We start from the raw sequence: 225,045 nt of genomic DNA on the forward strand, positions 1-225,045 counted from the left end.
CAAACCGTCCGGCACGATCCGCGTCGACCTGCCGGAGCGGATTGCGCGCTTGAGCGTGATTCCTGCGCTGCCGGAGTTTTTCGCGCGCTACCCGGATATCAACGTCCGCGTTGGAGCCAACGACCGCATGGTGGATCTGGTGGGAGAAGGGATCGATTGCGCGGTGCGCGCGGGGGTGCTGCGGGATTCAACGCTGGTGGCTAAGCCGTTGGGGGCGATGGAGCAGGTGAATGTGGCGTCGCCGGCTTACCTGGCGGCGCATGGCGTGCCTTCATCGCTGGAGGACTTGCGCGAGCATTGGGCGGTGAACTATTTCTCCAGCCAGACGGGGCGTGATTTGCCTTGGGAGTATGTGGTGGATGGGAAGCTGCGGACGCTTGGCATGCGCAGCCGCGTGTCGGTGGGGAGTTCGGAGGCGTACCTTGGCGCTTGTCTGGCGGGGCTTGGATTGGCGCAGATTCCGCGGCCGGGAATCGAGTCCTTGTTGGCTGATGGACAGCTGGTGGAGGTATTGCCCGCGTGGCGACCGGCGCCGCTGCCGGTGTCGATCATTTATTCCCACAACCGCCACCTGTCGCCGCGCGTACGAGTGTTTGTGGATTGGTTGGCGGAGGTTCTAAACCTGGCCTAAAACCGGTAAACCAATGTCTGACCCGCAGGGTCAGACACTGATACGCGGCGGTCGCAGGCCAGGTGTCTGACCCTGCGGGTCAGACGGGGCGGCCATCCGATCGGGTTACCGGTTTTGGATACCAGCCCTCAGCGCATCCCCCAGCGCCAACCCCGCCGGCAGCTTAGCCAACAGCTTCTGCGCCTGCGTGAGATTACGCTGCTGGAACGCATCCGGCACATTCGCGAACTCCTGCCCCAGCGCAGCAGCCGCAGCCTCAATCCGCGCCCCATCCCCCGGCGTCGTATCAATCACCGCCACCAGATAAGTCACACCCCACTGAATCCGCGTCGCAGGACCAACCGCCGCACGCCACGCCTTCTCATACCAATCCAGCATCCCCGGCAAATCCCCACGGCGCTTGACCGCAGAAGCAAGGCTCAACTTGAAGTAATACGGCGCATGCGACTCCGTCAGCACCGACTGCAGCAACGCCTCCGCCTCAGCGTTCAAGCCCGCATCATTCAGCGCGCTCACCGCCGTATTGACCAAGGTATGCCGGCCGTACTTATCATCCACCAGCGCCAGCGCCTGATCGACACGCGTACGCACCAGCTGCGGCAAATCCTTACCCGCATATCCCATGCGCGCCATGCGCACTTGCAGGCGCAGCGCAGTCAAACGATCCGGCGCCGACAACCACATATCTTCCGCCCACACATGCGCAGCATTCGCCATGGCAGTCGCCAATTCAGCGTGACGCGCCGGTGCAGCGCGCACCAGCTGGTGACCGCTATTGCCGAAGATATCCATATTGGCGCGCGCCCAACGCGCATCGCCCAGCACCTTCAACAGGAATTCAGGCGACGACGCATCAGCCACGCGGCCAGCTTGCGCCACCAGCGCGTGCAGGTGCAGGCGCGTCGCCGCATCTTCCACCTGGCGCGCAGCAGCCGCCGCTTCACCAGTTACGGCTGCGGAGGCCAGTTGCGACAAAGTGGTCAGGGTCACGCCCAGGTCGCGGCCTTGCAGCAGCACGCCTTCGTCGGTATCCCAAGAATAATTCGACAACAGCGTCCACTCGGAAGGCGACAGAGCGCGCGTGCCATCCAGCGCCGCGGCCATCGATTCGCTGGCCGAATGGCCCGCGAAACGCGCAGCCATCAAGGCTTCGCCAAACAGTTCACCATCGAGTTCGCACGGCAGGCGGGTGATTTCGCTGCCATCGGGACGATACATCACCATGGTTGGATAGCTGCGCAGCTTCAGGCGCGCGGCCATGGCCTGCGCGTTCGGGCTGTCGCCATCGAGCTGGATCGCCACCATGCTTTCCAGCTTGGCAGGGAATTCTTCGCGGCCGAAGATTTCGTACTTGACCCGGTTGCACGGCGGGCACCATCCAGCGCCCCAGTACAGGAACAGCGGACGGCCCGCAGCGCGGGCTGCTTCCAATGCGGCGTCAAAGCCGCCTTCAAACCACTCGATGGTGTCTGCCATGTATCAGGACTCGCGGGCCAGGGCCAGGAATTCGGTGCGCATCGCCAGGTTAGGCTGCAGTTCGCCCAGCATGGCGGAGGTGACGGTTTCTTCGCCGGCGGTGCGGATGCCTCGCGATTCCATGCACAAGTGTCGGCACTTGACGACCACGCCCACGGCCTTCGGCTCCAGCACGGTCATCAGCGCTTCGGCGATTTGCATGGTCATGCGTTCCTGCACTTGCAGGCGCTTGGAGAACACGTCCACCAGGCGGGTCAGCTTGGACAAACCGACAATCTTGCCATTCGGGACATAACCCACGGTGGCCTTGCCGAAGAACGGCGCCAGGTGGTGCTCGCAATGGCTGTAGACCGGGATGTTCTTCACGACGATCAGTTCGTTGTACTGTTCGGCGCCATCTTCGAATGCCTTCAGCACCTCGGCCGGCTCCTGGCCGTAGCCGGACACCCAGTGCTTCCACGCCTTGTGGACGCGGTGCGGGGTTTCGATCAGGCCTGGACGATTCGGGTCTTCGCCCAAATGTTCCAGCAGGCGGCGCCAATCGTCTTCGGTGAATACTTCTTTAGTCATGATTGCAAGAACCGTGAAATGTCAAATTCAATCCACCAGTATACCGTGAAAGGGAAATGTCCACCTTGGGGTCAGGACGGTACGGCGCCCCGGCAATAGTGGACATGCTTCCAGAGGGAAATGTCCACTTTCGTTCCTGACCCCAAGGTGGACATTTGCCCCTTACGGGCGGTTCGCTGCCAGAAGCTCGCTGGCGATGGAAACCGTATGCGACAGGGTTGGCCACGCGTCTTCGGGGCCGAACCAGCGCGCATCGCTGATCTCATTAGGGTCGGTGACGATCTCGCCTTCCAGGTATTCGGCGGTGAAAGCGATCATCAGCGAATGCGGGAAGGGCCAGGACTGGCTGCCGAAGTACTTCAGGTTATGCACGCGCAGGCCGACTTCTTCGAACACTTCGCGGTGAACAGCTTCTTCCACCGATTCACCAGCCTCCAGGAAGCCGGCGAGCGCGGTGTAGCGTTTGTAGGGTGCGTTGGCATGCGCCGCCAGCAGGCGCTGGTTGCCCTTCTTGATCAGCACCATCATCGCCGGCGATATGCGCGGGTAGGCCAAGTGGCCGCAGGACGTGCAGCGCATGGCGCGCTCGCCTGCCGCCAGCTCCATCGGCGATGCGCAGGCGCCGCAGAAGCGGTGGGTACGCGCCCATTCGGCGATCTGGTAGGCTCGGCCGGCAACGCCAAGCAGGCCATCATCCACGGCGCCGAACAGCGCACGCAGGCCAACGTAGGTGTGTCCAGCGATTGGCGGCGTGTCATGCGGCGCTTGTGCGACCTGCCAGTAACGGCCTTCCCAAAAACCGAGCGGCAAGGCGCCTTCCATTTCAATGCCGGCAGCAATCAGCTCCGATTGATGCGGCAGGGCGAAGCCTTCTTCGCGCAGCAGCAGGCGGTCTTTGTGGAAGACCAGCGTTTGCTTATCCGCGGTCGTGGCGGCTTTGATCAGGGGCAGGAAACCGGCTGGCGTCTGGAGCATGGCGATAGATATAGTCCTGGCAACAGGCCGATGATACTTCAGTTCCCGTCACGCCGTACGGGAGCGCTCGACGACTTCGGAAGCCTTGAGTTTCTTGCCGATCTTGTGCCCGGCCTTCTGGAATTCGCGCAAGGTGTGTTCGACTTCCGCTTCGCTTGGCTTGATCGGCGCCAGCGATTTGGCGATCGTCGGCATGATCTCCTTGCGCATGTAGCGCGGCCCGGCAGCGATAAATTGCCAGATCACGAGGACGGCGCCAATCGCCATGGCAACCAACACCGACTGATCCATACTGTCCGGCGCAACTGCTTTGGCCACAACTGGCGCGGCAATGCATAGGCAAATGGCCGCCGCAAACGCCAGCACAACGCCCACGTCGAGATGGGTGGAGGCGAAACGCTTTTCCACCTTGGGCGACATGAGCAGGAACGGAGTCTGGATCAGCCCAAGACGCTCGCCTTTAGTCAGCAAATGTGGTGCGGTCTGGACTCGTTGTTCAAGAGCCAGGCGCGCGGCGACCGCCTCATCCAGGCCTGGGTAAGTTTCCCTCTTCAAGGTTTCCAAAGGCCCGGTGCTGCGGGATACGCTGGCGTAGTCGCCCAGATGCGCAGCGCTGAACGTGCCGCAGCTGGTACATGTGCGCTCGTGCCCCACCAGGTCGCCCTCGCCAAAGCTCACGTAATAAATGTGCCCTACGGACCCCAGACGAGCCAGCTTGAACGGCCGCGGCTCGCGGCAAATTCCACAGAAGTCCGCCACGAATCCCAACGGACGGCGCGTAATCTTGCGACCCCAGACGATGAACACGAGTATTCCCCTTAGGCAATGAATGCCACAGGATGAAGCCGCATTGATTTATTGTCAACCATTAATGCAAACGTCGCTCGGTGTCGAAAAATTTTACACTTCGGCCAAAAAATTTTACAAATATCCTTACAGCGTTGGCTATCTTATTGATATTTAATAAATCTCCCTGAGTGGCACATATATTGCTTTATGCAACAGTTCTTTCCATCTGCACATAAAAGATGTTGTTTTAGCATCGGCAAACGGATAAACACCATTCACATCTGGGGGATTTCAACAATGAATTACGGCACTTCTGGAACTTGGTTGCGACTCGCGCTGAAGGCTTCGGTCCTGGCAGCGGTGGCAACCGGTTCTCACCTTGCACAAGCAGGCACCACCTACTCCTTTACCGATGCTGGCGCGTCCGGTTTGGCTGGCGCCACTCAGGCGCAGCTTAATTCCGCCTATGCCGGCACCAACCTGGCGGGCAAAGTAACTGCGCTGAACACCGGCATCCAGCAATGGACGGTTCAGTACAGCGGTCTGTACACCATTTCCGCAAGCGGCGCGTCGGGCGGTTATACCCCCAACGTAGCGGGCGGTCGAGGCGCTTCGCTCAATGTAGAAAAATACCTCAATGCCGGTGATGTGCTCCAAGTGCTGGTCGGACAGGAAGGCGGCCGCGCAGCATTCAACAGCGGCTATTACCAGGGCTGGGCGGGCGGCGGCGGCGGCGGCACCTTCATCTTTGACCTGACGACCAATCAACTGATCCTTGCAGCTGGCGGCGGCGGTGGCGCAGCGCAAGGCGCCGGCAGCTTCAACTACCAGGCGGCCGGTGTCGACGCTTCCGCATACAACGTGACCTCCGGCGCCAACGGCACCAGCACCGCTGGCAGCTGGAGCGTTGCCGGCGTCGGTGGTACCAACGGCAATGGCGGCACCAAGCCTGGCTATGGCGGCGCCGGTGGCGCTGGCTTCTATACCGACGGCGCTGATGCCTACAGTGGCATGGGCTATTACGCCGGCCTTGGCGGCGACAGCTTCCTGAACGGTGGCTTGGGCGGCGCGAACCTGTCCTGGTATACGTCCCTCACTATGGACGTGGCCGGCGGCTTTGGCGGCGGTGCAGGCGCTGGCATGCACGGCAGCTATGAAGCAAATGCAGGCGGCGGCGGTGGCTATTCCGGCGGCGGCGGCGGCAATACCCGCGTTGGCGCTGGCGGCGGCGGCGGCAATTTCTTCACCGGCACTTATCTTTCGTCCGGCTTCAATGTGGGCGATGGTTCGGCTTCGTTCGCGCTGCAGCAGGAAGTTCCTGAGCCGGCGTCGCTGGCTTTGATGGGACTGGGTTTGGCAGGCATCGGTTTCGCACGCCGTAAAAACCGCAAGTCCTGATATAGGCAATGAAAAACGCCCAGCAAGTCAAAGGCTTGCTGGGCGTTTTTATTTACTGATTTGAGTCAGCGGGGTCTCAGAATGGAATATCGTCGTCCATATCCGAGAAGTTAGGCGCTGGACGCGCTGCCGGGCGCGGTGCCGGAGCCGGTGCAGCTTGTGGACGTGGTGCTGGACGTGCTGGAGGCGCGTCGTAGCCCATGTCGTCGCCACCGCCCATGCCGCCACCCATGCCGGCGCCGTCGCCACGGCCGCCCAGCATCTGCATGTTTTCCGCGATGATGTCGGTCGCGTACTTTTCGACGCCGTCTTTGTCGGTGTACTTACGGGTTTGCAGGCGGCCTTCCACGTAGACGGAAGAACCTTTTTTCAGGTACTGGCCGACGATTTCAGCCAGGCGGCCGAAGAAGGAAATGCGGTGCCACTCGGTCAGCTCTTTCTGCTCGCCGGTGTTGCGGTCTTTCGAACGATACGAGGTAGCCACGGCGATGTTGGCAATTGCGTCACCGCTAGGCATGTAGCGAATTTCCGGATCGCGACCCAGATTGCCGACGATGATCACTTTGTTGACAGATGCCATTTATGAAACTCCTGAAGGGATGGGGGCCATTGTGGCCAGCTCCAAAACCACGGAGTTTACCCTAAATTAACACTCGCTCAAATATCGCCGGGGCTGATCCAGCTCAATTTGTTGTTGCTTGCTTAAGCAGGCGCAGTGCGATGACCAGGGCGCAGGAAACGGCGCCGCAACCGGCCAGGTAGACTGCGCTGACGCCGTGCTGCCCGGCCAGTGCACCGGCCAGTGGGCCTGTCAGGCCGAGAGAAATATCGAGGAAGGCGACGTAGGCGCCCATGGCCGCGCCGCGGCTTTGCGGCGGGGTGCGTTTGACCGCTTCCACGCCGAATCCGGGGAAGGCGAGCGAGTAGCCAAAGCCAGTCAGTGCGGCGCCGAAATACACCATCCATGGCGCCGGCGCCCGCCAGATGCACAGTTGGCCGACTGCTTCGATCAGCACGCACACCAGCGCTACGCGGGCGCCGCCAATTTTGTCCGGCAGGTGGCCAAACAGCAGGCGGGCGCCGATGAAGGCCGCGCCAAAGGCGGTGAATGCCAGCGACGGGCTGCCCCACTCCTTGCCGGCGAAGAGCAGCGAGATGAAAGCGGTGATCACACCGAAGCCGACGCTGGAAAAAGCCAGCCCCATGCCCGGCAACCACACGGCGCCCAGGACCTTGTAGAACGGAATGCGGCGCGCGCTGGCAGGCGGCAGTCCCGCCACATTAAACAGCACCAGCATGGCCAGCACCGGCGCCACCATGCCGGCCATTGCGATGCCCTGGAAGCCGTCTTTGAGGTACACCGCCATCCCGGCCGGTGCGCCCAGCGCGTAAGCGCCATACATCGCAATGCCAACCCAGGCCATAACCTTGCCGGCATTTTTCGGTCCGACCAGGCCCACACCCCAACTAAGGGCGCCCGTCACGATCAGGCTCTCCGCGCCGCCGAGGAGGATGCGGCCGGCGAGCAGCATCGCGACCGACGCTTCCGGCTGCACGGTCATTGACAGCGATGCGAAGTAGGTCAGTGCGGATGCGATGGCCAGCACAAAGCCCGTCATCACGGCGCGCTTCGAGCCGCGCGTGTCGCACAGGCCTCCCGCCCACGCGCGGGTGAGGAGCGCCGCGACAAACTGGGCGCCGGCCACGACGCCGACCACGAGGGTACTCATGCCAAGCTGGCCGTGCACATGCAGCGGCAGCACCGGCAGCGCAATGCCGATGGCCATGAAGCTGACGAACACCGCCAGCACGATAGGGAAAATCTTTGACGCCACATTGGCGGCCTGCGGTGCGGCGGCCATTGCGGGAGTTGCGAGGTCTTTAGGAGGACTCATATAAATTCTTTCCAAGTTGACATTGAATTTCATAAATGCGAGCATTTGCTCACATATGGAAAGAATTTTAAAATCAACAACTTCCGCCGAAAACTCGCATTAGGAAAAGCCCATGGTCGACATCCCACAGCCCCGCAAAGCGCCGCGCCAGGCCCGTTCCCGCGCTACCGTGGAGGTGATCCTGGAGGCGACGGCTCGCGTTTTTTCGGAGCATGGCTACGCCGGCACCAACACCAACCTGATCGCGGAGAAGGCCGGCATCAGCATTGGTTCGCTCTACCAATACTTCAATAACAAGGACTCGCTGATCGCCGCCCTGCACCAGCGCCACGCCGAACAAGTGCAGCAAACAGTGGAAGAGGTGCTCGCTAAACCCGTGACCCCAACGCTGGCCGGGCATATCCACGCCATGGTGCAGGCGCTGCTCGCCGCCCACCTGCTCGAGCCGGATTTGCACAAGATGCTGGAGCTGCAATTCCCCTATTTCGATGCGCCGCAGTCGGAGAACGAAGCCGACCAGGGCATCTTCAAGCGCGTGCGCGCGCTGTTGCAAGATTGGCGGTCCGACATCGCTCCGCCCAACCTGGACCTGGCCACCTGGGTGGTTTTGCAGATCATGGAATCGATGGTGCACGCGGCCGTGATCGAGGCGCCGGGATTCGATATGGCCGATATTGAAGCCTCGATCACCGACGCCGTCATGGGCTTCCTGACGTACCGTCCAAATACTGGTAATATGTACAGTATTTGACGCTGGGCCCGGCACAACCAGGCTGCGGCGCAAGAACTCATTCGACGCTATAGTATCGGGCTAACCCCGAAAGGTATCCACGCATGGAAGAAATCCGCATCCGCGGTGCGCGCACCCACAATCTGAAGAACATCAACCTCGACCTGCCTCGCAATAAGCTGATCGTGATTACCGGCTTGTCCGGCTCCGGCAAGTCGTCGCTGGCGTTCGATACCCTGTACGCAGAGGGCCAGCGCCGCTACGTCGAGTCGCTGTCTGCCTATGCGCGCCAGTTCCTGCAGCTGATGGAAAAGCCGGACGTGGACATGATCGAGGGATTGTCGCCTGCGATCTCCATCGAGCAGAAGGCCACCTCGCACAATCCGCGTTCGACCGTGGGCACCGTGACCGAGATCCACGACTACCTGCGTTTGCTGTATGCCCGCGTCGGTACCCCGTACTGCATCAACCACCCGGATCACGCGCTGGCCGCGCAGTCGGTGTCGCAGATGGTGGATGCCGTGCTGGCTATGCCCGAAGGCACCAAGCTGATGATCATGGCGCCAGTGGTAGCCAACCGCAAAGGCGAACACGTCGACCTGTTCGAGGCCATGCAGGCCCAGGGCTTCGTGCGCTTCCGCGTGCAGAGCGGCACCCACGATGCCAAGATCTATGAAGTGGACGACCTGCCCAAGCTGAAGAAAACCGAGAAGCACACCATCGACGTGGTCATCGACCGCGTGAAGGTAAACCCTGAAATCAAACAGCGCCTGGCCGAATCCTTCGAAACCGCGCTGCGCCTGGCCGATGGCCGCGCCGTCGCCTACGAAATGGACACCGGCGCCGAACACGTTTATTCGAACAAATTCGCCTGCACCACCTGCGGCTATTCGCTGCAGGAACTGGAGCCGCGCCTGTTCTCCTTCAATAACCCGATGGGCGCCTGCCCTGAGTGCGATGGCCTGGGCCATATCGAGTTCTTCGACCCGCGCCGCATCGTCGCCTTCCCTAACCTGTCGCTGGCTTCCGGCGCGGTGAAGGGTTGGGACCGTCGCAACCAGTTCTACTACTCGATGCTGGCTGCGCTGGCCGCCTACTACGATTTCGAACTCGATACGCCGTTCGAACAGCTGCCTGCGAAAGCGCAGGACGTGGTGCTGCACGGCTCCGGCAAGACCGCCATCCCGTTCACCTACATGAATGAGCGCGGCAAGGCCGTGGTGAAGGAACACACCTTCGAAGGCATCGTGAACAACCTGCAGCGCCGCTACCGCGAAACCGATTCGATGGCGGTGAAGGAGGAACTGGCGAAGTTCATCAACGAGAAGAAGTGCCCAAGCTGCGAAGGCGCGCGCCTGCGCGTGGAAGCTCGCCATGTGAAGATCGGTACCGGCAAGCAGGAACGCGCGATTTACCAGATCGCCGACAAGCCGCTGCGCGAAACCCTGTCGTACTTCGAGCAGTTGAAGCTGAAGGGCGCCAAGAAAGACATCGCCGACCGCGTGATCAAGGAAATCGTGTCGCGCCTGACCTTCCTGAATAACGTAGGCCTGGACTACCTTTCGCTGGAGCGCAGCGCCGACACCCTGTCCGGCGGCGAAGCCCAGCGTATCCGCCTCGCTTCGCAGATCGGCTCCGGCCTGACGGGCGTGATGTACGTGCTGGACGAGCCGTCCATCGGCCTGCACCAGCGCGACAACGACCGCCTGATCGACACCCTGAAACACCTGCGCGATATCGGCAACTCGGTGCTGGTGGTGGAGCACGATGAAGATGCGATCCGCACTGCCGACTACGTGGTCGACATGGGCAAGGGCGCCGGCGTGCATGGCGGCGACGTGATCGCTGCCGGCCCGTTGAAGGACATCCTGAAATCGAAGGAGTCGCTGACCGCGCAATACCTGAGCGGCAAACTAGGCATCGCCGTGCCGAAGAAACGCCACGTCGCCGACCCGCAGCGCCAGCTGACCATTACCGGCGCCACCGGCAACAACCTGAAGAAGGTTTCGCTCAACCTGCCGGTCGGCCTGATGACCTGCGTGACCGGCGTGTCGGGCTCTGGCAAATCGACCCTGGTCAACGACACCCTCTACCCTGCCCTGTCGCGCCACCTGTTCGGCTCCCAGACCGAACCGGCGCCGCATGACTCGATCAGCGGCCTGGAACACTTCGACAAGGTGATCTCGGTCGACCAGGCGCCGATTGGCCGCACCCCGCGTTCCAACCCGGCCACCTACACCGGCCTGTTCACGCCGATCCGCGACCTGTTCGCCACCGTGCCGGTCGCGAAAGAGCGCGGCTACTCAGCTGGCCGCTTCTCCTTCAACGTCAAGGGCGGCCGCTGCGAAGCCTGCCAGGGCGATGGCGTGATCAAGGTCGAAATGCACTTCCTGCCGGACGTGTACGTGCCTTGCGACGTCTGCCACGGCAAGCGCTATAACCGCGAAACGCTGGAAGTCCACTACAAGGGCAAGAGCATCACCGAAGTGCTGGACATGACGGTGGAAGACGCGCACGAATTCTTCAAGGCCGTGCCGGTCATCGCGCGCAAGCTGCAAACCCTGCTCGACGTGGGCCTGGGCTACATCAAGCTGGGACAGAGCGCCACCACGCTGTCCGGCGGCGAGGCGCAGCGCGTCAAGCTGTCGCTGGAACTGTCCAAGCGCGATACGGGCCGCACGCTGTATATCCTGGACGAGCCGACTACCGGCCTGCACTTCCACGATATCGACCTGCTGCTGAAGGTGATCCACCGACTGCGCGACCACGGCAACACCCTGGTGATCATCGAGCACAACCTCGACGTGATCAAGACTGCCGACTGGATCGTGGACCTGGGTCCTGAGGGCGGCGCCGGCGGCGGGCAGATCATCGCCAGCGGCACGCCGGAAGATGTTGCGGCAAATCCGGCAAGTGTGACCGGCAAGTACCTTGGTCCCCTGTTGAAGAAAACCAAGTAGTACAATGTAGCGACTTAATCTCGCGCGGCGGAGGCCGACATGCCTGGGTCGCTCAGTTTGTTTCGTCTCCTGCTTTGCGCTTGCGCGTTGGCCTCTGGCTGTGCGCAAGCCGACACCATCTACTACCCTCGTCCAGAAATCTTCGAAAACGGCAAGACGGATTACGGCTTCGAATTACTGCAGCTGGCGCTCGCTAAAGCCCGCAGCTCCCACCACGCAGAACTGGCCCCGGAATACCGCCAGCAGAACCGCGCCATTATGGAAGTCATCGCCAACCGTGGAAAAATCCACGTGGTCGGCACCATGACCTCCATTGAACGCGAAGTGGAAATGCTGCCGATCCGGATTCCCATCTCAAAAGGATTGATCGGCTGGCGCATCTTGCTGATGCGCGATGAAAAGCGCGACTGGTTGCGCGATGCGCACAACGCACGCGATTTGCGCGAAGTGCGGATGGCGCTGGGCTACGATTGGCCCGACCTCAAAGTGCTGCGCAGCGCGGGCCTGCAGCCCGAATCGGTGCCTGCCTACAGCCGCCTGCTGCCCATGTTGAAAGCTGGCCGCATCGATGCCGTGCCGCGCTCGATCAATGAAGTCTTTACCGAATTGGATCGCAATCCTGGCCTGGCCGCCGAGCCTTACCTGGTGCTGCATTACAAGGCTGCCGACTACTTCTTCGTCAACTACGCTAACAAGGCGCTGGCGGACGAAATCCGGCGCGGCCTGGAAGCGGCGCAGGCGGATGGCTCTTTCGACCGCCTGCTGCTGGATTATTACCGCCCCATGCTGGACAAGGCGGCGCTAAGCAAGCGCCGCGTCATCGAACTGCCTAACCCAGGCCTGCCGCCCGATACGCCGCTTGGCCGCAAGGAGCTGTGGCTGACCTACGAACAGTTGAAGCGTTAAGCAGCTTTGCGTGCCGCCGCCAGCCAGCGCTCAAGATTGCCGAAACGGTCGTAGCCCCAGAACGGCTCGCCTTCCGCCATGACAAACGGTACGCCAAACACGCCGCGCTCCAGCGCACGCTCATTGCCGGCTTTGAACTCCGACTTGATCGCAGGGTCTTCCATCCCCGCCAGGAAGGCCGGACCATCAATCCCAAGGCTTTCCGCAATCCCCAGCAGCACGGCCTTGTCGGCAATATCCACGCCATCCGCGTAGTAAGCCTGGAAGCAGGTGCGGGCAAACGACACCGCCACTTCCTCGCCATGATTGGCGCGCACCCACAGCATGGCGCGGCCTGGCCCGATCAGCATTTGAGGGAACGCCGGCGAAGGATTGAACGGAATCGCCTCCTCCTGCGCCGTGCGCTGCATATCGCGCGTCACATAAGCCCATTTGACCGGTACCACCGGCGACGGCAGCACGCCGGTCACCTGGGTCAGCGCCGGCAGCAGCACCGGATGCCAGCGCACCTTGGCGCCGTTGGCCGCAGCCAGCCATTCAATGCGGCGCGCTGCAAAGTAGGAGTAGCCCGAAGCGAAGTCGAAATAGAAGTCGAGGACCATGTCCGCTCCTTAGTAGTTTTCGCCGAAATCGTTGTTATCGCGTGGCAGGCCGCGCAGGATGCCCCACAGGCTGCTATGGCTCGCAAAGTAGATGCCGACCGGCACCAGTAAAAGTAGGAAGCGCATTTCCATCTCCAATTTCGCACGCCCGTGCGAAGTACGATTAAAAAAAGGCCGCAGGCAAAGCCGCGGCAACCCAAAAAATCACAAGTCGTTGAAGCTCTTGTACGTAGAAATCAGTCGGTTGAATGCACGCTGCGCATGGCGCGGCGATTGCTCGTCATGCAGGAAGCGGGCGTCGTGCAGCAATCCCACCACCAGGCTGTAAACTTCGAATACCAGCTGCTCCGGCTCGGTGTCCGGCCGCAGCTGGCCGGCTTCCATCGCCTGCAGCACGGTCTTGCGCAGCGATGCGCGCCAAGCCTGGACGCCTTGCGCCAGCCGGTCGCGCACAGTGTTGTCTTCGTAATCGTCGAACTCGAAGGCGCCCGCCGTATAAAGACAGGAAGTGCGCAAGCCCTCGTCGGCGGCGCGCTCGAACCAAGCCGCCACCTGCGCCTGCAAGCGCGGCAAGCCGCGCGGCAGCGTCAGCGTAGGCATGAAGACTTCAGCCGCAAAGCGGCGGTCATATTCATCAAGCACCGCGCATTGCAGCTGCTCCAGCGAACCCACGCGCGAAAACACCCCGCTCTTGCTGATACCCGTGCGCTTGGCGATCTCGCCCAGCGACAACTTGCCGATACCCTCCGCCGCCGCCATTTCCATGGCAGCGTTGAGGATGGTGGCGAAGGTGGCCTCGCTTTTTGCAGTCAGGGTGTCCATGAGCGATACTTTAGCACACATGTGCGAAATTGCACGATTTTTTTTGTGTTGGTGAAGCTATGCATGAAATAATGGATATATGACAATGATTACAAACCAAACCTTCCGCGTCTTTGTTGCCCTGATCGCGGGCGCGGCGTATGGCCTGCTGTTGCGCGTCTCCTTCGAATACCACGGGGCGCTGCAAATTATCTCGCGCGCCTTCCTAATCCTGGCCCCTTGCAGTATCGGCGCGATTTCCGTACTGGTCGCGGCGGGGCAAGAACGCATTCCAGTAAGAAGCCAGATTGGCGTCTCGGCCTATTCCATGGCCTTATTCCTCGTGGCGATGTTTGGCTTCTTCCTTGAAGGTCTGATCTGCCTGGTGCTCGTGCTGCCCGTATTCATGATCGCTTCGATCCTTGGCGGCCTGGTGGCAGGCTGGCTGCACAATGAATTGCGGGCGCGTGGTCCGACAATCGGCGCTTTCGCGCTGCTGCCATTCCTGCTTGGCCCACTTGAAGCTTCCACACCGCCCGAGTCGAGCATCCAGGAAGTGTCGCGCTCCATCCATATTGAGGCCACACCGGAGCAGGTGTTCGACCAGTTGGCCAGCGTCAAGGACATCGCACCGGCGGAATTGGGATTCTCCTTCATGCACGTGATCGGCCTGCCACGCCCCCTGCAAGCAGACATGCAGGGTAGCGGCGCGGGCGCCGTGCGTGTCTCGCAATGGGAGAAGGGTGTGCGCTTCGAGGAAGTAATCACGAGTTGGGAGCGCGGCCGCTCCATGCACTACCGCTTTAATATTCCGCCAGGCTCAATCCCCCGTGATGCGCTTGACCGGCACGTGGAACTAGGTGGCGAGTACTTCACGGTGACAGACGGCGGCTATGACCTTACCCCAGCGCCCGGCGGCGGCACGACGCTGACGCTGACCACCCGCTTCCTCAACCGTTCGCATCTCAAAACCTATGGCGACCTGTGGGGGCGGATGGTGCTGCAAGACTTTCACGGCTCCATCCTTGGCCTGATGAAAAACCGCGCCGAGACGAAAACCCGCAATCAGTAAGGATCGGGGCTCCAGACGGCGTACATCTCGCCGTCTTCCTCTACGCCGGACTCGCTGAAGCCGCAGGCGGCGTAGAGGTCCTTCGCCACTTCATTGCCTGGCTGGTAGCTGGTCCAGATGCGCTGCACATCGCCATGCTTGCCGATTTCGGCCAGCGCCAATTCGACAGCGCGGCGGCCGTGGCCGCGTCCCTGGAAGCGACGGTCCACCATCAGGTGATAGATCGCGTAGTCGCCGGCTTCTTCTTCGGCGCCGGGGGCGGCGTACATCAGGAATCCCACCACGCCGTCCTTATCGGCGATGGCGCGGCAGTGGTAGTTCGGGTGGAAGCTCGCTTCTGCAATCGCGTACATGGTCGCTGCCGCATGGTCCTGCTGGTGCTCGTGCAGTTCCAGATCAGCGATGTTGGCGAAATTCTCCTTGGTGACCACGTGCAGGTTGGTGGTAATCCATTTCTTCAGGAAGCGTTGATATGGTCTCATTAATGACTCCTTCTTCTTCGTTACAGCTCTAGTACTGCATACATTTCGCCATCCTCATCGGCTTCCGTCTCGACGAAGCCCATGCTGGCGTATAGTTCTTTGGCCTTGGTGTTTTCCGGCTGGTAGCTGATCCAGATCTTGCGCACGCCACCGCGCGCGCGGATCTCAGCCATCGCCATCAGCAGCGCCTTGCGGCCATATCCCTTGCCCTGGTGGCGCAGGTCCACCATCAGGCGCCACACGGCAAATTCTCCGGCGCGGCCTTCGATCTCCAGGTCGACATACAGCAGGAAGCCAACCAGTTCGCCACCGGCATAAATGGCACGTGTCTGCATCTCCGGATTAAAGCTGGCCTGCGCAATGGAGAACGCGTTGCTGGCGAGGTAGTCGCGCTGATGGTTCAGCAGGCGCAGGTCGGTGATGTCTTCGAAGTTCTGTCGGGTGACAGCTTTCAGCTGGATCTCCATGATTCCTTTCCTCATTACGCCGGGGGCCAAAAAACAAAAACCCCGGCAAGTTTCCTTACCGGGGTTTTCGTCGCAGGACGTCCGGCTCGGGGGTGGCAATTCGCCAGGGCCCCGAGCGCACGCGCATCAGGGCTATCTGGTCTTAATGCAATGGATAGCGGTAAAGCGCATGACTGTCCTTTCTTAATCTGGTTGATGAAAATCTAACGAGCGCTGATTCTGCGCTTTTCATGAATGTAGTGTCAAGAAAAACTTTATATAAATATTCACTCGCGGTTCTTGTACAGGACATCGATGCGCTGGACGATCTTTCTGCTCAGCTCAGCCGCCGCCGCATAGCGTTCGTACAGTTGGTGATAGGCCATCATTTTGCGCAGGCGGCGCTTGCCGTTCGGCGTCGTCAAGGCGTGATAGCGCTGCTCGCGCGCTTCGCCCTGCTCAAGGGCGACGTCCAGGTAGTCGCGCAGCTTGTTCTGGTTGGTGCGCCAGCCCAGTTCGGAGTTGCGGATGTCCTGGTGCTTGAGCTGGTACAAGGTGAGTATATCGTTCAGCAATTCCTCATCTTCGATATTGGTCAGCTTGCCGCCTGACTTGAATCCCTCAAAGCGGCTCGTCACCGGAACGAAAAAGCGATTTACATCGGCCAGTTCATATGCCTTGTCGAATTTCTCGCCATCGGCTTCGGCCTTCGGGTCGAGCCCAATGAGGTACTCGTAATTCTTGTCGGCGGCCTGGTAGGACTTGACGATGCCATCCAACATTTCAGCGTCACGCGACAGGTCGGTTTTCAGGCCGGTCAGAAAGGCCTTGACCTGTTGCTGTTCATGGCGGTGCTCGCTCAGGCTGTGGAACCAGATACTGACGCTGACCGCGAAGACGATGATCACGATCTCCAGCGCGATCTCCTTCAATTTGTGCGCCAGGCCGTGCTCCTTGTGGGCCGCCATATTGATGACGTTCTTGCCGTGCTTTGCTACTTCGAGTTCTGCCATGTCTGCCCCGCTGAAAAGAAGCGGCGATGATAGCTTGGACGTAAGCTGTGAAAAGTCACACTTTGTCACCTCGCCATCCGTGCTCCCCTCTGCCTTCAGGTTTGCTACTGTAGGTTCATGATGAGCATCTACAAGATAGCGCTGAGCTTGCTGTTATCAAGCAGCGGGCTCGCCATCGCTGCCGATCCCAGCCGCATCAGCGTGCAAACGATGGCCGGCGGGAAGGAAGTCGCGCGCATCGTGCTGCCCATCGGCCAGTTGCACACGGTGCAGATCGAAGGCAACCAGGTAGAGCAGGATAACCGCGGCACCACCCACGCGCGCGGCAATGTGCGCGTGACGATTCGCACAGCTGGCGCCGGGGGCGCGACCACCATCTCCGGCGATGAGATCATCGTCAAGCGCAAGGTGCTGGACAGCCGCGAGCTTGCAGCCGTCCGCGCACTGGAAGCCATGGGTGCGCCAGGCAAGCGCGATGCGGCGCGCGACCGCAAGGAAGTAGCGCGGCTGAAAACCATCGTCGCCTCCCACGGCTGGCCGGGCGCCCGCTTCGCCGGCCCCGAGCTGTCGCAGAACGCCTTCACCGTTTTGATGCGCATGCCTGAAAAAGAACTGGAAGCCATGCTGCCCGCCTTGCGCGAAGCCCAGGCGCAAAACGATGTGCCAGGCAGTCAGCTTGCGCAAGCCGAAGACCGCCTGCGCGTCGCCAAAGGCCTGCCGCAACGGTACGGCACCCAGCTGGCCGGAGGCAAGCCGATCATCATCGAAGACGAAGGCGCACTCGAAATCCGCCGCAAGATGATGGGGCTGCCGCCGATGCCCGTCACTTCGGGCCAATAGTCATTCCTCCTTCGCCAGCTCGCGGCGCAGTTGCTGTTTCAGGGTGCGGCGCGACTGCTCGTTGCGCTGATGGCTGCCTGCGCGGCGCTGGCGTGCGAGCACGGCCAGCGGGTTGCGCGGCTTCGGTAGTTTGATTGTTACCTTCATTGCTTATCCTTTCACGCACACGACTTGCTTCAGCGTGTGCACGATTTCGACGAGGTCGGACTGGTGGGCCATGACTTCGTCAATGTCTTTGTAGGCGGCGGGGATTTCATCCACCACGCCACCATCCTTGCGGCATTCGATGCCCTGCGTTTGTTCGGCCAGGTCGAAGCGGTTGAATTTGCGCTTTGCCTCGCTGCGGCTCATGCGGCGGCCGGCGCCGTGCGAGCATGAGCAGAACGATTCCTCGTTGCCCTTGCCGCGCACGATGTAGCTGCGTGCACCCATGCTGCCGGGGATAATTCCAAGCTCGCCTTCGCGCGCCGAGATGGCTCCCTTGCGCGTGACGTACAGCTTGTGGCCGAAGTGCGATTCCTGCTGCACGTAGTTGTGGTGGCAGTTGATCGCTTCGCCATCGAGCTTGAACGGCGGGACGTGCGGCTCCAGGGCGGCCATTACGCGGCGCATCATTTCGCGCCGGTTCAGCATGGCGTAGTCCTGAGCCCAGTCCACTGCTTCCACATAGTCGTCGAACAGTTCCGAGCCTTCACTGAAGTAGGACAGGTCGCGGTCCGGCAGGTTCACCTTGTTCCGCATCATTTCCTTGCGTGCTGCGGAAATGAAGTAGCGGCCGATGACATTGCCGATGCCGCGCGAACCCGAGTGCAGCATGATCCATACGCGCTGCTCTTCATCGATACACAACTCGATGAAGTGGTTGCCGCCACCCAGGGTTCCAAGCTGGCAGATCCAGGTCTGCGCGAACTTGTGTTGCATCTTCATGATGCCTTTGTGGCGGGCCACGATGCGGTCCAGGCGATCGTTCAGCGGACGTCCAACGCGTGCGTGGGCGGAGCCGCGCACTTTGTCGAAGGCGTGCTGCTCGAAACCGACCGGCACCAGCGTTTCAATCGCGCTGCGCACGCGCGCCAGGTTGTCGGGCAACTGGCTAGCGGTCAGCGTAGTGCGCACGGCATTCATGCCGCAGCCACTCTTACTACATGCTAACTGTTACCCTTAGCGGCTCACTGGGAAAAACTAATGCGAGTGGTCGGTAACAGTTGTAGTTTCAATCGGTTTCAGGTGTACCAGCTCGGACCTTAACTGACACAAGCTGTCAGGTAAGTTAAAGCCATCGGGACCTGTACTAAGTCAGACTTGACACTCGTATATTGAAGTTGCCGATCCAGTGGTAACGTGTTCCCGAGATGGCGCGGCTGGGCAAGGTGACACATAACTTGACCTTAGGGTTCGACCCTGCATGTCAGATTGGTGCCCTTGTCCATTTCCATCTGAAAGTCCGGACAGTATCTGAGGCAGCGCGGATCACGCAAGCCTGCATACGAGGAGGGAAAAGCCATGGACAAGGAAGCAACTGCCATTGGGATAGATGTCGGCAAACGTAAGCTGGATGTTGCACTGATCATCGAAGGGAAAGTACGCAACAAGTCGGTGGCGAATTCAACTGCCGGTTACCACGAATTGACGGCTTGGCTGGCCAGGGAAAATGTTGAGCTGGACAGCTGCCTGGTCTGCATGGAGTCAACGGGAAAGTACAGTGAGCCTGTGGCGCTTGGTTTGCAGGCTCTAGGTCTGACCGTGAGCATTGTTAATCCCGCCCGCATCAAAGGATACGGACAGAGCGAACTGGTGCGCAACAAGAACGACGGAATCGATGCTGCCTTGATCGCCAGGTATTGCGCGAAGATGCGCCCGCAGCCTTGGAAAGCGCCAACACCAGAGCAGCGACGGTTAAGGGCATGGTGTGATCGTTTAAAGGCATTGAAGGACATGCGCCTCCAAGAGGAAAACAGAGAAGAGGCTTGTACCATCGCCGCGAATCTGGAATTGGTGGAGCATCTCAGGCAGCATGTGGAATGGCTGAAGGTTCAAATCAAACAGGTAGAGCGCGAAATTGAAGACCACATCGCTTGCCACCCGAAGCTAAAACGCGATTCTGACCTTTTAGCCAGCATTCCTGGAATCGGCAAGGCGACCATTGCCGTGATGTTGGGTCATGTTGGCGACATGCAGCGCTTTGACAGTGCAAAGGCGTTGGCGGCGCATCTCGGCGTGAGCCCACGCCAGCGCACCTCAGGTACATCTATTCGCGGTCGTACATCGATGTGTCGAACGGGGAACCGAGCAACTCGAAGCGCACTCTATATGCCGGCAGTCGTCGCCAGTCGCCACAACCCTGCGCTCAGGGCCTTTGCAGAGCGCCTTCATATAAACGGACTACCGAAGAAAGCGGTGATTGGGGCGGTGATGCGCAAGCTGGTGCATTTAATGTTTGCAGTTGTTCGATCTGGTATCGAGTTCCAAGCTGATTATCCGGGAGCCTGTCAAAAGAGCCAAATTACCACCGACAGAGCGCGGCGAGAAGCAACCAGTCAAGATGAATTGCCATATATGCAACCAGCTGATAAAGTCGATGCAATTCCAAATGAATGGAGCGAAATTGAAGACTTATCATGGCAGCTGCCATTGCGGTGCGTCCAATTTGAAGCAGACATCGACCTAAGCCAAGGAACCATACGCTGTAATTGCTCAATCTGTGCAAAGGTACGGTTCTGGCCTGCCATAGTGAAGCCTGGCTCGTTCAGATTGCTGTCGGGAGAAGCTGAGCTCACTAAATATCAATTTCTTACGAAGACTGACCAACACCTTTTTTGCAAACATTGCGGGGTTCGCTCTTTCGGGATTGGCCGCTCTCCTCGCTGGGGGGAGTTCTACGCTGTCAATCTAACTTGCCTAGACAATGTGACGCCTGAAGAACTCGTGAATGCGCCAATCACGTATTTGGACGGTAAGAACGACAACTGGGAAACAGCGCCAGAAGAAGTGCGTCATCTTTAACCAGGGCACACCTGCGACGAACACGCGGCTGTAGCCGGCTAGAAGCAGGCCAACTGGTTTCAACGCCGGACTGCGGAATTTCAAGTCGGACGCTTGAAGCGAGACCTCGCTTGCTCTACCTCCAATCTGATGACGCATCCTTCAGCATGGTCGTTGACAAGCCCCATTGCTTGCATGAACGCATAGGCGGTTGTCGGCCCGAGAAATTTCCAGCCCATTTTTTTCAGGTCCTTCGACAAGGCGAGCGACTCAGCCGAGAGCGATACGCTTTGAGGAGCAGCAACGGCGCTGCCGCTCGGTTCGTACTGCCAAAGATATGCTGCCAGCGATCCTGTTTCGCTTGAAATTTCCTTCGCGACTTTAGCGTTATGTAGAACAGCCTCAATCTTTCCACGATGCCGCACGATTCCGTCGTCTTGCAATAAGCGTTCAACGTCAGCCGCACCGAGACGCGCCAGCTTGTTGAAGTCGAACCCCTCAAAGGCCTTGCGGAAATTCTCCCGTTTGGCAAGAATGGTGCGCCAGCTCAGGCCGGACTGGAAGCTTTCCAGACTCAGCTTCTCAAACAGGCGAAAATCGTCTTCGACCGGGAATCCCCATTCGACATCGTGATAACGTTGGAACTCTGGTGAGGCAGCACACCAGCGGCAACGGGGACGGCCGTCCGGGCCGTGTATCGTGGTATCGCTCATCGGTGCGCGCTCCTAGTCCAACAAAAAAGCGAGGCGTTCGTCGACGCGGGACGGTGCCAACTCGACGATCTCCGGGGTGACGATGCCTTGTTCGACAAACGGATCCTGCTTGACCAACTGATCCAGTTCTTCCCGCGATATCCGATCCACCAGAATCACTCCACCCGTTTGCGGATGAAGACTGCCTGTGAGCAGAAAGCAGCCAGCATCAAACCCGCGCTGGATCCAATCTTTATGCCCTTGCATGAATTTCCCAGCCTCACTTTTACGCTCGGTGAACCGCAAAAACACGATGTGCATCTCTAATCCCCTTTAAGTCAAAATTGATCGCTCAGGCAACCACTTCGTCCACCCATCGGCACATTCGTTCGACCTCGCGCTGAATGAAAGCCTTGTCCTCGTAAGTGCTAGCAAGTACGGCAACGCCCTGGCTGAATGCCAGCACATGCATGGCGAAATCCTCGGCGCTCGTTCCACTTCCCAATGCTTCAAACTGCCGGCATAGCCAAGTGCGGAACAGGTCCATGACCTTATTGGCCTCGCCTTGCAGCGGGTGGTCAAGCTTGCTCAGTTCTATGCAGAGCGTCCCTACCGGGCAACCGTACTGCATGATCTTGGACTGGTTCATCACTAGAATATGGATAAAGCTGCGAATGCGCGAGGCAGCATCATCGTTCTGCGCCACCCAAGCGTCTAGCAGGCGCTGTCGCTCGGCCAGACGGTCGTCGATGACCGCTGCAAGGATGTCGCCCTTCGTTTTGAAGTGGTGATAGAAGTTACCTCGCGATATGCCGACCGTTTCGGCAATGTCGGAGAACGTTGTGCTGTCGTAGCCTCGTTCGTAGAACAGGCGGTCTGCCTCTTTGATGATGCGCTCACGCGTCAGGACTTCGTTCATGTACATGCATTGCAGAGTTACAAGGGCGATATTAGGACAACCATCCTAGCCTTGATAGATTGTAGGACAGTCATCCTAATGAAGTCAACCGAGCCTGAGGGGGGGGCGTGCACTAGCCCGGAGAAAGTACAACCGACAATTTCACGGCAACGTCCGTAATTGATGTGTTCGATGATCGGCGGGAAGCTCCGAAAAGGGGCGGAACCTGCCCTTGGTCGCTGACCAGCTAGCGGTCCAAGTACAGCACTTGAAAATCGAGACAGTATCTGACAGGGGCTGTCAGTTGAGTTAGAGTTCTGCAAGGCCTACAGGCCAATAGCGGACGTGATGAACTCATCTGCCTTTAACAGAGCTCGTTGAGTCGTGAGGACGGGCTTCTCATGTCAACACTCCATTAAGAATGAGGATTAGGCTGTTGAATTGCATCGGAAACTGACCCACCTTCCCCACATATTTGCAATTAAATCTGACCCACATCGGTAGCACAATCCCACCTGTCTTCATGGCAGGAGATCGGAGTGATCGACGTGGCTCTGTTAGGCATAATTCGACGCTGGCACCTTCGTGACCAGATTCCCCTACGAGAGATAGCTAGGCGGCTTGGCATCTCACGTAATACAGTCCGGCGCTATCTACGGTCGGAAACCACTGAGCCCTCCTATGCGGAGCGGCGATCAACTAGCGGACTGGATAAGTATTCGGTTCAGCTATCAGGCTGGCTAAAGGCCGAAGCAAGTAAGCCTCGCAAGCAGCGTCGCAATTTGAAGCAACTGCACCTGGAGCTAAAAGAGCTTGGGTACGAGGGATCATATGACCGCGTGGCAGCGTTTGCCAGGCAATGGAGGGCGGGTCAATCGGAATGGGTCAATTCGGCGAGCAAACGCACAGGCTTCCTCGAAATGGCGCGAGCATCGTGCCCGCAAAACATCAATCTGATTCACTTGATCTCGTGCGCCTTTGATCGCGCCAAACAAGGGCGCAAAGAACAAACGCGGCCCCTGTCCTGCAGCTTTCACGAACTCCACAAGAAAGTTGACGTTCATCGTTCTGTCTTCCAGCGAAGTATCAAATGTTGATGCAGCTCGGATCAGATTAGTGCGGACCAAACGACACGCTTGGTGTCAGCCTCCTGCTCATCGGATACTGAATGATGATCAACCAAATAGACATCGCTCTTGCACTCGTATTGAAAATACGTGATCCCGTCTGGTCGACAGCACTCATAGATCTTGTGAACCTTGCGAATGCTGTACTCGTCGGTATGAGAGACGGGTGCCTGTACGCTAATCCTTGACTTCGCGACCTCATTGTCTTCCAAGAATCGCACCAACGTTGCCAAATCCGCGCCAAGAAATCTCGCCCAGAAGCCAAGTTCCTCAGCTTCACCCTCGAACATCACGTCGAGATGAAAAATCGGTGGGTTGTCGACTATCTCGACAAGCGGATGTCGTCGTAGCCCTGGCTGATTGAACAGCAATCTTAAAATGTCACGTTCGCTTGTTAGTTCCCATGAATCATCAACCTGAAACATCTTCCTATCCCGTCTGCAAAACTAAAATTGCGGCCCTTTGAGCTCCATGAAGTCGCTTAGCAAATGCTTGAACAATGAACAGAATTGCTAAGGCGACCCAATCGAAAATCAATTTTGGCCAAACCGTTAATATAATTAACACTTTTGCCCCCTATAGGGGGAAGACAAATTCTACCGCAACCGGAGAATGATTCCCTTAAACAGGGGAATTTTTCTTTGGAAGACTTGATCGCAAAATCGTTTGGAGTCGTACTTCGCCGCCTAAGGCGAAGCAAGGGATTCAGTCAAGAGGTCCTGGGTTCAAAGTCGACGACACAGAGGAAGCACATATCGGCCCTTGAATTGGGCATCAAGCAGCCCAGCATTGGTGTCGTATTCAAAATAGCAGAAGCCCTCGAAGTAACACCAGGCCATCTAGTCGCGCTCGTTGATGCAGAATGTCAAGCTAACTCAGTCCCTGACGCTTCTGCAGAGACAAAGTTTTAGCTGCTCTGCCTGCAGCCGCGCCGATCAAAGAGTCGCGCTCTTCACACTTCATAGCCTCGTACAGATAGCTAAATTTGGCCTGGACCAGTCTGTCTATCGAAGCTATTCGCATTTCCGTTTCGTAGGACTTCCCCGTTTACGTTGAAGCAGCATGTGAACGCCATAGTCAATCATTGCTCTAACGCTCCGTTCCTAGAGGCTTAAGAAAGTCATTCTCCCGAACTCCATCCCGACTGGTAACAGATCGATGTAGGAAGAACAGCCGATGTCGACTCCGACGGCGGCGGGAATAATGGCGCCGCGCGTCGGGATCACGCTTCCCACGGTTGCTCCGATGCCGGCATGAACGTCGGGCATGGCTGCCACGTGCGGGTGCACGATGGGCAGGTTCGAAATATTCAGCAGCTGCTGAATGGCCGAATGATCAATGTCATCCGTATAGATGTGCACAGGCACCAGGCCTTTGTGCAGGCTTTGCTTGATTGGCATAACGTCTTTCGTTATGCCGGGGCTGTAGAAACAAAAACCCCGGCGAGTTTCCTGGCCGGGGTTCGTGTTGGAAGAACGACCGGCTCGGGCGGCTAGATTGCCTGCCCCGAGCGCTCGCGCTGCGGGGCTATCTCATTTGCAGATTGTTGATAGCCTTACGTGGCATGGTCGTCCTTTCGTGAATTCTGGGTTGATGAAGCTAATGAGTGCGGATTCTGCGCCCGTTTTACGAAATGTGTCAAGCTCTCGTTTAAATAATTTTGGAGACGAAAATGAACGGTCGCCGTATTGCGTTCGCTGCTGCGCTTGTCGCTGCATATTCCGCTGCCAGCGCTGGAAGCCTGGCAAAGGCTTATGCCGACAAGGCAAAGAATGTCCATGTGGTGACTGCATCCGGCAAGGACCTGAAGCTGACGACGGACCGGCGCGCGGAGGATGTACGGCTCTCGCCGAACGGCGAGGTTGCTACCTGGCTTGTAACGCCGTTAGTGGCATCCGTCGATGGCCATAAGTGGCCTTCGATAGTTCGCGTGTATCACCGTGGCCGCACACGTTCCATCGCGTGCGAAGGAGGGATCATCCGTGAGTATTGGTTCTGGAAGAAGGGAACACATGTCGCTACCGATTGCGGCGGCACGCATTTTTCCGGGATTGAAACGCTGTATGAGGTGGCGTCCCTGAAGGAGGTCGACAGCTTCGACCAGGCGGAAGTGCCGATGGAGAAGCGGCCGGAATGGTCGACAGCGGACCATGAATAAAAAAACGCACCCCGTGGAGTGCGTTTTTTGCGAGAGCGATAAAGCTTAGCCGTTCAGGCGCTGCTCCAGCTTGGCCATATTGTCCTTCAGCTCTTGCGGCAGGTGGTATGCCAGCTTCTCGAACAGTTCTGCGTGCAGTTTCAGTTCGGCGCGCCATGCATCCTTGTCGATCGAGGTGATGGTCTCGAATTCTTCCGCGGTGAACGGCAGGCCGTCCCACGAGATGTCGCCGTAGCGTGGAGTGGTGCCGAAAATGTTCTCGACGCCGCCGCCGGTGCCTTCAACGCGCTCCAGCATCCACTTCAGGACGCGCATATTGTCGCCGAAGCCTGGCCATACGAAGTGGCCATTTTCGTCGGTGCGGAACCAGTTGACGCAGAAGATCTTAGGCAGGGTGGCGCCCTTGCCTTCCAGGCGCTTGCCCATGTCCAGCCAGTGCTGGAAGTAGTCGCTCATGTTGTAGCCCATGAACGGCAGCATGGCGAACGGATCGCGGCGAACAATGCCCTGCTGGCCAGCAGCAGCAGCGGTGGTTTCGGAGCCCATGGTCGCAGCCATGTACACGCCTTCGATCCAGTCGCGCGCTTCGGTAACCAGCGGCACGGTGGTGGAGCGGCGGCCGCCGAAGATGAAGGCGGAGATTGGCACGCCGGCTGGATCATTCCATGCCGGATCGATCACTGGGTTCTGCTCGGCGGACACGGTGAAGCGTGCGTTCGGGTGCGAAGCCTTGGTGCCGGACGCCGGGGTCCAGTCCTTGCCTTGCCAGTCGACCAGGTGCGCAGGGGCTTCCTTGGTCAGGCCTTCCCACCACACGTCGCCGTCGTCGGTCAGCGCGACGTTGGTGAAGATGGTGTTCTCGTTCAGGCAGGACATGCAGTTCGAGTTGGTCTTGGTGTTGGTGCCAGGAGCCACGCCGAAGTAACCTGCTTCCGGGTTGATCGCGTACAGGCGGCCATCCTTGCCCGGCTTGATCCAGGCGATGTCGTCGCCGATGGTCGTGACTTTCCAGCCGTCGAAGGTCTTCGGCGGGATCAGCATGGCGAAGTTGGTCTTGCCGCAAGCCGATGGGAAGGCGGCAGCAACGTAGTGCTTCTTGCCTTCAGGGGATTCAACGCCCAGGATCAGCATGTGTTCTGCCAGCCAGCCCTCGCCGCCGTTCTTGGCGTCGTTGTAACCCATGGTGGAAGCGATACGCAGCGCGAAGCACTTCTTGCCCAGCAGCGCATTGCCGCCGTAGCCGGAACCGTAGGACCAGATTTCGCGGGTCTCTGGGAAGTGGACGATGTACTTGGTGGCGTTGCATGGCCACGGTACGTCTTTTTCGCCGGCAGCCAGCGGCTTGCCAACGGTGTGGATCGCAGGCACGAACTCGCCATCGGTACCCAGCACGTCGTACACGGCCTTGCCCATGCGGGTCATGGTGCGCATGTTGACGGCGACGTATGGGGAGTCGGACAGTTCCACGCCGATGTGGGCGATTGGGGAGCCCAGTGGGCCCATCGAGAACGGCACAACGTACATGGTACGGCCGGCCATGCAGCCGTCGAACAGGCCGTTCAGGGTGCCGCGCATTTCTTGCGGGTCCATCCAGTTGTTGGTCGGGCCGGCGGCTTCCTTGGTCTGCGAGCAGATGAAGGTGCGGTCTTCAACGCGCGCAACGTCGGTCGGATCGGAGCAAGCCAGATAGGAGTTCGGACGCTTGGCGTCGTTCAGCTTCTTCATGGTGCCGGCGGCAACCATTTCAGCGCACAGGCGGTCGTACTCTTCCGCCGAACCGTCGCACCAGTAGATGCGTGCTGGCTTGGTCAATGCGGCGACTTCCGCTACCCAATTGATCAGTTTTTGCTGTTTGATGTAAGCTGGTGCGTTCATAGTTGCAACGCCTCCCATAACGGGTTGATTCATACTACCTCCAATGCCAATTAAGAATTCTGTTCTGTCCCGGCACGGCAGGAATCGTCGTCAGATAGCTTGCGCGGAAGATTGGATGCTTCGGCGAAATACGGCGGTTCTGTCGATGCGCCCGATTTCTCGAGGGCGCGAGCGCCTGGCTGGGGTGTGCTCAAGCGCGGGAACTAATACTGCTGAAGCCCTGTCGGGCTCCTTGAATTTGGCCGATTGTACACCCGCGCCCCTTCGCTTCCGACAAAAATGTAGGAATATTGCCCGACTAATGTAGTAGGCTATTCCAGATATTCACGATCACGTTATTTCCCTACTATTTTCATCACAAAATCTGCTAACTGACATGAAAATTGCGATTCTCGATGATTACCAAGACGCAACACGTGGCTTGGAATGCTTCAAACTTTTAGATGGCCATGAGGTCAAAGTTTTCAATAATTCTGTGCGGGGAATGGGGCAGCTGGTGGCCCGTCTGGCGCCTTATGAGGCCCTGGTTTTGATCCGTGAACGTACTGCGTTCAACCGCGCTTTGCTGTCCAAGCTGCCGAACTTGAAAGTCATTTCGCAGACCGGCAAGGTGAGCGGGCACGTCGACATGGAAGCCTGCCGCGAGCTCGGCATCACGGTGCTGGAAGGCGTGGGTTCCCCCACTGCCCCGGCTGAGCTGACCTGGGCGCTGGTGATGGCAGCGCGCCGCAAGATATTCCAGTACGCAGGCAAGCTGCGTGATGGGCAGTGGCAGCAAGTATCGATACGCCATGAACACAATACGCTGGGCATGGTGCTGGCGGGCAGCACCATGGCGATCTGGGGCTACGGCAAGATCGGCAAGATGGTGGCGGGCTATGCGCGCGCTTTCGGCATGCGGGTGATCGTGTGGGGTAGCGAGTCTAGCCGCGCGGCTGCGGTGGCCGATGGCTACGAAGCTGCGGCTTCTCGCGAGGCCTTCTTTGCGGAAGCGGACGTGCTGTCCCTGCACCTGCGCTTGGCGCCAGCCACGCGCGACATCGTTACCGCCGAAGACCTGGCGCGCATGAAGCCGGACGCACTTTTCGTCAACGTCAGCCGCGCCGAACTGGTCGCGCAAGGTGCGCTGGAAGCAGCGCTGGACGCCGGCCGCCCAGGCTATGCCGCGCTGGACGTATTCGAAACCGAACCGCTGCCGGAAAATTCGCCGCTGCTGCGCATGCCAAACGTATTGTGCACACCACACCTCGGCTACGTCGAACAAGCCAGCTACGAGCTCTACTTCCGCCACGCCTTCCAGAACCTCGTCAACCACATCAACGGCTGACCCCGTGTCCCACCTTGGGGTCATCACGGGGACGCCGAGTCCCCAAGTGTGACACGAGCTGAAGCACTACACGGCTGTGTCCGTGTCACAGTTGGGGTGTGACCCCATGGTGTGACACGGGCTGGACTGTAGCAGGGGCACGGCGTGGACTTTGGACCAGAGGCCGGCCCAGCCGGGTGGCCAGGTGATGTCGGGGCCGTTGTAGGCGGGGAGGTTGGCGCGGACGGGGACTACTGGCACGGCTGGCATGTCCGTCAGCGGGGCGCCGTTGGGGCGCTGCATGTCGAGGCTGTACATATAGCCGGGGAGCAGGGCGTCGCAGACTTGGGCGAACCAGTTCGTGTGGTCTTCGTCGCGGCCGAGCGCTTGGGCCAGGCCTTGCGGGTCGAACTTGGCTAGGGCGTGCACCAGTTCTTCCGTCGTGGCGCCTGGCTGGTCGCCCCAGCCCATCACGGGATTGAAGATGTAGTCGGCGCCGGAGCCGTACCAGCCTTCGCGCCAGGAGCGCTGCATCCAGTCGCGCGGGCCGGTGAACAGATGCCAACGCCAGTGCAGGCCGGAGGGCTTGGGCCAGGAGTACAGGTATAACTTCTGGTAGCCGGCATTGTGCAACTCGCGCACCACGGCCATCAGGCGCGCGTGCGGCATGCGGTCGGGCGGGGCACGGCGGAACAGGATCGCTTCGCCGTCGGCAAACTGCACTTCGTCGGTGGACAGGTTCAAGTCGAGCGTGCGCGATTCGTCGCCAAACCGGGCGGAAATCCAGCCGGTTAGCAAATTGACAGCCGTGATCACTCCGTAGCCGCGGTAGCGGTGGAATATCACGGTTCCTGGTGCGAGCGCTTTCATGGTCTGGCCGGGCAAAAAACCCAGTGTAGTCAACAGTTCGGGGGAATGCCAGCCGGATGCGCGAAAGTTTTTCGGCTATCATGCTCGCCATTCTTCGCTTTCATTTTAATTCATCATGACCCTGCGCATCATTGCCACCGGCGGCACTTTCGACAAGCACTATAACGAACTGAATGGCACCCTGGCTTTCACCGAGAGCCACCTGCCTGCCGCAATCAAGCGCGCCCGCATCACCACGCCTTGCGAGCTGGAAGTGGTGTCGCTGCTGGATTCCCTGGACATGGTGGATGCGGACCGTCAGCGCGTGCTGGCTGCTTGCCAGGCTGCTTCGGAAAAGGCGATCGTGATCGTGCACGGCACCGACACCATGCCGCAAACCGCCGCCGTCCTGGGCCCGGCGATCAAGGACAAGACCATCGTTTTCACCGGCGCCATGATCCCTTACGAGATCGATAATTCGGACGCGTTCTTCAATATGGGATTTGCTTGCGGCGTGGCGCAGGTGCTGCCGCCTGGCGTGTACGTGGCCATGAACGGCCAGATCTTTGCGTGGGATAACGTGCAGAAAAACAAAGCGGCTGGAGTGTTCCAGCCGCTCTAAGAAAAAGGGGTACGTCCCCTTTTTTACGCCTTGGCTTCGCCGCCCAGGGCGTCAACGACGTCTTGCAGCAGTTTGGACAGCTCGCCGGTCATCAGCATGAAGTCGCCGTCGAAGCGTTCGTCGTCGTTGCGGGTGACGGCGTCGTTTTCCTTCATCACGTCCAGCGGCTTCACGCTCTTGATCGCCAGGGCTTCGGTCAGTACGAAGCTGATTTTGGAATCCCAGGTCATGGCCAGGCGGGTGCACTGCTTGCCGGCGGCGATGTGGCGGCGGACTTCTTCCGGTTCCAGGGTGTGGCGCACATAGCGTACGGCGGCTTTGCTTTCGCCGGTGGCGCGCAGTTCGGTGTCCATGTCGACGGTGAAGCCGGCTGGGGCTTCGTCATCCTGCAGCCAGGCGGTCATCACGCCGACCGGGGAGCGCTGCACGCGCAGGCTTTCGATCGGCATGCGGTCGACGGCCTTCAGCAGCATCTTGATGATGTCGTCGGCCTTGGCCGGGCTGGCGGCATCCACTACCAGCCAACCGTTGACCGGGTCGATCCAGCACCAGGTGTTGCTGCGGATCGTGAAGGCGCGCGGCAGCAGTTCGTCGTGCACGCGTTCCTTCAGTTCTTTCATGGCTTTCTTGCCTGGGGCGAAGCCTTGCTGCTCTTCCAGTTCGGCGGCACGCGCCTTGGCTACCTGGTTGACCACGGTCGATGGCAGCAGCTTTTTCTCGGTGCCGAGCACCATCAGCATTTGCTTGTTGACCACGTGCACCAGGCCGCCGTTTGGACGCGGCGTGTCCCAGCCCTGGCGCATCAGCTCATTGCTGCTGGCAGGCGAGAAGGACTGCGACTGAAGGGCTTCTTCGAGTTGTTCTGGAGTAAATGCCCATGGGGCGGGCAGACGGTAAACCTGGAGATTCTTAAACCACATACTTGTTTGCAGCCTAGCTGAGCATTTTCAAAGGAACGACATTTTAGCAGGAGCTATTTGGGGCAGGTGACGATTAGTGTTTTGCCCGCGTTTTCGATGGCATTCAGGCCCGCCTTGTCGCGGTTGCCGCGCTTGAGGAGGCAGTAGCTGCCAAGGGGCGTGGTGACGCGGGCCAGGCTGTCGCCATTGGGCAACACTGTTTCGGCTATCGAGAAAGCGCCGGAACCTTTGTAGGCCATGGCCAGATCCTGCGCGAATTTCGACTCGCGCACCAGCACGCGGTCGTTGTCATTTTTGCTTTCCTTGCGCAGTTGGCGGTCGATGCCGATGGCCGCATGGCGCGAACGTTCGAGCACGCTTTCCACTACGGGCGCAGGTTGCGCGAAGGGGTTGGGCGCGGACGGGGCGGGCGCTTGGGCGGCAGGAGGCTGTGCGCTGCTCGCGAGTGACTCGGCGGGTGCGGTCGGCGTCGGGCGCGGCGTGACGCTGTGGCGAGGCGTTGGCGTCACGGTGCGCGCTCTTTTCGCTTCCTCCTTCGGCTGCCTGGCCGGTAACGCGGACAAGAACACCAGCTCTCCTTCCCGCTGCTCGATCAGCGGCCGCGTGCGCATCCCGGTGAAGCGCCAGCAGGCCAGCATGGCAAGGTGCAGCCCGGCCACCAGCACCAGCAAGCCGTGGCGGCGGCGAAGCGCGATCAGGGGCACGTCTTCACCTGGTATTTGTTCCCGTCGCGGAAGGGATCCTGCCCGGCGGCGCCGACCAGGTTCACGTATTCGCACCATTCCTGGCCGCCCGCGCGGTAGCGCTTCATGGTGCGGCCATCGCCCACGGTGGAGACCTGCTCCAGCACCACCTCGCCGTTGTAGGCGCGCGCCAGCTGCTTTGCCAGCGGACTTTGCTCCTGCACGATGGTGGCGAATTTGTTCAGGCTCTCCTTGCGCAACTGGCGGTCGACGCCGGCGGCGGCGCGCAGCGTAACGTCGCGCAGACTTTCCGGCGCCGGGGCGGATTTCGCAAAAGGGTCGTCCTGGGCGGACGGCAGCGTAATGGACTGTGGCGTATCCGTCGATGCGGCTGCCGGTGCCGTCGGCTGCAGGGCGGCGGGCATGGGTGGCGCGGGCCGCATGGTTGGCACGTGGCGCTCAATGGTGCGGAGCTGCGGCGGAGCTGGTGACGACGTTGCATGCAGCAGGATCAATTCGCCCTCCGGCGGCGCGCTGCTGATCTCAGGACGCATTTGCCCATGGCGCCAGGCCAGCAGGGCCGCCAGGTGCAGCAAAGCGATGGCAGCAAGCCATGCTTTTCGTCGCGGGCGGAATGAATTGGCCATCATCGGGTCGTGGATAAGGAAATCACTTGGGGCATCGAACGTATCGCGCTGTCGATCCGCTCCGGAATGGATCGTGCCCGCCCACGCCGATATGGTCGACTTCTTCGCAAACCATTTTGCCGCGCAACATAAAGCGTTTGTGGATGACGCCGTTGGCGCCCATATAGCTTTCCGGCTCGGATAGCTTGGGGGCGGGGCCGCCGGAGATAGCAAGTCCAAGCGCCGAGTCTTCATTCACGATCGTCGCGAATTTGTTCAGGCTCTCCTTGCGTAACTGGCGGTCAATGCCGGCGGCGGACTTGCGGGCCTTGTCGCGCATCGTTTCTGCCGGCGCAGTGGGCTTGGCAAATGGGTCAGCGAAAACGTCGGCGTTTGCCGGCAAAGTGATCGTCTGCAGGGATTCTTCGCTGGCGACTGGCGGCGGCGCGGAACGTTGGGCAGGCTTTTGCCGCGTATGCTGCGCGGGCTCCGGCAATGCGGCCGGTAGAGCCAGGCTCAGGAGCATCAGCTCGCCATCCGCGCGGTTTGCCGCGTCGATGCTGTGCCGGGCGATAGGGCGCCAGGCCATCAGGACGGCGACGTGTCCCAACGCGATAACGATCAACCAGGCGCGGCGCGCCGGGCGGAAGTCTGCTTGCATTCGGTAGTCCAGTTTGCAGCCGGACTCATCACGCCAGCTCGCGCGGGAAAGGTATCACATATTAGCAAAAAGATCACCCTGCGCCGGCTGGGCTCTGGCGGCCTCTTCCAGCGTGCACAGGGCGGACATGCGTACGCCGAGCAGGCGCAAGCGGTCATCCAGCGGCACGCGGCGCAGGCATTCGCCGGCGGCGCGGCGGATGGCGGCGGCATCGGCCGTCGGTGAAGGCAGCGTGACGTCGCGCGTCACCGTGCGGAAGTCGGCGTAGCGCAGCTTGATGCCCACGGTGCGGCCGGCGTAGCGCTTGCGCGCCAGGTCGTCCGCGACCTTCTGGCACAGGCGGGTGAAGATGTCGGACAGCTCGGCGCGGTCGCGCTTTGCGTGCAGGTCGCGCGAGAAGGTAGTCTCGCGGCTCACGCCCTTCGGCTCATGATAGGTGGAGATGGCGCGCTCGTCGCGGCCATGCGAAATGCGCTGCAGCCATTCGGCGAAATTGAGGCCGAAATGCTCTTGCAGCAAGGCCGGATCGGCGGCCGCCAGTTGGCCCACGGTGTCGATGCCGAGCGCCACCAGCTTCTTCTCAGCTTTCGGGCCGATGCCGTTCACTTTGCGCACCGCCAACGGCCAGATACGGGCCGGTACGTCATCGTAGCCGACCACGGTCAGGCCGTTCGGCTTGTCCAGGTCGGAACAGATCTTGGCCAGCAGCTTGTTGGGCGCGACACCGATCGAGCATGAGAGCCCGGTGGCGGCGCGTACCGCGTCCTTGATGCGCTGGGCCAGCTCGTGCGTTTCGCCTTCGACGTCGGTCAGGTCGATATAGATTTCATCGATGCCGCGGTCTTCGATCTGCGGCGCTATGGTGGCCACGGCGGCTTTGAAAAGGCGCGAATATTTGCGGTAGGAGTCGAAGTCCACCGGCAACAGGATGGCATCCGGCGCCAGCGCTGCCGCCTTCATGGTGCCCATGGCGGAAAACACGCCCAGCGCGCGCGCCTCATAGGTGGAGGTGGTGATCACGCCGCGCCCCGCATAGTCGCGCAGGCGGGAGAACTCGCGGGTGCCGTCCGGCAGCTCCCGCGGCTGGTGCCGCCCGCCGCCGCCGATTACCACCGGCAGGCCGCGCAATTCCGGATAGCGCAGCAGCTCCACGGATGCGTAAAAGGCATCCATGTCGAGGTGGGCGATGCGGCGGGGCCAGTCCATATCTACAAATAGTCGAGTTCGCTTGTGATACTGTAATTATATACAGTCTTTTGACCCATGGGCTTGCTGTGGCGACAACGCCACGCGATTTCCGATCGCTGCGCCGCATTGCCATGCCTGTGCCATCATCAAGTCCAAACCAAACTTTCTGACGAGGCCTGGCATGAGCTTCTCGAACATGAACATCGGTATGCGGCTGGCGCTGGGTTTTGCACTGGCGATTGCGATCCAGCTGGCTATGTCCCTCACAGGCATCAGCCGCTTGAGCCACAACGCCGGCTTGACCACCCGGCTGGTGGAGGACCGCTACCTGAAAGTCCAACTGACCAACGAAATGCGCAGCTATTCCAACCGCTCGGCCCAGGCCTTGCGCAATGCCATGCTGGCGCCGGACAAGATCAGCAGCGATGGTTTCCTGGCCAGCATGGCCGAGGCGGACTCCGCGGGTGCGGCGGCGGCCAACAAGCTGCAAGCGATCCTGGAATCGGAAGAATCCAAGAAAGCATTCGCGGAGGAGACCCAGGCCTTCGAGGCCTTCCGCGCCAAGCGCGACGACGTGCTCAAGCTGTTCAAGGAGGGAGACCAGGACAGTGCGGTGCAAACCATGTTCAAGCAAGCCATTCCGCTGCAGAACGCATACTTCGGCAAGCTCGATGCCATCCTGGCCCTGCAAAACAAGCTGATGAAACACGATGGCGAAGAGGCGGCCAAATCGGCGTCCGAAGCAACCATGTTGATGATCGGCTTGCTGGTGCTGGCCACCGTGGTGTCCATCGTGGCGGGATACATGATTACGCGTTCGGTCACCGGCCCGCTGCTGCAAGCGGTGGAGGTAGCGGAAACCGTGGCGCATGGCGACCTGACTGCCGACATTGACGTGCGCCGCAAGGATGAAACGGGGCGGCTGCTGGTTGCGCTGAAAGACATGGTGGCGGCCTTGAAGACCACCGTGGGTTCGGTACGCACTTCCACCGACACGATCAACACCGCAGCGGCGGAAATCGCGGCGGGCAACCTCGACCTCTCGCGCCGCACGGAGCAGCAGGCGGCCAGCCTGGAGGAAACGGCTTCGTCGATGGAGGAGCTGACTTCCACCGTCAAGCAGAATGCGGACAATGCGCGCCAGGCTAACCAGCTGGTGGTTTCAGCTGCCGGCCATGCCAGCGAGGGCGGGCAGGTGGTGAACGAAGTGGTCGATACCATGGGCGCGATCAAGGCCAGCTCGGCGCGCATGGCGGACATCATCAGCGTGATCGATGGCATTGCGTTCCAGACCAATATCCTGGCGCTGAACGCGGCGGTCGAGGCAGCGCGGGCGGGCGAACAGGGACGCGGGTTTGCGGTGGTCGCGTCCGAGGTGCGCAACCTGGCGCAGCGCAGCGCTGGTGCGGCCAAGGAGATCAAGGAGCTGATCGATGATTCGCTCGCCAAGGTGGATGCGGGCGGCGCACTGGTGGACCGGGCTGGCGCCACCATGCAGCAGATCGTGTCGTCCGTGCAGCAGGTGGCGGACATCATGAATGAGATCACGTCCGCCAGCCAGGAGCAGTCGTCCGGCATCGAGCAAGTGAATACGGCTATCGTGGAAATGGATAACGCTACGCAGCAGAATGCGGCGCTGGTCGAACAAGCGGCGGCTGCGGCGCGCAGCATGCAGGAACAGTCGGAGCGGCTGGTGGAGGCGGTGTCCGTGTTCAGGATGGAGGAGGCGGCGGCCGTGGTTCGGCGTGCGCCTGCGGCCAATGTGCCAGTGCAAGCGCCGGCGCGGGCTAGCGTCCCAGCCCTGCGCGCGGCGCGCGGCAGCGCGGCACAGCGTAAGGCGCCAAATGCCGCGGCCAGCGTCGACGAAGCGGACGCGGATAGCGAGTCCACAGCCGACGTCAGCGATGCGGCGGAAGCTACAGCGATGGCGGGCGGCGCAAGACGGGCAGCCAGCCGCCCGCGAGCTACGTCGGTGAAGACGCCGGCCGGTTCGGAAACGCGAAATGCCTCCACCAAGCGCTCTGCGCCGGCCAAGGCCACACCGCCAGGCGACGATTGGGAAGAGTTTTAAGCGGCTGGACTATTGTCAAAAAATACACTCCGTGCGACGATTGCCTCCCCCAACGGTAATCAAACAGGAATCCGCGTGACTATTCAACGAGGACTTACCCTACTCTCCCTGCTTGCCGCCTGCGCCACCGCGCAGGCAGACTGCCCGACCACATTGCCGCTGAAAGGCGCAATCAATCTCGATAACTGCTATCCGATGCGCGCGGACTGCGTGCCTGGCGCGGATGCCCTGTACGAGTACAGCCACGCCGCTCCGGATGTCGGCGACGAGGTGTTGAGAATCAGCCTGCACGGGAGCCCCTGGCACTTTTACGGCGCCGATTCCCGCATCATGACCGTCGACGATCTTGCAGGAATGGTCAAGCAACAAGGCAGCAAAATTCGTGAGGTGATCCTGATGTCTTCCTGGAGCGGCGCCGCGCCCGACAAGCATCGCAAGTCGTTGGCGCAGCAGCTTTCGAAGGCCCTGGGCGATATGAAGGTCAGCGGTGCTGATGGGTTCCTTTGGTACACCCAGGAAGGCAAAACCGACATCACACAGCAAGCGTTCACCGTCTTCGTTTCAGGTCCTTACGCTGTCAAGAAAGGCGAAAAGGTCATGGCATCGCTGGTTGAAGGCTGGCCTGCGCAGTTTGAAGACGCGTTCGCAAAGCAAGGCGACGCCGCGGGATTGCTGCGCGCCGCTGTCGGCCACGAGGTTTTCAGCCTTTGTCCTTCGCGCGCCTGGAAGGCCTTTGATGCCGCCGCCGCACTTGGCAACCCGATTGCAGCCTATAACGCTGCGATCCTGAGGCTTGAACGCGGCAATAACGGCGACCGGGAGTCGGCATTGAAATTGCTCAAAAAGGCAGCAGCGGCGGGCGACCAGCCGGCAGCCGCCCTGCTTAGTCAAACGGCATTGCGCGGCAAGGCGAAGCCGTGAGAGGATTGCTGTCCCGGATAGTCAGAATGTAGAACAGGAGTTCCTTTGAAATCGATTTTGTTTGCGGCCAGCCTGGCCGTCACTACCGCTACCGCCGTAACGGCGGGCGCAGCGCCATCGGCGAGGGCATCGGCCAAGGCAGCTTCCGCTCCGGCCCCCGCTGCCGTGCAGGTACAGACGCGCGATGTGCCGGTCAACGACTTCATGCAGGGCCGCCTGCCGTTCGTGATCGCGATGAACGTGCCGGTGCCGGCGGAATTCCAGCAGTCCAAGGTCAAGAAGATCGGTTACTCCTACTGGATGCGCCCTGATGATGCGGCGACGGCAAGCGCCACCGCCCTGCCTTCCCGCAACGGCTATATGTACGGCTCGACCGCCACCAACGTCACCTACGACGCGGTCCACCATGTTTTCTACGGCATCAATGACCCGGGTTCGCTGAACAAGCTGCGCGGCGCGGCGACCAATATCCAGGTGCAGGAGTTCAAGGAGGCCAAGAACCCGGCCGTCATGATTTCCATGATCAGCGGCACCACGGGACAGCCGGCCTACTTCATGTACATGGCGACGGGCAAAAAGAACGAGACCTTCTTCCTGTCCTACCGCGCACCGGACGGCCGCAAGGACATCGGTGACGCGGTGTGGGCCAAGATGGCCGCCGCCATCAAATAATCAGGATCGCGCGGAAGTCGTTGACGTTGGTGCGGGTGGGGCCGGTGACCACCAGGTCGCCCAGCGCGGCGAAGAAGCTGTAGCCGTCGTTGTTGTCGAGCAGGGCGCGGGCGTCCAGGCCCTGTGCGATGGCGCGCTGCAGCGTATCCGGGCCTAACACGGCGCCGGCATTGTCCTCGGTGCCGTCAATGCCGTCGGTGTCGCAGGCAATGGCGTGCACGCCTGGCGTGCCCTGAAGTGCGACGGCCAGCGCCAGCAGGTATTCAGCATTGCGCCCTCCGCGTCCCGTGCCTTGCACGGTGACGCTGGTTTCTCCCCCGGACAAGATCACGCATGGCGGCCGCAAAGGGCTGCCGTGGCCGATCACGCCTTGCACCAGCGCGGCGTGCGATACCGCCACGTTGCGCGCCTCGCCTTCAATACGGTCGCTCAGGACCAGTGGACGCAAGCCTTCGGCACGGGCGACATCGGCGGCGGCTTGCAGGGCGTGCCGGGCAGTGGCAATGACGGCCACGCTATGATGCGCCAGCTGCGGATCGCCCGGCTTGGGCGTTTCCTGCGCCGGGTCTTCCAGCACCTCGCGCACTTCGGGCGGGATGTCGATGCCATATTGCTGCAGGATGCGCATTGCGTCGGCGGCGGTGGATGCATCGGGCAAGGTCGGGCCGCTCGCCACCACGGCTGGATCATCGCCCGGCACGTCCGACAGCACCAGCGTCACCACGCGCGCTTCGCCGCAGGCCAGCGCCAGCCGGCCGCCCTTGATTGCCGACAGGTGCTTGCGCACGGTATTGATGTCGCCAATCGGCGCGCCGCTGCGCAACAGCGCCTTGTTGATGTCCTGCTTCTGCTGCAAGGTGATGCCGGCCGCCGGCAACGACATCAGCGCCGAGCCGCCGCCGGACATCAGGCAAAGCACCATATCATCCGGGCCCAGGCCGCGCACGGCCGCCAGCATGCGCCGCGCGGCGGCCTGGCTGGCGTCGTCCGGCACGGGGTGGCCGGCCTCGATCACTTCCACATGCCGGGTCGGAGCACCGTGCCCGTAACGCGTGACCACCACGCCGCTGAGCGGGCCATGCCAGCGCCGCTCCACACCCTGCGCCATGCGCGCCGAAGCCTTGCCAGCACCGATGATGACGGTACGGCCTTTCGGGGGCGGCGGCAAATGGGCCGCGATGGTATCCAGCGGATCTGCCGCATGCAGCGCGGCGTTGAATAATTCCGACAGCAGTTCGCGTCCGGTTTTCAAAGCATTTCCCCTTTGCGGCCAATGCACAGCACGACCAGGATACCGCTTATCGCCAGGCTGGCCGCCAGCAGCAGCATGCCGTTGGCGGTGCTGTGCGTGGCGTCCTTGATGGCGCCCACCATGTAGGGACTGGCAAAGCCGGCCAGGTTACCCACCGAATTGATCAGGGCGATGCCTGCGGCCGCTGCCGAGCCGCCCAGCATGGCTGTCGGTACGCTCCAGAATACCGGGAAGGTGCTGAGGATGCCCGCAGTCGCCACGCTTAACGCGGCCAGCGCCAGCACCGGGTTGTTGGCGTAATGGGTAGATGCGAGCAAGCCTGCTGCGCCGATAAAGGCCGACAACGCAAGGTGCCAGCGCCGTTCGCCCGTGCGGTCGGAGTGGCGGGCGGAGACGATCATCGCCACCGCCGCAATGCTGTAAGGGATGGCCGTGAGCAGGCCGACATTGAGCACGTCCTGCACACCGGTGTTGCGGATCAACTGCGGCAGCCAGAAGCCCACGCCGTACAGGCCCATCACCATCAGGAAGTAGACCAGCGCCAGCATCCACACCCGGCTGCTGCCGAAGACGTGGCGCAGGCCCCATGGCGCACGCGGCTCGCCATCGCGTGCCAGTTCTTCCTTCAGCAGCACCTTTTCTTCATCGCTTAACCAGGTGGCGTCGTCGATGCCGTCATCGAGCAGCGCCAGCGTGAGCACGCCCAGCGCCACCGCCGGCAAGCCTTCCAGCAGGAACAGCCATTGCCAGCCCGCGAGCCCGCCATGTCCGGCGAAGCGAGACATGATCCAGCCGGAGAGCGGCCCGCCCACCACGCCGGCCACCGCGACGCCGCTCATGAAGATGGCGACAATGCGGGCGCGCTTCTGCGCCGGGTACCAGTAGGTCAGGTAGAGGATTACGCCAGGGAAGAAGCCCGCTTCCGCTACGCCAAGCAGGAAGCGCATCACATAGAAACTGAATGGGCTGCTGACGAACAGCATGGCGGCCGACAGCAAGCCCCAGCTGGCCATGATGCGCGCAATCCAGCGCCTTGCGCCGACGCGCAGCATCAGCAGGTTGGACGGCACTTCGAACAGGAAGTAGCCAAGGAAGAAGATGCCGGCGCCCAGGCCGTACACGGTATCGGACAGCTGCAAGTCCGCCTGCATCTGCAGCTTGGCGAAGCCGATGTTGACGCGGTCCAGGTACGCCACCACGTAGCACAGGAAGAGGAACGGCAGCAGGCGCTTGCCGACCCGCGCATACAGCTTTTCGATAGTGTTCATTCTTATTGAATTTCTAACTATGACACCCTAGAATCATTGCACATTTTTTCCCAATGGAGACGAAGAAGTGAGCAAACGCCTCATCACCCTGTTGCTGCCCCTGCTGGCAGCACCCGCCATCGCTGCAGACCTGCCGCAGCCGCCCGTCGCAGACAAGACGCAGTGGATGGAAACCCGCCACGGCGAACAGGTCACCGACGACTATCGCTGGCTGCAGGAAAAGACCAATCCGGCAGTCATCAACTACCTGAATGCGGAAAACAGCTACACCGCCGCCATGACCGCGGGCCTGAAGCCATTCTCCGATGCGCTGTATAAGGAATTCAAGGACCGCACCATGCCAGCCGACCTTTCGGTGCCGGCGCGCCGCGGCAATTATTACTATTACACCCGTGTGGAAGCGGGCAAACAATACCCGCTGAACTGCCGCCGCCTGGCAGCCAGGGACGGCAGCTATGACGCCGCTGCTGCGGAAGAAATCATGCTGGACCAGAATGCGATGGCCGAAGGCCTCAAATTCTTCCACGTAGGGATGATGGCCGCCAGCCCTGACGCCAAGCTGCTAGCCTACACCACCGATAACAACGGCTTCCGCCAGTACGAGCTGCACGTGAAGGACCTCGTCACCGGCAAGGTGCTGACGATCAGCATGCCGCGCGTGACCAGCGTGACTTGGGCCGCCGACAACAAGACCCTGTTCGTGGTGCAGGAAGACGCCACCACCAAGCGCGCCGACCGCCTGTTCCGCGTGGCGCTGGACGGCCAACCCGAGCAGGTCTACCACGAAGCGGTCGAGCAGTTCTCGCTGGAGGTGATGGGCAGCCTAGATCGCAAGCACATCTTCCTCATGTCCGGTGCGACCGACACCACCGAAGTGTTCATGCTGCCGGCCGACCAGCCGAAGGGCTCCTTCAAGTCCGTGCTGGGCCGCACCAAGGGCCACCGCTACTTTGTCAGCCACCGCGACGGCAAGCTGTACATCCGCACCAACAAGGATGCCAAGAACTTCCGCCTGGTGAGCGCGCCGCTCGCCAATCCAAAGAAGTGGACCGAGGTAGTCCCGCATGACACGAACACGCTGCTGCAAGGCGCGACCGTGTTTAAAGGCTTCCTGGCAGTGCAGGAAAAGTCGCAGGCACTGGGCCGCACCCGCATCTACGACTTCGCCAGCAAGAAATGGTTGACGGTGAAGTTCGACGACGAGGTGTATGTGTCCATGCCGTCCACGAACCTGGACTACGGCCTGGCCAAGTACCGCATCAGCTACCAGTCGCCGTTATCGCCGCCTTCGACTATCGACGTGGACATGAAGACCGGCGAACGCACCGTGCTGAAAAAGCAGGAAGTGGCGGGCGGCTTTGATTTCAGCCAGTACGAGACCAAGCGCTTGTGGGCGACTGCGCGCGATGGCGTCAAGGTGCCGCTGTGGGTGGCCTACAAGAAGGGCGTGAAACTGGATGGCTCGGCGCCGATGGTGCTGTATTCCTACGGTTCCTATGGCATTCCGCAGGAAGCGAATTTCTCGCTGACCCGACTGAGCATGCTGGAGCGCGGCGTGATCTACGCGGCGGCGCATATCCGCGGCGGCAACGATATGGGCGAGAAGTGGCATGACGACGGCATGCTGATGAAGAAGATCAACACCTTCAATGACTTCATCGACAGCGCCGAATTCCTGGTCAAGGAGAAGTGGACTTCGCGCGACCGCCTGGCGATCCAGGGCGGCAGCGCCGGCGGCCTGCTGATGGGGGCCGTGGTGAACATGCGTCCGGACCTGTTCAAGGCGGTGCATGCGGCGGTGCCTTTCGTGGACGTGATGAACACCATGATGGATGCCAGCCTGCCGCTGACCACGGGCGAGTACCTGGAGTGGGGTAATCCGAACGAGAAGGCGGCCTACGACTATATGCGCAGCTATTCCCCGTATGACAACATCTTGTTGAAAGACTATCCTGCCATGCTGGTGACCACGGGCCTGAACGATAGCCAGGTGATGTACTGGGAACCGGCCAAGTACGTGGCCAAGCTGCGCCGCAATAAGACGGACAGCAATCCGCTGCTGCTGAAGGTGAATATGGGGGCGGGCCATGGCGGCTCTTCCGGGCGCTATAACGCGCTGGAGGAGAAGGCCTTTGAAATGGCCTGGCTGCTGTCGCAAATCGGGGTGTCGCAATAATTTTTGAGGTTTTTTTGAAAAACGCTTGCGCGGCTTTCAAAATCCATCCTATAATGCGGCCTCTTCTGAACGTTGTGACAAACGTTCGACGGTGAAGACAGGGGCGCTTAGCTCAGTTGGTAGAGCGGATCCCTTACAAGGATTAGGTCGGGAGTTCGAGCCTCTCAGCGCCCACCAGTCACACTGATGAAGAATTGGAGCGGTAGTTCAGTTGGTTAGAATACCGGCCTGTCACGCCGGGGGTCGCGGGTTCGAGCCCCGTCCGCTCCGCCAATATTCAGAGAGAAGCCCCGAAGAAATTCGGGGCTTTTTTCATTTCTGCTCGATGAAACCCGGTAAACCAGTGTCAGGCACAAGTGCCTGACACTGTCTGTGCAGCGGCTGGTGGTTTGGGTTGTGCGCTGTTGATCTTCGACGAAAGTCAAAGACCTCGAACCAATGCCCGAGGCCTTTGCACACTTGGGGTCTGACCCTGCGGGTTAGACCCCGATTTACCGGGTTTAGGCTGCAATCGCCGCCGGCTCATCATCCGCGCTGGAGCGGATCAGGTAATCGAAGGACCCAAGCGCCGCCTTCGCACCCTCGCCCACCGCAATCACGATCTGCTTATACGGCACGGTGGTCACGTCGCCCGCAGCAAACACGCCAGTCTCCGAAGTCTGCCCCTTGGCATCCACCTCGATCTCGCCATGCTTGGACAGCTCGATCGTGCCCTTCAGCCATTCGGTGTTCGGCACCAGGCCAATCTGCACGAACACGCCTTCCAGGTCCACGCGATGCGACTGGCCGCTATCACGGTCGGTATAGCTCAAACCATTCACCTTCTTGCCATCGCCATGGATCTCATTGGTCTGCGCCGACTTGATCACCTTCACATTGCGCAGGGTGGCCAGCTTGCGCTGCAACACCGCATCCGCGCGCAGTTCAGCGCCGAATTCGATCAGCGTCACATGCTCCACGATGCCGGCCAGGTCGATCGCAGCTTCAACACCCGAGTTGCCGCCGCCGATCACCGCCACGCGCTTGCCCTTGAACAGCGGGCCATCGCAGTGCGGGCAGTAGGCAACGCCGTGATTACGGTATTCCTTCTCGCCCGGCACATTGATCTCGCGCCAGCGGGCGCCGGTCGAAATGATCACCGACTTGGCACGCAGCACAGCGCCGCTCTCGGTATGGACTTCCTTGATCTTGCCCGGCACGATCTTTGATGCGCGCTGGGTGTTCATGATGTCCACTTCGTATTCCTTAACGTGCTGCTCCAGCGCCACTGCGAATTTCTGGCCGTCGGTTTCCTTCACCGAGATGAAGTTCTCGATCGACAGGGTATCCAGCACCTGGCCGCCGAAACGGTCGGCGATCACGCCGGTGCGGATGCCTTTACGCGCCGTGTAGATGGCCGCAGCAGCGCCCGCAGGGCCGCCGCCGACGATCAGCACGTCGAATACGTCTTTCTTGCTCAATTCAGCCGCAGCGCGAGCCGAGGCGCCGGTATCCAGCTTGGCGAGGATTTCCTCGACGTTGGTGCGGCCCTGGCCGAAGTGCTGGCCATTCAGGTACATCATCGGCACGGCCATCACCTGGCGTTCCTCGACTTCTTTCGGGAACACGCCGCCGTCCACCGCCACCACTTTGATGCGCGGGTTGATCACGGACATGGCGTTGAGCGCCTGCACCACTTCCGGGCAGTTGTGGCAGCTCAGGGAGATGAAGGTCTCGAAGACGAAATCGCCGTCCAGGTTACGGATTTGCTCGATGACTTTTTCATCCAGCTTGATCGGGTGGCCGCCCACTTGCAGCAGCGCCAGAACGAGCGAGGTGAATTCGTGGCCCATTGGAATACCGGCGAAGCTCACGCCGATATCGGTGCCTTTGCGGTTGATGTCGAAGGAAGGCTTGCGTGCCTTGTCGTCGCTGCCTGCCACCACGGTGATCTTGCCGTGGCCGGCGGACACTACGTCCTGCAGCAGGGCCGACATTTCCTGCGATTTGGCGGAGGCGTCGGTGTGCGCCACGATCTCGATCGGGTGTACAACGCGCTCCAGGTAGGAGGAGAGTTGGGCTTTCAGGTCTGCGTCCAGCATGGCTATTCCTTTCTTGATTAGTCGCTTGCGGTAGGTACCGCTTCAACGCCCCAAGGCGACCCCGTGGGGTCGCCTGTTCAAGCCATTAGCAGACTGGATGCTTAGATCTTGCCGACCAGGTCCAGCGATGGCTTCAGGGTTGCTGCGCCTTCGGTCCACTTGGCTGGGCAAACTTCGCCTGGGTGGGAAGCAACGTACTGGGCTGCCTTCACTTTGCGCAGCAGCTCAGCAGCGTCACGGCCGATACCGTTATCGTGCACTTCCAGCACTTTGATGAAGCCTTCTGGGTTGATCACGAAGGTGCCGCGCAGTGCCAGGCCTTCTTCTTCGATCATGACTTCGAAGTTACGGGACAGGGTGCCGGTTGGGTCGCCGATCAGGGCGTACTGCACTTTCTTGATCGCGTCGGAGGTGTCGTGCCATGCCTTGTGAGCGAAGTGGGTGTCGGTCGAAATGCCGTACACGTCCACGCCCAGCTTGGCGAATTCTGCGTGGTGGTCAGCCAGGTCTTCCAGCTCGGTTGGGCACACGAAGGTGAAGTCGGCTGGGTAGAACACGAATACGGACCACTTGCCTTTCAGGGACTCTTCGCTCAGGTCAACGAATTTACCGTTGTGGTATGCGGTGGCCTTGAATGGTTTTACTTGGGTGTTAATCAGGGACATTGTGGTTTCCTCGTGGGGGTTATTGAATCAATGAGACGCCAGTTTAAGGCCTTCCCTAAGATTTGGAAATTTGATTGTTCAAATAGACTCAATAGTCTTTGCCTATCAGAACCGCGTAGCGCGACCGTTATTATGCTCTTTTGCCACCATTTCGGTGTTACATCGCGATTCGGTACCTGATTAGTTGAGGAATCCACATCGTCTCAACGATTTTCGAGAAGCCGGCATCCGTGGGATGAAGCTCGTTAGTCCAATGCTTTTTATACTTCTCGGGATAGTGCGCGAGTACGCCGCGGCTGTCGATGTGAACAATTTCATTTCCCGGCACATCGTATGGATGGAACACTTCGTCGTTGAGACGATCTATCAGGATCTTGGTGATCCCATACCTCAACATCTTGTCTGCTTTAACACGAGACTTATCCATCGCAGGCGCGAGCCACGGGCCGGAGGCAACCGGACCAAACGCAAATCCTCTGCCATCTGGTGTCGGGTAGTCATAGCCATTGAGGAAGATAGGGCGCACCAATTCATCTTCCTTGTAAGCCCATCGGATGTCATGAATCAGCGATCCGAGCGCTGAAGAGATACGTCGCAATAATGTGTTCAATCCATCGGGATCAAGGCAGTCAATCGGTGAAGTGTAGTTCGAGCAGTCCGTGCGTAATGCCAGGGAATAGTCAACTGCATCGTTTCCGGCACCGCTGATGTAGAACTCTGAAAACCCGCGATTCCATCCTGGCGAGAGCCAATGTTCTACCTCCTTGGCGTACCTTCCAGCGCCAACTTAGTCCTGGAGCTCAGCGCTGTTATAGCCAAGCAAGCGTACGTTGGCGTGATCGATAGAAGTACGTGGATGGCCGACCAGCGTCTCCAGGATATTGTGATTCGGGTACCAGAACCAGGAATCGCCAATGGCCAACGCAGAACAGAACTCACCTGGCTGCTCCTGCTCATTCCCTCGATAGATTCTTCCCATGAACCTCACCTCGCACGTCCATTGCGACACAGGTGATATGAAATCACGAACGGCGCCGCAGCGCACGCGAAAAACGATTAACGTTTCTCCAACAGGCTGGCGGCGCGGGCGGCCATGGTGTCGGCTTCGGCGGGGTCAAAGTCGGTGTGCAGTTTCTTGCGCACGCCGTGTTCGTTGAGGAGGAGGTGGTGGTCGGGGGTGACGCCTTGCTTGGCGAGGCATTCGCGGGCGCAGGCCAGGGGGCAGCCGTCGATGGCGAGGATAGTGCGGCCGGATTGGGCCAGTTTGACCAGCGGGGCGACCCCGCCGCCCACACCGGCGATGCAGGACATTTCTGCGGTGCCGCTGCGGTCAAGCTTGATGGCGACTGCGTTGGCCAGTTGCGCTGCGCTGCTGCAGCCGGAACACGAATACACCAGCGGCAGCGTCTTGTCAGCCATGGCGTGGGCGCAGCAAGCGCCTCCAGTCGAACACGCTGGCGTCCATGCCGTCCAGGGTGTTCTTGAACAGCAGGCCCAGTTCCGTGTCGCCTTCCAGGATCAGGCGGCGGCTGAAGAAAAGGGTGTCGGGATCTTCCTGGCGGCGCGCCATCAGCAGCAGGTCGTGCGCGCTGGCGCCGATGGTGAGGTCGGGCTGGTCGCCGTGGCGGGCCGTTTCGAAGGCCTTGCCCTGCCAGCTGAAATCTATCGCCAGGCCGGCATCTTCCACCCTTAGGCGCAAGCGACGCGCGAATAGGGCTTGCTTGACGTCCTCCGGCAGTTGCGGCGCGAGGATGCGGTTCAGGCCCTGCACGAACAGCCAGGCCGGAGGCTGCGGCGGCAGGCGGCCCAGCAGGCGGCCGATGGCGGGCGGGATACGGAAAGGATTGCTCGTCATGCTACGCGCTCCATGCCGGGTTGGCCGTACCAGAAACCGTCGCAACTGCCACCGGGGGCAAGCGGTTCCAGCTTCACGGCGGCATGCGGCGCCTGCCATTCTCCTCGGCGCACCTTGTCGAAGGCGGCCACCACTTCCAGCGTGTCGCGCGCTTGCGGCGAGATGCGCAGCACGTTGATGCCCATGTCGGCCATGTCCGGCATGGCGCGCACCAGGTTGCAGCAAAGCGCGGACTGGGTCTGGATGCCGTTCAGGACCAGGAAGGCTTTCTGCTCGCGGGTATCCATGATCAGGCCATCCGGATAGTCGATGCAGCTGAACTGGCAATCGTCCTTCGGCAGGTTGCGGTTGCGCGCGGTCATGCAGCGGGCGGAGAAGGCCAGCGGCATGCGGCCCCAGGCGAAGACTTCGCTTTCCATGCCGGCCGGCTGCGTCTTCAACAGGGTGGCGATGGCGCTGCGGTCCATTTCCAGCGGAGCCACCCAGCGGCGCGCACCCTGGCGGGCAAGCACGGCCAGCGTCGGCTCGCTGTAGATATTCAGGTGCGGGCCGGCGACAAAGCCAGCGCCTGCCAGGTTGCGCACAGCGCCGAAATCATTGGCTTCCACCAGGAAGTCGCGGTTCTCGCACAGCTTGCGCATGGTGGTCAGCTCGGCGCCCGATTCAATCAAAGCCTGGGTGGACAGCACCACCTCTTTACCCGCGTCGCGCAGCAGGGCGGCGATATCGAGCCAGTCGGGGAGGCGCAATTCGTGGCGGCGCGAACATACGACTTCGCCGAGGTAGACGATATCCACCGGGCTTTCCGCTACCTGCTGGTAGAACTCGAACATCGTCAGGCGCGGCCAGTAATACAGCACGGGGCCGAGGGCTAGTTTCAACATACTCATTTCCATTTGCGGTGATAGGCGCCCAGGGTGTGCTGCTGGCCTTCCGCCACGCGGTCCAGCGCGGCGCTCCAGCTTGGGTGGATGGCGAAGCGGCGCTTGCCGTCGCCGCAGGCGTCGATGGCGGCGCGCCAGGCTTGCGTCACTTGCGCCACGTAGGCGGGGCTGCGCTGGCGGCCTTCGATCTTGATCGCCTTGACGCCCATCTGCACCAGCTGCGGCAGCAATTCCATGGTATTCAGGCTGGCCGGTTCTTCGATGGCGTAATAGGTTTCGCCTTCCACCTCAAAGCGGCCCTTGCACAGCGTGGGGTAGCTGGCGTTTTCGTCCGGCTGGTAGCGGTCGATCAGCACCCCGTTCAAGCGCGATTCCAGGCCTTTCGGGGTCTGCTGCCATCGTACTGCCTTGGCGGGCGAGCAAACGCCGGCCGTATTGGGCGATTCGCCGGCGGCATAAGAAGACAGCGCGCAGCGGCCTTCCACCATCACGCACAGGCTGCCGAAGCCGAAGACTTCGATTTCTGTCTTCACGTGGCGCAGCAGGTGCTCGACCTGCTGCATCGACAACACGCGCGGCAGCACGGCGCGCGAAATGCCGAACTGCTCATGGTAGAAATTGATCGCTTCGTAATTGGTCGCGGAGCCTTGCACGGACAGGTGCAGGCGCATGCCGGGATATTTGCCGCGGGCGTATTCCATCAGGCCGGGGTCGGCCAGGATGATGGCGTCGATGCCGGCGCCCGCCGCGCGGTCGACGGCTTCACGCCACTGTTTCCAGTTGGCCGCCTGCGGATAGGTGTTCAGCGCCAGCAGCACTTTGCGGCCGCGCATGTGGGCGTAGCGGATGCCTTCTTCGATGGCAGCTTCGTCGAAATTCAGGCCGGCGAAATTGCGCGCGTTGGTGGCGTCGCGGAAGCCAAGGTAGATGCTGTCGGCGCCGTTATCGACAGCGGCCTTCAATGCCGGCAGGCTGCCGGCTGGGCATACGAGTTCGATCATGCCTTGCTTCCTTGCAGGCGGCGCACGCCGCTGACGAAGCGCGACAAGGTGTCGGATTGGCCGCCACGCGGCAGCATCACTTCCACCAGCTGGAAACGGCCGCGCTTCTGGGTAGCGCTTTCCAGTGCTGCTGCCAGCTCGGCGCGTGTGATCACGCGGTAGCCGTCGCCGCCCAGCGCTTGCGCCATCTCCGCAAAATGCCAGTCGCTCAGGTCGCAGAAAGCCGATTGCGGCTGGAAGGCGCGCAGCATCTCCCAGCTGCAGTTATTGAAGATGACCACGATCGGGTCCAGGCCGTAGCGCTGGCAGTTGCCAAGCTCCCAGCCCGTCATCTGGAACGCACCGTCGCCCACCAGCACCAGCGGGCGTTCACCACCAGCGGCTTGCAGGCCAAAGGCGGCGGGCACACCGTAGCCCATGGTGGCGTAGTAACCGGGCGCCAGCAAGTCGGTGTTTTCGATATCCAGCGCGGTGAACAGGCAGTCGCCGATGTCGGAGGCAATCGGCATGCGGCCGTGTTTGCGCATCATGTCGTTGATGGCGCTTGCCACGTCGCGCGGAACGATGGCGTTGTCATCGGCCGGCAAGTCGCATGGGTAGGCGGTGCGTTCGCCATGCAGGGCCGCATCGGCGCGCAGGGGTTTGGCGTGTGCCAGCAAGCCATCCACCAATGCTTCCAGCGGGATGTCGTGGTAAGTGTGGTAGCCGAGGGTGACGTCGCCATCCAGCGCCAGCATGCATTTGCGCAGGTCGATGCGTTCGCGCTGCACGCCGAAGTTGGTGTCGGAGAGGATCACGCCAAGCATCAGCAAGGCATCGGAGCCTTCTACCGCTTCCGTTACTTCAGGTGCCCCGGCCACGCCAAGATAGGTGCCAAGCAGCGGTGCATCCGGCTCGCTGGCAAGCAGGCCGCGGCCCATGAAGCAGGTCACCACCGGCACCTGAAGCTTGGTCGCCAGCTGCGCCACCTTGCCCTCAAGGCCGAAGCGGCGGATTTCTATATCGACCATCAGCACCGGGCGCGCGGCGCGCTCCAGGCGGGACAGGACTTCCTCCACGCAGGCCGCCAGCGCGTCTGCATCGTTCGTTGGCTGCGACAGGGCATGCACGCGGCCGCAGGGCGCATGCACCATGTCGCGCGGCAGCTCGATGTAGACCGGGCGCGAATGCGTGATCGCACTGCGCAGCACGCGGGCGATGTCTTCCGGCGCACGCTGCGGATCGTCCAGCACGCACTGGTCGCAGGTGATTTCGCGGAAGATGGCCATTTGCGAATCCAGATGCTTGACCTGGTGATGCAGCAGGAAGCCGTTGCGGCGCTCATTGGTGCCCGGCGCGCCGGAGATTACCACCATCGGCACTTTTTCCGCGTAGGCGCCGGCGACGGCGTTGACCATATTCAGTGCCCCCGCACCATAGGTCACCGCCGCCACACTTAAGCGCCCGTGATAGCGCGCCGCCCCATCGGCCGCAAAGCCCACGCCCGGCTCATGGCTCAGCGTGTACAGGGGGAGGACGCCAGATTTCTCGATTTGTTCGAAGAAGGCCAGGACGAAGTCTCCGGGGATACCAAAGACTTCGCGCGCGCCGTGATCAGCCAGCGCGTGCAAGAGGGAGTGTGCGAGATTCATGCCCCGCATCTTGCGCGCGCGCGCCTGAAAATTCCTTGAGCCAGGTCAAGTTTTCAAATGTCCACCTTGGGGTCAGGAACAGGAGTGGACATTTTCCTGCGGAAAAATGTCCACTTCTGTTCCTGACCCCAAGGTGGACATTTCAGGCGGCGGTGGCTTCGTCGGTGGTTTGCTGGTGCAGCAGGGCGTCGAAGTCGGCGGCGGGGAGGGGGCGGGCGAAGAGGTAGCCTTGACCATAGTCGCAGCCGGCGGCGGCCAGCAGGTCGCGTTGTTCGGTGGTTTCTACGCCTTCTGCGATCACGCTCAGGCCAAGCTTGTGAGCCATGACGATGATCGCGTCGGACAGGGCCATGTCGCTTGAATCGGGGGCGAGGTTGCGGGTGAAGCTGCGGTCGATCTTGAGGTAGTCGATGTCGAACTTCTTCAAATACGAGAGAGAAGAATAGCCGGTGCCGAAATCGTCCAGCGCGACCTGGATGCCTGCGTCGCGCAGCTGCAGCAGCTTGTCGGTGACGCTGGTGTTCGCATCCAGCAGCAGGCCTTCCGTGATTTCTACGACGATGCTTTCGCCAGGCACGCCAAGCTGCTGCAGGAAGGCCAGCCAGCCGGCATAGCTTCCGCGTTCGCGCTGGAATTCCATCGGCGACTGGTTCAGGCTGACCTGGAAGCCGGGATGCACTTCCGTGCGCCAGCGTTTCACCCATTGCGCCGATTCGCGCAGCACCCATTCGCCGATATCCACAATCAGGCCGCTCGATTCGGCCAGCGGGATGAATTCGAGCGGGCTGACCATGCCGCGCTGCGGGTGCTCCCAGCGGATCAGGGCTTCGGCCTTGTGCACCTTGCCGGTCTGCAGGTGCACGATCGGTTGGAAGTAAAGCTTGAGCTGGTTGCCTTTCAGGGCGCCGCGCAGGTCGTTGGTCAGCCGCATGCGGTTCAGCGCCGCCACTTGCAGGGCTGGCGTGAAGTAACTGAAGCGGTTGCGGCCCGCGCCCTTGGCTGCGTACATGGCCTGGTCGGCGTGCTTCAGCAAGTCTTCCATATTGCCGGCATCGTCGGGATAAACGGTGATGCCGATCGATGCCGAGACGAAGGCTTGCTCCTGCCCCAGCTGGAACGGCATGCGCAGGCTGTCGATGATGTGCTGGGCAATGTCTTCGACACGGTCGACTTCCGCCAGCTCGGGCAGGATCACGGTGAATTCGTCGCCGCCCAGGCGCGATACGGTGTCCGACTGGCGCACGCAGGCGCCGATGCGGCGCGCCGCTTCCACCAGCAGCACGTCGCCCTGGTGGTGACCCAGTGTGTCGTTGACTTCCTTGAAGTGGTCAAGATCGATGAACAGGATGGCGATGCGGGTGCCGTCGCGGCGCGATTTCAAAATATCGTGCTGCAGCCGGTCCAGGAACATGCGGCGGTTCGGCAGCTGCGTCAGCGTGTCGAAGTTGGCCTGTTGCCAGATCAGCGCTTCGGTTTCCTTTTTCTCGGTGATGTCTTCGATCATGCACAAGTGGTGCGGCTGGCTCTCCGTTTCCACGGCATTGATCGAGGCTTCCACCCAGACGATGCGGCCGTCGGGGCGCATCAGGCGCGTCTCCATCTTGAACCCGGTGATCTGCTGCGCCGTCAGCTGCGCCATCTTTTCCTGCTCCGGCGCTACGTCGTCCGGATGGCAGATTTCAAGCCAGCGGCTATTGCGCATTTCCGCCGCCGAGCGGCCGGCGATTTCGGCGAAGCGCGGGTTCACGTCGCGGAACTGCCCGCCGCCGGAGTCGATCAGGGCAATGCCCATCGGCGCCGCTTCGAACATGGTGCGGAAGCGCTGCTCGCCTTTGCGGATGGTTTCTTCGGCGCGGGTGCGCTCACGCGTGAGCAGCGAGAAGTGGATCGCCGCGCCCAGCACCAGCAGGCCGGCCGCCACGCCCAGCACGCGGTACAGCCAAGTCAGGTCGGAGCCGGGATCGGCGTTGTACAGGAATCCGTTCCAAGTGGCGCCTTTCGGCATCATGCCCAGTTCCGTGTAGATGTCGGCGATGTGCTGCCAGCGGTCCGGGTTCATGTAGCCGATTTCCACCAGCACCGGCTGCACCAGCGGCACCATTTGGCGCGCTTCATACAGCAGGTGCATGCGGTCATGCTGGCGCGAGTACTTGTTGAGGATCAGGTCGACGATTTCTTCCTGATGGCTCATGGCGTACTGCCAGCCGCGCATGCTGGCGGCGCGGAAGGCGCGCACGCGGTCCGGGTGGTTCTTGATTTCCGCTTCGCTGGTGAACAGGTTGTCGCCGTAAAAGTCGATACCGGCGGCGCGCGGACTGTAGATATCATATGGGAAGCCCAGGCGGTCCAGGTAATCGGGCTCGTTGCTGACGAAGATCGACATGGCGTCGACCTTGCCCTTCACCAGGTCGTCCGGATTGAAGCTGTGCTCCACCCGCACCAGCTGGTTGGTATTGATGCCTTCCTTGCGCAGGTAGGCCATCACTTCGTCGGCCTGGGTCAGTTCATCGGTCAGGGAACCGATCATCACGCGCTTGCCGACGATGCTGCGGATATCCGGCGCGGGGCCGGTCTGGCGCATCGCCAACGCGTAGGGAGAATGCTGGAACACCACCGCCAACACCACCAGCGGTTTACCGGACAAGCGGGCCAGCAGCAGGCTGCTGCTGCCTACGCCGTATTGGGCGCGGCTATCGAGCACGGCGCGCTCCGGCTCATTGCCGTCATTGCCTTCGAGGATTTGCACATCGAGACCAGCATCGCGGTAGTAACCTTTTTCCAGCGCGGCGTAATAGCCGGCGAACTGGAACTGGTGGCTGTGCTTCAGCTGCAGGCTGACGCGTTCCTGCGCCTGCGCCGGGGACGCAGACAGCAACAGCAATACGAACAGGCCGGCCAGGAATTGGGGCACGTTTTATCCGGATACGAAGTTGGCGGGGTCTACCAGCCGATTGTATCCGCTTCATAGCGCGCGGCGCGCAGAGTGTGGCATTCCTGCTGCAGAATCCTATGGATTTGCAGCAGGTGATAGCACTCTAAGTCACAGACGGTGACTTACTTGCGGCCAGGGCGGCCGCCGGTCTTGGCCGGAGCGGCCTTTGGTTTCACCTTGATGGTGTCCAGGATGGATGGACGGGCCTTGGTTTCCACCGTGGCGCGCGCCGTCATCGAACCGGTCAGCGCGTTAGGCTTGCCGCCGCGAGCGACGTGGGCCGGCGGTGGCAGGCCGGCGCCGCGCTTCTGCTGGCCCGGGGCCAGCATCGGCATGGCGCGCTTGCCGGAAGAGGCCTTGAAGTTCTCTTCGCCCACGCGGTATGGCGGGATCAAGTGACGTTCGCCATCGCCAATCAGGTCGCCACGGCCCATGCGGCGCAGGGTCTCGCGCAGGATCGGCCAGTTCTTCGGATCGTAGTAACGCAGGAAGGCCTTGTGCGCCTGGCGCTGTTTCAGCGTGCGCGGGGTTTCCACGTTTTCCGAAGTCTCGGTCACTTTGTGCAGCGGGTTCTTGCGCGAGTGGTACATGGCCGATGCCATCGCCATCGGGGTCGGCATGAAGGTCTGCACCTGGTCGAGGCGGAAGTTGTTCTTCTTCAGCCACAGGGCCAGGTTCAGCATGTCCTCGTCCGACGTGCCCGGGTGGGCGGCGATGAAGTAAGGGATCAGGTACTGCTTCTTGCCCGCTTCCAGCGAGAACTTCTCGAACATCGCCTTGAATTCGTCGTAGGCGCCGATGCCCGGTTTCATCATCTTGCTCAGCACATTGGTTTCGGTGTGCTCAGGCGCGATCTTCAGCAGGCCGCCCACGTGGTGGGTTACCAGCTCTTTCACGTATTCCGGCGAACGCACGGCCAGGTCGTAGCGCAGGCCGGACTGGATCAGGATCTTCTTCACGCCCTTGATCTCGCGCGCCTTGCGGTACAGCTGGATCAATTTGCTATGGTCGGTGCCCAGGTTGACGCAGATCGACGGGTAGACGCAGGACAGGCGACGGCAGGTCTCTTCGATCTCCTTTTCCTTGCAGGACAGGCGATACATGTTCGCGGTCGGGCCGCCCAGGTCGGAAATGATGCCGGTGAAGCCCTTGGTCTTGTCGCGGATATGCTCGATCTCGCGCAGGATGGATGGCTCGGAACGGCTCTGGATGATGCGGCCTTCGTGTTCGGTAATCGAGCAGAAGGTGCAGCCGCCGAAGCAGCCGCGCATGATGTTGACCGAGAAGCGGATCATTTCCCAGGCCGGGATATTGGCGTTGCCGTAGCTTGGGTGCGGCGCGCGTGAGTACGCCATATCGTACACGCCGTCCATTTCATCCATGGCCAGCGGCAGCGGTGGAGGATTCATCCACACGTCGCGGTCGCCGTGCTGCTGCACCAGTGCGCGCGCATTGCCCGGGTTGGATTCGAGGTGGAACACGCGCGAGGCGTGGGCGTACATGACCGGGTCTTCCTTCACCACCTCGTAGGATGGCAGGCGCACCACGGTCTTGTTGTGCTTTTCCTTGGCGGCGGCCAGGCGCTCTTCGCGGGTCATGATGATGACCGGCTTGACCACTGGTTCCGGCGCGGCATTCTCGGTGGCGCATTCCTTCTTGTCTTCCTTCGCCATGGCGTAAGGATCCGGATGCGGGTCGACGCGGCCCGGCACGTCGACGCGGTTCGAGTTGTGCACCGACCATTCGGACGATGGCAGCCAGCCGTGCGGCACCAGGAAGGCCGTGCCGCGCAGGTCTTTGATCTCCTTGATCTTTTCGCCCATGTCCAGGCGGCGGGTCAGGTCGACCAGCGCGCGTTCGGCGTTACCGAAGATCAGCAGGTCGGCCTTGGACTCGGTCAGCACCGATTTGCGCACCTTGTCCGACCAGTAGTCGTAGTGGGCGATGCGGCGCAGCGAGGCTTCGATGGAGCCAACGATGATCGGCGTGCCAGGGAAGGCTTCGCGCGCCTTTTGCGCGTACACGGTCACGGCGCGGTCAGGGCGCTTGTTCGGTTCCGCGTTCGGGGTGTAGGCGTCGTCGGAGCGGATCTTGCGGTCGGCCGTGTAACGGTTCACCATGGAGTCCATATTGCCGGCGGTGATGCCGTAGTACAGGCGCGGCTTGCCCAGTGCGCGGAACGATTCCACGTTGTGCCAGTCCGGCTGGGCGATGATGCCCACGCGGTAGCCTTGCGCTTCCAGCAGGCGGCCGACCAGGGCCATGCCGAAGCTTGGGTGGTCGATGTAGGCGTCGCCGGTTACCAGGATGACGTCGCACTGGTCCCAGCCCAGGGCGTCCATTTCGGCGCGGGACATGGGAAGGAAAGGCGCAGACGAAGCACGCGCAGACCGCTTGGCGACGGTCGCGAAAAGATTTGTTGGGGGATTCATCCCGGCATTGTACCGGAAATCACTGGTTAGCGCCCGCTTCGCCACGCAAAAAACCTTTAAGTTTCAGTAACTTGTAACGTTCCAGCAAGGTGTTTTGGGCAAATACTCATTGAACATCGTGCCATTTTTGCTATAACGGGTATACAACGTCTTCCATGGAGCTAAATCATGCGACGCAGACTGTACTACATGCTTCCCAATGTAAAAGCCGCCCGCGCAGAACTGGACGAACTGCTGCTGGCACGCATCGAAGAACGGCATATCCACTTCATGGCAAAAGAGGGCACCCTGCTCGATGACATGCCAGATTGCAATTTCCTGCTGCGAACGGACCTGATCCACGGCGCCAAGCTGGGGGTCGCCATTGGCGGGATTGTGGGGCTGTGTGCCGGCATCTTCCTGGTTGCTTTCCCACCCGAAGGGCTGACGCTGCGCACCATGACCATTTTGCTGGTCATGCTCGGCGGTGCACTGTTCGGCGGCTGGGCCAGCGGCATGAATGCGGCGGCGGTGCCAAACAAAAAGCTGGAGCAGTATTCAGAGCGTATTGAACAAGGTCAGGTTTTGATGATGGTAGACGTGCCAGTGCGGCGCATGAGGGAGATCGAGGAAATGATCGCCAAACGTCATCCTGACTTCAACTTTGGCGGTGAAGAACCGCCCATGCTGGCCTTCCCATAAGGCTAGCCTCCCGGGGGCCGGCCGGACAGCCGGTAAAACCCCGGGTTCTATACCGAAGGCGGGCTGCGGCCCGCCTTTCTTTTTGCCGGTTTAGATCCCCATATTGCCCAGGATGCGGGTCAGCTCGCGCAAGGTCGGCTCCAGCGCAGGGTGGTTGGCGGCAAATTTGGCGGTGATTTCCTGCGTGCGCTCGGCCAGGCCGTAGGTGCTGGTGCCGCCTTCGGGCTCGGGGGGCTGGTCGAGGATTTGCTTGATGTCGGTATCGAGCTGGCGCAGCAGGCTTTGCAACTCCTCATCGACCGGGCCGTGGTGTGCCAGGTGGGCATGCAATTGGCGGAGAGTCTCCTTCAGCTTGGTGTCCATAATCCCTTTCCCCGTTGAAGTGGCTATATCTCTTTATACACCCATTTGACGTGTGCTAGTCAGCGGTGTCAGGGCCCAACACGCAACACGCTGCGCATGTCGCATATCGGGACCTGACCCCGGGATTAGTTGGCTTTCAGGCCGCGGCGTTCCAGCAGCGGTTCGATCTTGGCGTCGCGGCCGCGGAACTCGCGGTACATCTGCATCGCATCCATCGTGCCGCCCTTGGACAGCAGGGCTTTGCGGAAGTGGTCGCCGTTCTTGCGCGACATGCCGCCGTTTTCGGTGAACCATTCAACGGTGTCGGCATCCAGCTTCTCCGACCACAGGTAGCCGTAGTAGCCGGCCGAGTAGCCGCCTGCGAAGACGTGCGAGAAGTAGGTGGTGCGGTAGCGCGGCGGCACCGGTGCGAAGTCGACGCCGGCGTCTTTCAGCACCGACGATTCGAAGCCCAGCACGTCGGTCGGGATCTTATCGGCCGGCAGTTGGTGCCAGCGCTGGTCCAGGATCGATGCGGCCAAGTACTCGGTGGTGCGGAAGCCTTCGTTGAACTTGGCGGAGGCCTGTACCTTGTCCAGCAATTCCTTCGGCATTGGCGCCCCGGTCTGGTAGTGCTTGGCGTAGTTGTTCAGGATCTCCGGCCAGGTCATCCACATTTCGTTGACCTGCGATGGAAATTCCACGAAGTCGCGCGGCACGCGGGTGCCGGCGAAGCGCGGGTATTTCACGTTCGAGAACATGCCGTGCAGGGCGTGGCCGAATTCGTGGAACAGGGTGCGCGCTTCGTCATAAGTCAGCAGGGTAGGTTCGCCGGCCGCTGGCTTAGGAATGTTCAGGTGATTCGCCACCACAGGCTTGGTACCCAGCAGCTTGGACTGCGAAACATAGGCATTCATCCATGCGCCGCCGCGCTTGTTGCCGCGAGCGTAGAAGTCGCCGAGGAAGATCGCCAGCTGCTTGCCGTCAGCATCAAACACATCGAACACGCGCACGTCTTGCTGGTACACCGGCAGGTCCTTGCGTTCCTTGAAGGTGATGCCGTAGACCTTGGTGGCGGCGTAGAACACGCCGTTCTGCAGCACGTTATCCAGTTCGAAGTAGGGCTTCAGCTGGTTCTGGTCGAAGGCGTAGCGCGCCTGGCGCACCTTGTCGGTGTAGAAGGCCCAGTCTTGCGCGGCATTGGCGAAGCCGCCCTTCTCCGCGTCGATCACCGCCTGAATGTCGGCCGATTCCTTGCGCGCGTTGTTAACGGCCGGTTTCGCCAGCTCGCCCAGCAGCTTGTTGACCGCGTCGGTGTCGTGCGCGGTCTGGTCTTCCAGCTGGTAGGCGGCATGCGATGGATAGCCAAGCAGGGCGGCGCGTTCGGCGCGCAGCTTGGTGATCTTCAGCACGACTTCGCGGTTGTCGAATTCGCCGCCGTGGCTACCGCGTGCCAGCGAGAGGGCGAGCAGGCGTTCACGGGTTGCGCGGTTGGTCAGCACTTCCAGCGGCGCCTGGCCGGTGGTGTTGACAATGGCGATATAGAATTTGCCGTCCATGCCTTTGGCCTTGGCGGCGGCTGCGGCGGCATCGATGGCCTTGTCGGACATGCCGGCCAGTTCTTCGCGGGTGTCGACCACCAGGGCGGAGGCATTGGCTTCCTTCAGTACGTTCTGGCTGAAGGCGGTGGACAGGGCGGCCAGCTGCGAGTTGTAGGCCTTCAGTTTTTCCTTGTCGGCGGCGGACAGCTTGGCGCCGGCGCGTACAAAGTCGGTGTGATAGCGCTCCAGCAAGCGCTTGGATTCCGCGTCGAGTTTCAGCTTATCGCGCTTGTCGTACAGGGTCTTGATGCGTGCGTACAGCTTTTCATTGAGGCGGATCGCATCGCTGTGTGCGGACAGCTTCGGCGCCAGTTCGCGGTTCAACGCGTCGAATGCATCGTTGGTGTTGGCGCCGGACAGGTTGCCGAACACGGAGCTCACGCGGTCCAGCAGGCGGCCGGAACGCTCCATGGCCACGATTGTGTTCTCGAAAGTCGGCGCGGCTTTGTTGGTGGCTATCTTCGCGATTTCCGCAGCCTGTTCCTTCATGCCTTCTTCGTAGGCAGGACCATAATCCGCGTTCTTGATCTGGTCAAAGGCCGGATAATTCAGCGGCAGCTTGGATTCTTGCGCGAATGGGTTGGATGCCGGCAAGGCGGCATTGGCGGCACCTGCAACTGCCAGGCTGGCAGCAATCGCCAGCAATTTCGGACGGAACATTCTCTCTCCTGTTTTGTAATGTTTCGAGGCGCAGATGATAGCAACGTTGCCGGTCGAAGTCATGCTGCGCTGCGCTACATCGCAACGGAGGGATGGCAGGAGGTTAATAGTGTGGCGGCGGCTCGTTGATTGGTGCCTGGTTGGCCTGGGAAGTGTTACGCACGCGCTCCGCCAGCGCCACCAGCATCGCTTCCAGCTGGTCGATCTGCTTCTGCTGCTCGTAGACGCGCTGGTTCAGCGACTCCACCAGGTCTTCCTGGTGCGCCAGTTTGATTTCGATGTCAATAAAACGGTCTTCACTGCTCACAGCCTGCTCCTGCTTGGGGTAAAACCAGCATTTTACTGGAGCATTCACGCTAGCCACCGCATCGCCATCACGACAGCCGCTCCTTGCAGCGAACCGACCGAAATGGCGATGCCGAACATCCAACGTACGCAAGACCACTTCGACTTTTGAATTTCTTCCATCAGTTCTTTCCTGAGGTCCGAAATCGATCGTTCAATCTTGGCTTCAAGCTCAGCTTTCACACGGTCAATTTTGGCTTCAAGTTCAGCTTTCACGCCGTCGATTTTGGCTTCGAGTTCAGCTTTCACACCGTCGATTTTGGCTTCAAGCTCAGCTTTCAAGCCGTCGATCTTGGCTTCAAGCTCAGCTTTCGTTCGGTCAATTTTGGTATTCAGCTCAGACAGCCCGATATCAACCTTTGCTTCAAGCCGTTCCACTGTAATAGACGCAAGAACTTCCCGAATGATTTCAGCATGTACCTGCGCCTGCGAGGCTGGTACCCCGGCAGCGGTCAGGCGCTTGGCATAAACGAGGGGATCGACGGCATTCATGTTGCTATCTCCGGTTGGTCATTATGCAACCAGAATGCCGCAAGCGACCACACCGCAGCTTGACGCTGCTCAGGGCTACTTCAGGTAGACGCCACCGCAGAGGATGATGTCCTCTTCAGGCATGCAGTACATGGTTTTGGGCTCGATCTTGCCGGTGACGGGGTTGTTGAATTTGTAGTCCTGCCAGAAGGGGACTTTTTTCTTCGCCATCTCGACGCGTTCTTTGACGAAGGGCTTGCCGTCGACGTCCTTCAATTCAATCAAGTTCTTGCCGATCATCTTGGCGTTGGCGCCGTGGGCGCGGACGACGCCGTCGGTGCCGTAGACCGTCAGGTACAGGTCACGGTCGGTGAACTGGCCTTCCTTCTTGTTGATTTCCGCGAAAGTTTTTTCGCGACCGTTGGTTTTCAGGTAAGAGAGGGCTTTCTTCACCATCGCCTCGGCTTCAGGCTTGGTCACAACATCGGAAGCGGCGACGACCGGTACAGCGCCCACCAAGGCGGCGAGCAGGCAAATGCGAGCAAACATGGGAGCCTCCTGAGAAAAGGAAGAGCACCCATGCTAGCACCAATCAGGCGGGATTAATGTCGCGCGGAGCCGACAGCAATTCCTTCATGCGCGCCAGCCGTTCGCGCGGCGACAGTACTTCCGATTCGGTCGGCGGCGCGGTGCCTACATCGAGCGCCATCTCGGCGATGAAGCGCGAGATATCGCACTGCACATGTTCGCCGCCACGCTTGCGCTTCTTGCACCAGGTGAGCTGCAGGGTGCGCTGCGCACGCGTGATCCCCACGTACATCAGGCGGCGTTCTTCTTCGATGCGCTGCGCCAGCAATTCGACCGGCGCGTCCGGATCGCCCTTGTGCGGCAGGATGCCTTCTTCCACACCGACCAGGAATACGTGCGGGTACTCCAGGCCTTTCGATGCGTGCAGGGTCGACATGCGGATCGCGTCGGGCTCTTCGTCCTTCCCGTCCAGCATGGACATCAAGGCCACCATCTGCGTCAACTCTAAGACGTTCTTTTCTTCCCCATCGCGGTCCTTGCCGCCGCGGCCGCGATCCTTCAGCCAGTTGACGAAGTCCGTGACGTTGTCCCACTTGCCCTGCGCCGCGCGTTCCTCGAAGGCATCGTACAGGTAGTGCTCGTAGTGCATGCCTTCCATCAGGTCGTCCAGCACCTGCGCCGCGTTGTCGCCGCTACCCGATGGGCCGGGACGCGTGGCGCGCGATTCGAGTTCGAGAATGAAGTTGCAGAAGTCCTGCAACGGCTTTAGTTGGCGGTCGTTCAGTACTGCTTCGATGCCGCCTTTGAACACGGCCTCGAACAGCGAGCATTGCCACTTGCCTGAGAAGGAGCCCAGCGCTTCCAGCGTGGACTGGCCGATGCCCCGGCGCGGCGTGGTGGCAGCACGGATGAAGGCAGGATCGTCGTCCGGATTGGCCATCAGGCGCAGGTAGGCCATGATGTCCTTGATCTCCGCCTTGTCGAAGAAACTCTGGCCGCCGGAAATCGTGTACGGGATGCGCTGCGTGCGCAAGGCCTGCTCGATCACACGCGCCTGGTGGTTGCCGCGATACAGGATTGCGTAGTCGGCCCACTTGTTCTTGCGCTCGAAGTGGTCGGCTGAAATCATGATCGCGACCTGCTCCGCTTCCTGCTCCTCATTCGGCATCGAGTGCACCTTGATCGGTTCACCGATACCCAGTTCGGACCACAGCGATTTCTCGAACAGTTTCGGATTGTTCTGGATCACCGCATTGGCCGCCTGCAGGATGCGGGTGGTGGAGCGGTAGTTCTGTTCCAGCTTGATCAGGCGCAGGTCTGGGAAGTCGACCTGCAGCAGCGCCAGGTTTTCCATGGTCGCGCCGCGCCAGCCATAGATCGCCTGGTCGTCATCGCCCACGGCGGTGAACATCGGCTTCTTGCCAAGGCCAGTCACCATCAGTTTCACCAGCTCGTACTGGCAGGTGTTGGTGTCCTGGTACTCGTCAATCATCAGGTAGCGCAGGCGGCGCTGCCATTTGTCGCGCACCACGTCGTGATTGCGGAACAATTCCACCGGCAGGCGGATCAGGTCATCGAAGTCCACCGCCTGGTAGGCGGCCAGGGTCGCGATATAGCTGCCGTAGATGCGCGCGGACTGCGCTTCGTCTTCGGTCTGGGCCTGCTTCAGCGCTTCTTCCGGCGTGACCAGGCCGTTTTTCCACAGCGAGATGTCGTTCTGGATGCTGCGGATCAGGTTTTTGTCCGTGGTGATGGCCAGGTCCTGGACCAGCGAATAGCAATCGTCGCTGTCCATGATTGAAAAACGGTCTTTCAGCCCCAGATGGTTGCATTCCTGGCGCAGGATGCGTACGCCGAGGGAGTGGAAGGTACAGACGGTCAGCTGCTTGGCCTGGCGCGGCTGCTTGAGCATCTTGCCGACGCGCTCCTGCATCTCGAGCGCAGCCTTGTTGGTAAACGTGAGCGCGGCGATCGTGCGCGGGTCATAGCCGCGATCCTCGATCATATGGGTAATTTTTTGCGTAATGACGCGCGTCTTGCCCGAACCGGCTCCCGCCAGTACCAGGGCAGGGCCGTCGAGATAGAGCACGGCCTCGCTCTGGGGCCCGTTAAGGCCGAACTGGGGTGCATTGGACATCCCGGCATTGTACAGAATATAGTGGTATCAAACTTCCGAAAAAGTAGGCAAGAGTATTATGAAATTTGAACATTTGATAGAAGTGAACGACCTTCTCAACCCGCTGAGCGACACCATTTCGCACCAGCAGTTGTGGCGCGGCCTGGTGCTGCGCGCCGAGTCGCCGAAGCTGTTCGTTCCCCACCTGGACGAAGCGGAAATTTCCAGCCGCACGGGCGCCGGTTTCAGCCGCCGCCTGCGTTATGGCGATGTTGTCATTGAAGACAATGTTGTCTTGCATGAACCGTATGTCGTGCGCTACAACGTGCCGGCGCAAAAGGACATCAGCGCTTCCAGCCTGACGATGACGATCGAGATGCCGCAGCCGGAACGCCTGTACGTGCGCTTCCAGTACGATGACGGCCATGACGCGGCGACCGATGCCGCCAACGCCATGTACGACGATTTCCGCCGCTCCGCTTACCAGGAGTCGGACATCGACACCATTCGAGTGCTGCGCGAACTGGCCAGCCAGGGCCGCCTGGATTCGGCCCTGAACTGATTGTCGCTAGCAGCCGGGCGTGCAATCGTTCGGCATCGGCTTGGGCGGAGGGGGCGGTTTTTGCAGCTCCAGCGCCAAGCCGCGCAAGGCGGTGCGCAAGCCCTCTTCCACCACCGGGTGGTAGAAGGGCATGTCCAGCATCTGGTCCACCGTCAGCTTGGCCTGGTGCGACCATGCCAGCAAGTGGCCGATGTGTTCCGCACGCGGCCCCACCATCTCGGCGCCGAGGAAGCGCCCGCTCCCATACTCCCCATACACACGCAGCAGGCCTTTGTTCTGACGCATGACGCGGCTGCGTCCCTGGTCTTCGAAGCTGACTTCACCGATTGCGAAGTGTTCGCGGCCATTCGTTAATTCCTTGTAGCCCTGGCCTACGGTGGCGATTTGCGGTTCGCTGAAGGTGATGGCTAAGGGCGTGCGTCTCAGGCCGGGCTTTACTTCGGGATAGCTGGCGGCGTTGGCTCCGGCGATTTTGCCCTGGTCGGCGGCTTCCGGCAGCACGGGAATTTCGGCGCTGGCATCGCCTGCGATGAAGATGCAGCTGTCGCCGCACTGCATGGTGTGGCGGTCGAACTTGGGAATGCCGCGCCGGTCCAGCGCCAGCCCCGTGTGATCAAGGCCAAGGCCGGAGACGTTGGGCGTGCGGCCCGTGGTGACCAGTACGTAATCGACTTTCTCAATGCGTTCTTCGGTCGTGCCGGTGATCATGCTGCGCGTGTGCAGCTCGAGTCCTTCGCCGGCGCGCTTGATGGCCGCCACTTCGGTGCGGAAGCGGATTGGCATTTCTTCTCCCAGCGCTTGCGCGGCGGCGGCCAGCACATGCGGGTCCTTCAGCTGGGCGACACTGTCGTTGCGCGCAATGACGGCGACGCGGACGCCGAGGCGGTGCAGGGCCTGGCCCAGTTCGAGCCCGATCACGCCGGCGCCGATCACTGCCACGGAGCGCGGCAGGTCGGTCCACTCAAATACGGCGTCGCTGTTAATCACGCGCGGGCCAGCCGCCGCCCATTCGGACGGGATGTCAGGGCTGGAGCCGGTAGCGATGACGACAGACTTCGCGGCCACCTCCAGGTTGGCGCCGATCTGCAGGCGGTTCGGCGCGGTGAATCGCGCACGGCCATGCAGCTTGTCTTCGGCGGGCATGGCCGCGACGTTCTCCAGCACGAAGCCGACAAAGCGGTCACGCTCGCTGCGCACGCGCTGCATCACGGCCTTGCCATCGATTTTCAGCTCGCCGGGCCGGATGCCGAAGCCGGGAGCCTCGCGCACCGCATGCGCCGCTTCGGCCGCGGCGATCAGCAGCTTGCTCGGCATGCAGCCAACACGCGCGCAAGTGGTGCCGTGCGGGCCGTCCTCAATCAACACAGCGTGCTTGCCGGCGTTGCGCGCAGCGCGGTAGGCGCTTAGCCCAGCCGTCCCTGCCCCGATCACCGCCACATCGCATTGGATGGTTTCCATCTTGCCTCCGACATTGGTAATGCATTAGTATGACTTATCTTTTCAAGCTTTTATAAGCATACCTTATGGATAATCTGGACTACCGCGCGCTGGCGGTGCTGGATGCCGTTGCCAGCCAAGGCAGCTTCGAAAAGGCGGCCAATGCGCTCGGCATCAGCCAGCCGGCCGTTTCCCAGCGTATCAAGGCGCTCGAGGATGCGGTCGGACGGCTGCTGATCGTGCGCGGCTCGCCCGCCGAAGCGACAGGCCTGGGCCAGCGCCTCATCTCGCATTACCGTAACGTCAAGCTGATGGAGGCTGCGCTTGACATCGATCTTGGCCACCAGACCAGCATGCCTGAAATTGCGATGGCCGTCGATGCCGCCAGCCTGGCGACGTGGTTCCCGCTCGCCTTGCGTCCTTTGTTGTCGCCGCCGCGCTGCCAGCTGGATGTGGAGTGCGCGGAGCGCGAGGTGGCGCTGCACCTGATGCGGGAAGGGGCGGTGTTTGGCTGCGTGGCTGCGCGGGCTGAGGTGCCTTCGCCTGCTGCTGCGGGGTCTTCTGCTACTACGCTTGGGGCCATGCGCTTTGTGTGCGTGGCCTCGCTGGCGTTCGCAAATCATTGGTTTGGGGATGGTTTCGGCGTCGATGCCCTGGCGCTGGCGCCGGCCGTAGTGCACGACCGGGATTTGATGGCGCGCTTCCTGGCGCGCGAGGCGGGATATGTGAGGCCGTTCCCGCATCATACTTTGCCGTTGTCGACGGCGTTGAATGATACGGTGCTTGGGGGGATGGCTTATGGCTTGATGCCTTACCTTCAGGCGGCGCAGGGATTGTCGCAAGGGTCCCTGGTCGATTTGCTGCCGGGGCGGTATATCGATGTGGAGCTGGATTGGCATGCGTGGGAGCTGGATACGCCGTTTACGCATGCGCTGAATGAGCAGATTGTCGCTACCGCCCGGCGCTACCTGGTGCAACCTTAGATATCGACAGGGTCGACTTCAAGCGACCATTTGATGCGCGTCTTTTGCTCCCGCAGCGCCAGCATCCACTCCTTCAAGAAAGCCTGCAAGGCCGGCCGCGACGCCGCTTCCACCAGCAACTGCGCCCGCTCCATATTGTGCACGCGAGCCATACTCATGGGGATCGGGTCGTTGATCGTGATGCCTTCGTGCTGCACCAGGCCGCGCGCACTGCGCAGGAACTCCAGCGCCAGCTCCAGTTCGCGCGCCTCCGCCCGCAAAATCGCCTGGTACAGATAAGGCGGCAAGCCAGCCACCTCCCGCTCACCAAGCAGCGAGTTTGCAAAGTAATCGTAATCATGCGCTACCAGCGCCGAGAACAAGGGGTGCTCAGGGTAGCTGGTCTGCACCAGCACCTCGCTCTCACTGCCGCCCTGGCGCCCCGCACGTCCCGCCACCTGCATCAGCTGCGCGAACAAGCGCTCGCTGGCCCGGTAATCCTGCGAGAACAGCGAGCTGTCCGGATTCATGATACCCACCAGCGTGAGGTTCTTGAAGTCGTGACCCTTGGCGACCATTTGCGTGCCGACCAGGATATCCACCTCCTGCCGGTGCACGCTGTCGAACGCCTCCTGCGCGCTGCCCTTGCGGCGGGTGCTGTCGGCATCGATGCGCAGCACCCGCGCCTGCGGGAACAGCTCCTGCAAGCTCTCTTCGATGCGCTGCGTGCCGCGCCCCAGCGGCTGCAAGTCGATATTCCCGCAAGTCGGGCAATGGCGCGGAATGCGCATCTCCAGGCTGCAGTGATGGCAGCGCAAGCGGTAATCGGTTTTATGCAGCACCATCAAGGCCGTGCAACGCTTGCACTCGCTGACCCAACCGCATGATTCGCAGGTGATCACCGGCGAATACCCGCGCCGGTTCAGGAACAACAGCGATTGCTCGCCGCGCTCCATGCGCAACTTGATCGCCTCCACCAGTTGATCGGACAGGCCTTCCTGCCCGCGCCTTCGCGAAGTGTCGATCAGCTTCACGGAAGGCAGCACCGCCTGCTGCACCGCGCGTTCGCGCAATTCGAGCTTGCGGTAGCGGCCTTTCAGGGCGTGGTGCCAGCTTTCCAGCGACGGCGTGGCGGAACCCAGTACCACAGGGATCTGCAGCTGGTGCGAGCGCCACACGGCCAGGTCGCGCGCGGAATAGCGCAAGCCTTCCTGCTGTTTATATGAAGGATCGTGCTCCTCGTCGATCACGATCATCTTTAGCTTAGGCATCGACGCGAGGATGGACAGGCGCGTGCCCAGCACAATGCGCGCCTTGCCTTCATGCGCGGCCAGCCAGTGCAGCATGCGCTCGCCCTCGGACAGGCGGCTGTGCAGGGTGGACAGCATCACGCCAGGGAAGCGATTGCGGATATTGGTTTCCAGCTGCGGCGTGAGGTTGATCTCGGGCACCAGCACCAGCACCTGGCCCTGCGGCTCGCGCGCCAGCACCTCGGCGCAGGCCTGCAAGTAGACCTCGGTCTTGCCGCTGCCGGTCACGCCATACAGAAGGAAGGGCGCAAAGCCTTGCGCGCCGGCGATGGCGTCGGCCGCCGCCTGCTGGCTCGGGTTCAGCACCGGTACGTTGGCCGGCGCGGGATCATGCGGTTCTTCCAGCTTGCCCAGCTTCTTGATGGCGCGGTCCAGCGCCACAGTGCTGGCTACGCGCAGGTTCTTGGGCAGGCCGGGCAAGGCGACCTCACCCAGCGGACGCTGGTAGTACTCGGCGGCAAAACCGGCCAGTGCCAGCCATTGCCTGGACAGCGGCGCGAGCTGGCTACGCACGGCCAGGGCGGATTTCAGCTTTTCCTCCGGAACATCCGTTTCCGTGAGGACATCCACGATCAGCCCGACCACTTCGCGCGGACCGAATGGCACTAATGCCAATTGTCCTACACGCGGTTCCTCTGATTTTTCGCAATCCCAGCGGTAATCAAAGACCGCGTTAAGCGGCGTGTCCAAGGCAATTCTGAGAATGCAGTGCGCCATCCAGAGCTATAGATCAATGGTTTTTTAACTATCCACAGAAACTGGGGATAACTTTGTGAACAAGGGGTCTGAAATTCAGAGCAAGCACTAACGTCCAGCTTGCAATCCGAGAAAACCGGGCCAAAACGCCTAAATTTTCCCGTTTAAATTCAACCGCTTACAACATCCGCCCTAGGAGCGCCGGAATGTGCATATTTTTCTGCGCTCTGTGCATAAGTGCACCATTTAAGGGCCAGATTTTTATCGAAATCAAGCGTTTTTTGCGCCCCAAACGGTGGAAAATGTGCCTGGTGCGCCACAACATCAAGCCAGGCATTGTACACACGCAAGCGCTGCAAGGTTTGTGTTTCCGCAAGAGATTTCGACAGCAAAAATCTTAGTGAAAAATCATGCAATGCAGCATAACTCTAAGACAATTCCTACAATTTCTCAGTAAGTGCCGGTTTACTAAGGTCTTTTGGCTTTTTTCCACAGTTTTTGTGGATAACTTTGTGGAGAATAGGCCAACAAGCGAGTTTGCCCCTTGGGATAAGGTTTACAAAAGCCAAAATATTGACAAATACAGTAAAAATTAAGCCTTTAAAAATCAGTCACTTACAGATGTTGCGTGAGGGGAGCCCGGAGAGCTGCCTCTTATTTCCGCAGTAAAAATTTTTGTGTATAAGTCGCTTCTGCAAGAAATAAAAAAGGGCGCCGCAGCGCCCTTTTGCTGGAATATTCGGAAATCAGCCGCCGCGCAGCTTGCGGCTGTGGCTGTGCACGGTATCCACCAGCACCGACACCGACTCCGGCGGGGTGAACTGGGAAATGCCGTGGCCAAGGTTGAATACGTGGCCGGTATTGTGCGGGCCGTAGGAATCCAGCACGCGACGCACCTCGGCAGCGATCTGCTCCGGGTTGGCGAACAGGATGGCCGGGTCGATATTGCCCTGCAGGGCCATTTTATGGCCTACCAGCTCGCGGATCTTGCCGATGTTGGCGGTCCAGTCCAGGCCCATGGCGTCGGCGCCGATAGCGGCGATCTCTTCGGCCCAGTGGCCGCCGCCCTTGGTGAATACGATGGCCGGGATCTTCACGCCGTCTTTTTCACGCTTCAGCAGGCTCACGACCTGTTGCATGTATTTCAGGGAGAACTGCTGGTAGGCGCCGTCGGCCAGCGCACCGCCCCAGGAATCGAAGATCATCACCGCTTGCGCGCCGGCGTCGATCTGGGCGTTCAGGTATTCGGCCACCGCGCGGGCGTTCACGTCCAGGATGTGGTGCATCAGGTCCGGGCGCGCGTACATCATCTTCTTAATGGTGTGGAACTCGCGCGAGCCCTGGCCTTCCACCATATAGCAGGCCAGCGTCCACGGGCTGCCGGAGAAGCCGATCAGCGGCACGCGGCCATTCAGCTCGGTGCGGATCTGGGTCACGGCCTTGAATACATAGTCCAGCGAGCCGGCTGGCGGCAACTGCAGCGCCTTGACGTCTTCCTCGGTCTTCAGCGGACGCTCGAATTTCGGACCCTCGCCTTCCACGAAGTACAGGCCCAGGCCCATTGCATCCGGCACCGTCAGGATGTCGGAGAACAGGATGGCCGCGTCCAGCGAATAACGGTCGATCGGCTGCAGGGTGACTTCGGTTGCCAGGTCGGGATTGGTCGCCAGGCCCATGAAGGAGCCCGCCTGCTGGCGCGTGGCGCGATATTCAGGCAGGTAGCGGCCTGCCTGGCGCATCAGCCACACCGGGGTGTACTCGGTCGGCTGGCGCAGCAGCGCACGCAGGAAGGTGTCGTTCTTCAGCGGGGCAAATTGTGGCATGAAAGACAATCTAAAGCAGATAGAAAGGGGGTATTATCGCATCCCCGCCCTGTTTTTACGCATTTGGAGCGCCCATGACATCCATATCCACCGCGCTATCTGGCGCCTGGCCTTCGCCGATCAGCGCCGAGATGGTGGCAGCGGGCGCCACGCCCCTGTCTTCAGTCGTCCTGGACGGTAGGGATATCTATTGGCTGGCCGGCCGCGCGTCGGAGGCGGGGCGCACCACCATGATGCGCCGCCGCGGCGCCACCGCTGTGGAAGTGACGCCGATGCCCTTCAACGTGCGCAGCCGCGTCCACGAATATGGCGGCGGCGCCTACGCCGTGGCCGATGGCCAGGTGGTGTTTTCCCATCACGCGGACAACCGCCTGTATCGCCTTGGCGCCGACGGCGCTGCCGAGGCCTTCACCTCGCCGGGCCGCCAGCGCTTTGCGGACTTTGTATTCGACCATTCCCGTTCGAGGCTGATCGCAGTGCGCGAGCAGCATCCGGAGGACGACGGCTCGCATGCGCAGCCGGTGAACACCATCTGTGCTGTCAACTTCGATGGCGGCGAGCGCGTGCTCGTGATGGGCAATGACTTCTACTCTTCGCCGCGCCTGTCGCCGGACGGCGGCCGCCTGGCGTGGCTGTCGTGGGATCATCCGCGCATGCCCTGGCAGGGCACCGAACTGTGGGTCGCCGACATTGCGGCGGATGGCCGCCTTGGCACGCCGACGCGCTTGGCAGGCGGACCGCAGGAATCGATCTGCCAGCCGGAGTGGTCGCCTGCCGGCGTGCTGCACTTTGTTTCGGACCGCAGCGGGTGGTGGAACCTGTATTGCCAGCGCGATGGCGGCGCAGTCGAAGCGCTGTGTCCAATGGCGGCGGAATTCGCAACCCCGCACTGGACCTTCGGCAATTCACTGTATGGCTTCGGCGCCAACGGCGAAATCGTCTGCAGCTATATAGAGCAGGGCGTCAGCAAGCTGGCTCGCCTGCGCGCGGGCAGCACCGTGCTGGAGCCGATTGCGACGCCCTACCAGGAAATCCGCGAACTGCGCGTAGGCGACGGCTACGCGGTCGTCTTGGCCGGCAGCCCGACCATCGCAAGCGAAATCGCCCGCATCGAGCTGTCCAGCGGCGAGCGCACAGTGTTGGAGCATTCGATTGAAGAACTGCCCGACCTGGGCTACCTGTCCGTCCCCGAGAGCATCGGCTACCCAAGCGCCAACGGCCGCACCAGCTATGCCTTCTTCTACCCGCCAGCCAACCGTGATGTCCAGGCACCCGCAGGAGAAAAGCCGCCCGTGATTGTGATCAGCCACGGCGGCCCGACCGGCATGGCAGCCAGCACCATGAACCTGAAGACGCAATACTGGACCAGCCGCGGTTTCGGCGTGCTGGACGTGAACTACGGCGGCAGCACCGGCTTTGGCCGCGCCTTCCGCGATGCGCTGAAAGGCCAGTGGGGCGTGGTCGACGTGGAAGACTGCATCGCCGGCGCGCGCCACCTCGTCGCGCAAGGCCTGGCTGACGGCGAACGCCTGATCATCCGCGGCAGCAGCGCCGGCGGCCTGACTACGCTGTGCGCGCTGACCTTCCACGATGTATTCAAGCTTGGCGCCAGCTACTACGGCGTGTCGGACCTGAAAGGCCTGGACGACGATTCGCACAAATTCGAATCGCACTACAACGAATACCTGATCGCGCCGAAGGCACAGGCGCAAGCCGTGTACGCCGAACGCTCGCCGATCAACCACACGGACCGCCTGTCGCGCCCCATGATCTTCTTCCAGGGCATGGACGACAAGGTGGTGCCGCCGCAGCAATCGCAAGCCATGGTGGACGCGCTGCGCAAGCGCGGCATCCCGGTTGAATATGTGGAGCTGGAAGGCGAAGGCCACGGCTTCCGCAAGGCGGACACCATCGTACGCACGCTGCAGGCGGAGCTGGCCTTTTACCAACGCATGTTCGGCCTGGCAGGATGAGCGATACGCTGCTGGCGGAATTCGATGCGCTCGAAATACCCGAGAAAGCCATCCTCGCCCTGCTGTCGCTCGTGGGCGACCCGATGGGCCGCACCGCCATCCTCGACCACATGGTCACTGCCGGAGTACATGACGCCAACGGCCAGCCGTTCAAAACGCTGACGCTGGATGATCCGCTGCAAAAACTGGAGCGGCTGGCCTTTACCTCTCTCGTGATCGGGCGCGGCTACGTCTGCAATGCGCGCCTGCGCTGGCCGGCGATCCGCGCCGCCATCGGCGCCCACCTGCTTGACGATATCTGCAAGGCCTACGAGACGCTGAACCCGATGCGCCAGAACTGGAACGGCATGTACGAACCGCGCAGCTACCGCCACGGCGTGGCGCGCTTGCGCATGGCGCTGCTGCGCGGCCGGCCGCCGCAGGACGTGATGCCGCTGCTGGCCGCCTGCTCGGTGTGCTACGAAGCCGCGCAGCTCAATCCCATTGTGGACATCTTCTCGCGTCCTTTCGAGGCAGGCATGCTGCTGCTGGTGCATCCGGCCATGCAGGACGATGTGCTGATGCTGCTGGTCCAACATACCCAACGCGAACCGGCGCTGGCGCCGCAAGTTCGTGGCTACGCTGAAAGGCACCTGCAGCGCCGCCTGGAAGCACAGCACGAAATCAGTCCGGCCTTGCGTCTGGCAATGGCGGAACACGCCATCCTGTGCGGCAAGCTGGCCGATGCCACGGCCTTCCTGGAAGGGATGGATGGTGCACTGGCGCAATGCTTTGCCAGCGCCATCCTGGTGCTGCGCGGCGAAGTGTCGCCGGCGATCAACGGCTTTGAAGCGGCGCTGAAGGCGATCCGCCGCGAGTCGGGCAAGCGCAAGCACCTGTTCCAGGGCATCGCGGGCCACCTTTACGTGCTGGCACTGCTGCGCAGCGGAGATGCCAAGCACCTGAAGGCGGCCGAGAGCTACCTCGATCTCGCCGTGCACGCCCAGCACAACCCCGACAGCGCGGTCTACCAGCAACTGAGCATGCTGCGCCAGATCCGCGCCGGCACCATGCAGGCCGACCTGGTGACGCAGCGCGCCTGGGAATCGCCGCTGCAGGCGCAAATGTTCCAGTGCATGCTTTACTACTGGCTCGCGCTGCCGCACCTGAAGCAGCGCCGCGCAGAATTGCAGGACCTGTCGCAAGCCGCCGAGGCGGCGGGCTTCCTGCTGCTGGCGGGCGGCGCGGCGAGTTTGCTTGGCCACTTGGGCGACGAGGCCTCGGCCAAGCGCGCTGCGGCGTGGCGCGAGCAGCTTGGCTTTAGCGATATGGCGCCCTGGTTCGAACGGCAGGAAGCGTGGGAGCGGCAATTGGCTGCGCTGATCAACCTGCAACAGGGCGGTAGCGAGAGCAGCGGCGGAGAAATGCGCCTGGCCTGGGTCATCAGCTACGGCTCGCGGCAAGGCATCGCCGAAATCGAACCGCGCGAGCAAAAGCGCGACGCTCGCGGGGCTTGGGGCAAAGGCCGCCCGGTGGCGCTCAAGCGCCTGCGCGACGATGCGGCGCAAATGGAATTCCTGACGCCGCAGGATTTGCGCATCTGCAGCGCCATCATGCCTTCGCGCCAGGCCTATTCCTCGGGCCTGCGCTACGACATCGACGCCGAGCAGGCCGTACTCGCCCTGGTCGGGCACCCGCTGGTGTTCTGGATGGATGCGCCGGATACGCGCGTTGAGCTGCTGGCCGGCGCTCCGGAGCTGTTGATCCGCACGCACAAAGGGGAGCTGCAGCTGTCGCTGCAGCCTGCCATCGAAAACCTGAATGCGAATGTGATCGTGGTGCGCGAAACGCCGAACCGCTTGCGTGTGCTCAGCGTGCAGGATGAACACCGCCGCATTGCAGCCATCGTGGGCGACGGACTGGCCGTGCCGGAGCACGCCAAGGACCAGGTACTGAAGGCCATCGGCGCCGTGTCCTCTATGGTAACCGTGCAATCGGACATCGGCGGCGGCGCGGCGAATGCGGAGCAATGCGACGCCGATCCGCGCCTGCATATCCACCTGCTGCCTTACCAGCAAGGCTTGAAGATGCAGGTCCAGGTGCGTCCACTGCGCGATGCCGGGCCTTACTACGCACCGAGCGCCGGTGCGGAAAGCGTGATCGCCGACGTCAACGGCCGTTCGGTGCAGGCGCGCCGCAGCCTGGCCAACGAACGCGATGCAGAGCGCCAGCTGGTGCTCAAGTGCGAAGTGCTGCAACAGGCGACCGAAGAACATGGCGAGTGGCTGCTTGGTGAACCGGCGCTATGCCTGCAATTGCTGGCCGAACTGCAGGCGATGGAAGAAGACAAGATCGTGCTGGCCTGGCCGGAGGGGGAAGCCTTCCGCGTCACCAAACCGGCCTACACCAAGCAGCTGCGCCTGAACATCAAAAGCAAGAAGGACTGGTTCGCCGCCAGCGGCCAGCTGGTGGTCGACGAAGACCGCGTGCTGGACCTGCGCTCGCTGCTGGACATGATCCGCGCCAGCAAGAGCCGCTTTATCGCGCTGGGCGACAAGGAGTTCCTCGCCCTGTCGGAAGAGCTGCACCGCCGCCTGTCCGAACTGGCCAGCTATGGCGAGGACGACGACGCCGGCATGAAGGTGCATCGCCTGGCCGGCTTCGTGCTGGAAGAATTGGCGAACGATGTCGGCATGCTGGAAGCGGATGCCATGTGGCGCCAGCACCTGCAACGCATCGAAGCCAGCAACATATACGCGCCGCAGCTGCCCAGCACCCTGCAGGCCGATTTGCGCGATTACCAGCTGGCGGGCTTCGAATGGCTGGCGCGCCTGGCGCATTGGGGCGTGGGCGCCTGCCTGGCCGACGACATGGGCCTGGGAAAGACCCTGCAGGCGCTGGCCCTGATCCTGCTGCGCGCTCCGCAAGGCCCGACCCTGGTGGTGGCGCCGACCTCGGTCTGCCTGAACTGGGCCAGCGAGGCGGCACGCTTTGCGCCAACCCTGAACGTGAAGATGTACGCCACCGGCGACCGCGACGACATCGTCAGCAACGCCGGGCCGTTCGACCTGGTGATCACCAGCTACGGCTTGCTGCAGCTGGAATCCGACCGCTTCACCAAGCCGCATTGGAACACCATCGTGCTGGACGAGGCGCAGAACATCAAGAATGCCGCGACCAAGCGCTCGCAGGCCGTGATGGCGCTGAAGGGCGGCTTCAAGATGGTGGCGACTGGCACGCCGCTGGAAAACCACTTGGGCGAGTTGTGGAACCTGTTCCGCTTCATCAATCCGGGCCTGCTGGGCAGCCATGAGCAGTTCAACCTGCGCTTTGCGGGGCCGATCGAGCGACAGCAGGACCACCGCGCGGAAGTGGGCGCGCGCAATCGCTTGCGCCGACTGATCGGGCCCTTCATTCTGCGCCGGACCAAGGCGCAGGTGCTGACCGAGCTGCCAGCACGCACTGAGATCGTTCTGGAAGTCGACCTGTCGGCGGAAGAAACCGCGCTGTACGAATCGCTGCGCCGCGAGGCGCTGGAAAACCTGGCGTCCATCGAAGGCCCGGCGGACAAAAAGTCGATGCAGATCCTGGCGGAGATCATGAAGCTGCGCCGCGCCTGCTGTAATCCGAACCTGGTGGCGCCTTCGCTGCGGCTGGATTCAAGCAAGCTGGCGGCGTTCGCGCAACTGCTGGAAGGCTTGCTGGAAAACCGGCATAAGGTTCTGGTATTCAGCCAGTTCGTCGACCACCTGGCGCTGATCCGCGCCCACCTGGACCGCAATAACATCCAATACCAATACCTTGACGGCAGCACGCCAATGGCGGCGCGCAAGGCTTCGGTGGATGCCTTCCAGGCCGGCGAAGGAGATGTCTTCCTTATCAGCCTGAAGGCGGGCGGTCTCGGCATCAACCTGACCGCAGCCGATTACGTGATCCACATGGACCCGTGGTGGAACCCCGCGGTGGAAGACCAGGCCTCAGACCGCGCGCACCGCATGGGGCAGCTGCGGCCGGTAACGATTTACCGCCTTGTAGCGCGCAACACGATCGAAGAAGGTATCGTGGAGCTGCATGCCCACAAACGGGAACTGGCCGACAGCCTGCTTGATGGCAGCGACACCGCCGCGCGCATGACGGCGGAGGACATGCTGGCGATGTTGAACGAAGGCTTACGCCGCTTCTGACAAGGAGACGCAATGCGACCACTAATATTCGTCCGTCGTGCCCGCGCCGCTGCGGTCACGGCGTTGCTGGCCGTGCTGGCAAGTCCGTGCTTGGCGCAGGTTGAAGCAATGTCCGGCGCCTGCCCGGCCGCAGCGCTGCGCGACGCCAGGGCTGCGAAGTGGCTGGTCACCGATGACGCGCGGAGACAGGCACTGGCGCTCCAAGCGGTGGCCTGCCTCTCCTCACCCGATCCCGTCGAACGCGACGAACGGGCCTTCGAAGCCCTGCAAGCCTGGATGCGTGGCGATAAGCTGAACACCGGAATCGTGCACATGCTACGCATCCGCCTTAGCGCGCAACTGACTGCACCAGACCCGCAAGGCTTCGCGCGCCCCTTTGCCGCTCTGGTACTTGCCGACGTGGCACGTGTGGACCGCATCAAGCCCTACCTGACGCCTGAACAGCGCACACAGCTCGTCGGCGCAGCGGCCGACTATCTCCAAGGCGTTCGCGATTACCGCGGTTTCGATGAAAAGCAAGGCTGGCGCCACGGCGTCGCCCACGCTGCGGACGTCATGCTGCAGCTATCGCTCAACCCGGCCCTGGGCCGCGCTGAACACGAACGAATGCTGGCGGCCATTGCCAGTCAGGTCGCCCCGGCCGGCGAGCATTTCTACCACTACGGCGAAGGCGAACGCCTGATGGCGCCAGTCTTCTACCTCTCCCGCGCGAAGACAATGGAATGCAGCGACTGGGACCGCTGGTTCGCGAGCCTGGCTGGACCGGAAGCCGGAGCGGCGCTTGGCACGCGCCAGGCCGCGCTGGCCCGCATCCATAACCTGAAAGGCTTCCTGCAGCCGCTGTACGTCAGCATCAATGAAAGCAAGGATGAGGCGCAGCGCAACTGCATCAAACCGCTCCTGCTGCACGCAATGAAGCAGGCAGGCGAATGAACGCGCAGCAGGCACTGGCCTTCGTCGAGCAGCACGGCGTCGTGCTGGCGTCCGCGCGCGGCAAAGTCCCCACGCTGACGGAAGCCATCGCCGGCGAGCCGATCAAGGGCAGCTGGTGGGGCCACAAAGACGGCAAACATATCTTCGCTGTACTCAGCGCGGTGCAGGAGGATAATGACATCCTGGTATGCCGCCTGATGACTGGCAAAGTAACCCTGGTGCACCGCCGCCTGTGGCCTGCGCTGGCGGCGCTGGCAGGCGAACTGCCTGCCAAAGCGCTGGCGCGCGTGCATCAGGTGCACACCGCCACCGGCAAGCATGTCAACGAGGAGATCCCTTTTCCACAATGGCTGCCGCCCGATGCGGCTGCGGCAGCCGCCGGCCTTGAGCCCGACCGGGCGCGGGCCGCACTCGGCTTGTGATAATCTCGCACGCTGCACTAGCAAGAAGGTTGAATATGATGAAGACCAAGATCGCCCTCGCCGCGATGATGTTAAGCCTGGCGATTTCGCCAGTCGACGCCGCGGTGAAGACCAAGAAAGCCAGCGCGGCGTCCAAGACCGCCGCCGTCAGCAAGAAATCCAGCAGCAAGGGCAAGACCGCTGCATCGTCCAAAACGGGCAAGTCCTCGAATGGCAAAAACAGCGCCAAAGCCGGCAAAGGCAAAGCCTCGAAAGCGACCGCCGTTGCGGCCAGCAAGCCGCTGCCGGCGGAGCGGCGCCAGGACAAATCCTTCGACGCCCAGGCCAATACCTTCCTCGGCGCGCTGTGGCGCATCGATCCGGAAACCGCCATCACGGTGGGCAAATACGACACCGCCGCGCAACTGACCATCCCCGACCAGGCAAGCCGCGACCAGCAGCTCGCCTTCATCGACGAATGGCTGGAAAAATTCGGCAAGATCGATGCCAAACAGCTATCGCCGAAACAGCGCACCGACCTTGGCCTGCTGCAGAACAAGCTCAATTCCGACCGCTGGTACCTGACCACCTTCCGCGAGTGGGAGTGGAACCCGGCCATGTACAACATCGCCAGCCCGATCGATTTCGTGCTGAACACCGAATACGCCGCCAAGCCGCAGCGCCTGCGCACCCTGCTGCGCCGCATCCACGGCATCCCGGCTTATTACGACGCAGCGCGCAGCAGCATCAAGAACCCGACGCGTGAACACGTGAAGCTGGCCATCGACCAGATTCCTGGCGTGCTGTCCGTGCTGACGGACCTGGACAAGCAGGCGCAGGAATCGATCCTGAACGCCAATGAAAAGGCCCTGTTCGGCCAGCGCATCCTGGCGGCCAAGGCGGCCGTGGATGCATACGGCGTCTGGCTCGGCGAATGGCAGAAGGCACAGGCTATCGGCACCGCGCGCTCCTTCCGCATCGGCAAGGAGCTGTACGAAGCCAAGTTTGGCTACGACATCCAGGCCGGCAGCAATGCCGAACAGACGTACCAGAAAGCGCTGGCGACCCGCGAGCAGCTGTTAAGCAATATGGACAGCATTGCCGACGACCTGTGGCCGAAATACCTGGCCGACCAGGCCAAGCCGTCCGACCGTTTCACCAAGATCGGCATGATGATCGACAAGCTGTCGGTCAACCATGTGCCGCGTGAGGAATTCTTCCCCGAGATCCGCCGCCAGATTCCAGTGCTGCAGGACTGGGTGGTCAAGAACGACCTGCTCACGCTGGACCCGAACAAGCCGCTCGTCGTGCGTGAAACCCCTGCCTATCAGCGCGGCGTGGCCGGCGCCAGCATCGAAGCGCCAGGCCCATACCGCCCGCAGGATCGCACCTACTACAACGTGACGCCGCTGGACGACGCTACGCCGGAACAGGCCGAATCCACGCTGCGCGAATACAACCATTGGATCCTGCAGATCCTGAACATGCACGAAGCGATCCCTGGCCACTATGCGCAGCTGGTGTACGCCAACAAGTCGCCGTCGATCGTGAAGTCGATCTTCGGCAATGGCGCCATGGTGGAGGGCTGGGCGGTTTACAGCGAACGCATGATGCTGGAATCGGGCTATGGCAACAACGCGCCCGAGATGTGGCTGATGTATTCGAAGTGGAACCTGCGCAGCGTGACCAACACCATCCTCGATTACAGCGTGCACGTGCTGGGCATGAGCGAGCAGGAAGCGATTGACCTGCTGACGCGCCAGGCCTTCCAGACCCCGGCCGAAGCGAAAGAGAAATGGCGCCGCGTGCAGCTGACGTCCGTGCAGCTCACCAGCTACTTCTCCGGCTTCTCCGAAATCATGGAACTGCGCGAGCAGCGCCGCGCCGCCCTCGGCGCCAAGTTCTCGCTGAAGGACTTCCACGAAGACTTCCTGAGCTACGGCAGCGCGCCTGTGCGCGTCATCAAGGAGCTCATGCAGTAATCGGTTTAGGCTGCTCCCATGCCCCGCGCGCGCCGCGGGGCAATTCTGCTACCATGAATGGGGGAGTGGTGATGACTATGCCGATCCAGTTTGATACAACTCAATACATGAAGCGGCTTGTTGATGCGGGGATATCACACGCGCATGCCGAAGCACTTGCCGATGGGCTACAGTTTGCACTGAGCCAGCCCGTGGCGACCGACGCCGACCTTGTCATCGCGCGCGCAGAAGTTCAAGCCATGATTACGCGGCATGAAGCCGAGATGAAGGAATGGGTCATGGCCAAATTAAGGCCGATCTACTGGCTGCTGGGCGTCGTGATCGTCATGCAGTCCATCACCATGACGAAGCTGTTCCTTTAATCCGCTTTTTCTTCCGGTGCGGTGGTGGCCTTGACGAACATCGGCGACAGGATCACGCCGACCTCGAACAGCAGCCACATTGGAATGGCCAGCGAGAACTGGCTGACCACATCCGGCGGGGTCACGATGGCGGAGATCACGAAAGCTGCCACGATCACATAACCGCGCCACTCCTTCAGCTTGGCGACGGACACCAGGCCCATACGCACCAGCACCACCACCACTACCGGCACTTCAAAGGCGCAGCCGAAGGCCAGGCACATCGACATGACGAAGTCGAGATAGTTTTCGATATCCGGCATCACCGCAATCGACGACGGCGAGACCTGGTTGATGAAGGCGAACACCTTGCCGAACACCAGGAAATAGCAGAACGCCACACCCGCCATGAACAGCGAGGATGAGGCAATCACCAGCGGCGCGACCAGTCGCTTTTCATGCGCGTACAGGCCGGGCGCGACGAAGGCCCACATCTGGTACAGCACCCACGGCAGCGACAGGATGAAGCCGAACAGCAGCATCACCTTCATCGGCACCAGGAAGGGAGAGATCACGCTGGTGGCAATCATCTTCGAGCCCACCGGCATGGCGGCGATCATCGGTGCGGCGATCAGGTCATAGATCTTGGAAGGGCCGATGCCAAAGCCGAGCAAGGCCGTCACCACCGCGATGCCGATGCTGGCCTTGACCAGGCGGTCGCGCAGCTCGATCAGGTGGCTGATGAAGGTCTCTTCGGCGGGTTCTTGTTGACTCATTTAGAAAAACGATGCGTTCTTGCGGCTGCCGGGACGATGGCGTTTCATGCGCGCCGCTCCGGAGATGACGTGAGTGCGGACGCCAGCCTGCTGCTTGTACCACAGCGGCACGGCGGAGCTGCGCACCACGCGCTTGCGGCGGAAGTCCTTGGCCTTACGCGCCATGTCTTCGTTGCTCGGGGTGTACAGGTCGAGGGCCGGCGTGTGAGACGTGTCCTGGCCGTGCAGCGCCGCTTCCACTTCGCGGATATCCTTGCCGATGGAATTATCCATCTCGTCCTTGAAAGTGCTGGCAGCATCTTCGGCCTGCTTGCGCAGGTTTTTCAGCTCGTCCAGCTCCATTTCACGGGAGACTTCGGATTTGACGTCGTTCAGGTAGCGTTGGGCGCGGCCGTACAGCGTCCCGGCCATGCGCGCCACCTTGGGCAGCTTTTCAGGGCCGATGACGACCAGGGCCACAACCCCGATGACGGCGATTTTGGTGAGACCGAGATCAATCATTGCTGATTAATGCTTGGTCTTTTCCTTGGCTTCCACGTCGATGGTGCTCTTGTCGGCCACCTGGGCTGGCGGAGTCGCTGGCTGCGCCGGCTTCTCTTCCTCGTCCGAGCCCTTCACGCCATCCTTGAAGCCCTTGACGGCTTTGCCCAGGTCGGAGCCGATATTGCCCAGTTTCTTGGTGCCGAATACCAGCATGACGACTACCAGGACGATCAGCCAGTGCCAAATGCTCATTGAACCCATTACAAAACCCCTAAATTAATCGTTAGTTTGGACAGTATACGCGAAGCGGCTACCGTCATGTGCTTATCAAAGCCTTAAGTCCGCATGCCGCGCCATGGACGCGGGCCGCCGTACAGGTGCATATGCAGGTGGTACACCTCCTGGCCGCCGTCAGGACCGCTGTTGATCAGGGTCTTGTAGCCGCGGGTCGGCGTGCCATCCGCCTCGTAGGCAACGGCGATATCGTGCTGCTCAGCCAGTTGCGGCACCAGCGCCAGCATCTTGCCCAGCAGGGGTGCGTGCTCCGGTTTGCAGTCCGACAAGGTCGACAGGTGCAGTTTCGGGATGATGAGCAAGTGTACCGGGGCGGCCGGATTGATGTCCTTAAACACCATCAAGTCATCGTCTTCGTGCACCACGGCCGATGGGATCTGTTTTGCTGCAATCTTGCAGAACAGGCAATTTTCCACGTTTAATCCTTACGAGATGCTTTTTCTTCCAGGCCAGACAGGCCTTCACGGCGGGCCAGCTCATCGAGTACTTGCTGCGGCGTCAGGTTGAACTGCGCCAGCAGCACCAGCGAATGGAACCACAGGTCGGCGCATTCGTACAGCACTTTCGACGCATCGCCGCTGGCGCGGGCGTCTTTCGCCGCCATGACGGTCTCGGTGGCTTCTTCGCCGATCTTTTTCAGGATCGCGTCGTCGCCTTTGGAAAACAGCTTGGCCACGTAGGAGGACGACGGGTCGCCTCCCTTGCGCGATTCGATGGTGGCCGCTACGCGATCCAGTACATTGCTCATTTCTTCTCTTCCGCGTAAATCTCGGCCGGGTCTTTCAGCACCGGCTCGGTGTTCTGCCAGTCGCCATTCTCGAACTTGTTGAAGAAGCAGGAGTGGCGGCCGGTGTGGCAGGCGATCGAACCTTCTTGTTCGATCTTCAGCAGCACCACGTCTTCGTCGCAATCAAGGCGGATCTCCAGCACCTTCTGCACGTGGCCGGACTCTTCGCCCTTGTGCCACAGCTTCTTGCGCGAACGGCTCCAGTAGACGGCCTCGCCCAGCTCCACGGTTTTGTAGAGCGCATCACGGTTCATCCACGCGAACATCAACACATCGTTGCTGCCGGCTTCCTGTGCGATGACAGGCACCAGGCCATGTTCGTCCCACTTTACCCTGTTCAGCCATTTGGCTTTGGCGACGTTAGCTGCAATTGCGGTAGCCATTGTGTGATCCCCGAAGTTTAAGAAAGACGCATGGGAATACCCTGCGCCGCCATGAATTGCTTGGCTTCCTGCACGGTGTGCTGGCCGTAGTGGAAGATGCTCGCTGCCAGCACTGCATCGGCGTGACCCAGCTTGACGCCGTCGGCCAGGTCTTGCAGGCCGCCCACGCCGCCGGAAGCGATCACCGGGATGTTGACCGCATCGCTCACAGCGCGGGTCAGGCCCAGGTCGAAGCCGGACTTGGTGCCGTCGCGGTCCATGCTGGTCAGCAGCAGTTCGCCGGCGCCCAGTTCAGCCATCTTGCGCGCCCATTCCACCGCATCCAGGCCGGTCGCGTTGCGGCCGCCGTGGGTGAAGACCTCCCACTTGCCGGGGGCGACGTTTTTGGCGTCGATCGCCACCACGATGCACTGGCTGCCGTGCTTCTGCGAAGCTTCGTACACCAGTTGCGGGTTGGTCACGGCAGAGGTGTTCATGCTCACCTTGTCGGCGCCCGCGTTCAGCAGGCGGCGGACATCGGACACCTGGCGCACGCCGCCACCCACCGTCAGGGGGATGAAGACTTGCGAGGCCACGGCTTCGATGATGTGCAGGATCAGGTCGCGGTTGTCGCTCGATGCAGTGATGTCGAGGAAGGTCAGTTCGTCGGCACCCTGGTCGTCGTAACGGCGTGCGATTTCCACCGGGTCGCCCGCGTCGCGCAGCTCGGTGAAGTTGACCCCTTTCACGACGCGGCCATCGGTCACGTCGAGGCAGGGGATGATGCGTTTAGCCAGCATATTGATTACTCGGAAAGTTCGTCGGCACGGTCCTGCGCCGAAGCCAGGTCCAGCGTGCCTTCATAGATCGAACGGCCGCAGATCACGCCTTCGATGCCTTCGTCCTGTACTGCGCACAGGGCTTCCACATCGCTGATGTTGTGCAGGCCGCCGGAGGCGATGATCGGGATCTTTACCGCTTGCGCCAGGCGCACGGTGGCTTCGATATTCACGCCGCCCATCATGCCGTCGCGGCCGATGTCGGTGTAGATGATCGATTCAACGCCGTAGCCTTCGAATTTTTGCGCCAGGTCGATCACTTCGTGGCCGGACAGCTTGCTCCAGCCGTCGGTCGCGACCTTGCCGTCCTTGGCGTCCAGGCCAACGATGATGTGGCCAGGGAAGGCGCCGCAGGCGTCCTGCAGGAAGCCAGGGCTCTTCACGGCAGCGGTGCCGATGATGATGTAGCTGATGCCGTCGTCGAGGTAGCGCTCGATGGTGTCGAGGTCGCGGATACCGCCGCCCAGTTGCACCGGGATTTCTGGCAGGTCGAATTCTTCCGCATAGTCTTGCACGGCTTTGAGGATGGACTTCACCGCGCCTTCGTTCTTTGGCTTGCCGGCGAATGCGCCGTTCAGGTCCACCAGGTGCAGGCGGCGCGCACCCTGTTCCAGCCAGTGGCGGGCCATCTTGCCCGGGTCGTCGGAGAAGACGGTTGCAAGTTCCATATCGCCTTGTTTCAGGCGAACGCAGTGACCGTCCTTGAGGTCGATAGCAGGAATGAGCAGCATGATGTTGTTCTTGAGGTTAAGGATTCCAGTGGATGAAATTTTTGTACAGTTGCAGGCCGGTGGCGGCACTCTTCTCAGGGTGGAACTGTGTGGCAAAAATATTGTCGCGGGCGACCGCGCAGCAGAACGGCTGGCCGTACACGGTCTCCGCAGCGCTGTGCTCCGCCTGGGCGGGCTGCGCAAAGTAGCTGTGCACGAAGTAGAACCACGCGTTGTCGGGGATGCCCTCCCACATCGCATGCGGCGCGCGTTGACGCACCTGGTTCCAACCCATCTGCGGCACCTTGAAGCGCGAGCCGTCTTCCTGCAGCATGCCGTCGAGCTGGAAGCGCACCACCTTGCCGGGCAACAGCCCCAGGCCCGGCGTATTACCGCCCTCTTCGCTCAGGTCGAACAGCATTTGCTCGCCCACGCATACGCCCATCATCGGCTTCGATGCAGCGGCGCGCAGCAGTGCATCGCGCACGCCCGATTCGTTCAGGCTACGCATGCAGTCGCGCATGGCTCCCTGGCCGGGCAGGACGATGCGCTCTGCCGCATCAATGGCGGCGGGGTCGCCGGAGATCACCACGTCGGCTTCGGGTGCGACTGCGCGCAATGCCTGCGCAACGGAGCGCAGGTTGCCCATGCCGTAATCGACTACTACGATTTTTTTCATGTCAGTCAGCCGTAGAGTCGTTACAGGCTTCCTTTGGTGGACGGGATGGCGCCGGCAGCGCGCGGATCAAGCTCGCTGGCCATGCGCAGGGCGCGGCCGAAAGCCTTGAACACGGTTTCGCACTGGTGGTGCGCATTGGTGCCGCGCAGGTTGTCGATGTGCAGCGTGACGCCGGCGTGGTTGACGAAGCCGCGGAAGAATTCCAGCGTCAGGTCGACGTCGAACGCGCCGATCATCGCGCGGGTGAATGGGATGTGGTATTCGATGCCTGGGCGACCGGAAAAGTCGATCACCACGCGCGACAGCGCTTCATCCAGCGGCACGTAGGCATGGCCGTAGCGGCGGATGCCTTTCTTGTCGCCGATAGCCTTGGCGATCGCCATGCCCAGCGTAATGCCGACGTCTTCCACCGTGTGGTGGTTGTCGATATGGGTGTCGCCGGTGGCTTCGACATCGAGGTCGAACAGGCCGTGGCGGGCGATCTGGTCCAGCATATGGTCGAGGAAAGGCACGCCCGTGTTCAGCTTCTGGACGCCGGTGCCATCGAGGTTGATGGCAACGCGGACCTGGGTCTCGCTGGTGTTGCGAGTGATTTCTGCGGTGCGGTTCATGAAAAGCTCTTGAGTTTCGCTTCAGGATGCCAGGGCGGCTTTCAGGCCGTCCAGCATGATTGCGTTTTCCTCGGGCGTACTGACGGTGATGCGCAGGCAGTTGGCCAGTACATTATGCATTCTACCCACATTTTTGATCAAAACTTTGCGCTCGAGCAGTTTGGCATGGACCTGGTCGGAGTTTGATACACGAATGAGGATAAAGTTTGCGGCCGATGGGAAAACGTTGACACCCGGCAATTGCGCCAGTGCGGCCGACAGCTCGCCGCGCTGTTGGCGCAGCAGGGCCGCCTGCTCATTCAGCACCTCGAGGTGGTCGAGGCAGAATTCGGCGGCGGCCTGGGTCAGGACGTTGACGTTATAGGGTGGGCGGATCTTGTCGAATTGTTCCAGCAGGGCTGGCGCGCACGACATATAACCAAGGCGGATGCCCGCCAGGCCAAGTTTCGACAGTGTGCGCATGACGATCAGGTTGGGGAATTCAGGCAAGCGGCCCATGAAGCTCTGTTGCGCAAACGGCTCATAAGCTTCATCGACGACGCACAGGCCTTTGTCGCCCAACGCTTTGATGACTTGTTCGATATCGCCGGCGGAGAACAGGTTGCCGGTCGGGTTGTTCGGGTAGGCCAGGAAAACCAGCGCCGGCTTGTGCTGCTCGATCGCGGCCAGCATGGCCGGCAGGTCGAGCGTCAGATCGTCCTTCAGCGGCACGCCGACGAAGTCCATGCCAGCCACCATGGCCGAGCGCTGGAACATCACGAACGATGGCGCCGGCGCCATCATGACGGCACGCTTGCCTTCCGCCGGTTGCAGTGCGCAGGCTTGCGCCATGATGGCGATCAGCTCGTCGGAGCCGTTGCCCAGCATGACGTCGTAGCCTTGCGGCACGCCCAGCTTGGCGCGGATGCGCTGCTTGATCGTCTCATAGCTGGCGACCGGATAGCGGTTCAGCGCAACGCTGGCGATACGGTTGGCCAGGTCATGATGCAGGTGGCTCGGCAGCACATAAGGATTCTCCATCGCATCCAGCTTGATAAATCCGCTGGCATCCGGCACATGGTAGATGTGGTCGGAACGCACATCCTGGCGGATCGTATTGGCGATAAGGCTGTCGAGGGACATCTGCATTACTCCTGTTCTAAAGCCTCGCTAAGTACCGGCGCCGATTTCGTCCTGCGCCCCTTGCGAGGAAGGGTCTGACCCTTTGGGTCTGACCCGGGTTTACCGGGTTCAGGCAGCGCAGCCAAGCGCGCCCGAGCTATGTCGCAATACTCCGGATTCAACTCAAAGCCAACGAAATCCCGCCCGCAGCGACGCGCGGCAACAGCGGTCGTCCCGCTGCCCATGAACAAATCCATCACCACGCCATCCGGCGGGCAGCTGGCCTTGACCATGCGTTCGATAATTTCCAATGGCTTTTGCGTCGGGTGATCGACCCGTTCCGCGTGTTCCCGGTGCAAGCGCGATACGCTCCACAGGTCCTTGGGGTTGTAGCCCACTTCCAGCCATTTCGCGCCGACGAAAATCGAACGCGAACGAGCCTTCTTGGTGACGGCGTCGTACGGGATACGCACGGCGTCGAGGTCGAAGTAGTAATCCTTGCGGCGCACGAAGAACCCAATGGTGTCGTGCACCGACGAAAAGCTGCGGGTACTGCCGCCCATGGAAGGCACGCGGCGGTCCCAGATAATTTCATTCATCATCGTCATGCGCTTTTTCAGCATGACGAAAATCTCCGGCGAATAGCGCCAGGTCAGGAAGATGTACAGGCTACCGTTCGGCTTCAGCTTCGGCAGGGCCGCGTCGATCCACGCTTCCGTCCAGGCCAGGTAGTCTTCCATCGACTGCTGGTCGGAAGTGTTGCCGTAATCCTTGCCCAGGTTGTAGGGCGGATCGGTCAGGATCAGGTCGACGGAACCATCCGGCACGCGGGCCAGGCCGGCCAGCGCGTCTTCACAGTAGACCTGGTTCTTCCAGTCGGTCATTTCAGGCGCAACTCCGCACTGCGGGCGTGGGCTTGCAAGCCTTCGCCGTAAGCCAGTTCCGCTGCGATCTTGCCCAGCGTCTGTGCGCCAGCTTCGCTGACGTGGATCACCGAAGAACGCTTCTGGAAATCGTACACGCCCAGCGGCGACGAGAAGCGCGCGGTGCGCGAAGTCGGCAGCACGTGGTTCGGGCCGCAGCAATAGTCGCCCAGCGATTCGGACGAGAAGCGGCCGAGGAACATGGCGCCGGCGTGGCGAATCTGGTCGGCCCACTGCTGCGGGTTCTCGGCCGAAATCTCCAGGTGTTCGGCAGCGATGCTATTGGCGATGGCGCAGGCCTCCGCCATGTCGCGCACTTTCACCAGGGCGCCGCGGTCGCGCAGCGAAGTTTCGATGACGGCCTTGCGCGGCATGGTTGGCAGCAGCTTGGCGATGCTGGCTTCCACTTTCGCGATGTAGCCAGCGTCAGGGCACAGCAGGATGGCTTGCGCCAGCTCGTCGTGCTCGGCTTGCGAGAACAGGTCCATCGCCACCCAGTCAGGGTCGGTGGTGCCGTCGCAGATCACAAGGATCTCGGACGGTCCGGCGATCATGTCGATGCCGACGGTGCCGAACACGCGGCGCTTGGCCGAAGCCACGTAGGCATTGCCTGGGCCGACGATCTTGTCGACAGGCTGGATGGTTTCGGTGCCGTGCGCCAGCGCGGCGACGGCTTGCGCGCCGCCGATGCCGATCACGCGGGTCACGCCGGCGATGGCGGCTGCGGCCAGCACCATCTGGTTCTTCACGCCGTCCGGGGTCGGCACGACCATGATGATTTCTTCCACGCCAGCCACCTTGGCCGGCACGGCATTCATCAGCACCGACGATGGGTAGGCGGCCTTGCCGCCTGGGACGTAGATGCCAACACGGTCCAGCGGCGTAATGCGCTGGCCCAGGATGGTGCCATCGGCTTCGGTGTAAGTGAAACCTTGAAGCTCCTGCTTCTGGCGCTCGTGGAAGGCGCGGATGCGGTCGGCGGCGGTTTGCAGCGCGCTGCGTTGCGCGGCAGGCAGCGCGGCCAGCGCGGCGTCCATTTCGGCCTGGCCTATGTCGAAATCGGCCATGCTCGCGGCGCTCATGCGGTCGAAGCGGTTGGTGTATTCCAACACAGCTTCGTCGCCGCGCGCGCGCACGTCGGCAATGATCTTCGCTACCGCGCCTTCGATGGCGTCGTCGGTTTCTGCTTCAAAGGCCAGCAACGCGTCGAGCGTTTCCTGGAAGTCGTCTTGGGTGGAATCGAGCTTGCGGATCATGGTCATTACGCCTTCGCCAGCGAGGCGCGTTCAAATGCTTCGATAATCGGTTGCAGGCGAGCGCGCTTCATCTTCAGCGCGGCCTGGTTCACGACCAGGCGCGAAGAAATGTCCATGATTTCTTCCACTTCCACCAGGTTGTTGGCGCGCAGGGTGCTGCCAGTGGAGACCACGTCGACAATCGCGTCGGACAGGCCAACCAGCGGCGCCAGTTCCATCGAGCCATACAGCTTGATCAGGTCAACGTGAACGCCCTTCTTGCCAAAGTGCTCGCGTGCAATCGAGGTGAACTTGGTCGCCACGCGCAGGCGCGCGCCCTGGCGCACCGCGGTCTCGTAATCGAAACCGGCGCGCGTCGCCACCGACATGCGGCACTTGGCGATATGCAGGTCCACCGGCTGGTACAGGCCCTCGCCGCCGTGCTCCAGCAGAACATCCTTACCCGCCACGCCGAAGTCCGCCGCGCCATGCTGCACATAAGTCGGCACGTCGGATGCGCGCACGATCAGTACGCGAATGCCAGGGTCCGAAGTAGGCAGGATCAGCTTGCGGGAGGTTTCCGGGTTTTCGAGGACTTTGATGCCGGCTGCTTCCAGCAGCGGCATCGTGTCTTCAAAAATCCGGCCTTTCGACAGGGCGAGGATAAGTTCCATAAAGTTTTACTTCACACGGGTGATATTGGCGCCAACGGCGGAAAGCTTTACTTCCATGCGGTCATAGCCGCGGTCCAGGTGATAGATGCGGTCGACCAGGGTTTCGCCTTTGGCGGCCAGGCCGGCGATCACCAGCGAAGCGGAGGCGCGCAGGTCGGTCGCCATCACAGGCGCGCCGACCAGCTGCTCTACGCCATCGATGTAGGCGGTGTTGCCGTCGATGGAAATCTTCGAGCCCAGGCGGTTCATTTCCTGCACGTGCATGAAGCGGTTTTCGAAAATCGTTTCGGTCACGCGGCTGGAACCGCTGGCGATCAGGTTCACGGCCATGAACTGCGCCTGCATATCGGTCGGGAAGCCCGGGTATTCGGTGGTGCGGAAAGTGACCGGCTTCGGTCGCTGGTCCATCTGCGCGCGGATCCAGTTGTCGCCAACTGTCAGCTGCACGCCCATTTCGCGCAGCTTGTCCAGCGCCACGTCGAAGATGTCGGTGCGGGTATTGCGGATGGTGATGTCGCCGCCCGCGGCAGCCACTGCGCACAGGAAGGTCGCCGCTTCGATACGGTCGGAGATCACGTCGTGCTTGGCGCCGTGCAGTTCCGAAACGCCCTGGATCACCAGGCGGTCGGTGCCGATGCCTTCGATCTTGGCGCCCATGGCCACCAGCAGGTTGGCCAGGTCGGTCACTTCCGGCTCGCGCGCGGCGTTTTCCAGGATGGTTTCGCCTTCGGCCAGGGTCGCTGCCATCAGCAGGTTCTCGGTGCCGGTCACGGTGATCATGTCGGTCACCACGCGGGTGCCCTTCAGCTTCTTGCACTTGGCGTAGATGTAGCCGCCGTCGATGGTGATCTCGGCGCCCATCGCCTGCAGGCCCTTGATGTGCTGGTCAACAGGGCGCGAACCGATCGCGCAGCCGCCCGGCAGGGATACCTTGGCCTCGCCGAAGCGCGCCAGCAGGGGGCCCAGTACCAGGATCGATGCGCGCATGGTTTTCACCAGCTCATACGGCGCTTCATATTTGTCGATCTTGGAGCCGTTCAGCGTGACCTTCTCGCCGTCCTGCTCAACCGACAGGCCGGTCTGGCGCAGCAGCTTGAGCATGGTCGCCACGTCGTGCAGCAGCGGCACATTGGTCAGTTCCAGGTCGCCCGCAGTCAGCAAGCCCGCGCACAGGATAGGCAGGGCAGCGTTCTTGGCGCCGGAAATCGTCACGTCGCCGACCAGGCGCTTGCCGCCGGTGATGAGCAGTTTGTCCATATTCTCTTCTTATCCTTGGAATTCTTCTGGGGTCAGGGTTTTCATCGACAGTGCGTGGATTTCTTCGCGCATGCGGTCGCCCAGCGCGGCATACACCAGCTGGTGGCGCTGGATCAGGCGCTTGCCGGCGAAGGCAGGCGATACGATCACGGCCTGGAAGTGCTGGCCGTCGCCCTCCACTTGCAGGTGGGTGCATTCGAGGCCGGCAGCGATATAGCTGTGGATTGCTTCTGGAGTTGTGGTCACTTTGAATTCCTCAATAAATCAGTGGCGCAAGCGGTAACCGCTGCGCAGGAGTTTGATAGCGAGCAGCGCCAGCACGACCAGGAAACTGGAGACGATGGCAACGCTGATCCATGGGTTCACGTCGGACTGCCCGAAGAAGCCGTAGCGGAAGCCGTCGATCATGTAGAAGAACGGATTGGCGTGCGATACGGCCAGCCAGAATGGCGGCAGCGAATGGATCGAATAGAACACGCCGGCCAGGAAGGTCAGCGGCACGATCAGGAAATTCTGGAAGGCGGCCAGCTGGTCGAACTTCTCGGCCCAGATGCCGGCGATCAGGCCCATGGTGCCGAGGATGGCGGCGCCCAGCAGCGCAAACACCAGGATCCACAGCGGCGCGGTGAAGCTCAGGTGCGCGAACCAGGCAGTGACAGCGAACACGCCGAAGCCCACGGTTATGCCGCGCGCCATCGAGGCCAGCACGTAGGCGGAGAATATCTCCCAGTGCGACAGTGGCGTCAACAGGACGAACACCAGGTTGCCCGTGATCTTGGACTGGATCAGCGAAGAAGACGAATTGGCAAAAGCATTTTGCAGCACGCTCATCATCACCAGTCCAGGGACCAGGAAGGCGGTGTAGGTCACGCCCGGATAGACTTCGACGCGGCCTGACAGCACGTGCCCGAAAATCAGCAGGTACAGCATGGCGGTCAGGATAGGCGCGGCGATGGTCTGCGTTGCGACCTTGTAGAAGCGCAGCGTCTCTTTGTAGACCAGGGTGCGGAAGCCGGTGGTGATCATACGATGTTCTCGTCCATGATTTGCAGGAAGATGTCTTCCAGGTCGGCCTGCTGCAGCTGCATCTCGTCGATGCTGATGCCGCCCTGGCGCAGCTTTGCCAGGATGTCTTCCACTTCGGCGTAATCGTTGATGCGCAGGCTGTACTTATTGTCTTCCGGCGGGTGGTTCAGCAGCGGCTGCAGTTCTTCCGGCAAGGAGTTGTGCGGCAGGTGCAGCACCAGCTGCGAACCCGAGATGCGGCGGATCAGCTGCGACATGGAGTCCAGCGCCACCACCTTGCCCAGCTTGAGCATGGCGACGCGCTTGCACATGGCTTGCGCTTCTTCCAGGTAGTGCGTGGTCAGCACGATGGTGTGGCCTTCGCGATTGAGGCGCGAGATGAACTTCCACAAGGTCTGGCGCAGCTCCACGTCGACGCCGGCGGTCGGTTCGTCCAGCACGATGACGGGCGGCTTGTGCACCAGCGCCTGCGCGACCAGCACGCGGCGCTTCATGCCGCCGGACAGGGCGCGCATATTGGTGTCGGCCTTGTTGGCGAGGCCCAGCTCTTCCATCACCTCGTCGATCCACTTGTCGTTGTTGCCCAGGCCGAAGTAGCCGGACTGCAGGCGCAGCGTTTCGCGCACCGTGAAGAAGGGATCGAACACCAGTTCTTGCGGCACCACGCCCAATTTGCGGCGCGCGGCGCGGAAGTCCGACACGACATCGTGGCCGTGGATCTTGACGCCGCCGGCGTCGGCGCGGATCAGGCCAGCAATGATGGAGATCAAAGTGGTCTTGCCTGCGCCGTTCGGACCGAGCAAGCCAAAGAACTCGCCTTCTTCGATCTTCAGGGACACGCCGCCAAGCGCCTGCAGCGCCTTGTAGCGCTTCTGGACGTTGCTGATTTCGATTGCTGTCATGCTTACTTGTATAGATAACTGGTACAACGATGACCGTTGTAAAGGCGCGCGCTCATCAGGCGCGGTAGACGGTCAATTATATTGGAAATTTGGTTCGGGCTCGCTGAACCCGTATTTACTTGCCGATGTCAGGTGCTGACAGGCAGGCAGCGGAAGGGGAGTTAGGCGGGGGTCAATGATGATGCAGGTCGGCAGGTGACACGAGCGTGCACACACCGTAGAGCTTGGTTAAGCTCAGCAGAGGTTTTGGCAGGTTGCGCAATTCCAGTTTGATGCCGTGTTGAACGGCAGCGCGCTGCCATGCCAGCATGACTGACACGGCGGCGGAGTCCACTGCTTCCACCTGTCCCAGGTCGAACACGGTCTGGCCGGCGCGCAGCGCAGCCAGGCCCTGTGCCAGCGCTTCCGTGGCGTTGGCCACGGTCAGCGCCTTCAAGGACAATTGGTTGGAAACAGTGGTATCAGGCATGTTTTATTTACCTGCGGTCTTCATTGGCTTGGAGGCCAGCTTCTTGTTCTTTTCGGACAGGGTCTTGATCAGGCCATCGATGCCGCCCTTGGAGATTTCCGAAGCGAAGGTGCCCTTGTAGGCTTCCACCAGCCACGCGCCCAGCACGTTGATGTCATAGATCTTCCAGCCGGCATCGGTCTTGGCGACGCGGTAGTTCAGCTGGATAGGCTCGCCGCGCTGCTGGTTCACCTGGGAACGCACTTCCACTTCGGAGTCGCCTGGCGAAGAACGCATAGGCTTGAAGTCAACGGTCTGGTCTTTCACTTGGGATAGGGCGCCCGAGTAGGTGAAGATCAGCAGGGTGCGGAATTCGGTGGACAGCGCTTTTTGCTGTTCCGGGGTAGCGTCGCGCCAATAGCGGCCAGCTGCCAGGGAAGTCATTTTCTGGAAGTCGACGTAAGGCAGGATCTTGGTTTCAACCAGGTCCATCACCTTTTTCTGGTTGCCGGCCTGGATGTCCTTATCGTTCTTGGCGGCATCGAGCACTTCCGAGCTGATGCGTTTCACCAGCACGTCAGGCGCCTCGTTGGCGGCAGGAGCAGGAGCGGCAAACGCGCTGGTGGCGAAGGCTACCGTTGCGACCGCGATCAGTTGTTTGATCAGTTTCATTGTTCTTTACCTATGTAGGGTTGTATTCCGGGTCACAGGCTGGGTTTCGTTTCAGCCGGTTCCGCGATTATAGCTTGAGTAGGCTTTACGTCCTCGTCCTCCAGCTCCGCCTTCTTCTGCTTGCCCTTAGGGCCGTCTTCGCCATCGTAAACCTGGCTGTTACGGCGCTGCATATAACCGTCGCGGATGAACTCGTAACGGTCGAGAGCGGCATCTTCCAGCAGCGTGGACGCGTCCAGCAGAGCTGCGCGTTGGTCCACGACACGAACAACGGTGCCGGTGTTGCGGACGTTGACAGGATTTTTGTATTGCCATGGGTCGGCGTAGATATCAACCGGCAGGGCGACGGTGTCGCGCACCGTCGATGGGCCCAACAGCGGCAGCATCAGGTAAGGACCCGATGGCACGCCCCAGGAACCCAGGGTCTGGCCGAAATCCTCTTTATGTTTTTGCAAACCTGCTTCGGAGGCAATATCGAGCACGCCCAGCAGGCCGAAGGTCGAGTTCAGTGCGACACGCATCACGTCCGACATGCCATCGCCAACCTTGCCTTGCAACATGTTGTTGGCGGCGGTCCAGACATCGGCCAGGTTACCGAAAAAGTTGTTCACGCCGGTCTGGAAGAAGCTTGGGGTCACGTTCTTGTAGGCCGTGGCTGTCGGCTTCAGCGCGTATTCATCGACCTTGTCATTGAAGTCGAAAACGGCGCGGTTATAGCTTTCGTACGGGTCACGCGGGTTCGGACCAGCACAGCCGGCCAGGGTAACGGTCGCTGCAACGGCGAGGGTCAGTTTGCGGAATTTGCTCATTTGGAGTCCTTTCCTTCTGCTGCCTTGCTATAGATGAACTGGTTGATCAGGTCTTCCAATACGGTTGCGGACTGGGTACGGGCGATTTTGTCGCCGGAAACCAAATTCTTTTCATCGCCACCGGCTTCGATGCCGATGTACTGTTCGCCCAGCAGGCCGGCGGTCAGGATCTTGGCCGAGCTGTCTTTCGGGAACTTGAAGCCTTCGTCCATGTCCAGGGTTACCACGGCTTTATACACCTTATCGTCGAAACCGATCGACGCGACACGGCCCACCACCACGCCCGATGCCTTGACGGCAGCCTGGGTACGCAGCGAACCAATATTGTCGAAGCGCGCCGAAACCTGGTAGGTCTTGCCGAAGCCGATCGAACCCATATTGCCAGCCTTCAACGCCAGGAACATCAGCGCAGCCGCGCCCATAACGATGAACAGACCTACCCAAACATCCAGAGATTTACGTTGCATGTCAAATCCTTTTAATCAGCGGTGTCAGGGCCAAACACACAACACGCTGCGCGTGTCGTGTGTCAGGACCTGACCCCGGTTGTTACTTGCTAAACATCAGCGCCGTCAGCATGAAGTCAAGCCACCAGATCATCAGAGAAGAGATCACCACGGTGCGCGTCGTCGCACCGGAAACGTCTTCCGGGGTAGGCTGGGCTTCATAGCCCTGGTACAGCGCGATATAAGTGATGGCGATACCAAACACCACACTCTTCACGAAACCGTTGAATATGTCTTTCCACACGTCCACGCCGCCCTGCATCTGCGACCAGAACGCGCCTTCATCCACACCGATCAGGCCCACGCCGATCAGGTAACCGCCCAGGATACCGACAGCACTGAACATGGCAGTCAGCAGCGGCACCGAAATCACGCCAGCCCAGAAACGCGGCGCCAGCACGCGCTGGATCGGATTCACGGCCATCATTTCCATAGCGGACAATTGTTCGCCCGCCTTCATCAAGCCGATCTCCGCGGTCAGTGAAGTACCGGCGCGGCCAGCGAACAGCAGGGCGGTGATCACCGGCCCCAGTTCACGGGTCAGGCCCAGCGCGACCAGCAAGCCCAGCGACTCGGACGCACCGTACTTGTTCAGAGTGTAGTAACCCTGCAGGCCCAGCACCATGCCGACGAACAGGCCGGACAGGATGATGATCAGCAGTGAGTAATTACCAATGACGTGCAGTTGCTCAACCAGCAGGCGCGGACGGCGCAGCAGGCCAGGCGACAGCCCCAGCATGGTGGCCAGGGTACGGAAGGAAAAGCCGATGCTTTCCACATAATCGCGTGCGCCACCACCCACGCTCAGCAGGAAACGACGCATCATTTGCGCGCTCCCAGGCCCAGATCTTCGGCCAGAGATTTGCCCGGATAGTGGAATGGCACAGGGCCATCCGATTCCGCATGTACGAACTGCTTCACGTAAGGGTCGGTCGAAACCATCATGTCAGCCGGAGTGCCGTGGGCGACGATCTTGCCCTGCGATAGGAAATACACATAGTCAGCAATCTGGAACGACTCTTTGACATCGTGCGACACCAGGATGGTGGTCGAGCCCAGCGCATCGTTCAGGTTGCGAATCAGGTTGGCGGTAACGCCCATCGAGATCGGATCGAGGCCGGCGAACGGCTCGTCGTACATGATCAGTTGCGGGTCGAGCGCGATCGAGCGCGCCAGGGCCACGCGGCGCGCCATGCCGCCGGAGATTTCGCCCGGTTTCAGCTTAGCGGCGTTGCGCAGGCCGACAGCGTTCAGCTTGATCAGGACCAGGTCGCGGATCAGTTCTTCCGGCAAATCGGTATGTTCGCGCAGCGGGAAGGCCACGTTTTCGTAAACGGTCAGGTCGGTGAACAGCGCGCCGTGCTGGAACAGCATGCCCATTTTGCGGCGCAGCAGGTAAAGGTCCTTGGTGCTCAGTTTGTGAACGATCTGGCCTTCGACGCTGACTGCGCCTTTCTGAGGGCTGATTTGGCCGCCGATCAGGCGCAGGACGGTGGTCTTGCCGCTGCCGGAGCCGCCCATGACAGCCACCACCTTCCCGCGAGGGAAGTCCATATGGAGGCCGGACAAAATTGCCCGCTTTCCATAGCTGAAGTGTAAGTCACGGATTTCGACGAGATTTGGCACTGATGTCGCTCTTTGTTCTTGAGGCCACATTGTAATTCAGAAACGGTTATCTCTGCTCAGAGGCCTCTGGCCGCCCCAATGGCGCAGTTAAAGAGAGCAATAATACAACACTACTAACCGCAGAGTCAGCAATTTACAAATTGAAACGCCTGTTGATTGCACGCTCACTGCTGCAAGGCAGCAATTTCCTGCTATTTTAATAACTTTGGCTCAATTGAAGGAAAAAACGCATGAAAATTCGTCGGACGGTCCTTGCTTGCTCCTTGGCGGCTATCTCGGCCCAGGCTTTGGCGGATGGTGACAAACTGGAAGTAGTCACTGTGACTGCGCAAAAGCGCAAGGAAGACCCGAACAAAGTTGCGATGAGTATTTCCGCCATCAGCGGCGCCTCGCTGCTGTCGCAGCAGGTTTCGGACTTCACCGACCTGACGCGGGCCGTGCCGAATATTTCCTTCACCGCCGCCACCGGCAACGGCGGCGCCGGCCCGGGCACGTCCAATATCGAGATCCGCGGCATCAGTTCGGCGGCCGGCCAGTCCACCGTCGGCATTTATCTGGGCGACGTTTCGCTCACCGTGGGTAACCTGTACACCATGGGCACCGTGGAGCCGAAGTTCTTCGATATCGACCGGGTGGAAGTACTGCGCGGCCCGCAAGCGACCCTGTACGGCGCCAGCTCGATGGGCGGCACCATCAAGTTCGTGCCGAACGAGCCGGACCTGAAGGACCACGAGATCACCGCCTATGCCGAAGCTTCGAGCACGCGCGGCGGCAGCGCGAATTTCGCGACCAATGTGGTGGGCAACTTCCCGCTGGTATCAAATGAACTGGCGCTGCGCATCGGCGCCCAGGCCCAGCGCACGGGCGGCTTCGTCGACCAGGTGGATGGCAACGGCAATGTGCTGGCGAATAACATCAACAAGATCAACGACCAGGAACTGCGCGTGGCCCTGAAATGGGCGCCGACGCACGACCTGACCATCACCCCATCCATCTACTACCAGCGCGTGGACGCCAAGGATATCGCCGCCTTCAACCTGGACCGCCCGCCGTACCAGGCGCAGAAGCAGGTGCGCGAGCCATCCATCGATAAGCTGCTGACGCCTAACCTGGCGGTGAACTGGGACTTGGGCGCCGCCGACCTGACTTCCAGCACCAGCTACTTCCAGCGCAAATTCGACCGCACCCAGAACGGTTCGGCCTACAACAGCTACTCGCTGTCGACCTTCCTGACGTCGACCGACGACGGCGGCAAGGCGCCACCGGAACTGATCGACGCGATTGCAGGCCTGCCTTCGGCGGTTTACCTGAATAATGCCGTGCGCCAGATTTCACAGGAATTCCGGCTGGCGTCCAAGCCATATTCGGCCGGCGGCTCGCCTGTGACCTGGCTGGTTGGCTACTACTTCTCCAACCAGCACACCAATCTGAACGAAAACGACCCGATCTTCGGCGTCAACGCCACGTTCGAAAAGTTCGGCTTCTCCAGCGCCGATCCGGACCTGCTGCCTGAGTCCTATCCAGGCGCCTTCCCGAACGATAACTCCTTCGCCGGCGAATTCCACTACCGCGAAAAACAGAATTCGATCTTCGGCGAAGCGAACTACTACTTCACCCCGACGCTGCACGGCACCATCGGCGCCCGCTACCTGAAAGGCAAATCCACGCTGACCCAGCGCAATAGCCTCTACCTGGCCGGCGCGGGCAACAACAGCAGCACCAGCCTGTCCTCCAGCGCCTTCACGCCGAAGTACGCCGTGACCTGGGAAGTAACGCCAGAACACACCGTGTACTCCTCCGTCGCCAAAGGCTTCCGCCTGGGCGGCTCCAACGTCTTCGTACCGCCAACCACTTGCGGCCCGGACCTGGAAGCGAACGGTCTGACCGCAGGCCCGCCAACCTACGCCTCCGACAGCCTGTGGAGCTATGAAGTCGGCAGCAAATCGCGTTTCATGGGCGGCCGCGTCTCCGTCAACGCCGACGCCTTCTACGTGAAGTGGAAGAACATCCAGCAAGGCGTCTACCTGCCAACCTGCGCCTACAGCTACAACGCCAATGCGGGCGACGCCACCAGCAAAGGCTTCGAGTTCGACATCAAAGCCAAGCCGATGGCCGGCCTGACCCTGAGCGCCGCTGGCGGCTACGTGAAGGCCGAACTGTCCAATGACGAAGGCATCGCCAACGGCGTCGTCGGCGCAGTGAAAGGCGCGCAAGTACAGGGCGTACCGAAGTACAACAGCACCATCACCGCCCAATACAACTTCTCCACCGCCAGCGGCCACAGTGCATTTGTGATGGGCGGCGTGCAGTGGGTCGGCCCAAGCAAAGGCTCTTTGAATCCCGAGCAGACCGACTACGAACGCCCCGGCTACCACACCGTCAACTTCAGCACCGGAATCTCGATCGACCGTTACCAGCTGACCGCCTTCATCAAGAACGCCTTCGACGAGGACAAAGTGATCCAGCATCCGCAAGTCGCTTCGATCGTGCAGGGCTACCGCCTGGCGCCGCGCAGCATCGGCATGAGCATCGCAGCGAAGTTCTAAGCAGATGAAAGCATCGGATCTGGGAGCACGCCTAGTCGTGCTGCTGTTCGCGCTTGCATTCGCGCTTGTGTTCACATGGGGCGGGGTATGGGCCTGTCTCCGCCCCTTGTACATGCAGTTGCACGGCAGCTGGGCGGCCAACAGTTATGTGTCGGTGCCGGCGCAAGTCGAGTCAATTGTGCTCGACGAATGGTCCAGCAAAAAGAGCGGCACCGTGTACCGAGCAAGAGGAAGATTCAGTTACGAATTCCAAGGCGCCGCATACCACGGCGACCGCCTCAACTTCAGCTCCATTGCGGACAGTAAAGGCGGCTATCAGCACATCTTGTTCGCAAAGCTGGACAAAGCACGGACATTTGGACGGTCCGTGAATTTGTGGGTGGACCCGAACCATCCTGAGTCCTCGGTCTACGACCGCTCAATACGCTGGGACAACTCGATCCTGGAACTTGTATTCGGCCTTTTGCTTACGGCTGGTGGACTTTATGCCTGGCGCATCGTCTATCGTATATTTCGGGTTTGACCCAGCTACAATGCGTCATGGACGAAAAAGACGACGACAATCCCCTCAGCATGCGCGTGGCCGTGGTGGTGGCAATCCTCGCCACCTTCATGGGCATCTGTAAGGTCAAAGACGACAACATCAACCAGGGCATGCAGCAAGCCCAGGCCAACAAGGTAGACCACTGGTCCTTCTACCAGGCTCGCAATATCCGCGAAGAAGTCGCCAACGCGACGATCGTACAGCTCAAGCTGGCTAAGGCTGGCCGCCCATTCAGCGAACTGGCATCCTACGACGAAGCCATCGCCAGCTACACCAAGGTGGCGGCGGACCAAAAGCGAAAGAAGGACGAACTCAAAGCCCAGGCCGAGCAGGACGACAAAACCTATGACGCCCTGAACTTCAAGGACGACCAGTTCGACCTGTCCGACGCCATGCTGGCAATCGCGATCGCACTGCTGGCGATTACGGCACTCACCAAGCAGCGTTGGCTGTTCTGGCTATCCATGCTGCCAACGGCGTTCGGTATGTTCATGGGCACCGCCGGCCTGTTTGGCTGGCACTTCCATCCAACCGCACTGATTGCGCTGCTATCCTGACATGATGAACAGACTGCTTGCCGTACTTTTCGCCGCCTCTGTCTTGACTACGCCAGCAGCAATGGCGCAGGAGAAGCCCCCTGCGCACTTCGAAAACCCCGGCATCTGCCCTTTCGAATGCTGCACATATCGGGAATGGACGGCCGAGAACGACATTCCAGTCCATAAAAGCCGCAGCGAAAAGTCGCCGATCGTATTCCGGTTACGGCGACAGGAAAAAGTCAATGCGCTGACTGGCGTAGTCGTCACAGAACGGGCCAGCGCAGTAAAGATCGACAAGCCGGTCCGGGATGGTTATGTCGAAGGCAGCGATCAACCGCAGCTTTCACTGAAACCAGGCGACGTGATCTACCGTCTCTCGCCACTCGGCGAAGGTGCGTTCCTCTTCTGGTACCAAGGCAAGGTCTACCGCAGCAGCATCGACCTGGCATCGATGCCCACTGTTGATGAAAAAGAGGCCAAGATGATCTGGTGGAAGCAGGTTAAGAACAAGGCGGGCAAAAAGGGCTGGACCACTTCCGACAGGTTCGCCAACGCCGACGCCTGCGGCTGAAGATTAATTGCGGCTAACGGCCAACTGCGGCCGGTCGGCCGTTGAGAATTTGACGTGCGACTGCGCAAAGGTGCGAATAACTAGCAATGAAGAATAGTTTCCTTTCCATTGACTCTTCGATCTTTGAGTCGCTCGCACACCGTCCGCTGCGGCTGCAGGAACTATTGGCAGTTGCCGCTGTTCGAACCGAAGCTCTGCGCCTCAACGTCCGGCGAGCCGGTGTATCCCCAAGCGAAAGTGCTGACAAAACCATCAACGAGCGATTGCAGACACTTCGGCGTAACGGCAATATTGCGTACGATCCAGCGACAAGTCGTTGGGAAATTCTTCAGTGATGCGACTGAGATTTAATCTGGGATTCGAAAACGTACTACCGGCCAATTGCAGACGGAAACATGGAACGATACATATGCTGAAAACCGGACATCCCTCACCAGAACAGTACGCGGCACTTATTTCGGCAGACGGGCCAAAACGGCTCAAGCATTTGGTATCGCAAGCCGCTGATAGAGAAGTGCTCTGGGGGCTACGTGATGAATCGGGATGGGTTAGTCTAGCTGACGATTCTGATGCTCCAGGGTTTCCTATATGGCCGCATCCTGATTATGCGCGGGATTGTGCAACTGGCTCCTGGGGCGGATGTTTGCCGGCGGAGATCGAAGTCCACGAATTTGTCGACGATTGGCTGCCGGATATGTCGGCACAAGGCTTGTCGATTGCAGCTTTTCCGACTCCCTCGATGCGCGGCGTTTGGATTTCTCCTGGCGAGCTAAAGCTACGCTTGGAGGAAGAATTAGCAAAATACGAGTAGGCGGCTTAGTTACATGACCGTCTGCGGCCAGAACCGGTCGCTCAAAAAGGATATGAATTCGTGGGTTTTCCCCTTGTCTTTGTTCTTGATGTGCTCATCGCCGCGCTTCTAGGTGTCTTGGGACAAACTGCGGGTATGATTAAAAAATTAACTGAACTGGATCGAGAATTCACGGTGGATGGAGTAGGTGCCACGGCCGGATTTTTTAGAACTTAATATGGAGGAGTTGTGACGCCGGAGTATTTTGTTGATGCACTTGTAACGGTTGTTCATGAGACCAGCGTCGAAGACACGCTTAACGAACTTCGAGATGGACCAACTGGCAGACGTCCTCCAAAAGATCTCGTTCGCCTGTCCGAATGGTATGGAGAGAAATCCCCGCAGGACCACGTGTATATACGCCAGCTGGTCGAGCAGGCCGTCCACTCGGCCCTCTTCGGAACATTGTGCGTACTCGATGGCGTGCGCGCGATCGAGGGAATTGGCGATAAGTCCGAAATTGAGGTGTTCTCGGTGTTAGGCGATCAACGATCACGCTTGAATCCTCCCAACAATCCTTTGCATGACATTTATCAAGCCCAAATCTATGACCGGGTCTTTGGTAAGTCTCGCTAGTCTTCTATGCATGTGGACGCCTTTGGAGCTGTTGATTTAGCGTGGTTAAGAATGCATTTAACGGTAACGGCCAATACCCGCCCCTCGACACTTGTTCTGTAGGGATAAACAAATGGCCGACCGATGTTATCCCGAAGTCGCCCATGCTATATTGCTAATTTGCGATATATAACGTTATTTGCTAAAGAGGTATCGATGAGCGTCTTTCGAGAGAAGCCAGTTTTCTATTACACCGCAGTGGGTTTGCTGGCGATTTACATTATTTTGACGCTAATCTCCTTAATTTCTCATCTTGATGCCAGTGGCGTGGAGCAGTTCTCATACCTAAAGCACATCGGGATGGTCGTTTTGAACATCTATTTCCTTTCCTCGAAGAACCGTTTTTTCAACTACCTTGCGTTAGTGTGGCTTATCGTTTTGCCGTTCGAACGATATGTCGAGATCTATAGATCGGTTTCGTCCGGCAGTGCTAGCTATTGGGATCTCCTATCAAGCATTGATGGACTACGAATCTTTGTTTGGATGGTGGCAGTTTTAGTTTTGGTATCAAAACTCGCTGTAGATCGCTACGTAAATCCACAGGTCATCACTGAGTAAAGCAGATAGGCAGGATCGCAACGGTCCGCAAAGGGGCGGCTTTGGCAGACAGGCTGCTGGCGGTACCCGGCCAGGAGCAGACTATGATCGAAACTTAAGTTGGTAATCGGAACTATGACATCCTTCGAAAGCAAGGAAAGTTCAATGCGCCTAAAGTGTGCACTGCTCCTTTTGGTCATTGCGATTGCGTATGCAGGCGGTTACGTGTTTGCTCGCACGCGAGGATTCATCGTTATGTACGAGGATCATTTTAAAGATGAGCGGATAGCGGTTCGAAAGTGTGGTCCTGGCGTAGACGTTCGCGAAACAGAATGGGCACATCGGCGGAACAAATTGAGCTTGCTGTTGTATGACGTATTCTTGCCGGCAGCTGAAGTCGAGAACTTCGTTCGAGGAGGAAGAGCTCCTTACTAATCCCTTCGGTTTCCGAATCCGGCCAAACAGCGGCCCGTCGGCCGTTGAGAATTTGACGTGCGACCGCGCAAAGGTGCGAATAACTAGCGATGAAGAATAGTTTCCTTTCCATTGACTCTTCGATCATTGAGTCGCTCGCGCACCGTCCGCTACGGCTGCAGGAGCTTTTGGCAGTTGCCGCTGTTCGAACCGAAGCTCTGCGCCTCAACGTCCGGCGAGCCGGTGTATCCCCAAGCGAAAGTGCTGACACAACCATCAACGAGCGATTGCAGGCACTTCGGCGTAACGGCAATATTGCATACGATCCAGCGACAAGTCGTTGGGAAATTCTTAGTGATGCAACTGGGGCTTAACCTGGGATTCGAAATCGTACTACCGGCCAATACCAGCCCCTCAATTCGTGCGCGGTTTTGCCAGGCAAAAGGTTGGCCGCGGCTCAATCGCCGCTGATTATGCTACATAGTTTAGTTTTGATTAATAACGAGTTATCTGCCACGACAATGAACGGACAGCAATTAATTCATTTGGTTCTCACACTTTGGAAGTCCGGTGACACCGAATTGCTTCCAGAACATGTCTCGTCATCGGAATTGCGGCTCGCGCTGCAGCTGGCTTCGCTTATTGATCGTTTCGATTACTGTTGCTCGATTGAGTTCGCCGAGATTGCGTTCGGGAAGTCGGATGCATATGTGGCGGCTCTTAAACGACGATTCTCTGTGCCGACAAAGCGCACCGAAATGAGGGAACAATTTTTCGAAAGCGTTCGACGTATGATCGCCAATGCAGATATTGATCGATATTTTCCCGCCTCTTATGAGGCTGAGCTAACAGCCATACGCCGAGATCTTTTGGCGCTAAATGACAGATAGCAACTTCCCCGACCAAACCACTGGCAGCTGTCGGTAAGCTGCACGAGAAGCAATATGCAGATGTCGGCCAGGGGCAGACATACAAACAACTGAGAAACATGACAAAACTGTTGATTTTCATCGGGGAAGGTCTGAAGTTCGATGTCGATACGACAATCGACGCTATCGTCTCAATGGATGGCACGACGAACGCTAGAAGAGGCAACTTTATCGGTGCGATTTTCCAATGTGAATATAGGTACGCAAGAGAAAGTACGATCATCCGTATAAGCGCTAAGGCCCAAACTATTACGGCTGAGGGATTGAACGCATGCTCACTTTCTTTTGCGGTTGAGCTTCAAAAGGTAATAAAAGTCGACCTACAGGCCGTCGACATGGACTACAGCTTCCACGTTGCGTTGCGCGACTTCCCAACAGTTGAATCATTGGCACACGCCGTGTACGAGTAAACGTCGGCTTTGGGGCGAACTCGAAAATAATTGCGAACTTCCGCAAAGGGGCGTAAGCTGCCTCCGAACTTGTAGCAAGCGCCAGGTCAAGTTTGGAGTATCTGAGGTTATGAGAAGGACGGATTGTGCATCAAGATCCTAGCCACCGCCAAATACTTTCACGATCAATGGCGCAGTTCCAAGCCCCACCGTAACAATCATTCCTAGTGTCGCAATTTGCAGGCCAATCACCATGCGGAAATCCGCGCGTAGGTCGCGGACATCGTTGACAAGATGCTCCGTGGTAACTTCGAGACGTGACAAACGGCTTTCTATTTCACCGTTCTGCTTAGGTGGTGGTTCGCTTTGCATGGCCACCCCGTTCTTATTACGTGAAGAAGGTCGTGAAGCGCACTGGGCTGTACATTTGAACCATCCGATTGGATTAGATCGAACGAATGATCGCCGCCGCGAGTCCAATGCCGACAGTGATGACCATGCCGACTAGCACCCGAAAATCAGTTGTGCGAATTTTCATGAGTTGCTCGGCAAGATCTTTTTGTCCTGACTTCAAATCGCGGATCTCGTTCAGCACTACTTCCAGAATGGATTCCACTCTAAGCAAGCGTGCCTCTACGCATGTCTGCGGAAGACGGACGGGGTCAGTTGTCTTTTCTTGCTCGTGATTGTTCATGGCTAACTCACGAATGCAACGCTATCCGTCATTGTAAATCTTAAAGACGGCAAGCCAGACTTCGACTGACGCAATAAACGCTAAGGCAATCGCGACACAAAGTTCACGGCGCAATGCGCGAAACTCCATGTGCAATCTGCGGCTGGATTCGGACCATCGATCGTTGAGATGGTTGCTCTGCATGGCTGCCTCGCATTGAATGCGTGAAGCCAGTTTACGCTGAAGGGGGAGAACGTCAAGCGCACTGGGCTGTGCGCTTGACGTGGAGGGACTTGCTTAGCGTGGCAGAACGGAGCTGCCCATCAGGTACTCGTCGACAGCACGTGCGCACTGGCGGCCTTCGCGGATCGCCCACACTACCAGCGACTGGCCGCGGCGCATGTCGCCTGCTGCGAACACGCCTGGCTTGCTAGTCTTGTAGCTGTTGTCGCCTTCGGTCTGCGCGCGGACGTTGCCGCGTGCATCCTTGTCGACGCTGAACGCGTCCAGCACTTGCGCCACTGGCGAAACGAAGCCCATAGCCAGCAGCACCAGGTCGGCCTTCATCTCGAACTCGGAGTTCGGCACTTCGCTCATCTTGCCGTCTTTCCATTCGACGCGGCAGGCGATCAGTTTTTCGACTTTGCCGTTCTTGCCTTCCAGGCGCTTGGTGGCGACAGCCCAGTCACGCTCGCAGCCTTCTTCGTGCGAAGAGGAGGTGCGCAGCTTGGTCGGCCAGTATGGCCATACCATCGGCTTATTTTCCTGTTCCGGTGGCATTGGCATCAGTTCGAACTGGGTGACGCTGGCGGCGCCGTGGCGGTTCGAGGTGCCGACGCAGTCGGAGCCGGTGTCGCCGCCGCCGATCACGACCACGTGCTTGCCGGTGGCTTTGATCTGGTCTTTGACCTTGTCGCCTGCGTTGACCTTGTTCTGCTGCGGCAGGAAGTCCATCGCGAAGTGGACGCCTTTCAGTTCACGGCCTGGCACTGGCAGGTCGCGCGGGGTTTCCGCGCCGCCAGCCATCACGACGGCGTCGAAGTCTTTTTCCAGATCCTCAGGGAAGATGGTTTCCTTGGAGCCGTTGGCCACGGATGCCGGGAAGTCTTTGCCGATCAGGACGGAGGTGCGGAACTTCACGCCTTCCGCTTCCATCTGCTCGACGCGGCGGTCGATGTGGACCTTTTCCATCTTGAAGTCAGGGATGCCGTAGCGCAGCAGGCCGCCGATGCGGTCGGCCTTCTCGAACACGGTCACGTCGTGGCCGACGCGCGCCAACTGCTGCGCTGCGGCCAGGCCTGCAGGACCGGAACCAACGATCGCGACCTTCTTGCCGGTCTTGACGTCGGAAATCTGCGGCACGACCCAGCCGTGCTCCCAGCCTTCGTCGATGATCTTGTGTTCGATCGACTTGATGCCGACTGGCAGCTCGTGGATGCCCAGGGTACAGGCGCTCTCGCAAGGCGCCGGGCAGATGCGTCCCGTGAACTCCGGGAAGTTGTTGGTCGAGTGCAGCGTGTTCAGTGCTTCGCGGTAGTGGCCGCGGTACACCAGGTCATTCCAGTCCGGGATGATGTTGTTGACCGGGCAGCCCGAATTACAGAACGGGATGCCGCAATCCATGCAGCGTGCGCCCTGCACCTTGGCCTGGTCGTGGCTCAGGTGGATGACGAACTCTTTATAGTTCTTGAGGCGAGCCTCTGGAGCCAGGTAGCTTTCCTCCTGGCGCTGGAATTCCATGAAACCGGTGATCTTACCCATTTTAATGATCCTCTCTTACGCTGCGATTGCTTGAGTTTCCGCTTCGATCGCGGCGTTATCTGCCATTTCCACCAGAGCGCGTTTGTACTCGCTCGGGAACACTTTGACGAACTTGGAACGGCTCTCGTTCCAGTTGTCCAGCAACAGGCGCGCGCGCGTGCTGCCGGTGTGTTTGAAGTGGCGTTCAATCAGGCGTTTGAGGATGGTTTCGTCGGCCTCCGGCTCGCCATTGCGATGCTGGCTGTGCCAGGTGGCTTTGTCGACCAGCTGGTCGGCTGCCGCCTTCACGTCTTCCAGGCTTACCATGGACATATTGCACTTGCTGTGGAATTCGCCGTCCGGGTCGTACACGTAGGCGATACCGCCCGACATGCCCGCCGCGAAGTTACGGCCGGTGGCGCCCAGCACGACCACGGTACCGCCGGTCATGTATTCGCAACCGTGGTCACCAAGGCCTTCCACGATCGCGGTGGCGCCGGAGTTACGCACGGCGAAACGCTCGCCGGCCACGCCGTTGATGAAGGCTTCGCCGGCAACCGCGCCGTACATCACGGTGTTACCAACGATGATGTTGTTCACAGCCCAGCCGCGGAACTCGGTGTTCGGACGCACGATTATGCGGCCGCCCGACAGGCCCTTGCCCACGTAGTCGTTGCCTTCGCCCACCAAGTCGATGGTGATGCCCGCTGCCAGGAAGGCTGCAGCCGACTGGCCAGCGGTGCCTTGCAGCTGGATGTGGATGGTGTCGTCCGGCAGGCCGGCGTGGCCGTATTTCAGGGCCACTTCGCCCGACAGCATGGTGCCGACGGTGCGATTGACGTTCTTCACCGGCGAGATGAAGGAGACGCGCTCGCCTTTTTCCAGCGCTGGCTTGGCTTGTGCGATCAGCTTCAGGTCCAGTGCCTTGTCCAGGCCGTGGTCCTGTTCTTCGGTGTGGTAAACCAGCTTGCCGTCGTCCACTTTCGGCTGGTAGAAGACATTGCTGAAGTCCAGGCCCTGTGCCTTCCAGTGGGTGATGGCTTTCGACTTGTCCAGCAGGTCGGCGCGGCCAATCAGTTCGTCGAAGGTGCGGATACCCAGTTGCGCCATCAGCTGGCGGGCTTCTTCAGCGACGAAGAAGAAGTAGTTCACCACGTGTTCTGGCTTGCCCTGGAACTTCTTGCGCAGTTCCGGATCTTGCGTCGCAACGCCGACCGGGCAGGTGTTCAGGTGGCACTTGCGCATCATGATGCAGCCTTCCACCACCAGCGGTGCGGTGGCGAAGCCCACTTCGTCGGCGCCCAGCAGGGCGGCGATCACCACGTCGCGGCCGGTACGCATCTGGCCGTCGGCCTGTACACGCACACGGCTACGCAGGCCGTTCAGCACCAGGGTTTGCTGGGTTTCGGACAGGCCCAGTTCCCATGGGGTACCGGCGTGCTTGACGGAGGACAGCGGCGAAGCGCCGGTGCCGCCGTCATGGCCGGCCACCACGATGTGGTCAGCCTTGGCTTTCGACACACCGGCAGCCACGGTACCGATACCGACTTCCGACACCAGCTTGACCGAGATCGAAGCGCGCGGGTTGGCGTTCTTCAGGTCGTGGATCAGCTGCGCCAGGTCTTCGATCGAGTAGATGTCGTGGTGCGGTGGCGGCGAGATCAGGCCCACGCCCGGTACCGAGAAGCGCAGCTGCGCAATGTACTCGGACACTTTGTGGCCCGGCAGCTGGCCGCCTTCGCCCGGCTTAGCGCCCTGCGCCATCTTGATCTGGATCTGATCGGCGGAATTCAGGTACTCCGCGGTCACGCCGAAGCGGCCGGATGCTACCTGCTTGATGCGCGAACGCAGCGAGTCGCCTTCCTGCAGCGGGATATCCGATTCGATCTGGTCTTTGCCGAGTTCGGAAGCCAGGGTGGCGCCGACCTTGATCGGAATGCCTTTCAGTTCGTTCGAATAACGGCGTGGATCTTCGCCGCCTTCGCCGGTGTTGGACTTGCCGCCGATACGGTTCATGGCGATGGCCAGGGTGGCGTGGGCTTCGGTCGAGATCGAGCCCAGCGACATTGCACCGGTCGCGAAACGCTTGACGATTTCCTTGGCCGGTTCCACTTCGTCCAGCGGGATCGCCTTGGTCGGGTCGATCTTGAACTCGAACAGGCCGCGCAGCGTCAGGTGGCGCTTGGTCTGGTCGTTGATCAGCTGTGCGTACTCTTTATAGGTCGAGTAGTTGTTGGAACGGGTCGAGTGCTGCAGTTTGGCGATGGCGTCCGGGGTCCACAGGTGGTCTTCGCCGCGCACGCGGTAGGCGTATTCGCCGCCGGCGTCCAGCTGGTCGGCCAGGACAGGATCATCGCTGAAGGCCAGCTTGTGCAGGCGCAGGCCTTCCTCAGCCACTTCGAACAGGCCGATACCTTCCACGTTCGACTGGGTGCCGCGGAAGTATTTGTCGACCAGTTGGCGGTTCAGGCCAACGGCTTCGAAGATCTGCGCGCCGCAGTAGGACATATAGGTCGAGATGCCCATCTTGGACATGACCTTCATCAGGCCCTTGCCCACTGCCTTGGTGTAGTTGTAGATCGCCTTCTCTGGAGTCAGGTCGCCTGGCAGCGAGTGCGCCAGTTCGGCCAGGGTTTCCATTGCCAGGTATGGGTGCACGGCTTCCGCACCGTAGCCGCCCAGCAGGGCGAAGTGGTGGGTTTCGCGGGCCGAGCCGGTTTCCACCACCAGGCCGGTGGAGGCGCGCAGGCCCTTGCTCACCAGGTGCAGGTGAATGGTCGAGGTAGCCAGCAGGGCTGGGATCGCGACGCGGTCAGGGCCGACGCTGCGGTCGGACAGGATCAGGATGTTGTGACCGGATTTGACGGCGTCCACGGCTTCCGCGCACAGCGATGCCAGCGACGCTTCGACGCCTTCCTTGCCCCAGGCCAGCGGGTAGCAGATGCTCAGTTCATAGGACTTGAACTTGCCGCCGGTGTGCTGGCTGATGCTGCGCAGGCGCGCGATGTCATCAAAGCCCAGCACCGGCTGTGCCACTTCAAGGCGCATTGGCGGGTTGACGTTGTTGGTATCCAGCAGGTTCGGCTTAGGGCCGATGAAGGACACCAGCGACATCACCATCGCTTCGCGGATCGGGTCGATCGGCGGGTTGGTCACCTGTGCGAACAGCTGCTTGAAGTAGTTATACAGCGGCTTCAGTTTGTTGGAAGTGACGGCCAGCGGCGAGTCGTTACCCATCGAGCCGATGGCTTCTTCGCCATTGATCGCCATTGGCGCCAGGATGAAGCGCATGTCTTCCTGGGTATAGCCGAATACTTGCTGGCGGTCGAGCAGGGAAGCGCTCTGCTTCTCACCGTTGGCCGGGCCGTATTTCGCCACGTTGCCGGCGGTCTGGCTTTCGCTCATTTTCAGCTCGCCAAGCTTGATGCGCACGGCGTTGATCCATGCCTTGTATGGCTTGGCGTTGGCGTAGGTGTCTTTCAGTTCCTTGTCGTCGATGATGCGGCCGGCCTCCAGGTCGATCAGGAACATCTTGCCTGGCTGCAGGCGCCATTTTTGGATGATCTTCGATTCCGGGATTGGCAGCACGCCGGATTCGGACGCCATCACCACCAGGTCGTCGTCGGTCACAATGTAACGGGCAGGGCGCAGGCCATTGCGGTCCAGGGTACCGCCGATGTAGCGGCCGTCGGTGAAGGCCATGGCGGCCGGGCCGTCCCATGGTTCCATCATCGATGCGTAATATTCGTAGAAGGCCTTGCGGTTGTCGTCCATCAGCGTGTGGTTTTCCCACGCTTCAGGAATCATCATCATCATCGCTTGTGCCAGCGGATAGCCTGCCATCAGCAGCAGTTCCAGCGCGTTGTCGAAGCAAGCGGTGTCGGACTGGCCTTCATAGATCAGCGGGAACAGCTTCTGCAGGTCGTCGCCCAGCACGGCCGACTTCATCACGCCTTCGCGGGCGCGCATCCAGTTGAAGTTGCCCTTCACAGTGTTGATCTCGCCGTTGTGCGCGATCAGGCGGTACGGGTGGGCCAGCGGCCACTCAGGGAAGGTATTGGTCGAGAAACGCTGGTGGACCAGCGCCAGCGCGGAGATGCAGCGCGGGTCCTGCAGGTCCTTGTAGTACACGCCGACCTGGTCAGCCAGCAGCAGGCCTTTGTATACGACGGTACGTGCCGACATGGACGGCACGAAGAATTCTTTACCGTGGATGAGCTTCAGCGCCTGGATCGCGTGGCCCGACGATTTGCGGATCACGTACAGCTTGCGTTCCAGCGCGTCAGTCACCATCACATCCTGGCCGCGGCCGATGAAGATCTGGCGGATGACTGGTTCTTTTTCGCGGACGCGCGGCGACATCGGCATCTCGCAGTCGACCGGCACGTTACGCCAGCCCAGCACGACCTGGCCTTCGATGCGCACGGCGCGCTCGATTTCCTGTTCGCAAGCGATACGGGAAGCGTTTTCTTTTGGCAGGAAGACCATGCCGACGCCGTATTCGCCTGGCGGCGGCAGCTCGACGCCTTGCTTGGCCATCTCATCGCGGTAGAACTGGTCAGGAATCTGGATCAGGATGCCTGCGCCGTCGCCCATCAGTTTGTCGGCACCGACCGCGCCCCGGTGGTCGATATTTTTCAGGATCATCAAACCCTGTTCGACGATCGAGTGGCTCTTGTTGCCTTTGATGTGGGCGACGAAACCGACGCCACAGGCGTCATGTTCGTTGGCTGGGTTGTACAAACCTTGCGCTTGCATGCGATTCTCCGCTGAATTTTTGGTCACGAAAATCCAGAGTAATGCAGTGCACAAATTCTCGCAAGAAAAATAAATAGGGTCGGTGTCGAATTAAATCATCGACAGTCGCTCTGAAATTTAATTGGGGACAGAGTGATGCCAAAACCGGTAATTCAGTGTCAGACCCGCAGGGTCTGACACTTGGCCTGCGTCCGCCGCATCAGGAAGGTGCCTGACCCTGCGGGTCAGGCGGGTACGGCCCCCCCGGCCGGTTTACCGGTTTTGGCTGGCCGCCCGCGCTTAGCCGGCAATACCTGCCGTTTCATACGCCGCTCCAGCTCAGCCTTCCACTTGTCACTACCCAGAGGCCAGCCCTTGAGCGCCGCGCTCTCGATCGCCCGCGTCTCCGCCCCACCCAACCCCTGCGCCGCCAGTTCTATATAGGCAGCCTCCCGCTGGAACGGCGTATTCCCCAACCCCCAGTACAGGGGATGGTCGGTCACTGCCCCATCCGGACGGATCCCGGCATGGTGCGGGTAGCTCGACCACTCATAATGTTCCGGCCCTTCAGCCAACCGCGCCCGCACGGCAGCGAATTCGATGTATTTAGAGCAAGAAATGAAGAAGCGCTCAGCCTCAATCACCGAAGTCTTATAGCGCCCCTGCCATAAAGTCCCGGCGCGGGAGTACTTTTGGTTGAAATAAGGGACATAGTGCCGCCCGATCCATTGCATCATGCCACCCAAGCCTTCTTCATCGCTTGGCGAGGCTAAAAGATGCAATTCGCCCGGCAAAAGGGTGTAGGCGTGCACCGCCACCTTGTATTGGCGGGCGGCGGCGCGCATCCAGGCGATAAAACTGCTGAAATCTTCATCATCCTGGAAAACCTGCTGGCCATTCAGGCCGCGCTGGATGATGTAATGAGGCTGGTTGGGAACGACGAGTCGGGGCAAACGGGCCATAAAAGCAAAAAGGGTAGGATCGGGAAACCCCGATTCTACCCAGATTGCATGACTCTGTCCCTTTTAAGAGAGATTGAAGCTGGCGGACAGGCTATAGCCCTCGCCATAGGCCGAACGCAGGGGTAAATCCTGGCCCAGGCCGCTACGCGCTTTTTTGCGTAAACGATACACGAGCATGTCGACGCGGCGGCCGGCATCCGGGTCATCGCCGCCGATACCGGCCACGATCACCTGGCGCGGCACGGGACGGGTGTTAATGGTCAGCAAGTGCAGGAAATTGCACTCTTTCTCGGTCAGGGTAATCGCCTGGCCCTGCAGTTCCAGCTGGCGGGCGGAAACCTTCAGGGTCCACTTGCTCGGCACGGGAATCGCTTCCTGCGGGCCAACACGGCGGTCCAGCGCCTCGATGTGGGCAGCCAGTTCCGGGAATTTGATTGGCTTGGTCAGGTAATGGTCCGCGCCCAGGCGCAGGCCCATGATGCGGGAATCGAAGGCCACGCGGCCGGTCAGCACCAGCAAACCAATCTGTGGATAGAGCTGGCGCATGCGCGGGATGACATTGAAGCCATCCTCGTCCGGCAAGCCCAGGTCGAGTACAACTACGCCCACGGTGCCCTGGCTGAGGGCGGACCACATTTCTTGAGCGTTATTGGTAGTATGAACTACGTGGCCAAGCTCAGCCAGGAAATCCGCCATCTCTTCGGCGTACTCCAGGTTGTCTTCCACGATCAGTATTTGCGTCATTGATGCGCCATTTTCCATTCTGTCGCAAGCCGGGGTTTGGGGCTTGCGTCAAAGAATTATCACCATGTGTCACGGGCTGCGCAACCCTTAAGCAGCGATAGGGAGCCAAATCCGAAATTTCTTGCCGCTTTCAGGCAAATTTTCCACAGAAAGCGTGCCGCCGTGAACCTCTACAACATTTTTGGCCATATATAGGCCGAGGCCGGAACCGGCTTGCCCTGCGGCAGCCTTGCCTCGGTAACCCTTGTCGAAGAGTTTGCCTAGCTCATCATCCGGAACGTGGGCGCCGCGATCTATGACGAAAAGTTCTATCCCGCCTTCGCTAGCCTTCCTTCCCTGTAATTCTATCGCAACGTTATCATTTGTGTACTTGAGGGCATTATCTAAAAGTATGTCCAGGCACAAACGCATGCCTTGCGGATCGCAACGCATCCATTGCGGCAAGCCTTCCGCACGTACGGTGATGCCAGCACGGCGTTGGCGTGCTTGCTCGGCGGCCGTTTCCAGCAAGGCTTCCGGCGAAACTTCATCGGGCTGGCGCTTGCGGCCGATGCTGGCCAGGCGCTCCGGACTCAGGTACTCGTTGATCAGCTCCAGCAAGCGGTCAACTGCGGTCTGGATTTTGCGATAACGCTTCTTGGTGTTTTCGTCGGCGTTCTGCGACGTCATTTCCAAGCGCTGGATGGCGCCATCGATCGTCGACAGTGGCGTGCGGAATTCATGCGACACCATGGAGGCGAATTTCTTTTGCTGCTTTTCGCGTTCGATTCGGTCGCGGATGTCGCGCACGGTGCCGACCAGGCGCAGCGCGCCGCTCGCGACATCGGGCACCAGGGTCGATTCGATTTCCACCGGGATCAGCACGCCATCGCCGCCCACCAGCTCGGCTTCGCGCACGGTGTGGCGCCGCGTGCCATCTCCGGAGGTGAACGCTTCCAACCGTTCGAACAGATCGCCCATCAGGCTTTCGGCTACCTGCTGGGCAAGCTCGGGCACATAGCCGAACAGCTGCTCGGCGGAAGGGCTGACGTAGAGGAGCTGGCCACTATCGCAGTCCAGCATCCAATGTACGTCACTACTGTGGTCCAGGATCTGGCGATAGTGTTCTGCACTCAGCATGCGGAAATCCTTAGTCCTGTAATGGGGCGAAGATTTGTTGCAAGTCTTCCTGTGTCAAAGCCATCTTCTGCGATTCGCCTTCGGCCAGCACGGATTGCGCCAGGTCCGATTTTTTCTGCTGCAGCAGCTGGATCTTTTCTTCCAGCGTGCCTTTGGCGATCAGCTTGTAGACGAACACCGGCTTGTCCTGGCCGATACGCCAGGCGCGGTCGGTGGCCTGGTTTTCAGCGGCCGGGTTCCACCATGGGTCATAGTGGATCACAGTGTCGGCCGCGGTCAGGTTCAGGCCCACACCGCCTGCTTTCAGCGAGATCAGGAAGATCGGCACCGCGCCTTGCTGGAAGGCCGCTACCTGGGCCCCGCGGTCGCGCGTTTCGCCTGTCAGCAGGGCGTACGGGATGTCGCGCGCTTCCAGCTCTTCCTCGATCAGTTCCAGCATCGAGGTGAATTGCGAGAACACCAGGATCTTGCGCTTTTCTTCCAGCAGGTCTTCCACCATCTGCATCAGGTCGACCAGCTTGGCCGAACCGGTCGTGGCGGCTTTCTTGGTGCTCTTAACAAGGCGCGGGTCGCAGCAGACCTGGCGCAGCTTGAGCAGCGCTTCAAGGATCACGATCTGGGAGCGTGCTACGCCCTTGCGGTCGATCTCGTCACGCACTTTCTGGTCCATGGCCAAGCGCACGGTTTCGTATAGGTCGCGCTGGGCGCCCGACAGTTCCACCTTGCGCACCATCTCGGTCTTCGGCGGCAGTTCTTTGGCCACGCTGTCCTTGGTACGGCGTACCAGGAAAGGCTTGATGCGCCGGTTCAGCAGCATGCGGCGCTGCGGATCGTCCTGGCGTTCGATCGGATGGCGGAAGTTGCTGTTGAAAGTTTTCTCATCGCCCAGCAAGCCAGGCAGCAGGAAGTGGAATTGCGACCACAGCTCGCCCAAGTGGTTTTCCAGCGGCGTGCCGGACAGGCACAGGCGGTGGCGTGCGCGCAGCAAGCCGGCGCTCTGTGCAGCCTTGGAGCGGGTGTTCTTGATGTAGTGCGACTCGTCCAGGATCACCAGGTGGAAATCATGCTCGCGCAGTTTTTCCTCGTCGCGCGGCAGCAGCGCATAGGTGGTCAGCACCAGGTCGACTTTCGGAATTTCGTCGAACAGTTCGGCGCGGTCTTTACCTTGCAACAGCAGCACTTTCAGGCCAGGCGCGAAGCGGGCGGTTTCGTCCTGCCAGTTGTTCATCAGGCTGGTAGGCGCGATGACGAGGGCTGGGTGATCGAGACGGCCGGCCTCCTTCTCCACCAGGATGTGGGCGATGGTTTGCACCGTCTTACCCAGGCCCATATCGTCGGCCAGGATGCCGCCGAAGTTGTACTCACGCAGGAACTGCATCCAGCTCAAGCCGTCAGTCTGGTAGTCGCGCAGGGTAGCCCGCAGGCCAGCCGGGGTCGGCACGCGCTTCACCGACGAGAATTGGTTCAGCTTGTGGCCCATTTCGCGCAGTTCTTCGCCGCCGGTCCACTGGAATTCGACATTGCGCGCCAGCTCATCCAGACGCGCGGCGTCCAGCGAGGACATGCGCACCGAGTGGCGGATTTTTTCGCTGAAGTAGAGCTCGCCAATCGTGGCCAGGATAGGACGCAGGCGGTTCCATGGCAGGGCCACGCGAGTGCCTTCCGGCAGTACGGCCAGCATCTGGTCCGCTTCGCCATGCACGGCCAGTGCTTTCGGGCTGAAATCGTTCGGGAAGTTGCGGATCATCTGCACCAGCACCGGCAGCAGAGGCACGCGCTCGCCGTTCACGGTGATGCCCAGCTCCAGGTCGAACCAGGCGTTGCCGTTGTCGGTGGTTTCTTCCTCGACTTCGGCATACCACTCCTCCACCACCACCATATCGTAGCGGTACTTCGGCGACTTCTCGACGCGCCAGCCGGCAGCCTCCAGTTCGACAATGCCGGACTCGGCAAAGCGGATCCAGTCGGCCTGGTTGGCCAGTAGCAGGCCACCGCGCACGCTCGACAGCGGCAGGGCGGTCGGCTTCTTGAAGCCAAGCTGGGTCAGGGTTTCCAGTGCGGCTGTTTCAGCAGTTTCATCGCGCTGGATGATCTCGGTCACGTCGCCGCGCTGGCGCACCACGCGCTGTGACGGGTCGAAGGAAACCCGCTCGCCATCGTAGTCGTAGGACAGCACGGCGTAATCGTTCCAGCGCTGCATGGTGCCATCGGCCAGCTGCGCGGAATCGAGCACGAGGATAGGACGCGGCTTGACGTCGGTGCGCACGCGCTGCGGCAGCGGCTGTGGCAACGGCATCAGCTGTTGCAAGCCATGCGCCAGCAGCAGCTGGGACACGCGCATCTTGTCGTTTGGCATCAGCAGCGGTGCCTGCGCCACCAGGGCTTGCAGGTCAGCCAGCGGGATGGTGGTGCCGCCCTGGTTCAGTTGCAGGACGCCGGTGGACAGGTTATCGATGTACCACGGCGGCTCGGTCGGCAGCATGTAGTCGATCTGGTCGGCGCCGTGGTGCTTAGGGCCCTCTGGCACGTCGACTTGCCATCCAAGGCGCAGGCCCTTGCCTTCTTCGCGCCAGGCCAGGCTGGCAATGCGAATATCGCCTGACTTCATCGGGTAGACCAGGCCATTGCCGACATCCGACCAGGAGTTGGCCCACAGCAGCTTGTCTTGTTCCGACAACATTTGCAGAAGTGCCGCACCAATCTTGCCGCGCGGCTCAGTCGCGCTACCGGTCTGCGAATTGGGGCCGCTACGCATGGCCACGAAGAAGCGCACCAGGTCTTCATCGCCCGGCGCCAGGAAAGCCGGCGGAGCGGAGAGCAGGGAGAACACTTCGCTGACCGGGCTGGCCGCAGCCACGTCGCCGTTCGGCTTCAGGCGCGCCTTGTACAGGCAGAGCGCAACATGGCGTCCGCCGCTGGTGGGCGCCAGCACGTAAATCAGTTTGTAGTTAGTCTGTTTCGGGTCGATTTCGACCGGGGCCAGTTTAGGCTTGGGATGCGCGGCTGCATCCACCCTCTGCAACCACGTCGCCACAGCATAGGGAAGCTGGTTAGGTGGAGCGGCAGGTGCGGGGGCCGGTGCGACTGGAGTTTCGCGGGCTTCGTCGCGGGTAATATCCATTGGGCGCATTCTTTTAAATCAGCGGTTCAAAAACAGCAACATGCAATATTATCCGCCTTCTACAGTTTCGTGTTTGTGAAAATCCTAACTTAGTGCAACTACAAGTTAGACGGACAACATTAACTAATTAATAATAATCGATTCTGTGGCGGGTTGGCGATGCGGCGTTGTATGATTTCGGCCTTCACAGTTTGGAAACACCGTCATGCTGCCTTCTATCGAACAACGCCTCGCCGTCGAACTGGCCGCCAAGCCGGTCCAGGTCGCCGCCGCCATCGCCCTGCTGGACGAAGGCGCCACCGTACCGTTTATCGCCCGCTACCGTAAGGAAGCGACCGGCGGGCTGGACGACACCCAGCTGCGCAACCTCGAAGAGCGCCTGCGCTACCTGCGCGAACTGGAAGACCGCCGCGAAGCGATCGTCAATTCGATTACCGAGCAAGGCAAGATGACGCCGGAGCTGCTAGATGCGGTCATGCACGCAGAGGACAAGACCCGTCTGGAAGACCTTTACCTGCCATACAAACTAAAACGCCGCACCAAGGCCCAGATCGCTATCGAAGCCGGCCTGGCTCCGCTGGCCGAGGCTCTGCTGGGTGATCCAAGCCTGAATCCGGACGAACAAGCCGCCGGCTACCTGCGCGAAGCCTTCGAAACCGCCGACGGCAAGAATCCTGGTGTTGCCGATGCGAAAGCCGCACTGGATGGCGCCCGCCAGATCCTGATGGAACGCTTCGCGGAAGACGCCACCCTGCTGCAATCGCTGCGCGAATATGTTCAAGATCATGGCGTAGTTGAGTCCAAAGTTGTTGACGGAAAGCAAGAGGAGGGCGAAAAGTTCGCCGATTACTTCGATTACTCGGAGCCGCTGGCCGCCGTCCCTTCCCACCGCGCCCTTGCACTGTTGCGCGGACGCCGCGAAGGCATGCTGGACGTGACCCTGCGCCTGGATACGGAAGAAGAAAAACCGAAGTGGGATGCCCCGCATAACCCATGCGAAAGCCGCATTTCGGCCCGTTTCGGCATCAAACAAGCCGGCCGCCCAGCCGACAAATGGCTGGCCGACACCGTGCGCTGGACCTGGCGCGTGAAGTCTTTCATGCACCTGGAAACCGAACTGATGGGCGCCCTGCGCGAAAAAGCCGAGCTGGACGCCATCAATGTATTCGCTACCAACTTGAAAGCCTTGCTGCTGGCAGCGCCAGCCGGGCCGCGCGCCACCATGGGCCTGGACCCTGGCCTGCGCACCGGCGTGAAGGTTGCCGTGGTCGACGCCACTGGCAAGGTTGTGGATACCTCCACCATTTATCCACACCAGCCGCGCAATGACTGGCACGGTTCGCTGCACACCCTGTCGCAACTGGCCGCCAAGCACAATGTGTCGCTGGTTTCGATCGGCAACGGCACCGCCTCGCGCGAAACCGACAAGCTGGCGCAGGACCTGATCAAGCAGTGCCCTGAGCTGAAGCTGACCAAGATCGTGGTCTCCGAAGCCGGCGCATCGGTGTACTCGGCTTCCGAATACGCTTCGCGCGAACTGCCGGAACTGGACGTGTCGCTACGCGGCGCAGTCTCGATTGCACGCCGCCTGCAAGACCCGCTGGCCGAGCTGGTGAAGATCGATCCAAAGTCGATCGGCGTTGGCCAGTACCAGCACGACGTATCGCAAACCCAGCTGGCGCGTTCGCTGGATGCCGTGGTTGAGGATTGCGTAAACGCCGTCGGCGTGGACGTAAACACCGCATCGGCCCCGCTGCTGGCGCGCGTTTCCGGCCTATCCGCCAGCGTGGCGCAGAGCATCGTGACCTACCGCGACATGAAGGGCGCCTTCGCCTCCCGCGCCGCGCTGAAAAATGTGCCACGCCTGGGCGACAAGACCTTCGAACAAGCCGCCGGCTTCCTGCGCGTGATGGGCGGCGAAAACCCGCTGGACGCGTCCGCAGTCCACCCGGAATCCTACCCGCTGGTCGAAAAAATCCTGGCCGACATCCAGAAGGATGTGCGCGGCGTGATCGGCGAGAGCAAGCTGCTGAAATCCCTGTCGCCGGCTAAGTATGCCGACGAAAAATTCGGCGTGCCGACCGTGACCGACATCATCAAGGAACTGGAAAAGCCGGGCCGCGACCCGCGTCCTGAGTTCACCACCGCCACCTTCAAGGAAGGCGTGGAAGAAATCAGCGACCTGCGCGTGGACATGATCCTGGAAGGCGTGGTGACGAACGTGGCCGCCTTCGGCGCCTTCGTCGACATCGGCGTGCACCAGGACGGCCTGGTCCACATTTCCGCCCTGTCGAACACCTTCGTCAAAGACCCGCACACGGTGGTGAAGGCAGGCCAGGTGGTGAAAGTGAAAGTGCTGGAAGTGGACGTGAAGCGCAAGCGTATCGCCCTGACCATGCGCCTGAGCGACAGCGCCCCGGCCGCCGGATCGCGCCCTGAACAGCGCGGCGACCGCAACGACCGCCGCGCCATGGGCCAGCAGCAGAAGCAGCAATCGCGCGAGCCGGCCCAGCAAGGCTCGATGGCCGCGGCCTTCGCCAAGCTGCGCGGCTAAAACCGGTGCCAGGTCTGTCATTTGGACAGACAGAGTACTTCTTTGATCTATCTCAATACGAGAAAAGTGGACAAATCCCGTATTGAGGTAGATCAAATGTTGGCGCTAGCTGTCCGATTGACAGACCTGGCACCGAATTTGGCACCGAATTTCAAATCTGCCGCAGGCGGCGCCAGATGCCCATTGAGGCGAATGCGGAAAGCGAAATGCTGAAGAGCGACAGGCCGAATACGCCGACGGCGATCTGGCTGCCGGCCTGCATATCCTGCCAGAGACCGCGGTCCAGCAGGACCATTGGCAGCAGCGACAGTCCTGGAATGATGGTCAGGAGCAGGTTGCGGTATTTGGCGACCTGGGAAGCACGGTCGGTGAAGATTTCGGGCTGCGTCCCTGGACCGGCCAGCTTGCGCCAGCACATCCAGCTCCCCGCCACTTCACCGACCAGCTCCCAGCCCGCATCGCGGAACAGCTGGCGGTAATCACCCTTGCCGCCGCTGATCTTGAAATCCCAGCGGTAGACGTAGTCGGCGGGCGCGCCCTGCTCGAAACGGTGCAGCAGTCCCAGCGAATCCATGCTGCGCAAGTGAAGGCCCTGGCGCGATTGCGCAGCCAGCCATTCTTCGTGTTCGCGGTCCTGCCAGGCCCACCACCACTTCCATACCCTCTTCATGCCGCCCTCCCGAGCTTGAGCGCCGCGTGGGCGCTTTGCACCATGATCTCCAGCCGGCGCACCTGCTCCGCCAGCACTTGCCTGCCCAGGTCGGTCAGCGCGTAGATCTTGCGCCGCTCCTCTTCCGCCACCTTGGCGATCAGTTTCTGCTTTTCCAGTGTGTTGAAGGCGCCGTACATGGTGCCGGGACCGATCGTGACCGCGCCGCCACTCATGGCTTCCACCTTTTGCATGATGGCGTAGCCGTGGGACGGTTCGGTCAGGGCCGCCAGCATGTAGAAGCTGGCCTCCGACAAGGGCAGGTATTTTGAGTAATCCATATATCGAATAGCGCTATATCGAGTGTCGATATAGTGGCATCGATTCATGACCTGTGTCAACAGGCACACTGCTGTTTCGCGGTAAAATGGCGGGATTCCAATCCTTAGCAGTGAGAATGCAATGAGCGACGTACAAACCTGGATCAAAGAAACCGTGACCAACACCCCTGTCGTGCTGTTCATGAAGGGCACCGCCCAGTTCCCACAGTGCGGTTTTTCTGGCCGAGCCATCCAGATCCTGAAAGCTTGCGGCGTTGAGAACATCGCCACCGTGAACGTGCTGGACGACGCGGAAGTGCGCCAAGGCATCAAGGAATACTCGAACTGGCCAACCATCCCGCAGCTGTATGTACGCGGCGAGTTCATCGGCGGCTCCGACATCATGTCCGAGATGTACGAATCCGGCGAACTGAAGGCCCTGCTGGACAACAATGGCTGATCGCCCGCAGCGGCTGGTCATTGCCATCACTGGCGCCACTGGCGCCGTGTACGGCGTGCGGCTGCTGCAGCACCTCCGCAATATTTCCGGCGTGGAGACACATTTGGTGATCTCCGACGCCGCAGTCCTCACCCTCCACCAGGAAACCGGCCTGCAGCGCAAGGAAGTCGAAGCGCTGGCCCACGTCGTCCACAAGCAGAACAATATTGGCGCCTCCATCGCCAGCGGCTCCTTCCAGGCCGACGGCATGGTGATTGCCCCCTGCTCGATGAAAACCCTGGCTTCGGTCGCGCACGGCCTGTCCGACAACCTGATCGCCCGTGCCGCTGACGTCATGCTGAAAGAGCGCCGCCGCTTGATACTGATGGTGCGCGAGACGCCTTTAAATCTTGCGCATTTACGAAACATGACGGCCGTGACTGAAATGGGCGGCATTATTTTTCCGCCATTGCCAAGTTTTTACCACCAGCCGAAAACCATCGATGAAATGGTGGACCACACGGTCGCCCGCGTGATCGATTTATTCGGCATATGTCACAATCTGGCCCCACGCTGGAATGGTATGAACCCTTGAAAACATGCGCTTTTACGGGCTAATGTATCAAGACTGTTACAAAGTGGTATGGTCGTTTGTGACATGGCAGGACGCCATTCGGATTGCGCTAAATGCATGATTTCAGCATCCAGGCAGGGCGCGCCGGGAGCCGGCGCGCTATGTAAAACTCGCATCTGAAACCGGCCCTATTTGCCGCGCTTTGCGCAGGACAAATAGTGCCGAAATGTTACTTTTGGTAGTTGACCCTGACCAGCATGCGAATAAATTCGCGCGCGATTTGCTTGTGATGGTCGTCGAGACGTTGCAAATCAGCGATCAATTTCACGTCTGCCGACTCAAAGCGGGCCAGGCTACTGCCATTCGTATCACCGTTATGATGCTCGATTTCGGCTCCGCCAAAGCGTAGCCACTCAGCAGGAACGCCCAGCCACTGCGCAATCATGCGCAGCTTTTCCTGGGTTGGAATCGCCTCGCCAACCAGCCATTTTCGGGCCGCGTGGACCGTAATCGGTCTGCCCTCAAACCTGATGTTGAACTCGCGCGCCAGCCGGGTAGGGCTGTCCGGAGAATAGTGGGCGTTTTTCAAAGCCTGCTGAAGTCGCTGGCTGAAGCTTTCACGTTCGTTCGAAGAATTCATAGTTGCACTATTTCATGTCACAACATGAATGTCAGTCTCTAGAATCATCAGACCAATTGTGACAATTGTAAATTACAACAATTAACAATTGGCGCTACAGACTGTCCGATTTCCTGCTCTGCCAATCCGAATTTCTTTCGGTCGAATCCGGTGAAAATAGCAGAATCTACTTGTCAGGACGACAAGCAATCGGTTACAACTTTAGAAATAAAGTTGATTTACGACTACAAACCTAGAGGCCGTCTTAGTTGTCGACCGGTCAGCTGGTATTAAGGACTGCCGGTAACTTATTGAGCCTTGATGAATCTTATGATGCCGTCATTGCCGGTATCACGGCGCACGATACCATCTCGCCACAGTTTGTGCAGATGGGCCAGCGCCTCGCCCAGCGCGAAGCTCAGCTGGTGGGCATCCAGCGGGCGGCGGAACATGATGGGCACAATTTCCGCTGCCGAGCGCGACTGGTCGGCGCAGGCGGCCAGCACCTCGGCCAGGCGCGCCTCGTGGTGCTCGCGCAGCTGCTTGGTGCGGGTATGCAGGCCGCGGAACGGGCGGCCGTGGGATGGCAGCACCAGCACGTCATGCGGCAGGCCGGCGAAGCGCTCCAGGGAATCGAGGTATTGCTGCAGCGGGTTCGCCTCCGGCTCAACGGCGAAGACCGACATATTGGTGGAAATGCGCGGCAGGACCATGTCGCCGGAGATCAGCACATTCAGCTGCTCGCAATAGAGGGCGGCATGCTCGGGCGAATGGCCGAAGCCGGTGATCACGCGCCAGCTGCAGTCGCCGGCCGGCACCAGCTGGCCCTCCTGCATGCGCACATAGGACGCCGGCACCGAGGGTACCAGCGAAGGGTAGTAGTTCTTGCGCGAACGCATCTTCTCCAGCATGTCGGGATCGACCAGGCCGTGACGCTCGAAATGCGGCACCGCCGAAGGGCCGTCAACGCCCGGCAGGCCGGCCGACATCATGCGCGCAAAGCCATACTCGCCAGCCGTCATCCACAGCGACACGCCAAAACGCTGGCACAGCCAATCCGCCAGCCCCACATGGTCCGGGTGACAGTGAGTGGCCACTACTCGCTTTAGAGGCTGCGCCGCCAGCGGTCCGGCCAGCACGGCATTCCAGGCCTCCTTGCTGGCATCCAGCGCCACGCCGCAATCGACCACGCTCCAGCCGCCTTCTTCGCGCAGCAGCCACAAGTTGATATGGTCGAGGGCAAAGGGCAGCGGCAAGCGCATCCACGCCACGCCGGACGCGACTTCGAACACCGCGCCGCTGGCCGGCAGGGCGTCGCCAAATGGATAGTCAAGCTGGGATTCGAGCGGGTTCATGGCGTACAATAGATTGACGTTACGTAAACGGAAGATCCATTGTAAGCCATGCCGACCTACACCATCACTGAACTCGCCCGCGAATTCGACATCACCCCGCGCGCTATCCGTTTTTACGAAGACCAGGGCCTCCTGGCGCCTTCGCGCGAAGGGGCCGGCGGCCGCAATCGCGTCTACACGCCGCGTGACCGCACGCGCCTCAAGCTGACCCTGCGCGGCAAGCGCATCGGCCTGTCGCTCAGCGAAATCAAGAGCCTGGTCGACATGTACGAGTCGCCCAAGGACACCGCAGCCCAGATGAACCGCTTCCTGGGCGTGCTGTCCCAGCACCGTGAGACGCTGGAACAACAGCGCGAGGACATCGAAATGTCCCTGCAAGAGATCTCCACCCACGAGGAAGAGTGCAAGCGCCTGCTGGCGGCACTTGCCGAAAAGCAAACAGCAGCCTGAACAACGCTAGTTGACGTTTACGTTAACGTCACTCAGGCGTATCATTTGCGCTTCAACACCTAACTCCAATAGAGGAAGACATGCTCCATCTCCCAGGCCTGACCTTTGACCACGGCGAGGACATCGCCGCCCTGCGCGAAGCGGTACAACAGTTTGCCGCCGCCGAAATCGCACCGCGCGCTGCTGAAATCGACCGTACCGACCAGTTCCCGATGGACCTGTGGCGCAAGATGGGTGAACTGGGCCTGCTGGGCATCACCGTTGGCGAAGAATACGGCGGCGCAAACATGGGCTACCTGGCCCACATCATCTCGATGGAAGAAATTTCCCGCGCTTCCGCTTCCGTCGGCCTGTCCTACGGCGCGCACTCCAACCTGTGCGTCAACCAGATCAAGCGCAACGGCACCGAAGAACAGAAGAAAAAATACCTGCCTAAGCTGATCTCCGGCGAGCACGTGGGTGCGCTGGCCATGTCCGAGCCGAACGCCGGTTCCGACGTGGTGTCGATGAAGCTGCGCGCCGACTTCAAGGGCGACCGCTTCGTACTGAACGGCACCAAGATGTGGATCACCAACGGCCCTGACGCCGACACCCTGGTGGTGTACGCCAAGACCGACCTCGAAGCCGGCCCGAAAGGCATGACCGCCTTCCTGATCGAAAAAGGCTTCAAAGGCTTCTCCATCGCCCAGAAACTGGACAAGCTGGGCATGCGCGGCTCCCACACCGGCGAGCTGGTATTCGAAGACTGCGAAGTGCCGGTCGAGAACGTGCTGGGCGGCCTGGGCAAGGGCGTCAACGTGCTGATGTCCGGCCTGGACTTCGAACGCACCGTGCTGTCCGGCGGCCCGCTGGGCATCATGTCGGCCTGTATGGATGCCGTCGTTCCTTACATCCACGACCGCAAGCAGTTCGGCCAGCCGATCGGCGAATTCCAGCTGATGCAAGGTAAAGTGGCGGACATGTACTCCACCATGATGGCTTGCCGCGCCTACGTCTACGCCGTGGGCCAGGCCTGCGACCGCGCCACCTCCCCTGAGCAAGTGCGCGCACTGCGCAAGGACGCCGCCGGCGCCATCCTGTACTCGGCCGAGAAGGCAACCTGGATGGCTGGCGAAGCAATCCAGACCCTGGGCGGCAATGGCTACATCAACGAGTACCCGGTCGGCCGCCTGTGGCGCGACGCCAAGCTGTACGAAATCGGCGCCGGCACCAGCGAAATCCGCCGCATGCTGATCGGCCGCGAACTGTTCGCCGAAACCAAGTAAGAGGCAGTACCGGGGCCGCCATGATCCACGCTGCCTTCCCAAAGCTGCTGTCGTCGCAAATTGCTTTCGACATCGCGCGGACCATCCGCGAGGGTTTCGACAAGCACTACCGCCTGTTCCGGCAGGCGGCGCAAGCGGCGAAGCGGCATTTTGAGCAGGGCGATTGGGCGGTGGCCCAGGTCGCGGCGCGCGAGCGCATCGACTTTTACGACAAGCGCGTGCAGGAATGCGTGCAAATGCTGGAGGACGAATACGACCCGTCCGAGCTGACCGACGAAGTGTGGCGCGAACTCAAGCTGCACTACATCGGCATGCTGTCCGGCCACAAGCAGCCGGAACTGGCGGAGACCTTCTTCAACTCCGTCTGCTGCAATATCCTGCACCGTTCCTACTTTCACAACGAATTCATTTTCGTGCGGCCGATGGTCTCCACCGAGTACATCGAGACCGAAGACGTGGCGCCGACCTACCGCGTCTACTATCCGGGACGGGACGGCCTGACCTTCACGCTCAAGCGCATCGTCACCAACTTCCAGCTGAACACCCCGTTCGCCAACCTGTCGCGCGATATCGCACTGGTGGAAGAGCGGCTCTCAAGCCTGTTCGGCACATTGGAACCGAATGCGCAGGTGCAGGTGCTATCGAGCCTGTTTTTCCGCAACAAGGGCGCCTACATCGTGGGCAAGGCGATCAACGGCAGCCGCGAGCTGCCCTTTGTGATCCCCATCCTGCACAACAAGAACAAGCAGCTGGTGCTGGACGCGATCCTGACTACCGATGAACACATCGTGACACTGTTCTCGTTCACGCGCGCCTACTTCATGGTCGACATGGAAGTGCCGTCGGCCTACGTACAGTTCCTGCGCAACCTTCTGCCGCGCAAGCCGCGCAGCGAGATCTACACCATCCTCGGCCTGCAGAAGCAAGGCAAGAACGCCTTCTACCGCGACTACCTGCAGCACCTGAAGCACTCCTCCGACCTGTTCGAGATTGCGCCCGGCATCCGCGGCCTGGTGATGCTGGTGTTCGCGCTGCCGTCCTTCCCTTATGTGTTCAAGGTGATCAAGGACTTCTACCCGGCGCCGAAGGAAACTACGCGCGAACATATCAAAGGCCGCTACCTGCTGGTGAAGCACCACGACCGCGTGGGCCGCATGGCCGACACGCTGGAATACTCCAACGTGGCCTTCCCGCGCAACCGCTTCAGCGAAGACCTGGTGAAAGAGCTCAAACACTTCGCCCCATCGCTGGTGGAAGAAGACGGCGAACAGCTGGTGGTCAAGCACCTGTACATCGAGCGCCGCATGGTGCCGCTGAATATGTACCTGTCGCAGGCCGACGAAAGCGGCGACGACGCAGCGCTGGAGCACGGCATTATCGAATACGGCAACGCCATCAAAGACCTGGTGGCGGCCAATATCTTCCCGGGTGACATGCTGTACAAGAACTTCGGCGTCACCCGTCACAAACGTGTCGTTTTCTACGACTACGATGAAATTGAATACATCACGGACTGTCATTTCCGTGTGATTCCGGAACCACGCAACGAGGAAGACGAAATGTCCGCCGAGCCGTGGTACCCGATTGGGAGGCACGACGTGTTCCCCGAGCAGTTCGACAAGTTCTTGCTCGGGAACGCGAAGATTAAAAAATATTTTATGAAGCACCACGCCGACCTGCTCTCCCCACATTGGTGGGCAAAGAAAAAAGAGCTGATCGCCAGTGGCGTCATCGAGGACGTGTTCCCATATCCCCAACACGTCCGATTCAGCAACCGCGATTCGCTGGGCACGTCAGCGAATCAAGTCACTTCTTCCCTTTTGGAGACTTTTGAACATGAATGACCCTATCGTAATCGTCGGCGCAGCCCGTACCCCAATGGGCGCTTTCCAAAGCGACTTCGCCTCCCTGAGCGCAAATGACCTGGGCGCAGTAGCGATCAAAGCCGCCGTTGAACGCGCCGGCATCAAAGCTGAAGACGTCGAACACGTCTACTTCGGCAACTGCCTGATGGCAGGCCAGGGCCAGGCGCCAGCACGCCAGGCATCGATCAAAGCCGGCCTGCCGGTTTCCGCCGGCGCCGTCACCCTGTCGAAAATGTGCGGCTCCGCCATGCAGGCAGCGATCTTCGCCTACGACGCGCTGGCAGCAGGCAGCGCGGAAGTGATCGTGGCAGGCGGCATGGAATCCATGACCAACGCGCCTTACATCATCCCTAAAGCACGCGGCGGCTACCGCATCGGCCACGGCATGATGTTCGACCACATGATGTACGACGGCCTCGAAGACGCATACACCCGCGACGCCAAGACCGGCGCCGGCCGCTCCATGGGCACCTTCGCCGAGCAATGCTCGTCGTCCTACAAGTTCACCCGCGAAGCGCAAGACAGCTTCGCCATCGAATCTGTAAAACGCGCTCAAGCCGCGCAGCAATCGGGCGCCTTCAACTGGGAAATCGCCCCAGTGACCGTATCCACCCGCGCCGGCGACATCGTGATCGAAAAAGACGAAGGCCCACTGAAAGCCAAAGTTGAAAAGATCCCTGCGCTGAAGCCAGCGTTCGCTAAAGACGGCACCATCACCGCCGCATCGTCCTCGTCGATCAACGACGGCGCCGCTGCACTGGTCATGATGCGCGAATCCACCGCCAAGAAGCTGGGCGCCACCGTGATCGCCAAGATCACCGGCCACGCCACCAACTCCCTGGTGCCGGAACAGTTCACCACCGCCCCAGTTGGCGCGATCCAGAAGCTGCTGAACAAGACCGGCTGGAAAGTCAGCGACGTTGACCTGTTCGAGATCAACGAAGCCTTCGCCGTGGTGCCAATGGCCGCCATGCACGACCTGGACATCCCGCACAGCAAAGTGAACGTGCACGGCGGCGCATGCGCCCTAGGCCACCCGATCGGCGCCACCGGCGCGCGCATCATCACCACCCTGATCGGCGCACTGAAAGCCAAAGGCGGCAAGAAGGGCGTTGCAGCACTGTGCATCGGCGGCGGCGAAGCCACCGCGATGGGCATCGAGCTGGTCTAAGCACGATGGCGCTGGCACTCATCATCGGCGCCTCGCGCGGCATCGGCCTGGAACTGGTTCGCCAGTACCGGGCCGACGGCTGGCGCGTGATCGCCACGGCACGCAAGAAAGAAGACGTTGAAATGCTGGCCGCGATGGGTGCCGAAGCCCACAAGCTGGATGTAAACAATGTGGAAGCCGTAGCAGGCCTGGGCTGGAAACTCGACGGCGAAGAGCCCGACGTCGCCATCCTGAACGCCGGCATCTACGGCCCGCGCACCGACGGCTTCCCGATGCAAACCGACTTCGACGCCGTCATGCACACCAATGTGCTGGCAGCGATGCGCCTCTTGCCGATCATCGCCCCGCTAGTCAGCGCGGCGCACGGCAAGCTGGCCGTGATGTCCTCCCGCATGGGTTCACTGACCGAGCGCAATGGCAGCAACGGCTCGCTCTACCGCGCCAGCAAAGCCGCGCTGAACTCAGTGCTGGTCGATATCGCACATCAGCACCCCGGCGCCACCTGCGTCGCGCTGCACCCCGGCTGGGTCCGCACCGACATGGGCGGCGACAGCGCCAGGCTGGCAGTAGAAGACAGCGTAAGCGGCCTGCGCCGCGTCCTGTCCGAGCTACCCGCATCCGAACACCCCGTCTACCGAGACTACGACGGCACACCCATAGGCTGGTAACAGCCGAGCCCGTGTCCCACCATGGGGTCAGACCCCAAGGTGTGACACGGGCCCGGCCGTAGAGAAAGAAAACAATGATCCTCAACGAAGAACACGAAATGATCCGCGACGCGCTGCGCGCGTTTTCGCAGGAGCGCCTGGCGCCCAACGCAGCACGCTGGGATAAGGAACACCACTTCCCGAAAGAAGAGCTGAAAGAGCTGGCAGCACTGGGCGCCTTCGGCGTCGCCGTACCGGAAGAATTGGGCGGCGCGGGCCTGGATTACGTTTCGCTGGCCCTGGTGCTGGAAGAAATCGCAGCCGGCGACGGCGGCACTTCCACCGTCATCTCCGTGAACAACTGCCCTGTGTGCAGCATCGGCATGATGTACGCCAATGAGCAGCAGAAACAGCAATGGCTGCGCCCCCTGGCGCAAGGTGAAATGCTGGGCGCCTTCGCCCTGACCGAGCCGCACACCGGCAGCGATGCCGCCGCCCTGCGCACCACCGCCACGCTGGATGGCGGCGACTACATCATCAACGGCACCAAGCAGTTCATCACCTCCGGCAAGCACGCCGACGTGGCGATCGTGTTCGCGGTGACCGACAAAGCAGCCGGCAAGAAAGGCATCAGCGCCTTCTGGGTACCGACCAATACGCCTGGCTATATCGTGGCCGGCATCGAGCACAAGATGGGCCAGCACTCGTCCGACACCGCGCAAATCCTGTTCGAAAACTGCCGCGTACCGGCAGCGAACATGATCGGCGAGCCAGGCCAGGGCTACAAGATCGCCCTGTCAGGCCTGGAAGGCGGCCGCATCGGCATCGCCTCGCAATCGGTCGGTATGGCGCGCTCCGCGTTTGAAGCGGCACTGAAGTACGCCCGCGAACGCGAATCCTTCGGCAAGCCGATCTTCGAGCACCAGTCGGTGCAGTTCAAGCTGTCGGAAATGGCGATGCAGCTGGAAGCAGCGCGTCAGCTGATCTGGCACGCAGCCTCGCTCAAAGACGCCGGCCAGCCTTGCCTGAAAGAGGCAGCGATGGCCAAGCTGTTCGCCTCCGAGATGGCGGAACGCGTCTGCTCTGACGCGATCCAGATCCACGGCGGCTACGGCTACACCGCCGACTTCCCGGTCGAACGCATCTACCGCGACGTACGCGTGTGCCAGATCTACGAAGGCACGAGCGATATCCAGAAACTGCTGATTGCCCGCGCCTTATAGTGGTGCAAATAGATGACGCCGCCGCGCGGCGGCGTCATTGCTCACCGCAGATTTATGGCTACGATAAATGGCGGTAAGATGTGCCATTCGCGCCGATAGGAATTATTTCCTCCAATATACAAGATGACTTTGGAAGAAATCGCCATTTTGCCACCGTGCGGATAGCCCCACACTACCTTGTGCGTCGCCAAGTCGAAAGAGCTGGTGTCAGGTCTGTCATACGGACACGGACAACGATTCTTTGATAAATATCAAAACGGGAAATCTGCGGAATTCTCGCCTTGATAATTGTCAAATGAGAGCGCTAACTGTCCAATTGACAGACCTGGCACCGACTCATGGCACCGACTCACGGGAGCGGCGAAGCAAAGGCGCATGCATAGTCGACGTGCCAACAAGAGCCGGTGCCAAAGAGCCGGTGCCAGGTCTGTCATTCGGACACGGACAACGATTCTTCAATAAATATCAAAACGGGAAATCTGCGGAATTCTCGCCTTGATAATTGTCAAACGAGAGCGCTAGCAGTCCAAATGACAGACCTGGCACCGGCTGTAACTCACGGAAATCTAACTGAATCTCACTTTTGCGCGAAATATACTTTCGTCCGTTTGTATCGCTTTGTCGGTTTTTAAGTGCAAATGTGCCATCGGCTTGTAGCTCTTATAGAATGTCCGGCACAAGGAGAAAGACATGGTTCAAGTGATGTTGGTGGAAGACGATGCGCGCCTGGCCGAACTGGTCGTGGAGTATCTGGCGGGCTATGAGTTCAAGGTGGATGTGGTGCCGCGTGGCGATGAGGCGCTGCCGCGCTTCCGTGCGACCAATCCCGACGTCGTGGTGCTGGACCTGATGCTGCCGGGGATGGATGGCATGAAGGTAAGCCAGCAGATCCGCGAGGTGAGCGACGTGCCTATCCTGATCATGACGGCGCGTGAGGATTCCTACGACGAGGTGTCGTTGCTGGAACAGGGTGCGGATGACTTTATCAATAAGCCTGTGCAGCCGCGCGTGCTGCTGGCGCGTTTGCGTGCGCTACTGCGTCGCCGCCAGGGTAAGTCGGAGGCGGATCAGTTGATCTTTGGCCAGCTGGCGATTGCGACCAGTGACCGGTCGGTTAGCTGGAAGGGGCAGCATTGCGCGCTTTCCAATACTGAATATAAGTTGTTGCTGGTGCTGGCGGAATCGGCGGGGACTGTGTTGTCGCGTGACGCGCTGCTGAAGACTATGCGGGGGATTGAGTTTGATGGGCTGGATCGGTCTATTGATAATTCGATCTCTAAACTGCGCCGCAAATTCGATGACGTTGACGGGGAAAAGATCAAAACCGTTTGGGGGGAGGGGTATTTGTTCTCGCCGTCGGCTTGGAACTAGAACCTCAAACCCGGTAAACCTGGGTACGGCCCAAGGGCCGGACCCTGTCTATTCAAACAGTGGGGCGATGGCGAGGGGGGTGTTTTGGCTGACTACCTGGCCTTGGCTTGACCAGTCGGTGAAGCGGTAAGTGGCGGTGCGGTAGGCGCCGTATGCTTCGCCATCGAAGGCTGGGCCGTCCACTACCGGCAGCGGGGCTTCGCGTTGGCCGTATTTAGCTTGCACCAGGGCGTCGGCGCGGTTGCCGAAGACGAAGCGGACACCGGAACATTTCTTGTAGCCGTATGAAGTGTCAACGTAACGCTGGTATGCCAGCGCCTGTTCACATGCAGTGCGCAGGTCGGTCGACTCATAAATGCCGTCGTTGCGGCTCAGGATCGTCACCCGAGGTACGAAACGGTAACTGGCCATGCGCCGGTTCAGCGCCAGCACGGCGTTGTCGTCATAGGCCGCTTTCAGCAACGGGAAGACGGCGCGGCCGGTGGCGTCCAGAGGCAGGTTCAATTGCGTGTTCTTGCCTGTCAGCGTCAGGTGCAGGCCATCCAGCGTGGCCGACTGTTCGCGTGGGCTCACTTCATAATGGATCTGCAGGAAGTTCTTCGGTTTGCCGTATTTGGCAAACACCACCATCTGGCGATATGCGTCGCGATAGCTGACCCACTCCTCCTGCGCCTGGACGGCACAGGTCACCACGACCAGGCACAGGGCCGGCAGTGTGGTGCGGAGTATGGTCAAAGTCTTCATTAGAATCGGTAAGCCAGTGCTGTTGATACGGAATAGTTAGTTGCCCGCTCGACCAGCGGGCTGTCTTTGGCATCGCCGACCAGGCGGTTCACCGACGCGCCGGAAGTCAGGATCCAGTTCGGGCTCAATGCCCAGTTCCAGCGTACGCCTGCGCGCACTTCCTGCACGCCAGCGCCAGGACGGTAGTCGCTCTTGGTGTTGGCGCGTTCGGCTTCGTCCTGGGTGACGCCGAACCAGGTTTCGTTATAAGCACGGTTGGCGACGGAAACGCCGGCCGACAGCACGACGGTGTGGTGCGGCACCACGTCTTCCATCATGTACTGCACGGCGGTGTGCAAGCGCGCGCCGTTGTGGTCCTTGCCACTGCCATAGAACAGGGTATTGGTCAGGCGCAGCTTGGGCGACAAGTAGTAGTTGAAGAAGCCGCCGAACAGGATGCGGCGCTTGATCACGTCCATGTGCTCCAGGCGGTTCTCGCTGCCGACGTCCGCATCTTTCGGGGCGAAGCCAACGGGCTTGGTGGTCTGGAAAACGCGCGAGCCCGCGCCATCACTCACGCCGCCGGCGCCGAACGACAGGCCATCCTGGTCACGGCGCGGCGACAGGGTCAGCATCGGGCCGAATTCCATCGCGGGCGATTGCGACAGGTGCCAGCCGAGCGAAGTGCCCGACACGAAGATCCCATTACTCCATTGGACTTGCAGTACCGGCAGCGGCCGAATGCGGTTTTCTGCCGAGCCGTCATAGCGCGGAATGGATTGAGCGCCCACGCCAATATACATATCCCGGCTGCCGTCAGGCATCGGGTTAGTAGCCGGGGTCTGCGCTGCTACAGAGCTGCATGCGCCGGCGATGGCGAGAAACAAGTACTGTCGCATATTGAAAGTCTTACGGTTCGGAATGGCGGATATTGTAATTGCAATACCTTCCAAAGCCGCTAAAACGCTCAGCTCCCAGGCAAAATCCGTTGTGAATTGCGCAAAGTGATAGCGTAATCATAGAGAAACGGGTTAAAAAAATCCGCCGAGAGCTGTACGCTTTTTGTCGGAAATTTGTACAGCGGTTCCCGCATGTGATTGTTTCTAATACAATGCGCGGTGATGAATCGCCTGTTCTTCCGCTTTTTTATACTGGTGATGCTGTCCATCAGTGCGGCGGCATTCATCGTCTATTTCGCGATCAATCGTCTCTTTGGCGACCCGCTGGATTCGATCGCGCGGCGCCAGGCCTCGGCGCAAATCTTCCTTCTAGAGCAGTACATTGACCAGGCGCCGGCTGACGAATGGCTGGACCGTTTGAACCGCGTGCGCGAGGTGTCGGGCGTGCGTTTTGAGCTGGTGCCGCTGTCCGAGGTGCGCAGGCAGATCTCCGGTGCGGATATAGCGGGCTTTGAACGCGGCGGCGTGGTGCTGGACATCGGCCGCAAGTCCTTCTACCGCCGGGTCGACCTGTTGGGCGAACGCTACATTGGCAGTAATGAGGAGGCGCTGGTGGCGCAAGACCTGCCGATCGATATCGGCTTTGCACTGTCGATGGAAGCGGTGCGCTACCTGATCGTGGCGCTGGTGCTGCTGATTCCTATCGCGGCCTGGTCCCGTTCGCACTGGCAAGGATTGCAGCAGCTGTCCGATGTGGCGGACCGCTTCGGCGGCGGTGAGCTCGGGGCGCGGGCACATATGGAGCCGGAGGACAGCATCTATCCCCTGGCCGAGCGTATCAACCACATGGCCGACCGCATCGAGCGCCTGCTCGATTCGCAGCGCAACCTGCTGCATTCCGTGGGTCATGAAATCCGTACGCCAATCGCGCGGCTGGAATTCGCGTTGGAGCTGCTGCGCGACGTGGCCGAGAATCCGGCCCTGGACAAGCGCATCAACGCCATGGAAGGCGACCTGCGCGAGCTAAAAGAGCTGGTCAACGAGCTTCTGGGTATGACGCGCCTGGACGCCGAGCCTCACCTGCAGCGCAAGCCGATCGACCTGGGCTCGGCGCTGGCCCATTGCAGCGAGACCCTGCCGCCGTCCGAAGGCATGGTGCTGGAAATGGAACTTGGCGCCGACCTGGGCAAGATCGGCGGCGACCAGCGCTTGCTGGAACGCGCCGTGGGCAACCTTCTGCGCAATGCGCTGAAGTACGGAACGCGCTCGGTGCGCTTGGCAGCGGTGCGCATGGGCAGCGTAGTGCAGGTGGTGGTGGAAGACGACGGTCCCGGCATTCCATATGCCGAGCGCGAACGCATCTTCGAACCGTTCTATCGCCTGGACCGCAGCCGCGACCGCAACACGGGCGGCTTCGGTTTAGGCTTATCCATCGCGCGCAAGGCGGTGGAGCTGCATGGCGGCACGCTGTCAGTCGGCACCTCTGCCCTGGGCGGAGCGCGCTTCACGATCACGCTGCCTGGCTAACAAGCGGTCTTGGTTTGCAGGCGATGCGGAGGCTTGTTTTCCTCGCCGCGGCCGATTCTTTCAAACTCCGAGATAACCTGGGCGCCGAACAGTAGCAAGGTGGCGCCAATCTCCAGGCTGAACATGACCACGATAGCGGTCGTCATTGAGCCATATACCAGGTTCACCTGCGACAGGGTGGAGAAATACCAGACCAGCACATGGCGCGCTATTTCCCACAGCGCGGTAGCAGTCGCGCCACCGATCAGGGCATGCGAGAGCGACAGGCGGCCGACCGGCATCACCAGGTAGATTGAGCTCAGCATGAGCACTTCCCCGGCCAGGCCCAGCAGGTAGAGCAGCACGCCCGACAGTCCATGCAGCGACCATTCGTAGCCGAACAGGTGAACGCTTTCCCTGCCGATGACCTGCAGGCTGCCTGCGACCAGGGTCATCACCAGTGCACCAACGCCAAGGAAGAGGATGTAGCAATACGGCAGGACGGCAGACACCAGGTAATGCCGCCGCCGCACACGGGCGCGATGCAGGAAGATAAAGCACATGGCGTTTTCGAGAACCGAAAAGGCCAGCGAGCTGAAGAACAGCATGACCAGCACCAGGGCCCAGCCGACCAGTTCGCGATGGTCAAGGAAATGGCCGACTTCCGCCACCACGGCCTCAGACTGGCCTGGAATTAGCCATTCCAGGTAGCGGCCGATGATTTGCAGCAGCTCCTGCTGGGGGATCACGTGCGAAAGGGCCACCACCACCAGCATGAGCAGCGGGACGATGGACAGCAGCGAGTAATAGGCGACGGCGCCCGCCAGCAGCAAGCCCTGGTTGGCCTTGAAACCCTTCAAGCAGCGAAGAGTAAAATCCAGGGGATGCGCCAGCACAAAGGCAACCGCCCTGTGCTTGAGTATTCGCATCGCCCCATTCTACGCCGAAGCTGAAATGTCCACCTTGGGGTCAGGAACAGGAGTGGACATTCCGGACGGAATGTCCACTCTCGTTCCTGACCCCAAGGTGGACATTTCTCTAGTGAACGATGTCGACGTAGCGCCAGTTGGTGAGCTCGACGGGGTGGCGTTTGTAGTTCTTCAGCCAGGGTTGCTGGATGTCGGCTGAGATCGGGTGGATCAGCAGCACCCAGGGGTTGTATGCGTGGATCAGCTGGTTCATCTCGCGGTAGAGGGCGTTGCGCACGGGACCGTCGCTGAGCTGGGTGGCTTTCTCGTAGCGGATGTTGTACTCGGGCAGGTTGAAGCGGGCGTAGTTGGCGCGGCCGCTGTTGGCGCCGTAGAGCAGCTGGTAGAAGTTTTCCCCATCTGGGAAATCGGCGACCCAGTTGGTTTCGAACATCTGCACCTTGCCCAGGCGGCTGGCTTTGATGATCTCGGTCTTTTTGTCGGTCTTGAAGCTGACGCGGATGCCGAGGGCAGTCAGGTTCTTGCGCCAGAGCTCGTCGCGCAGGCGGCCCACCATGGTTGGTTCGCTGTGCATGACCAGCGCCAGCGGCTGGCCATTCGGCAGGGTGCGATAGCCGTCCTTGCCGACCTTGTAGCCAAAACGGTCGAGCAGCGCCTTGGCAAGTTTGGGGTTGTAGCTGATCGGGCTGCGGTAGGCCGGGTCGTAGCCCAGTACATTGGGCGGCAAGGGACTTTGCGCGGGGATGGCGAGCCCTTTTTTGAGCAGGCTGATGTCTTCCGGGCCGTCATAGCCGAGTGCAATCGCGCGGCGCAGGGCGATTTTTTCCTTGCTGTAGCCGCCGATTACCGGGTCGTCCATGTTCATCCACATGTAATAGGTCTGCAGCACGGGGAAGGGCGAAAGCACCATGCCGCGTGCGGCCAGCTCTTTTTTCAGCACCGGCTGGGACGAGGCCGGGTCGAGCACCATGTCGCGCATGGACTCGGGCACCTGCTCGATATAGTCGAATTCCCCGTTCAGGAAGCCCAGCACGCGCGACTGGTATTCCTCCATGATCTTGACTTCGACCTTGTCGACCATTGGCAGGTGCTTGCCTTGCCAGACCTGATGGTAGCCCTTGTTGGCGGCCATCGTGATCTTGTCGCTGCGCTTCCACTGTTCCATAAAGAAGGGGCCGCTGCCAACGGGGTGGTTGCCGACTTGGCTGCCGTAGGCGTCGGTGACTTCTTTGGCGACGGCGCCGGTGGCCGGCAAGGCCAGGTAGAACAACAGGCTGGGGTCGGGCTCTTTCAGGGTCAGCCGCAAGGTGTATTTGTCGAGCGCTCTCAAATCGGCCAGTTTGCCTTCGAACATGAAGGCCCAAGGCGATTTGAGGGCGGGGTCGAGCAGGCGTTCGATGGCGAATTTATAGTCGGCCGCAGTAACTTCGCGCTTTTTCCCGTTAAATACTGGATCGTCGGCGAAGAACATCCCGGGCCGTACGTGCATGGTCCAGACCTTGCCGCTGGCGTCGCTGGTGGGCATCTCGCTCAGGCCGCTTGGCGCCAATTTGACCGGGCGCGCTTCGTAGTCATATCGCAGCATGGGGTCGAACAGGTTTTCAAGCAGGCTCAGGCTGGCGATATCGGATGCGACCGCAGGGTCGAGGCCGGTCTCGCCCGTGGAAAGCAAGGCGTGCAGGACTTTGTCGCCCGCCAGCGCGCTTGGTGCGGCGGCGGCAATGACGAGGGCGGCGGTGAGAACGCGAAGTCTTTTCATGCGGCAGAGCATAAGCCAGGGGGCGACGATACGCCAGCTTATAACTTTTTTACCCTATACTTTCGCTGCAAAAACCATCATAAGAAGCGCATTCATGTCCCTTAATTACATCTGGTCCGGCTTTTTCCTTGTTGGCTTCGCCGCCGCCTTCCTGCAATGGCTGTTCACGGGCGACACCGAGATCTTCAAGAAGGTCATCGACGGCACTTTCGATTCCGCCAAGTCGGCGGTGATGGAAATCGCCCTTCCGCTTGCCGGCATCATGACGCTCTGGCTGGGCTTGATGAAAGTGGGGGAAGAGGCAGGCGCCATCGGCTGGCTTGCGCGCATCATTTCGCCCTTCTTCTCGCGCATCTTCCCGGAAGTGCCGAAAGACCATCCGGCCACGGGCCATATGGTGATGAATTTCTCCGCCAACCTGCTGGGCCTGGACAACGCCGCCACGCCTTTCGGCCTGAAGGCGATGGAAAGCCTGCAGACGCTGAACCCGAACAAGGATACGGCCAGCAATGCGCAAATCATGTTCCTGGTGCTGCACACTTCCGGGCTGACGCTGATCCCGCTGGCGATCATGGCACAGCGCGCGATTCTCGGTGCGGCCGACCCTTCCGACATCTTCATCCCCTGCATCATCGCGACCTATGTAGCGACCATGGTCGGCATCATCACGGTCTCGATCCGCCAGCGCATCAACCTGTTCGACAAGGTGGTGCTGGGCTGGCTGGGCGGCATGACGGCTGCCATTGGCGGCTTGATCTACTACTTCACCCAATACCTGACCCGCGATCAGATCGAAGTGGTGTCCAAGGTCGCCAGTAACCTGATCCTGATCGCAATCATTTCCGCCTTCCTGCTTGGCGCGCTGCGCAAGAAGGTCAATGTCTATGAAGCCTTTATCGAAGGCGCCAAGGGCGGTATCCAGACTTCGCTCACCGTGATTCCCTACCTGGTGGGCATGCTGGTGGCGATCAGCGTGATCCGCAATGCGGGCGTGCTGGGCATGATCATGGATGGCGCCACCTGGGTGTTGACCCAGCTTGGTTTGGCCACCGATTTCGTGCCGTCCCTGCCGACGGCCCTGATGCGCCCATTCAGCGGCAGCGGCTCGCGCGCCCTGATGATTGATGCCATGAAAACCTATGGCCCGGATTCCTTCGTGGGACGCTTGGCTTGTATGTTCCAGGGCTCGGCCGACACCACCTTCTACATCGTGGCCCTGTATTTCGGCTCGGTCGGCATCCGCAAAACGCGCTATGCGATTTCCTGCGGCCTGATCGCGGACTTTGCCGGCGTGCTGGCGGCGATTGCAGTGGCTTACGTCTTCTTCGGATAAGGATTTTTCATGCGTCGACTCCTGCTTGCTTCTTTGTTCGCCGCCATCGGCGCCTCCGCCCACGCGGCACTGCCGGAAGCGATCGCACGCCTCGCTGCCGAAAAAGGCATTCCGGAAGACGCAATCGGCGCGCTGGTGCTGCGCGGCGACCAGGTGCTGGTGTCGAACGAGGCCTCGCGCACGTTTGTGCCGGCTTCGACGATGAAGCTGTTCACCACCATGGTGGGGCTCGAGGTGCTGGGCCCGCAGTTCCGCGGCCGCACCGAGCTGCGCACGCCCGGCACAGTGTCCAACGGTGTACTGAAGGGCGACCTTGTGCTGCGCGGCGGCGCCGATGTCGACCTGACCGCCGACGCTTTCACGCATATGCTGGAAAAGCTGCGCACCAAGGGCATCCGCAAGATCGAAGGCAACCTGATTCTGGACCGCCAGCTGTGGCAACCAGCGCGCGCCGATACCGGCGTCCCGCCCTTCGATGAATCACCAGAGGCCTACTACAACCTGATTCCCGATGCGCTGCTGCTGAACATGAATCTTCAGACGCTCGACATTTCTTCGGATGCGAATTCAATCAAGGCCAGCGCCTTGCCGGAATTGGACAATGTGCGCGTGCGCTCCGATATGACGCTGGTAAATGGCGACTGCGCCAAGTGGGAAGAAGGCTGGAAGATCCCCGAATACGTCCGCAACGGCTCGCGCGTAACCGTGGTGCTGAAGGGGACATTCCCCCGCAACTGCAGCAAGACCAATGTGATCAACGTCCTCGATCGCACCGACTACGCCGAACGCCTGTTCCGCGCCACGTGGGAGCGGCTTGGCGGGCGCTTTACCGGCAAGGCATACGAGGCCTCGGCCGGCGAGTCGCAAGCCTACAGCAGCCTGCCTTCGACCCTGCTGGCGGAACATGTGAGCCGTTCGCTGCCCGAGCTGGTTCGCGACACCAACAAGTCCTCCGACAACGGCCTGGCCCGCACCATCTTCCTGAGCCTGGGCAGCCTGCAAGCCGATCCGGTGCTAGGCAGCCGTCCGATCACCGACGCGGCACCGATGGAAATCCCAGGTGGAGCCGAGGCAGTGCCAGCCCCCATGAGTACCAACGCCCGAGCGGAAATGATGATCCGGAACTGGCTGCGGGCCCACGGCATCGACGATAACGGCATGGTGTTCGAAAACGGTTCCGGCCTGTCGCGCGTGGAGCGCTACAGCCCCGAGCAGATGGCTGGCTTGCTGAAAGCTGCGCAGACTTCGCTGTGGGCGCCGGAATTCCTCACCAGCCTGCCGATTGCCGCCATCGACGGCACCATGAAGCGCCGCCTGAAAGACAGCCCGGCCGCGATGCACGCCCGCGTGAAAACCGGTTCGATCAAGAACGTCATCTCGGTCGCCGGCTACGTGCCGGACGCTAACGGCCAGCAGTGCATCGTGGTGGTCACGGTGAACCACGAGCGCGCCGGCAATGGCAATGGCCGTGCTATCGTGGACGGGATAATTGATTGGGTCGCAAGAGATGGCAAAGCAAAATAAGGGTATCAAGACCGCGGCACTGGCTGCGGTTGTAGCGGTGGCAGCATATTGGTACTGGTCGCCGCTGCTGGTCGTGCACCAGATGAAGGAAGCGGTGCGTTCGCGCGACGTTGAGGCCTTCAACAGCCATGTGGACTATCCGGCGCTGCGTGAGCATATGAAGGATGACATCGCCGGCAAGCCTGGCGATGGCGCTCTCGATGGCCTGGGACGGCTGCTTGGCGGCGTGGTAGTCGAGGCCCTGGTGCGTCCGGAGGCTGTGATGTTCGTGCTGGAGCACGGCGATTTCGCGAAGAAGAAGCACCGAGACGAACCGACAGTGGAAGCGCCACGCGACGAAGCCCCGCCACCCGCCGAGAACAAGCCGAAATGGGTGACCGAGCGTGAAGGTGTGAACCGCTACATCATCCGCAACGACAAGATCGCCCTGGTCCTGGTGCGCAACGGCTTTGCGGACTGGAAGCTGTCCGAGCTCCGCTTATAAGACGCGAGTGTAGTCGCGGCGCACCAGCACGCGGTCGCCGCAATCGAAATGCCACCACTCGGTTTTGATGCCGACGAAGCCCGCCTGGAACATGGCGTCGCGCAGCAATTGGCGATTGGCCACCTGGGCGGCGCTTAGTTCGCCGCTGGCGAGGAACTGCTCTTCCAGCGCAGGGTGGGACAACTCGGTCATATCGTCGAAACCGGTTCCCATATCCAGTTCCCGGCCTGAGGGATCGAGGATGGTGAGATCGACCGCCATGCCGAAGGAATGGATCGAGCCGCGCTCCGGCGGCGCCAGGTACATCTGCAGCGTGGTCCCTTCCAATGCATCCCACAACTCTTCCTGCACGCGGTGCGGGCGCAGGGCGTCCAATAACAACACCTTGTAGCCCGGCGCTTTCTGCGCCAGCCAGGCCACGACACGTTCGACGGCTGCGGCGGCATCGCGGTGCAGCCAGGCGCAATCGAGGGGCGAATACAGGTCGCGGCCCACGAAGTTATCCGGCCCGGCATAACGCAAGTCCACGGCGATGCCGGCAATGCTGCTCAAATGGCGGAAAGCTGGATTGCCGGGGACGTCTTCGCTGCGGATGGTATTGCTCATTACTGCTTCGGCTTTGGCGCGGTCAGCACGTCGAGGATGGCGGCGGATTCGGCATCCGGCTCGCCGTCCCATTTGCTGTTGCGGTATTTCGCCTGGAAGACGACCAGCACATTGTGGGTTTCCGGATCGAGTACGCCGGTTTGCGGGGTAGCATAGCCGTGCAGCGCCAGTTTTTGCTGGAACCAGGCAATGTCTGGCAACTGTTCCTGGTATTTGGGCAGGGCGGCGGCAACAGCGTTGGCGTCCGGCCAGGCGATCAGGCCTTCGTCGGCCAGGCGCTTCCATGGGAATAGCGGACCCGGATCCTGCTTGCGCTGCGGCGCCACGTCGGCGTGGCCGAGGAAGTTTTCCGGTGCGATCTGGTGGCGCTCCTTGATCTGCTTGAGCAGGGCAACCAGCTGGTCCATCTGGCGGTCGCTGAACTGGAACCAGTGGCGGCCGTCCGCTTCATCCTTGAAGCCCGGGTTGACAATTTCGATGCCGATCGAGCTGTGATTCAGGGCGGTGTAGTTCTTCCAGCTGCTCAAGCCTGCGTGCCAGGCGGCGCGGTTTTCATCGACCAGGGCGTAGATGCGTGGCTCAGGCTCGTCAGTGACGAGGTAGTGTGCGCTCACCTCCTGCTCCGTCAGCACCTTGATCGACAGCGGCAGGTCGATTGCCGTGTAATGCAGCACCACAAAGCGCACGCGGCTGCTTTGCCCCTTGGAAGTCAGGGAATGGTCGATGTTCGGCAGCGGCGTGGCGCAACCGGTCAGCACGGCAATCAGGGAGGCAAGCAGCAGTTTTCTCATAATTTCTCGGGTTAGTTGCGCGGCAAGGATGCCAGCCGCGCAGCCGCATGATGCGGTGTGGCGCTATGCTTTTGCAAATTCAATCCAAGCGGCAGTTCCGAGCGCATGGCTTCGAAAATCAGCGGGTGCAGTTCTGCGGCGCGGCCGCATATGGCAATTGGCCGTTCGCCGAAGCGCGTCACCATGGCGAGCGCGATGCGGGCCAGTTCGCGCCCTGCCTGAAGCAGGATGTGGCGGGCTGCCGGGTCGGCGCCGGCGCTCATGGCCACGGCCAGCGCCAGCTTGCCAACCTCACCGCGCTCCTTGGTGTTCATAAAGCTGCGGGAGAAGGCCCAGTCGCTGCCGCCGACGTGGTCGAACACGGCGTGTGCCATTGGCGAATCCTGCCAGCAGCCCGGTTGCTCGTCCTCGCCGCGCCAGATGCGGCGCATGGCTTCGCGCGCGATCCAGTAGCCGCCACCGGCATCGTCCAGCGTGACGCCACGGCCGCCGGCGCGGTGGAATTCGCCTTGTTCGTCGATGAAGGCGGCAATCGAGCCGGTGCCGGCGTAGACCAGGTAGCCTTCGCCGGGCTCGAAAGCATCGAGGTAGGCGATCTCAATATCGTTGCAAAGGGTGATCGCATCGCTGCGCACGCCGAGAAGGCTGGCCAGCCAGTCGACCAGCACTGTGCCCTCGCCGCTGAAACCTGTCAGCCCGGCGCATACGCGCGCCGGTTTGCCGGTTGCCAGCACGTCGTTCGTCAATTGGCTGAATATCGCGTGGACTTGTTCGCGGCCAGCCGGCCTGGCCATCATCAAGGCGGAAAGCCCCGGGACCACGCCTTCGGCCACAATCTGTCCTGCGGTATCGGACAACGCCCAGCGCGTCTCCGTTCCGCCCGCATCAATGCCTAAACCCAGGGTACGATCGGTGTCAGGTTTGCCCATGATCTGTCGAGTGTACGTTGTAATGGTGACATCTTTACACGAAAGGACGTTCTCCTCCCATTTCGATAAGTTATGGCGCTGCGGAAACTCTTGGACTTTCGTTGCCAAGACGGTCGACGGCGGAAACCACCACGCTGCGCGCCGGCACGCCGTTATCGTCGGTCAATACTACTTCGCTGCGGCCAGCCGGCACCACATTGAAACGCCATTCCTCGCCATAACGTGCCCAGATAGCAAGGTGCGTGGCGCGCGCGGCATTGCCGAGTATGACAGCCAGGCCGCTGGCATGGCGCTTGACTGAGACAGTCGGCGCGGGCGGGGCTTCGCTGCCAAGCCATGGAGAGGCCGGCACCAGGGCCGGGCCCTGGTAGCTGGCGTTTTTCAGCTGGTCGCTCACGCCTTTGCGGTTTTGCATCAGCGCGGCGATGCTGAAGTGGATGTGGCCATTGGCGTTGGCGCGGCCGCGCAGTACGCCGACCTGCTGCACGATTTCGTCAGGCGTGAAGGATTTGCTGCTGTCGTCGATGCGGCTGGTGTACAGGCCGGGCCAGATATGGCGGCCACGCTTGTTCTGGCCAAGCCAGTAATCGAGCAGCACGGGGAAGGCTTGCGGCTGCTGGGCGATTGGCCAGTACAGCTGCGGCGCCAGGTAATCGAGCCAGCCGTTCTGCAGCCAGGTTTCGGCGTCGGCATACAGCTTGTCGTACTGGCTGAAACCCTGGATGCCGGGCGGCCGGCGGTCCGGGCGGCCAATGCCGAAGGGGCTGATGCCAAAGCGTACCCAGGACTTTTCCTTGTGGATGCCTGTGTTGAGGGCTTCGATCAGCTGGTTGACGTTCTGGCGGCGCCAGTTGGCGCGGTCCAGGGTGCCGCCGCCTTGCTGGTAGCGCTGGAACGACACGGCGTCCGGGAATTCCAGTTCCGGCTTGTTGCCGTTCGATGGCGCATCCAGCGCCGCCTCGCCGCCATTGGCGCCGGGGGCTTCGATCGGGTAGGGGTAGAAATAATCGTCGATGTGGACGCCGTCGATATCGTAGCGGCGCACCACGTCCAGGATCACGTCCAGGGTTTGCTGGGCGGCGGCTTCCTCGCCCGGGTCCATCCATTGGAACTTGCCGTACTGGCGCACCACCTGCGGCTTGGTGCTGGCGATGTGTTCGCGCGCGTTCGGCGTGCGTGCGGCGGAGTGGCGTGCGCGGTAAGGATTGAACCAGGCATGCAGCTCAAGGCCGCGTGCGTGGGCCTGGCTGATCCAGAAGGCCAGCGGATCCCAGGCCGGCTCCGGCGCCCTGCCTTGCTGGCCGGTCAGGAATTCCGACCACGGTTCCAGCTTGGAGGGGTAGATGGCGTCCGCGCTGGGGCGCACTTGCAACACGATGGCGTTCAGGTGCAGCGCCTTGGCGCGGTCGAGGATGGCGATGGCTTCCGCCTGCTGGCGCGCGGGCGGCAGGTTGCTGCGGCTTGGCCAGTCGATATTGGCGACCGTGGACACCCAGGCGGCGCGGAATTCGCGCGGTGCGGCGGGCGGCTGTTCGCCGGTGATGGGCTGCTGCATCGGGGCGGCTGCGCCAGGAGCAGGCGCGTTGCCGCCGGCGCCTGCCGGGGAAGCCGCGGCTTCCCCGTCGGCTGGGGCGGTGGGCGACGTCGCACATGCCCCCATCAATGCGGCCACGCCGGCCGCGGCGGCGGCTATGGTCAGCCGCCTTTTCGCATTAAAAGCCAAAACCTAATCCTCACATCAGCAGGAGCCGTATTCTACCTACTATTCGCGGCCGAACTCGGGGTCTATCTTGATCAGGGCCGTCATGATGAAGGCGGGGATGGTCGCCGTGCAGGCGTAAATGAAGAAGTGCTGGTAACCCAGGATCTCCTGGATCTTCCCGCTGGCCATCTGCGGAATCATCATGCCAAGCGCCATGAAGCCGGTGCAGATCGAGTAGTGGGCAGTCTTGTGCTCGCCCTGGCTGACCATGATCATGTACATCATGAAGGAGGTAAAGCCCAGGCCATAGCCAAACTGCTCAATCGCCAGGCAGGTCGAAATCCAGGCGAAACCCTGGGGCTGGGCTTGCGACAGGTAGACAAAGACCAGGTCCGGAATGTGGATGGCAATCGCGAAAGGCCACAGGCAGCGCTTGAGGCCAAAGCGGGAGATCAGCCAGCCGCCCGCCAGGCCGCCCAGGATCAGGCCAATGATGCCCACCGTGCCATAGGCAATGCCCACGTCGGCGGTGCTCATGCCGAGGCCGCCTTTTTCCAGCGGGTCTTTCAGGAAGGGCACCACCATCTTCAGCAGCTGCGACTCGCCAAGGCGGAACAGCAGCAGGAACAGCAGGATGACGACAATGCCTTCTTTGCGGAAGAAAGCGCCGAAGGTGGCAAAGAATTCCTGCATCGGCGACACCGCGTGCTTGGCCGGTGCATCTTCCGCCGGCTTGGGCAGCGCGAAGAAATGGTAGATCGCCAGCGCCAGGAACACCGCTCCCGCCACGCCGAAGGTCACGGCCCAGGCCATATGCGGGTTGCCGTAATACTTGATGATTTCACCGGCGAGGAAAAGCAGGCCGCCATTGCAGGCCACATTGGCCGCGCGATAGAAGGTGCTGCGCACGCCGACGAATTCGGCCTGCTGCTTCTGCCGCAGGCCAAGCATGTAGAAGCCGTCCGCCGCGATATCGTGGGTGGCGGAGCTGAAGGCCATCAACCATAAAACGCCAAGGCTTAGCTGGAAGAAGTTCGATAGCGGCAGCGTGAAGGCGACCGCGCCCAGCGACACACCCAGCACCATCTGCAGGATGGCGACCCAGGCGCGCTTGGTGCCGAACATTTCGATCAGTGGGGACCAGAGCGGCTTGATGACCCAGGGCAGGTACAGCCAGCCGGTGTAGAACGCCATGTCCGCGTTGGAGATGCCGAGGTCTTTGTACATTGCGGTGGACAGCGCCATGACCGCAAAGTAGGGAATGCCCTGGTTGAAATACAGTGTCGGGACCCAGCCCCAGGGGCTGCGTTGCTGCGCTCGATCCATTACGTCCTTTCTTATCGGCCGAGCGCGCCGCGTACGCTACCCTTGGCCTGGCCCAGCAAGTCTTGCGCTTGCTGGACCGTGGTTTTCTTCAACAGGGCGACCACCGCCACTTTGACGTGGAAACCGCACTGTTCCAGCGTTTTGCGGGCTGCCTCTTCTTCGGCGCCGGTGGCGTGCATGGTGAGCCGCACCGTGCGTGCGTACAGCTTCGCATTGGTCGGCTTCAAGTCTACCATCAAGTTTCCATAAACCTTGTTCAGGCGGACCATGATGGCGCTGGAAATTGTATTCAGCACGATCTTCTGCGCGGTGCCTGCTTTCAGGCGCGTGCTGCCGGAAATGATTTCGTTGCCGGTATCGAGGGTGATGCCGAATTCTGCTTCCTTCACCACCGGTGCGCCGGGGTTGTTGGCGATGCCGATGGTCAGGGCGCCGGCATTACGCGCTGCTTCGATGGCCCCCAGCACATAAGGCGTGGTCCCCGAGGCGGCCAGCGCCAGCACCACGTCGTCTTTGCCTGGCTTCAGCGCCAGCAAGTCGCGCGCGCCCTGGGTACGGTCATCTTCCGCGCCTTCCACAGCCTTGAACATGGCGTCTGCACCGCCGGCGAGGATTGCGACCGCACGCTCGTACGGCCAGGAGAAGGTGGGATAGAGTTCGACGCTATCGAGTACGCCGAGGCGGCCCGAGGTTCCCGCGCCGACGTAGAGCAGGCGGCCGCCCGCTTCGATACGCGGCACGGCTGCTTCAATGGCTAGGGCAATGGAGGGGACGGCGGCGCGTACGGCCTGCACAGCGTTCAGCTGGTCGTCGGCAAAGGCAGCGACCAGCTGCTCTGTGGGATATTGGTCCAGTTCTAAATGCTGCGAACTGGGAGTTTCAGTTTTCAGCATATAAAGAAAGGCTTTATGCAGCCCTTCGCATCTCCGCCACAAAGTCGTAATGATCGCTGCGGCAGTAAGAGTGCGTGAGCTCGATCGCCTGTCCCGATTCAAGATAGGCGATACGGGTGATAAACAACACGGCCTGGCCTTCCGGCACTTCCAGCTGGCGCGCCAGTTCGGCCGAGGCATTCATTGCGCGGATATGCTGCAGCGCGCGCGCCGGTCCTTTGCCGACCGAATCCAGGTACTGGTAAAGCGAATCGCCGATCAATTCCGGATCGGCGACGATGGTTTGCGGCAGCACCGAAACTTCATACGCCATCACCACGTCATCGGCCAGGCGCAAGCGCTCCAGCCTTGCCACGCGGGTATTCGGCGATAAACCGAGACTCAGTTGTTCGTCCGCAGTTGCGGCAACAACGGCGCGTTTGAGCCAGCGAGAGCCGGGCTTGTAGCCGCGTTGGGACAGTTGTTCCGAGAAGCTGGTCAGGTTCGACAGCGGTTGTTCGATGCGCGGAGCGATATAGTTGCCCGAGCCGCGGCGGCGCACCACCAGGCCCTGGTCGACCAACTGGTCGATGGCCTTGCGCGCAGTGACGCGCGAAACGTTCAGCAATTCCGAAAGCGTTCGTTCGGAAGGCAATGCCTGGTCTACCTGATAGCGTCCGTTTCGAACATCGTCGCTCAACTTGCGGGCAATCTGCATGTACAGCGGCGAATTGTCTTGTTGATCTGGTTTGAATTCAGCGCTGGTGAGGCTCATTACTTTTCTCCTATAGTTGCTAGTGTAATAGCGAAAGCGAAATCACGCTGCTCTTTTCATTTACTGGTTGATGTTTTTGGCGATAGGAAAACGCATGCAAAAAGGTGTGCGCGCCTTGATTGGCGCGGTGCTGTTGAGCGGAATGGGCCATGCAGCGGCCAGCAAACTGGATGCTGAACTGGCGGCCATCGTGAACGATGCGCAGCATCCCTTATCAGGCTTGTCGGTGCTGGCGGTTCGTGATGGCAAGGTGGTTTATCAACAACAGTTCGGCCTGCGGCGGATGTCCGGCACAACTGCACCGGTGACGCCGCAGACCATGTTCCGCATCGCTTCCATTTCGAAATTGATGACCACCTTCGGCGTGATGAAGCTGGTGGAGGAAGGCGAGCTGTCGCTCGATGCCGATGCGGGCGACTATCTTGGTTTCGCGCTGCGCAATCCGAATTACCCGGCGCGCGCGATCACGCTGCGACATTTGCTGGGCCACACGTCAACGCTGAGTGACGACGCGGGTTATTCCTGGCCTAGCGGCACGGCGCTGCGCGATGTGCTGGTCCCCGAAGGCACAATGTGGGCGCGTGATGGCGAGCCTGGCCAGTACTTCACCTACTCCAACCTGAACTGGGCGGTAATCGGCACCATCATGGAGCGCGCGACGGGCGAGCGCTTCGACCGCTTGATGAAGCGCCTGCTGCTAACACCAATGGGCCTGCACGGCGGCTACAACCCTGCCGAATTCAGCGCGCAGGAAGTGGCCGACACGGCGACCCTGTATCGGCGGCGAACGCGCGATACGGAAATCTGGGACAACAAGGGTCCGTGGATCGCGCAGGTGGATGACTATGGCGTTGCAGCGCCGCAGCCGCCTGCCGGCATCGAGAAATATGTGATCGGCGCGAATGCCACGCCGTTCAGCCCGACCGGCGGCATGCGAATGTCTGCGCCCGATATGGGCAAGATCATGCTCATGTTGATCAACAATGGCCGTTACGAGGGCAAGCAAATCCTGAAGCCGGAGTCGCTGGCGATCATGTTCGGCGAGCAGTGGCGTTTCAACGGCGTCAATGGCGATAGGCTGAAAGGGCTGTATCACAGCTGGGGCCTGGGTGCGCAGCGCTTTGCCGATGTGCGGGGCAATATGGGCGGCTTGCCGAAAGATGGCCGCTTCCAGGCGGTCGGCCATCTTGGAGAAGCTTATGGCCTGATCTCCACCTTCGCCGTAGACTTGAAGAAGAAGCAGGGCATTGTGTCCCTGATCGGCGGCTTCGGCAGTGATCCGGAAGCCGACCCGGGCCACATTTCCGCCCATACCCGGGCCGAGGAAAAGATCCTCGATGCAATCTACCAACATGCCATCCTCAAGCACGGGGAGTGAACTGAAAGTATTTGCCACGAGGAAACATTGGCCTTAAGCTTGACGCTGCATATCTCGGAGATGTAATGGCAAATGGTCAGCAGGTAATAGTGATTGGCGGCGGCGTGGTCGGCCTGGCGTCAGCGTGGTGGCTGCTGGAAGCAGGCTTCCGCGTTACCCTGCTCGAGCGCGCGCCTACCGTTGGCTCTGCCGCCAGCTACCGCAATGGCGGGCAGCTGAGCTATCGCTATGTGTCGCCGCTGGCCGACGTCGGCGTCCCGAAAAAGGTGATGCAGTGGCTGTTTGAGAAAGACGGCCCACTGCGCTTCCGTCCTGAAGCCGACTACCGGCAATGGCGCTGGATCAGCCAATTCCTGAAAAACTGCAATGCCGAAACCAATGCCCGCATTACCGCCAAGCTCTTGCAGCTGAGTGAGCTGAGCCGGGAGTCATTGACCCAGCTGGAACTGAAACTGCCGCTGTCCAGGTTCAACTGGCGCAATGCCGGCAAGCTGGTGGTGTACCGCAGCGAGGAAGCCTTCAAGGCGGCGCTGGACAAGCCCGGCGTCGACGACAACCGCGCCGTGCTGTGGGGCGCCGATACGGCCCGTATCGAGCCTGCGTTGGCGCAAGTGGCCTCGAAGCTGGCCGGCGGCATTTTCAATCCCGGTGAAGCGGTGGCGGATTGCTATGCCTTCTGCATGGCGCTGGAAAGGCGCATTGTCGCCCACCCGCGCTTTGAGCGCTGCATGCATACTTCGGCGCGCCATATCTTTGTCGACCGCGGCAAGGTGTCAGCGATTGAGACCGATGCCGGCTGGATCACGGCCGACCACTACGTGCTGGCGGCCGGCATCCAGAGCCGCGACCTGGCCGCCACCGCCAACCTCGACTTGCCGATTTATCCGCTGAAGGGCTACAGCCTGACAGCGCCGATCGGCGAAGGGCATTTGTCGCCCAATATCAGCGTGACCGACTTTGAGCGCAAGACCTTGTACGCCCGCATCGGCAACGAACTGCGCATCGCAGCCATGGTTGACCTGGTGGGCGAAAACAAACGAATCGACCGGCGCCGGATTGCCAGCATGTCCCGCATGGCGCGCGAAACGATGCCCAATGCCGCTGACTACGACAAGGCCGAAGCCTGGGCAGGCCTGCGCCCCGCAACCCCAAACGGCGCCCCCATCATCGGCCCGACGCCATACCCCAACCTCTGGCTCAACGTCGGCCACGGCGGCCTGGGCTTCACGCTCGCCTGCGGCAGCGCCAACCTGCTCGCCACCCTGATGCGCGGCAAGGAAGCACCTTTCGAGCTCGACTTCCTGGCCTATAAGGCCTGAACCAGATAGTCGGCACGCGAAATGGATATGCCGCCCTGAAACCCGCCGGCCGCCGATATGGCGGATAATGGCGGGATGTCCAAATCCAAGACCCCTGTCGGCTGCCCATGCGGCGGTCCTTCTTTTGAGGCTTGCTGCGGCCCCTTTATCGAAGGGAAAGCCCTGCCGGAGACAGCTGAGCAGCTGATGCGCTCCCGCTATTCTGCCTATACGCTTCGGAATGAGCAGTATTTGTTGTCAACCTGGCACGAATCCACCCGCCCAAAAGAAAAAATAGTCGACCCGAACGAAAAGCTCCAATGGCTGGGACTTGAGGTAAAATCTGCTTTACGTTTACGTCAACGTAAAGCAGAGGCACAGCCGAACGAGGATTTTGTCGAGTTCGTCGCCCGCCTGCGCGTGAATGGCCGCGGCCAGCGTCTGCATGAGCTGAGCCGCTTCCTGCGCGAACCGGCCGAGGGTGGCTTGCGCTGGTATTACGTCGACGGCGAATTTCCAGAATAAGACAAGAGGACGAGACATGCCGCATATCGAAAGCAAACTCAATCCGCGCAGCGAGGACTTCAAAGCCAACGCCGTCGCCATGCAAGCCCTGGTCGATGACCTGCGCGCCAAAGTCGCAAAAGCGGCGCAAGGCGGCGGCGAAGCGGCCAGCGCCAAGCACGTGGCGCGCGGCAAGCTGCTGCCACGCGACCGCGTTCAGATGCTGCTCGATCCCGGCACACCCTTCCTCGAATTCTCGCAGCTGGCTGCCTACGATATGTACGACAACGCCGCTCCCGCAGCGGGCGTGATCACCGGCATCGGCCGCGTCAACGGCCAGGAATGCGTGATCGTGTGTAACGACGCCACCGTGAAGGGCGGCACCTACTACCCGATGACGGTGAAGAAACACCTGCGTGCGCAGGAGATCGCGGAGCAGAACAACCTGCCGTGCATCTACCTGGTGGACTCGGGCGGCGCCAACCTGCCGAACCAGGACGACGTGTTCCCGGACCGCGACCACTTCGGCCGTATCTTCTTCAACCAGGCCAATATGTCGGCCAAGGGCATCCCGCAAATCGCGGTGGTGATGGGTTCCTGCACTGCGGGCGGCGCTTACGTGCCGGCCATGTCGGACGAATCGATCATCGTGAAAGAACAGGGCACCATTTTCCTCGGCGGCCCTCCGCTGGTGAAGGCGGCGACCGGCGAAGTGGTTTCCGCTGAAGACCTGGGCGGCGGCGACGTGCACACCCGCCTGTCCGGCGTGGCCGACCACCTGGCGCAGGACGATATGCATGCGCTGTCGATGGCCCGCACCATCGTCTCCAACCTGAACCGCCAGAAGCCGCAGCAGGGCGTGCTGCGCGAAGCGGTGGAGCCGAAGTACGCGCCGGAAGAACTGTACGGCGTGATCCCGGTCGATACCCGCAAGCCTTTCGATATCCGCGAAGTGATCGCGCGTATCGTCGACGGCTCCGAATTCGATGAATTCAAGGCGCGCTACGGCACTACCCTGGTGTGCGGCTTCGCCCATATCTATGGCATGAAGGTCGGCATCATTGCCAACAACGGCATCCTGTTCTCCGAGTCCGCGCTGAAAGGCACGCACTTCATCGAACTGTGCTGCCAGCGCAAGATCCCGCTGGTCTTCCTGCAGAACATCACCGGCTTCATGGTCGGCCGCAAGTACGAAAACGAAGGCATCGCCCGTAACGGCGCCAAGATGGTGACCGCTGTGGCTACCGCCTCCGTGCCGAAATTCACCGTGATCATCGGCGGCTCCTTCGGCGCCGGCAACTACGGCATGTGCGGCCGCGCTTACTCGCCACGCATGTTGTGGATGTGGCCTAACGCCCGCATCTCCGTCATGGGCGGCGAGCAGGCCGCAGGCGTGCTGGCCACCGTCAAGCGCGACGGCATCGAAGGCAAGGGCGGCAAGTGGAGCGCTGAGGAAGAAGCTGCCTTCAAGCAGCCGATCAAGGAACAGTACGAGCACCAGGGCCACCCTTACTACGCCTCCGCGCGCCTGTGGGACGACGGCGTGATCGATCCAGCCGACACCCGCATGGTGCTGGGCCTGGGCCTGTCCGCTGCGCTGAACGCGCCAATCCCGGATACCAAGTTCGGCGTGTTCCGCATGTAAGGAGATGACGATGACCTACGAAACCCTGACCGTCGACATCAACGACAAGATCGCCACCGTCACCCTGAACCGTCCGGACGTGCGCAATGCCTTCAACGAGCATTCGATCAACGACCTGACGCGCGCCTTCTCGGAACTGGGCCGCAACGAAACCGTGCGCGCCATTGTGCTGGCCGCGAACGGCCCGGCCTTCTGCGCCGGCGGTGACCTGAACTGGATGAAAAAAATGGCCCACTACTCCCACGAGGAGAACCAGGCCGACGCCATGCAGCTGGCGCAAATGCTGCGCACGATCTACCTGTGCCCGAAACCGACCGTCGCGCGCGTGCATGGCGATTGCTATGCGGGCGGCATGGGTCTCGTTGCGGCTTGCGACATCATCGTCGCCGTGCCGGAAGCGAATTTCTGCCTGAGCGAAGTGAAACTGGGTTTGATCCCCGCGACCATTTCGCCATACGTGATCAAGGCGATGGGTGAGCAGGCTTCGCGCCGCTATTTCCTCACCGCCGAACGTTTCAGCGCCGCCGAAGCACACCGCATCGGCATGGTGCACGAACTGGTCGCCGCCGATGCACTGGATGCCAAGATGGCGGAAGTGCTGAAGGCGTTGGTGACCAACAGCCCGAACGCAGTGAAGGAAGCCAAAGTGCTGGTGCGCGACGTGGTCGGCAAAGCGGTGAACGATGCGCTGCTGGCCGATACGGCCGAACGCATCGCCCACATCCGCGCTTCCGAGCAAGGCCGCGAAGGCGTTGCTTCCTTCCTCGAGAAGCGCAAGCCGGGCTGGCTGAATTGAACGGAGCAGTTTTTGGAAGTGAACCAACAAAGCGATTGGGTAGCACGTAGCCTGAAGTCTGTATGGCACCCGTGCACCCAGATGCAGCACCATGAAACGGTCCCGCTGATTCCCGTCAGCCATGGCCGCGGCGTGTGGCTGTATGACCACCAAGGCAACCGCTATCTGGATGCGATCAGCTCCTGGTGGGTGAACCTGTTCGGCCACGCCAACCCGCGCATCAACGCGGCGCTGCGCGAACAGCTCGACATGCTGGAGCATGCGATGCTGGCCGGCTTCACCCACGAGCCGGTGATCCAGCTCAGTGAACGCCTGGCGGCGCTGACCCAGCACAATCTGGGCCACGCCTTCTACGCGTCGGATGGCGCGTCGGCGGTCGAAATCGCATTGAAAATGAGCTTCCACGCCTGGCGCAATATGGGCCAGGGCGACAAGCAGGAATTCGTTTGCCTGAAGGGCAGCTACCACGGCGAGACCATCGGCGCGCTGGCCGTGACCGACGTGGCGCTGTTCAAGGATGCCTACGGCCCGCTGCTGCGCGCCACGCAGACCGTGATGTCGCCGGATGCGCGCCAGGCTGCGGAAGGCGAAACGGCTGCCGACGTGGCGCGCCGCGCCGCCGCCGACGTCGAACGCATGTTCACCGAACGCGCCGGCAAGATCGCCGCCATCATCATCGAGCCGCTGGTGCAATGCGCCACCGGCATGGCGATGCATGATCCGCTTTACCTGAAACTGGTGCGCGAGCTGTGCGACAAGCACGGCGTGCACCTGATCCTGGACGAAATCGCCGTGGGCTGCGGCCGCACAGGCACCTTCTTCGCCTGCGAACAAGCAGGCGTCTGGCCGGACTTCCTGTGCCTGTCGAAGGGCATCAGCGGCGGCTACCTGCCGCTGTCCATCGTGCTGTCCCGCGACGAGATCTACCAGGCTTTCTACGATGCGGACGTCACGCGCGGCTTCCTGCATTCGCATTCCTACACCGGCAACCCGCTGGCCTGCCGCGCAGCGCTGGCGACGCTGGACATCTTCGCCGAAGACCATGTGCTGGAAGCGAACAAGGCCCGCTCGCGCAAGCTGACCGAGGCGCTGGCGCCGTTGGCGAACCACGAGCACACCGAGAACTTCCGCAACCGCGGCATGATCTGGGCGTTTGACGCCGTCGGCGCCACGCCGGGCTTCTCGCGCCGCTTCTTCACCGAAGGCACGAAGCAGGAACTGCTGCTGCGTCCAATCGGCAATACCGTGTACCTGATGCCGCCGTACATCCTCAGCGATGAGGAAATCGAGGGCCTGGCTGCGCGCACGCTGTCGGTGTTCGAGAAAACGCGGGTGGGCTGACCATGGAACTGCTCGCAAAACTCGACCAGCAGCTGCAAGCGCTGGATGACAAAAACCTGATCCGCAAGCGCCGCTCGGTGGAAACCGCCTGCGCGCCGCGCGTCATGGTCGATGGCCGCGAACTGCTGGCCTTCTGCAGCAACGACTACCTTGGCCTGGCCGCGCATCCGCGCCTGGCGGAAGCAATGCAGCAGGGCGTTGAACTGTATGGTACCGGCAGCGGCGCCTCGCACCTGATCAGCGGCCATAGCCGTGCGCACACGCTGCTGGAGCAGCGCCTGGCCGAATTCATGTCGCCGCACCTGATCGACGCGCAGGCGCTGTACTTCTGCACTGGCTATATGGCCAACCTGGCCGTGCTGACCGGCCTGTCCGTCGGCGACAAGGACACCGAAATCTTCAGCGAGGCGTTGAACCATGCCTCCCTGATCGATGGCGCCCGCCTGGCGCGCACCAAGCTGTCCGTCTATCCGCACGCCGATTTGGCCGCGCTGGGCGAACTGCTGGCCGCCAGCGCCGCCAGCAACAAGATCGTGGTCACCGATTCCGTGTTCTCTATGGATGGCGACCTGGCCGACCTGCCGGCGCTGCTGGCCCTGTGCGAACAGCACAAGGCCTGGCTGGTGGTCGACGACGCCCACGGCTTCGGCACGCTGGGCGAGAACGGCCGTGGCGCGCTGGAGCACTTCGCCATGCGCTCGCCTTACCTGGTGTATGTCGGCACGCTGGGCAAGGCTGCCGGCGTGGGCGGCGCCTTCGTGGCGGCGCACCGCACCGTGGTGGAAACGCTTATCCAGCGCGCCCGCCCATACATCTTCACCACCGCCGCACCACCGGCGCTGGCACATGCGCTGCAAGCAAGCCTGGATATCATCTGTGGCGACGAAGGCAGCGAGCGCCGCGCCCACCTGGAGGCGCTGGTGGCACAATTGCAGGACAGCCTGCGCCTGAAGCGCTGGCAACTGCTGCCGTCGAAAACGGCAATCCAGCCAATCATCATTGGCGAAAACGACGAAACCATGCGCCTGTCAGCCGCGCTGTACGAGCAAGGTATCTGGGTAGGCGGCATCCGCCCGCCGACCGTGCCCGCCGGCAGCGCGCGCCTGCGTATCACCCTGTCCGCTGGTCACACAGCCGACGACGTGCGCCGCCTGGCAGACGCGATCAACCAACTGGAAAGGACCTGATATGGCGCTCGAAGACCCTGTCATCACTCCTGAGCCCCAAGCTGCCGCAGCCGCCGATGGTCTGCCGCCACGCTTCGCCTGCTTTGTAGCGGGCACCGACACCGAAATCGGCAAGACTCTCACGTCTTCCGCCATGCTGTACGCGCTGGTACAACAAGGCGCCCGAGCCTGCGGCATGAAACCCGTCGCCGCTGGTGCGGTGATGAAGAACGGCCAGTTGCATAACGACGATGCCGACCAGCTGATCGAAGCAAGCAATGTACACTTGCCGCAATCGCTGACTACCCCATTCATGCTGAAAGAGCCGGCGGCACCGCATATCGCCGCCGCCCTGGAAGGCCTGGAAATCGACCCGGTACCTATCCTGGCCGCCTACGTTGAAATCGCCGCCGCCACCGATGCCATCGTGGTGGAAGGCGTAGGCGGTTTCCGCGTGCCGCTGACCGACGATTTCGACACCGCCGACCTGGCCGAGCAGCTTGCGCTGCCGGTGGTGCTGGTGGTGGGCCTGCGCCTGGGCTGCATCAACCACGCGCTGCTGACCGTGGAAGCGATCCAGGCGCGCGGCCTGAAGCTCGTGGGCTGGGTTGCCAACACGCTGGAATTTGAAATGAACTTCGCGGACGAGAATATCGCCGCACTGTCAGCGCGCATTCCCGCGCCGCTGCTCGGCCGCATCCCGCGACTGGCAAATCCAACTGCCGCCGCCGCTGCCGAATACCTGAACTTCACGTCCCTGCCACATTGGCCGGGCCGCCGCACCAAGTAAGAGAGGAAGAACATGTCCCTGCAAGAACCTAAAGCCGTCCAACTGCACCGTCCAACCGCCGCCATCAAAGTACCGGAAGCCGCCACCTGGCCTCTGGAAGACGTGATGGCACTGTACGCGCTGCCATTCAACGATTTGATGTTCCGCGCGCAGGAAGCCCACCGCGCCCACTGGCCGGACGGCGACGTTGAACTGGCGACCCTGCTCTCGATCAAGACCGGCGGCTGCGAAGAGGACTGCGGCTACTGCCCGCAAGCCGCGCGCTACGACACCGGCGTGGAAGCCAAGAAGATCCTGGACCTGGACACGGTGCTGGACGCCGCCAAGCAGGCAAAAGACAACGGCGCTACCCGTTTCTGCATGGGCGCCGCTTGGCGCAGCCCGAAAGAGCGCGACATGGAAAAAGTCGAAACCATGGTGCGCGAAGTTAAGGCCATGGGCCTGGAAACCTGCGCCACCCTGGGCATGCTGGAAGCCGAACAGGCTCAGCGCCTGAAGGACGCGGGCCTGGACTACTACAACCATAACCTGGACACCGCGCCGGACTTCTACGACAACGTGATCTCCACCCGCCAGTACCAGGACCGCCTGGACACCCTGGGCCACGTGCGCAGCGCCGGCCTGAAGGTCTGCTGCGGCGGCATCGTGGGCATGGGCGAGACGCGCGAGCAGCGCGCCGGCCTGATCGCCCAGCTGGCCAACCTGAACCCATACCCTGAGTCGGTACCGGTCAACCACCTGGTGCAAGTGGAAGGCACCCCGCTGCACGGCCTGGACAAGCTGGACCCGCTGGAATTCGTGCGCACCATCGCTGTCGCCCGCATCACCATGCCGAAAGCGCGCGTGCGCCTGTCGGCTGGCCGCCGCGAACTGGGTGAAGCCGTGCAGGCAATGTGCTTCATGGCCGGCGCCAACTCGATCTTCTACGGCGACAAGCTGCTGACCACCGACAACCCGGAAGCCAACGACGACCGCGCACTGCTGGCAAAACTGGGCCTGCCGACCCGCGGCGCCGTGCTGGATTCCGTACAAAAAGAAGCCTGCGGCTGCTAAGAAAAAATTCAAAAGAATTCAAAAAGAGTAGAGAGAGACATGTTCAAAAAAATCCTGATTGCCAACCGTGGCGAGATCGCTTGCCGCGTCGCTGCAACCGCACGCCGCATGGGCATCAAGACCGTGGCCGTGTATTCGGATGCGGACGCCAACGCCAAGCATGTTGCCGTGTGCGATGAAGCGGTGAACATCGGCCCGGCCGCCGCCAAGGAATCCTACCTGTGCGGCGACAAGCTGATCGCCGTGGCGCTGGCCACCGGTGCGGAAGCGATCCACCCAGGCTATGGCTTCCTGTCCGAGAACGCCGAGTTCGCGGATGCCTGCGCCGAAGTAGGCCTGGCCTTTATTGGCCCGCCGGCTTCCGCCATGCGCGCCATGGGTTCGAAATCAGCTGCAAAACAGCTGATGGAGAAGGCCAATGTGCCGCTGGTGCCGGGCTATCACGGTGACAATCAGGACGCAGGCTTCCTGCAAGAACAAGCAGACCGCATCGGCTACCCTGTGCTGCTGAAGGCTTCGGCCGGCGGCGGCGGCAAGGGCATGCGCGTGGTCGAATCGTCCGAAGCGTTCAAGGATGCGCTGGCATCCTGCAAACGCGAAGCGATCAGCTCCTTCGGCGACGACAAGGTGCTGGCGGAGAAATACCTGCAGCGCCCGCGCCATATCGAAATCCAGGTTTTCGCCGACACGCACGGCAACTGCATCTACCTGTTCGAGCGTGACTGCTCCGTGCAGCGCCGCCACCAGAAAGTTCTGGAAGAAGCGCCGGCGCCAGGCATGAGCGCAGAGCGCCGCGCCGCGATGGGCGAAGCCGCCGTTGCCGCTGCTCGCGCTGTAGGCTATGTCGGCGCAGGCACGGTGGAATTCATCGCCAACCAGGACGGCAGCTTCTACTTCATGGAGATGAATACCCGCCTGCAGGTGGAACATCCAGTGACGGAAATGATCACCGGCACCGACCTGGTGGAATGGCAGATCCGCGTCGCCGCCGGCGAAACCCTGCCGAAGAAGCAGGAAGAGCTGACCATCAACGGCCACTCGATCGAAGCGCGTATCTACGCCGAGAATCCAGAGAAGGGCTTCCTGCCGTCGATCGGCACACTGCGCCACCTGGAAACGCCAGGCGCCGTCAACTTTGAACTGGGCGGCGTGCCTGGCCATCCATCCGCCGTACGTATCGATTCCGGCGTGCGCGCGAACGACGCAATTTCCCCGTTCTACGACCCGATGATCGCCAAGCTGATCGTCTGGGGCGCGGACCGCAAGCAAGCGCTGGCCCGCATGGCGCAAGCGCTGTCGCAATACCAGATCGTCGGCCTGGCGACCAATATCGCCTTCCTGAAACGCCTGGTGGAAGGCGACGCCTTCGCCAACGCCGACCTGGATACCGGCCTGATTGAACGTAATCACGACGCGCTGTTCCCGCCGGCACGTTCGATCCCAGTCGCTGCAGTGGCGCTGGCCGCGGTATCGCTGATCGAAGAAGAAAAGGACAAGTCGGCCGCCCAATCCGGCGCCAACAAAGGCGATCCGTGGGGCCAGGCACTGGGCTGGCGCATGAACTTCAACTATGCGCGCAAGCTGTCCTTCAGCGACGAGCATGACAAGCAGTACGCACCGATGCTGACCTACCTGCCGCATGGCTGGCAGTTCGAGATCAAGGGCTTGGAAGTCGACCTGTCCCTGTTCAGGCAGGATGGTTCTGACCTGAGCATCAAGCTGGGCGAAACCTCGGTGCACGGCACCGTGCGCCGCGACGGAGATGCCTTCCACGTCTTCACCGGCGGCGGCCACTATGTGCTGGACTATAACGACCCGATGGCGCATGCCGGTGAGTCCGAAGCGGAAGGCGGCCGCCTGACCGCGCCGATGCCGGGCAAGGTTGTCGCCGTGCTGGCCGAGAAGGGCAAGGAAGTGAAGAAGGGCGATCCGCTGGTCATCATGGAAGCGATGAAAATGGAGCACACCATCTCCGCTCCTCACGACGGCGTGGTCGAAGAAGTCCTGTACGCGGTGGGCGACCAGGTAGCAGACGGCGCTCCGCTGCTAGCCTTCAAGACCGCAGCTTAAGGGAGGCGCATGCGCATCCTGCTTTATCGCGCGGATGGCAACACCGCGCCATGGATCAAGGATTTCGCCGACTTCATGCCGGAGGCGGAAGTGGTGGTCTGGCGCGAAAGCGCCGACCTGCCAGCTTGCGACTACGCCGTGCTGTGGACACCGCCGCAAGCCATGCTGGCCGACCTGGCGCGCGTTAAAGCGATCTTCCTGACCGGCGCCGGCGCCGATGCGATCATGAAGTACGCGCATGCGATTCCGCCGCATATTCCTATCGTGCGGCTGAACGATGCCGGCATGGGTATTCAGATGGCGGAGTACGTCAGCTATACCGTGCTGCGATACTTCCGCCGCATGGACGAATATGAAGCGCAGGCCCGCTCCGGAGCCTGGCTCCAATTGGAAGCGCGCAGCAAGGCAGACTTTTCAGTCGGCGTGATGGGCGTTGGAGCGCTCGGCTCGCACGTGATCGAAGCGCTGAAGCCGTTTGGCTTCCCTTTGCGCGCATGGAGCCGTTCGCCGAAGTCGCTGGAAGGCGTTGAGTGCTTCCACGGCGACGAAGGGCTGGATGCCTTCCTCGCTTCGTCGCGCGTGGTGGTGTGCATGCTGCCTCTGACGGAAGAAACCACCAACATACTGAACCGCGCCAATATGCAAAAGCTGCCGCAGGGCGCTTACATCATCAACGTAGGGCGCGGAGCACATATCGCCGAGCCGGACCTGCTTCCGCTGATTAAGTCCGGCCAGGTCGCAGGCGCCACGCTGGACGTGTTCCGCAACGAACCGCTGCCGGCGCAGCATCCGTTCTGGATGGAGCCGCGTATTACGATCACGCCGCATATTTCCGCCTTGACGCTGCGCCGCGAAAGCGTGGAGCAGATGGTTGGCAAGATGCGCCAACATGCGCGCGGCGAACAAGTCGCCGACGTCATCAACCGAACAAAGGGATACTGAAAATGAATTTGCCAAAGAAGGTCAAGATTGTCGAAGTGGGCCCGCGCGACGGCCTGCAAAACGAAAAGGGTGATGTGCCGGCCGACGTGAAGATCGAGCTGGTGAACCGCCTGACGGAAGCCGGCTTCCCGAATATTGAAGCGGCGTCCTTCGTATCGCCGAAATGGGTGCCGCAGATGGCCACTTCAAAAGAAGTCATGGCCGGCATCACCCGCAAGCCTGGCGTGATCTATTCCGCGCTGACCCCGAATATGCAGGGCTTCGAAGCCGCGCTGGCAGCCGGCGCGAATGAGGTAGTAATCTTCGGCGCCGCATCGGAAGCATTCTCGCAAAAGAACATCAACTGCTCGATCGCCGAGTCGATCGAACGCTTCGTACCGGTGGCCAAAGCCGCAAAGGATGCAGGCCTGCGCCTGCGCGCTTCGGTCAGCACCGCCTTCGGCTGCCCATACCAGGGCGACGTGCCGCTCGATTCCGTGGCGTACGTGGTAGGCCGCATGCGCGACCTGGGTTGCGACGAGATCGATATTGCCGACACCATCGGCGTATCGACCCCGCTCAAGACCAAGGCCGTGATGGAACGCGCGATCAAGGAGTTCCGCGCCAACGGTCTGGCGGGCCACTTCCACGATACCTACGGCCAGGCGCTGGCGAATATCTACGCCTCGATGGAAGTGGGCATTGAGATTTTCCACTCCTCCGTGTCCGGCCTGGGCGGCTGCCCTTATGCCAAAGGCGCTACCGGCAACGTCGCCACGGAAGACGTGATCTACATGATGAATGGCCTGGGCATTGAAACCGGCGTGGACCTGGACAAGGTCGTCGACGCAGGCCAGTTCATTTCCAACTTCCTGAACCGCAAGGCTGCCAGCCGCGCAGGCAATGCGATTGCCGCCAAACGCGCAGGTTGATTAGTTCTCGTCCGAGCGGCCGCGCAGCAGGAATACTGCCAGCAGCGTGGCCGCCGCACGCTGCAACGATTGCCAGTTAGGCGTCGCAAACAGCGTTTCAAGGCGCGGCAGGGGATGCGGCGCACCATCCGCGAGCTCGCTCCACACAAGCGCAAACTGCGCGATGCCCTTGCGTTCTTCCGCCGAGAAGACCGGTTCAGTGAAATGCTGTTTCCAGTCCGGCGTTACCCAGTCTTCCCATTGATTCAGCACTTCGTCCGCCGCCGGCATACCGGGCGCGCTCGCCTGCAACTTACGTTGCGCCTCAAAGGAGCCAGCCAGTTCCAGGTATTCAATGATGCGGTTGCGCACACGGCGCAGGCCAATCGGCTGCTCGGGCACTGAGGAGCGCGGGGTGCGGAGCCAGTAATACAGGTCATACGTAGTGGCGTCGGCGGCTGGCTCGTTGTCGGGGATATCGGCCTTCTGCTGCCACAGCGGGAACCAGTGCGGGTCGCGTACGTGATCAGCGCTCGCCGCCGCACCGCCAAACTGCACATAGCGCACTTGCGCTTCCGCCAGGCTATGCACATTCGCGCCACTGGCAAGGAAGGGGGAGTAGAGTTGCGGCAGGTCGTCGTGCCAGTCGCAGACCTGGCACGCGGCAAGCGAACCGGGAGCGCCGGCGAAGGTGGCATAGCCGCAGCAAGGACAGGTGTACATGGCGACAATTCCCATCGCAGAAAAAAAAAGACCTGCACGAATGCAGGTCTTTTTCTTGAAACTTGGTCGGAGTACAAGGATTCGAACCTTGGACCCTCTGCTCCCAAAGCAGATGCGCTACCGGGCTGCGCTACACTCCGTAAGAAGCAAGATAATACAAGCTGAGCCAGGACCCGTCAACCCCCAATTTCAAATCGGAAGGAATTTGCCGTGGGTGAAATAGCTTATCGACAGCCTTTCTCACGCATCACAGTCGGTATCTTTATTTCTTTGCTACTGCATGTGGCGGCGATCATTTTTCTGAAGCTGCCGGTCATGCGCCCGGTTCCCGATTCGCGCAGTTGGCTGACGCAAGTGGAAGTAAGGATAGTGCCGCCGCCGAAAATAACGCCGCCTGCCGTGGAACCCACTCCGCAGCCTGTCGCGGCCACCGAGCCCCGGCGGCAGCTACGCCGTGCCGAACCGCGCAAAAAGCTACGCGACGAAGACAAACCGGAAATGGCAGCGCAACCGGTCCGCGAGTCCACCCTGATTCTGGCGCCGGCAGAAAATGGTCCAGCAAAGCGTTTCGACCGCGAAGCCGCCAAAGCAGCCGCCCGCGGCATCGCAGGCGACTTAGGAGCCCCCCAAGCGGCCCTGAGCGAAACCCGCGAAGAAAAGTTAGGACGCAAGATCCAAAACGCCGCCCGCCCCAACTGCAAAGACGGCATCCCCGGCGGCCTGCTAGCCCCCCTCTACCTCATGATGGACAAGAAAGACAGCGGCTGCAAATGGTAAATGTCCACCTTGGGGTCAGGAACGAATGTGGACATTTACTGCTTGAGCTCGAGGGCGCGGTCGTAGAGGGCGTTCTTTTTCTTGCCGGTGATTTGGGCGGCAATTCCAGCGGCTTGTTTTACTGGCAATTCGGCGAGCAGGATTTGCAGGATGCGGTCGGTTTCGGCGTCCTGGCCTTCGGTGGCGGGCGGGGCGCCTTCGATCAGCACGACAAATTCGCCTTTTTCGTGGTTGGCGTCGGATTTCAGCCAGGAGACTGCTTCGCCCAGCGGGCAGCGGTGGATTTGTTCGAACAACTTGGTGACTTCGCGGGCAAAGACCACCTGGCGGTCGGCGCCAAAGACGTCGGCCAGCGCCTGGGCGCACTCGACAATACGGTGCGGGGCTTCGTAGAACACCAGGGTAGACGGGGCGGCTACCAGCCCTTGCAGCACGGCTTCGCGTTGCTTGGACTTGGATGGCAAAAAGCCAACAAAATGGAATTGATCGTTGACCAGGCCGCTGGCTGACAGTGCGGCTACGGCTGCTGAGGCGCCTGGCAGCGGAATCACGCGCAGGCCAGCGGCGCGCACCGCGTCCACAATGCGCGCACCTGGGTCGGAAACGGCCGGGGTGCCGGCATCGGACACCAATGCAATCCGTTCGCCCGCCTGCAACCGTGCGACCAGCCCTTTGGCCGCTTCGCGTTCGTTATGCATATGCGCCGCGATCAGCGGCTTGTGCAGCCCGAAGCGGTTCATCAGCTGAGCCGTGTTGCGGGTGTCTTCGCAAGCCACGGCGTCAACCAGCGCCAGCACATGCAAGGCGCGTAGTGTAATGTCGGTAACATTGCCAATAGGCGTAGCCACCACATACAAAGATGCCGTAGGATAGTTCTGGTGGACGGTCTCGCCGAGGATGGGCAATCCGGCGAGCGGGCTGGAATCTTGTGCTGTCATTGGGGGTAGGATGCTGTCTAAAAATATCAATAAGCTGATACTCGGCGTCGCGGCGGCTGTGCTGACCAGCGCTTGCAGCGCGCCTTGCGGCACGCCGGGGCGATTGTGCGCGCCAATTACGTCGGTGACAAGTGCGCCGCCTGCCGCCGTGAAGGCGCCGCGGCCAAAACCTCCTGCGCCGCCTCCTGAACCGGAGGTTGTGGTGGAGACCTTTGCCGTGCCTGCGCCAGAAGATGCGCCGCCTCCGCCCAGCATGACGCAAGTAGTCCCGCAGCCGATGGAAGACGCCAGCGGCAAGCCGCCTTACCGCATTGCGCTGCTGCTGCCGCTGCGTTCCGAAGCCCTTGGCCGCGCCGCCGATGCGCTGCGTGCTGGTTTCATGGCGGCTGCGGAGCGCGACGGCCACGGCTTCCAGGTCAATGTAGTGGAAACCGGCGACGCCACGCAGGACGTCATGTCGGCCTACGTTACAGCCCAGGAATCCAACGATATGGTGGTTGGCCCGCTGGCCCGTTCCGCGGTGACGGCCATCGCTGCCAGCCCGCTGGTAGATAAGCCGACCATCGCCCTGAACCATCCGGATTCGCGCGGCGATCCGCAGTTGCCGCCGCAGATGCTGGTGATCGGCCTGTCGATCGAAGACGAGGCGCGCCAGGTGGCCGAATGGGCGGCACGCGAGAATCCTTCGGCGCGCGCCCTGATCATTTCCGGCAACACGTCCTGGCAAAAGCGCATTTCCAGCGCCATTTATGGCCAGCTGCAGCGCCTGGGCCTGAAATCACGCAATTTTGACTTCACGCCGCAAAATGGCTACCTGCCGGACGCCGAGCTGGTGACCCTGCGCACCCGCCTGCAAAGCGAACCAGCCGGCGTGCTGTTTGCCGCGCTGGACCCGGACCAGTTGCGCCAGCTGAAGGTCGCCCTGTCGGCGCCTCCGCTTGGCGATATTCCGGTCTATGGCACTTCGTCCCTGAACCCTGGCCGCAGCATGTACCGGGCCGGCGCAGAACTCGACGGCGTGCGCCTGATCGATTTGCCATGGCTGGTACAGCGCGACCACCCGGCAGTAATGGTGTATCCGCAGCCAGTGTCGCGTGACGAGGCGCGCATCAGCACCGACCAGGAAAGGCTCTACGCATTGGGCATCGACGCCTTCCGCATCGCCCGCGAAATCGCGCGCCAGCCGCAGCGCCGCTTCCAGCTGGATGGCGTGACCGGCCAGCTGACGATCGATTTCGGCACTGGCCCTTCCTGGTTCGAGCGCGTGGAAGTGCCGGTCGAATACCGCAACGGCATCCCGGCACCGGCGCCGCGCTAAGGTGTCCCATGCCCCGCACCGAGCTGCAGGAGATCGGCCAGGCCGGCGAAGACCGCGCCCTGGCCTACCTGCAGCAGCAGGGCCTGCGGCTGGTTGAGCGCAATTTCCTGTGCAAGGTGGGGGAGCTGGACCTGATCATGCGCGAGGGAGATCGCCTGGTCTTTGTCGAAGTCCGCGAGCGCAGTAATCCCCGCTATGGCGGCGCCGCGGCCAGTATTTCCCCGGCCAAGCAGCGCCGGATCCTGCGCGCGGCCCGGTTTTACCTGCTGCGTTTTGTCAAAATGCCACCATGCCGCATTGACGTAGTGGCAATCGATGGAGAACGCATAAACTGGCTGCGCAACGCTATCATTGATCAAATGTAAGCATTTTTAACAGCGCTTGTTAGGCTCGCCGAGCCGCTGCACTATAATTACGCACACTATGACTAATCAACGCATCCTCTCGCACTTCCACGAAAGTGCCGAAATCAAGATCCAGTCCGCAACCGTCCTGGCGCAGCCTATCGCGCAAGCGGTTGAACTGATGTTCTCCGCTCTCTCGAACGGCAACAAGATCCTGGCCTGCGGCAATGGCGGCTCGGCGGCTGACGCCCAGCACTTCGCTGCGGAACTGGTCGGCCGTTTTGAGCGTGAACGCTTCCCGCTGCCGGCGATTTCGCTGGCAACCGATACCTCCATCCTGACCGCTGTGGCCAACGACTACAGCTACCGCGAGATATTCTCCAAGCAGGTGCAGGCGTTCGGCCAGGCTGGCGACATCCTGCTGGCGATTTCCACTTCGGGTAATTCCGCCAACGTGATGGCGGCAATCGAAGCGGCGCTGGAACGTGAGATGCGCGTAGTGGCACTGACCGGCAAAGGTGGCGGCGCGATCGGCAAGATGCTGACCGACGCTGACGTTCATATCTGCGTACCGGCTGACCGTACCGCCCGTATCCAGGAAGTCCACCTTGTGACCATCCATTGCATTTGCGACGGCATCGACGTCGCGCTGTTCGGAGGAGATGTAAATGAGTAAAGCGCGTCCATTGACGCTGGCCGTGGTGGCCGCTGTCCTGGCGAGCAGCACGCTGTCCGCTTGCGCCCCGATCCTGGTTGGCGGCGCTATCGCCGGCACCGTCGCGGCATCCGACCGCCGCACTTTCGGTGCGCAGACGGAGGACAAGTCGATCGTGGTAAAGGCCGAAGTGAAGATGTCCAACATCGTCGACAAGAGCTCCCACGTCAATGTGAACAGCTTTAACCGCCGCGTGCTGATCACCGGCGAAGTACCGGATGACGAAACCAAGGCCAAGGTGGAACGTGAAGTGCGCGCTATCGAAGGCGTGATGAACGTGACCAATGAACTGGAAGTTGGCTTCTCCTCCAGCTACACCTCGCGCTCCAACGACGCGCTGATTACCTCCAAGGTTAAACTGAGCCTGGCCGACGCCCAGGATATTTCGGCCAACTCCTTCAAAGTGATCACCGAGAAGGGTGCTGTCTTCCTGATGGGCCGCGTGACCCAGCGTGAAGGCACCAAGGCAGGCGATATCGCACGCGGCGTGCGCGGCGTGACCAAGGTCGTCAAAGTATTTGAGTACATCACCGACGACGAAGTAAAGCAGTACCAATCGTCCCAGGGTTCGCAGGGCTAATCATGAGTACCGGCTCCAGGGCGTGGATTAAACCGGCGATTGCGCTTGCCGTCATCGCCGGCATCGGCTTGACGGCCTACCAATCGCTGAACAAGCACCAGTCCGCCCCTGCGGTCACTTTCCTCGGTATCAAAGGGGAAAAGATCACGCCTGACAGCCTGAAAGGCAAGGTCGTGATGGTCAATTTCTGGGCCACTTCGTGCACCACCTGCGTTGCCGAAATGCCGGAAATGGTCGAAACGTACAATAAGTATAAAGGCCAGGGTCTCGAATTCGTCGCCGTGGCGATGAAGTACGACGCGCCAAATTACGTGGTCAACTTCACCGAAACCCGCCAGCTGCCGTTCAAGGTGGCGCTGGACGTAACGGGCGATGCAGCCAAGGCTTATGGCGACGTCTCCATGACGCCGACCACCTTCGTCATCGACAAGGATGGCAACATCATCAAGCGCTACGTAGGCAAGCCGGAATTCCCGGCACTGCACGCACTGCTCGAAAAAGCCCTGAAGGGCTAGAAGGAAACCTGCGCGGACAGGTATGCGCCGCGCTGGGTCTTCCGGTTAAAGACGGTAATCGTTCCCAGGTCCGCATACGCCGCTGTCATTGAGAAGTGGCGGTTCGGCAGCCATGCGAGGAACACGTCCTTGTAGGCCTTCTCGTTGTCCACTCCCAGGTTATGCGGCTTGCGGCGATATTCGGCGCCAAGCACCAACTTACGCGTGAGCAGGTAGCCAACCGACAGCTCGGGCATCAGTTTGCGGCTGCTTTCCTTGTCGCCGCCAAATCCCATGAGGCCCATCTGGTTCGCACGCGTGCTGCGCAGGGTGGCGTTCAACAGCAGGCTTTGATCGAAGAGGATCTTGGTGGCAGCGATGTAGAAGTCCGTGCCGTGCTCGGATTTCGCGCCAAGCTGCTTCACGTTGGTGACGCCGAGCGCGCCCAGTCCGTCGACGCCTTTGTTCCTCTTGTACTGCAGGCCGATAGAGATTTGCGGCAGCCAGCTGTCTTGCTCATAGACCGCATCACCCATCACGCGCACCTTGGCGCCGACAATGTCCTGTTTGATGCGCAGCTGATCGAGCGGGGCTAGGCTGCCTTCGAAGTCCTGCCGCGCCAGCGATAGTTCGACGCGATCGCCTATGCCGGCGGCCACGCCGTAGCTCACGAGACGGTAGTCCTGTGTAGAGACGTGCGTGGCGAATGCGCTGGCGCCCCAGCTATCGCGCGTGCCATAGCCTGTGATCAGTGCCCATGGCACGATGCCGCCGCCGCCGCTGCCCTCCACCATGCTGACGCCACCTGTGCCGATGAATTTTCCGTGATCCGGCAGGGCGGAGGGGACGCCGCCGCCAATGGTCACGATATCGCGATGCATGGGCGCGAGCTTTGCCACCAGTTGGTTCGACACGCTGGTCGGCACGTCATTGCGCTCCATTGCAATCTGCAGGTCTTCCGTCAGTGCATTGAAGTGCTTGTCGTTCAGCTTCAGGTCTTCATGCGCTGACTTCATGTCGCGGTTCTTACCGACGCCCTTGAATTTACAGGGTCCCCCTGACAGCTCGCAGAACTGCAGCGCCAGCCGCGCCTTGGTCTGAGCAATGTCAAACCCATCGAAGGTCTCCTTGATGCGCTCGTCGGCCAGCACGATGTCGAACATCGTGTTGACGATGCGCTTGATGCCCGCTTCGCCGCCAAGTCCGCGATAAAGGCCATCGTCTTGAGCATGTGCCGCCGAAGCAGCCATCAGCAAGCCAGCACCAAGGAGTTTTCGCATTTCAGCCTTTGGGGTAGAGGATCATCTGCGTACAGCGGAACAGGGCGATGGCTTTGCCGGTCGCCTTGTTGGTCACCGTAGCATCCCACACTTGCGTCGTGCGGCCGCCGTGCACCATGCGGGCGGTGACGGCAATCGTGCCTTCGCGCGCGGTGCCGAGGTGGTTCGACTTCAACTCAATGGTGGTGAAATTCTGGGCGCCTTCCGGCAGGTTGGCGATACAGCCGAAGCCGCAGGCTGTATCCGCCAGGGTAACAACGGTGCCTGCGTGCAAGTAACCATTCGGGGCCAGGTGGTGCTGGCCGATATCGATTTCCGCTTGCAATTCGCCTTCAGCGGCGCCGGTGACGCGGATGCCGAGCAGGCCGGTCAGGTTATTAGGGGTGAGGTTGTTGAGTTTTTCGAGGTCGAACTTCATGGGGCGGTGTCTCCGTTACAGAACGGGAATCATAGCAGGCAGAAACAGGGTATGCTTATGGCTGCGCGGCTGGCCTCACAAGGGTCCGGTCTGCAGGCAAGACCAGAAGCTCAAAAGGTGGATTCAACCGATTAACTTACGGAGAATGACCTATGAACGAAAGAGAGCAACTGTCTGCCATCGTGCAGCGCATGGAAGTCAAGCTGGCGCAAGGCCATCAGGATGATTGGGCCCGCCTTCTGCACCGCGCGCGCACGCTGAGCGCCTTCGATTGCTCGGCCGCCAAGGGCGAAATCCTGCACTACTTCGGCGGCGCCGGCTCGATCAGCGATCTGAAGCTCGATGAAGAATTCAGCGACCTGCGCACCCAGCTCTACACCCTCTGCTACGGCAAGCGCACTACGCACTAATGTGCCTCCCCTGTTTCGCCACGCCGTGACTGCGGCGCCGGTCAATATCCGGCGCGCGGCACGATTTGGCGAGGCTTTCGAAGCAATTCTCCTGAACTGCCTGGCGCAGGTACGCGCCAATACCCCCGGTGTGCTGGCGGGCGACGTCGAATGCCTGCATCAGATGCGCATTGGCGTGCGCCGCCTGCGTGCGCTGCTGTCCGCGACGCAGTCCTGGGAACCCATGCCGGAAGGGACGGCGGGCAAGCTGCGCTGGTTCGGCGTGGAACTGGGCCGGGCGCGCAACTGGGATGTATTCCTTGAATCGACCTTGCCCGGCCTTGGCGGCTCGTCGCAGCCGGTAGAGGCCATGGCGCGCGAACTGACGCGCAAGCAGCATGTCCACATACAGCATTTGCTGGAGGGCCCGCGCTGCAAGGCGTTGTTGGACGAACTTGCGCTCTGGAGCGGCGAGCGCCTGTGGCGCGATCCTGCGCACATCCAACCCTGGGATCGTGATGCGCGCAAAGTGTCGAAGGTTTTGCTGCGTCGAGCGCGCGAGCGGGTCGGCAAGCGTGCCCGCCAGCTGGATGCGGCGCGCGTGGACAGCTTGCACCGTCTGCGTATCGCCGTGAAGAAGGAGCGCTATTTGCGGGAGTTCTTTGGGTCCGGCACTCGCTCGCAAGTGCTGGCCGATGCGCAGGAAATGCTGGGCCGTATGAACGACCACAGCGTCGCGCGCGACTTGCTGCGCACGCTGGAAGACCATCTTCCCTTGCATGCGGCCGAGCTGTCTTTCCTGGAAGGCGTGCTGGCAGGGCAGCAGGAAGATAGCCTGCCGACGGCTATCCGCTTCGCCCGCCGCAAGCTTTAGTCGTCAAGGCCTTTGCCGGCCAAAATCTGCGGCATGCATTTCTCGACGCGCGATTCGCGGGTCTTGGCTTGTTTGGCCGAGGAGAAGTGCAGCAGGTAGCCGCGCTGGCGGCCTGGCGTGAGGGCGTAGAAGGCTTCCGCCAATGCTGGATGTTCGTCGAGCTTTTGCAGGAATTCGTCGGCCATCGGGAAATCGCTGGTGTCCTTGAATTCAACCTTGGCGCCGGACTTTTCCACCGCGATGGCTTCTTCAATGTAGGCCTTGATAGTCTTCGCCTGCTTCTTGATCTCCGCGAGGCCGGAGAAGCGCAGCTGGCGTCCAGCTTGTACGTTTGCGGTCTGCTGCACCAGGATACCCTCAGGATCCTGCATCAGCGAACCCTTGAAAAACAGCAGCGCGCAGTATTCCTTGAAGCCGTGGATCAGGACGACGTTCTGGTCGTTGTAGGTGAAGCACGCACAACCCCACTTCGTCTCCTCGTTCAAATGCGTGGAGAGAACGATCTTCTTCAGTGTCTCAAACTCTTCATGCCACTTGTGCTCAGCCATCTGCGCCTCCGGTTTTTTGTTGGCAATAATACTACTACGTCACCCCGAATGCGTTCGCTCTTTGTGACGAAGCTCAACACCTGCCAAGAGCTCCCGCTGGAAAATCAAATTGCGTCATCCCTAAACCGACAAGTGGAGGCTTTATGGCTTACGTTTATTCCGATGTTAAGGACTTGGAGAAGAAGGAGAAGGTAGGAACTTTTCAGTGTGTGGCATTGGTCCAGCACTATACAAATGCGCCAATTACGTCTGCCTGGCGCGAGGGTGAGGCCGTCATGGGCAATAGTGATTTAAAACCCGGCACCGCAATCGCGACCTTTGAGAATGGTCGGTATCCCAACCGGGCTCATGGCAATCACGCCGCGTTCTATCTTGGCCAAGCGCCGAATGGCATCTATATCATGGATCAATGGAACGATTCGGTCAGGAAACCCCGAATTTCAAAGCGATTCGTCCGGGCTAAAGGAAAGAACAAGTCTGGCAAATACATTGAGCCCAGCGATAACGCAGATGCCTTCTCTGTGATCGAATAGGTTAAATATGAAGAATCCCTCCATCGTCAATCTTCTGGCAGCTGCAGCGCTTGTTTTGTTTGCTGCACCATGCAACGCAACTCCAACTTGTCCCGAGCAGATTTCAGAACCTTCTATTTCGCTCACGAACGTCGCCGGAGGCTGGCGAACTTTTGTCGCCTCGCCGCTCTATTTGCATTCGGTTGCGCCGACGGACGGACCGCCGGAACGGCTTGGGCAACTTATGGGAAGGCAGGTCAAAACGGGGCGCAACGCCTGGATCGACATATACGACCTGCATGGTCCCTTCCCAGACGGGAAATGGCTGCAATGCAGTTACGGAATGCTGAATGAGATTGTGCTTGCGACGCGTCTTGATGACGGCATTACGTCTTGCACGATCAAGGGAACGAAGGGCGATAAGGCGGAACAGAACGTGTTCAGCGTCGAATGTCGCTGAACACGTTTGCAGAGGGAAGTTACGCCTGCTCGAGGACGTTGTGGGCCTGCTCGTCAGCGTGGTACGAGGAACGCACCATGGCGCCAACTGCGGCGTGGGCGAAGCCCATTTCGTAGGCTTTTTCTTCGAACATCTTGAACACGTCCGGGTGCACGTAACGACGCACCGGCAGGTGGCTGTTGGACGGCGCCAGGTACTGGCCGATGGTCAGCATGTCGATGTTATGCGCACGCATGTCGCGCATCACTTCCAGGATCTCTTCGTCGGTCTCGCCCAGGCCAACCATCAGGCCGGACTTGGTCTTGACGTGCGGGTAGCGTTCCTTGAACTCTTTCAGCAGGGTCAGGGAGTGCTGGTAGTCGGCGCCTGGGCGGGCTTCCTTGTACAGGCGCGGCACGGTTTCCATATTGTGGTTCATCACGTCCGGCAGGCCGTCGGCGAAGATGTCCAGCGCCTTTTCCAGGCGGCCGCGGAAGTCGGGCACCAGTACTTCAACCTGGGTCTTAGGCGACAGCTCCTTGGTTTTGGTGATGCACTCGACGAAGTGGCCGGCGCCGCCGTCACGCAGGTCGTCGCGGTCCACGGAGGTAATCACCACGTAAGACAGGCGCAGCTTGGCGATGGTATTGGCCAGGTTGATCGGCTCCTGGGTGTCCAGCGGATCCGGACGGCCGTGGCCCACGTCGCAGAACGGGCAGCGGCGGGTGCACTTGTCACCCATGATCATGAAGGTAGCAGTCCCCTTGCCGAAGCATTCGCCGATGTTCGGGCAGCTCGCTTCTTCGCAAACGGTCACCAGCTTGTTCTCGCGCAGGATGTCCTTGATCTCGTAGAAGCGGGACGAATGCGATGCCGCCTTAACACGGATCCACTCCGGCTTCTTCAGGCGTTCGGCCTGTTCGATCGGGATGATCTTGATCGGAATGCGGGAGGTCTTGTCGGCGCCTTTTTGCTTGTCGCTTGGGTTGTAAGTCATAGCTGCTTGCTTTCAAGTTAATTCAGGTTCGGCCACGTGGAGCTGGTTGACCAGCTCATTGGCCAGGGCCTGCTGGACATCGGCCAGCGGGACATCCACGCCCATCGAACGCATGTCGATGGTTTCCAGGCCTGCATAACCGCAGGGATTGATCCAGGTGAAGGGGGCCAGGTCCATGCCCACGTTCAGCGATACGCCATGGTAGGTGCAGCCATTGCCGCGCACCTTCAAGCCGAGGGCGGCGATCTTGGCGCCTTTTTTCGGGCCGTGGGCGATATAGATGCCGGGCGCACCTTCGATGCGCTCGCCGGCGAGATTATACGCGGCCAGCACATTGATGATCGCTTCTTCGATCTTGTTGACGAACTGGCGGGCATACAGCTTGCCGCCTTTCTTGTTGCGGCGCAGGTCCATCATCAGGTAGATCACGACCTGGCCGGGACCGTGGAAGGTCACTTCGCCGCCGCGATCGGTCTGCACCGTGGGAATCGACGTTGCGCCGGCCAGCAGGTGGCCGCGGTCCGCGCCCAAGCCCAGCGTATAGACGGGCGGGTGCTCGACGATCCACAGTTCGTCGGGCGTATCTTCCTGGCGCGCGTCGGTGAAGGCGCGCATCGCTGCGAAAGTTGGCTCGTATTCGGCTTGGCCGAGATGGCGGATCACCGCCGGCTGGATAGGCATAAGGCTACAGGTCGGGAAAAGCCCCGCCATTATACCTTTCCAGCCATGGCGCTGCTTAATGACTGAGCAGTTTTATGCCGATTTCCTTATGCTGGCATCAGGTTAATGTTCTTTAGCCAATCTTGCAAAGACTCCCGCTGCCACTGGTGCGCCACGTAATCCTTGAGTTTTTGCGGCACCGGGTCGCCGTTCATCACCAGGCGGCTCAGCATGATCGCGAGGTCAGTGTCGGCGATGCACCAGCGGCCAAACAGGTTCTGGCCTTCGATCACGCGCTCGGCCAGGTGGACCAGCTTATCCGCCGCCGCCTGGGCGGCGGGGGACAGCGGCTGTTCGGCGCGGCGGTAGAACACCGTGTAGGTGCTGCGTTCTTCCCTCAAGGCGCCCATGTCGCTGCGCACCCATGCCTGGATCTGGCGGGCGACGGCGCGTTTCTGGGGCAGCACCGGGTAGAGGGCGCGGTGTTCGGGGGCCGGAAACATCTCTTCCAGGTATTCGGTGATGGCGCTCGACTCGGTCAGCATGAAGTCGTTATGCACCAGGCAGGGCACGCGGCCCGTCAGCGCCTTGCCGGTATAGGACAGTTCCTTGTTCTTGCCGGCTTCCAAGTCCACGGTCTCGAGTTCGAAATCGAGGCCTTTTTCGCGCAGGGCGACGAAGGCGGAAATGGCGTAAGGGCTGGTGAACTGGCTGTCCACATACAGTTTGAGGCTCATGGCGCGGGCTCCGGCTTTGGTTAGGTTTGTTCACATGGTATGCCTTGCTTCCTGCTTGCCAAAACGATATATTTTCTATTGCCTGGTTAGTTTTTCTCACAACGATATGCGTTTGCCGAATTTATCCGCCCTGCGCGCCTTTGAGGCGGCGGTGCGCCACGAGAACTTCTCGCGGGCGGCGGCGGAGCTTTGCCTGACGCACGGCGCGATCAGTCACCAGGTGCGCGGGCTGGAAGAGGAACTGGGCGTGCAGCTGTTCATCCGCAATGGGCGGCAGGTGACGGCGACGCCGGAGGCGCGGCAATACGCGACCACGGTGGCGCGCTGCCTGGCGGAGCTGGCAGATGGCGCGGCCAGGCTGCGGCCGCCGGAGGGTGTGCAGCGCCTGAGCGTGACGGCCATTCCCTCGTTTGCGGCGCGCTGGCTGGCGCCACGTCTTGGCCAATTCATTGAACGACATCCGACCATCGAGGTGATCCTGCAGGCCAGCGGCCAGCTGCAAGACCTGGTGCGCGAGGGGATCGACGTCGGTATCCGCTTTGGGCGCGGCAAGTACCCGGGGCTCGAAGTGGAGCGCCTGCTCGGCGAAATTTACTACCCAGTAGTAAGTCCTCGCTATCGCGGTGGACAACTGCCCACCTATCCACAGGACTTGGAGAAGGCGACTTTGCTACGTTCGAACGAACCCTGGCAGCCATGGTTCCGGGCGGCCGGACTCAAGCTGCCGGAGCCCTCCGGCGGCGTGATGTTCGAGGATTTATCGATGCTGATCCGCTCCGCTGTCGATGGCGACGGGGTGGCGTTGGTGCGCCATGTAGTGGCAACGCAGGAAATTGCGTCGGGCCAGTTGGTGCGCTTATTCGATATCGCTGCGCCTTGCCCGGATGATTACTACCTGGTGAGTCCGCCCGGCGCCCTGCAGAAACCGCAGGTGCGGGCATTCCGTGAGTGGCTGAAGGCGGAAATCGCCCACAGCCAGCTCCTTACAACACCATCTTGACCATTGGGTGGCCGGACAGTTCGCTGTACAGCGCATCAAGCTGTTCACGGCTGGTCGCGCGAACGGTGCAAGTCAGGCCGGTGAAGTTGCCTTTGCCAGACGGACGCGTTTCCATTTTCCCTTGGTGGAAGGATGGATCGTGCTTGCACACCAATTCAAGGATGGTGGGCGCGAACGCGTCGTGGGTAGCGCCCATCACCTTGATCGGGAAGTCGCTCGGGTACTCAATGAGGGACTCTTCAGGGGGGATGGTGTTCATCATGGCTGTTCCAATCGGGTAAAAAAAAAACCGGCGCGGTGCGAGACGCGCCGGGTTCCATTTTACATCGATACCTATATGGCCCCGCGGGGCCATATTTCAAGATCAGGCCGTAGCAGCTGCCTTGTTGGACAAACGCTGCAGGCGTTCCAGGGCGGACTCGTTGCCGTTGGCCGGGTTGGTGACGGATTTGCGGATCGCGTCGATTTCGGCGGCCTGGTCGTAAGGGCGCTGCCCGATGTCGGAGACGATCTTCATGCCTTCGGCTTCGTTGCTAATCTGCTGGGCACGCTTGGTCAGCGCGTTCAGGGCGCTGGTGTTGCCGCGCATGCCGGACAGGTTGGCCAGCTGGCTTTGACGGTCGGCGCGCACTTCCTGCAGGTCGCGCTGGGCCTTGGCCTGGGCCAGGGCTTGCATCGCTTTTTTCGCGGCGGCGTCGAAGTCGGCCAGTTGCTGCGACAGGGCGTCCACGATCTTCTGCAGTTCTTCCATGTAAGCCTGGGCATCGGCTTCTTCCTGGATTTCCTGCGGCAGGCGGCCTTTGTTGGCTTCCAGCTCGTCGCAGAACAGGTTGATCGTCGCTTCCGAAATTTGGCCGGCGGCCAGGCGTTCGGCCAAGGTGCCGGTGGCTTTTTCGTCGGTTTCGATCAGCTTGCGCAGGCGGACCACATCTTCGCGTTCCTTGTTGAAGGAGGCGCGGGCCTGGGCCAGCTTTTGGGCAGCGCTGCGCAGAGTGTCGGCCAGGCGGTCGCGGTCGGCCTCGGTCGCCGTTTCCGGGTCAAAACTGGCGATGGCTTCCGACACGCGGTCGCCCAGGGCGCCAAAGTGCTTGGAAATCAGTCGTGCAGTCAGGGACCAGCCGTTCGAGTTGCTCATGTTGCTTCCTTTCGGGTTAAGTTCAGTTCACCAATGCGGCGGTCGTTATTGGATGACCAGCCGTTCCTGCTCCACCGGGATGCCCACGACGAAATCGACGTGTATCCCGCGTTTTCTTGCATCGCCGTTCACGCTCTGGACAATCTCCGTCGTGACCAGCAGATATTCCTTGCTGCCGTCGCCCAGTTGGCGGGCGTAGGGCATGAAGTACAGCTCTTGCTTCAGGCCCTGCACGCCGCTGGCCTCGTCGATGCGGGTTTCTGTGCCCGTGAAAGGCGGGACGAAACCGGCGTTCGGGTCGCCAACATCGCGCTCGAAGTCCAATGCCTCCTGGTCGCCGAAAGCAGTGGCCAGCACTGCGCCGTCGGCGCCGCTTACTTCCAGCTGGCTGCGCCACATGCTGAATTGCAGGTCGCCCAGGCCGCAGCCGTCGGCGCCGGTGAAGGCATCCTGGTCCTCCACCGTGGTGGGGATGAAGCGCACCAGCTGCGTGCAGTACAGGATTTCCTTCACCTCGCCGTGCTCGTCCACGTACAGCTGGAGGAACTTTTCACGGTCGTCCTCGTCGCCTTTCGCCAGGTAGTAGCGGTAGATCCGGCCGGCCATCGACAGCTTGAACTGGGAGATGGCGAGGATGCGGCTGTCTTCCGCTTGCGGCAGCGACACCAGGGAACCGTTGGCGTTGGCGCGCAGCAGGGGCGACGCTTGCAATTCCACCAGGCTGCCGATCCTTGCTGCCAGCGGCAGGCTGCGATCTTCCGCCTGCGGCGCGTCGCTGCCCATGCCGCGGTTCCTGGCGCCGCTGCGCAGGTAATCGATGGCGTCTTTCCAGCCCATTTCCTTAGTTCCTTTCAAACGAATAGTTAGCGTTCTTTTTCACTTCTTGTGCCGTCGCCATCAGGCGGAAGGCTTTCCAGGCCAGCCAGACCAGGCCGCCAATCAGCAGAGCCACTGCAAGCTTGGCCAGGGTGCTGGTCTGGTGGGCCGCCGGCTTGGCGACTTGCGCTTGCACCGATACTGCGTTGGCGCTGCCGGCGGTGGCGATATCGTTTGCACCTGCGGCATCGGCCATGGCGCCGGAGTTACCCGATACGTCCACCTGCTGCACGGTTGGCGCCGGAGTGTTCTGGACAATGACCGGCGCCGGCGCAGCGTGACTGCTCGCAGCGCGGCCCAGAATGAAGCCACCGATACCCCACAGCCAGTTGTTATTGCCTTCGCGGACAATCACCGGAGCCGGAGCGCTGGTAGCACCGCTCGCCGGAGCGCCGTGCTGGGCGTAAGCGCCGCCGCTGTAGCCGCTGCCGCCGTTGCTACCGCCGCCGGCCGGCAGTACCGGTTTAAGTGGAGGCAGGCCGCCGCCAGCCGCTGCCGTCGTATTGGCGCCGGTACGGGCGTCGTAGGTACGCATTGCCTGGTCCTGGGCGGCCTTGCGGTCAAGGTCGCGTGACATGGCCGAGTCGCGCTGCGGGGCGCGCGCCGCAGCGGCAGGCTGCGACTGGCGCTGGCCAAAGCTGCCGAATGACGGCTGGCGTGGGGCGGCGGTGCTGCGTGTCGCCGTAGGCCGGCTCGACGAAAAACCGCTGCGGAAAGAGCCGCTTGGACGGGCATCGGCCGTGTTGGCGACTACAATTGCCACCACGATTGCCATGATGGCCGCGAAGCGAGTGCGCTTGAACATGAAATTCACCGTTGTCAGGTAGTTAAACTTTGATGAAAATCAGGATATCGTTCTAACAATCTGAATGCATCGGTAAAAAAAGGCTAGCTTCACCATGACGAAGAAATACCTGGACATGAACCAACACGACGCGCTGTACAAGGTGGCGCGCACATTCCCCGGCGGTATCGAGGCACTTGCTCAACAAATGGGCATTTCGGCCAATGTGCTGCGTAATAAGCTGGCGCCGACCATCGCTTCGCACTATCCATCGTTCGAAGAGGTCTCGACCATCGTCGACCTGTGCCACAAGGCCGGCGTATCTGAGGCCATGCTGCCCCTGCATGCGCTGCTGACGCGACATGGCATGGCGGCTTTCATCGTTCCTATCCCGGACGAGGTAAGCAGCGACGACCTGTCGCAGACGGTGTGCAAGGTGATGGCCCAGGTGGGCGCGGTGGCGGAGGCGGTGTCGGAGGCCCTGCTCGACGGTAAGGTGACCGAGGCGGAAGCCGACCTGATCGAGCGCGAGTTCCATGGCGCCCTGTCGGCGCTGGGCGAATGGCGCGAGCGGATTCGCCAGCGCGCGCGGATCGGGAAATAAAAAAAGCCAGCCGTCGGGAGACGGGCTGGCTAAAGACTACGTTCTTGGGGCGCAGTTAGCGGTTGTTTTCTTCCTTGCGGTTTTCACGGCGCTCACGCTTGTCCTGCGGCTCACGGTGCTGCTGTTGCTGCGGCGCTGATTGCTGAGGCTGGGCAGCTTGCTGTTGCGGTTGCGGCGCCGCTTGCTGCTGGCGGGCTTGGGCTGCCTGCGCTTCGCGGCGGGCTTCGATGCGCTCGCCTCGGTCGCGTACTTCGGTACGCTGTTCGGCGCGCTGCTGTTGCTCCATACGCTGCTGTTCCATGCGCTGTTGCTGCTCGACGCGGCGCTGCTGCTCCATGCGTTGCTGCTGCTCGGCGCGCTGTTGCTGCTCCATTCGCTGCTGCTGGTCACGCTGCTGCTGTTCGGCGCGTTGCTGGTCCATGCGCTGTTGCTGCTCAATACGCTGTTGCTGCTCACGCTGCTGCTGCTCGACACGACGCTGCTGATCCATGCGTTGCTGCTGTTGTTGCTGTTGTTGCTGTTGTTGCTGTTGCTGTTGCTGTTGCTGTTGCTGCTGTTGCTGCTGCACCTGCGGCGGAACGCCTTGCGTCTGCGGTTGCTGCGCGCCGGGCATCTGACGGCGGTCATCGCGATTGCCGCGGCCACGCCAATTGTCACGGTCATCGTTATCGAAGCGGTTCTGGCGTTGCGAACCTTGGAACTGTTGTGGCTGCGGCTGCTGCATTGGCGGCTGGGTTTGCAGCAGCGGCTGGCGTTGCTGGTCCTGGCCACGCTCGGCGCGGCGATCCTGGCCACGGTCGTTGCGGTCATTACGGTCAAAGCGGTCGCGGTTGTCGCGGTTGCCGCGATCGTCACGGCCGTCGCGGTTCTGGCGCCAGTCCTGGCGTGGAGGGGTCGCGGTCAGCTGCGGCGGGGTCGCCATTTGCGGCACGCTGCGCACTTCCTGCGGGGTAACGCGAGCCACATTGCTGACGGTGACTTGGCGGGCACGGTCAAACTGGATGCGCGGCAGGGCGGTTACGCCGTCGCGGCGACCATCATGGTCGCGGTCCTTGTAGCGGTCATGCCAGTGCTCGTTAGTGCGGTGATTCCATACCAGGCGGCGTTCGAAATCAGCCGACACGCGGTAGGCCGGCACATAGCGGTCGCGCGGGGTCAGCGGATACCAGCCTACTGCCGGCGCCGGGCTGCCCGAGCTGAAATTCACGCTCCAGTTGTTGCCGCCAACCCAGCCCACCAGCGCCGGCGACCACACAGAGCGGCCAACGACGCGGCCCGGCGTCCAGCACCAGCGACCGCCCACCACGACCCAGCGGCCATAGTGGAACGGTGCGTAGCCCCAAGGCGAGTTATCGACCCAGGTCCAGCCCCAAGGCGAGACCCAGACCCAGCGGCCGTCGCGGTAAGGCGCCCAGCCAACCGGCACGGCGCGCGGGAACCAGACGTTGCCGTATTCGCGGTCGTCGACCCAATTACCGTACTGGTCCAGGTCTTCATAGCCGGTCATGTCGAGCGGTACATAGCGGGAGGCGACCGGACGCTCATCGCGGCGGTCGCGGTTGCTCACCCAGTCATCGAAGCCGTCGCGCATGGCCAAGGCGGTAAAGATTTCGTCGCCGCGCACCTCGGCACGCTTGCCCGAACGGACGTTCAGCATATTGCCGGCGCCTTCGACACGGGCGGTGCCGCCAATGACGTTGACCACGGTGGTGTCGGGCGCGCGTTCGGTATCGACGCGGAAAGCGCCCGGTTCGACCAGGGTCACGCGGGCTTGCGGCGTGAGAAGTTCGACATCATTGAGCATGGCAGGGTCGCGCACGCGCACACTGGCAGTGCCGTAATTCAGGCGCAGGCGCAGGTGTTCGTCATCCAATTGCTCAACTTCGATGTCGGAATCGCCATCCAGTCGGACGGCAGTGGAGCCGATGCGGAATTCAGCGCGGGCACCGGGGGCGGTAGTCAGGTGGTTATCGGCGGTGACCGGCCAGTTCATCAGGTTGCCGGCTTCTTCCTCGCCGTTGACCAGCATGGTCACACGGCCTTCGGTCACAGTGACCCGGCCCACGCGGGCTGGCGGGTCGGCCATCGCGACTGAAGTTACAGCAACCAGGGCTGCCAGCACCATAAAGTGCACAAATTTGCGGCTCATTTCTCTCTCCAAGGGGAACGTTCTTAGGCGTTTTTGTTTTTATATAACGCCTGAGCCGCAGAAATGAGGACCCAAGTTACAAATAATTTCAAATAGGCGTGAAGCGCTGCACCTTTTTGCCATCTACCTCGATGATTTCAAAGAAGATTTCGCGCGGACGGCACCAGATCGAGCCATTCGCTGCCTTGTACACAATTATCGTGCTCAGGTCGGATTCCAGTGTCGCTTCGCACACCAGTTCGTAAATGCCGCCTTTGTAATGCCGGAATTGGGTAGTCATGCCAGGGCCGCTCCACGTTTGACAAAGAACAGGGCGCCGCCGATAAACATCAGGAGGCCACCAAATACGCGGTTTTGCACCTTGATCGCAGATTTTTGGCGGAAGAAGCGCTGCATTGACGAAGCGAGGAAAGCATAGCTGTGCATCACCACCAGGTCGATCACGCACATGGTCGCCGCCAGGATGGCCAACTGCGGCAACAGCGGTGCATGCTGGTTAATGAACTGGGGCAGCACCGCCACCATGAAGATGATGCCTTTCGGGTTGGTGGAGTTGGTCAGGAAGCCGATCATCACGCGCTTGCGGAAGGTTGGCAAAGCCTGGTGGGTTGCGTGCACGCCTTCGCCGCCAGTGACTTTAGCGCGCCATTGGCTGATGCCGAGCCAGATCAGGTATAGGGCGCCGACGGTCTTCACCACGCTGAAGGCGACTTCGGAGGCGATCAGCAGCGAGCCGACGCCCGCGCCGGCAATCGCCAGCACCAGCAGCAAGCCCAGTTGCAGGCCGAGGATGGTGGCGGAAGTGCGCTTCACGCCGTAGGACAGGCCATGCGACATCGACAACACGGCGCCCGAACCAGGCGACACGGCGATGATGCAGGCGGCGATGACAAAAGTGATCCAGGTGGTGAAAGCCATGACCGATTACCGACGAATAAAGAGTCCATTGTAGCGTTGAAGCCCTCCGCTGGCAGCGGCGGCATGATAGATTGTCGTTCCTGAAATTTTTCTTACGGAGTTACACCAAATGGCCGGTTCGAGCCTGCTTGCCCTGATTGACGATATTGCCACCATCCTTGACGACGTGGCTGCCATGAGCAAAGTGGCGGCCAAGAAGACAGCGGGTGTGTTGGGCGACGACCTGGCGCTCAATGCGCAGCAGGTGGCGGGGGTGCAAGCTGACCGCGAGCTGCCTGTTGTTTGGGCAGTAGCGCGTGGTTCCCTGGTCAACAAGGCAATCCTGGTGCCGGCCGCCTTGGCGATCAGCGCCCTGGCGCCTTGGGCTATTACGCCCCTGCTGATGGTCGGCGGCGCTTACCTGTGCTTCGAAGGCTTCGAGAAGATCGCGCATAAGCTGCTGCATTCCCCTGCCGAAGACGACCAGCATCACAAGGAGCTGGTGGCTGCCAACCAGGATGTTGACCTCGTTGCAATGGAAAAGGAAAAGATCAAGGGCGCTGTGCGTACCGACTTCATCCTGTCCGCCGAGATTATCGTGATCGCCCTGGGCACCGTGGCCGCTGCGTCGTTCATGCAGCAGGTGACCGTGCTGGTTGGTATTGCCATCGTGATGACGCTGGGCGTGTATGGCCTGGTGGGCGCGATCGTGAAAATGGACGATGCCGGCTTGTACCTGAGCAAACGCGGCGGCGCCGGCGTGCAGGCTTTCGGCCGATTGCTGCTGAATGCCGCGCCTAAGCTGATGCGATTCCTGTCGGTGGCCGGTACCGTTGCCATGTTCATGGTCGGCGGCTCCATCCTGCTGCACGGCATCCCCGGCGCGCACGACGTGATCCACCACGCCACCGAAGCTGCCGGCTCGGTCGGCGGCGTCGGCCCCCTGCTGGCTGCCGTCACCCCGACCACGCTGGATGCTGTCGGCGGCGTGATCGCCGGCGCCATCGTTCTGGCCGTCGTCACCATCGGCAGCAAGGTGTTGGGTTTGCTCAAACGTTAAGCACCAAAGGCTGGGAGCACCAACCCAGCCAGATTTGATCTACATCATTAAAAAAGCGCGCCTAAGTCCCTAGACTTATCCCTGTGATCTTGCGTCATAGCAAGAAAGTCAACAGGGAGCGCGCGATGCGTAAGAATTTACCGGTAACCAAGCAAGAAGTAGAGCTCGACGAAGACCAGGCCATCGTCTCCAAGACTGACCTGGAAGGCAATATTGTCTACGTCAATCCTTACTTCGAGCAAATCAGCGGCTACTCCGCTGCGGAGCTGATTGGACAGCCGCAAAATATCATCCGCCACCCTGACATGCCGCCGGAAGCGTTCGCCGACCTTTGGCAAACCATCCGCGCCGGCATCCCTTGGACCGGCCTGGTAAAGAACCGCTGTAAGAACGGCGATTTCTACTGGGTCAAGGCCAATATCACCCCGATCAAGGAAAACGGCCGCACCATTGGCTATATGTCGGTGCGCACCCGCGCTGAGCGCAGCCAGATCGCGGCCGCGACCGAGGCCTATCGCAAGATCATTTCCGGCGCCCGCGATATCCGCATCAAAAACGGCCAGATCGTGCACCTTGGCCTGTCGAACGTGGTGGCGCGTTTGAGCCATACCTCGCTGGCGATGCGCATCTGGCTGGCTACCAGCGTGGTCAATGTGCTGCAAATCGCGGTCTGCGTGGTCGCGCTGTTCGCCGACGGCACGAGCGAGCTGACACGCTGGGGTATCTTCGGCGCCACCGCCTTAGGTTTCCTGATCAACGTTTTCCTCTGGTACACGCTGCGCACCGGAATGCTGCAGCCGCTGGGCCGTGCACTCGAAGGCGCGCGCCTGATCGCGGCGGGCGACCTGACCGGCTCCTTCGACACCGACAGCACCGACGAAGTGGGCCAGCTGCTGCGCGCCTTACAGCAGATGAATAACAACCTGATCGCCACCATCCGCGATGTGCGCTTCAACATCGACGCGATGGCGGTGGCCACGACGCAGATCGCGGCCGGCAATGCCGACCTGGCGGGCCGTACCGAGTCGCAGGCAGCCAGCCTGGAAAAGACCGCATCCAGCATCGAAGAGTTCTCGTCGACCGTTAAAGCCAATGCTGACAACTCGATGCAGGCCAACGAGCTGGCGGTCAATGCATCCGACGTGGCGGTGCAGGGCGGCGAGATCGTGTCCGAAGTAATCGCGACGATGGACGAGATTAACACCTCCTCCAAGCGCGTGGTGGACATCATCGGCCTGATCGAAGGCATCGCCTTCCAGACCAACATCCTGGCGCTGAACGCCGCTGTGGAAGCAGCGCGTGCCGGTGAACAGGGTCGCGGATTCGCCGTGGTGGCCAGCGAGGTGCGCAACCTGGCGCAACGTTCATCCGCAGCCGCCAAGGACATCAAGCACCTGATCGAAATCTCGGTGGACAAGGTCAGCACCGGCATGGAGCGCGCCCAGCGAGCCGGCGCAACCATGGACCAGGTGGTGACGTCGGTCAAACAGGTCACCACCATCATGCGCGAGATCTCCACCGCTTCCCGCGAGCAGAGCATCGGCGTCGACCAGGTCAACCAGGCTGTCAACCACATGGACCAGGTGACGCAGCAGAACGCCGGCCTGGTGGAAGAAGCCGCAGCGGCAGCTGTCAGCCTGGCCGACGAAGCCGGCCACCTGCGCGACGCCTTCAGCTTGTTCAAATTCGAACGCACCCGTCATGCGCGCCTGACGGCAGTGAACTCGGCACGCAGCGCGCAACCAACCCGCCGTCCAGCGCAAAAACGCCTGGCAGCCTGATACCAAACGAGAAATATTATGAACACGATCGCAGAACCAACCGTACAGTTTGACGCAGAGCTGATCAGCCGCATGAGCACCTCCGGCCCGCGCTACACCTCGTATCCGACGGCCGACCGCTTCAAACCGGACTTCAGCTACTCCAGCTTCCTGGAAGCGCAAGCCAACCTGCGCATGCGCGGCTCGCGCGCGCCGCTGTCGCTGTATGTGCATATCCCGTTCTGCAACGTAGTTTGCTACTACTGCGCCTGCAACAAGGTAGTCACCAAGGACCGCAGCAAGGCCGTGACCTACCTCGGTTACCTGAAACAGGAAATCGATATGCAGGGCAAGCTGTTCGCAGGCATGAACCGCGTGGAACAGCTGCATTTTGGCGGCGGCACGCCAACCTACCTGGACGACGACCAGATGGGCGAGCTGCTGGCGTACATGCGCAAGCACTTTGACTTCGCGCCGGATGAAGAAGGCGAGTACTCGATCGAGATCGACCCGCGCACTGTCGATCCGGAGCGCATCCATACACTGCGCAAGCAAGGCTTCAACCGCGTCAGCATGGGCGTGCAGGATTTCGATCCTGACGTGCAGAAGGCGGTCAACCGCATCCAGCCGGCGGAAGAAACCCTGGCCGTGATACAGGCAGCGCGCGATGCGGGCTTCCGCTCGATCAGCGTGGACTTGATCTACGGCCTGCCGAAGCAAAGCATGACCACCATGCAGGCGACGATGGACAAGGTGATCGAGGCCAATCCGGACCGCATCGCCCTGTACAACTACGCGCACATGCCGCACCTGTTCAAGCCGCAACGCCGCATCGCCGAAGACGAGCTGCCAACGCCAGCCGTGAAGCTGGACATGCTGGCCCTGTGCATCGAGCGCCTGACCAAGGCCGGTTACGTCTACATCGGCATGGACCATTTCGCCAAGCCAGACGACGACCTGGCCGTGGCGCAGCGCCAGGGCCGTCTGCACCGCAACTTCCAGGGCTATTCGACCCACGCCGAAACCGACCTGGTGGCGCTGGGTGTGTCGGCCATCAGCTCGGTGAACGGCACCTACAGCCAGAACGAGAAAACCCTGGATGAATACTATGCGCGCCTGGATGAAGGCCGCTTGCCGATCGCGCGCGGCTATGCGATGGATAACGACGACCTGCTGCGCCGCATGGTGATCCAGATGTTGATGTGTAATTTCGAGCTGTCGATTTCGGCGCTGGAACTGGGTTATCCGATTCGCTTCAAGCAGTATTTCGCCAAAGAACTGGAAAAGCTGCGCGAGTTCGAACGCGACGGCTTGCTTGCGATTGAGGATGACTGGATTTCCGTCACGCCGAAAGGCCGGCTGCTGATCCGCAATATCTGCATGGTGTTCGACCGCCACCTGTCCGCCGACCGCGCTGCGGGTACGGCGCCGGGGCAGGTACATCCGCTGCGCTTCTCGCGCACGATTTGAGGAGGCCATGAACCTGCTGCCCATCCTGATTGCCGGCCTTGCCGGCAGTGTGCATTGCGCCGGCATGTGCGGCGGCATCGTCAGCGCGTTCAGCGTCGGCGGGCCGTCCGCGCCGGCGCGCACCCGCGTGATTCCGATCGCGCGTGCAGGAGCGGGCGCAGGGGCCGTGACCGCAGGTGGGGCAGTCGCGTGGGCCGGCGCCAACGCAGAAGCGCTTGGCCACGTGCTTTTCTATAACACGGGCCGCATTGGCAGCTATATGCTGGCTGGTGCGATTGCCGGCGGTATTGCCGGCAGCGTCGCCAGCCTGGCGCACATGGCATCATTGCAGTTGGCCGCGCACTGGATGGCCAACCTGATGCTGGTCGCCATGGGCCTGTACCTGATGGATGCCTGGCGCGGCCTGGCCCGCGTCGAGCAAGCCGGCGGCGTGCTGTGGCGCCGCGTGCAGCCGCTGGTCAAACCGCTGGTTCCAATGGATACGCCGCTGAAGGCGCTGGCACTGGGCGGCCTGTGGGGCTGGGTCCCATGCGGGATGGTCTACAGCATGCTGCTGACCGCCATGCTGAGCGGTTCCGCGCTCGACGGCGCGCTGGTCATGGGCGCCTTCGGCCTCGGCACGCTGCCGATGCTGCTGGCGATGGGCATGGCCGGCGCCAGGCTGCGCCATTACCTGCAACAGCGTTCCGTACGCGTGGCCTGCGGTCTGCTGGTGCTGGGTTTTGGCGTGTTGGGACTGGCGCGCGTCGCCGGCGGCAACCAACATAGCTGGCTCGATGTGCTTTGCCTGACGGTGCAACCATGATGATGAATGAAATCGCGCAGTGCTTCCATTGCGGCCAGCCGGTGGCGGCGAGCGCCAACTGGAATGTGAACATTGAAGGCGTTGAACGCGCGATGTGCTGTCCTGGCTGCGCGGCCGTCGCCCAGACTATCGTCGATATCGGGCAAACCAGCTACTACCGCGAGCGCGATGGCTTCGCAGCCGCGCCGGGCGGCGCCGACGCTAGCGTCACGGACGGGGCGGCGCTGGTGCCGGCTGCCCTGGCGCTGCCTGAAGACGATCCGAACATCATCGACGACGGCGATGCGCGCGAGATGACCCTGCTGGTGGAAGGCATCCGCTGCGCCGCCTGCGTGTGGCTGATCGAACATCGCCTGCGCCAGGTGAGCGGCGTGCAGCATGCCAACCTGAACGTCGCAACCGAAAAGCTCTTCATCCGCTGGCACAAGGAAAAGACCACGGCAGCGGCGTTGCTGGAGGCGGTGCGCAGCATCGGCTACAACGCCTGGCCTTACGACACTACCCGCCACGATGCGCAGTTGCAGAAAGCCAGCCGCACGCTAGGCCGCCAGTTGTTCGTGGCCGGCCTGTCGATGATGCAGGTGATGATGTACGTCGCCCCCGAATACATGGCGGGCGACGACGGCACGCTGGACGCCGGCATGGCAAGCCTGATGCGCTGGGCCAGCCTGCTGCTCACGCTTCCCGCCATCGCCTACTCGGCACAGCCCTTCCTGAAAGGCGCCTTGGCCAGCCTGAAGGCGCGTGCGCTGGGCATGGACGTGCCGGTTGCGCTGGGCATCATGGCCGCCTTCATCGGCAGCGCGGTGTCCACCTTCCGCGGCGCGGGCGAGGTGTATTACGACTCCGTCACCATGTTCATCTTCCTGCTGCTGGCCAGCCGCTACCTGGAAATGGTGGCGCGGCGTAAAGCGGCGAGCGCCTTGTCCCGCCTGCGCCATGGCGTGCCGGAGATGGCGCAGCGCCTGTCGCTGTGGCCGGACTCGCGCGAGACCGTCACCGTTCCCGCGGTCGCCCTGGCGGCAGGCGACCATATCATCGTCAAGGGCGGCGAAGCCGTGGCTGCCGATTGCATCCTTGTCGACGGCAGCACCGCCGTCGACCTGTCGCTCCTGACCGGCGAGAGTGCGCCTCAACGCAAGCTGCCTGGCGACCGCATCCCAGGCGGCGCAGTCAACGCGGGCGGACCGGTCGTGCTGCTGGTTGAAAAACCTGCACGAGACAGTACCCTGGCCGGCCTGCTCAAACTCGTAGAACGCGCGGGCAGCGCCAAACCGCAGATTGCGCAGTGGGCTGACCGCACTGCTTCCTGGTTCGTCGCCGCGCTGCTGCTGTTTGCGGCTGCCAGCTTCGGCTTCTGGTACTGGCATGATGCGGCGCGCGCCTGGCCGGTGGCGATTGCGGTGCTGGTAGTGTCCTGCCCATGCGCGCTGTCGCTGGCAACGCCATCGGCGCTGGCTGCGGCGACCGACCGCCTGCTCGGCAAGGGCGCCCTGGTCGTGCAGCCGCACGTGCTGGAAACCCTGCATCGCGCCACGCACGTCGTGTTCGACAAGACCGGCACGCTGACCGAAGGGCGGCCAACCGTGCAAAGCGTGGACGCCATCGACGGCGCACGCATCATCGGCATCCTGCGCGTGGCGGCGGCACTCGAAGCGGGCAGTGCGCATCCGATTGCGCGCGCCATCAGCGCTGCCGCTGACGCCCACGGTGCCGGTGCGGCAGTCGCGATCGGATTGCAGGAACTGGCGGGGCAAGGCATGGAGGGCATGGTCAACGGCGCCCGTTACCGCCTCGGGACCGCCGCCTTCGTAGCCGACATCACCGGCTGCCGCATCCCGGCGATAGGAAAGGAACCTGGCCCCAGCGCGTCGCCAATGACGACGGTCTGGCTGGGCATGCAAGGCCGCTGGCTGGGGCGCTTCCTGATCAGCGATGCGCTGCGCACGGATGCGCGGCAGACGGTTGAATATTTCCAGAAGCTCGGCAAGACCGTGGTACTGCTTAGCGGTGACCAGCAAGCGCTGGCTGACAAAGTGGCGGGCGAATTAGGCATTGGCGAGGCAATCGGCGACTGCCTGCCGGAGGAAAAACTCACCTACGTGCAGGAGCTGCAAAAGCACGGCGCCGTGGTGGCAATGGTCGGCGACGGCATCAACGACGCCGCCGTACTAAGCGCCGCCGATGTTTCCTTCGCAATGGGCAGCGGTGCAACATTGGCACAAGTGCACGCCGATTGCGTATTGCTCGACGCCCGCCTGCCGCTGCTGGCCGATACCGCCCGCAGCGCCGACAAAACCATGCGCGTGATCCGCCAGAACCTGGCTTGGGCCACGCTCTACAACTTAGTTGCCATTCCGGCAGCGGCCTTCGGTTTGCTGAACCCTTGGCTGTCGGGCATTGGCATGGCGGCCAGTTCCGCCTTCGTGGTACTGAATGCGCTCCGTTTGCGCCGGGGTTAGCAAGAGGAATTAGAAAAATGGAATCACTTTACCTTCTCATCCCCCTCAGCGTCGGCCTGGTCTTCGGCGCGCTGTGGTTGTTCTTCAAGGCCTCGGACGATGGCCAATTCGACGATTTGGTCGGTCCAGCCATCAGAGTTTTGCAGGACGACGACCGGATTTGACCTACGTCATGTTTTTTTGAAGTGCTCCTCGGTACCCTTTGACATATCTCATCAAAGTGTCTGCCTGGAGAATTCAAAGTGGATCAATCACTGGACTACAACTACAAGATCGTGAAGCAATTCGCGATCGCCACCATACTGTGGGGCGTTGTGGGCATGCTGGTCGGCGTCATCATCGCCGCCCAACTTGCCTGGCCCGCCCTGAACCTGGACATCCCCTGGCTGACGTACGGCCGCCTGCGTCCCCTGCATACCAATGCAGTGATCTTCGCCTTCGGCATCAGCGGCCTGTTCGCCACTTCCTATTACGTGGTCCAGCGCACCTGCCAGGTGCGTTTGTTCTCCGACAAGCTGGCCGCCTTCACCTTCTGGGGTTGGCAAGCCGTGATCCTGGCCGCCGTGGTCACCCTGCCAATGGGTTACACCCGCGGCAAGGAATACGCTGAACTGGAATGGCCGATCTCCATCCTGATCGCACTGGTGTGGGTTGCCTACGCCACCGTCTTCTTCGGCACCATCATCAAACGCAAGGTCAAGCACATCTACGTCGCCAACTGGTTCTTCGGCGGCTACATCCTGGCGGTGACCATCCTGCACGTGGTGAACGGCATGAGCATGCCGGCTTCGCTGTTCAAGTCCTACTCGATGTACTCGGGCGTGCAGGACGCGATGATCCAGTGGTGGTACGGCCACAATGCGGTGGGCTTCATCCTGACCGCCGGCTACCTGGGCATGGTGTACTACTTCATCCCGAAACAGGCCGAGCGCCCTGTGTATTCCTACAAGCTGTCGATCGTGCACTTCTGGGCGCTGATCTTCACCTATATGTGGGCCGGTCCCCATCACCTGCATTACACAGCGCTGCCTGACTGGGCGCAATCGCTGGGCATGGTGTTCTCCCTGATCCTGCTGGCGCCAAGCTGGGGCGGCATGATCAACGGCATGATGACCCTCTCCGGTGCATGGCACAAGCTGCGCACCGACCCGATCCTGAAGCTGATGATCGTGTCCCTGTCCTTCTACGGCATGGCCACTTTCGAGGGCCCGATGATGTCGATCAAGACCGTCAACGCGCTGTCGCACTACACCGACTGGGGCATCGCCCACGTCCACGGCGGTGCACTGGGCTGGGTGGGCTTTATCACCATGGGCTCGATCTACTACCTGATCCCTCGCATGGCCGGCCAGACCAAGATGTACAGCACCAAGCTGATCGACCTGCACTTCTGGGTCGCCACAATCGGCATCGTCCTGTATATCGCCGCGATGTGGATTGCCGGCGTGATGCAGGGCCTGATGTGGCGCGCAGTAAATCCGGACGGCACCCTGACATACACCTTCGTGGAAGGCGTGAAGGCTACCTACCCGTACTACGTGGTGCGCTTCCTGGGTGGCGTGCTGTACCTGGCCGGCATGTGCGTCATGGCCTACAACACCTGGATGACCCTGAAGGGCCGCGAAACGACGCGTGCGCGCATCCCTGAAATGAGCCTCGCGGCCTAATGCAGCATATCGGAGCGAATAATGAAATTTTCCCATGAATGGATTGAGAAGAACCCCTGGCTGCTGATCGCACTGGTCACGCTGGTGGTGTCGGTGGGCGGCGCGGTGGAAATCATCCCGCTGTTCTTCCAGAAGTCGACCACAGAACCAGTTGCGGGCCTGAAGCCTTACTCCGCGCTGCGCCTGACGGGCCGCGACATCTACGTGCGTGAAGGCTGCTACACCTGCCACTCGCAGATGATCCGCCCGTTCCGCGCCGAGACCGAACGTTACGGCCACTACTCGGTGGCGGGCGAGTTTGTGTATGACCGCCCATTCCAGTGGGGCTCCAAGCGCACCGGCCCCGACCTGGCGCGCGTTGGTGGCCGCTACAGCGACGAATGGCACAAAACCCACCTGAACAACCCGCGCGACGTGGTGCCGGAATCGAATATGCCTAACTACCCGTGGCTGGCGCAGACCAAATTGAAGCCGGATGAGGTGGTGCCGAAAATGCGCGCGCTGAAGCGCATGGGTGACCCGTACTCGGAAGAGGAAATCGCCGCCGCACCGGCCGAACTGGCCAACAAGACGGAAGAGGATGCACTCGTGGCCTACCTGCAAGGCCTGGGCACCCAGATCAAGACGAGGAACTGACATGGAAAACTTTTTTGGCAATGCGAGCAATGTGATGACGGTGATTTCCTTCGTCACCTTCCTCGGCATCGTATGGTGGGCCCAGCGCGGTAACTGGGAAGAAGCGGCCAAGCTGCCTTTCGCGGACGAGGAGAAAGACCGTGGCTGATTTCACTAGCGAATTCTGGAACATCTATATCGTCGTCCTGACCGTCATCGGCATCGTCGGCTGCGGCGTGCTGCTGTGGTCCCAATCCTCCGTGAAGGGCGCGGCCCTGAAGTCGGTGGACGGCAAAGTCGGCACCACCGGCCATATCTGGGATGAAGACCTGACCGAGCTGAATACCCCGATGCCGCGCTGGTGGATGTGGTTGTTCTACCTGACCATCGCCTTCGCCATCGGCTACCTGTGGCTGTACCCAGGCCTGGGCAGCTACAAGGGCTCGCTGGGCTGGACTTCCGCCAAGGAGCATAAGGAAGAACTGGCCAAAGCCGAGAAGGACTACGGCCCCCTGTTCGACAAGTACAAGGGCCAGGACCTCAAGGCCGTCGCGGCCGACCCGCAGGCGCACGCCATTGGCGAACGCCTGTTCCTGACCTACTGCGCGCAGTGCCACGGCTCCGATGCGCGCGGCAACAAGGGCTTCCCTAACCTGGCCGACAAGGACTGGCTGCATGGCGGCGATCCCGACACCATCAAGCTGACGATCATGAAGGGCCGCCACGGCGTGATGCCTCCAATGGGCGCGGCTTTGGGCTCGGAGAAGGAAATCGAGAACGTTGCGCAGTACGTCCTGAGCCTGTCCGACAGCACCCACGACCCGATCAAATCGGTGATGGGCAAGTCCAAGTTCTCTGCCTGCATGGCCTGCCACGGCCCTGGCGGCAAGGGCAACCCAATGCTGGGCGCCCCTAACCTGAGCGACAAGGTCTGGCTCTATGGCGGCAGCTCGGAAACCATCATGGAAACCATTCGCAAAGGCCGCAACAACACCATGCCTGCGTTCGAGGACTTCCTCGGCGAGAGCAAGGTGCATGTGTTGGCTGCCTACGTCTGGAGCCTGTCGAATCCACCCGTCCAAGCTATGAAGTAAAGCATCATGAACGCCCCCGCACCACAAGTGATCAAGATGTACGCCAAGCGCGAGGAGATTTTCCCGCGCGAGGTGAAAGGCCATTACACAAACCTGCGCTGGATCTGCCTGATCCTGACCCAGGTGGTCTTCTACGGAGCGCCGTGGCTGCAATGGAATGGCCGGCAAGCCATCCTGTTCGACCTGATGGCGCGTAAGTTCTACATCTTTGGCCTGGTGTTGTGGCCGCAGGACTTCATCTACCTGGCGGCCATGCTGATCGCCTGTGCCTGGGGACTGTTCCTGGTCACGGCGGTAGCGGGGCGTGTGTGGTGCGGGTTCTCGTGTCCGCAAACGGTCTACACGGAAATGTTCCTGTGGATCGAGCGAAAATTCGAAGGTTCGCGCAGTGCGCAAATGCGCCTGGCGAAAGAGTCGATGTCCTTCAACAAAGCCTGGCGCAAGGGCGGCAAGCACACGGCTTGGCTGGCGCTCTCGCTGTGGACCGGATTTACCTTCGTCAGCTACTTCTCGCCGCTGCACAATCTTGCCGAGGCGGCGCAAACCTTCAATTTCGGTCCATGGGAATTGTTCTGGGTTGGGTTTTACAGCCTGGCCACCTACGGCAACGCCGGCTGGCTGCGCGAGCAGGTGTGCAAGTACATGTGCCCATACGCCCGCTTCCAGAGCGCGATGTTCGACCGCGACACCCTGATCATCACTTACGATGAAAAGCGCGGCGAGCCACGCGGCCCGAAATCGGAAGGCTCCTGCATCGACTGCTCGCTGTGCGTGCAGGTTTGCCCGACCGGCATCGATATCCGCAAAGGCCTGCAGTACGAATGCATCGGCTGCGCCGCCTGCATCGACGCCTGCGACATCGTGATGGACAAGATTGAACAGCCGCGCGGCTTGATCCGCTACAGCACCGATCGCGCCATGTCGCAGGGGCTGGGGGCGAAAGAAATCCGCAAGCGCGTGATGCGCCCGCGCGTTCTGCTCTACACCGGCGGCCTGCTGGTATTCATCATCGCCGTGTTCACCACGCTGGCCATGCGTACGCCGCTCAAGATGGACGTGATACGCGACCGCGGTTCGATGGGCCGCGAGGTTGAAAACGGCATGATCGAGAACGTGTACCGCCTGCAGATCATGAATACGGCCGAGAAGGGCCACACCTATCGCATCCGTGCCAGCGGCATCGATACGCTTCAGGTTGCAGTGCCGGACACCGTGGACCTGGGCCCGACCGAAACGCGCGCCGTGCCGATCCGCCTGCGCGTCGATCACGGCAAGGGTGAAACCGGTTCCAACAAGATTGCGATTGAGCTGACGGCGCTGGACGATCCCTCGCTGGCCGTCAAGGAAAAAGCGGTATTCATCGTACCGCGCTAAGGAGTGAAAAATGAATGCGATAGTTTCCGAAGCCCCGTGGTACACCCATCGCTGGCCGTGGCTCTTGATGATGGGTCCAGCCTTCGTTGCGATCGCCGGCATCGCCACCTGCTATGTGGCCTTCACCGGGCAGGATGCGCTGGTGGTGGGCGATTACTACAAGCAGGGCAAGGCCATCAACCAGGACTTGCGGCGTGACCGTGCGGCTGCGGCGCTGGGCTTGTCGGTCGGCTTCCGCTATGACGCGGCCGAAGGCCTGCTGCGCGGCCACATCGGCAGCAGCAAACCGCTGGCCGACGAGACACTGAGCATCCGCTTGCAGCACGCGACCCAGCCGGCACGCGATACGGTGCTGCTGGCGCGGCCCGATGCCGACGGCGATTTCAGCGTGGCCTTGCCAATGCTGGAGCGCTCGCGCTGGCAGGTACTGGTCGAAGGCAAGAAACGCGACTGGCGGCTGGAAGGCAGCTGGCAATGGCCGGCGGAACGTGAAGTCTCGATCCGCGCCGACTAGTTGACCAGATACTCGCGCGCCAGCGCACGCGCCCGATGCAGGCGGCTCTTGGTAGCCGCCGTCGTCAACCCCAGCACCTGCGCTATCTCCGCAATGCTCAATTCCTCAAAATCCCGCAACAGCAAAATCTGCAGGTAATCGTGCGGCAGCGATTCCAGCGCCTGCGCCACCTCCGTGCGCAAGCTGGCATCGGTCTGCGCCGCAAGCCATTGCTCGGCGCGCTCCTCGTCGTACGGGTCGTAGCTGAAGGCACGCCGTCCCAGGCGCCGGCATTCGCGCTGCACCACCTTGAACAGCCATCCCGAAAACGCCGCCAGTACTTTTAGGGACGACAGGCGCCGCGACATCAGCAGCAGCACCTCCTGTACCGCATCATCGACATCGCTGATCAGGCAATTGCGCTGCGCATAGCGGCGGATATCCGGCTGGCAGACCGCCAGCAGGCGTGCCAAGGCCTCCGGATCGCCGCCGTGCGCCGCCTTCAGCACGGGTTGGTGCTGCTCAAGAAGTGCCATTTACCGATTCGCCTTATCCAGTTTGCGTCCCACCATTGCGCAAGCCGGGCAGAAGCCGAATAGCCCGGACAGCACAATGCCGGCCGCCGACAAAGCCAGCACGGTGCCCCCCAGGCCGCCCAGTGCCAGCACGCTCCAGCCCACGACCGCCAAGCCGGCGACTACGCGCATCACGCGCTCCCATGTTGGTACATTTTTAACATAGAACATTTTGCACTCCTTTTCGCTTTGGAGGGAAATTCCTCACCTGCTAAGAGGAGTCGTCGCGCCATTTGGATTCGCGGTTACAAAAATAAATTACACTAGCCAGCAGCCCCCCGCTCAAAGGACGTCGATGAAGCCTCTCGGGATCAATGTGAAGGTCGCCTTAGCCACCAGCATCACGTCCATCGTGATGATCGCCGTGGTGACCGTTTTGCAGGCGCAGCGCCTGCGGGAGGACTTCACCAAGGTGCTGTTTGCGCAGCAGGATGCCCTGATCGCCCGGACTGCGGAAGACCTGGACGACAAGCTGACTGCTTTGCTGGACGTGATCGCCCAATCGGCCCGCAAGCAGCCCCGCACCCTGATGCACGATCCCGCCGCGTTGCGCAACTGGTACGAAGAGCGCGCCATGCTGTCCATGTTCGACGACGTCATCGTGATCGATGGCGCAGGCACCCTGGTGGCGGATGTGCCGCTGATGCCCGGCCGCGCGGGCCTGTCGGTGGCCGACCGCGAATACTTCAAGAAGGTGCTCGAAACCCGCAAGCCCATGATCGTGGGACCGATCAAGAGCCGCGCCAGCGGCCAGCCCATCGTGCAGATGGTGGCGCCCCTGCTGGACGACCAGGGCAAGGTGGTTGGCGTCCTGGCCGGTGTGCTGCGGCTTTACAAAGACAATATGCTGGGCCACCTGCGCACCGCCAAGGTGGGCAAGACCGGCTACTACTTTGCCGTGACGATCGGCGAGCCTTCGCTATACGTTGTGCATCCGGACGCCACCCGCATCCTGCAGCCGCGCGCAGCGAATGCCAATCCGGCCACCACCCGGGCAATCAAGGAAGGCTTCGAGGGTACCGTCATCAGCCAGAATTCCGCCGGCGTGCCGGGTCTGAGCAGCTACCGGCGGCTGAAATCCACGGGGTGGGTGCTGGCGACCATCCTGCCGGTACATGAAGCGTTTGAGCCCTTCGAAGGCGTGCAATTGCATCTTTTGGCCTGGGGTGTGGGCGCGTCCGTGATCTCCGCTTTGCTGATCGGCTGGATCACGCTCTACCTGCTGGCGCCCGTGACGCGGCTGCGTAATGCGATTCAGGACTTGCGGGCCTCGCCGGGCCAGTTTTCAGCCATACCCGTGACGCGCAAGGACCAGATCGGCGAGCTGACGGAGGCCTTCAATTGCCTGATGCAGGAGAGGCAGTCGGCGGAAGCCCAGTCGCAGCACCTGAAGGCGGAGGCCGACCTGCGCGCGGCGGAACTCGAGCGCGAACGTGACCGCGCGGAAGCGGCCAACCGCGCCAAGAGCGATTTCGTGGCCAACATGAGCCACGAAATCCGCACGCCGATGAATGCGGTGCTGGGCATGGTCTACCTACTGGGGAATACTTCGCTCAGCGCGCAGCAGCGCAAATACCTGACGATGATCCGCACCTCGGGCCAGTCCCTGCTGGGCATCCTGAACGACGTTCTGGACTTCTCCAAAATTGAAGCGCGCCGCATGGAACTGGCGCCTGTCGATTTCGACCTTGACGAGGCCATGGCCACACTGGCCACGACCATGACCATGAATGCCGGCGACAAGGAGCTGGAACTGGCCATCGTGGTCAACCCGGACGTGCCCACGCTTCTACACGGCGATTCATTGCGCCTGCAACAGATCCTGACCAACCTGGCTAGCAACGCAATCAAATTCACCGAGCAGGGCGAGGTAGTGGTTTCGGTCAGGACGGCGGTGCGCGTGGCCGATCGCGTGCTGCTGTGCTTTGAAGTGCGCGACACCGGCATCGGCATGACGGAGCAGCAAACCACGCAGTTGTTCAACGCCTTCTCGCAAGGCGACGAAAGCATCACGCGCCGCTTCGGCGGGACTGGCCTTGGGCTGGCGATCACGCGCCGGCTGGTGGAGCTGATGGGCGGGCAAGTGCAGCTGCAAACCGTACCGGGGACCGGCAGCACCTTCTCCTTCGAGCTTTGGTTCGGCGTACTGCCAGAACGCGCCGAACCGCGCCGCTTGCCGGCCCTCGGTCCGCTCCATGTGCTGGTGGCCGATGACAACCAGACCAGCCGCAATATGATGGTGCAGCTGCTGCGCGCTTGGGGGTGGGAAGCCGACGCAGCCGATTCCAGCGCGGCAGCCCTCGAACAGTTCCGTGCCCACCTGGCGGGCTCGCAACCATACGACGTGGTGCTGGCGGACTGGCATATGCACGGTCCGGCGGGCCTCACGTCAGCGCGCGAAATACGGCAGGCGGCTGAGGGGCATCGCCAGCCAATCGTGGTGACCATCAATGCCTTTGCCCGTAGCCAGGTCGACGAAATCGCCAACTCGCGCGAAGCGGACGTGGTGCTGGTCAAGCCGATCACCGCGTCGAGCCTGTTCGACGCCCTGCACCAGGCGCTGGCAGCGACCAGCGGCAAGGAGGAGGCTACAGCTGCTGCTTCCGCGCTGCTTAACCGCCTGCGCGGCATGCATTTCCTGCTGGTGGAGGACAACCTGCTGAACCAAGCGGTGGCGCGCGGCATCCTGGAACTTGCCGGCGCCACGCTGGACGTTGTCGGCGACGGCCAGCAAGCGGTGGACATCCTGCGCACCAGCGCCAGCAACTACGACATCGTGCTGATGGACATGCAGATGCCGGTGCTGGATGGCTTCAGCGCTACGCGCATCATCCGCGACGAATTGAAACTGGATCTACCGGTGATCGCCATGACGGCCGGTGTACTGGCTTCCGAACGCCACCGCTGCACCGAAGCCGGCATCAGCGACTTCATTGCCAAGCCGGTGGTGATCGAGGAAATGATGGCCGTGATCGAACGCAACCTGCCCGCCAAAGCCGGCGCCGCGCCCGAACCAAGCGCATCGCCAGCGCCCGAGCAAGCCCCATCCGAGCAGGTCTTCAGCATGGACAGCCTGATGCGGGTGATGGGCAAAGACCAGAAGGGCCGGGCGGTGATGTTCAAGATGGTGCGCGGCGCACTGGAGGGCGGCATGCAGCCGATGGACGACGCCGACGCCGCCGTGCGCGATGGCCGCCCCGGAGAAGCAGCCCGCATCCTGCATAGCCTGCGCGGCGCCGTCGGCGTGCTGGGCGCCAAACGCCTGGTGAAGGCAACGCTGGACGCCGAATCGGCCATCCGCGTCGGCAGTCCGGAAACCCTGCCCGCGGTGCTGGCCGCCGTACGCGCCGAACTGGAGCAAGTGCTGACGCAGGGCCGGCGCTGGCTGGAGCAGGAAGACCGCTAACGTTGCGGGTAAATCGTTTCGCCCCGTTCCAGCATGGCCACGAATTCGCCGATGCGTTTGGCCCGAGTCTCCGCCCGCTTGGCCTGGTGCGTGCGGAACAGGATCGCGTAGCGGTTCTGCGAACTAAGCGTTGCAAACTTGGCGCGCGCCTTGGCGTTCGCATCGAGCGCCGCCTGCAGGTCACCCGGCACCTCGGCCGCGCTCCATGAATCGTAGGCCGCCTCCCAGCGCCCATCCTGCTTTGCGCGCTCGATTTCCTCCTGTCCGGCTGGCTGCATCAAACCCTTTTCTATGAGAGCCGCAACCTTCTCGCGGTTCACTTTGGACCAGATGCTACGCTTGGCGCGCGGCGTAAATTTCTGCAGCCAGTACTGCTCGTCGATGCTCTTCTTCTGCCCGTCGATCCAGCCGAAGCACAGCGCCGCATCCAGCGCCTCGGGATATTGCACCGACGATTCCGGCGCGCCCTTCTTGGCGATCTTCATCCACACGCCTTGCGATTCGGCGTGCTGCTTTTCCAGCCATTTCCACCATGCTTTGCCTGTGGCGAAAAGCCGCTGCTCCAGTTCTGCCTTCATGCTTACGGTGCCTTGATTATTGAAAGTTGCTTGCCATTGCGACAAGACGAGAATTCTACCTATAATCGTTGATCGCTACCGGTCGGGGGGCTTTATGAAGCAGTTCCGCATTGCGCCTGCAACTTGGACTTGGCTGTTGTCCGGGATGTGCATGATAGTCCTGTCGCTGATCCTTTACGATGCCAGCTTTGCCATCCGGCCCCTGCTGGTCGAGCAGCAGCAAGGCAGCCTTGGCGTCCAGCTGGAAGACGATTCCGGCACCAGCCCCATGCCGCCTGGCACCCACAAGCTTCGCATCCTCGGCTTCCACCAGCAATCTTCGCTGCGGCAAGCCGGCGCCCAGACTGGCGATGTTGTGCGCTTCGACCGTACACTGGACCGCTGGCGCAAATTCGCCGTTGGGGAGCATATCGGCTTGACGCTGTACCGCAATGGCGTGCCGCGCCACATCGAAGTCACCGCCCTGGCGGCGCCGATCCGCGTTGCCGAATACATGGACTTTTTCGGGCGCATCCTGACTGCCTCGGTATCGCTGCTATTTACCCTGTTGGTCGGATTCAAGCAAGCCGGCCACCCGGCCTATCGCGGCTTGGCCAAGACCTTCCTCTGCCTGACGCTTTTGTACTTCATCACATTCAGCTATGCGCCTTACGGCTGGCCGCATTACGTTGGCAAGCTACTTTGCCTGACGCTGTATCCGATGCTGTGGTACTGGGCGCTGGCCTTCGCCCTGCGCTACCAGGCATATGAGCCACGTCCTCTCAGGCGCTGGCTTGCCCGCTGCAGTGCACCTTTGCACTTGCTCGCACTGGTAACCGCCGCGTATTCAGGCTGGCTCGCACTTGGCAATGAAGCGCCGATGCTGTGGGTGCTGGTCCTGTCATGTGCCGCCGCAGGAATGGTGCTGACCCTGGCCAGCGTGGCCGAAGGCTGGCAGCAAACCAGCGGCCAGGTACGGCAGCGCCATATGTGGCTATTCCTGTCCTTCCTGGTACCGGCGATCCCCAGCACCCTGATCTGGATGCCCTCGGCCGATGCAACAGCAGGCGACTTGCGCGTGGTGGCCCTGATGGCTTATGCCGGCCAGTTGGTCATGTACTGCGGCCTGGCGTATGCAGTGCTGAAGCACCGCGTCTTCAATTTCGAGTTCGCCATCAACCGCGCCATGGTGTACAGCGTGGTCAGCGTTCTTTTGCTGTGCACTGTGGGCCTGATGGAGTTCATCTCCAAATCGCTGCTGAAAGGCGATGGCGCAGCCCATAAGAGCTTTGCCATCGACGCTGCGATTGCGCTGGCCGTCTACCTGATCTTCCACCAGCTGCACGGCCGCATCGAGCGCTGGGTGGAAAAGATATTTTTCTTCAAATGGCACGACAACGAACATAAGCTGCGCCATTTCGTGCGCCAGGCCGCGCATTTCACTGCCGTCGATGCGCTGCTTGCCGCCTTCCGCACCGCAGTGGACCGCTTTACCGGGCACGCGGGTTGCGCCATCTACCTGCGGCAGGGAAGCGGCGATTACCTGTTCGTCAGCGGCACCCTGTCCGATGCACCGGCGCTGGTGGAACCGAACGACCAGCTGGTGGTGGCTTTGCGCGCCGACATGGCGCCGACTGCGATCGAGCTGCAAAGCCAAGTGCGCGGCGACCTGGTGCTGCCAATGAGCCATCGCGGTGCGCTGCATGGTTTCGTCGTGCTTGGCCCCAAGGCCAGCGGCGAGTCATACCGCCCGGATGAATGCGAGGCGCTGGGATTTGCAGCGCAGCAGATCGGGCTCGATATCCATGCGCTGCGCGTTGAAGCGCTGGAGCAGGAACTGCGCGAGCTAGAAAGAAAGGCTGAGCAGCAGCGCACCGAGCTGGCCTTGATGGCGGGCCGGCGCCGCCACACGCGCATCGACGATCTTATGCCCGACGCCGAATCGTCGCCGGCGGGGGCGCCAGCGCCAGCCGGTCCTGCAGTTTGATCTGGCGCGCCACTTCGACAAAGGCCTTGGCTGCAGGCGATGCCTGCGCCAGGTTGCGCAGAGCAAGGCCGACACGGCGCCGCACGGCCGGCGTGAACGGGCGCACAGCAATTTCAGGATGGGTCAACGCGAGGTTGACCGGCAGCGCGAGTTCCGCCATGCCGGAAACGCCATCACCGCGCGCCACCATGCCGAGCACCGTCAGCACCTGCGACATGCGGTAGCGCACTTGCGGGCTTACGCCTTGCGATGCAAACAGGGGCTCGATCAGCGTCGAACATCCCGCGTCCGGCATGATGAAGGGCTCGTGCGCCAAGTCCTGCGCCGTAACAGTTTTCTGCTTTGCCAAAGGATGCGCAGAGGGCAGCAGCGCCACCATCTGGTCCTCCACCAGTTCAACGGTATCGAAGCGCTCGTCCGGCAGCTGGGTGAAGCCGATATCAACGCGGCGGTCCATGACCCATTGCAGCGTGTCGCCGTCAGTGCCCTCGTCGATGCGCACTTCGATACCGGGATAGCGGATGAGAAACACATCCAGGATTGCCGGCAGCAGCTTGAGGGAAGACGTCGGGCCGAACGAGCCAATCCGCAGCAAGCCCTTATTCAGGCCGCTGGCCAGCGCCACCTCCTGTCGCATCGACTCGGCCAGGCCGGTGATTTCGCGGGCGCGCACCAGCAGGCGCTGGCCCAATTCCGTGATTTCCGCGACCGCCCCCTGGCGCTGGATCAGCTGCACGCCCAGTTCCTGCTCGAGCGATTTGATGGCGTGGGAGATGGCGGATTGGCTCACGCCGAGGCGCAGGGCGGCGGCGGTAAAGCCGCGCAATTCAGCCACCAGGGCGAAGATTTCGAGCTGAGTGAAAGTCATGAGCTTTTCCTCATTTTTCTATGAGTCAGGATAAGTATTAATGTATAAGCTCCTTCACTGACACGCAAGGCCCGACTGCCATGATCTACCTTAAACTGATCGCCTGCACCCTGATCTGGGGCGGCACTTTCATCGCCGGCCATATTGTCTCGAATGCACTGCCACCGCTGACGGCAGCGTCCATCCGCTTTTCGATTGCGGCGGCGCTGCTGCTGGTGCTGGCTTGGAAGCGCGAAGGCGGCCTGCCGAAACTCTCGCTGCAGCAGATGGGCGCCACGGCGGCTTTGGGCCTGACCGGCATCTTCCTGTACAACTTCTGCTTCTTCTCCGCGCTGGGCAAGATGGAAGCCAGCCGCTCGGCCTTGTTCATCGCGATGAACCCGATCGTGACCGCGCTGGCCGCTGCCGCCGTGCTGCGCGAACGCCTGAACTGGCAGAAATGGGCGGGCATCGGCATCGCCTTCGTCGGCGCGACCGTGCTGATCACACGCGGCGAGCCAATGGCCGCGCTGCATGACATCAGCCAGTCGATCGGCGTCGGCGAATTGATGATGCTGGGCGCTGCTTCGTGCTGGGCCGCCTACACCCTGGTTGGCCGCGCCGCGCTGAAAGGCTTGTCGCCGATTGCCGCCACGACCTATGCGTCGCTGTGGGGCCTGGGCTTCCTGCTGATCACCGCCTCGGGCGAGCTGCCGAACGTGGCCTGGGCAGCGCTGGGCTGGCAGGTCTGGGCGTCCGTCACCTACCTTGGCGCCTTCGGCACCGTGGTGGCCTTCGTGTGGTGGTATGAAGGCGTGAAGGCACTGGGCCCGGCACGCACGGCGGTATTCAACAATCTGGTGCCGGTGTTCGGCGTGTCGCTCGCCGCGCTGATGCTGGGCGAGCAGGTGATGGCTTCGATGATCGCCGGCGGCCTGTTGGTTGCCACCGGCGTGACGATCACGAATCGTTAAGCGTAGCGCAGCACGTCATCCAGCAGGCGGCGTGGCTTTTGCGGCCAATTGCCCTGGGCGGCCTGGCCGACCGCCACCAGCATGACCGGTACTTCATTGGCGCCGAGTCCAAAGGCGGCATGCACGGCCTCCGCATCGAAGCCGGTCATGGCGCAGCTGGAAAGTCCCATCCCTTCGGCGGCCAGGATCATGGTCATGGCCGCCAGCGAGGCGGAACGCAAAGCTTCATCGCGCTGGGCGCGCTCATCGCCGTTCATGGAACCCTGCGCCATGCGGGTCCAGCTGTCGACAACGGGTTGGATAAGTATGCCCTTATCCACAGCCGGCTTCAGAGCCGCCGCCACCTGGTCCTGTGCCCGCAGCGTGCCGCTGATGATGAAAGTCACGGGCGCATCGACAACTTTCTGCTGGCCGAAGGACAGCTCGCGCAATTTCTCCCGCGCTTCCTGGGAGCGAACTGCGACAAACTGCCAGTTCTGCACGTTGTAGGCCGATGGCGCCAGCGTTGCCAGACGCACCAGTTCCGTCACTTGTTCATCGCTAACCGGCGCGGCCGGGTCAAAGTAATTGGCCGAGACGCGGGACTCAATCAGGTCCTTAATTGGCTTGTTCATTTCGCCTCCTGCAGTTTGAGTTGGAGAGTCAGCACGCTGCCCAGCACCACGGCCAAGCCAAGCATCGCTGTGCCGCCAAGTTTTTGCCCGAGCAGGGCCCAGCCCAGCACCACGGCGGTGGCAGGGCTGAGCAAGCCAAGCGAGGACACCGCGACAGGCGACAGGCGGCTCAGGCCACGGAACCACAGCAGGTAAGCCACCAAGGCGCCAACCAGGGTCAGGTAACCATAGCCAAGCAGCTCGCTGGTCGCCAGCGAGGCAGGCAGAGGCGGGTCGGCCAGCAGCGCCAGCGGCGCCAGCATCAGGCCGCCCAATAGCAGCTGCCAGCCGGCCAGTTCAGCCACCGGCAAGCCGGTTTTCCAGCGGCGCGCCAGCCAGGTGCCAACGGCCATGCTCAGGGCGCCGGCCAGGGCTGCGGTCACGCCGAGTGCATCCCAGCGCGCGGATGGTGACAACAGCAGGGCGCCCATGCCGGCCACGCCCACCGCAGCGGCGCCCAGTGCCGCCACTTGCGGCTTGCGGCCATCCCAACCCCAGGCCAGGCCCATGATCACGATGGGTTGGATGGCGCCCAGTACGGCGGCCAGTCCGCCCGGCAAACGGTAAGCGGCGACGAAGAGCAAGGCCTGGAAAGCGCCGATGTTCAGCGCGGCCAGCACGGCAACGCGCCACCACAGATGGCGGGCCAGCATGCGGCCGGCGAACAGCACCAGCAGCAGGCCGGCAGGCAGGGCGCGCACTGCGGCGGCGGTGAAAGGGCGCCCGGCGGGCAGGATTTCGGTGGCGACGATATAGGTCGAACCCCAGATGACGGGGGCCAGCGCGGTGATCGCGGTATCGGCTAGGGGGAATTTTTTCATGGCGTCAAATTTATCTTGAAGTCGAGATAAATCGAAGTATAGCGCAATTTATCTTGAAATCGAGATAAATTGTTATAATCGCCCCGATAGCACTTTCTGGAGACGGCTGTGGATAAAGTGGATTTAATCCTGGAGCAATGGGCACGCGAGATGCCCGCCCTGGATGTGGGACCGATGGGCGTGATCGGACGCCTGAAGCGCTGCGCCGCGCTGATGGGGCGCCGCCTCGACGCGACTTTTGAGGAATTTGGACTCAGTAACTGGGAATTCGACGTGCTGGCGACCTTGCGTCGCTCAGGCGCCCCTTACCAGCTGGCGCCAACCGCCTTGTTTTCGCAGCTGATGGTCACGTCCGGCACGATGACCCATCGCCTGCAAAGGCTCGAAGCGCAGGGTTGGGTGACGCGCGCACCGAATCCGGCCGATGCGCGCAGCCTGCTGGTCCAGCTCAGCCCCGCCGGGCTGGAACTGATTGAACGCGCCGTGCTGGCGCACGTGAAAAACGAAAAAGACATCATCGCTCCGCTGGGGGCGGATGGCACAGCCGAGCTGGATGCCCAACTGCGCAAGCTGCTGGCAATGCTGGAGGCTAAGCAGGAGTCTTGAATGCTCCAACCTGGGCGCCAATACGCGCGCCCATGGCTTCACCCAGCGCATGCAGGCCGCTCAACGGACGCACCATCACTTCGAAGTCGACGATTTGGCCCGCGTCGTTGAAGCGGATAAAGTCGATGCCCTTCAGCTGCTTGTCGCCCACGTTGGCGCTGAATTCCAGCACAACGCTCAGGCCATCGTCGCTCGCCAGCTCGCGGTGGTAGGCGAAGTTTTCGAACACCTGGTAAGCGGTATTCAGTACCAGCACCACCGCCTGCGCACTGGCATAAGGCTTATTGGCTATCGGCGAACGGAACACCGCATCTGCATCAACGATGGAGGGCAGGGTAGACAGGTCGCCGCTGGCGACCATCTTGTGCCAGCGTTCCAGCGATTCAGCTACGGCGGTTTGCAACTGCATGGGCGAACTCCTTAAATGGCGGCAGCCAGTCGGGTGCCTTGGTTGATGGCGCGTTTTGCATCCAGTTCGGCGGCCACGTCGGCGCCGCCGATCAAGTGTACCTTGCAGCCCGCGTCGAGCAGACCTTGCTGCAGTTCGCGCAGCGGCTCCTGGCCGGCGCAAACGATCACATTATCCACCGGCAGCACGTGCTGCTGGCCTTCCACGGTGACGTGCAGGCCGGCGTCGTCGATGCGGTCATAGCTGACGCCCGATTGCATGTCCACGCGCTTGGCTTTCAGGCCGGTGCGGTGGATCCAGCCGGTGGTCTTGCCCAGGCCATCGCCAACCTTGCTGGTTTTACGCTGCAGCAGGTGCACCTTGCGCGGCGATGGATGCACGTCCGGCGCGCGCAGGCCGCCACGGTCGGCAAAGCCATTGTCGATGCCCCATTCGGCATAAAACTTTTCCGGCTCCAGGCTGGCGCTCTTGCCTTCGTGGGTCAGGTACTCCGACACGTCGAAGCCGATACCGCCTGCGCCGATCACCGCCACCTTCTTGCCGACCGCCGCGCCATCGCGCAGCACTTGCAGGTAGCCCAGCGCTTTCGGATGGTCGATGCCATCGATGGCCGGTGCGCGCGGCGTGACGCCGGTTGCCAGCACGATGTCGTCGAAGCCGCCTGCTGCCAGGCCGGCCACATCGACGCGGGTGTTCAAGTGCAGCTTCACGCCGGTCAGCTCGATCTGGCGGCCGAAGTAGCGCAGGGTTTCATTGAATTCTTCCTTGCCCGGCACTTTTTTCGCCACATTGAACTGGCCGCCGATTTCGCTGCCGGCGTCGAACAGGGTGACTTCATGGCCGCGCGAGGCCGCAGTGGTGGCGAAGCTCAGGCCCGCAGGACCGGCGCCCACCACGGCGATGCGCTTGGTTTGCTGCACCGGTGCGATTACCAGTTCGGTCTCGTGGCAGGCGCGCGGGTTCACGAGGCAGGAAGTGATCTTGCCGGAGAAGGTGTGATCCAGGCAGGCCTGGTTGCAGCCGATGCAGGTATTGATTTCGTCGGCGCGGTCTTCGCGCGCTTTCTGCATGAAGAGCGGGTCGGCCAGGAATGGACGCGCCATCGACACCATATTCGCAGAGCCTTCGGCCAGGATGCCTTCCGCCACTTCCGGCGTGTTGATGCGGTTGGTCGCCACCAGCGGAATGCCGACCTTGCCCATCAGGTTCCTGGTCACCCAGGCGAAACCGGCACGCGGCACCTTGGTCGCGATGGTCGGGATGCGCGCCTCGTGCCAGCCGATGCCGGTATTGAGAATGGTGGCGCCAGCCTTTTCAATAGCTTGCGCCAACTGCACCACTTCTTCCAGGGTCGAACCGCCTTCCACCAGGTCCAGCATAGAGAGGCGGTAGATGATGATGAAGTCCTGGCCCACGCGCTCGCGCACACGGCGCACGATTTCGACCGGGAAGCGCATGCGGTTCTCGTAGCTGCCGCCCCATTCGTCGGTACGCTGGTTGGTGCGGGCCGCGATGAATTCGTTAATCAGGTAGCCCTCGGAGCCCATGATTTCCACGCCGTCGTAGCCGGCTTCGCGTGCCAGCACGGCGCACTGGGCGTAGTCCTCGATGGTCTGCGCCACTTCTTCGGTGGACAACTCGTGCGGGGTGAACTGGTTGATCGGCGCCTTGATCGCGCTCGGGCCCACCAGTTTCGGATGGTAGGCGTAACGGCCAAAGTGCAGGATCTGCATGGCGATCTTGCCGCCTTCCGCGTGCACGGCGGCGGTCACGGTGCGGTGCTGCGCCACTTCTTCGGTGGTGGTCAGCTTTGCGCCGCCTTTCCACGGACGGCCAGCCTCGTTCGGTGAAATACCGCCGGTGACGATCAGCCCCACCTCGCCGCGCGCGCGCTCGGCGTAGAAGGCGGCCATGCGTTCAAAGCCGTTTTCTTCCTCTTCCAGGCCGACGTGCATGGAACCCATGATCACGCGGTTTTTCAGGGTGGTGAAGCCCAGGTCGAGCGGGGCGAGCAGGTGTGGGTAGCGGTACATGGGTGTCCTCTTTATGCAACTAGTTGCATAAATATAGCCCGGTTTTCACGTCTATGCAACCAGTTGCAGAGACGTTGTCGCTTGTCCGCATCGGCCTGCTGAGGCAAGATGGTGGCATCTTTCACATTGTTTCCCGCCATGTCTTTGCCTCACGCGCTGTTGACCTCACTGTCCGAGCGAGCCGGTTCCGGCTCGGAGCTGGCCCGGCGCTTCGATAAATCCATCGGTTTTTTCTGGGCCGCCACCCACCAGCAGATCTACCGCGAGCTGGCGCGCCTGGAGCAAGCCGGCTGGATCGAGTCCCTGCCCGCCGAAACTGGCCGCGGCCGCAAACGTGCTTATCGGGTCCTGCCGGCGGGTACCGCGGAGCTGCGGCGCTGGGTCGCCGAAAGCGAGGAACCCCGTCCCCAGCGCGATGCCCTCATGGTGCGCATCCGTGCCGAAGCGGCGGTTGGTCCTGCGGGGCTGGCCGAGGAAATGCGCCGCCACCTGGTCCTGCATGAAGCGAAACTGGCGCTGTACAAGAGTTTCGAACAGCGCGACTTTGCCAACGAAACCGCTTCGCGCGCACGGCAATTACAATTTGTGCTGCTGAAGGGCGGCATCGCGCAGGAAGAACTGGCGATCAATATGGCGCGCGAGGCTCTGCGCATCCTAGAAAGCTGACCTGGATCATTTCCCGGTCGGGCCGCCGGCTCTAAGATCCGGGAATGGATACCAATTACAAAGACCTCACCCAGGGCATTTCCGCCAACCTCGGCCAGTTGCGCAAGACCCAGCCGGAAGTCATGAAAGGCTTCAGCGATATTGGTAAAGCCGCCATGTCTGGCGGTGCGCTGGATCCCAAAACCAAGGAACTGATCGCGCTTGCCGTGGGCGTCGCCGCGCGCTGCGATGGCTGCATCGGCTTCCACACGAAGGCGCTGGCGCGGCTTGGCGCCACAACCGAAGAGGTGCACGAAGCCCTTGGAGTCGCCATCTACATGGGCGGCGGTCCGGTCGCGATGTATGCGGCCAATGCGGTTGCAGCCTTCCAGGAATTTACGCCCGAGACTTTGCAGCTTCGGGAGGCGTAGCCGGTGTTATGCTCCCGGTAGGGGATTGCCGGGAGTTGAAATGCGTCGTAGGACCGTTTTGGGGATTGCGCTGTCTGGATTGCTGCCAGCATGGGCAGGCGCGCAAGCTTTGCCGGTCATGAATGTCTCCACCCTGGTTGGTGACGATCCCGCTGCCGTTATCTCGGAACAGGTCCTGCGCGAAGCTTACCGGCGCCTGGGCCGCACCCTGGTCGTACACCAACTGCCCGGCGAACGTTCGCTGGTCTACGCGAACGAGGGCAAGATGGATGGCGAGCTGTATCGCAAGCTTGGCCTTGATCGCGATTATCCAAACCTGATCATCGTTCCCGTTCCGCTGTTGACCTTCGAGCTAGTGATCTTCACGCGCGGGACTTCCTTCGTGGTCAACGGGTGGGAAAGCCTGCGCCCTTATACGATGGGCTTTGTGCGCGGGAATAAGATCGCTCAGGAAAACACCAGGGGCATGAAGGTTGAACAGGTGCCGACCATGCATCAGGCTTTTGAAAAGCTGATGATGGGGCGCACCGACCTGGTTCTGGGCCATCGCGCTTCCGGCATGGCGGTGGTGCGCAGCCAGAAGCTGGATGGCATCATGGTGCTTGAACCGCCGCTGGCTTCCTTCCCCGTCTATCACTACGTGAACAAGAAGCACGAAGCTCTTGTCCCTGAGCTGACCCGCGTGCTGCGGCAGATGCAGGCCGAGCGGACCATCGAACGCATCCAGCGCTCATTCCCCGGAAGCTGAGCAGTAATACCACTCGTTAGCGTGTCTGGCGCTGGTATTCACCGTTTAACGGAATGTCTCATTTGAGACATCGCCTATCTCATTCTCAAATCGTTTCCAGAAGCGTCTTTTTCGGCGCGTTCCTCTTTTGCAACTGGTCTTATATTGGCAGCATTTATGGAAACCACTTGACTACCAATTTTCGTAAATCCATTCTACCCCGACAACCACAACGCGATGGAGGAGGGAGAAATGGAACGAAAGGTTTCGAGAAGTTTTTTGGTCGCCGGATTGACAGGTAGTCTTTTGGCGGCCTGCGGTGGCGGCAACGGCGATGTCGCGCAACAGCCGACCAAGACGCTGGCGTCGAGCACAGTGTCGGAGTCTTGTCCGGCCTGGAGTGCGAGCGCGACCTATACGGCCGGCATGTGCGTCACCTATAACGGCGTCGTGTACAAGGCCAAATGGTGGACGCAGAACAATGTGCCGGGCACCGAGCAATATGGCCCTTGGGAGCAGCAGGCGGGCACGCCGACTCCGACTCCGACACCGACACCGACGCCTACGCCAACGCCGACTCCTAGCGGCGACTGCCCAGCGTGGAGCGCCAGCGCTGTCTACACCGGCGGCATGTGCATCACTTACAGCGGCTCAGTGTACAAGGCTAAGTGGTGGACGCAGAACAATGTCCCGGGCACCGATCCGAACGGCCCATGGGAGCTGCAGGCGACGACTCCGACGCCGACGCCTACTCCGACACCAACCCCGACGCCTACTCCAACGCCGACGCCAACGCCAACGCCTACTCCAACACCGACACCTACTCCGACGCCAACGCCAACGCCGAATGGCCGCGAGATCGGCTCTTACTTCGCGCAGTGGGGCGTGTACGGCCGCGATTACGAAGTAGCCGATATCCACACCGCGAAAACGCCGGTGAACGGAGTGCAAACCAGCGTTGCCGACCAGCTCACCTTCATCAACTACGCCTTCGGCAACGTGTATCAGAAGAACGGCGGCTACGAATGCGACATGGTCACGAAAGCGGAAGTCGGCAACGATAATCCGTCATCGCCGGATGCCGGCACCGGCGGCGACTCCTACGCCGATTACCAGCGCCAGCCGAAACGCACGGTCAACGGCCAATCCGTGCCATGGGACGCACCGCTGTCCGGCAACTTCCTGCAACTGAAGCTGCTGAAGCAACAGCATCCGAACCTGAAGGTGTTCATCTCGCTTGGCGGCTGGAGCTGGTCCAAGTTCTTCTCCGCCGCAGCGAAAACCGACGCCCTGCGCAAGCAGCTGGCCAAGTCCTGCGTGAAGATGTTCATCGCCGGCGACTTGCCAGTACAGGATGGACGCGGCGGCCCAGGCGCAGCCAAGGGCGTGTTTGACGGCATCGACATCGACTGGGAATACCCGGGCGGCGGCGGCCAGCCATACAACACCTTCGATGCGGCCAACGACAAGCACAACTTCACGCTGCTGATGGCCGAATTCCGCGCCCAGCTAGACGCGCAAGGCACAACCGACAGCAAGCATTACGCGCTGACGGCAGCAATCGGCGCCGGTGTCGACAAGATCGCCAACACCGAGCCAGGCCAATACGCGCCGTATATGGACTGGGTGAACGTGATGACCTACGACTTCCACGGCGCGTGGGAATCGACCACCAACTTCCATTCGCCGCTGTATCACGATGCGGCCGATCCGGCGACCGGCAACCTGGCCAAGTACAACGCCAACGACGGTATTGCAGCTTTGGTGGCGGCCGGTATGCCGAAGAACAAGATCCTGCTCGGGGTTCCGTTCTATGGGCGCGGTTGGAAGGGCGTGGCTGCCGGACCGAATGGCAATGGCCTGTACCAGACGGCCAGCGGTGGCGCAGCAGGCACGTACGAAACCGGCATCGACGACTACAAGGTCTTGCGCAACAAGACTGGCCAGCGTTGGTACCACCCGGTGACCAAGCAACTCTACCTCTACACCAGCACCGGCGAGTGGTGGAGCTATGACGATCCGACTGTGATCGGCAACAAGATGCAGTATGTTCGCGATCAGGGCCTGCGCGGTGCGTTCTCGTGGGAGCTGGACGGCGATGCCAGTGGCGCGCTGACAAGCGAAGTCTGGAAAGGGCGCTAGTCCTTTGCTCCTTACCGGCGGCGTCCCCCAGCGCCGCCGGCTTTTTCCCATTTGGAGGCGACCATGAAACGTCGTGCGACGGTGCATTCCCTTGGCATCAGCGATGAGTGGCGGCGCTGGATTGCCGAAAACCTGATGCTGGGCCACTCACCTGCAACCCTGGCCGGCATTCTTGGCCAATCCGGCATTCCTCCCCAACTGGCGCAGGCCGAAATCACCGCGGCCATCAACAGCCCTTACCTGCATGGCGTGCAACGCCTGCATAACCGGCTGGCAAAGCGTGATTGGCTCTTGGGCATCCAGGCACGCCTGAACCGCATGGCGCCGCAAGAAGTGCCGCGCCGCGAGCACCTGACGGCAGACGCCTTCCTGCATGAGCATTACCTGTGCAACCGCCCTGTGATCATCACCGGCACGCTCGATGACTGGGCTGCGCGCGGCAAGTGGTCGCTGGACTGGCTGGAAGCACAGTTCGGCGAGCGCGAAGTCGAAGTGCAATTCGGCCGCAATGCCGACGCCGATTATGAGATGAACAGCATCGCGCACAAGCGCCTCATGCCTTTCGGTGAATACGTGGCATTGGTGGAGAACAGCGGCCGCACCAACGACTTTTACATGACGGCCAATAACGACGGGCGAAACCGGCAAGCGCTGGATGAACTCTGGCGGGAAATGCCCCTTTTGCCGGAATATCTGAATGGCGAGCGCAAAGGATTTTTCTGGCTTGGACCGGCGGGTACAGTCACGCCCTTCCATCATGACCTCACCAACAACTTCATGATCCAGGTGATGGGCCGCAAACGTGTGCGGCTGATCGCGCCGTGCGAAACACCGAAACTGCAGAACCAGCGCCATTGCTTTACTCCCGTCGATGGCCGCGATATCGACCTGCAGCGCTTTCCTTCGATGGCCGGCGTGCCGGTCATCGATTGCGAGCTCGCGCCGGGCGAAATCCTGTTCCTGCCGGTCGGCTGGTGGCATTTCGTCGAGGCGCTCGACATCTCTCTCACCATCTCGACGACGCACTTCCGCTGGGATAACGATTTTTACAGCAGCTATCCGAATAACCACGATTTCTAATAAACGGAGACAGCATGATTTTTCGACCCAATGTTTTGATGCTGGCGCTAGTCGGCAGCGCCATCGCCGGCTGCGGCGGCGGCAACAGTTCGACTACCCAGCAATCCACACGCACGCTTGCGGAGGCGGTGGTGTCCTGCGCCGCATGGAGCGCCAGCACAGCCTATACCGCTGGCGCCTGTGTCACCTATAACGGCGTTACGTACAAGGCGAAGTGGTGGACCCAGAACAATATCCCTGGCACCGAGCAATATGGGCCGTGGGAGCAGCAGGCGGCAACGCCCACGCCTACTCCGACTCCAACCCCGACACCCACGCCAACGCCTACACCTGCCGGCGACTGCCCCGCATGGAGCGCCAGCGCGGTCTACACCGCCGGCATGTGCGCCACCTATAACGGCTCCGTGTACAAGGCGAAGTGGTGGACGCAGAACAATGTGCCAGGCACCGATCCGAGCGGTCCATGGGAACTGCAGACGGCCACGCCGACGCCTACCCCGACTCCGACTCCAACTCCGACTCCGACGCCAACCCCAACACCGACACCGACGCCTGTGGCATGCCGCCCCGACGGCCTGGCCTCGCCTGTGCCAAACGTCCCATACTGCGGCGTGTACGACGCCAACGGCCGCGAAAAACTGGCGAACGGCCTGAATCGCCGCATCGTCGGTTACTTCACCAGCTGGCGCACCGGCGCTAATGGCCAGCCGTCCTACCTGGTCAACGACATCCCATGGCAAAACATCACCCATGTGAACTACGCCTTCGCCAGCGTAGGCACCGACGCCAAAGTACAAATCGGCAGTGGCGCGAATAACCCGGATACCGGCATCACCTGGCCGAACGTCCCCGCCGCAGCGATGGACCCATCACTGCCGTATAAAGGACACTTCAACCTGCTGGCGCAATACAAGAAGAAGTACCCCGGCGTGAAGATCATCCTGTCGGTAGGCGGCTGGGCAGGCAGCACCGGCTTCTACACCGCCACCACCAATGCCGACGGCAGCACCAACACGAACGGCATCAACACCCTGGCCGACTCGATGGTCTCGTTCCTGCGCCAGTACACCTTCTTCGACGGGATCGACATCGATTACGAGCACCCGACCACCAATAACGAAGCAGGCAACCCGCTCGACTTCCAAGTCTCCAAGCCCCGCCTGGCCGGCCTGATGAAGAGCTACAATCAACTGTTGAAAACCGTGCGCGAAAAGCTCGACAACGCAGCGGTGGCCGACAACAAGTACTACATGCTGACCATTGCCGGTTCCGCCTCCGCCTGGATCTTGCGCGGCGAGGAAAACTTGTCCGGCCTGAAGTACCTCGATTACGCCAGCCTGATGTCCTATGACCTGCACGGCGGATGGAACCAGTACGTCGGCCCCAACGCCGCACTGTTCGACGACGGCAACGACGCCGAACTCAAAGCCGGCAACGCTTACCAGTATGGCGGCATCGGCTACCTGAACGTCGACTGGGCCTATCGCTACTACCGCGGTGCACTGCAAGCGGGACGCATTAATATCGGCGTTCCGTACTACACGCGCGGCTGGAAAGAAGTCACTGGCGGAACGAACGGCTTATGGGGAACCAGTCCAGTCGTCACGGACACCGTCGCCTGCGCCGGCGTCAAAACCTGCGGCAAAGGCGCCACCGGCATCGACAACGTCTGGTACGACCTGGACACCAACGGCAACCCGGTCCCAGGCGGCGGCAATCCTTTGTGGCATGCGCTTAACCTGCAAAACGCCATTGTGCCTTCCTACCTCGACGCATACGGCGTCACCGAAAAGACCATCACCGGCACATACAGTCCGCAATACAGCGCAACGCTAGCCGCGCCGTGGCTGTGGAACGCGACGCGCAAGGTCTTCCTCTCGACCGAAACGGCACAATCGATCACCGCCAAGACCAACTACGTGGTGAACAACGGCATCGGCGGCATCATGATCTGGGAGCTGGCCGGCGACTACGCATGGAACTCGGCGCGGAACGAGTACTTCATGGGCTACACGCTGACGAACAACATTGCCAGCGCCTTCCGTGGCGCCGCCCCATATGGCGTCCAGCGTGCGGAGTCCGTGATTCCTGCCAGCAGTGCGAAGGTCAGTATCTCGCTGGGCGGCTGGAAACTGGGCGACAGCAACTACCCGATCAACCCTGTGATGACAGTGACGAACAATAGCGCCACCACGATTCCCGGCGGCTCGGTGGTGGAATTCGACTACCCAGTTTCCGCGCCCGCCAATATGAGCGACCAGTCAGGGTATGGCCTGGTTGTCACGAAGGCAGGCTACAGCGGGCCGAATAATATCGGCGGCTTCACGGCCAACTTCAACCACGCGAAATTCACGATACCGGCATGGCAATCGCTGGCTCCGGGCGCTTCGGTCTCGCTCACGTTGAACTACACCTTGCCGATCAGCGGCCCGTCCGCCTTCACGATCACCGTGAGCGGCGTGCGCTATGCCCTCAGCGAGGAATATCCCAACCTGCCGGTTGCGCTTCCATAAGCGGAGAATGACATGCGAGCTATCAGTTATCCGATACTCGCGCTGTCCCTGCTGCTGTCCGCCTGTGGTGGCGGCAGCGGCAGCGCAGACGGCGCAGCGCAAGTCCGCACGCTGGCAACTGGAACGGTTTCCAGTTGCCCGGCGTGGAGCACGAGCCAGGTCTACACAGCGGGAATGTGCGCCATTTACCAGGGCAAGCAATATGAAGCCAAGTGGTGGACGCAGGGGAACGCACCGAGCCAGGCCGATACCTGGGGACCATGGAAGTACATTGCCGATGCGAGCGATCCACCGACAACGCCCACCGATCCGCCAACGCAGCCAGGCGGCGTGCCGACGAAAGCCCAGGCGGAAGCGCGCGAGAAGGCGCTAACGGACAATGATTTCTTCCGCAGCGTAAAGGCGTCGATACGGACGCTCGACAACACCGCAGTGGAAGCTGTGGCGCCCGGTGCTGCAAGCAATCCCGCCAACGTCAAACGTGTGGAGCGCCTGCTGTCATCTGCCAAATGGGACTACTACTTCCCCGTGAGGGAAGCGAGCTATGAATACCGGCGCTTCCTGCAATCGGTAGCGAAGTTCCCAGCTGTATGCGGCGACTACAGCGACGGCAGGAATGCGGACGCCATCTGCCGTCAGTCGCTCGCCACCATGTTTGCCCACTTCGCGCAGGAGACGGGCGAACACAATGCAAGCCTGCCGCAACCGCAATGGCGCCAGGGCCTGAAGTACTTGCGCGAGTTGGGATGCAGCGAGGATGGCGCGGGCTGCGGCTACAACACGGAATGTGCGGACCCCGTGTTCAATACCGTCTGGACTTGCGGAAAAAACGTCGATGGCAGCTACAAGAAATACTTTGGGCGAGGCGCCAAGCAGCTGTCCTACAACTATAACTACGGACCGTTCTCGCAGGTGATGTTCAACGGTGACCAGTCGGTGCTGCTGAAGAATCCCGACCAGGTTGCGTCGACGTGGCTGAACCTTGCCTCTGCCACGTTCTTCTTCGTCTACCCGCAGCCGCCCAAGCCATCGATGCTGCACGTGATCGACGGCAGCTGGAAGCCGAATGCCAGCGATATCGCAGCCGGCGCTGGCAACAATTTCGCCACCACGATCATGATCATCAATGCGGAATGCGGCACCGGCAGTGAAAAGCCGGCGGCGCAGAACCGCATCGATTATTACCGGCAGTTCGCGGCCGATCTTGGCTGGGATGTGACGGGCGAGCAGCTGTCCTGCGCCAATATGCAGCGCTTCGGCCCCGCCAGTTCTGCTTCCTATAACATCTACTGGGAAAAGAACTGGAACAGCGGGGGCGACTACCAGTGCCAACTGGTGAACTACCAGACGCCTTACAACGCCCTCATCGCTGGAAATTACGTGAAATGCGTTGAGCGTAACTGGAACGTCACGCTCAACTAATCCGCATTAGCGCTGCGCCGTGGCGCCGACTGCGCCGAGGGTTTCCGCCATTCGAACCATTTTCACGAATTCGGCGCGGTATCCATCGGGGTCGGCGCCACGCGCGCCTTCCGCCAGCTTCGCAATGTCGCCGTAGCTGAAATCCGCCAGTTGCTGTTCGCCGCGCAGGCGCTGGCCAAAGGCTGCAACGGCGACTGCAAAGCGCTGGTCGTCCGGCGCCGCATCGAGTGAGCTGCGTGCGTTGCCGGCCAATACCGCGTGATCAAGCTGCTTGCTGACTGACTGGCCAGGCAGCTTGTAGCGCACCTTCACGTAGCAAAGCTCATCGCCTTTGCCGGCCGTAGCTTTGTCCTTGCCTGGTTTCGCGTAACGCAGGGGGTCAACCAGGGCGGAGGCATTGGCTGCAGGAGTGATTTCGTAGATGGCCGTCACATTGTGGCCCGCGCCCATGTCGCCGGCATCAACCTTGTCGTCCTTGAAGTCCTGGCGGTTCAGCATACGGGTTTCGTAGCCGACCAGGCGATAGGCGGCCACTTGCGCAGGGTTGAATTCAACCTGCACCTTCACGTCGTTCGCGATCGGGAACATGGTCGAACCCAGCTCCTGCGCCAGGGCTTTGCGCGCTTCAAGCAGATTGTCGATGTAGGCAGCATTGCCGTTACCGGATTGGGTCAGGCGCTGGATCAGGACGTCGTTCAGGTTGCCCAGGCCAACACCGAACACGGACAGGTAGATGCCAGACTTACGCTTATCGACAATGAATTTTTCAAGCTGCTTCGGATCGGTGATGCCGATATTGAAGTCGCCATCGGTCGCCAGGATCACGCGATTCACGGCTTTCGGATCGAAGTTGCGTTCGGCCTGTGCGTATGCGCGCTGCAGGCCATCTCCGCCCGCCGTACCGCCGGCGGCATGCAGGTTGTCGATCACGTCGATGATCTTTTGCTTATTCTTGCCGCTGGTCGGCTCAAGCGCAACGGCGGTGCCGTTGGCGTAAGTGACGATGGAAACCGTATCGTCATCGCGCAGCTGCTGGGCGAACAGGCGGAAGCCTTGCTGTAGCAGCGGCAGGCGGTCGCGCGGCCCCATCGAGCCGGAGATGTCCACCAGCAGCACGACGTTGGCGCGCGGGCGAGCGGCGGCCTGGATGTCGTAGCCTTTCAACGCAATGTGAACCAGCTGGTTGCCCTTCTGCCAGGGGCTCGGCATGACCTCAGTGGTGACGGCAAACGGCTCGCTGGCCTTGGCCGGCACTTTGTACTGGTAGGGGAAGTAGTTGACCATCTCTTCGACCCGCACAGCTTGCAGCGGCGGCATGCGGCCATCGGACAGCATGCGGCGTACGAAGGCGTAAGAAGCTGTGTCGACATCGACGCTGAAGGTGGAAACCGGCTGCTCGCTGACCAGCATCGATTTGTTGGCGTCCTTTTCGGGGAATTTGTCTACAGCTTCCGGCAAGTACGACATTTGCGGCGCCATGCCCGCATACGTTTGTGGCGCGGGCGCGTATTTCGCAAGCGGCTCGCGCGAGCGCGCCGCGGTGAGATTGACCGGTGCAGGGGCAGGCGGCGGTGCAGCCAGCACCTGCGGTTGGGCCTGCTCCACGTTCGGCGTGCTGCAGGCAGCAAGCGTCAACATGCCTGCCGCCACGACAGGGGCGAATCCTTTGATCTTTTTCATGGTGGACGTCCTTTGGTAATTATTGTCTTGCTAACTTCCCCCAAAGGAACGTCCGGTGCAACGATGGTTACATCTTGTAGCGCTTAAGCAGTGACGACATTGATTACCACGTCGATATTGCCGCGTACTGCTTTCGAGTATGGGCAGATTGTGTCGGCGAAATGCGCGACCTCGGTCACGGCAGCGTGGTCGGCGCCAGGCGCGAATACGGTCAAGCGAGCTTGCAGGAAGTAGCCACCAGTGCCCGCGCCCAGGTCCACTTCGATTTCGACGTGGGTATCAGCCGGCAGGGCGACTTTCTTTTCCTTGGCGGCGAGGCCGACAGCGCCCGAATAGCAGGCCGACCAGGCGCCGGCGAACAGTTGTTCGGCGAGCGGGTGCGGCTGGGTACCTTCAACATCGATGACACGGCCGGAAGGGTTGCCTGGCGTGGTCAGGTGAAGGTTGAGGAAGCCTTCAGGATTGCCGGAAAAGATCGCGTTATCAACAGGCGTAGTGCGGGTTTTGCCGGTGGCGAGGACTTTGGTGATTTTGCTCATGGTTAGCTCCATTGGGTGGTTTAGTTTGAATCGCTTACGATGCAATCGCATTCGATGAACAGGAGTATAGCCGCGCAATTTGCGATGTCAAGCGGATTCGATTGCATCGTGTGCGATAGTTATTTAGCTTGAGCGCAATTGATGGACAGAGGAAAATTTCGGCAATATCTACCAAGCAGGCTCATATGTCGAACTCCAGATTGCCCTCATTCAAGTTCCTGATCGGCTTTGAGGCGGCCGCGCGCCTGGGCAATTACTCGCGTGCAGCGGATGAGTTGTGCATTTCACAATCCGCCGTCAGCCACCAGATCGCCCAGCTGGAGCAGCAGCTCGGCCAGCCACTGTTCCGCCGCAAAGGCCGGGGCGTGGAATTGACGGTCGCGGGCCGCCTGCTGCTGGACAGCGTCGGCAAATCGCTGGAACAGATCCGCAATGGCCTGAACCGGATCGAGACTTATATGGACGACAGCCTGGCCACCATCGTCTGCCCGGCCCATATCGCCAGCGGCTGGCTGCAGTCGCGCGTGGAGCGCCTGCGCGAAGCCCATCCCGCCCTGTGTCCAATCATTTCCATCGATGTGACGGCGCGCTATATCGACGAGCTGGATGTGGATATCTGCATCACCACCGAGCCGCTCAAGCAGCAAGGCTTGCACGAGGTGCCCCTGCACACGGACGTACTGATACCGGTCTGCGCCCCCGGCAAGGCCGCCAACCCCGACCTTGGCCTGGTCTGTATCGAAGGCGACCTGACCAGCGACTGGATCGGCCCCTTCATCCGTCGCCATTTCGGCGACCGGCGCAAGATAGCGATTTACGATGATCCGCGCCTGGCGCTGGATGCGGCCATCCGCGGCCGCGGCATAGCCCTGGTTTCAAGCCTGCTGGCCGACGACGCCCTTCGCACCGGCCAGCTGAAACTGCTGCCGGATTATCCATGCCTGCAACTGGGAACCGTATGGATTGCCCGCGTCGAGGGCGACACGCGCATCCCCCTGATCCGCGAAATGTTCGACAGCCTGCTGCATTTTGCTCAGACAGACGCGCCAATCATGAGCAATATCGATTAGTTGGGGCAATAAACATCAATTGTTCGCATGAGTGGTGGTTCGTAGAATTCGAACTTTCGAATCGCAACCAACACTCAATATGGCAAATCGACGTACTTTCCTTCAACTCGGCAGTCTCGGCCTGGTCGGTGGACTTATCAGCGCATGCGGCGGTGGCGGCGGAGATCACGGCGACACGCCCGCCGTGATCCCGCAACCAAAGCCAACACCCGAGCCAACATCCGCCGCCTGGCAAATGCCCGACGAGGGCAGCCCGCAGCGCGCGGTCTGGATGGCCTTCGCGGCGCGCGAATCGATTTGGGGCGCTGCTCTGCAACAACCGGTACAGCAGGCTTTGGCGCGCATCGCCAACGCAATCAGCGCCCACCATCCGGTGAAAATGTTGGTGAATCCGGAGGACGCTGCCGTGGCGCGCAAATTGTGCGGCGCCAATGTGCAGCTGATCGAGCACGCTATTGACGACTTGTGGATGCGCGACACCGGCTGCGTTTTCGTGCGCAACGCACGCCAGGAGCGCGCCGCACTCAGCTTCAATTTCAATGGCTGGGGCAACAAGCAGGCCCATGCACGAGATGCCACCGTGGCGGCACGCATGGCCGAGCTCAGCAGCATCCCCCTGGTGCGCAGCAAACTGGTCCTGGAAGGCGGAGGCATCGAAGTCGACGGCCAAGGCACGGCCATCATCACTGAAAGCTGCGTGCTGAACGCCAACCGCAACCCGGGCGTCAGTAAGGCCGATGCGGAAGTTGAGCTCAAGCGCCTGCTGGGCCTGGACAAAATCATCTGGCTGCCGGGTATCGCCGGGCGCGATATCACCGACGGCCACACCGACTTCTACGCGCGCTTCATCAAGCCCGGCGTGGTGGTGGCAGCAATGGACAACGACAGCAATTCCTTTGACTACACTGTAACTCGACGCCACCTTGAATTGCTGCGCACCGCAAGCGATGCGCGTGGCCGTCCATTGCAAATCATTACGCTGGAAACGCCTAAGCAGGTGCGTCCAGCCTACTCGGGCAAGGACTTCGCGGCGGGTTACGTGAACTTCCTGCTGACGGACAAAGCGCTGTACCTGCCCGAATTCGGCGACGCGGCAGCCGATACCGCCGCCCGCAGCGCACTAGCTGCACAGCTGCCCGGCCACCAGATCGTCCAGTTGAATATCGACGCCATCGCTGCCGGTGGCGGCGGCATTCACTGCACTACCCAACAAGAACCTGTTTGACCCACCAACCCGCTACCACAAGAGACACAATGCCGACCCGCAGAACCTTCATGCAGCAAATGGCCGCAGGCACTTTACTTGGATTGACCGGAGGCGCCGTGTGCGCACGCGGTATCGCTGCAAGCAGCTGGTACATGCCCGACGAGCACTTGCCGCAGGAGCGCGTATTCGTCTCCTACGCCGCATCGAGCACGGTCTGGAAGGATTGGGCGACACCGGTCAATGCAGCCGTGGCACGGCTGGCCAAAGCCATTGCCCGCTACCAGCCGGTGACCGTGTTCTGCCGCCCAGCGCAACTGTCACTGGCGCAGCGCGATTGCGGCACGAGCAATATCGACTACTTCCCGGTAGCGCTGGACGATATCTGGGTGCGTGATTACGGCGGTTGCTTCGTGGTCGACGGCACCGGCAACCTGGGCGTGGTGGACTTCAACTTCAACGGCTGGGGCGGCAAACAGCGCGCCGGCAGCGACACCCGCGTCGCCAAAGCCCTGAGCGAAGACCTGGAGGCGAGCTATTTTGTCAGCGCCCTGGTCGGCGAGGGCGGCGGCATCGAAGTGGACGGCCACGGTACCGGCATCATGACGGAAAGCTGCTGGGTCAACGCCAACCGCAATCCGCGCATGAGCAAGGCGCAGATCGAAGCGGAGCTGAAGCAGCGGCTCGGCCTACGCAAGATCATCTGGCTGCCGGGCATCCGCGACAAGGACATCACCGATGCCCACGTCGATTTCTACGCCCGCTTCGTGCGTCCCGGCGTGGTGGTGGTGAACCGCGACGACGACCCGCAATCTTATGACTACAACGTCACGCGCAAGCACCTGGATATCCTGAAAAACGCCACCGACGCCGATGGCCGCAAACTGGAGATCCACATCCTGCCGCCGCCGGCGAACCCGCGCAGCAACCGCTTCACCGAAAACAATCCCGATTTCGCCGCAGGCTACATTAATTACCTGCCAATCAACGGCGCCGTGATTGCACCGCAATTCGGCGACGCGGAAGCTGACGGCTATTGTTTCGACCTGCTCACCAAGCTCTATCCGGGCCGCGATATCGTGCAAATCGATATCGACCCGATTGCCGCCGGCGGCGGCGGCATTCACTGCGTCACGAAGCAGATGCCGCGCCTCTGACGATTGAAAATGCAGCTTGAGTGGCCGTAGTACTATGCTGAAGTGATCCCCTAACAATATTGGAAGGGAACTGCATGCCCGGCCACTCAACACATGGCGTCGCAAAGTTGGATATTCCACTGGTCGCGCTCGGTGGCTCGGCCGGTAGCGTCGATGGGCTTGTCCACTTTTTTGAGCTGATCCCTGAAGATTGCGGCATCGCCTTTATCGTTGCGATACACCTCACACCCACCCAAGAAAGCCTGTTGCCGGCCTTGCTCCAAAGACACTGCGCACTGAAGGTCATGCATGCGCGCGACAACATGCCTTTCGCCGCCAACCAGGCCTACGTCATCCCTCCCGGCCGCGTCATCTTCCGCAGCAATGACCGCTTGAAGGTTGAACTTCTGGACGCCTTTCCGGCAAGGGTTGCAGTGATTGACGTGCTATTTGCGTCCCTGGCGGAAGCCGGGCTTGGACCGATTGCCGGCATCCTGCTCTCAGGCGCTGATTCCGATGGCGCCGCCGAGCTGGAAAAGATCAGCAAAGCGGACGGCCTGGCGCTGGCGCAGGACCCGAACGAAGCGCAGCAGGACATCATGCCCCGCGCAGCGATAAATCGTGGTTGCGCCAGTGCCGTGCTGCGGGTAGCAGATATGCCCGAGCGTCTGCTGGCTAATTTTGGCATCGCCAAACCGGTACGCCAGGTGCCGGCACAACGCTCGCTTCGCAACGACCTGCCGTTGCTGCTAACAGAGGCGGAATCCGAACTGGTGCGCAATACTGTGGTCGCGCTTCGCCGGCGTACGGGACGGGATTTCTCATGCTACCGGGAAGCCGTCCTGCTTCGGCACCTGCAGCGGCGGATGGAATTTGTCCATTACGTCGACGGCCCTTAATACCTGCGACTGCTTGAAAACGACGCGGCCGAACCGGATTCCCTGGTGCGCGATCTTCTGGTGTCCGTAACGGAGTTTTTCCGCGACGTGGAAGCGTTTTCGGCACTGGAACAATTTATCCCCGAACTCTTCAAAGACAAGGGAGAGGAAGACTTTGTACGGGTATGGGTGCCCGCCTGCGCGACCGGAGAGGAAGCTTATTCCATCGCCATGCTGCTCCTGGAGCATGCGCACACGCTTGCACACCCACCCGGCATCGAGGTCTTTGGCTGCGACCTGGACCAGTCTGCCATTGAAAAAGCGCGTACAGGGCTTTACCGCCCCAGTACCGCGAATGCGGTAGGGCCGGAACGCTTGCAGCGCTTCTTCCAGAAGGAGCCCAGCGGCTACCGGGTGCGGCGCGAGCTGCGTCAGATCGTTCTGTTTGCCGAACATGACGTTGTATGGGACCCTAATTTCGCGCGCATTGACCTCATCAGCTGCCGCAACTTGCTGATCTACCTGAACGCAGAGGGACAACAACGCATCATCGATGTCTTCGACCTTTCGCTTGGACCGAACGGGCTCCTGTTCCTTGGCCCCGTAGAGGGTCCGAAGGAGTTCAGCAAAGCATTCGCGCCGGCCGATGACAAGCACCGCATCTATCGCCGCAGCCGCGACGCGGAATCGGAAGGGCTCGGCTTCGACGCCATCCAGCGCTCCTTGGCGATTGAGCAAGTCGCGTACGGCAGGGCGGCGCGCTTAAAGGGCGGCCGCGCCAGCGCCAACCTGAACGAACTGCAGAACCAGCTCGATGTGTTGCAACAACGCCTGCGCGGCATTGGCCTGCAGGACGCTCCCGATACGGCGGAGAGGCGCCAGCTCCAGGTCATTACGCAAGAGCTGCACGCAACGCTGGAAGAGCTGGACATCAATCGCCAGGAGCTGCGCTCGATGAATGCCGAACTGACCGCAGTGAACCAGTTGTTGAGCGAGAAGCTGAACGAGTTGGAGCAGACAAACAGCGATCTCAACAACCTCATGAATGCGGCTGCGATTCCCATGGTATTCCTTGACCGCGAACTGAAGATCATGCGCTACACCCCGCGTACGCGCGACCTGTTCCGGCTTATCCCATCCGACATCGGCCGGCCACTGAGCGACCTGCATGCCGCGCTCGACTATCCAGGATTAATGTCGGATGCAGCACTCGTCATCAACGGCGGCGAGCCGATTGAACATGAAGTCCGCGGCCAGGGTGAGAAATGGTTTTTTGCGCGAGTGCTGCCGTATTATTCCCAACACGACCAGATCGGTGGCGTGGTACTCACCTTCTTCGACATCTCTGAACGAAAGCATTCACAAGCGGCGCTCGGGGCTTCCGAGCAAAAGCTCAGGACATTCATCAGCGCAACATCGGACATCGTCTATGAGATGAGCGCAGACTGGTAGGAAATGCGTTCACTCGAAGGCAAGAACTTCATCACAACGACCGAGATTCCGCGCGTTGACTGGAGCCAGGAATATATCCCCGAGGACGAGAAAGCGCGCGTCTGGTCCGCGATCAGCCATGCCATCGAAACGCGCAGCTATTTCGAACTGGAACACCGTATCCTGCGCATTGACGGCACGACAGGCTGGGTTTTCTCCCGTGCCATCCCGCTCCTGGATGAGAACGGGACCATCGTGAAATGGTTTGGCGCCGCCAGCGATATCACTGAACAAAAGCTGACAACTGAAGCCTTGAGCGAATCGGAGGGCCAGTACCGCTCGCTGTTCGACGCAATCGACGAGGGCTTCTGCATCATCGAGGTCTTGTTTGATGCGGATGAGAGCCCGGTGGATTACCGCTTCCTCCAGACCACCCCGGCAATGGAAACGCAAACCGGGATCGAAAACGCACCCGGACGGTTGATGCGCGAGATCGCCTCGCGCCACGAACCGCACTGGTTCGAGGTCTACGGGCGAATTGCGAAAACCGGCGAGCCAATGCGCTTCCAGCGCGAAGCCAGGGAGCTGGGGCGCTTTTACGATGTGTTTGCGTTCCGCGTTGGCGACCCTGCGCTGGCGCGCGTCGGCATCCTGTTTAACGATATCA

The 225,045-nt window shown here is 61.1% G+C and carries 219 protein-coding genes, 3 tRNA genes and 4 pseudogenes (2 of these 226 cut by a window edge); 105 read left to right on the forward strand and 121 right to left on the reverse strand.

Translation table 11 applies throughout. The features are described 5' to 3' along the window. On the forward strand, window positions 1-631 hold the 3' portion of the coding sequence (locus AC1RTP_RS07195) for a LysR family transcriptional regulator (protein WP_498605893.1). Its footprint begins 263 nt before the window's first position; the window shows 631 of its 894 coding nt (coding positions 264-894); its start codon lies off the left edge, out of view; the stop codon is at window positions 629-631. Between the two features lie 105 nt (window positions 632-736). Here the strand turns inward: AC1RTP_RS07195 and AC1RTP_RS07200 are convergent, their stop codons facing one another. From AC1RTP_RS07200 to AC1RTP_RS07215, 4 genes are all read right to left on the reverse strand, one after another. Next, window positions 737-2,107, reverse strand: coding sequence for a thioredoxin fold domain-containing protein (locus AC1RTP_RS07200; protein WP_498605894.1), 1,371 nt, complete (start codon window positions 2,105-2,107; stop codon window positions 737-739). Between the two features lie 3 nt (window positions 2,108-2,110). After that, window positions 2,111-2,677 (reverse strand): GTP cyclohydrolase I FolE, encoded by a 567-nt coding sequence (gene folE, locus AC1RTP_RS07205; protein WP_498605895.1) that lies wholly within the window; start codon window positions 2,675-2,677, stop codon window positions 2,111-2,113. Between the two features lie 162 nt (window positions 2,678-2,839). Next, complete coding sequence (gene nudC / locus AC1RTP_RS07210) at window positions 2,840-3,652, reverse strand: NAD(+) diphosphatase (protein ID WP_498605896.1); 813 nt, start codon at window positions 3,650-3,652, stop codon at window positions 2,840-2,842. Between the two features lie 48 nt (window positions 3,653-3,700). Beyond that, window positions 3,701-4,459 carry a hypothetical protein gene (locus AC1RTP_RS07215; RefSeq protein WP_498605897.1) on the reverse strand — a complete coding sequence of 253 codons (759 nt, stop codon included), beginning with the start codon at window positions 4,457-4,459 and terminating at the stop codon, window positions 3,701-3,703. A 306-nt stretch (window positions 4,460-4,765) separates the two neighbouring features. Between AC1RTP_RS07215 and AC1RTP_RS07220 the strand changes: the two genes are divergently transcribed. Beyond that, window positions 4,766-5,839, forward strand: a complete 1,074-nt coding sequence (locus AC1RTP_RS07220; RefSeq protein ID WP_498605898.1) for a PEP-CTERM sorting domain-containing protein — start codon at window positions 4,766-4,768, stop codon at window positions 5,837-5,839. Window positions 5,840-5,915: 76 nt separating this feature from the next. Here the strand turns inward: AC1RTP_RS07220 and ssb are convergent, their stop codons facing one another. Then, a complete protein-coding gene (gene ssb, locus AC1RTP_RS07225; RefSeq protein WP_498605899.1) occupies window positions 5,916-6,419 on the reverse strand; it encodes a single-stranded DNA-binding protein in 504 nt (167 codons plus the stop codon). Window positions 6,420-6,522: 103 nt separating this feature from the next. Next, complete coding sequence (locus AC1RTP_RS07230; protein ID WP_498605900.1) at window positions 6,523-7,734, reverse strand: arabinose transporter; 1,212 nt, start codon at window positions 7,732-7,734, stop codon at window positions 6,523-6,525. Between the two features lie 112 nt (window positions 7,735-7,846). On the opposite strand from AC1RTP_RS07230, the gene AC1RTP_RS07235 reads away from it, so the two are divergent. The 3 genes from AC1RTP_RS07235 (at window position 7,847) to AC1RTP_RS07245 (ending at window position 12,330) form a co-directional block, all read left to right on the forward strand. Further along, complete coding sequence (locus AC1RTP_RS07235; RefSeq protein ID WP_498605901.1) at window positions 7,847-8,485, forward strand: TetR/AcrR family transcriptional regulator; 639 nt, start codon at window positions 7,847-7,849, stop codon at window positions 8,483-8,485. An 83-nt stretch (window positions 8,486-8,568) separates the two neighbouring features. Further along, complete coding sequence (gene uvrA / locus AC1RTP_RS07240; protein ID WP_498605902.1) at window positions 8,569-11,424, forward strand: excinuclease ABC subunit UvrA; 2,856 nt, start codon at window positions 8,569-8,571, stop codon at window positions 11,422-11,424. A gap of 39 nt (window positions 11,425-11,463) precedes the next feature. Further along, a complete protein-coding gene (locus AC1RTP_RS07245) occupies window positions 11,464-12,330 on the forward strand; it encodes a hypothetical protein (protein ID WP_498605903.1) in 867 nt (288 codons plus the stop codon). On the opposite strand, the gene AC1RTP_RS07250 is transcribed toward AC1RTP_RS07245, so the two are convergent. Both AC1RTP_RS07250 and AC1RTP_RS07255 read right to left on the reverse strand, forming a co-directional pair. After that, entirely contained in the window at window positions 12,327-12,932 is a 606-nt protein-coding gene (locus AC1RTP_RS07250) for a 2-hydroxychromene-2-carboxylate isomerase (RefSeq protein ID WP_498605904.1), read from the reverse strand. The two genes, AC1RTP_RS07245 and AC1RTP_RS07250, sit on opposite strands and share 4 nt — an antisense overlap. 204 nt (window positions 12,933-13,136) lie before the next feature. Continuing rightward, window positions 13,137-13,754: a TetR/AcrR family transcriptional regulator gene (locus AC1RTP_RS07255; RefSeq protein ID WP_498605905.1), complete on the reverse strand. Its 618-nt coding sequence runs from the start codon at window positions 13,752-13,754 to the stop codon at window positions 13,137-13,139. An 85-nt stretch (window positions 13,755-13,839) separates the two neighbouring features. Here AC1RTP_RS07255 and AC1RTP_RS07260 point away from each other — a divergent pair, with 85 nt between their 5' ends. Further along, on the forward strand, window positions 13,840-14,805 hold the full coding sequence (locus tag AC1RTP_RS07260; protein WP_498605906.1) for an SRPBCC family protein: 966 nt from the start codon (window positions 13,840-13,842) through the stop codon (window positions 14,803-14,805). On the opposite strand, the gene AC1RTP_RS07265 is transcribed toward AC1RTP_RS07260, so the two are convergent. From AC1RTP_RS07265 to AC1RTP_RS07275, 3 genes are all read right to left on the reverse strand, one after another. Then, window positions 14,799-15,287, reverse strand: a complete 489-nt coding sequence (locus AC1RTP_RS07265) for a GNAT family N-acetyltransferase (RefSeq protein ID WP_498605907.1) — start codon at window positions 15,285-15,287, stop codon at window positions 14,799-14,801. The two genes, AC1RTP_RS07260 and AC1RTP_RS07265, sit on opposite strands and share 7 nt — an antisense overlap. Before the next feature lie 20 nt (window positions 15,288-15,307). Further along, a complete protein-coding gene (locus AC1RTP_RS07270) occupies window positions 15,308-15,754 on the reverse strand; it encodes a GNAT family N-acetyltransferase (protein WP_498605908.1) in 447 nt (148 codons plus the stop codon). A gap of 266 nt (window positions 15,755-16,020) precedes the next feature. Next, window positions 16,021-16,746 carry a hypothetical protein gene (locus AC1RTP_RS07275; protein ID WP_498605909.1) on the reverse strand — a complete coding sequence of 242 codons (726 nt, stop codon included), beginning with the start codon at window positions 16,744-16,746 and terminating at the stop codon, window positions 16,021-16,023. A gap of 117 nt (window positions 16,747-16,863) precedes the next feature. On the opposite strand from AC1RTP_RS07275, the gene AC1RTP_RS07280 reads away from it, so the two are divergent. Beyond that, complete coding sequence (locus AC1RTP_RS07280; protein WP_498605910.1) at window positions 16,864-17,586, forward strand: DUF6624 domain-containing protein; 723 nt, start codon at window positions 16,864-16,866, stop codon at window positions 17,584-17,586. Here the strand turns inward: AC1RTP_RS07280 and AC1RTP_RS07285 are convergent, their stop codons facing one another. Together AC1RTP_RS07285 and AC1RTP_RS07290 are read right to left on the reverse strand one after the other, a co-directional pair. Continuing rightward, a complete protein-coding gene (locus AC1RTP_RS07285) occupies window positions 17,587-17,733 on the reverse strand; it encodes a hypothetical protein (RefSeq protein WP_498605911.1) in 147 nt (48 codons plus the stop codon). A gap of 3 nt (window positions 17,734-17,736) precedes the next feature. Then, a pseudogene (locus AC1RTP_RS07290) lies at window positions 17,737-18,720 on the reverse strand (RtcB family protein); the annotation flags it as partial. Window positions 18,721-19,089: 369 nt separating this feature from the next. Here AC1RTP_RS07290 and AC1RTP_RS07295 point away from each other — a divergent pair. Next, entirely contained in the window at window positions 19,090-20,589 is a 1,500-nt protein-coding gene (locus AC1RTP_RS07295) for an IS110 family RNA-guided transposase (RefSeq protein WP_498605914.1), read from the forward strand. Window positions 20,590-20,669: 80 nt separating this feature from the next. Here AC1RTP_RS07295 and AC1RTP_RS07300 read toward each other — a convergent pair whose 3' ends face one another. Genes AC1RTP_RS07300 through AC1RTP_RS07310 form a run of 3 tightly spaced genes read right to left on the reverse strand, consistent with a single transcriptional unit; the run spans window position 20,670 to window position 22,179 of the window. Then, on the reverse strand, window positions 20,670-21,281 hold the full coding sequence (locus tag AC1RTP_RS07300) for a DNA-3-methyladenine glycosylase I (protein ID WP_498605917.1): 612 nt from the start codon (window positions 21,279-21,281) through the stop codon (window positions 20,670-20,672). A gap of 12 nt (window positions 21,282-21,293) precedes the next feature. Continuing rightward, a complete protein-coding gene (locus tag AC1RTP_RS07305) occupies window positions 21,294-21,581 on the reverse strand; it encodes a YciI family protein (protein WP_176655491.1) in 288 nt (95 codons plus the stop codon). Between the two features lie 31 nt (window positions 21,582-21,612). Beyond that, window positions 21,613-22,179 carry a TetR/AcrR family transcriptional regulator gene (locus AC1RTP_RS07310; RefSeq protein ID WP_498605919.1) on the reverse strand — a complete coding sequence of 189 codons (567 nt, stop codon included), beginning with the start codon at window positions 22,177-22,179 and terminating at the stop codon, window positions 21,613-21,615. A gap of 518 nt (window positions 22,180-22,697) precedes the next feature. Between AC1RTP_RS07310 and AC1RTP_RS07315 the strand changes: the two are divergent. Beyond that, a pseudogene (locus AC1RTP_RS07315) lies at window positions 22,698-23,024 on the forward strand (helix-turn-helix domain-containing protein); the annotation flags it as partial. A 242-nt stretch (window positions 23,025-23,266) separates the two neighbouring features. On the opposite strand, the gene AC1RTP_RS07320 reads toward AC1RTP_RS07315, so the two are convergent. Continuing rightward, the gene (locus AC1RTP_RS07320; RefSeq protein ID WP_498605921.1) at window positions 23,267-23,710 is read right to left on the reverse strand and encodes a hypothetical protein; all 444 of its coding nucleotides are present in this window, start codon (window positions 23,708-23,710) and stop codon (window positions 23,267-23,269) included. Window positions 23,711-23,935: 225 nt separating this feature from the next. On the opposite strand from AC1RTP_RS07320, the gene AC1RTP_RS07325 reads away from it, so the two are divergent. After that, window positions 23,936-24,196, forward strand: coding sequence for a helix-turn-helix domain-containing protein (locus AC1RTP_RS07325; protein ID WP_498607135.1), 261 nt, complete (start codon window positions 23,936-23,938; stop codon window positions 24,194-24,196). Between the two features lie 258 nt (window positions 24,197-24,454). On the opposite strand, the pseudogene AC1RTP_RS07330 reads toward AC1RTP_RS07325, so the two are convergent. Further along, window positions 24,455-24,685 (reverse strand): annotated as a pseudogene (locus AC1RTP_RS07330) (RtcB family protein); the annotation flags it as partial. A 272-nt stretch (window positions 24,686-24,957) separates the two neighbouring features. Here AC1RTP_RS07330 and AC1RTP_RS07335 point away from each other — a divergent pair. Then, window positions 24,958-25,443, forward strand: a complete 486-nt coding sequence (locus AC1RTP_RS07335) for a hypothetical protein (protein WP_498605923.1) — start codon at window positions 24,958-24,960, stop codon at window positions 25,441-25,443. A 45-nt stretch (window positions 25,444-25,488) separates the two neighbouring features. On the opposite strand, the gene AC1RTP_RS07340 is transcribed toward AC1RTP_RS07335, so the two are convergent. Next, window positions 25,489-27,351 carry a phosphoenolpyruvate carboxykinase (GTP) gene (locus tag AC1RTP_RS07340; protein ID WP_498605925.1) on the reverse strand — a complete coding sequence of 621 codons (1,863 nt, stop codon included), beginning with the start codon at window positions 27,349-27,351 and terminating at the stop codon, window positions 25,489-25,491. 343 nt (window positions 27,352-27,694) lie between these two features. On the opposite strand from AC1RTP_RS07340, the gene AC1RTP_RS07345 reads away from it, so the two are divergent. After that, window positions 27,695-28,645, forward strand: coding sequence for a D-2-hydroxyacid dehydrogenase family protein (locus AC1RTP_RS07345; RefSeq protein ID WP_498605927.1), 951 nt, complete (start codon window positions 27,695-27,697; stop codon window positions 28,643-28,645). 66 nt (window positions 28,646-28,711) lie between these two features. Here the strand turns inward: AC1RTP_RS07345 and AC1RTP_RS07350 are convergent, their stop codons facing one another. After that, window positions 28,712-29,494, reverse strand: coding sequence for an L-asparaginase (locus tag AC1RTP_RS07350; protein WP_498605929.1), 783 nt, complete (start codon window positions 29,492-29,494; stop codon window positions 28,712-28,714). A gap of 115 nt (window positions 29,495-29,609) precedes the next feature. Here AC1RTP_RS07350 and AC1RTP_RS07355 point away from each other — a divergent pair, with 115 nt between their 5' ends. Next, a complete protein-coding gene (locus AC1RTP_RS07355) occupies window positions 29,610-30,095 on the forward strand; it encodes an asparaginase domain-containing protein (RefSeq protein WP_426166523.1) in 486 nt (161 codons plus the stop codon). Between the two features lie 23 nt (window positions 30,096-30,118). Here AC1RTP_RS07355 and AC1RTP_RS07360 read toward each other — a convergent pair whose 3' ends face one another. From AC1RTP_RS07360 to dinB, 5 genes are read right to left on the reverse strand one after another with little or no spacing between them, the layout of a single operon-like run. Further along, the gene (locus tag AC1RTP_RS07360) at window positions 30,119-31,015 is read right to left on the reverse strand and encodes a recombination-associated protein RdgC (protein ID WP_498605931.1); all 897 of its coding nucleotides are present in this window, start codon (window positions 31,013-31,015) and stop codon (window positions 30,119-30,121) included. A gap of 53 nt (window positions 31,016-31,068) precedes the next feature. Then, window positions 31,069-31,719: a hypothetical protein gene (locus tag AC1RTP_RS07365; protein ID WP_498605934.1), complete on the reverse strand. Its 651-nt coding sequence runs from the start codon at window positions 31,717-31,719 to the stop codon at window positions 31,069-31,071. Beyond that, on the reverse strand, window positions 31,710-32,348 hold the full coding sequence (locus tag AC1RTP_RS07370; protein ID WP_498605938.1) for a hypothetical protein: 639 nt from the start codon (window positions 32,346-32,348) through the stop codon (window positions 31,710-31,712). Before AC1RTP_RS07370 ends, AC1RTP_RS07365 begins: the two co-directional genes overlap by 10 nt. A 19-nt stretch (window positions 32,349-32,367) precedes the next feature. Then, window positions 32,368-32,985 carry a hypothetical protein gene (locus AC1RTP_RS07375; RefSeq protein ID WP_498605940.1) on the reverse strand — a complete coding sequence of 206 codons (618 nt, stop codon included), beginning with the start codon at window positions 32,983-32,985 and terminating at the stop codon, window positions 32,368-32,370. Window positions 32,986-33,039: 54 nt separating this feature from the next. Further along, window positions 33,040-34,191 (reverse strand): DNA polymerase IV, encoded by a 1,152-nt coding sequence (dinB, locus tag AC1RTP_RS07380; RefSeq protein ID WP_498605942.1) that lies wholly within the window; start codon window positions 34,189-34,191, stop codon window positions 33,040-33,042. Window positions 34,192-34,354: 163 nt separating this feature from the next. Here dinB and AC1RTP_RS07385 point away from each other — a divergent pair, with 163 nt between their 5' ends. Genes AC1RTP_RS07385 through AC1RTP_RS07395 form a run of 3 tightly spaced genes read left to right on the forward strand, consistent with a single transcriptional unit; the run spans window position 34,355 to window position 37,837 of the window. Next, window positions 34,355-36,244 carry a methyl-accepting chemotaxis protein gene (locus tag AC1RTP_RS07385; protein WP_498605943.1) on the forward strand — a complete coding sequence of 630 codons (1,890 nt, stop codon included), beginning with the start codon at window positions 34,355-34,357 and terminating at the stop codon, window positions 36,242-36,244. 12 nt (window positions 36,245-36,256) lie between these two features. After that, window positions 36,257-37,165 carry a DUF8616 domain-containing protein gene (locus AC1RTP_RS07390; protein WP_498605946.1) on the forward strand — a complete coding sequence of 303 codons (909 nt, stop codon included), beginning with the start codon at window positions 36,257-36,259 and terminating at the stop codon, window positions 37,163-37,165. A gap of 45 nt (window positions 37,166-37,210) precedes the next feature. Further along, window positions 37,211-37,837 (forward strand): hypothetical protein, encoded by a 627-nt coding sequence (locus AC1RTP_RS07395; protein WP_498605947.1) that lies wholly within the window; start codon window positions 37,211-37,213, stop codon window positions 37,835-37,837. Here the strand turns inward: AC1RTP_RS07395 and AC1RTP_RS07400 are convergent. Continuing rightward, a complete protein-coding gene (locus AC1RTP_RS07400; RefSeq protein WP_498605949.1) occupies window positions 37,830-39,089 on the reverse strand; it encodes a glycerate kinase type-2 family protein in 1,260 nt (419 codons plus the stop codon). The two genes, AC1RTP_RS07395 and AC1RTP_RS07400, sit on opposite strands and share 8 nt — an antisense overlap. Then, the gene (locus tag AC1RTP_RS07405; RefSeq protein ID WP_498605951.1) at window positions 39,086-40,357 is read right to left on the reverse strand and encodes an MFS transporter; all 1,272 of its coding nucleotides are present in this window, start codon (window positions 40,355-40,357) and stop codon (window positions 39,086-39,088) included. The genes AC1RTP_RS07400 and AC1RTP_RS07405 overlap by 4 nt, the downstream gene beginning before the upstream one ends. 67 nt (window positions 40,358-40,424) lie before the next feature. Between AC1RTP_RS07405 and AC1RTP_RS07410 the strand changes: the two genes are divergently transcribed. The 3 genes from AC1RTP_RS07410 (at window position 40,425) to AC1RTP_RS07420 (ending at window position 42,806) form a co-directional block, all read left to right on the forward strand. Next, complete coding sequence (locus tag AC1RTP_RS07410) at window positions 40,425-42,533, forward strand: S9 family peptidase (protein ID WP_498605953.1); 2,109 nt, start codon at window positions 40,425-40,427, stop codon at window positions 42,531-42,533. 101 nt (window positions 42,534-42,634) lie between these two features. Further along, window positions 42,635-42,710, forward strand: a tRNA-Val gene (locus tag AC1RTP_RS07415). Window positions 42,711-42,729: 19 nt separating this feature from the next. Further along, window positions 42,730-42,806: transfer RNA gene (locus tag AC1RTP_RS07420), tRNA-Asp, on the forward strand. A 227-nt stretch (window positions 42,807-43,033) separates the two neighbouring features. On the opposite strand, the gene ahpF is transcribed toward AC1RTP_RS07420, so the two are convergent. The 11 genes from ahpF to AC1RTP_RS07475 all read right to left on the reverse strand — a co-directional run bounded on the left by ahpF (window position 43,034) and on the right by AC1RTP_RS07475 (window position 55,939). Beyond that, window positions 43,034-44,614, reverse strand: a complete 1,581-nt coding sequence (ahpF, locus tag AC1RTP_RS07425; RefSeq protein WP_498605955.1) for an alkyl hydroperoxide reductase subunit F — start codon at window positions 44,612-44,614, stop codon at window positions 43,034-43,036. A 101-nt stretch (window positions 44,615-44,715) separates the two neighbouring features. Then, on the reverse strand, window positions 44,716-45,279 hold the full coding sequence (gene ahpC, locus AC1RTP_RS07430) for an alkyl hydroperoxide reductase subunit C (RefSeq protein WP_055938879.1): 564 nt from the start codon (window positions 45,277-45,279) through the stop codon (window positions 44,716-44,718). Between the two features lie 157 nt (window positions 45,280-45,436). Next, complete coding sequence (locus AC1RTP_RS07435) at window positions 45,437-45,877, reverse strand: hypothetical protein (RefSeq protein WP_498605961.1); 441 nt, start codon at window positions 45,875-45,877, stop codon at window positions 45,437-45,439. Between the two features lie 189 nt (window positions 45,878-46,066). Next, window positions 46,067-46,258, reverse strand: a complete 192-nt coding sequence (locus tag AC1RTP_RS07440; protein ID WP_498605965.1) for a hypothetical protein — start codon at window positions 46,256-46,258, stop codon at window positions 46,067-46,069. Between the two features lie 77 nt (window positions 46,259-46,335). Further along, window positions 46,336-46,698: a putative zinc-binding protein gene (locus AC1RTP_RS07445; protein ID WP_498605967.1), complete on the reverse strand. Its 363-nt coding sequence runs from the start codon at window positions 46,696-46,698 to the stop codon at window positions 46,336-46,338. Beyond that, window positions 46,691-47,134 carry a ubiquinone anaerobic biosynthesis accessory factor UbiT gene (ubiT, locus tag AC1RTP_RS07450; RefSeq protein ID WP_498605969.1) on the reverse strand — a complete coding sequence of 148 codons (444 nt, stop codon included), beginning with the start codon at window positions 47,132-47,134 and terminating at the stop codon, window positions 46,691-46,693. The genes AC1RTP_RS07445 and ubiT overlap by 8 nt, the downstream gene beginning before the upstream one ends. After that, the gene (locus AC1RTP_RS07455) at window positions 47,131-48,018 is read right to left on the reverse strand and encodes a U32 family peptidase (RefSeq protein ID WP_498605971.1); all 888 of its coding nucleotides are present in this window, start codon (window positions 48,016-48,018) and stop codon (window positions 47,131-47,133) included. The genes ubiT and AC1RTP_RS07455 overlap by 4 nt, the downstream gene beginning before the upstream one ends. A 2-nt stretch (window positions 48,019-48,020) precedes the next feature. Next, complete coding sequence (gene ubiU, locus AC1RTP_RS07460; protein WP_498605975.1) at window positions 48,021-49,019, reverse strand: ubiquinone anaerobic biosynthesis protein UbiU; 999 nt, start codon at window positions 49,017-49,019, stop codon at window positions 48,021-48,023. Continuing rightward, the gene (gene ipdC / locus AC1RTP_RS07465) at window positions 49,016-50,650 is read right to left on the reverse strand and encodes an indolepyruvate/phenylpyruvate decarboxylase (RefSeq protein ID WP_498605978.1); all 1,635 of its coding nucleotides are present in this window, start codon (window positions 50,648-50,650) and stop codon (window positions 49,016-49,018) included. The genes ubiU and ipdC overlap by 4 nt, the downstream gene beginning before the upstream one ends. Window positions 50,651-50,792: 142 nt before the next feature. Beyond that, a complete protein-coding gene (locus tag AC1RTP_RS07470; protein WP_498605982.1) occupies window positions 50,793-53,561 on the reverse strand; it encodes an EAL domain-containing protein in 2,769 nt (922 codons plus the stop codon). A gap of 143 nt (window positions 53,562-53,704) precedes the next feature. Then, window positions 53,705-55,939 carry a YgiQ family radical SAM protein gene (locus AC1RTP_RS07475; protein WP_498605986.1) on the reverse strand — a complete coding sequence of 745 codons (2,235 nt, stop codon included), beginning with the start codon at window positions 55,937-55,939 and terminating at the stop codon, window positions 53,705-53,707. A 243-nt stretch (window positions 55,940-56,182) separates the two neighbouring features. On the opposite strand from AC1RTP_RS07475, the gene AC1RTP_RS07480 reads away from it, so the two are divergent. Continuing rightward, window positions 56,183-56,695, forward strand: a complete 513-nt coding sequence (locus AC1RTP_RS07480; protein ID WP_498605990.1) for a DUF1269 domain-containing protein — start codon at window positions 56,183-56,185, stop codon at window positions 56,693-56,695. Between the two features lie 90 nt (window positions 56,696-56,785). On the opposite strand, the gene AC1RTP_RS07485 is transcribed toward AC1RTP_RS07480, so the two are convergent. The 6 genes from AC1RTP_RS07485 to AC1RTP_RS07510 form a co-directional block, all read right to left on the reverse strand. Beyond that, a complete protein-coding gene (locus tag AC1RTP_RS07485) occupies window positions 56,786-57,058 on the reverse strand; it encodes a DUF4404 family protein (RefSeq protein ID WP_498605992.1) in 273 nt (90 codons plus the stop codon). A gap of 125 nt (window positions 57,059-57,183) precedes the next feature. Beyond that, on the reverse strand, window positions 57,184-59,298 hold the full coding sequence (locus AC1RTP_RS07490; protein ID WP_498605994.1) for a M3 family metallopeptidase: 2,115 nt from the start codon (window positions 59,296-59,298) through the stop codon (window positions 57,184-57,186). Window positions 59,299-59,401: 103 nt separating this feature from the next. Further along, on the reverse strand, window positions 59,402-59,605 hold the full coding sequence (locus AC1RTP_RS07495; protein WP_498605996.1) for a SlyX family protein: 204 nt from the start codon (window positions 59,603-59,605) through the stop codon (window positions 59,402-59,404). A gap of 44 nt (window positions 59,606-59,649) precedes the next feature. Then, window positions 59,650-60,135: a CCDC90 family protein gene (locus AC1RTP_RS07500; RefSeq protein WP_498605999.1), complete on the reverse strand. Its 486-nt coding sequence runs from the start codon at window positions 60,133-60,135 to the stop codon at window positions 59,650-59,652. A gap of 75 nt (window positions 60,136-60,210) precedes the next feature. Then, entirely contained in the window at window positions 60,211-60,663 is a 453-nt protein-coding gene (locus AC1RTP_RS07505; RefSeq protein ID WP_498606001.1) for a cache domain-containing protein, read from the reverse strand. A 43-nt stretch (window positions 60,664-60,706) separates the two neighbouring features. Further along, entirely contained in the window at window positions 60,707-62,779 is a 2,073-nt protein-coding gene (locus AC1RTP_RS07510; RefSeq protein ID WP_498606003.1) for a UvrD-helicase domain-containing protein, read from the reverse strand. Between the two features lie 58 nt (window positions 62,780-62,837). On the opposite strand from AC1RTP_RS07510, the gene AC1RTP_RS07515 reads away from it, so the two are divergent. Then, entirely contained in the window at window positions 62,838-63,320 is a 483-nt protein-coding gene (locus AC1RTP_RS07515) for an SRPBCC family protein (protein WP_498606006.1), read from the forward strand. 6 nt (window positions 63,321-63,326) lie between these two features. On the opposite strand, the gene AC1RTP_RS07520 is transcribed toward AC1RTP_RS07515, so the two are convergent. Next, window positions 63,327-64,778 carry a dihydrolipoyl dehydrogenase gene (locus AC1RTP_RS07520; RefSeq protein WP_498606009.1) on the reverse strand — a complete coding sequence of 484 codons (1,452 nt, stop codon included), beginning with the start codon at window positions 64,776-64,778 and terminating at the stop codon, window positions 63,327-63,329. A 65-nt stretch (window positions 64,779-64,843) separates the two neighbouring features. Between AC1RTP_RS07520 and AC1RTP_RS07525 the strand changes: the two genes are divergently transcribed. Beyond that, complete coding sequence (locus tag AC1RTP_RS07525; RefSeq protein WP_498606011.1) at window positions 64,844-65,740, forward strand: ArgP/LysG family DNA-binding transcriptional regulator; 897 nt, start codon at window positions 64,844-64,846, stop codon at window positions 65,738-65,740. Here AC1RTP_RS07525 and AC1RTP_RS07530 read toward each other — a convergent pair. Beyond that, complete coding sequence (locus AC1RTP_RS07530; RefSeq protein WP_498606013.1) at window positions 65,737-67,746, reverse strand: primosomal protein N'; 2,010 nt, start codon at window positions 67,744-67,746, stop codon at window positions 65,737-65,739. The genes AC1RTP_RS07525 and AC1RTP_RS07530 overlap by 4 nt on opposite strands. Before the next feature lie 725 nt (window positions 67,747-68,471). Continuing rightward, window positions 68,472-69,548, reverse strand: coding sequence for a uroporphyrinogen decarboxylase (gene hemE, locus AC1RTP_RS07535; protein WP_498606015.1), 1,077 nt, complete (start codon window positions 69,546-69,548; stop codon window positions 68,472-68,474). A 74-nt stretch (window positions 69,549-69,622) separates the two neighbouring features. Here hemE and AC1RTP_RS07540 point away from each other — a divergent pair, with 74 nt between their 5' ends. The 6 genes from AC1RTP_RS07540 to AC1RTP_RS07565 all read left to right on the forward strand — a co-directional run bounded on the left by AC1RTP_RS07540 (window position 69,623) and on the right by AC1RTP_RS07565 (window position 79,362). Beyond that, entirely contained in the window at window positions 69,623-71,521 is a 1,899-nt protein-coding gene (locus tag AC1RTP_RS07540) for a dipeptidyl-peptidase 5 (RefSeq protein ID WP_498606017.1), read from the forward strand. Continuing rightward, window positions 71,518-75,684, forward strand: a complete 4,167-nt coding sequence (locus AC1RTP_RS07545) for a DEAD/DEAH box helicase (RefSeq protein ID WP_498606019.1) — start codon at window positions 71,518-71,520, stop codon at window positions 75,682-75,684. The genes AC1RTP_RS07540 and AC1RTP_RS07545 overlap by 4 nt, the downstream gene beginning before the upstream one ends. A gap of 12 nt (window positions 75,685-75,696) precedes the next feature. Further along, window positions 75,697-76,617 (forward strand): DUF2785 domain-containing protein, encoded by a 921-nt coding sequence (locus AC1RTP_RS07550; RefSeq protein WP_498606022.1) that lies wholly within the window; start codon window positions 75,697-75,699, stop codon window positions 76,615-76,617. Further along, window positions 76,614-77,039 carry a hypothetical protein gene (locus tag AC1RTP_RS07555; RefSeq protein ID WP_498606024.1) on the forward strand — a complete coding sequence of 142 codons (426 nt, stop codon included), beginning with the start codon at window positions 76,614-76,616 and terminating at the stop codon, window positions 77,037-77,039. Before AC1RTP_RS07550 ends, AC1RTP_RS07555 begins: the two co-directional genes overlap by 4 nt. Before the next feature lie 35 nt (window positions 77,040-77,074). Further along, the gene (locus AC1RTP_RS07560; protein WP_498606026.1) at window positions 77,075-79,000 is read left to right on the forward strand and encodes a DUF885 domain-containing protein; all 1,926 of its coding nucleotides are present in this window, start codon (window positions 77,075-77,077) and stop codon (window positions 78,998-79,000) included. A gap of 71 nt (window positions 79,001-79,071) precedes the next feature. Further along, window positions 79,072-79,362, forward strand: coding sequence for a hypothetical protein (locus AC1RTP_RS07565; RefSeq protein ID WP_498606029.1), 291 nt, complete (start codon window positions 79,072-79,074; stop codon window positions 79,360-79,362). On the opposite strand, the gene tatC is transcribed toward AC1RTP_RS07565, so the two are convergent. The 24 genes from tatC to AC1RTP_RS07685 all read right to left on the reverse strand — a co-directional run bounded on the left by tatC (window position 79,359) and on the right by AC1RTP_RS07685 (window position 96,061). Continuing rightward, window positions 79,359-80,117, reverse strand: coding sequence for a twin-arginine translocase subunit TatC (gene tatC, locus AC1RTP_RS07570; protein ID WP_498606031.1), 759 nt, complete (start codon window positions 80,115-80,117; stop codon window positions 79,359-79,361). The two genes, AC1RTP_RS07565 and tatC, sit on opposite strands and share 4 nt — an antisense overlap. Then, window positions 80,118-80,618 carry a Sec-independent protein translocase protein TatB gene (tatB, locus tag AC1RTP_RS07575; RefSeq protein ID WP_498606032.1) on the reverse strand — a complete coding sequence of 167 codons (501 nt, stop codon included), beginning with the start codon at window positions 80,616-80,618 and terminating at the stop codon, window positions 80,118-80,120. Window positions 80,619-80,624: 6 nt separating this feature from the next. Further along, complete coding sequence (tatA, locus tag AC1RTP_RS07580; RefSeq protein WP_498606035.1) at window positions 80,625-80,861, reverse strand: Sec-independent protein translocase subunit TatA; 237 nt, start codon at window positions 80,859-80,861, stop codon at window positions 80,625-80,627. 74 nt (window positions 80,862-80,935) lie between these two features. Continuing rightward, the gene (locus AC1RTP_RS07585; RefSeq protein ID WP_498606037.1) at window positions 80,936-81,310 is read right to left on the reverse strand and encodes a histidine triad nucleotide-binding protein; all 375 of its coding nucleotides are present in this window, start codon (window positions 81,308-81,310) and stop codon (window positions 80,936-80,938) included. Window positions 81,311-81,312: 2 nt separating this feature from the next. Continuing rightward, on the reverse strand, window positions 81,313-81,642 hold the full coding sequence (locus AC1RTP_RS07590) for a phosphoribosyl-ATP diphosphatase (protein ID WP_498606038.1): 330 nt from the start codon (window positions 81,640-81,642) through the stop codon (window positions 81,313-81,315). Beyond that, window positions 81,639-82,064 (reverse strand): phosphoribosyl-AMP cyclohydrolase, encoded by a 426-nt coding sequence (gene hisI / locus AC1RTP_RS07595; RefSeq protein ID WP_498606040.1) that lies wholly within the window; start codon window positions 82,062-82,064, stop codon window positions 81,639-81,641. Before hisI ends, AC1RTP_RS07590 begins: the two co-directional genes overlap by 4 nt. A 17-nt stretch (window positions 82,065-82,081) precedes the next feature. Continuing rightward, the gene (gene hisF, locus AC1RTP_RS07600; protein WP_498606042.1) at window positions 82,082-82,843 is read right to left on the reverse strand and encodes an imidazole glycerol phosphate synthase subunit HisF; all 762 of its coding nucleotides are present in this window, start codon (window positions 82,841-82,843) and stop codon (window positions 82,082-82,084) included. A gap of 5 nt (window positions 82,844-82,848) precedes the next feature. Further along, window positions 82,849-83,613 (reverse strand): 1-(5-phosphoribosyl)-5-[(5-phosphoribosylamino)methylideneamino]imidazole-4-carboxamide isomerase, encoded by a 765-nt coding sequence (gene hisA, locus AC1RTP_RS07605; protein ID WP_498606044.1) that lies wholly within the window; start codon window positions 83,611-83,613, stop codon window positions 82,849-82,851. Between the two features lie 16 nt (window positions 83,614-83,629). Next, complete coding sequence (gene hisH, locus AC1RTP_RS07610) at window positions 83,630-84,271, reverse strand: imidazole glycerol phosphate synthase subunit HisH (RefSeq protein ID WP_498606046.1); 642 nt, start codon at window positions 84,269-84,271, stop codon at window positions 83,630-83,632. Window positions 84,272-84,291: 20 nt separating this feature from the next. Continuing rightward, window positions 84,292-84,882, reverse strand: coding sequence for an imidazoleglycerol-phosphate dehydratase HisB (hisB, locus tag AC1RTP_RS07615; protein ID WP_498606047.1), 591 nt, complete (start codon window positions 84,880-84,882; stop codon window positions 84,292-84,294). Between the two features lie 21 nt (window positions 84,883-84,903). Further along, entirely contained in the window at window positions 84,904-86,010 is a 1,107-nt protein-coding gene (gene hisC / locus AC1RTP_RS07620; protein WP_498606049.1) for a histidinol-phosphate transaminase, read from the reverse strand. Next, window positions 86,010-86,867 carry a DNA-methyltransferase gene (locus tag AC1RTP_RS07625; RefSeq protein ID WP_498606051.1) on the reverse strand — a complete coding sequence of 286 codons (858 nt, stop codon included), beginning with the start codon at window positions 86,865-86,867 and terminating at the stop codon, window positions 86,010-86,012. Before AC1RTP_RS07625 ends, hisC begins: the two co-directional genes overlap by 1 nt. Continuing rightward, window positions 86,864-88,168 carry a histidinol dehydrogenase gene (hisD, locus tag AC1RTP_RS07630; RefSeq protein ID WP_498606053.1) on the reverse strand — a complete coding sequence of 435 codons (1,305 nt, stop codon included), beginning with the start codon at window positions 88,166-88,168 and terminating at the stop codon, window positions 86,864-86,866. Before hisD ends, AC1RTP_RS07625 begins: the two co-directional genes overlap by 4 nt. Further along, window positions 88,168-88,815 (reverse strand): ATP phosphoribosyltransferase, encoded by a 648-nt coding sequence (hisG, locus tag AC1RTP_RS07635; protein WP_155455820.1) that lies wholly within the window; start codon window positions 88,813-88,815, stop codon window positions 88,168-88,170. The genes hisD and hisG overlap by 1 nt, the downstream gene beginning before the upstream one ends. A 6-nt stretch (window positions 88,816-88,821) precedes the next feature. Beyond that, the gene (gene murA / locus AC1RTP_RS07640; RefSeq protein ID WP_498606056.1) at window positions 88,822-90,072 is read right to left on the reverse strand and encodes a UDP-N-acetylglucosamine 1-carboxyvinyltransferase; all 1,251 of its coding nucleotides are present in this window, start codon (window positions 90,070-90,072) and stop codon (window positions 88,822-88,824) included. A 9-nt stretch (window positions 90,073-90,081) separates the two neighbouring features. Then, window positions 90,082-90,318 carry a BolA family protein gene (locus tag AC1RTP_RS07645; RefSeq protein ID WP_055938984.1) on the reverse strand — a complete coding sequence of 79 codons (237 nt, stop codon included), beginning with the start codon at window positions 90,316-90,318 and terminating at the stop codon, window positions 90,082-90,084. Between the two features lie 18 nt (window positions 90,319-90,336). Then, complete coding sequence (locus AC1RTP_RS07650; protein WP_498606058.1) at window positions 90,337-91,098, reverse strand: ABC transporter permease; 762 nt, start codon at window positions 91,096-91,098, stop codon at window positions 90,337-90,339. Continuing rightward, window positions 91,095-92,000: an ABC transporter ATP-binding protein gene (locus tag AC1RTP_RS07655; RefSeq protein WP_498606060.1), complete on the reverse strand. Its 906-nt coding sequence runs from the start codon at window positions 91,998-92,000 to the stop codon at window positions 91,095-91,097. Before AC1RTP_RS07655 ends, AC1RTP_RS07650 begins: the two co-directional genes overlap by 4 nt. A gap of 172 nt (window positions 92,001-92,172) precedes the next feature. Beyond that, the gene (locus AC1RTP_RS07660) at window positions 92,173-92,469 is read right to left on the reverse strand and encodes an STAS domain-containing protein (RefSeq protein ID WP_498606063.1); all 297 of its coding nucleotides are present in this window, start codon (window positions 92,467-92,469) and stop codon (window positions 92,173-92,175) included. A 3-nt stretch (window positions 92,470-92,472) separates the two neighbouring features. Next, window positions 92,473-93,120, reverse strand: a complete 648-nt coding sequence (locus AC1RTP_RS07665) for an MlaC/ttg2D family ABC transporter substrate-binding protein (RefSeq protein WP_498606066.1) — start codon at window positions 93,118-93,120, stop codon at window positions 92,473-92,475. A 32-nt stretch (window positions 93,121-93,152) separates the two neighbouring features. Continuing rightward, window positions 93,153-93,929 (reverse strand): MlaA family lipoprotein, encoded by a 777-nt coding sequence (locus tag AC1RTP_RS07670; RefSeq protein ID WP_498606067.1) that lies wholly within the window; start codon window positions 93,927-93,929, stop codon window positions 93,153-93,155. Beyond that, window positions 93,926-94,396, reverse strand: coding sequence for an outer membrane lipid asymmetry maintenance protein MlaD (gene mlaD, locus AC1RTP_RS07675; protein WP_498606070.1), 471 nt, complete (start codon window positions 94,394-94,396; stop codon window positions 93,926-93,928). Before mlaD ends, AC1RTP_RS07670 begins: the two co-directional genes overlap by 4 nt. A gap of 82 nt (window positions 94,397-94,478) precedes the next feature. Further along, complete coding sequence (gene mlaE / locus AC1RTP_RS07680) at window positions 94,479-95,261, reverse strand: lipid asymmetry maintenance ABC transporter permease subunit MlaE (RefSeq protein ID WP_498606072.1); 783 nt, start codon at window positions 95,259-95,261, stop codon at window positions 94,479-94,481. Then, a complete protein-coding gene (locus AC1RTP_RS07685; RefSeq protein WP_498606074.1) occupies window positions 95,258-96,061 on the reverse strand; it encodes an ABC transporter ATP-binding protein in 804 nt (267 codons plus the stop codon). Before AC1RTP_RS07685 ends, mlaE begins: the two co-directional genes overlap by 4 nt. 230 nt (window positions 96,062-96,291) lie before the next feature. On the opposite strand from AC1RTP_RS07685, the gene AC1RTP_RS07690 reads away from it, so the two are divergent. The 10 genes from AC1RTP_RS07690 to AC1RTP_RS07735 all read left to right on the forward strand — a co-directional run bounded on the left by AC1RTP_RS07690 (window position 96,292) and on the right by AC1RTP_RS07735 (window position 104,016). After that, complete coding sequence (locus AC1RTP_RS07690) at window positions 96,292-98,607, forward strand: TonB-dependent receptor (protein ID WP_498606076.1); 2,316 nt, start codon at window positions 96,292-96,294, stop codon at window positions 98,605-98,607. 37 nt (window positions 98,608-98,644) lie between these two features. Continuing rightward, window positions 98,645-99,130, forward strand: a complete 486-nt coding sequence (locus AC1RTP_RS07695; RefSeq protein WP_498606078.1) for a DUF3592 domain-containing protein — start codon at window positions 98,645-98,647, stop codon at window positions 99,128-99,130. Window positions 99,131-99,147: 17 nt separating this feature from the next. After that, window positions 99,148-99,708 (forward strand): DUF4337 domain-containing protein, encoded by a 561-nt coding sequence (locus tag AC1RTP_RS07700; protein WP_498606079.1) that lies wholly within the window; start codon window positions 99,148-99,150, stop codon window positions 99,706-99,708. A 1-nt stretch (window position 99,709) separates the two neighbouring features. Then, the gene (locus tag AC1RTP_RS07705) at window positions 99,710-100,261 is read left to right on the forward strand and encodes a hypothetical protein (protein ID WP_498606080.1); all 552 of its coding nucleotides are present in this window, start codon (window positions 99,710-99,712) and stop codon (window positions 100,259-100,261) included. 86 nt (window positions 100,262-100,347) lie between these two features. Continuing rightward, the gene (locus AC1RTP_RS07710; RefSeq protein ID WP_498606082.1) at window positions 100,348-100,596 is read left to right on the forward strand and encodes a hypothetical protein; all 249 of its coding nucleotides are present in this window, start codon (window positions 100,348-100,350) and stop codon (window positions 100,594-100,596) included. A 74-nt stretch (window positions 100,597-100,670) separates the two neighbouring features. Next, entirely contained in the window at window positions 100,671-101,072 is a 402-nt protein-coding gene (locus AC1RTP_RS07715) for a DUF2750 domain-containing protein (RefSeq protein WP_498606084.1), read from the forward strand. Window positions 101,073-101,300: 228 nt separating this feature from the next. Then, the gene (locus AC1RTP_RS07720; RefSeq protein WP_498606086.1) at window positions 101,301-101,687 is read left to right on the forward strand and encodes a hypothetical protein; all 387 of its coding nucleotides are present in this window, start codon (window positions 101,301-101,303) and stop codon (window positions 101,685-101,687) included. 195 nt (window positions 101,688-101,882) lie between these two features. Then, entirely contained in the window at window positions 101,883-102,284 is a 402-nt protein-coding gene (locus AC1RTP_RS07725) for a hypothetical protein (RefSeq protein WP_498606088.1), read from the forward strand. A gap of 839 nt (window positions 102,285-103,123) precedes the next feature. Further along, a complete protein-coding gene (locus AC1RTP_RS07730) occupies window positions 103,124-103,567 on the forward strand; it encodes a hypothetical protein (RefSeq protein ID WP_498606090.1) in 444 nt (147 codons plus the stop codon). Between the two features lie 98 nt (window positions 103,568-103,665). After that, window positions 103,666-104,016, forward strand: coding sequence for a hypothetical protein (locus AC1RTP_RS07735; protein ID WP_498606091.1), 351 nt, complete (start codon window positions 103,666-103,668; stop codon window positions 104,014-104,016). A gap of 138 nt (window positions 104,017-104,154) precedes the next feature. Here AC1RTP_RS07735 and AC1RTP_RS07740 read toward each other — a convergent pair whose 3' ends face one another. The 8 genes from AC1RTP_RS07740 to AC1RTP_RS07775 form a co-directional block, all read right to left on the reverse strand. Then, a complete protein-coding gene (locus AC1RTP_RS07740) occupies window positions 104,155-104,367 on the reverse strand; it encodes a hypothetical protein (protein WP_498606093.1) in 213 nt (70 codons plus the stop codon). Window positions 104,368-104,440: 73 nt separating this feature from the next. Continuing rightward, window positions 104,441-104,689 carry a hypothetical protein gene (locus AC1RTP_RS07745; RefSeq protein ID WP_498606095.1) on the reverse strand — a complete coding sequence of 83 codons (249 nt, stop codon included), beginning with the start codon at window positions 104,687-104,689 and terminating at the stop codon, window positions 104,441-104,443. Window positions 104,690-104,965: 276 nt separating this feature from the next. After that, window positions 104,966-106,429 (reverse strand): glutamate synthase subunit beta, encoded by a 1,464-nt coding sequence (locus tag AC1RTP_RS07750; protein WP_498606097.1) that lies wholly within the window; start codon window positions 106,427-106,429, stop codon window positions 104,966-104,968. Between the two features lie 15 nt (window positions 106,430-106,444). After that, on the reverse strand, window positions 106,445-111,166 hold the full coding sequence (locus AC1RTP_RS07755; protein WP_498606099.1) for a glutamate synthase-related protein: 4,722 nt from the start codon (window positions 111,164-111,166) through the stop codon (window positions 106,445-106,447). A 224-nt stretch (window positions 111,167-111,390) separates the two neighbouring features. Then, window positions 111,391-112,107: a transposase gene (locus tag AC1RTP_RS07760; protein WP_498606101.1), complete on the reverse strand. Its 717-nt coding sequence runs from the start codon at window positions 112,105-112,107 to the stop codon at window positions 111,391-111,393. 63 nt (window positions 112,108-112,170) lie between these two features. Then, window positions 112,171-112,851 (reverse strand): response regulator transcription factor, encoded by a 681-nt coding sequence (locus AC1RTP_RS07765; RefSeq protein ID WP_055939590.1) that lies wholly within the window; start codon window positions 112,849-112,851, stop codon window positions 112,171-112,173. Window positions 112,852-112,938: 87 nt separating this feature from the next. Further along, window positions 112,939-113,970, reverse strand: coding sequence for a PAS domain-containing sensor histidine kinase (locus tag AC1RTP_RS07770; RefSeq protein WP_498606103.1), 1,032 nt, complete (start codon window positions 113,968-113,970; stop codon window positions 112,939-112,941). Between the two features lie 10 nt (window positions 113,971-113,980). Beyond that, window positions 113,981-117,091, reverse strand: a complete 3,111-nt coding sequence (locus tag AC1RTP_RS07775; protein ID WP_498606105.1) for a DEAD/DEAH box helicase — start codon at window positions 117,089-117,091, stop codon at window positions 113,981-113,983. Window positions 117,092-117,296: 205 nt separating this feature from the next. Between AC1RTP_RS07775 and AC1RTP_RS07780 the strand changes: the two genes are divergently transcribed. After that, complete coding sequence (locus AC1RTP_RS07780; RefSeq protein ID WP_498606106.1) at window positions 117,297-119,645, forward strand: Tex family protein; 2,349 nt, start codon at window positions 117,297-117,299, stop codon at window positions 119,643-119,645. Window positions 119,646-119,796: 151 nt separating this feature from the next. Here the strand turns inward: AC1RTP_RS07780 and AC1RTP_RS07785 are convergent, their stop codons facing one another. Further along, window positions 119,797-120,315, reverse strand: a complete 519-nt coding sequence (locus AC1RTP_RS07785) for a DUF2812 domain-containing protein (RefSeq protein ID WP_498606108.1) — start codon at window positions 120,313-120,315, stop codon at window positions 119,797-119,799. After that, the gene (locus AC1RTP_RS07790) at window positions 120,312-120,635 is read right to left on the reverse strand and encodes a PadR family transcriptional regulator (RefSeq protein WP_498606111.1); all 324 of its coding nucleotides are present in this window, start codon (window positions 120,633-120,635) and stop codon (window positions 120,312-120,314) included. The genes AC1RTP_RS07785 and AC1RTP_RS07790 overlap by 4 nt, the downstream gene beginning before the upstream one ends. Before the next feature lie 121 nt (window positions 120,636-120,756). Here AC1RTP_RS07790 and grxD point away from each other — a divergent pair, with 121 nt between their 5' ends. Then, window positions 120,757-121,074, forward strand: a complete 318-nt coding sequence (gene grxD / locus AC1RTP_RS07795) for a Grx4 family monothiol glutaredoxin (RefSeq protein WP_090435811.1) — start codon at window positions 120,757-120,759, stop codon at window positions 121,072-121,074. Further along, window positions 121,067-121,648, forward strand: a complete 582-nt coding sequence (locus AC1RTP_RS07800) for a UbiX family flavin prenyltransferase (protein WP_498606113.1) — start codon at window positions 121,067-121,069, stop codon at window positions 121,646-121,648. Before grxD ends, AC1RTP_RS07800 begins: the two co-directional genes overlap by 8 nt. A 208-nt stretch (window positions 121,649-121,856) precedes the next feature. Here the strand turns inward: AC1RTP_RS07800 and AC1RTP_RS07805 are convergent, their stop codons facing one another. Both AC1RTP_RS07805 and AC1RTP_RS07810 read right to left on the reverse strand, forming a co-directional pair. Continuing rightward, on the reverse strand, window positions 121,857-122,267 hold the full coding sequence (locus AC1RTP_RS07805; protein ID WP_055939058.1) for a hypothetical protein: 411 nt from the start codon (window positions 122,265-122,267) through the stop codon (window positions 121,857-121,859). A 287-nt stretch (window positions 122,268-122,554) separates the two neighbouring features. After that, window positions 122,555-123,601 (reverse strand): MBL fold metallo-hydrolase, encoded by a 1,047-nt coding sequence (locus tag AC1RTP_RS07810; RefSeq protein ID WP_498606116.1) that lies wholly within the window; start codon window positions 123,599-123,601, stop codon window positions 122,555-122,557. Window positions 123,602-123,649: 48 nt separating this feature from the next. Between AC1RTP_RS07810 and AC1RTP_RS07815 the strand changes: the two genes are divergently transcribed. The 7 genes from AC1RTP_RS07815 to AC1RTP_RS07845 all read left to right on the forward strand — a co-directional run bounded on the left by AC1RTP_RS07815 (window position 123,650) and on the right by AC1RTP_RS07845 (window position 131,593). Further along, window positions 123,650-124,051, forward strand: coding sequence for a MerR family transcriptional regulator (locus AC1RTP_RS07815; protein ID WP_498606118.1), 402 nt, complete (start codon window positions 123,650-123,652; stop codon window positions 124,049-124,051). An 80-nt stretch (window positions 124,052-124,131) separates the two neighbouring features. Further along, the gene (locus AC1RTP_RS07820) at window positions 124,132-125,316 is read left to right on the forward strand and encodes an isovaleryl-CoA dehydrogenase (RefSeq protein WP_498606120.1); all 1,185 of its coding nucleotides are present in this window, start codon (window positions 124,132-124,134) and stop codon (window positions 125,314-125,316) included. 20 nt (window positions 125,317-125,336) lie between these two features. Then, the gene (gene aceK / locus AC1RTP_RS07825) at window positions 125,337-127,160 is read left to right on the forward strand and encodes a bifunctional isocitrate dehydrogenase kinase/phosphatase (protein WP_498606122.1); all 1,824 of its coding nucleotides are present in this window, start codon (window positions 125,337-125,339) and stop codon (window positions 127,158-127,160) included. Further along, entirely contained in the window at window positions 127,153-128,352 is a 1,200-nt protein-coding gene (locus tag AC1RTP_RS07830; RefSeq protein WP_498606124.1) for an acetyl-CoA C-acyltransferase, read from the forward strand. The genes aceK and AC1RTP_RS07830 overlap by 8 nt, the downstream gene beginning before the upstream one ends. 5 nt (window positions 128,353-128,357) lie before the next feature. Further along, a complete protein-coding gene (locus tag AC1RTP_RS07835; RefSeq protein WP_498606126.1) occupies window positions 128,358-129,020 on the forward strand; it encodes an SDR family oxidoreductase in 663 nt (220 codons plus the stop codon). Window positions 129,021-129,094: 74 nt separating this feature from the next. Then, complete coding sequence (locus AC1RTP_RS07840; protein WP_498606128.1) at window positions 129,095-130,222, forward strand: acyl-CoA dehydrogenase family protein; 1,128 nt, start codon at window positions 129,095-129,097, stop codon at window positions 130,220-130,222. A gap of 690 nt (window positions 130,223-130,912) precedes the next feature. Beyond that, window positions 130,913-131,593, forward strand: a complete 681-nt coding sequence (locus tag AC1RTP_RS07845) for a response regulator (RefSeq protein WP_498606130.1) — start codon at window positions 130,913-130,915, stop codon at window positions 131,591-131,593. A 48-nt stretch (window positions 131,594-131,641) separates the two neighbouring features. Here AC1RTP_RS07845 and AC1RTP_RS07850 read toward each other — a convergent pair whose 3' ends face one another. Beyond that, a complete protein-coding gene (locus tag AC1RTP_RS07850; RefSeq protein WP_498606133.1) occupies window positions 131,642-132,337 on the reverse strand; it encodes a hypothetical protein in 696 nt (231 codons plus the stop codon). Next, window positions 132,337-133,215, reverse strand: coding sequence for a MipA/OmpV family protein (locus AC1RTP_RS07855; protein WP_498606136.1), 879 nt, complete (start codon window positions 133,213-133,215; stop codon window positions 132,337-132,339). The genes AC1RTP_RS07850 and AC1RTP_RS07855 overlap by 1 nt, the downstream gene beginning before the upstream one ends. Before the next feature lie 222 nt (window positions 133,216-133,437). Here AC1RTP_RS07855 and AC1RTP_RS07860 point away from each other — a divergent pair, with 222 nt between their 5' ends. Continuing rightward, a complete protein-coding gene (locus AC1RTP_RS07860; protein ID WP_498606139.1) occupies window positions 133,438-134,742 on the forward strand; it encodes an ATP-binding protein in 1,305 nt (434 codons plus the stop codon). On the opposite strand, the gene AC1RTP_RS07865 is transcribed toward AC1RTP_RS07860, so the two are convergent. Continuing rightward, window positions 134,739-135,650, reverse strand: a complete 912-nt coding sequence (locus AC1RTP_RS07865) for a YihY/virulence factor BrkB family protein (RefSeq protein ID WP_498606141.1) — start codon at window positions 135,648-135,650, stop codon at window positions 134,739-134,741. The genes AC1RTP_RS07860 and AC1RTP_RS07865 overlap by 4 nt on opposite strands. 109 nt (window positions 135,651-135,759) lie before the next feature. Continuing rightward, the gene (locus AC1RTP_RS07870) at window positions 135,760-137,409 is read right to left on the reverse strand and encodes an ABC transporter substrate-binding protein (RefSeq protein WP_498606143.1); all 1,650 of its coding nucleotides are present in this window, start codon (window positions 137,407-137,409) and stop codon (window positions 135,760-135,762) included. Between the two features lie 94 nt (window positions 137,410-137,503). Here AC1RTP_RS07870 and AC1RTP_RS07875 point away from each other — a divergent pair, with 94 nt between their 5' ends. Genes AC1RTP_RS07875 through AC1RTP_RS07885 form a run of 3 tightly spaced genes read left to right on the forward strand, consistent with a single transcriptional unit; the run spans window position 137,504 to window position 140,750 of the window. Then, on the forward strand, window positions 137,504-138,742 hold the full coding sequence (locus AC1RTP_RS07875; RefSeq protein WP_498606145.1) for a nucleoside recognition domain-containing protein: 1,239 nt from the start codon (window positions 137,504-137,506) through the stop codon (window positions 138,740-138,742). 9 nt (window positions 138,743-138,751) lie between these two features. After that, window positions 138,752-140,266 carry a D-alanyl-D-alanine carboxypeptidase/D-alanyl-D-alanine endopeptidase gene (gene dacB / locus AC1RTP_RS07880; protein ID WP_498606147.1) on the forward strand — a complete coding sequence of 505 codons (1,515 nt, stop codon included), beginning with the start codon at window positions 138,752-138,754 and terminating at the stop codon, window positions 140,264-140,266. Further along, the gene (locus tag AC1RTP_RS07885) at window positions 140,250-140,750 is read left to right on the forward strand and encodes a DUF2939 domain-containing protein (protein ID WP_498606150.1); all 501 of its coding nucleotides are present in this window, start codon (window positions 140,250-140,252) and stop codon (window positions 140,748-140,750) included. Before dacB ends, AC1RTP_RS07885 begins: the two co-directional genes overlap by 17 nt. On the opposite strand, the gene AC1RTP_RS07890 is transcribed toward AC1RTP_RS07885, so the two are convergent. The 7 genes from AC1RTP_RS07890 to AC1RTP_RS07920 form a co-directional block, all read right to left on the reverse strand. After that, window positions 140,745-141,356: a M15 family metallopeptidase gene (locus tag AC1RTP_RS07890; RefSeq protein ID WP_498606152.1), complete on the reverse strand. Its 612-nt coding sequence runs from the start codon at window positions 141,354-141,356 to the stop codon at window positions 140,745-140,747. The genes AC1RTP_RS07885 and AC1RTP_RS07890 overlap by 6 nt on opposite strands. Continuing rightward, window positions 141,356-142,147, reverse strand: coding sequence for an N-acetylmuramoyl-L-alanine amidase (locus AC1RTP_RS07895; protein WP_498606154.1), 792 nt, complete (start codon window positions 142,145-142,147; stop codon window positions 141,356-141,358). The genes AC1RTP_RS07890 and AC1RTP_RS07895 overlap by 1 nt, the downstream gene beginning before the upstream one ends. Window positions 142,148-142,158: 11 nt before the next feature. After that, on the reverse strand, window positions 142,159-143,076 hold the full coding sequence (locus tag AC1RTP_RS07900; protein WP_498606156.1) for an N-acetylglucosamine kinase: 918 nt from the start codon (window positions 143,074-143,076) through the stop codon (window positions 142,159-142,161). 70 nt (window positions 143,077-143,146) lie between these two features. Beyond that, the gene (locus AC1RTP_RS07905) at window positions 143,147-144,799 is read right to left on the reverse strand and encodes a glycoside hydrolase family 10-like protein (RefSeq protein WP_498606158.1); all 1,653 of its coding nucleotides are present in this window, start codon (window positions 144,797-144,799) and stop codon (window positions 143,147-143,149) included. Between the two features lie 39 nt (window positions 144,800-144,838). Next, on the reverse strand, window positions 144,839-146,104 hold the full coding sequence (locus tag AC1RTP_RS07910) for an MFS transporter (RefSeq protein WP_498606159.1): 1,266 nt from the start codon (window positions 146,102-146,104) through the stop codon (window positions 144,839-144,841). Between the two features lie 11 nt (window positions 146,105-146,115). Beyond that, complete coding sequence (gene murQ / locus AC1RTP_RS07915) at window positions 146,116-146,997, reverse strand: N-acetylmuramic acid 6-phosphate etherase (protein WP_498606161.1); 882 nt, start codon at window positions 146,995-146,997, stop codon at window positions 146,116-146,118. A gap of 13 nt (window positions 146,998-147,010) precedes the next feature. After that, on the reverse strand, window positions 147,011-147,751 hold the full coding sequence (locus AC1RTP_RS07920) for a GntR family transcriptional regulator (RefSeq protein ID WP_498606163.1): 741 nt from the start codon (window positions 147,749-147,751) through the stop codon (window positions 147,011-147,013). 94 nt (window positions 147,752-147,845) lie between these two features. Between AC1RTP_RS07920 and AC1RTP_RS07925 the strand changes: the two genes are divergently transcribed. The 12 genes from AC1RTP_RS07925 to AC1RTP_RS07980 all read left to right on the forward strand — a co-directional run bounded on the left by AC1RTP_RS07925 (window position 147,846) and on the right by AC1RTP_RS07980 (window position 161,645). After that, window positions 147,846-149,129, forward strand: coding sequence for a serine hydrolase domain-containing protein (locus tag AC1RTP_RS07925; protein WP_498606165.1), 1,284 nt, complete (start codon window positions 147,846-147,848; stop codon window positions 149,127-149,129). 65 nt (window positions 149,130-149,194) lie between these two features. Continuing rightward, a complete protein-coding gene (locus tag AC1RTP_RS07930; protein ID WP_498606167.1) occupies window positions 149,195-150,448 on the forward strand; it encodes a D-amino acid dehydrogenase in 1,254 nt (417 codons plus the stop codon). A gap of 75 nt (window positions 150,449-150,523) precedes the next feature. After that, a complete protein-coding gene (locus tag AC1RTP_RS07935) occupies window positions 150,524-150,952 on the forward strand; it encodes a YchJ family protein (RefSeq protein ID WP_498606168.1) in 429 nt (142 codons plus the stop codon). Between the two features lie 16 nt (window positions 150,953-150,968). Next, window positions 150,969-152,576 (forward strand): carboxyl transferase domain-containing protein, encoded by a 1,608-nt coding sequence (locus tag AC1RTP_RS07940; protein ID WP_498606170.1) that lies wholly within the window; start codon window positions 150,969-150,971, stop codon window positions 152,574-152,576. A 10-nt stretch (window positions 152,577-152,586) separates the two neighbouring features. Then, window positions 152,587-153,372: an enoyl-CoA hydratase/isomerase family protein gene (locus tag AC1RTP_RS07945; RefSeq protein WP_498606172.1), complete on the forward strand. Its 786-nt coding sequence runs from the start codon at window positions 152,587-152,589 to the stop codon at window positions 153,370-153,372. A gap of 12 nt (window positions 153,373-153,384) precedes the next feature. Continuing rightward, entirely contained in the window at window positions 153,385-154,713 is a 1,329-nt protein-coding gene (bioA, locus tag AC1RTP_RS07950; protein ID WP_498606174.1) for an adenosylmethionine--8-amino-7-oxononanoate transaminase, read from the forward strand. 2 nt (window positions 154,714-154,715) lie between these two features. Then, window positions 154,716-155,900: an 8-amino-7-oxononanoate synthase gene (gene bioF, locus AC1RTP_RS07955; RefSeq protein ID WP_498606175.1), complete on the forward strand. Its 1,185-nt coding sequence runs from the start codon at window positions 154,716-154,718 to the stop codon at window positions 155,898-155,900. A 1-nt stretch (window position 155,901) separates the two neighbouring features. Beyond that, window positions 155,902-156,669: a dethiobiotin synthase gene (gene bioD, locus AC1RTP_RS07960; RefSeq protein WP_498606178.1), complete on the forward strand. Its 768-nt coding sequence runs from the start codon at window positions 155,902-155,904 to the stop codon at window positions 156,667-156,669. Between the two features lie 12 nt (window positions 156,670-156,681). Beyond that, entirely contained in the window at window positions 156,682-157,722 is a 1,041-nt protein-coding gene (gene bioB, locus AC1RTP_RS07965; RefSeq protein ID WP_498606181.1) for a biotin synthase BioB, read from the forward strand. Between the two features lie 39 nt (window positions 157,723-157,761). Beyond that, complete coding sequence (locus AC1RTP_RS07970) at window positions 157,762-159,792, forward strand: acetyl/propionyl/methylcrotonyl-CoA carboxylase subunit alpha (protein ID WP_498606183.1); 2,031 nt, start codon at window positions 157,762-157,764, stop codon at window positions 159,790-159,792. Between the two features lie 9 nt (window positions 159,793-159,801). Beyond that, a complete protein-coding gene (locus tag AC1RTP_RS07975) occupies window positions 159,802-160,734 on the forward strand; it encodes a 2-hydroxyacid dehydrogenase (RefSeq protein WP_498606185.1) in 933 nt (310 codons plus the stop codon). A 2-nt stretch (window positions 160,735-160,736) separates the two neighbouring features. After that, window positions 160,737-161,645, forward strand: coding sequence for a hydroxymethylglutaryl-CoA lyase (locus AC1RTP_RS07980; RefSeq protein ID WP_498606187.1), 909 nt, complete (start codon window positions 160,737-160,739; stop codon window positions 161,643-161,645). Here the strand turns inward: AC1RTP_RS07980 and AC1RTP_RS07985 are convergent, their stop codons facing one another. Together AC1RTP_RS07985 and AC1RTP_RS07990 are read right to left on the reverse strand one after the other, a co-directional pair. Then, entirely contained in the window at window positions 161,646-162,347 is a 702-nt protein-coding gene (locus AC1RTP_RS07985) for a CPCC family cysteine-rich protein (RefSeq protein ID WP_498606189.1), read from the reverse strand. A 63-nt stretch (window positions 162,348-162,410) separates the two neighbouring features. After that, window positions 162,411-162,487: transfer RNA gene (locus AC1RTP_RS07990), tRNA-Pro, on the reverse strand. Between the two features lie 70 nt (window positions 162,488-162,557). Here AC1RTP_RS07990 and AC1RTP_RS07995 point away from each other — a divergent pair. Next, a complete protein-coding gene (locus AC1RTP_RS07995) occupies window positions 162,558-163,124 on the forward strand; it encodes a hypothetical protein (RefSeq protein ID WP_498606191.1) in 567 nt (188 codons plus the stop codon). A 35-nt stretch (window positions 163,125-163,159) separates the two neighbouring features. Here AC1RTP_RS07995 and rsmI read toward each other — a convergent pair whose 3' ends face one another. Continuing rightward, window positions 163,160-164,062, reverse strand: a complete 903-nt coding sequence (gene rsmI / locus AC1RTP_RS08000; protein ID WP_498606195.1) for a 16S rRNA (cytidine(1402)-2'-O)-methyltransferase — start codon at window positions 164,060-164,062, stop codon at window positions 163,160-163,162. 10 nt (window positions 164,063-164,072) lie between these two features. Here rsmI and AC1RTP_RS08005 point away from each other — a divergent pair, with 10 nt between their 5' ends. Genes AC1RTP_RS08005 through AC1RTP_RS08025 form a run of 5 tightly spaced genes read left to right on the forward strand, consistent with a single transcriptional unit; the run spans window position 164,073 to window position 167,534 of the window. Next, window positions 164,073-165,380 (forward strand): penicillin-binding protein activator, encoded by a 1,308-nt coding sequence (locus AC1RTP_RS08005; protein WP_498606196.1) that lies wholly within the window; start codon window positions 164,073-164,075, stop codon window positions 165,378-165,380. A gap of 8 nt (window positions 165,381-165,388) precedes the next feature. Next, window positions 165,389-165,745 carry a YraN family protein gene (locus AC1RTP_RS08010; RefSeq protein ID WP_498606197.1) on the forward strand — a complete coding sequence of 119 codons (357 nt, stop codon included), beginning with the start codon at window positions 165,389-165,391 and terminating at the stop codon, window positions 165,743-165,745. 58 nt (window positions 165,746-165,803) lie between these two features. Beyond that, on the forward strand, window positions 165,804-166,400 hold the full coding sequence (locus tag AC1RTP_RS08015) for a phosphoheptose isomerase (protein ID WP_155455888.1): 597 nt from the start codon (window positions 165,804-165,806) through the stop codon (window positions 166,398-166,400). Continuing rightward, window positions 166,393-167,019 (forward strand): BON domain-containing protein, encoded by a 627-nt coding sequence (locus tag AC1RTP_RS08020; protein WP_498606200.1) that lies wholly within the window; start codon window positions 166,393-166,395, stop codon window positions 167,017-167,019. The genes AC1RTP_RS08015 and AC1RTP_RS08020 overlap by 8 nt, the downstream gene beginning before the upstream one ends. A gap of 2 nt (window positions 167,020-167,021) precedes the next feature. After that, entirely contained in the window at window positions 167,022-167,534 is a 513-nt protein-coding gene (locus AC1RTP_RS08025) for a TlpA disulfide reductase family protein (protein ID WP_498606203.1), read from the forward strand. Here AC1RTP_RS08025 and AC1RTP_RS08030 read toward each other — a convergent pair. The 3 genes and pseudogenes from AC1RTP_RS08030 to AC1RTP_RS08040 form a co-directional block, all read right to left on the reverse strand. After that, window positions 167,531-168,394 (reverse strand): DUF3034 family protein, encoded by an 864-nt coding sequence (locus AC1RTP_RS08030; RefSeq protein WP_498607136.1) that lies wholly within the window; start codon window positions 168,392-168,394, stop codon window positions 167,531-167,533. The two genes, AC1RTP_RS08025 and AC1RTP_RS08030, sit on opposite strands and share 4 nt — an antisense overlap. Continuing rightward, window positions 168,392-168,793 (reverse strand): annotated as a pseudogene (locus tag AC1RTP_RS08035) (group I truncated hemoglobin); the annotation flags it as partial. The pseudogene AC1RTP_RS08035 and the gene AC1RTP_RS08030, both read right to left, overlap by 3 nt. Window position 168,794: 1 nt before the next feature. Beyond that, a complete protein-coding gene (locus AC1RTP_RS08040; RefSeq protein ID WP_498606205.1) occupies window positions 168,795-169,211 on the reverse strand; it encodes a PaaI family thioesterase in 417 nt (138 codons plus the stop codon). Between the two features lie 152 nt (window positions 169,212-169,363). Here AC1RTP_RS08040 and AC1RTP_RS08045 point away from each other — a divergent pair, with 152 nt between their 5' ends. Beyond that, entirely contained in the window at window positions 169,364-169,621 is a 258-nt protein-coding gene (locus AC1RTP_RS08045) for a DUF6966 domain-containing protein (RefSeq protein WP_498606207.1), read from the forward strand. A 1-nt stretch (window position 169,622) separates the two neighbouring features. Beyond that, the gene (locus AC1RTP_RS08050) at window positions 169,623-170,474 is read left to right on the forward strand and encodes a CHAD domain-containing protein (protein ID WP_498606209.1); all 852 of its coding nucleotides are present in this window, start codon (window positions 169,623-169,625) and stop codon (window positions 170,472-170,474) included. Here the strand turns inward: AC1RTP_RS08050 and AC1RTP_RS08055 are convergent. Then, on the reverse strand, window positions 170,471-171,022 hold the full coding sequence (locus AC1RTP_RS08055) for a YdeI/OmpD-associated family protein (protein WP_498606211.1): 552 nt from the start codon (window positions 171,020-171,022) through the stop codon (window positions 170,471-170,473). The two genes, AC1RTP_RS08050 and AC1RTP_RS08055, sit on opposite strands and share 4 nt — an antisense overlap. A gap of 143 nt (window positions 171,023-171,165) precedes the next feature. Here AC1RTP_RS08055 and AC1RTP_RS08060 point away from each other — a divergent pair, with 143 nt between their 5' ends. Both AC1RTP_RS08060 and AC1RTP_RS08065 read left to right on the forward strand, forming a co-directional pair. Then, entirely contained in the window at window positions 171,166-171,555 is a 390-nt protein-coding gene (locus AC1RTP_RS08060) for a BPSL0067 family protein (protein ID WP_498606213.1), read from the forward strand. Between the two features lie 7 nt (window positions 171,556-171,562). Then, window positions 171,563-171,994 (forward strand): STY0301 family protein, encoded by a 432-nt coding sequence (locus AC1RTP_RS08065; protein WP_498606215.1) that lies wholly within the window; start codon window positions 171,563-171,565, stop codon window positions 171,992-171,994. Window positions 171,995-172,013: 19 nt separating this feature from the next. Here AC1RTP_RS08065 and lipA read toward each other — a convergent pair whose 3' ends face one another. The 3 genes from lipA to yfcF are packed head-to-tail and all read right to left on the reverse strand — an operon-like array spanning window position 172,014 to window position 174,367. Further along, window positions 172,014-172,970: a lipoyl synthase gene (gene lipA / locus AC1RTP_RS08070; RefSeq protein ID WP_498606217.1), complete on the reverse strand. Its 957-nt coding sequence runs from the start codon at window positions 172,968-172,970 to the stop codon at window positions 172,014-172,016. 12 nt (window positions 172,971-172,982) lie between these two features. Beyond that, a complete protein-coding gene (gene lipB, locus AC1RTP_RS08075; RefSeq protein WP_498606219.1) occupies window positions 172,983-173,681 on the reverse strand; it encodes a lipoyl(octanoyl) transferase LipB in 699 nt (232 codons plus the stop codon). Window positions 173,682-173,737: 56 nt separating this feature from the next. After that, window positions 173,738-174,367 carry a glutathione transferase gene (gene yfcF / locus AC1RTP_RS08080; protein ID WP_498606220.1) on the reverse strand — a complete coding sequence of 210 codons (630 nt, stop codon included), beginning with the start codon at window positions 174,365-174,367 and terminating at the stop codon, window positions 173,738-173,740. 106 nt (window positions 174,368-174,473) lie between these two features. On the opposite strand from yfcF, the gene gcvA reads away from it, so the two are divergent. Continuing rightward, a complete protein-coding gene (gene gcvA / locus AC1RTP_RS08085; RefSeq protein ID WP_498606222.1) occupies window positions 174,474-175,367 on the forward strand; it encodes a transcriptional regulator GcvA in 894 nt (297 codons plus the stop codon). Here the strand turns inward: gcvA and AC1RTP_RS08090 are convergent. From AC1RTP_RS08090 to AC1RTP_RS08105, 4 genes are all read right to left on the reverse strand, one after another. Continuing rightward, window positions 175,351-175,626, reverse strand: a complete 276-nt coding sequence (locus tag AC1RTP_RS08090; RefSeq protein WP_498607138.1) for a DUF493 family protein — start codon at window positions 175,624-175,626, stop codon at window positions 175,351-175,353. The genes gcvA and AC1RTP_RS08090 overlap by 17 nt on opposite strands. 105 nt (window positions 175,627-175,731) lie before the next feature. After that, entirely contained in the window at window positions 175,732-176,502 is a 771-nt protein-coding gene (locus AC1RTP_RS08095; protein ID WP_498606224.1) for a hypothetical protein, read from the reverse strand. A gap of 45 nt (window positions 176,503-176,547) precedes the next feature. Next, entirely contained in the window at window positions 176,548-177,339 is a 792-nt protein-coding gene (locus tag AC1RTP_RS08100; protein WP_498606225.1) for a DUF2491 family protein, read from the reverse strand. Between the two features lie 4 nt (window positions 177,340-177,343). Next, a complete protein-coding gene (locus AC1RTP_RS08105; protein ID WP_498606227.1) occupies window positions 177,344-178,183 on the reverse strand; it encodes a hypothetical protein in 840 nt (279 codons plus the stop codon). Window positions 178,184-178,277: 94 nt separating this feature from the next. Between AC1RTP_RS08105 and AC1RTP_RS08110 the strand changes: the two genes are divergently transcribed. Further along, the gene (locus AC1RTP_RS08110) at window positions 178,278-178,766 is read left to right on the forward strand and encodes a phage regulatory CII family protein (protein ID WP_498606230.1); all 489 of its coding nucleotides are present in this window, start codon (window positions 178,278-178,280) and stop codon (window positions 178,764-178,766) included. Between the two features lie 55 nt (window positions 178,767-178,821). On the opposite strand, the gene AC1RTP_RS08115 is transcribed toward AC1RTP_RS08110, so the two are convergent. From AC1RTP_RS08115 to AC1RTP_RS08125, 3 genes are all read right to left on the reverse strand, one after another. After that, window positions 178,822-180,915, reverse strand: a complete 2,094-nt coding sequence (locus AC1RTP_RS08115; RefSeq protein ID WP_498606232.1) for a DUF6600 domain-containing protein — start codon at window positions 180,913-180,915, stop codon at window positions 178,822-178,824. Between the two features lie 88 nt (window positions 180,916-181,003). After that, window positions 181,004-181,195: a DUF1653 domain-containing protein gene (locus AC1RTP_RS08120; protein WP_498606234.1), complete on the reverse strand. Its 192-nt coding sequence runs from the start codon at window positions 181,193-181,195 to the stop codon at window positions 181,004-181,006. Next, on the reverse strand, window positions 181,192-181,833 hold the full coding sequence (locus AC1RTP_RS08125; protein WP_498606235.1) for a LysE family transporter: 642 nt from the start codon (window positions 181,831-181,833) through the stop codon (window positions 181,192-181,194). Before AC1RTP_RS08125 ends, AC1RTP_RS08120 begins: the two co-directional genes overlap by 4 nt. A gap of 109 nt (window positions 181,834-181,942) precedes the next feature. Between AC1RTP_RS08125 and AC1RTP_RS08130 the strand changes: the two genes are divergently transcribed. The 12 genes from AC1RTP_RS08130 to AC1RTP_RS08185 all read left to right on the forward strand — a co-directional run bounded on the left by AC1RTP_RS08130 (window position 181,943) and on the right by AC1RTP_RS08185 (window position 194,633). Beyond that, on the forward strand, window positions 181,943-182,872 hold the full coding sequence (locus tag AC1RTP_RS08130; RefSeq protein ID WP_498606237.1) for a DUF808 domain-containing protein: 930 nt from the start codon (window positions 181,943-181,945) through the stop codon (window positions 182,870-182,872). Window positions 182,873-182,997: 125 nt separating this feature from the next. Then, window positions 182,998-184,653: a methyl-accepting chemotaxis protein gene (locus tag AC1RTP_RS08135; protein WP_498606239.1), complete on the forward strand. Its 1,656-nt coding sequence runs from the start codon at window positions 182,998-183,000 to the stop codon at window positions 184,651-184,653. Between the two features lie 18 nt (window positions 184,654-184,671). Further along, entirely contained in the window at window positions 184,672-186,102 is a 1,431-nt protein-coding gene (gene hemN / locus AC1RTP_RS08140) for an oxygen-independent coproporphyrinogen III oxidase (RefSeq protein ID WP_498606241.1), read from the forward strand. 7 nt (window positions 186,103-186,109) lie between these two features. Then, window positions 186,110-186,907 (forward strand): sulfite exporter TauE/SafE family protein, encoded by a 798-nt coding sequence (locus tag AC1RTP_RS08145; RefSeq protein WP_498606243.1) that lies wholly within the window; start codon window positions 186,110-186,112, stop codon window positions 186,905-186,907. Then, entirely contained in the window at window positions 186,904-189,369 is a 2,466-nt protein-coding gene (locus AC1RTP_RS08150; RefSeq protein ID WP_498606245.1) for a heavy metal translocating P-type ATPase, read from the forward strand. The genes AC1RTP_RS08145 and AC1RTP_RS08150 overlap by 4 nt, the downstream gene beginning before the upstream one ends. A 17-nt stretch (window positions 189,370-189,386) precedes the next feature. Beyond that, entirely contained in the window at window positions 189,387-189,533 is a 147-nt protein-coding gene (gene ccoS / locus AC1RTP_RS08155; RefSeq protein ID WP_028103443.1) for a cbb3-type cytochrome oxidase assembly protein CcoS, read from the forward strand. A gap of 78 nt (window positions 189,534-189,611) precedes the next feature. After that, the gene (ccoN, locus tag AC1RTP_RS08160; RefSeq protein WP_498606247.1) at window positions 189,612-191,036 is read left to right on the forward strand and encodes a cytochrome-c oxidase, cbb3-type subunit I; all 1,425 of its coding nucleotides are present in this window, start codon (window positions 189,612-189,614) and stop codon (window positions 191,034-191,036) included. Window positions 191,037-191,057: 21 nt separating this feature from the next. Next, window positions 191,058-191,672: a cytochrome-c oxidase, cbb3-type subunit II gene (ccoO, locus tag AC1RTP_RS08165; RefSeq protein ID WP_498606248.1), complete on the forward strand. Its 615-nt coding sequence runs from the start codon at window positions 191,058-191,060 to the stop codon at window positions 191,670-191,672. A gap of 1 nt (window position 191,673) precedes the next feature. Beyond that, window positions 191,674-191,820: a cbb3-type cytochrome oxidase subunit 3 gene (locus AC1RTP_RS08170; RefSeq protein ID WP_498606250.1), complete on the forward strand. Its 147-nt coding sequence runs from the start codon at window positions 191,674-191,676 to the stop codon at window positions 191,818-191,820. Beyond that, window positions 191,813-192,745: a cytochrome-c oxidase, cbb3-type subunit III gene (ccoP, locus tag AC1RTP_RS08175; protein ID WP_498606252.1), complete on the forward strand. Its 933-nt coding sequence runs from the start codon at window positions 191,813-191,815 to the stop codon at window positions 192,743-192,745. Before AC1RTP_RS08170 ends, ccoP begins: the two co-directional genes overlap by 8 nt. A gap of 6 nt (window positions 192,746-192,751) precedes the next feature. Then, window positions 192,752-194,119, forward strand: coding sequence for a cytochrome c oxidase accessory protein CcoG (gene ccoG / locus AC1RTP_RS08180; RefSeq protein WP_498606254.1), 1,368 nt, complete (start codon window positions 192,752-192,754; stop codon window positions 194,117-194,119). A gap of 10 nt (window positions 194,120-194,129) precedes the next feature. Then, a complete protein-coding gene (locus AC1RTP_RS08185; RefSeq protein ID WP_498606256.1) occupies window positions 194,130-194,633 on the forward strand; it encodes a FixH family protein in 504 nt (167 codons plus the stop codon). Here the strand turns inward: AC1RTP_RS08185 and AC1RTP_RS08190 are convergent. Both AC1RTP_RS08190 and AC1RTP_RS08195 read right to left on the reverse strand, forming a co-directional pair. Beyond that, window positions 194,630-195,148 (reverse strand): RNA polymerase sigma factor, encoded by a 519-nt coding sequence (locus tag AC1RTP_RS08190; protein WP_498606258.1) that lies wholly within the window; start codon window positions 195,146-195,148, stop codon window positions 194,630-194,632. The two genes, AC1RTP_RS08185 and AC1RTP_RS08190, sit on opposite strands and share 4 nt — an antisense overlap. Then, on the reverse strand, window positions 195,149-195,358 hold the full coding sequence (locus AC1RTP_RS08195) for a YgaP family membrane protein (RefSeq protein ID WP_498606260.1): 210 nt from the start codon (window positions 195,356-195,358) through the stop codon (window positions 195,149-195,151). A 124-nt stretch (window positions 195,359-195,482) separates the two neighbouring features. Between AC1RTP_RS08195 and AC1RTP_RS08200 the strand changes: the two genes are divergently transcribed. Then, complete coding sequence (locus AC1RTP_RS08200) at window positions 195,483-198,593, forward strand: response regulator (RefSeq protein ID WP_498606262.1); 3,111 nt, start codon at window positions 195,483-195,485, stop codon at window positions 198,591-198,593. On the opposite strand, the gene AC1RTP_RS08205 is transcribed toward AC1RTP_RS08200, so the two are convergent. Continuing rightward, complete coding sequence (locus AC1RTP_RS08205) at window positions 198,590-199,171, reverse strand: YdeI/OmpD-associated family protein (RefSeq protein ID WP_498606264.1); 582 nt, start codon at window positions 199,169-199,171, stop codon at window positions 198,590-198,592. The two genes, AC1RTP_RS08200 and AC1RTP_RS08205, sit on opposite strands and share 4 nt — an antisense overlap. A gap of 151 nt (window positions 199,172-199,322) precedes the next feature. Here AC1RTP_RS08205 and AC1RTP_RS08210 point away from each other — a divergent pair, with 151 nt between their 5' ends. Further along, entirely contained in the window at window positions 199,323-201,137 is a 1,815-nt protein-coding gene (locus tag AC1RTP_RS08210; RefSeq protein ID WP_498606266.1) for a hypothetical protein, read from the forward strand. On the opposite strand, the gene AC1RTP_RS08215 is transcribed toward AC1RTP_RS08210, so the two are convergent. Continuing rightward, window positions 201,076-202,005: a LysR family transcriptional regulator gene (locus AC1RTP_RS08215; RefSeq protein WP_498606268.1), complete on the reverse strand. Its 930-nt coding sequence runs from the start codon at window positions 202,003-202,005 to the stop codon at window positions 201,076-201,078. The genes AC1RTP_RS08210 and AC1RTP_RS08215 overlap by 62 nt on opposite strands. Window positions 202,006-202,085: 80 nt before the next feature. On the opposite strand from AC1RTP_RS08215, the gene AC1RTP_RS08220 reads away from it, so the two are divergent. Next, on the forward strand, window positions 202,086-202,958 hold the full coding sequence (locus AC1RTP_RS08220; RefSeq protein ID WP_498606270.1) for a DMT family transporter: 873 nt from the start codon (window positions 202,086-202,088) through the stop codon (window positions 202,956-202,958). Here AC1RTP_RS08220 and AC1RTP_RS08225 read toward each other — a convergent pair. Together AC1RTP_RS08225 and AC1RTP_RS08230 are read right to left on the reverse strand one after the other, a co-directional pair. Further along, window positions 202,955-203,572 carry a nitroreductase family protein gene (locus AC1RTP_RS08225; protein WP_498606272.1) on the reverse strand — a complete coding sequence of 206 codons (618 nt, stop codon included), beginning with the start codon at window positions 203,570-203,572 and terminating at the stop codon, window positions 202,955-202,957. The genes AC1RTP_RS08220 and AC1RTP_RS08225 overlap by 4 nt on opposite strands. After that, window positions 203,569-204,432 (reverse strand): EamA family transporter, encoded by an 864-nt coding sequence (locus AC1RTP_RS08230; RefSeq protein ID WP_498606275.1) that lies wholly within the window; start codon window positions 204,430-204,432, stop codon window positions 203,569-203,571. Before AC1RTP_RS08230 ends, AC1RTP_RS08225 begins: the two co-directional genes overlap by 4 nt. A 150-nt stretch (window positions 204,433-204,582) precedes the next feature. Here AC1RTP_RS08230 and AC1RTP_RS08235 point away from each other — a divergent pair, with 150 nt between their 5' ends. Beyond that, entirely contained in the window at window positions 204,583-205,038 is a 456-nt protein-coding gene (locus AC1RTP_RS08235; protein ID WP_498607140.1) for a MarR family winged helix-turn-helix transcriptional regulator, read from the forward strand. On the opposite strand, the gene AC1RTP_RS08240 is transcribed toward AC1RTP_RS08235, so the two are convergent. Continuing rightward, window positions 205,022-205,447 carry a nuclear transport factor 2 family protein gene (locus tag AC1RTP_RS08240; RefSeq protein WP_498606276.1) on the reverse strand — a complete coding sequence of 142 codons (426 nt, stop codon included), beginning with the start codon at window positions 205,445-205,447 and terminating at the stop codon, window positions 205,022-205,024. The two genes, AC1RTP_RS08235 and AC1RTP_RS08240, sit on opposite strands and share 17 nt — an antisense overlap. A gap of 11 nt (window positions 205,448-205,458) precedes the next feature. Beyond that, window positions 205,459-207,480: an oxidoreductase gene (locus tag AC1RTP_RS08245; RefSeq protein ID WP_498606278.1), complete on the reverse strand. Its 2,022-nt coding sequence runs from the start codon at window positions 207,478-207,480 to the stop codon at window positions 205,459-205,461. Between the two features lie 138 nt (window positions 207,481-207,618). Here AC1RTP_RS08245 and AC1RTP_RS08250 point away from each other — a divergent pair, with 138 nt between their 5' ends. The 7 genes from AC1RTP_RS08250 (at window position 207,619) to AC1RTP_RS08280 (ending at window position 216,440) form a co-directional block, all read left to right on the forward strand. After that, complete coding sequence (locus AC1RTP_RS08250; protein ID WP_498606280.1) at window positions 207,619-208,146, forward strand: PadR family transcriptional regulator; 528 nt, start codon at window positions 207,619-207,621, stop codon at window positions 208,144-208,146. A 44-nt stretch (window positions 208,147-208,190) separates the two neighbouring features. Further along, on the forward strand, window positions 208,191-208,556 hold the full coding sequence (locus AC1RTP_RS08255) for a carboxymuconolactone decarboxylase family protein (protein WP_498606282.1): 366 nt from the start codon (window positions 208,191-208,193) through the stop codon (window positions 208,554-208,556). A 40-nt stretch (window positions 208,557-208,596) separates the two neighbouring features. Further along, window positions 208,597-209,304 carry a substrate-binding periplasmic protein gene (locus AC1RTP_RS08260; protein ID WP_498606284.1) on the forward strand — a complete coding sequence of 236 codons (708 nt, stop codon included), beginning with the start codon at window positions 208,597-208,599 and terminating at the stop codon, window positions 209,302-209,304. A gap of 270 nt (window positions 209,305-209,574) precedes the next feature. Further along, entirely contained in the window at window positions 209,575-211,425 is a 1,851-nt protein-coding gene (locus AC1RTP_RS08265) for a glycosyl hydrolase family 18 protein (RefSeq protein ID WP_498606285.1), read from the forward strand. Between the two features lie 63 nt (window positions 211,426-211,488). After that, window positions 211,489-212,505, forward strand: coding sequence for a cupin-like domain-containing protein (locus AC1RTP_RS08270; RefSeq protein ID WP_498606287.1), 1,017 nt, complete (start codon window positions 211,489-211,491; stop codon window positions 212,503-212,505). 14 nt (window positions 212,506-212,519) lie between these two features. Then, window positions 212,520-215,018 carry a chitinase C-terminal domain-containing protein gene (locus AC1RTP_RS08275; RefSeq protein ID WP_498606289.1) on the forward strand — a complete coding sequence of 833 codons (2,499 nt, stop codon included), beginning with the start codon at window positions 212,520-212,522 and terminating at the stop codon, window positions 215,016-215,018. Window positions 215,019-215,030: 12 nt separating this feature from the next. Then, window positions 215,031-216,440 carry a glycoside hydrolase family 19 protein gene (locus AC1RTP_RS08280; protein WP_498606291.1) on the forward strand — a complete coding sequence of 470 codons (1,410 nt, stop codon included), beginning with the start codon at window positions 215,031-215,033 and terminating at the stop codon, window positions 216,438-216,440. 6 nt (window positions 216,441-216,446) lie between these two features. Here AC1RTP_RS08280 and AC1RTP_RS08285 read toward each other — a convergent pair whose 3' ends face one another. Further along, entirely contained in the window at window positions 216,447-218,120 is a 1,674-nt protein-coding gene (locus AC1RTP_RS08285; protein ID WP_498606293.1) for a vWA domain-containing protein, read from the reverse strand. Window positions 218,121-218,203: 83 nt separating this feature from the next. Continuing rightward, window positions 218,204-218,659 carry an Ohr family peroxiredoxin gene (locus AC1RTP_RS08290; protein ID WP_498606296.1) on the reverse strand — a complete coding sequence of 152 codons (456 nt, stop codon included), beginning with the start codon at window positions 218,657-218,659 and terminating at the stop codon, window positions 218,204-218,206. A gap of 185 nt (window positions 218,660-218,844) precedes the next feature. Between AC1RTP_RS08290 and AC1RTP_RS08295 the strand changes: the two genes are divergently transcribed. The 6 genes from AC1RTP_RS08295 to AC1RTP_RS08320 form a co-directional block, all read left to right on the forward strand. Further along, on the forward strand, window positions 218,845-219,729 hold the full coding sequence (locus AC1RTP_RS08295; protein ID WP_498606299.1) for a LysR family transcriptional regulator: 885 nt from the start codon (window positions 218,845-218,847) through the stop codon (window positions 219,727-219,729). A gap of 79 nt (window positions 219,730-219,808) precedes the next feature. Then, entirely contained in the window at window positions 219,809-220,954 is a 1,146-nt protein-coding gene (locus AC1RTP_RS08300) for an agmatine deiminase family protein (RefSeq protein WP_498606301.1), read from the forward strand. Between the two features lie 29 nt (window positions 220,955-220,983). Further along, the gene (locus tag AC1RTP_RS08305) at window positions 220,984-222,090 is read left to right on the forward strand and encodes an agmatine deiminase family protein (protein WP_498606304.1); all 1,107 of its coding nucleotides are present in this window, start codon (window positions 220,984-220,986) and stop codon (window positions 222,088-222,090) included. A 107-nt stretch (window positions 222,091-222,197) separates the two neighbouring features. Next, window positions 222,198-222,968 carry a chemotaxis protein CheB gene (locus AC1RTP_RS08310; RefSeq protein WP_498606306.1) on the forward strand — a complete coding sequence of 257 codons (771 nt, stop codon included), beginning with the start codon at window positions 222,198-222,200 and terminating at the stop codon, window positions 222,966-222,968. A 45-nt stretch (window positions 222,969-223,013) separates the two neighbouring features. Then, window positions 223,014-224,399 (forward strand): CheR family methyltransferase, encoded by a 1,386-nt coding sequence (locus tag AC1RTP_RS08315; RefSeq protein ID WP_498606308.1) that lies wholly within the window; start codon window positions 223,014-223,016, stop codon window positions 224,397-224,399. 3 nt (window positions 224,400-224,402) lie between these two features. After that, window positions 224,403-225,045: the 5' portion of a PAS domain-containing protein gene (locus AC1RTP_RS08320; RefSeq protein ID WP_498606310.1), read on the forward strand. It continues 419 nt past the right edge of the window; the window shows 643 of its 1,062 coding nt (coding positions 1-643); its start codon is at window positions 224,403-224,405; its stop codon lies off the right edge, out of view.

It is taken from the genome of Pseudoduganella sp. GW821-FHT11H04 (genome assembly GCF_058807935.1).

Bases quoted from the DNA above. Each gene is read 5' to 3' on its own strand.
- AC1RTP_RS07200 (WP_498605894.1), bottom strand. From the start codon at position 2,107: ATGGCAGACACCATCGAGTGGTTTGAAGGCGGCTTTGACGCCGCATTG.
- folE (WP_498605895.1), bottom strand. From the start codon at position 2,677: ATGACTAAAGAAGTATTCACCGAAGACGATTGGCGCCGCCTGCTGGAA.
- nudC (WP_498605896.1), bottom strand. From the start codon at position 3,652: ATGCTCCAGACGCCAGCCGGTTTCCTGCCCCTGATCAAAGCCGCCACG.
- ssb (WP_498605899.1), bottom strand. From the start codon at position 6,419: ATGGCATCTGTCAACAAAGTGATCATCGTCGGCAATCTGGGTCGCGAT.
- AC1RTP_RS07230 (WP_498605900.1), bottom strand. From the start codon at position 7,734: ATGAGTCCTCCTAAAGACCTCGCAACTCCCGCAATGGCCGCCGCACCG.
- AC1RTP_RS07235 (WP_498605901.1), top strand. From the start codon at position 7,847: ATGGTCGACATCCCACAGCCCCGCAAAGCGCCGCGCCAGGCCCGTTCC.
- uvrA (WP_498605902.1), top strand. From the start codon at position 8,569: ATGGAAGAAATCCGCATCCGCGGTGCGCGCACCCACAATCTGAAGAAC.
- AC1RTP_RS07245 (WP_498605903.1), top strand. From the start codon at position 11,464: ATGCCTGGGTCGCTCAGTTTGTTTCGTCTCCTGCTTTGCGCTTGCGCG.
- AC1RTP_RS07250 (WP_498605904.1), bottom strand. From the start codon at position 12,932: ATGGTCCTCGACTTCTATTTCGACTTCGCTTCGGGCTACTCCTACTTT.
- AC1RTP_RS07255 (WP_498605905.1), bottom strand. From the start codon at position 13,754: ATGGACACCCTGACTGCAAAAAGCGAGGCCACCTTCGCCACCATCCTC.
- AC1RTP_RS07260 (WP_498605906.1), top strand. From the start codon at position 13,840: ATGATTACAAACCAAACCTTCCGCGTCTTTGTTGCCCTGATCGCGGGC.
- AC1RTP_RS07265 (WP_498605907.1), bottom strand. From the start codon at position 15,287: ATGAGACCATATCAACGCTTCCTGAAGAAATGGATTACCACCAACCTG.
- AC1RTP_RS07270 (WP_498605908.1), bottom strand. From the start codon at position 15,754: ATGGAGATCCAGCTGAAAGCTGTCACCCGACAGAACTTCGAAGACATC.
- AC1RTP_RS07275 (WP_498605909.1), bottom strand. From the start codon at position 16,746: ATGGCAGAACTCGAAGTAGCAAAGCACGGCAAGAACGTCATCAATATG.
- AC1RTP_RS07280 (WP_498605910.1), top strand. From the start codon at position 16,864: ATGATGAGCATCTACAAGATAGCGCTGAGCTTGCTGTTATCAAGCAGC.
- AC1RTP_RS07285 (WP_498605911.1), bottom strand. From the start codon at position 17,733: ATGAAGGTAACAATCAAACTACCGAAGCCGCGCAACCCGCTGGCCGTG.
- AC1RTP_RS07295 (WP_498605914.1), top strand. From the start codon at position 19,090: ATGGACAAGGAAGCAACTGCCATTGGGATAGATGTCGGCAAACGTAAG.
- AC1RTP_RS07300 (WP_498605917.1), bottom strand. From the start codon at position 21,281: ATGAGCGATACCACGATACACGGCCCGGACGGCCGTCCCCGTTGCCGC.
- AC1RTP_RS07305 (WP_176655491.1), bottom strand. From the start codon at position 21,581: ATGCACATCGTGTTTTTGCGGTTCACCGAGCGTAAAAGTGAGGCTGGG.
- AC1RTP_RS07310 (WP_498605919.1), bottom strand. From the start codon at position 22,179: ATGAACGAAGTCCTGACGCGTGAGCGCATCATCAAAGAGGCAGACCGC.
- AC1RTP_RS07320 (WP_498605921.1), bottom strand. From the start codon at position 23,710: ATGTTTCAGGTTGATGATTCATGGGAACTAACAAGCGAACGTGACATT.
- AC1RTP_RS07335 (WP_498605923.1), top strand. From the start codon at position 24,958: ATGAACGGTCGCCGTATTGCGTTCGCTGCTGCGCTTGTCGCTGCATAT.
- AC1RTP_RS07340 (WP_498605925.1), bottom strand. From the start codon at position 27,351: ATGAATCAACCCGTTATGGGAGGCGTTGCAACTATGAACGCACCAGCT.
- AC1RTP_RS07345 (WP_498605927.1), top strand. From the start codon at position 27,695: ATGAAAATTGCGATTCTCGATGATTACCAAGACGCAACACGTGGCTTG.
- AC1RTP_RS07350 (WP_498605929.1), bottom strand. From the start codon at position 29,494: ATGAAAGCGCTCGCACCAGGAACCGTGATATTCCACCGCTACCGCGGC.
- AC1RTP_RS07355 (WP_426166523.1), top strand. From the start codon at position 29,610: ATGACCCTGCGCATCATTGCCACCGGCGGCACTTTCGACAAGCACTAT.
- AC1RTP_RS07360 (WP_498605931.1), bottom strand. From the start codon at position 31,015: ATGTGGTTTAAGAATCTCCAGGTTTACCGTCTGCCCGCCCCATGGGCA.
- AC1RTP_RS07370 (WP_498605938.1), bottom strand. From the start codon at position 32,348: ATGATGGCCAATTCATTCCGCCCGCGACGAAAAGCATGGCTTGCTGCC.
- AC1RTP_RS07375 (WP_498605940.1), bottom strand. From the start codon at position 32,985: ATGCAAGCAGACTTCCGCCCGGCGCGCCGCGCCTGGTTGATCGTTATC.
- dinB (WP_498605942.1), bottom strand. From the start codon at position 34,191: ATGGACTGGCCCCGCCGCATCGCCCACCTCGACATGGATGCCTTTTAC.
- AC1RTP_RS07385 (WP_498605943.1), top strand. From the start codon at position 34,355: ATGAGCTTCTCGAACATGAACATCGGTATGCGGCTGGCGCTGGGTTTT.
- AC1RTP_RS07405 (WP_498605951.1), bottom strand. From the start codon at position 40,357: ATGAACACTATCGAAAAGCTGTATGCGCGGGTCGGCAAGCGCCTGCTG.
- ahpF (WP_498605955.1), bottom strand. From the start codon at position 44,614: ATGCTGGACGCAGACCTGAAAGCCCAACTCTCCTCCTACCTGGAGCGC.
- ahpC (WP_055938879.1), bottom strand. From the start codon at position 45,279: ATGTCCCTGATTAACACCCAAGTAAAACCATTCAAGGCCACCGCATAC.
- AC1RTP_RS07440 (WP_498605965.1), bottom strand. From the start codon at position 46,258: ATGGGAAGAATCTATCGAGGGAATGAGCAGGAGCAGCCAGGTGAGTTC.
- AC1RTP_RS07445 (WP_498605967.1), bottom strand. From the start codon at position 46,698: ATGGCTGACAAGACGCTGCCGCTGGTGTATTCGTGTTCCGGCTGCAGC.
- ubiT (WP_498605969.1), bottom strand. From the start codon at position 47,134: ATGACGAGCAATCCTTTCCGTATCCCGCCCGCCATCGGCCGCCTGCTG.
- AC1RTP_RS07455 (WP_498605971.1), bottom strand. From the start codon at position 48,018: ATGTTGAAACTAGCCCTCGGCCCCGTGCTGTATTACTGGCCGCGCCTG.
- ubiU (WP_498605975.1), bottom strand. From the start codon at position 49,019: ATGATCGAACTCGTATGCCCAGCCGGCAGCCTGCCGGCATTGAAGGCC.
- ipdC (WP_498605978.1), bottom strand. From the start codon at position 50,650: ATGAATCTCGCACACTCCCTCTTGCACGCGCTGGCTGATCACGGCGCG.
- AC1RTP_RS07475 (WP_498605986.1), bottom strand. From the start codon at position 55,939: ATGTCCCGCGCCGAAATGGACGCCCTGGGCTGGGACCAGTGCGACGTC.
- AC1RTP_RS07480 (WP_498605990.1), top strand. From the start codon at position 56,183: ATGCGACGCAGACTGTACTACATGCTTCCCAATGTAAAAGCCGCCCGC.
- AC1RTP_RS07485 (WP_498605992.1), bottom strand. From the start codon at position 57,058: ATGGACACCAAGCTGAAGGAGACTCTCCGCCAATTGCATGCCCACCTG.
- AC1RTP_RS07490 (WP_498605994.1), bottom strand. From the start codon at position 59,298: ATGTTCCGTCCGAAATTGCTGGCGATTGCTGCCAGCCTGGCAGTTGCA.
- AC1RTP_RS07500 (WP_498605999.1), bottom strand. From the start codon at position 60,135: ATGAATGCCGTCGATCCCCTCGTTTATGCCAAGCGCCTGACCGCTGCC.
- AC1RTP_RS07505 (WP_498606001.1), bottom strand. From the start codon at position 60,663: ATGTTTGCTCGCATTTGCCTGCTCGCCGCCTTGGTGGGCGCTGTACCG.
- AC1RTP_RS07510 (WP_498606003.1), bottom strand. From the start codon at position 62,779: ATGTCCAATGCACCCCAGTTCGGCCTTAACGGGCCCCAGAGCGAGGCC.
- AC1RTP_RS07515 (WP_498606006.1), top strand. From the start codon at position 62,838: ATGAAATTTGAACATTTGATAGAAGTGAACGACCTTCTCAACCCGCTG.
- AC1RTP_RS07520 (WP_498606009.1), bottom strand. From the start codon at position 64,778: ATGGAAACCATCCAATGCGATGTGGCGGTGATCGGGGCAGGGACGGCT.
- AC1RTP_RS07525 (WP_498606011.1), top strand. From the start codon at position 64,844: ATGGATAATCTGGACTACCGCGCGCTGGCGGTGCTGGATGCCGTTGCC.
- AC1RTP_RS07530 (WP_498606013.1), bottom strand. From the start codon at position 67,746: ATGGCGCACTGCATTCTCAGAATTGCCTTGGACACGCCGCTTAACGCG.
- hemE (WP_498606015.1), bottom strand. From the start codon at position 69,548: ATGCCACAATTTGCCCCGCTGAAGAACGACACCTTCCTGCGTGCGCTG.
- AC1RTP_RS07540 (WP_498606017.1), top strand. From the start codon at position 69,623: ATGACATCCATATCCACCGCGCTATCTGGCGCCTGGCCTTCGCCGATC.
- AC1RTP_RS07545 (WP_498606019.1), top strand. From the start codon at position 71,518: ATGAGCGATACGCTGCTGGCGGAATTCGATGCGCTCGAAATACCCGAG.
- AC1RTP_RS07550 (WP_498606022.1), top strand. From the start codon at position 75,697: ATGCGACCACTAATATTCGTCCGTCGTGCCCGCGCCGCTGCGGTCACG.
- AC1RTP_RS07555 (WP_498606024.1), top strand. From the start codon at position 76,614: ATGAACGCGCAGCAGGCACTGGCCTTCGTCGAGCAGCACGGCGTCGTG.
- AC1RTP_RS07560 (WP_498606026.1), top strand. From the start codon at position 77,075: ATGATGAAGACCAAGATCGCCCTCGCCGCGATGATGTTAAGCCTGGCG.
- AC1RTP_RS07565 (WP_498606029.1), top strand. From the start codon at position 79,072: ATGACTATGCCGATCCAGTTTGATACAACTCAATACATGAAGCGGCTT.
- tatC (WP_498606031.1), bottom strand. From the start codon at position 80,117: ATGAGTCAACAAGAACCCGCCGAAGAGACCTTCATCAGCCACCTGATC.
- tatB (WP_498606032.1), bottom strand. From the start codon at position 80,618: ATGATTGATCTCGGTCTCACCAAAATCGCCGTCATCGGGGTTGTGGCC.
- tatA (WP_498606035.1), bottom strand. From the start codon at position 80,861: ATGGGTTCAATGAGCATTTGGCACTGGCTGATCGTCCTGGTAGTCGTC.
- AC1RTP_RS07590 (WP_498606038.1), bottom strand. From the start codon at position 81,642: ATGAGCAATGTACTGGATCGCGTAGCGGCCACCATCGAATCGCGCAAG.
- hisI (WP_498606040.1), bottom strand. From the start codon at position 82,064: ATGGCTACCGCAATTGCAGCTAACGTCGCCAAAGCCAAATGGCTGAAC.
- hisF (WP_498606042.1), bottom strand. From the start codon at position 82,843: ATGCTGGCTAAACGCATCATCCCCTGCCTCGACGTGACCGATGGCCGC.
- hisA (WP_498606044.1), bottom strand. From the start codon at position 83,613: ATGCTGCTCATTCCTGCTATCGACCTCAAGGACGGTCACTGCGTTCGC.
- hisH (WP_498606046.1), bottom strand. From the start codon at position 84,271: ATGAAAAAAATCGTAGTAGTCGATTACGGCATGGGCAACCTGCGCTCC.
- hisB (WP_498606047.1), bottom strand. From the start codon at position 84,882: ATGAACCGCACCGCAGAAATCACTCGCAACACCAGCGAGACCCAGGTC.
- hisC (WP_498606049.1), bottom strand. From the start codon at position 86,010: ATGCAGATGTCCCTCGACAGCCTTATCGCCAATACGATCCGCCAGGAT.
- AC1RTP_RS07625 (WP_498606051.1), bottom strand. From the start codon at position 86,867: ATGACCGACTGGAAGAACCAGGTCTACTGTGAAGACGCGCTGGCCGGC.
- hisD (WP_498606053.1), bottom strand. From the start codon at position 88,168: ATGACCATGATCCGCAAGCTCGATTCCACCCAAGACGACTTCCAGGAA.
- hisG (WP_155455820.1), bottom strand. From the start codon at position 88,815: ATGGAACTTATCCTCGCCCTGTCGAAAGGCCGGATTTTTGAAGACACG.
- murA (WP_498606056.1), bottom strand. From the start codon at position 90,072: ATGGACAAACTGCTCATCACCGGCGGCAAGCGCCTGGTCGGCGACGTG.
- AC1RTP_RS07650 (WP_498606058.1), bottom strand. From the start codon at position 91,098: ATGATCACCACCGGCTTCCGCACCCTGGTCTACAAAGAGACGCTGCGC.
- AC1RTP_RS07655 (WP_498606060.1), bottom strand. From the start codon at position 92,000: ATGACAGCAATCGAAATCAGCAACGTCCAGAAGCGCTACAAGGCGCTG.
- AC1RTP_RS07660 (WP_498606063.1), bottom strand. From the start codon at position 92,469: ATGCCTGATACCACTGTTTCCAACCAATTGTCCTTGAAGGCGCTGACC.
- AC1RTP_RS07665 (WP_498606066.1), bottom strand. From the start codon at position 93,120: ATGAAACTGATCAAACAACTGATCGCGGTCGCAACGGTAGCCTTCGCC.
- AC1RTP_RS07670 (WP_498606067.1), bottom strand. From the start codon at position 93,929: ATGAGCAAATTCCGCAAACTGACCCTCGCCGTTGCAGCGACCGTTACC.
- mlaD (WP_498606070.1), bottom strand. From the start codon at position 94,396: ATGCAACGTAAATCTCTGGATGTTTGGGTAGGTCTGTTCATCGTTATG.
- mlaE (WP_498606072.1), bottom strand. From the start codon at position 95,261: ATGATGCGTCGTTTCCTGCTGAGCGTGGGTGGTGGCGCACGCGATTAT.
- AC1RTP_RS07690 (WP_498606076.1), top strand. From the start codon at position 96,292: ATGAAAATTCGTCGGACGGTCCTTGCTTGCTCCTTGGCGGCTATCTCG.
- AC1RTP_RS07700 (WP_498606079.1), top strand. From the start codon at position 99,148: ATGGACGAAAAAGACGACGACAATCCCCTCAGCATGCGCGTGGCCGTG.
- AC1RTP_RS07705 (WP_498606080.1), top strand. From the start codon at position 99,710: ATGATGAACAGACTGCTTGCCGTACTTTTCGCCGCCTCTGTCTTGACT.
- AC1RTP_RS07710 (WP_498606082.1), top strand. From the start codon at position 100,348: ATGAAGAATAGTTTCCTTTCCATTGACTCTTCGATCTTTGAGTCGCTC.
- AC1RTP_RS07715 (WP_498606084.1), top strand. From the start codon at position 100,671: ATGCTGAAAACCGGACATCCCTCACCAGAACAGTACGCGGCACTTATT.
- AC1RTP_RS07725 (WP_498606088.1), top strand. From the start codon at position 101,883: ATGAGCGTCTTTCGAGAGAAGCCAGTTTTCTATTACACCGCAGTGGGT.
- AC1RTP_RS07735 (WP_498606091.1), top strand. From the start codon at position 103,666: ATGACAAAACTGTTGATTTTCATCGGGGAAGGTCTGAAGTTCGATGTC.
- AC1RTP_RS07740 (WP_498606093.1), bottom strand. From the start codon at position 104,367: ATGCAAAGCGAACCACCACCTAAGCAGAACGGTGAAATAGAAAGCCGT.
- AC1RTP_RS07745 (WP_498606095.1), bottom strand. From the start codon at position 104,689: ATGAACAATCACGAGCAAGAAAAGACAACTGACCCCGTCCGTCTTCCG.
- AC1RTP_RS07750 (WP_498606097.1), bottom strand. From the start codon at position 106,429: ATGGGTAAGATCACCGGTTTCATGGAATTCCAGCGCCAGGAGGAAAGC.
- AC1RTP_RS07755 (WP_498606099.1), bottom strand. From the start codon at position 111,166: ATGCAAGCGCAAGGTTTGTACAACCCAGCCAACGAACATGACGCCTGT.
- AC1RTP_RS07760 (WP_498606101.1), bottom strand. From the start codon at position 112,107: ATGGCCCGTTTGCCCCGACTCGTCGTTCCCAACCAGCCTCATTACATC.
- AC1RTP_RS07765 (WP_055939590.1), bottom strand. From the start codon at position 112,851: ATGACGCAAATACTGATCGTGGAAGACAACCTGGAGTACGCCGAAGAG.
- AC1RTP_RS07770 (WP_498606103.1), bottom strand. From the start codon at position 113,970: ATGCTGAGTGCAGAACACTATCGCCAGATCCTGGACCACAGTAGTGAC.
- AC1RTP_RS07775 (WP_498606105.1), bottom strand. From the start codon at position 117,091: ATGGATATTACCCGCGACGAAGCCCGCGAAACTCCAGTCGCACCGGCC.
- AC1RTP_RS07780 (WP_498606106.1), top strand. From the start codon at position 117,297: ATGCTGCCTTCTATCGAACAACGCCTCGCCGTCGAACTGGCCGCCAAG.
- AC1RTP_RS07785 (WP_498606108.1), bottom strand. From the start codon at position 120,315: ATGAAGAGGGTATGGAAGTGGTGGTGGGCCTGGCAGGACCGCGAACAC.
- AC1RTP_RS07790 (WP_498606111.1), bottom strand. From the start codon at position 120,635: ATGGATTACTCAAAATACCTGCCCTTGTCGGAGGCCAGCTTCTACATG.
- grxD (WP_090435811.1), top strand. From the start codon at position 120,757: ATGAGCGACGTACAAACCTGGATCAAAGAAACCGTGACCAACACCCCT.
- AC1RTP_RS07800 (WP_498606113.1), top strand. From the start codon at position 121,067: ATGGCTGATCGCCCGCAGCGGCTGGTCATTGCCATCACTGGCGCCACT.
- AC1RTP_RS07805 (WP_055939058.1), bottom strand. From the start codon at position 122,267: ATGAATTCTTCGAACGAACGTGAAAGCTTCAGCCAGCGACTTCAGCAG.
- AC1RTP_RS07810 (WP_498606116.1), bottom strand. From the start codon at position 123,601: ATGAACCCGCTCGAATCCCAGCTTGACTATCCATTTGGCGACGCCCTG.
- AC1RTP_RS07815 (WP_498606118.1), top strand. From the start codon at position 123,650: ATGCCGACCTACACCATCACTGAACTCGCCCGCGAATTCGACATCACC.
- AC1RTP_RS07820 (WP_498606120.1), top strand. From the start codon at position 124,132: ATGCTCCATCTCCCAGGCCTGACCTTTGACCACGGCGAGGACATCGCC.
- aceK (WP_498606122.1), top strand. From the start codon at position 125,337: ATGATCCACGCTGCCTTCCCAAAGCTGCTGTCGTCGCAAATTGCTTTC.
- AC1RTP_RS07830 (WP_498606124.1), top strand. From the start codon at position 127,153: ATGAATGACCCTATCGTAATCGTCGGCGCAGCCCGTACCCCAATGGGC.
- AC1RTP_RS07835 (WP_498606126.1), top strand. From the start codon at position 128,358: ATGGCGCTGGCACTCATCATCGGCGCCTCGCGCGGCATCGGCCTGGAA.
- AC1RTP_RS07840 (WP_498606128.1), top strand. From the start codon at position 129,095: ATGATCCTCAACGAAGAACACGAAATGATCCGCGACGCGCTGCGCGCG.
- AC1RTP_RS07845 (WP_498606130.1), top strand. From the start codon at position 130,913: ATGGTTCAAGTGATGTTGGTGGAAGACGATGCGCGCCTGGCCGAACTG.
- AC1RTP_RS07850 (WP_498606133.1), bottom strand. From the start codon at position 132,337: ATGAAGACTTTGACCATACTCCGCACCACACTGCCGGCCCTGTGCCTG.
- AC1RTP_RS07855 (WP_498606136.1), bottom strand. From the start codon at position 133,215: ATGCGACAGTACTTGTTTCTCGCCATCGCCGGCGCATGCAGCTCTGTA.
- AC1RTP_RS07860 (WP_498606139.1), top strand. From the start codon at position 133,438: ATGAATCGCCTGTTCTTCCGCTTTTTTATACTGGTGATGCTGTCCATC.
- AC1RTP_RS07865 (WP_498606141.1), bottom strand. From the start codon at position 135,650: ATGCGAATACTCAAGCACAGGGCGGTTGCCTTTGTGCTGGCGCATCCC.
- AC1RTP_RS07870 (WP_498606143.1), bottom strand. From the start codon at position 137,409: ATGAAAAGACTTCGCGTTCTCACCGCCGCCCTCGTCATTGCCGCCGCC.
- AC1RTP_RS07875 (WP_498606145.1), top strand. From the start codon at position 137,504: ATGTCCCTTAATTACATCTGGTCCGGCTTTTTCCTTGTTGGCTTCGCC.
- dacB (WP_498606147.1), top strand. From the start codon at position 138,752: ATGCGTCGACTCCTGCTTGCTTCTTTGTTCGCCGCCATCGGCGCCTCC.
- AC1RTP_RS07885 (WP_498606150.1), top strand. From the start codon at position 140,250: ATGGCAAAGCAAAATAAGGGTATCAAGACCGCGGCACTGGCTGCGGTT.
- AC1RTP_RS07890 (WP_498606152.1), bottom strand. From the start codon at position 141,356: ATGAGCAATACCATCCGCAGCGAAGACGTCCCCGGCAATCCAGCTTTC.
- AC1RTP_RS07895 (WP_498606154.1), bottom strand. From the start codon at position 142,147: ATGAGAAAACTGCTGCTTGCCTCCCTGATTGCCGTGCTGACCGGTTGC.
- AC1RTP_RS07900 (WP_498606156.1), bottom strand. From the start codon at position 143,076: ATGGGCAAACCTGACACCGATCGTACCCTGGGTTTAGGCATTGATGCG.
- AC1RTP_RS07910 (WP_498606159.1), bottom strand. From the start codon at position 146,104: ATGGATCGAGCGCAGCAACGCAGCCCCTGGGGCTGGGTCCCGACACTG.
- murQ (WP_498606161.1), bottom strand. From the start codon at position 146,997: ATGCTGAAAACTGAAACTCCCAGTTCGCAGCATTTAGAACTGGACCAA.
- AC1RTP_RS07920 (WP_498606163.1), bottom strand. From the start codon at position 147,751: ATGAGCCTCACCAGCGCTGAATTCAAACCAGATCAACAAGACAATTCG.
- AC1RTP_RS07925 (WP_498606165.1), top strand. From the start codon at position 147,846: ATGCAAAAAGGTGTGCGCGCCTTGATTGGCGCGGTGCTGTTGAGCGGA.
- AC1RTP_RS07930 (WP_498606167.1), top strand. From the start codon at position 149,195: ATGGCAAATGGTCAGCAGGTAATAGTGATTGGCGGCGGCGTGGTCGGC.
- AC1RTP_RS07935 (WP_498606168.1), top strand. From the start codon at position 150,524: ATGTCCAAATCCAAGACCCCTGTCGGCTGCCCATGCGGCGGTCCTTCT.
- AC1RTP_RS07940 (WP_498606170.1), top strand. From the start codon at position 150,969: ATGCCGCATATCGAAAGCAAACTCAATCCGCGCAGCGAGGACTTCAAA.
- AC1RTP_RS07945 (WP_498606172.1), top strand. From the start codon at position 152,587: ATGACCTACGAAACCCTGACCGTCGACATCAACGACAAGATCGCCACC.
- bioF (WP_498606175.1), top strand. From the start codon at position 154,716: ATGGAACTGCTCGCAAAACTCGACCAGCAGCTGCAAGCGCTGGATGAC.
- bioD (WP_498606178.1), top strand. From the start codon at position 155,902: ATGGCGCTCGAAGACCCTGTCATCACTCCTGAGCCCCAAGCTGCCGCA.
- bioB (WP_498606181.1), top strand. From the start codon at position 156,682: ATGTCCCTGCAAGAACCTAAAGCCGTCCAACTGCACCGTCCAACCGCC.
- AC1RTP_RS07970 (WP_498606183.1), top strand. From the start codon at position 157,762: ATGTTCAAAAAAATCCTGATTGCCAACCGTGGCGAGATCGCTTGCCGC.
- AC1RTP_RS07975 (WP_498606185.1), top strand. From the start codon at position 159,802: ATGCGCATCCTGCTTTATCGCGCGGATGGCAACACCGCGCCATGGATC.
- AC1RTP_RS07980 (WP_498606187.1), top strand. From the start codon at position 160,737: ATGAATTTGCCAAAGAAGGTCAAGATTGTCGAAGTGGGCCCGCGCGAC.
- AC1RTP_RS07985 (WP_498606189.1), bottom strand. From the start codon at position 162,347: ATGTACACCTGTCCTTGCTGCGGCTATGCCACCTTCGCCGGCGCTCCC.
- rsmI (WP_498606195.1), bottom strand. From the start codon at position 164,062: ATGACAGCACAAGATTCCAGCCCGCTCGCCGGATTGCCCATCCTCGGC.
- AC1RTP_RS08005 (WP_498606196.1), top strand. From the start codon at position 164,073: ATGCTGTCTAAAAATATCAATAAGCTGATACTCGGCGTCGCGGCGGCT.
- AC1RTP_RS08010 (WP_498606197.1), top strand. From the start codon at position 165,389: ATGCCCCGCACCGAGCTGCAGGAGATCGGCCAGGCCGGCGAAGACCGC.
- AC1RTP_RS08015 (WP_155455888.1), top strand. From the start codon at position 165,804: ATGACTAATCAACGCATCCTCTCGCACTTCCACGAAAGTGCCGAAATC.
- AC1RTP_RS08020 (WP_498606200.1), top strand. From the start codon at position 166,393: ATGAGTAAAGCGCGTCCATTGACGCTGGCCGTGGTGGCCGCTGTCCTG.
- AC1RTP_RS08025 (WP_498606203.1), top strand. From the start codon at position 167,022: ATGAGTACCGGCTCCAGGGCGTGGATTAAACCGGCGATTGCGCTTGCC.
- AC1RTP_RS08030 (WP_498607136.1), bottom strand. From the start codon at position 168,394: ATGCATCGCGATATCGTGACCATTGGCGGCGGCGTCCCCTCCGCCCTG.
- AC1RTP_RS08040 (WP_498606205.1), bottom strand. From the start codon at position 169,211: ATGAAGTTCGACCTCGAAAAACTCAACAACCTCACCCCTAATAACCTG.
- AC1RTP_RS08045 (WP_498606207.1), top strand. From the start codon at position 169,364: ATGAACGAAAGAGAGCAACTGTCTGCCATCGTGCAGCGCATGGAAGTC.
- AC1RTP_RS08055 (WP_498606211.1), bottom strand. From the start codon at position 171,022: ATGGCTGAGCACAAGTGGCATGAAGAGTTTGAGACACTGAAGAAGATC.
- AC1RTP_RS08060 (WP_498606213.1), top strand. From the start codon at position 171,166: ATGGCTTACGTTTATTCCGATGTTAAGGACTTGGAGAAGAAGGAGAAG.
- AC1RTP_RS08065 (WP_498606215.1), top strand. From the start codon at position 171,563: ATGAAGAATCCCTCCATCGTCAATCTTCTGGCAGCTGCAGCGCTTGTT.
- lipA (WP_498606217.1), bottom strand. From the start codon at position 172,970: ATGACTTACAACCCAAGCGACAAGCAAAAAGGCGCCGACAAGACCTCC.
- lipB (WP_498606219.1), bottom strand. From the start codon at position 173,681: ATGGCGGGGCTTTTCCCGACCTGTAGCCTTATGCCTATCCAGCCGGCG.
- yfcF (WP_498606220.1), bottom strand. From the start codon at position 174,367: ATGAGCCTCAAACTGTATGTGGACAGCCAGTTCACCAGCCCTTACGCC.
- gcvA (WP_498606222.1), top strand. From the start codon at position 174,474: ATGCGTTTGCCGAATTTATCCGCCCTGCGCGCCTTTGAGGCGGCGGTG.
- AC1RTP_RS08090 (WP_498607138.1), bottom strand. From the start codon at position 175,626: ATGAACACCATCCCCCCTGAAGAGTCCCTCATTGAGTACCCGAGCGAC.
- AC1RTP_RS08095 (WP_498606224.1), bottom strand. From the start codon at position 176,502: ATGAGCAACTCGAACGGCTGGTCCCTGACTGCACGACTGATTTCCAAG.
- AC1RTP_RS08100 (WP_498606225.1), bottom strand. From the start codon at position 177,339: ATGGGCTGGAAAGACGCCATCGATTACCTGCGCAGCGGCGCCAGGAAC.
- AC1RTP_RS08105 (WP_498606227.1), bottom strand. From the start codon at position 178,183: ATGTTCAAGCGCACTCGCTTCGCGGCCATCATGGCAATCGTGGTGGCA.
- AC1RTP_RS08110 (WP_498606230.1), top strand. From the start codon at position 178,278: ATGACGAAGAAATACCTGGACATGAACCAACACGACGCGCTGTACAAG.
- AC1RTP_RS08115 (WP_498606232.1), bottom strand. From the start codon at position 180,915: ATGAGCCGCAAATTTGTGCACTTTATGGTGCTGGCAGCCCTGGTTGCT.
- AC1RTP_RS08120 (WP_498606234.1), bottom strand. From the start codon at position 181,195: ATGACTACCCAATTCCGGCATTACAAAGGCGGCATTTACGAACTGGTG.
- AC1RTP_RS08125 (WP_498606235.1), bottom strand. From the start codon at position 181,833: ATGGCTTTCACCACCTGGATCACTTTTGTCATCGCCGCCTGCATCATC.
- AC1RTP_RS08130 (WP_498606237.1), top strand. From the start codon at position 181,943: ATGGCCGGTTCGAGCCTGCTTGCCCTGATTGACGATATTGCCACCATC.
- AC1RTP_RS08135 (WP_498606239.1), top strand. From the start codon at position 182,998: ATGCGTAAGAATTTACCGGTAACCAAGCAAGAAGTAGAGCTCGACGAA.
- hemN (WP_498606241.1), top strand. From the start codon at position 184,672: ATGAACACGATCGCAGAACCAACCGTACAGTTTGACGCAGAGCTGATC.
- AC1RTP_RS08145 (WP_498606243.1), top strand. From the start codon at position 186,110: ATGAACCTGCTGCCCATCCTGATTGCCGGCCTTGCCGGCAGTGTGCAT.
- AC1RTP_RS08150 (WP_498606245.1), top strand. From the start codon at position 186,904: ATGATGATGAATGAAATCGCGCAGTGCTTCCATTGCGGCCAGCCGGTG.
- ccoS (WP_028103443.1), top strand. From the start codon at position 189,387: ATGGAATCACTTTACCTTCTCATCCCCCTCAGCGTCGGCCTGGTCTTC.
- ccoO (WP_498606248.1), top strand. From the start codon at position 191,058: ATGAAATTTTCCCATGAATGGATTGAGAAGAACCCCTGGCTGCTGATC.
- AC1RTP_RS08170 (WP_498606250.1), top strand. From the start codon at position 191,674: ATGGAAAACTTTTTTGGCAATGCGAGCAATGTGATGACGGTGATTTCC.
- ccoG (WP_498606254.1), top strand. From the start codon at position 192,752: ATGAACGCCCCCGCACCACAAGTGATCAAGATGTACGCCAAGCGCGAG.
- AC1RTP_RS08185 (WP_498606256.1), top strand. From the start codon at position 194,130: ATGAATGCGATAGTTTCCGAAGCCCCGTGGTACACCCATCGCTGGCCG.
- AC1RTP_RS08190 (WP_498606258.1), bottom strand. From the start codon at position 195,148: ATGGCACTTCTTGAGCAGCACCAACCCGTGCTGAAGGCGGCGCACGGC.
- AC1RTP_RS08195 (WP_498606260.1), bottom strand. From the start codon at position 195,358: ATGTTCTATGTTAAAAATGTACCAACATGGGAGCGCGTGATGCGCGTA.
- AC1RTP_RS08200 (WP_498606262.1), top strand. From the start codon at position 195,483: ATGAAGCCTCTCGGGATCAATGTGAAGGTCGCCTTAGCCACCAGCATC.
- AC1RTP_RS08205 (WP_498606264.1), bottom strand. From the start codon at position 199,171: ATGAAGGCAGAACTGGAGCAGCGGCTTTTCGCCACAGGCAAAGCATGG.
- AC1RTP_RS08210 (WP_498606266.1), top strand. From the start codon at position 199,323: ATGATAGTCCTGTCGCTGATCCTTTACGATGCCAGCTTTGCCATCCGG.
- AC1RTP_RS08215 (WP_498606268.1), bottom strand. From the start codon at position 202,005: ATGACTTTCACTCAGCTCGAAATCTTCGCCCTGGTGGCTGAATTGCGC.
- AC1RTP_RS08220 (WP_498606270.1), top strand. From the start codon at position 202,086: ATGATCTACCTTAAACTGATCGCCTGCACCCTGATCTGGGGCGGCACT.
- AC1RTP_RS08225 (WP_498606272.1), bottom strand. From the start codon at position 203,572: ATGAACAAGCCAATTAAGGACCTGATTGAGTCCCGCGTCTCGGCCAAT.
- AC1RTP_RS08230 (WP_498606275.1), bottom strand. From the start codon at position 204,432: ATGAAAAAATTCCCCCTAGCCGATACCGCGATCACCGCGCTGGCCCCC.
- AC1RTP_RS08235 (WP_498607140.1), top strand. From the start codon at position 204,583: ATGCCCGCCCTGGATGTGGGACCGATGGGCGTGATCGGACGCCTGAAG.
- AC1RTP_RS08240 (WP_498606276.1), bottom strand. From the start codon at position 205,447: ATGCAGTTGCAAACCGCCGTAGCTGAATCGCTGGAACGCTGGCACAAG.
- AC1RTP_RS08245 (WP_498606278.1), bottom strand. From the start codon at position 207,480: ATGTACCGCTACCCACACCTGCTCGCCCCGCTCGACCTGGGCTTCACC.
- AC1RTP_RS08250 (WP_498606280.1), top strand. From the start codon at position 207,619: ATGTCTTTGCCTCACGCGCTGTTGACCTCACTGTCCGAGCGAGCCGGT.
- AC1RTP_RS08255 (WP_498606282.1), top strand. From the start codon at position 208,191: ATGGATACCAATTACAAAGACCTCACCCAGGGCATTTCCGCCAACCTC.
- AC1RTP_RS08260 (WP_498606284.1), top strand. From the start codon at position 208,597: ATGCGTCGTAGGACCGTTTTGGGGATTGCGCTGTCTGGATTGCTGCCA.
- AC1RTP_RS08270 (WP_498606287.1), top strand. From the start codon at position 211,489: ATGAAACGTCGTGCGACGGTGCATTCCCTTGGCATCAGCGATGAGTGG.
- AC1RTP_RS08275 (WP_498606289.1), top strand. From the start codon at position 212,520: ATGATTTTTCGACCCAATGTTTTGATGCTGGCGCTAGTCGGCAGCGCC.
- AC1RTP_RS08280 (WP_498606291.1), top strand. From the start codon at position 215,031: ATGCGAGCTATCAGTTATCCGATACTCGCGCTGTCCCTGCTGCTGTCC.
- AC1RTP_RS08285 (WP_498606293.1), bottom strand. From the start codon at position 218,120: ATGAAAAAGATCAAAGGATTCGCCCCTGTCGTGGCGGCAGGCATGTTG.
- AC1RTP_RS08290 (WP_498606296.1), bottom strand. From the start codon at position 218,659: ATGAGCAAAATCACCAAAGTCCTCGCCACCGGCAAAACCCGCACTACG.
- AC1RTP_RS08295 (WP_498606299.1), top strand. From the start codon at position 218,845: ATGTCGAACTCCAGATTGCCCTCATTCAAGTTCCTGATCGGCTTTGAG.
- AC1RTP_RS08300 (WP_498606301.1), top strand. From the start codon at position 219,809: ATGGCAAATCGACGTACTTTCCTTCAACTCGGCAGTCTCGGCCTGGTC.
- AC1RTP_RS08305 (WP_498606304.1), top strand. From the start codon at position 220,984: ATGCCGACCCGCAGAACCTTCATGCAGCAAATGGCCGCAGGCACTTTA.